The organism is Bacillus sp. SG-1 (assembly GCF_000181495.1).
GTDB lineage: Bacteria > Bacillota > Bacilli > Bacillales > Bacillaceae_B > Rossellomorea.
The window spans coordinates 1-230686 of sequence record NZ_ABCF01000001.1 but is presented as its reverse complement, the minus strand read 5'-3'; the positions used below and the strand labels follow the sequence as shown (position 1 = coordinate 230686).

233 protein-coding genes, 3 rRNA genes, 3 pseudogenes, 3 riboswitches and 3 other annotated features are annotated in these 230686 nt (G+C 41.4%); of the genes and pseudogenes, 66 read left to right on the top strand and 173 right to left on the bottom strand.

Annotated elements, in window-relative coordinates; translation table 11 throughout:
• Positions 1-91 precede the first annotated feature (91 nt).
• The 21 genes from proB to BSG1_RS01045 form a co-directional block, all read right to left on the bottom strand.
• Positions 92-1222, bottom strand: a complete 1131-nt coding sequence (gene proB, locus BSG1_RS01145) for a glutamate 5-kinase (protein ID WP_006834939.1) — start codon at positions 1220-1222, stop codon at positions 92-94.
• A 176-nt stretch (positions 1223-1398) separates the two neighbouring features.
• On the bottom strand, positions 1399-2241 hold the full coding sequence (gene proC / locus BSG1_RS01140; RefSeq protein ID WP_083802811.1) for a pyrroline-5-carboxylate reductase: 843 nt from the start codon (positions 2239-2241) through the stop codon (positions 1399-1401).
• Positions 2242-2652: 411 nt separating this feature from the next.
• Complete coding sequence (locus BSG1_RS01135) at positions 2653-3588, bottom strand: LCP family protein (protein ID WP_006834937.1); 936 nt, start codon at positions 3586-3588, stop codon at positions 2653-2655.
• A 332-nt stretch (positions 3589-3920) separates the two neighbouring features.
• Positions 3921-5561, bottom strand: coding sequence for a M4 family metallopeptidase (locus tag BSG1_RS01130; protein ID WP_006834936.1), 1641 nt, complete (start codon positions 5559-5561; stop codon positions 3921-3923).
• 157 nt (positions 5562-5718) lie between these two features.
• Positions 5719-6435: a hypothetical protein gene (locus BSG1_RS01125; RefSeq protein WP_006834935.1), complete on the bottom strand. Its 717-nt coding sequence runs from the start codon at positions 6433-6435 to the stop codon at positions 5719-5721.
• Entirely contained in the window at positions 6432-6917 is a 486-nt protein-coding gene (locus tag BSG1_RS01120) for an ECF transporter S component (protein WP_044022161.1), read from the bottom strand. The genes BSG1_RS01125 and BSG1_RS01120 overlap by 4 nt, the downstream gene beginning before the upstream one ends.
• Entirely contained in the window at positions 6904-7500 is a 597-nt protein-coding gene (locus BSG1_RS01115; protein ID WP_006834933.1) for a cob(I)yrinic acid a,c-diamide adenosyltransferase, read from the bottom strand. The genes BSG1_RS01120 and BSG1_RS01115 overlap by 14 nt, the downstream gene beginning before the upstream one ends.
• A gap of 271 nt (positions 7501-7771) precedes the next feature.
• Positions 7772-8197, bottom strand: coding sequence for a bifunctional adenosylcobinamide kinase/adenosylcobinamide-phosphate guanylyltransferase (locus BSG1_RS01110; protein ID WP_006834932.1), 426 nt, complete (start codon positions 8195-8197; stop codon positions 7772-7774).
• Positions 8149-8790 (bottom strand): histidine phosphatase family protein, encoded by a 642-nt coding sequence (locus tag BSG1_RS01105; protein WP_006834931.1) that lies wholly within the window; start codon positions 8788-8790, stop codon positions 8149-8151. The genes BSG1_RS01110 and BSG1_RS01105 overlap by 49 nt, the downstream gene beginning before the upstream one ends.
• The gene (locus BSG1_RS01100; protein WP_044022160.1) at positions 8748-9548 is read right to left on the bottom strand and encodes an adenosylcobinamide-GDP ribazoletransferase; all 801 of its coding nucleotides are present in this window, start codon (positions 9546-9548) and stop codon (positions 8748-8750) included. Before BSG1_RS01100 ends, BSG1_RS01105 begins: the two co-directional genes overlap by 43 nt.
• On the bottom strand, positions 9548-10108 hold the full coding sequence (locus BSG1_RS01095) for a bifunctional adenosylcobinamide kinase/adenosylcobinamide-phosphate guanylyltransferase (RefSeq protein WP_006834929.1): 561 nt from the start codon (positions 10106-10108) through the stop codon (positions 9548-9550). The genes BSG1_RS01100 and BSG1_RS01095 overlap by 1 nt, the downstream gene beginning before the upstream one ends.
• A complete protein-coding gene (locus BSG1_RS01090) occupies positions 10093-11157 on the bottom strand; it encodes a pyridoxal phosphate-dependent aminotransferase (protein WP_052302337.1) in 1065 nt (354 codons plus the stop codon). The genes BSG1_RS01095 and BSG1_RS01090 overlap by 16 nt, the downstream gene beginning before the upstream one ends.
• Entirely contained in the window at positions 11114-12094 is a 981-nt protein-coding gene (cbiB, locus tag BSG1_RS01085; RefSeq protein WP_006834927.1) for an adenosylcobinamide-phosphate synthase CbiB, read from the bottom strand. Before cbiB ends, BSG1_RS01090 begins: the two co-directional genes overlap by 44 nt.
• Entirely contained in the window at positions 12091-13560 is a 1470-nt protein-coding gene (locus BSG1_RS01080) for an adenosylcobinamide amidohydrolase (RefSeq protein ID WP_006834926.1), read from the bottom strand. Before BSG1_RS01080 ends, cbiB begins: the two co-directional genes overlap by 4 nt.
• A 3-nt stretch (positions 13561-13563) precedes the next feature.
• Positions 13564-14613 (bottom strand): FecCD family ABC transporter permease, encoded by a 1050-nt coding sequence (locus BSG1_RS01075; protein ID WP_044022159.1) that lies wholly within the window; start codon positions 14611-14613, stop codon positions 13564-13566.
• Positions 14579-15571: an ABC transporter substrate-binding protein gene (locus tag BSG1_RS01070; RefSeq protein ID WP_006834924.1), complete on the bottom strand. Its 993-nt coding sequence runs from the start codon at positions 15569-15571 to the stop codon at positions 14579-14581. Before BSG1_RS01070 ends, BSG1_RS01075 begins: the two co-directional genes overlap by 35 nt.
• A gap of 134 nt (positions 15572-15705) precedes the next feature.
• A riboswitch (cobalamin riboswitch) is annotated at positions 15706-15893 on the bottom strand.
• A 97-nt stretch (positions 15894-15990) separates the two neighbouring features.
• Complete coding sequence (locus BSG1_RS01065; protein ID WP_006834922.1) at positions 15991-16284, bottom strand: hypothetical protein; 294 nt, start codon at positions 16282-16284, stop codon at positions 15991-15993.
• 17 nt (positions 16285-16301) lie between these two features.
• Positions 16302-16829, bottom strand: a complete 528-nt coding sequence (locus BSG1_RS01060; protein ID WP_006834921.1) for a DUF4362 domain-containing protein — start codon at positions 16827-16829, stop codon at positions 16302-16304.
• A gap of 3 nt (positions 16830-16832) precedes the next feature.
• Positions 16833-17324 carry an RNA polymerase sigma factor gene (locus BSG1_RS01055; protein ID WP_006834920.1) on the bottom strand — a complete coding sequence of 164 codons (492 nt, stop codon included), beginning with the start codon at positions 17322-17324 and terminating at the stop codon, positions 16833-16835.
• Positions 17325-18430: 1106 nt separating this feature from the next.
• On the bottom strand, positions 18431-19348 hold the full coding sequence (locus BSG1_RS01050) for an NAD(P)/FAD-dependent oxidoreductase (RefSeq protein ID WP_006834919.1): 918 nt from the start codon (positions 19346-19348) through the stop codon (positions 18431-18433).
• An 81-nt stretch (positions 19349-19429) separates the two neighbouring features.
• Positions 19430-20062: a class I SAM-dependent methyltransferase gene (locus tag BSG1_RS01045; protein WP_044022305.1), complete on the bottom strand. Its 633-nt coding sequence runs from the start codon at positions 20060-20062 to the stop codon at positions 19430-19432.
• 200 nt (positions 20063-20262) lie between these two features.
• Here BSG1_RS01045 and msrA (BSG1_RS01040) point away from each other — a divergent pair, with 200 nt between their 5' ends.
• A complete protein-coding gene (msrA, locus tag BSG1_RS01040) occupies positions 20263-20790 on the top strand; it encodes a peptide-methionine (S)-S-oxide reductase MsrA (RefSeq protein WP_006834917.1) in 528 nt (175 codons plus the stop codon).
• A 181-nt stretch (positions 20791-20971) separates the two neighbouring features.
• Here msrA (BSG1_RS01040) and BSG1_RS01035 read toward each other — a convergent pair whose 3' ends face one another.
• Entirely contained in the window at positions 20972-21643 is a 672-nt protein-coding gene (locus BSG1_RS01035; protein ID WP_006834916.1) for a 5'-methylthioadenosine/S-adenosylhomocysteine nucleosidase family protein, read from the bottom strand.
• A 328-nt stretch (positions 21644-21971) separates the two neighbouring features.
• Here BSG1_RS01035 and BSG1_RS01030 point away from each other — a divergent pair, with 328 nt between their 5' ends.
• Positions 21972-22157 (top strand): hypothetical protein, encoded by a 186-nt coding sequence (locus tag BSG1_RS01030; RefSeq protein WP_044022158.1) that lies wholly within the window; start codon positions 21972-21974, stop codon positions 22155-22157.
• A 141-nt stretch (positions 22158-22298) separates the two neighbouring features.
• On the opposite strand, the gene BSG1_RS19985 is transcribed toward BSG1_RS01030, so the two are convergent.
• Complete coding sequence (locus tag BSG1_RS19985; RefSeq protein ID WP_083802809.1) at positions 22299-22403, bottom strand: YjcZ family sporulation protein; 105 nt, start codon at positions 22401-22403, stop codon at positions 22299-22301.
• Between the two features lie 338 nt (positions 22404-22741).
• Here BSG1_RS19985 and BSG1_RS01025 point away from each other — a divergent pair, with 338 nt between their 5' ends.
• Positions 22742-23962: an MFS transporter gene (locus tag BSG1_RS01025; protein WP_006834913.1), complete on the top strand. Its 1221-nt coding sequence runs from the start codon at positions 22742-22744 to the stop codon at positions 23960-23962.
• 615 nt (positions 23963-24577) lie between these two features.
• Here BSG1_RS01025 and BSG1_RS01020 read toward each other — a convergent pair.
• From BSG1_RS01020 to BSG1_RS00990, 6 genes are all read right to left on the bottom strand, one after another.
• Positions 24578-25438 carry a CvfB family protein gene (locus BSG1_RS01020; protein WP_006834911.1) on the bottom strand — a complete coding sequence of 287 codons (861 nt, stop codon included), beginning with the start codon at positions 25436-25438 and terminating at the stop codon, positions 24578-24580.
• A 210-nt stretch (positions 25439-25648) separates the two neighbouring features.
• Positions 25649-26887: an MFS transporter gene (locus BSG1_RS01015; RefSeq protein WP_044022157.1), complete on the bottom strand. Its 1239-nt coding sequence runs from the start codon at positions 26885-26887 to the stop codon at positions 25649-25651.
• Between the two features lie 312 nt (positions 26888-27199).
• A complete protein-coding gene (locus BSG1_RS01010) occupies positions 27200-28033 on the bottom strand; it encodes an STAS domain-containing protein (RefSeq protein WP_006834909.1) in 834 nt (277 codons plus the stop codon).
• A 184-nt stretch (positions 28034-28217) separates the two neighbouring features.
• Positions 28218-28730 carry a YhcN/YlaJ family sporulation lipoprotein gene (locus BSG1_RS01005; protein ID WP_044022156.1) on the bottom strand — a complete coding sequence of 171 codons (513 nt, stop codon included), beginning with the start codon at positions 28728-28730 and terminating at the stop codon, positions 28218-28220.
• Positions 28731-28854: 124 nt separating this feature from the next.
• Entirely contained in the window at positions 28855-31104 is a 2250-nt protein-coding gene (locus BSG1_RS01000) for a poly(ethylene terephthalate) hydrolase family protein (RefSeq protein WP_006834907.1), read from the bottom strand.
• A 462-nt stretch (positions 31105-31566) separates the two neighbouring features.
• A complete protein-coding gene (locus BSG1_RS00990) occupies positions 31567-31845 on the bottom strand; it encodes a YkvA family protein (protein ID WP_006834905.1) in 279 nt (92 codons plus the stop codon).
• 247 nt (positions 31846-32092) lie between these two features.
• Between BSG1_RS00990 and BSG1_RS00985 the strand changes: the two genes are divergently transcribed.
• Complete coding sequence (locus tag BSG1_RS00985; protein ID WP_006834904.1) at positions 32093-33691, top strand: ABC-F family ATP-binding cassette domain-containing protein; 1599 nt, start codon at positions 32093-32095, stop codon at positions 33689-33691.
• Between the two features lie 49 nt (positions 33692-33740).
• Here the strand turns inward: BSG1_RS00985 and BSG1_RS00980 are convergent, their stop codons facing one another.
• From BSG1_RS00980 to BSG1_RS00955, 8 genes are all read right to left on the bottom strand, one after another.
• Positions 33741-34031 (bottom strand): hypothetical protein, encoded by a 291-nt coding sequence (locus BSG1_RS00980; protein ID WP_006834903.1) that lies wholly within the window; start codon positions 34029-34031, stop codon positions 33741-33743.
• Positions 34032-34257: 226 nt separating this feature from the next.
• Positions 34258-36381, bottom strand: a complete 2124-nt coding sequence (gene recQ / locus BSG1_RS00975) for a DNA helicase RecQ (RefSeq protein WP_006834902.1) — start codon at positions 36379-36381, stop codon at positions 34258-34260.
• Between the two features lie 212 nt (positions 36382-36593).
• Positions 36594-36761: a hypothetical protein gene (locus BSG1_RS20680; protein ID WP_006834901.1), complete on the bottom strand. Its 168-nt coding sequence runs from the start codon at positions 36759-36761 to the stop codon at positions 36594-36596.
• 96 nt (positions 36762-36857) lie between these two features.
• Positions 36858-37799, bottom strand: coding sequence for a nucleoside hydrolase (locus tag BSG1_RS00970; protein ID WP_006834900.1), 942 nt, complete (start codon positions 37797-37799; stop codon positions 36858-36860).
• A gap of 205 nt (positions 37800-38004) precedes the next feature.
• Positions 38005-38208 (bottom strand): cold-inducible protein YdjO-related protein, encoded by a 204-nt coding sequence (locus tag BSG1_RS00965; RefSeq protein ID WP_044022155.1) that lies wholly within the window; start codon positions 38206-38208, stop codon positions 38005-38007.
• A gap of 130 nt (positions 38209-38338) precedes the next feature.
• Entirely contained in the window at positions 38339-38539 is a 201-nt protein-coding gene (locus BSG1_RS00960) for a cold-shock protein (RefSeq protein WP_006834898.1), read from the bottom strand.
• Between the two features lie 256 nt (positions 38540-38795).
• On the bottom strand, positions 38796-38927 hold the full coding sequence (locus BSG1_RS19980) for a YuzL family protein (protein WP_006834897.1): 132 nt from the start codon (positions 38925-38927) through the stop codon (positions 38796-38798).
• 50 nt (positions 38928-38977) lie between these two features.
• Entirely contained in the window at positions 38978-39745 is a 768-nt protein-coding gene (locus BSG1_RS00955; protein WP_006834896.1) for a nucleotidyltransferase domain-containing protein, read from the bottom strand.
• Positions 39746-39845: 100 nt separating this feature from the next.
• Between BSG1_RS00955 and BSG1_RS00950 the strand changes: the two genes are divergently transcribed.
• The 7 genes from BSG1_RS00950 to BSG1_RS00920 all read left to right on the top strand — a co-directional run bounded on the left by BSG1_RS00950 (position 39846) and on the right by BSG1_RS00920 (position 46440).
• Positions 39846-41366, top strand: coding sequence for a spore germination protein (locus tag BSG1_RS00950; protein WP_006834895.1), 1521 nt, complete (start codon positions 39846-39848; stop codon positions 41364-41366).
• A 15-nt stretch (positions 41367-41381) separates the two neighbouring features.
• On the top strand, positions 41382-42494 hold the full coding sequence (locus tag BSG1_RS00945) for a GerAB/ArcD/ProY family transporter (protein ID WP_006834894.1): 1113 nt from the start codon (positions 41382-41384) through the stop codon (positions 42492-42494).
• On the top strand, positions 42491-43648 hold the full coding sequence (locus BSG1_RS00940) for a Ger(x)C family spore germination protein (protein ID WP_006834893.1): 1158 nt from the start codon (positions 42491-42493) through the stop codon (positions 43646-43648). The genes BSG1_RS00945 and BSG1_RS00940 overlap by 4 nt, the downstream gene beginning before the upstream one ends.
• An 86-nt stretch (positions 43649-43734) precedes the next feature.
• Positions 43735-43947 carry a hypothetical protein gene (locus tag BSG1_RS21245; protein ID WP_044022154.1) on the top strand — a complete coding sequence of 71 codons (213 nt, stop codon included), beginning with the start codon at positions 43735-43737 and terminating at the stop codon, positions 43945-43947.
• Positions 43948-44312: 365 nt separating this feature from the next.
• Positions 44313-44852 (top strand): HD domain-containing protein, encoded by a 540-nt coding sequence (locus tag BSG1_RS21485; RefSeq protein ID WP_269479304.1) that lies wholly within the window; start codon positions 44313-44315, stop codon positions 44850-44852.
• Positions 44825-45247, top strand: coding sequence for an HD-GYP domain-containing protein (locus BSG1_RS21240; protein ID WP_006834890.1), 423 nt, complete (start codon positions 44825-44827; stop codon positions 45245-45247). The genes BSG1_RS21485 and BSG1_RS21240 overlap by 28 nt, the downstream gene beginning before the upstream one ends.
• 113 nt (positions 45248-45360) lie before the next feature.
• On the top strand, positions 45361-46440 hold the full coding sequence (locus BSG1_RS00920) for an AI-2E family transporter (protein ID WP_006834889.1): 1080 nt from the start codon (positions 45361-45363) through the stop codon (positions 46438-46440).
• A gap of 269 nt (positions 46441-46709) precedes the next feature.
• Here the strand turns inward: BSG1_RS00920 and BSG1_RS00915 are convergent, their stop codons facing one another.
• On the bottom strand, positions 46710-47060 hold the full coding sequence (locus BSG1_RS00915; RefSeq protein WP_044022301.1) for a DUF1033 family protein: 351 nt from the start codon (positions 47058-47060) through the stop codon (positions 46710-46712).
• Positions 47061-47221: 161 nt separating this feature from the next.
• On the opposite strand from BSG1_RS00915, the gene BSG1_RS00910 reads away from it, so the two are divergent.
• Positions 47222-47677, top strand: a complete 456-nt coding sequence (locus BSG1_RS00910) for a cupredoxin domain-containing protein (protein ID WP_006834887.1) — start codon at positions 47222-47224, stop codon at positions 47675-47677.
• Positions 47678-47718: 41 nt separating this feature from the next.
• Here BSG1_RS00910 and BSG1_RS00905 read toward each other — a convergent pair whose 3' ends face one another.
• From BSG1_RS00905 to BSG1_RS00890, 3 genes are all read right to left on the bottom strand, one after another.
• Positions 47719-48072: a fluoride efflux transporter FluC gene (locus BSG1_RS00905; protein WP_006834886.1), complete on the bottom strand. Its 354-nt coding sequence runs from the start codon at positions 48070-48072 to the stop codon at positions 47719-47721.
• Positions 48069-48452: a fluoride efflux transporter CrcB gene (gene crcB, locus BSG1_RS00900; protein ID WP_006834885.1), complete on the bottom strand. Its 384-nt coding sequence runs from the start codon at positions 48450-48452 to the stop codon at positions 48069-48071. Before crcB ends, BSG1_RS00905 begins: the two co-directional genes overlap by 4 nt.
• Before the next feature lie 1272 nt (positions 48453-49724).
• Positions 49725-50882 carry a D-alanyl-D-alanine carboxypeptidase family protein gene (locus BSG1_RS00890; protein ID WP_006834882.1) on the bottom strand — a complete coding sequence of 386 codons (1158 nt, stop codon included), beginning with the start codon at positions 50880-50882 and terminating at the stop codon, positions 49725-49727.
• Between the two features lie 394 nt (positions 50883-51276).
• Here BSG1_RS00890 and BSG1_RS00885 point away from each other — a divergent pair, with 394 nt between their 5' ends.
• The 3 genes from BSG1_RS00885 (at position 51277) to BSG1_RS00875 (ending at position 53660) form a co-directional block, all read left to right on the top strand.
• A complete protein-coding gene (locus BSG1_RS00885; protein WP_006834881.1) occupies positions 51277-51555 on the top strand; it encodes an acylphosphatase in 279 nt (92 codons plus the stop codon).
• Between the two features lie 326 nt (positions 51556-51881).
• Positions 51882-52493, top strand: a complete 612-nt coding sequence (locus tag BSG1_RS00880) for a 5-bromo-4-chloroindolyl phosphate hydrolysis family protein (RefSeq protein WP_006834880.1) — start codon at positions 51882-51884, stop codon at positions 52491-52493.
• A 15-nt stretch (positions 52494-52508) separates the two neighbouring features.
• Positions 52509-53660 (top strand): toxic anion resistance protein, encoded by a 1152-nt coding sequence (locus BSG1_RS00875; protein WP_006834879.1) that lies wholly within the window; start codon positions 52509-52511, stop codon positions 53658-53660.
• Positions 53661-53856: 196 nt separating this feature from the next.
• Here BSG1_RS00875 and BSG1_RS00870 read toward each other — a convergent pair whose 3' ends face one another.
• The 6 genes from BSG1_RS00870 to BSG1_RS00845 all read right to left on the bottom strand — a co-directional run bounded on the left by BSG1_RS00870 (position 53857) and on the right by BSG1_RS00845 (position 60598).
• Positions 53857-54552 carry a YfjL-like protein gene (locus tag BSG1_RS00870; protein ID WP_006834878.1) on the bottom strand — a complete coding sequence of 232 codons (696 nt, stop codon included), beginning with the start codon at positions 54550-54552 and terminating at the stop codon, positions 53857-53859.
• 451 nt (positions 54553-55003) lie between these two features.
• Positions 55004-55183, bottom strand: coding sequence for a hypothetical protein (locus BSG1_RS00865; protein WP_044022153.1), 180 nt, complete (start codon positions 55181-55183; stop codon positions 55004-55006).
• Positions 55184-55224: 41 nt separating this feature from the next.
• Entirely contained in the window at positions 55225-56802 is a 1578-nt protein-coding gene (locus tag BSG1_RS00860) for a cation:proton antiporter (protein ID WP_044022152.1), read from the bottom strand.
• Between the two features lie 439 nt (positions 56803-57241).
• A complete protein-coding gene (locus BSG1_RS00855; protein ID WP_006834875.1) occupies positions 57242-59161 on the bottom strand; it encodes a vWA domain-containing protein in 1920 nt (639 codons plus the stop codon).
• Positions 59162-59172: 11 nt separating this feature from the next.
• Positions 59173-60054, bottom strand: a complete 882-nt coding sequence (locus tag BSG1_RS00850) for an ATP-binding protein (RefSeq protein WP_006834874.1) — start codon at positions 60052-60054, stop codon at positions 59173-59175.
• Between the two features lie 337 nt (positions 60055-60391).
• Positions 60392-60598 (bottom strand): DUF6501 family protein, encoded by a 207-nt coding sequence (locus tag BSG1_RS00845; protein ID WP_006834873.1) that lies wholly within the window; start codon positions 60596-60598, stop codon positions 60392-60394.
• A gap of 187 nt (positions 60599-60785) precedes the next feature.
• On the opposite strand from BSG1_RS00845, the gene BSG1_RS00840 reads away from it, so the two are divergent.
• Positions 60786-61130, top strand: coding sequence for a hypothetical protein (locus BSG1_RS00840; RefSeq protein WP_006834872.1), 345 nt, complete (start codon positions 60786-60788; stop codon positions 61128-61130).
• A 2-nt stretch (positions 61131-61132) separates the two neighbouring features.
• On the opposite strand, the gene BSG1_RS00835 is transcribed toward BSG1_RS00840, so the two are convergent.
• From BSG1_RS00835 to BSG1_RS00820, 4 genes are all read right to left on the bottom strand, one after another.
• Complete coding sequence (locus BSG1_RS00835) at positions 61133-61741, bottom strand: DedA family protein (RefSeq protein ID WP_006834871.1); 609 nt, start codon at positions 61739-61741, stop codon at positions 61133-61135.
• A gap of 34 nt (positions 61742-61775) precedes the next feature.
• Positions 61776-62567: a GNAT family N-acetyltransferase gene (locus BSG1_RS00830; RefSeq protein WP_006834870.1), complete on the bottom strand. Its 792-nt coding sequence runs from the start codon at positions 62565-62567 to the stop codon at positions 61776-61778.
• Positions 62568-62597: 30 nt separating this feature from the next.
• Positions 62598-63473 (bottom strand): gamma-glutamylcyclotransferase, encoded by an 876-nt coding sequence (locus BSG1_RS00825; protein ID WP_052302336.1) that lies wholly within the window; start codon positions 63471-63473, stop codon positions 62598-62600.
• Between the two features lie 545 nt (positions 63474-64018).
• Positions 64019-65662, bottom strand: a complete 1644-nt coding sequence (locus BSG1_RS00820; RefSeq protein ID WP_006834868.1) for an AMP-binding protein — start codon at positions 65660-65662, stop codon at positions 64019-64021.
• 322 nt (positions 65663-65984) lie between these two features.
• Between BSG1_RS00820 and sda (BSG1_RS00815) the strand changes: the two genes are divergently transcribed.
• Positions 65985-66119, top strand: a complete 135-nt coding sequence (gene sda / locus BSG1_RS00815; protein WP_006834867.1) for a sporulation histidine kinase inhibitor Sda — start codon at positions 65985-65987, stop codon at positions 66117-66119.
• A gap of 1176 nt (positions 66120-67295) precedes the next feature.
• Here the strand turns inward: sda (BSG1_RS00815) and odhB are convergent.
• The gene (gene odhB, locus BSG1_RS00810) at positions 67296-68543 is read right to left on the bottom strand and encodes a 2-oxoglutarate dehydrogenase complex dihydrolipoyllysine-residue succinyltransferase (protein WP_006834866.1); all 1248 of its coding nucleotides are present in this window, start codon (positions 68541-68543) and stop codon (positions 67296-67298) included.
• Between the two features lie 19 nt (positions 68544-68562).
• Positions 68563-71394, bottom strand: coding sequence for a 2-oxoglutarate dehydrogenase E1 component (locus BSG1_RS00805; RefSeq protein ID WP_044022151.1), 2832 nt, complete (start codon positions 71392-71394; stop codon positions 68563-68565).
• A gap of 614 nt (positions 71395-72008) precedes the next feature.
• On the opposite strand from BSG1_RS00805, the gene BSG1_RS00800 reads away from it, so the two are divergent.
• Together BSG1_RS00800 and BSG1_RS00795 are read left to right on the top strand one after the other, a co-directional pair.
• Entirely contained in the window at positions 72009-72515 is a 507-nt protein-coding gene (locus BSG1_RS00800) for a hypothetical protein (RefSeq protein WP_006834863.1), read from the top strand.
• Between the two features lie 451 nt (positions 72516-72966).
• Complete coding sequence (locus BSG1_RS00795) at positions 72967-74190, top strand: MFS transporter (protein ID WP_044022150.1); 1224 nt, start codon at positions 72967-72969, stop codon at positions 74188-74190.
• A 138-nt stretch (positions 74191-74328) separates the two neighbouring features.
• Here BSG1_RS00795 and trpA read toward each other — a convergent pair whose 3' ends face one another.
• From trpA to BSG1_RS00755, 8 genes are all read right to left on the bottom strand, one after another.
• Positions 74329-75120: a tryptophan synthase subunit alpha gene (gene trpA, locus BSG1_RS00790; RefSeq protein WP_006834861.1), complete on the bottom strand. Its 792-nt coding sequence runs from the start codon at positions 75118-75120 to the stop codon at positions 74329-74331.
• Positions 75113-76315, bottom strand: a complete 1203-nt coding sequence (gene trpB / locus BSG1_RS00785) for a tryptophan synthase subunit beta (RefSeq protein WP_006834860.1) — start codon at positions 76313-76315, stop codon at positions 75113-75115. Before trpB ends, trpA begins: the two co-directional genes overlap by 8 nt.
• Positions 76312-76935: a phosphoribosylanthranilate isomerase gene (locus tag BSG1_RS00780; RefSeq protein WP_006834859.1), complete on the bottom strand. Its 624-nt coding sequence runs from the start codon at positions 76933-76935 to the stop codon at positions 76312-76314. The genes trpB and BSG1_RS00780 overlap by 4 nt, the downstream gene beginning before the upstream one ends.
• Positions 76928-77722: an indole-3-glycerol phosphate synthase TrpC gene (gene trpC, locus BSG1_RS00775; protein ID WP_006834858.1), complete on the bottom strand. Its 795-nt coding sequence runs from the start codon at positions 77720-77722 to the stop codon at positions 76928-76930. Before trpC ends, BSG1_RS00780 begins: the two co-directional genes overlap by 8 nt.
• 1 nt (position 77723) lies before the next feature.
• Positions 77724-78749, bottom strand: coding sequence for an anthranilate phosphoribosyltransferase (gene trpD / locus BSG1_RS00770; protein WP_006834857.1), 1026 nt, complete (start codon positions 78747-78749; stop codon positions 77724-77726).
• A complete protein-coding gene (locus BSG1_RS00765; RefSeq protein WP_006834856.1) occupies positions 78721-79329 on the bottom strand; it encodes an anthranilate synthase component II in 609 nt (202 codons plus the stop codon). Before BSG1_RS00765 ends, trpD begins: the two co-directional genes overlap by 29 nt.
• Positions 79326-80723, bottom strand: a complete 1398-nt coding sequence (gene trpE / locus BSG1_RS00760) for an anthranilate synthase component I (RefSeq protein ID WP_006834855.1) — start codon at positions 80721-80723, stop codon at positions 79326-79328. The genes BSG1_RS00765 and trpE overlap by 4 nt, the downstream gene beginning before the upstream one ends.
• 91 nt (positions 80724-80814) lie before the next feature.
• Positions 80815-81066 (bottom strand) — a binding site (T-box leader).
• 45 nt (positions 81067-81111) lie between these two features.
• Positions 81112-81364, bottom strand: a binding site (T-box leader).
• Positions 81365-82046: 682 nt separating this feature from the next.
• A complete protein-coding gene (locus BSG1_RS00755; protein ID WP_006834854.1) occupies positions 82047-83924 on the bottom strand; it encodes a terpene cyclase/mutase family protein in 1878 nt (625 codons plus the stop codon).
• A gap of 176 nt (positions 83925-84100) precedes the next feature.
• On the opposite strand from BSG1_RS00755, the gene BSG1_RS00750 reads away from it, so the two are divergent.
• The 4 genes from BSG1_RS00750 to BSG1_RS00735 all read left to right on the top strand — a co-directional run bounded on the left by BSG1_RS00750 (position 84101) and on the right by BSG1_RS00735 (position 87831).
• Positions 84101-85162 (top strand): hypothetical protein, encoded by a 1062-nt coding sequence (locus tag BSG1_RS00750; protein ID WP_006834853.1) that lies wholly within the window; start codon positions 84101-84103, stop codon positions 85160-85162.
• Between the two features lie 147 nt (positions 85163-85309).
• Positions 85310-86008: a 5-oxoprolinase subunit PxpB gene (gene pxpB / locus BSG1_RS00745; RefSeq protein WP_006834852.1), complete on the top strand. Its 699-nt coding sequence runs from the start codon at positions 85310-85312 to the stop codon at positions 86006-86008.
• A gap of 1 nt (position 86009) precedes the next feature.
• Positions 86010-86963, top strand: coding sequence for a biotin-dependent carboxyltransferase family protein (locus tag BSG1_RS00740; protein WP_006834851.1), 954 nt, complete (start codon positions 86010-86012; stop codon positions 86961-86963).
• Between the two features lie 142 nt (positions 86964-87105).
• Positions 87106-87831, top strand: a complete 726-nt coding sequence (locus BSG1_RS00735; RefSeq protein ID WP_006834850.1) for a 5-oxoprolinase subunit PxpA — start codon at positions 87106-87108, stop codon at positions 87829-87831.
• 42 nt (positions 87832-87873) lie between these two features.
• Here BSG1_RS00735 and BSG1_RS00730 read toward each other — a convergent pair whose 3' ends face one another.
• From BSG1_RS00730 to BSG1_RS00690, 10 genes are all read right to left on the bottom strand, one after another.
• Positions 87874-89118 carry a DHH family phosphoesterase gene (locus BSG1_RS00730; RefSeq protein ID WP_006834849.1) on the bottom strand — a complete coding sequence of 415 codons (1245 nt, stop codon included), beginning with the start codon at positions 89116-89118 and terminating at the stop codon, positions 87874-87876.
• Positions 89119-89561: 443 nt separating this feature from the next.
• Positions 89562-90281: a 7-carboxy-7-deazaguanine synthase QueE gene (gene queE / locus BSG1_RS00725; protein WP_006834848.1), complete on the bottom strand. Its 720-nt coding sequence runs from the start codon at positions 90279-90281 to the stop codon at positions 89562-89564.
• The gene (queD, locus tag BSG1_RS00720) at positions 90278-90712 is read right to left on the bottom strand and encodes a 6-carboxytetrahydropterin synthase QueD (protein WP_006834847.1); all 435 of its coding nucleotides are present in this window, start codon (positions 90710-90712) and stop codon (positions 90278-90280) included. Before queD ends, queE begins: the two co-directional genes overlap by 4 nt.
• Positions 90709-91371, bottom strand: a complete 663-nt coding sequence (gene queC, locus BSG1_RS00715; protein ID WP_006834846.1) for a 7-cyano-7-deazaguanine synthase QueC — start codon at positions 91369-91371, stop codon at positions 90709-90711. Before queC ends, queD begins: the two co-directional genes overlap by 4 nt.
• 126 nt (positions 91372-91497) lie before the next feature.
• A riboswitch (PreQ1 riboswitch) is annotated at positions 91498-91542 on the bottom strand.
• 73 nt (positions 91543-91615) lie between these two features.
• Positions 91616-92470, bottom strand: a complete 855-nt coding sequence (locus BSG1_RS00710) for a dimethylarginine dimethylaminohydrolase family protein (RefSeq protein ID WP_006834845.1) — start codon at positions 92468-92470, stop codon at positions 91616-91618.
• Between the two features lie 232 nt (positions 92471-92702).
• A complete protein-coding gene (locus tag BSG1_RS00705) occupies positions 92703-93128 on the bottom strand; it encodes a GNAT family N-acetyltransferase (RefSeq protein WP_052302335.1) in 426 nt (141 codons plus the stop codon).
• A 359-nt stretch (positions 93129-93487) separates the two neighbouring features.
• On the bottom strand, positions 93488-93631 hold the full coding sequence (sda, locus tag BSG1_RS19970; protein ID WP_006834843.1) for a sporulation histidine kinase inhibitor Sda: 144 nt from the start codon (positions 93629-93631) through the stop codon (positions 93488-93490).
• 227 nt (positions 93632-93858) lie between these two features.
• A complete protein-coding gene (locus tag BSG1_RS00700) occupies positions 93859-94620 on the bottom strand; it encodes an SDR family oxidoreductase (protein WP_006834842.1) in 762 nt (253 codons plus the stop codon).
• Complete coding sequence (abc-f, locus tag BSG1_RS00695; protein ID WP_006834841.1) at positions 94617-96200, bottom strand: ribosomal protection-like ABC-F family protein; 1584 nt, start codon at positions 96198-96200, stop codon at positions 94617-94619. The genes BSG1_RS00700 and abc-f overlap by 4 nt, the downstream gene beginning before the upstream one ends.
• A gap of 839 nt (positions 96201-97039) precedes the next feature.
• Positions 97040-97594, bottom strand: a complete 555-nt coding sequence (locus BSG1_RS00690) for a DinB family protein (protein WP_006834838.1) — start codon at positions 97592-97594, stop codon at positions 97040-97042.
• Positions 97595-97847: 253 nt separating this feature from the next.
• On the opposite strand from BSG1_RS00690, the pseudogene BSG1_RS21690 reads away from it, so the two are divergent.
• Positions 97848-98177 (top strand): annotated as a pseudogene (locus tag BSG1_RS21690) (GNAT family N-acetyltransferase); the annotation flags it as partial.
• On the opposite strand, the gene BSG1_RS00680 reads toward BSG1_RS21690, so the two are convergent.
• The gene (locus BSG1_RS00680) at positions 98151-98531 is read right to left on the bottom strand and encodes an NUDIX hydrolase (RefSeq protein ID WP_006834837.1); all 381 of its coding nucleotides are present in this window, start codon (positions 98529-98531) and stop codon (positions 98151-98153) included. The pseudogene BSG1_RS21690 and the gene BSG1_RS00680 sit on opposite strands and share 27 nt — an antisense overlap.
• 99 nt (positions 98532-98630) lie before the next feature.
• Between BSG1_RS00680 and BSG1_RS00675 the strand changes: the two genes are divergently transcribed.
• Positions 98631-99098 (top strand): NUDIX domain-containing protein, encoded by a 468-nt coding sequence (locus BSG1_RS00675; protein ID WP_006834836.1) that lies wholly within the window; start codon positions 98631-98633, stop codon positions 99096-99098.
• 65 nt (positions 99099-99163) lie between these two features.
• Positions 99164-99409, top strand: coding sequence for a DUF2164 domain-containing protein (locus BSG1_RS00670; protein WP_006834835.1), 246 nt, complete (start codon positions 99164-99166; stop codon positions 99407-99409).
• Positions 99410-99488: 79 nt separating this feature from the next.
• Here BSG1_RS00670 and BSG1_RS00665 read toward each other — a convergent pair whose 3' ends face one another.
• From BSG1_RS00665 to dcuS, 5 genes are all read right to left on the bottom strand, one after another.
• On the bottom strand, positions 99489-99932 hold the full coding sequence (locus tag BSG1_RS00665) for a hypothetical protein (RefSeq protein ID WP_044022149.1): 444 nt from the start codon (positions 99930-99932) through the stop codon (positions 99489-99491).
• Between the two features lie 1052 nt (positions 99933-100984).
• Positions 100985-102319, bottom strand: a complete 1335-nt coding sequence (locus tag BSG1_RS00660; protein ID WP_006834832.1) for a 2-hydroxycarboxylate transporter family protein — start codon at positions 102317-102319, stop codon at positions 100985-100987.
• Between the two features lie 34 nt (positions 102320-102353).
• Complete coding sequence (locus tag BSG1_RS00655; RefSeq protein WP_006834831.1) at positions 102354-103544, bottom strand: NAD(P)-dependent malic enzyme; 1191 nt, start codon at positions 103542-103544, stop codon at positions 102354-102356.
• Positions 103545-103860: 316 nt separating this feature from the next.
• Positions 103861-104562: a response regulator gene (locus BSG1_RS00650; protein WP_006834830.1), complete on the bottom strand. Its 702-nt coding sequence runs from the start codon at positions 104560-104562 to the stop codon at positions 103861-103863.
• Positions 104555-106162, bottom strand: a complete 1608-nt coding sequence (gene dcuS, locus BSG1_RS00645) for a DcuS/MalK family sensor histidine kinase (protein ID WP_006834829.1) — start codon at positions 106160-106162, stop codon at positions 104555-104557. Before dcuS ends, BSG1_RS00650 begins: the two co-directional genes overlap by 8 nt.
• Before the next feature lie 351 nt (positions 106163-106513).
• Between dcuS and BSG1_RS00640 the strand changes: the two genes are divergently transcribed.
• Positions 106514-106708 (top strand): hypothetical protein, encoded by a 195-nt coding sequence (locus BSG1_RS00640; RefSeq protein WP_006834828.1) that lies wholly within the window; start codon positions 106514-106516, stop codon positions 106706-106708.
• A gap of 40 nt (positions 106709-106748) precedes the next feature.
• Here BSG1_RS00640 and BSG1_RS00635 read toward each other — a convergent pair whose 3' ends face one another.
• Together BSG1_RS00635 and BSG1_RS00630 are read right to left on the bottom strand one after the other, a co-directional pair.
• Entirely contained in the window at positions 106749-107687 is a 939-nt protein-coding gene (locus BSG1_RS00635; RefSeq protein ID WP_006834827.1) for a ring-cleaving dioxygenase, read from the bottom strand.
• A 219-nt stretch (positions 107688-107906) separates the two neighbouring features.
• Positions 107907-108305 (bottom strand): DoxX family protein, encoded by a 399-nt coding sequence (locus tag BSG1_RS00630; protein ID WP_006834826.1) that lies wholly within the window; start codon positions 108303-108305, stop codon positions 107907-107909.
• Positions 108306-108772: 467 nt separating this feature from the next.
• Between BSG1_RS00630 and BSG1_RS00625 the strand changes: the two genes are divergently transcribed.
• Positions 108773-110104, top strand: a complete 1332-nt coding sequence (locus tag BSG1_RS00625; protein WP_006834824.1) for an amidase family protein — start codon at positions 108773-108775, stop codon at positions 110102-110104.
• Positions 110105-110194: 90 nt separating this feature from the next.
• Here the strand turns inward: BSG1_RS00625 and BSG1_RS00620 are convergent, their stop codons facing one another.
• On the bottom strand, positions 110195-111028 hold the full coding sequence (locus tag BSG1_RS00620; RefSeq protein ID WP_006834823.1) for a halocarboxylic acid dehydrogenase DehI family protein: 834 nt from the start codon (positions 111026-111028) through the stop codon (positions 110195-110197).
• 165 nt (positions 111029-111193) lie between these two features.
• Between BSG1_RS00620 and BSG1_RS00615 the strand changes: the two genes are divergently transcribed.
• The 3 genes from BSG1_RS00615 to BSG1_RS00605 all read left to right on the top strand — a co-directional run bounded on the left by BSG1_RS00615 (position 111194) and on the right by BSG1_RS00605 (position 114123).
• A complete protein-coding gene (locus BSG1_RS00615; RefSeq protein WP_006834822.1) occupies positions 111194-112087 on the top strand; it encodes a ferritin family protein in 894 nt (297 codons plus the stop codon).
• Positions 112088-112277: 190 nt separating this feature from the next.
• Positions 112278-113549, top strand: coding sequence for an MFS transporter (locus tag BSG1_RS00610; RefSeq protein ID WP_006834821.1), 1272 nt, complete (start codon positions 112278-112280; stop codon positions 113547-113549).
• Positions 113503-114123: a TetR/AcrR family transcriptional regulator gene (locus tag BSG1_RS00605; protein WP_006834820.1), complete on the top strand. Its 621-nt coding sequence runs from the start codon at positions 113503-113505 to the stop codon at positions 114121-114123. Before BSG1_RS00610 ends, BSG1_RS00605 begins: the two co-directional genes overlap by 47 nt.
• 44 nt (positions 114124-114167) lie before the next feature.
• On the opposite strand, the gene BSG1_RS21480 is transcribed toward BSG1_RS00605, so the two are convergent.
• Positions 114168-114293, bottom strand: a complete 126-nt coding sequence (locus BSG1_RS21480; protein WP_269479303.1) for a hypothetical protein — start codon at positions 114291-114293, stop codon at positions 114168-114170.
• Between the two features lie 192 nt (positions 114294-114485).
• Here BSG1_RS21480 and BSG1_RS00600 point away from each other — a divergent pair, with 192 nt between their 5' ends.
• The 3 genes from BSG1_RS00600 (at position 114486) to BSG1_RS00590 (ending at position 115993) form a co-directional block, all read left to right on the top strand.
• Complete coding sequence (locus BSG1_RS00600) at positions 114486-114812, top strand: ArsR/SmtB family transcription factor (protein WP_006834818.1); 327 nt, start codon at positions 114486-114488, stop codon at positions 114810-114812.
• A gap of 64 nt (positions 114813-114876) precedes the next feature.
• Positions 114877-115743, top strand: coding sequence for a permease (locus BSG1_RS00595; RefSeq protein ID WP_006834817.1), 867 nt, complete (start codon positions 114877-114879; stop codon positions 115741-115743).
• A gap of 43 nt (positions 115744-115786) precedes the next feature.
• The gene (locus tag BSG1_RS00590) at positions 115787-115993 is read left to right on the top strand and encodes a hypothetical protein (protein ID WP_006834816.1); all 207 of its coding nucleotides are present in this window, start codon (positions 115787-115789) and stop codon (positions 115991-115993) included.
• 44 nt (positions 115994-116037) lie between these two features.
• Here BSG1_RS00590 and arsC read toward each other — a convergent pair whose 3' ends face one another.
• The 4 genes from arsC to pssA all read right to left on the bottom strand — a co-directional run bounded on the left by arsC (position 116038) and on the right by pssA (position 119494).
• Positions 116038-116457, bottom strand: a complete 420-nt coding sequence (gene arsC, locus BSG1_RS00585; RefSeq protein WP_006834815.1) for an arsenate reductase (thioredoxin) — start codon at positions 116455-116457, stop codon at positions 116038-116040.
• A gap of 195 nt (positions 116458-116652) precedes the next feature.
• A complete protein-coding gene (locus tag BSG1_RS00580) occupies positions 116653-117966 on the bottom strand; it encodes an arsenical efflux pump membrane protein ArsB (protein ID WP_006834814.1) in 1314 nt (437 codons plus the stop codon).
• A gap of 16 nt (positions 117967-117982) precedes the next feature.
• Complete coding sequence (locus BSG1_RS00575; protein ID WP_006834813.1) at positions 117983-118327, bottom strand: ArsR/SmtB family transcription factor; 345 nt, start codon at positions 118325-118327, stop codon at positions 117983-117985.
• A 483-nt stretch (positions 118328-118810) separates the two neighbouring features.
• Positions 118811-119494: a CDP-diacylglycerol--serine O-phosphatidyltransferase gene (gene pssA / locus BSG1_RS00570; protein ID WP_044022299.1), complete on the bottom strand. Its 684-nt coding sequence runs from the start codon at positions 119492-119494 to the stop codon at positions 118811-118813.
• 151 nt (positions 119495-119645) lie between these two features.
• On the opposite strand from pssA, the gene BSG1_RS00565 reads away from it, so the two are divergent.
• Positions 119646-120455: an EcsC family protein gene (locus BSG1_RS00565; protein WP_006834810.1), complete on the top strand. Its 810-nt coding sequence runs from the start codon at positions 119646-119648 to the stop codon at positions 120453-120455.
• Positions 120456-120490: 35 nt separating this feature from the next.
• Here BSG1_RS00565 and BSG1_RS00560 read toward each other — a convergent pair whose 3' ends face one another.
• The 4 genes from BSG1_RS00560 to BSG1_RS00545 all read right to left on the bottom strand — a co-directional run bounded on the left by BSG1_RS00560 (position 120491) and on the right by BSG1_RS00545 (position 124710).
• A complete protein-coding gene (locus BSG1_RS00560) occupies positions 120491-121432 on the bottom strand; it encodes a cation diffusion facilitator family transporter (protein ID WP_006834809.1) in 942 nt (313 codons plus the stop codon).
• A gap of 11 nt (positions 121433-121443) precedes the next feature.
• Positions 121444-121752, bottom strand: a complete 309-nt coding sequence (locus BSG1_RS00555) for an ArsR/SmtB family transcription factor (protein WP_006834808.1) — start codon at positions 121750-121752, stop codon at positions 121444-121446.
• Between the two features lie 947 nt (positions 121753-122699).
• Positions 122700-123926: a two-component system sensor histidine kinase NtrB gene (locus BSG1_RS00550; RefSeq protein ID WP_006834807.1), complete on the bottom strand. Its 1227-nt coding sequence runs from the start codon at positions 123924-123926 to the stop codon at positions 122700-122702.
• 181 nt (positions 123927-124107) lie between these two features.
• Complete coding sequence (locus BSG1_RS00545) at positions 124108-124710, bottom strand: DedA family protein (RefSeq protein WP_052302333.1); 603 nt, start codon at positions 124708-124710, stop codon at positions 124108-124110.
• Positions 124711-124874: 164 nt separating this feature from the next.
• Between BSG1_RS00545 and BSG1_RS00540 the strand changes: the two genes are divergently transcribed.
• Positions 124875-125939, top strand: a complete 1065-nt coding sequence (locus BSG1_RS00540; RefSeq protein WP_006834805.1) for a DUF3900 domain-containing protein — start codon at positions 124875-124877, stop codon at positions 125937-125939.
• 119 nt (positions 125940-126058) lie between these two features.
• Here the strand turns inward: BSG1_RS00540 and BSG1_RS00535 are convergent.
• Positions 126059-126650, bottom strand: a pseudogene (locus BSG1_RS00535) (histidine phosphatase family protein).
• Between the two features lie 147 nt (positions 126651-126797).
• Here BSG1_RS00535 and BSG1_RS00530 point away from each other — a divergent pair.
• Positions 126798-127625 (top strand): GNAT family N-acetyltransferase, encoded by an 828-nt coding sequence (locus BSG1_RS00530; RefSeq protein ID WP_006834802.1) that lies wholly within the window; start codon positions 126798-126800, stop codon positions 127623-127625.
• A 40-nt stretch (positions 127626-127665) separates the two neighbouring features.
• On the opposite strand, the gene BSG1_RS00525 is transcribed toward BSG1_RS00530, so the two are convergent.
• The 4 genes from BSG1_RS00525 to BSG1_RS21475 all read right to left on the bottom strand — a co-directional run bounded on the left by BSG1_RS00525 (position 127666) and on the right by BSG1_RS21475 (position 131851).
• Entirely contained in the window at positions 127666-128163 is a 498-nt protein-coding gene (locus BSG1_RS00525) for a metallophosphoesterase family protein (RefSeq protein WP_044022148.1), read from the bottom strand.
• A 202-nt stretch (positions 128164-128365) separates the two neighbouring features.
• Positions 128366-129988 (bottom strand): methionine--tRNA ligase, encoded by a 1623-nt coding sequence (gene metG / locus BSG1_RS00520; protein WP_044022147.1) that lies wholly within the window; start codon positions 129986-129988, stop codon positions 128366-128368.
• Positions 129989-130050: 62 nt separating this feature from the next.
• Positions 130051-130319: a binding site (T-box leader), on the bottom strand.
• Positions 130320-130398: 79 nt separating this feature from the next.
• Positions 130399-131166 carry a VOC family protein gene (locus BSG1_RS00515; RefSeq protein ID WP_006834799.1) on the bottom strand — a complete coding sequence of 256 codons (768 nt, stop codon included), beginning with the start codon at positions 131164-131166 and terminating at the stop codon, positions 130399-130401.
• A 553-nt stretch (positions 131167-131719) separates the two neighbouring features.
• Positions 131720-131851: a hypothetical protein gene (locus BSG1_RS21475; RefSeq protein WP_269479302.1), complete on the bottom strand. Its 132-nt coding sequence runs from the start codon at positions 131849-131851 to the stop codon at positions 131720-131722.
• Between the two features lie 142 nt (positions 131852-131993).
• On the opposite strand from BSG1_RS21475, the gene BSG1_RS21235 reads away from it, so the two are divergent.
• From BSG1_RS21235 to BSG1_RS00505, 3 genes are all read left to right on the top strand, one after another.
• Positions 131994-132233, top strand: coding sequence for a hypothetical protein (locus BSG1_RS21235; protein ID WP_006834797.1), 240 nt, complete (start codon positions 131994-131996; stop codon positions 132231-132233).
• Positions 132230-132496, top strand: coding sequence for a GNAT family N-acetyltransferase (locus BSG1_RS21230; RefSeq protein ID WP_006834796.1), 267 nt, complete (start codon positions 132230-132232; stop codon positions 132494-132496). Before BSG1_RS21235 ends, BSG1_RS21230 begins: the two co-directional genes overlap by 4 nt.
• A 330-nt stretch (positions 132497-132826) precedes the next feature.
• On the top strand, positions 132827-134374 hold the full coding sequence (locus BSG1_RS00505) for a hypothetical protein (protein ID WP_006834795.1): 1548 nt from the start codon (positions 132827-132829) through the stop codon (positions 134372-134374).
• Positions 134375-134407: 33 nt separating this feature from the next.
• Here BSG1_RS00505 and BSG1_RS19655 read toward each other — a convergent pair whose 3' ends face one another.
• The 3 genes from BSG1_RS19655 to ku all read right to left on the bottom strand — a co-directional run bounded on the left by BSG1_RS19655 (position 134408) and on the right by ku (position 135969).
• Positions 134408-134779, bottom strand: coding sequence for a phosphatase PAP2 family protein (locus BSG1_RS19655; RefSeq protein WP_083802829.1), 372 nt, complete (start codon positions 134777-134779; stop codon positions 134408-134410).
• The gene (locus BSG1_RS21050) at positions 134718-135044 is read right to left on the bottom strand and encodes a hypothetical protein (RefSeq protein ID WP_006834793.1); all 327 of its coding nucleotides are present in this window, start codon (positions 135042-135044) and stop codon (positions 134718-134720) included. Before BSG1_RS21050 ends, BSG1_RS19655 begins: the two co-directional genes overlap by 62 nt.
• A gap of 64 nt (positions 135045-135108) precedes the next feature.
• Entirely contained in the window at positions 135109-135969 is an 861-nt protein-coding gene (gene ku / locus BSG1_RS00495) for a non-homologous end joining protein Ku (RefSeq protein WP_006834792.1), read from the bottom strand.
• A gap of 149 nt (positions 135970-136118) precedes the next feature.
• Between ku and BSG1_RS00490 the strand changes: the two genes are divergently transcribed.
• Entirely contained in the window at positions 136119-137954 is a 1836-nt protein-coding gene (locus BSG1_RS00490; protein WP_006834791.1) for a DNA ligase D, read from the top strand.
• Positions 137955-138967: 1013 nt separating this feature from the next.
• Here BSG1_RS00490 and dapF read toward each other — a convergent pair.
• Positions 138968-139960 (bottom strand): diaminopimelate epimerase, encoded by a 993-nt coding sequence (dapF, locus tag BSG1_RS00485; protein ID WP_006834789.1) that lies wholly within the window; start codon positions 139958-139960, stop codon positions 138968-138970.
• Positions 139961-140199: 239 nt separating this feature from the next.
• Here dapF and BSG1_RS00480 point away from each other — a divergent pair, with 239 nt between their 5' ends.
• Positions 140200-140487, top strand: coding sequence for a hypothetical protein (locus BSG1_RS00480; protein ID WP_006834788.1), 288 nt, complete (start codon positions 140200-140202; stop codon positions 140485-140487).
• On the opposite strand, the gene BSG1_RS00475 is transcribed toward BSG1_RS00480, so the two are convergent.
• Entirely contained in the window at positions 140488-141756 is a 1269-nt protein-coding gene (locus BSG1_RS00475) for an EAL and HDOD domain-containing protein (protein ID WP_006834787.1), read from the bottom strand.
• Between the two features lie 284 nt (positions 141757-142040).
• Between BSG1_RS00475 and BSG1_RS00470 the strand changes: the two genes are divergently transcribed.
• Complete coding sequence (locus tag BSG1_RS00470; RefSeq protein WP_006834786.1) at positions 142041-143186, top strand: IS4 family transposase; 1146 nt, start codon at positions 142041-142043, stop codon at positions 143184-143186.
• A 96-nt stretch (positions 143187-143282) separates the two neighbouring features.
• Here the strand turns inward: BSG1_RS00470 and BSG1_RS00465 are convergent, their stop codons facing one another.
• From BSG1_RS00465 to BSG1_RS00435, 7 genes are all read right to left on the bottom strand, one after another.
• Complete coding sequence (locus BSG1_RS00465) at positions 143283-144572, bottom strand: NCS2 family permease (RefSeq protein WP_006834785.1); 1290 nt, start codon at positions 144570-144572, stop codon at positions 143283-143285.
• 213 nt (positions 144573-144785) lie between these two features.
• The gene (ribH, locus tag BSG1_RS00460; RefSeq protein ID WP_006834784.1) at positions 144786-145256 is read right to left on the bottom strand and encodes a 6,7-dimethyl-8-ribityllumazine synthase; all 471 of its coding nucleotides are present in this window, start codon (positions 145254-145256) and stop codon (positions 144786-144788) included.
• A gap of 12 nt (positions 145257-145268) precedes the next feature.
• Positions 145269-146462: a bifunctional 3,4-dihydroxy-2-butanone-4-phosphate synthase/GTP cyclohydrolase II gene (locus tag BSG1_RS00455; protein WP_006834783.1), complete on the bottom strand. Its 1194-nt coding sequence runs from the start codon at positions 146460-146462 to the stop codon at positions 145269-145271.
• Between the two features lie 29 nt (positions 146463-146491).
• A complete protein-coding gene (ribE, locus tag BSG1_RS00450) occupies positions 146492-147148 on the bottom strand; it encodes a riboflavin synthase (RefSeq protein WP_006834782.1) in 657 nt (218 codons plus the stop codon).
• Between the two features lie 4 nt (positions 147149-147152).
• Positions 147153-148244 carry a bifunctional diaminohydroxyphosphoribosylaminopyrimidine deaminase/5-amino-6-(5-phosphoribosylamino)uracil reductase RibD gene (gene ribD / locus BSG1_RS00445; protein ID WP_006834781.1) on the bottom strand — a complete coding sequence of 364 codons (1092 nt, stop codon included), beginning with the start codon at positions 148242-148244 and terminating at the stop codon, positions 147153-147155.
• Positions 148245-148377: 133 nt separating this feature from the next.
• Positions 148378-148523: riboswitch (FMN riboswitch) on the bottom strand.
• A gap of 238 nt (positions 148524-148761) precedes the next feature.
• Positions 148762-149082, bottom strand: a complete 321-nt coding sequence (locus BSG1_RS00440) for a four-helix bundle copper-binding protein (RefSeq protein ID WP_006834780.1) — start codon at positions 149080-149082, stop codon at positions 148762-148764.
• Positions 149083-149140: 58 nt separating this feature from the next.
• Positions 149141-149791 (bottom strand): hypothetical protein, encoded by a 651-nt coding sequence (locus tag BSG1_RS00435; protein WP_006834779.1) that lies wholly within the window; start codon positions 149789-149791, stop codon positions 149141-149143.
• Positions 149792-149916: 125 nt separating this feature from the next.
• Here BSG1_RS00435 and BSG1_RS00430 point away from each other — a divergent pair, with 125 nt between their 5' ends.
• On the top strand, positions 149917-150249 hold the full coding sequence (locus BSG1_RS00430) for an NIPSNAP family protein (protein ID WP_156791369.1): 333 nt from the start codon (positions 149917-149919) through the stop codon (positions 150247-150249).
• A 56-nt stretch (positions 150250-150305) separates the two neighbouring features.
• Here BSG1_RS00430 and BSG1_RS00425 read toward each other — a convergent pair whose 3' ends face one another.
• From BSG1_RS00425 to BSG1_RS00385, 9 genes are all read right to left on the bottom strand, one after another.
• Positions 150306-150710 carry an NUDIX hydrolase gene (locus tag BSG1_RS00425; RefSeq protein ID WP_006834777.1) on the bottom strand — a complete coding sequence of 135 codons (405 nt, stop codon included), beginning with the start codon at positions 150708-150710 and terminating at the stop codon, positions 150306-150308.
• A gap of 938 nt (positions 150711-151648) precedes the next feature.
• A 5S ribosomal RNA gene (gene rrf, locus BSG1_RS00420) occupies positions 151649-151765 on the bottom strand.
• Between the two features lie 85 nt (positions 151766-151850).
• A 23S ribosomal RNA gene (locus BSG1_RS00415) occupies positions 151851-154786 on the bottom strand.
• Between the two features lie 262 nt (positions 154787-155048).
• Positions 155049-156649, bottom strand: a 16S ribosomal RNA gene (locus tag BSG1_RS00410).
• The 16S, 23S and 5S rRNA genes sit together here, the layout of an rRNA operon.
• 428 nt (positions 156650-157077) lie before the next feature.
• On the bottom strand, positions 157078-157956 hold the full coding sequence (locus BSG1_RS00405; RefSeq protein ID WP_006834776.1) for a patatin-like phospholipase family protein: 879 nt from the start codon (positions 157954-157956) through the stop codon (positions 157078-157080).
• A gap of 94 nt (positions 157957-158050) precedes the next feature.
• Complete coding sequence (locus BSG1_RS00400) at positions 158051-158893, bottom strand: GNAT family N-acetyltransferase (RefSeq protein WP_006834775.1); 843 nt, start codon at positions 158891-158893, stop codon at positions 158051-158053.
• 178 nt (positions 158894-159071) lie between these two features.
• Positions 159072-159338: a hypothetical protein gene (locus BSG1_RS00395; protein ID WP_044022145.1), complete on the bottom strand. Its 267-nt coding sequence runs from the start codon at positions 159336-159338 to the stop codon at positions 159072-159074.
• Between the two features lie 60 nt (positions 159339-159398).
• Positions 159399-160388, bottom strand: a complete 990-nt coding sequence (locus BSG1_RS00390) for a helix-turn-helix transcriptional regulator (protein WP_232214160.1) — start codon at positions 160386-160388, stop codon at positions 159399-159401.
• A gap of 163 nt (positions 160389-160551) precedes the next feature.
• The gene (locus BSG1_RS00385; RefSeq protein WP_442852147.1) at positions 160552-160878 is read right to left on the bottom strand and encodes a DUF4870 domain-containing protein; all 327 of its coding nucleotides are present in this window, start codon (positions 160876-160878) and stop codon (positions 160552-160554) included.
• A 213-nt stretch (positions 160879-161091) separates the two neighbouring features.
• On the opposite strand from BSG1_RS00385, the gene BSG1_RS00380 reads away from it, so the two are divergent.
• The 4 genes from BSG1_RS00380 to BSG1_RS00365 all read left to right on the top strand — a co-directional run bounded on the left by BSG1_RS00380 (position 161092) and on the right by BSG1_RS00365 (position 164540).
• Positions 161092-161871, top strand: a complete 780-nt coding sequence (locus tag BSG1_RS00380) for an undecaprenyl-diphosphate phosphatase (RefSeq protein ID WP_044022291.1) — start codon at positions 161092-161094, stop codon at positions 161869-161871.
• A gap of 12 nt (positions 161872-161883) precedes the next feature.
• Complete coding sequence (locus BSG1_RS00375) at positions 161884-162486, top strand: DedA family protein (RefSeq protein ID WP_006834769.1); 603 nt, start codon at positions 161884-161886, stop codon at positions 162484-162486.
• A gap of 87 nt (positions 162487-162573) precedes the next feature.
• A complete protein-coding gene (locus BSG1_RS00370; protein ID WP_044022144.1) occupies positions 162574-163707 on the top strand; it encodes an amidohydrolase in 1134 nt (377 codons plus the stop codon).
• Positions 163708-163988: 281 nt separating this feature from the next.
• Positions 163989-164540: a GNAT family N-acetyltransferase gene (locus BSG1_RS00365; protein ID WP_006834767.1), complete on the top strand. Its 552-nt coding sequence runs from the start codon at positions 163989-163991 to the stop codon at positions 164538-164540.
• A gap of 827 nt (positions 164541-165367) precedes the next feature.
• On the opposite strand, the gene BSG1_RS00360 is transcribed toward BSG1_RS00365, so the two are convergent.
• Complete coding sequence (locus BSG1_RS00360) at positions 165368-166438, bottom strand: undecaprenyldiphospho-muramoylpentapeptide beta-N-acetylglucosaminyltransferase (protein ID WP_006834765.1); 1071 nt, start codon at positions 166436-166438, stop codon at positions 165368-165370.
• Positions 166439-166649: 211 nt separating this feature from the next.
• Here BSG1_RS00360 and BSG1_RS00355 point away from each other — a divergent pair, with 211 nt between their 5' ends.
• Positions 166650-168017 carry an MATE family efflux transporter gene (locus BSG1_RS00355; protein WP_006834764.1) on the top strand — a complete coding sequence of 456 codons (1368 nt, stop codon included), beginning with the start codon at positions 166650-166652 and terminating at the stop codon, positions 168015-168017.
• Positions 168018-169249: 1232 nt separating this feature from the next.
• On the opposite strand, the gene BSG1_RS00350 is transcribed toward BSG1_RS00355, so the two are convergent.
• The 3 genes from BSG1_RS00350 to BSG1_RS00340 form a co-directional block, all read right to left on the bottom strand.
• On the bottom strand, positions 169250-169762 hold the full coding sequence (locus BSG1_RS00350; RefSeq protein WP_006834763.1) for a GNAT family N-acetyltransferase: 513 nt from the start codon (positions 169760-169762) through the stop codon (positions 169250-169252).
• A gap of 201 nt (positions 169763-169963) precedes the next feature.
• Complete coding sequence (locus BSG1_RS00345) at positions 169964-170707, bottom strand: CAP domain-containing protein (RefSeq protein WP_006834762.1); 744 nt, start codon at positions 170705-170707, stop codon at positions 169964-169966.
• A 301-nt stretch (positions 170708-171008) separates the two neighbouring features.
• Positions 171009-171284 (bottom strand): hypothetical protein, encoded by a 276-nt coding sequence (locus BSG1_RS00340; RefSeq protein ID WP_006834760.1) that lies wholly within the window; start codon positions 171282-171284, stop codon positions 171009-171011.
• 93 nt (positions 171285-171377) lie between these two features.
• On the opposite strand from BSG1_RS00340, the gene BSG1_RS00335 reads away from it, so the two are divergent.
• Complete coding sequence (locus tag BSG1_RS00335) at positions 171378-171617, top strand: hypothetical protein (RefSeq protein ID WP_044022143.1); 240 nt, start codon at positions 171378-171380, stop codon at positions 171615-171617.
• 66 nt (positions 171618-171683) lie between these two features.
• On the opposite strand, the gene BSG1_RS00330 is transcribed toward BSG1_RS00335, so the two are convergent.
• The 3 genes from BSG1_RS00330 to BSG1_RS00320 form a co-directional block, all read right to left on the bottom strand.
• Positions 171684-173303, bottom strand: a complete 1620-nt coding sequence (locus BSG1_RS00330) for an MDR family MFS transporter (protein ID WP_006834758.1) — start codon at positions 173301-173303, stop codon at positions 171684-171686.
• Positions 173304-173414: 111 nt separating this feature from the next.
• The gene (locus BSG1_RS00325) at positions 173415-173819 is read right to left on the bottom strand and encodes a MarR family winged helix-turn-helix transcriptional regulator (RefSeq protein WP_044022289.1); all 405 of its coding nucleotides are present in this window, start codon (positions 173817-173819) and stop codon (positions 173415-173417) included.
• Between the two features lie 97 nt (positions 173820-173916).
• Positions 173917-174846: a CobW family GTP-binding protein gene (locus BSG1_RS00320; RefSeq protein ID WP_006834756.1), complete on the bottom strand. Its 930-nt coding sequence runs from the start codon at positions 174844-174846 to the stop codon at positions 173917-173919.
• A 111-nt stretch (positions 174847-174957) separates the two neighbouring features.
• Here BSG1_RS00320 and BSG1_RS00315 point away from each other — a divergent pair, with 111 nt between their 5' ends.
• A complete protein-coding gene (locus BSG1_RS00315) occupies positions 174958-175581 on the top strand; it encodes a class I SAM-dependent methyltransferase (RefSeq protein WP_044022141.1) in 624 nt (207 codons plus the stop codon).
• 62 nt (positions 175582-175643) lie between these two features.
• The gene (locus tag BSG1_RS00310; protein ID WP_006834754.1) at positions 175644-176369 is read left to right on the top strand and encodes an AlbA family DNA-binding domain-containing protein; all 726 of its coding nucleotides are present in this window, start codon (positions 175644-175646) and stop codon (positions 176367-176369) included.
• A 126-nt stretch (positions 176370-176495) separates the two neighbouring features.
• Here BSG1_RS00310 and BSG1_RS00305 read toward each other — a convergent pair whose 3' ends face one another.
• From BSG1_RS00305 to deoD, 5 genes are all read right to left on the bottom strand, one after another.
• Positions 176496-177455 (bottom strand): LCP family protein, encoded by a 960-nt coding sequence (locus tag BSG1_RS00305; protein WP_198008164.1) that lies wholly within the window; start codon positions 177453-177455, stop codon positions 176496-176498.
• Between the two features lie 437 nt (positions 177456-177892).
• Positions 177893-179365 carry a S41 family peptidase gene (locus tag BSG1_RS00300; RefSeq protein ID WP_006834752.1) on the bottom strand — a complete coding sequence of 491 codons (1473 nt, stop codon included), beginning with the start codon at positions 179363-179365 and terminating at the stop codon, positions 177893-177895.
• Between the two features lie 190 nt (positions 179366-179555).
• On the bottom strand, positions 179556-180143 hold the full coding sequence (locus tag BSG1_RS00295) for a YitT family protein (protein WP_006834751.1): 588 nt from the start codon (positions 180141-180143) through the stop codon (positions 179556-179558).
• Positions 180144-180286: 143 nt separating this feature from the next.
• Positions 180287-181186 carry a D-Ala-D-Ala carboxypeptidase VanY gene (locus BSG1_RS00290; protein ID WP_044022140.1) on the bottom strand — a complete coding sequence of 300 codons (900 nt, stop codon included), beginning with the start codon at positions 181184-181186 and terminating at the stop codon, positions 180287-180289.
• Between the two features lie 278 nt (positions 181187-181464).
• Positions 181465-182166 carry a purine-nucleoside phosphorylase gene (gene deoD, locus BSG1_RS00285; RefSeq protein ID WP_006834749.1) on the bottom strand — a complete coding sequence of 234 codons (702 nt, stop codon included), beginning with the start codon at positions 182164-182166 and terminating at the stop codon, positions 181465-181467.
• A gap of 176 nt (positions 182167-182342) precedes the next feature.
• On the opposite strand from deoD, the gene BSG1_RS21470 reads away from it, so the two are divergent.
• The 3 genes from BSG1_RS21470 (at position 182343) to BSG1_RS00280 (ending at position 183163) form a co-directional block, all read left to right on the top strand.
• Positions 182343-182471, top strand: coding sequence for a hypothetical protein (locus BSG1_RS21470; RefSeq protein ID WP_269479301.1), 129 nt, complete (start codon positions 182343-182345; stop codon positions 182469-182471).
• A gap of 5 nt (positions 182472-182476) precedes the next feature.
• Entirely contained in the window at positions 182477-182620 is a 144-nt protein-coding gene (locus tag BSG1_RS21045) for a hypothetical protein (protein WP_006834747.1), read from the top strand.
• A 144-nt stretch (positions 182621-182764) separates the two neighbouring features.
• Positions 182765-183163 (top strand): hypothetical protein, encoded by a 399-nt coding sequence (locus tag BSG1_RS00280; RefSeq protein ID WP_044022139.1) that lies wholly within the window; start codon positions 182765-182767, stop codon positions 183161-183163.
• A gap of 138 nt (positions 183164-183301) precedes the next feature.
• On the opposite strand, the gene BSG1_RS00275 is transcribed toward BSG1_RS00280, so the two are convergent.
• The 3 genes from BSG1_RS00275 to BSG1_RS00265 all read right to left on the bottom strand — a co-directional run bounded on the left by BSG1_RS00275 (position 183302) and on the right by BSG1_RS00265 (position 185273).
• Positions 183302-183622, bottom strand: coding sequence for a YodL domain-containing protein (locus BSG1_RS00275; RefSeq protein ID WP_006834745.1), 321 nt, complete (start codon positions 183620-183622; stop codon positions 183302-183304).
• A gap of 95 nt (positions 183623-183717) precedes the next feature.
• Positions 183718-184488, bottom strand: coding sequence for a sporulation protein (locus BSG1_RS00270; RefSeq protein ID WP_006834744.1), 771 nt, complete (start codon positions 184486-184488; stop codon positions 183718-183720).
• Between the two features lie 14 nt (positions 184489-184502).
• On the bottom strand, positions 184503-185273 hold the full coding sequence (locus BSG1_RS00265; RefSeq protein ID WP_198008162.1) for a serine/threonine protein kinase: 771 nt from the start codon (positions 185271-185273) through the stop codon (positions 184503-184505).
• An 818-nt stretch (positions 185274-186091) separates the two neighbouring features.
• On the opposite strand from BSG1_RS00265, the gene BSG1_RS00260 reads away from it, so the two are divergent.
• Complete coding sequence (locus BSG1_RS00260) at positions 186092-187135, top strand: DUF2515 family protein (protein WP_198008160.1); 1044 nt, start codon at positions 186092-186094, stop codon at positions 187133-187135.
• Positions 187136-187353: 218 nt separating this feature from the next.
• Here the strand turns inward: BSG1_RS00260 and BSG1_RS00255 are convergent, their stop codons facing one another.
• A complete protein-coding gene (locus BSG1_RS00255; protein ID WP_006834741.1) occupies positions 187354-187533 on the bottom strand; it encodes a YozD family protein in 180 nt (59 codons plus the stop codon).
• Between the two features lie 150 nt (positions 187534-187683).
• On the opposite strand from BSG1_RS00255, the gene BSG1_RS20670 reads away from it, so the two are divergent.
• A complete protein-coding gene (locus BSG1_RS20670; protein ID WP_006834740.1) occupies positions 187684-187836 on the top strand; it encodes a hypothetical protein in 153 nt (50 codons plus the stop codon).
• A 2-nt stretch (positions 187837-187838) separates the two neighbouring features.
• Here BSG1_RS20670 and BSG1_RS00250 read toward each other — a convergent pair whose 3' ends face one another.
• On the bottom strand, positions 187839-188492 hold the full coding sequence (locus tag BSG1_RS00250; RefSeq protein WP_006834739.1) for a hypothetical protein: 654 nt from the start codon (positions 188490-188492) through the stop codon (positions 187839-187841).
• Positions 188493-188821: 329 nt separating this feature from the next.
• Between BSG1_RS00250 and BSG1_RS00245 the strand changes: the two genes are divergently transcribed.
• Complete coding sequence (locus BSG1_RS00245; RefSeq protein WP_044022131.1) at positions 188822-189391, top strand: DUF4256 domain-containing protein; 570 nt, start codon at positions 188822-188824, stop codon at positions 189389-189391.
• A gap of 136 nt (positions 189392-189527) precedes the next feature.
• Here the strand turns inward: BSG1_RS00245 and BSG1_RS00240 are convergent, their stop codons facing one another.
• From BSG1_RS00240 to BSG1_RS19955, 9 genes are all read right to left on the bottom strand, one after another.
• Positions 189528-189749, bottom strand: a complete 222-nt coding sequence (locus tag BSG1_RS00240; RefSeq protein ID WP_006834737.1) for a YozE family protein — start codon at positions 189747-189749, stop codon at positions 189528-189530.
• Between the two features lie 103 nt (positions 189750-189852).
• On the bottom strand, positions 189853-190140 hold the full coding sequence (locus BSG1_RS00235) for a YokU family protein (RefSeq protein ID WP_006834736.1): 288 nt from the start codon (positions 190138-190140) through the stop codon (positions 189853-189855).
• A complete protein-coding gene (gene ablA / locus BSG1_RS00230; protein WP_006834735.1) occupies positions 190133-191539 on the bottom strand; it encodes a lysine 2,3-aminomutase in 1407 nt (468 codons plus the stop codon). The genes BSG1_RS00235 and ablA overlap by 8 nt, the downstream gene beginning before the upstream one ends.
• Before the next feature lie 143 nt (positions 191540-191682).
• Complete coding sequence (gene ablB, locus BSG1_RS00225; RefSeq protein WP_006834734.1) at positions 191683-192519, bottom strand: putative beta-lysine N-acetyltransferase; 837 nt, start codon at positions 192517-192519, stop codon at positions 191683-191685.
• A gap of 107 nt (positions 192520-192626) precedes the next feature.
• The gene (locus BSG1_RS00220; protein WP_044022128.1) at positions 192627-193889 is read right to left on the bottom strand and encodes a peptidase; all 1263 of its coding nucleotides are present in this window, start codon (positions 193887-193889) and stop codon (positions 192627-192629) included.
• A 29-nt stretch (positions 193890-193918) separates the two neighbouring features.
• Positions 193919-194578, bottom strand: a complete 660-nt coding sequence (locus BSG1_RS00215) for a 3-oxoacid CoA-transferase subunit B (protein ID WP_006834732.1) — start codon at positions 194576-194578, stop codon at positions 193919-193921.
• Positions 194563-195249: a CoA transferase subunit A gene (locus BSG1_RS00210; protein WP_006834731.1), complete on the bottom strand. Its 687-nt coding sequence runs from the start codon at positions 195247-195249 to the stop codon at positions 194563-194565. Before BSG1_RS00210 ends, BSG1_RS00215 begins: the two co-directional genes overlap by 16 nt.
• A 20-nt stretch (positions 195250-195269) precedes the next feature.
• Positions 195270-196583 (bottom strand): aspartate aminotransferase family protein, encoded by a 1314-nt coding sequence (locus tag BSG1_RS00205; RefSeq protein ID WP_006834730.1) that lies wholly within the window; start codon positions 196581-196583, stop codon positions 195270-195272.
• Between the two features lie 148 nt (positions 196584-196731).
• Positions 196732-196878 (bottom strand): YjcZ family sporulation protein, encoded by a 147-nt coding sequence (locus BSG1_RS19955; RefSeq protein ID WP_083802806.1) that lies wholly within the window; start codon positions 196876-196878, stop codon positions 196732-196734.
• Between the two features lie 629 nt (positions 196879-197507).
• On the opposite strand from BSG1_RS19955, the gene BSG1_RS00200 reads away from it, so the two are divergent.
• Positions 197508-198104 carry a DUF502 domain-containing protein gene (locus BSG1_RS00200; protein WP_044022126.1) on the top strand — a complete coding sequence of 199 codons (597 nt, stop codon included), beginning with the start codon at positions 197508-197510 and terminating at the stop codon, positions 198102-198104.
• An 18-nt stretch (positions 198105-198122) separates the two neighbouring features.
• On the opposite strand, the gene BSG1_RS00195 is transcribed toward BSG1_RS00200, so the two are convergent.
• From BSG1_RS00195 to rsgA, 4 genes and pseudogenes are all read right to left on the bottom strand, one after another.
• Positions 198123-198623, bottom strand: a complete 501-nt coding sequence (locus BSG1_RS00195; protein WP_006834727.1) for a PTS sugar transporter subunit IIA — start codon at positions 198621-198623, stop codon at positions 198123-198125.
• Between the two features lie 69 nt (positions 198624-198692).
• Positions 198693-199118 (bottom strand): peptide-methionine (R)-S-oxide reductase MsrB, encoded by a 426-nt coding sequence (gene msrB / locus BSG1_RS00190; RefSeq protein ID WP_006834726.1) that lies wholly within the window; start codon positions 199116-199118, stop codon positions 198693-198695.
• Positions 199115-199684: a peptide-methionine (S)-S-oxide reductase MsrA gene (gene msrA, locus BSG1_RS00185; protein WP_006834725.1), complete on the bottom strand. Its 570-nt coding sequence runs from the start codon at positions 199682-199684 to the stop codon at positions 199115-199117. The genes msrB and msrA (BSG1_RS00185) overlap by 4 nt, the downstream gene beginning before the upstream one ends.
• Before the next feature lie 62 nt (positions 199685-199746).
• A pseudogene (gene rsgA / locus BSG1_RS00180) lies at positions 199747-200840 on the bottom strand (ribosome small subunit-dependent GTPase A).
• Between the two features lie 350 nt (positions 200841-201190).
• On the opposite strand from rsgA, the gene BSG1_RS00175 reads away from it, so the two are divergent.
• On the top strand, positions 201191-201928 hold the full coding sequence (locus BSG1_RS00175) for a DUF4397 domain-containing protein (RefSeq protein WP_044022124.1): 738 nt from the start codon (positions 201191-201193) through the stop codon (positions 201926-201928).
• A gap of 238 nt (positions 201929-202166) precedes the next feature.
• On the opposite strand, the gene BSG1_RS00170 is transcribed toward BSG1_RS00175, so the two are convergent.
• The 3 genes from BSG1_RS00170 to BSG1_RS00160 all read right to left on the bottom strand — a co-directional run bounded on the left by BSG1_RS00170 (position 202167) and on the right by BSG1_RS00160 (position 204644).
• A complete protein-coding gene (locus BSG1_RS00170) occupies positions 202167-202745 on the bottom strand; it encodes a YpmS family protein (protein ID WP_006834721.1) in 579 nt (192 codons plus the stop codon).
• A gap of 1 nt (position 202746) precedes the next feature.
• Positions 202747-203574 carry an SGNH/GDSL hydrolase family protein gene (locus BSG1_RS00165; protein ID WP_044022123.1) on the bottom strand — a complete coding sequence of 276 codons (828 nt, stop codon included), beginning with the start codon at positions 203572-203574 and terminating at the stop codon, positions 202747-202749.
• A gap of 101 nt (positions 203575-203675) precedes the next feature.
• Positions 203676-204644 carry a nucleoside hydrolase gene (locus BSG1_RS00160; RefSeq protein ID WP_006834719.1) on the bottom strand — a complete coding sequence of 323 codons (969 nt, stop codon included), beginning with the start codon at positions 204642-204644 and terminating at the stop codon, positions 203676-203678.
• A gap of 148 nt (positions 204645-204792) precedes the next feature.
• On the opposite strand from BSG1_RS00160, the gene BSG1_RS00155 reads away from it, so the two are divergent.
• A complete protein-coding gene (locus tag BSG1_RS00155) occupies positions 204793-205290 on the top strand; it encodes a PCYCGC motif-containing (lipo)protein (RefSeq protein WP_156791366.1) in 498 nt (165 codons plus the stop codon).
• 45 nt (positions 205291-205335) lie between these two features.
• Here the strand turns inward: BSG1_RS00155 and BSG1_RS00150 are convergent, their stop codons facing one another.
• The 3 genes from BSG1_RS00150 to BSG1_RS00140 all read right to left on the bottom strand — a co-directional run bounded on the left by BSG1_RS00150 (position 205336) and on the right by BSG1_RS00140 (position 207537).
• On the bottom strand, positions 205336-206178 hold the full coding sequence (locus tag BSG1_RS00150; RefSeq protein ID WP_006834717.1) for a DegV family protein: 843 nt from the start codon (positions 206176-206178) through the stop codon (positions 205336-205338).
• Between the two features lie 340 nt (positions 206179-206518).
• On the bottom strand, positions 206519-206767 hold the full coding sequence (locus BSG1_RS00145) for a DUF2535 family protein (protein WP_044022120.1): 249 nt from the start codon (positions 206765-206767) through the stop codon (positions 206519-206521).
• Positions 206768-206859: 92 nt separating this feature from the next.
• Positions 206860-207537, bottom strand: a complete 678-nt coding sequence (locus tag BSG1_RS00140) for an SOS response-associated peptidase (RefSeq protein ID WP_006834715.1) — start codon at positions 207535-207537, stop codon at positions 206860-206862.
• Positions 207538-207870: 333 nt separating this feature from the next.
• Between BSG1_RS00140 and BSG1_RS00135 the strand changes: the two genes are divergently transcribed.
• Together BSG1_RS00135 and trhA are read left to right on the top strand one after the other, a co-directional pair.
• Positions 207871-208092, top strand: a complete 222-nt coding sequence (locus tag BSG1_RS00135; protein WP_006834714.1) for a hypothetical protein — start codon at positions 207871-207873, stop codon at positions 208090-208092.
• A gap of 128 nt (positions 208093-208220) precedes the next feature.
• Positions 208221-208853 (top strand): PAQR family membrane homeostasis protein TrhA, encoded by a 633-nt coding sequence (trhA, locus tag BSG1_RS00130; protein ID WP_006834713.1) that lies wholly within the window; start codon positions 208221-208223, stop codon positions 208851-208853.
• Between the two features lie 67 nt (positions 208854-208920).
• On the opposite strand, the gene BSG1_RS00125 is transcribed toward trhA, so the two are convergent.
• From BSG1_RS00125 to BSG1_RS00050, 16 genes are all read right to left on the bottom strand, one after another.
• Positions 208921-209241: a DUF3243 domain-containing protein gene (locus BSG1_RS00125; protein ID WP_006834712.1), complete on the bottom strand. Its 321-nt coding sequence runs from the start codon at positions 209239-209241 to the stop codon at positions 208921-208923.
• A 119-nt stretch (positions 209242-209360) separates the two neighbouring features.
• Positions 209361-210086 carry a lysophospholipid acyltransferase family protein gene (locus tag BSG1_RS00120; protein WP_044022118.1) on the bottom strand — a complete coding sequence of 242 codons (726 nt, stop codon included), beginning with the start codon at positions 210084-210086 and terminating at the stop codon, positions 209361-209363.
• 158 nt (positions 210087-210244) lie between these two features.
• On the bottom strand, positions 210245-210733 hold the full coding sequence (locus tag BSG1_RS00115; protein ID WP_006834710.1) for a dihydrofolate reductase: 489 nt from the start codon (positions 210731-210733) through the stop codon (positions 210245-210247).
• The gene (locus BSG1_RS00110; protein ID WP_006834709.1) at positions 210730-211524 is read right to left on the bottom strand and encodes a thymidylate synthase; all 795 of its coding nucleotides are present in this window, start codon (positions 211522-211524) and stop codon (positions 210730-210732) included. The genes BSG1_RS00115 and BSG1_RS00110 overlap by 4 nt, the downstream gene beginning before the upstream one ends.
• A gap of 12 nt (positions 211525-211536) precedes the next feature.
• Complete coding sequence (locus tag BSG1_RS00105) at positions 211537-212184, bottom strand: anthrax toxin lethal factor-related metalloendopeptidase (RefSeq protein ID WP_044022115.1); 648 nt, start codon at positions 212182-212184, stop codon at positions 211537-211539.
• 395 nt (positions 212185-212579) lie between these two features.
• Positions 212580-213194, bottom strand: a complete 615-nt coding sequence (locus BSG1_RS00100; protein WP_044022113.1) for a YpjP family protein — start codon at positions 213192-213194, stop codon at positions 212580-212582.
• Positions 213195-213467: 273 nt separating this feature from the next.
• Positions 213468-214247, bottom strand: a complete 780-nt coding sequence (locus tag BSG1_RS00095) for a class I SAM-dependent methyltransferase (RefSeq protein ID WP_006834706.1) — start codon at positions 214245-214247, stop codon at positions 213468-213470.
• Positions 214248-214330: 83 nt separating this feature from the next.
• Positions 214331-214768: a BrxA/BrxB family bacilliredoxin gene (locus tag BSG1_RS00090; protein ID WP_044022112.1), complete on the bottom strand. Its 438-nt coding sequence runs from the start codon at positions 214766-214768 to the stop codon at positions 214331-214333.
• A gap of 280 nt (positions 214769-215048) precedes the next feature.
• Complete coding sequence (locus tag BSG1_RS00085; protein ID WP_006834704.1) at positions 215049-216173, bottom strand: conserved virulence factor C family protein; 1125 nt, start codon at positions 216171-216173, stop codon at positions 215049-215051.
• Between the two features lie 78 nt (positions 216174-216251).
• Positions 216252-218144, bottom strand: a complete 1893-nt coding sequence (locus tag BSG1_RS00080; protein WP_006834703.1) for an ABC-F family ATP-binding cassette domain-containing protein — start codon at positions 218142-218144, stop codon at positions 216252-216254.
• On the bottom strand, positions 218144-218788 hold the full coding sequence (locus BSG1_RS00075; protein ID WP_044022110.1) for an HD domain-containing protein: 645 nt from the start codon (positions 218786-218788) through the stop codon (positions 218144-218146). The genes BSG1_RS00080 and BSG1_RS00075 overlap by 1 nt, the downstream gene beginning before the upstream one ends.
• A 606-nt stretch (positions 218789-219394) precedes the next feature.
• The gene (locus BSG1_RS00070) at positions 219395-220234 is read right to left on the bottom strand and encodes a DegV family protein (RefSeq protein WP_044022109.1); all 840 of its coding nucleotides are present in this window, start codon (positions 220232-220234) and stop codon (positions 219395-219397) included.
• Between the two features lie 58 nt (positions 220235-220292).
• Positions 220293-220781 (bottom strand): hypothetical protein, encoded by a 489-nt coding sequence (locus tag BSG1_RS00065; protein ID WP_044022107.1) that lies wholly within the window; start codon positions 220779-220781, stop codon positions 220293-220295.
• A 27-nt stretch (positions 220782-220808) separates the two neighbouring features.
• A complete protein-coding gene (locus BSG1_RS00060; RefSeq protein WP_006834698.1) occupies positions 220809-222497 on the bottom strand; it encodes a formate--tetrahydrofolate ligase in 1689 nt (562 codons plus the stop codon).
• A gap of 355 nt (positions 222498-222852) precedes the next feature.
• Positions 222853-223440, bottom strand: a complete 588-nt coding sequence (locus BSG1_RS00055) for an SLATT domain-containing protein (protein WP_006834697.1) — start codon at positions 223438-223440, stop codon at positions 222853-222855.
• A complete protein-coding gene (locus BSG1_RS00050) occupies positions 223440-224297 on the bottom strand; it encodes an SMODS domain-containing nucleotidyltransferase (protein ID WP_044022106.1) in 858 nt (285 codons plus the stop codon). Before BSG1_RS00050 ends, BSG1_RS00055 begins: the two co-directional genes overlap by 1 nt.
• Positions 224298-224678: 381 nt before the next feature.
• Here BSG1_RS00050 and BSG1_RS00045 point away from each other — a divergent pair, with 381 nt between their 5' ends.
• Positions 224679-224939: a hypothetical protein gene (locus tag BSG1_RS00045; RefSeq protein WP_006834695.1), complete on the top strand. Its 261-nt coding sequence runs from the start codon at positions 224679-224681 to the stop codon at positions 224937-224939.
• 42 nt (positions 224940-224981) lie between these two features.
• Positions 224982-225944, top strand: a complete 963-nt coding sequence (locus BSG1_RS00040) for a hypothetical protein (protein WP_044022105.1) — start codon at positions 224982-224984, stop codon at positions 225942-225944.
• Between the two features lie 45 nt (positions 225945-225989).
• Here BSG1_RS00040 and BSG1_RS00035 read toward each other — a convergent pair whose 3' ends face one another.
• The 5 genes from BSG1_RS00035 to BSG1_RS00015 form a co-directional block, all read right to left on the bottom strand.
• Entirely contained in the window at positions 225990-227171 is a 1182-nt protein-coding gene (locus BSG1_RS00035; RefSeq protein ID WP_006834693.1) for a hypothetical protein, read from the bottom strand.
• A 124-nt stretch (positions 227172-227295) separates the two neighbouring features.
• A complete protein-coding gene (locus tag BSG1_RS00030) occupies positions 227296-227670 on the bottom strand; it encodes a hypothetical protein (protein WP_006834692.1) in 375 nt (124 codons plus the stop codon).
• Entirely contained in the window at positions 227671-228228 is a 558-nt protein-coding gene (locus BSG1_RS00025) for a hypothetical protein (RefSeq protein WP_156791315.1), read from the bottom strand.
• A gap of 178 nt (positions 228229-228406) precedes the next feature.
• A complete protein-coding gene (locus BSG1_RS00020; protein WP_006834690.1) occupies positions 228407-229102 on the bottom strand; it encodes an AIM24 family protein in 696 nt (231 codons plus the stop codon).
• Positions 229099-229800 carry a class I SAM-dependent methyltransferase gene (locus BSG1_RS00015; protein ID WP_006834689.1) on the bottom strand — a complete coding sequence of 234 codons (702 nt, stop codon included), beginning with the start codon at positions 229798-229800 and terminating at the stop codon, positions 229099-229101. The genes BSG1_RS00020 and BSG1_RS00015 overlap by 4 nt, the downstream gene beginning before the upstream one ends.
• Positions 229801-229976: 176 nt before the next feature.
• On the opposite strand from BSG1_RS00015, the gene BSG1_RS00010 reads away from it, so the two are divergent.
• A complete protein-coding gene (locus BSG1_RS00010) occupies positions 229977-230195 on the top strand; it encodes a DUF3892 domain-containing protein (RefSeq protein ID WP_044022102.1) in 219 nt (72 codons plus the stop codon).
• Positions 230196-230250: 55 nt separating this feature from the next.
• Here the strand turns inward: BSG1_RS00010 and mntR are convergent, their stop codons facing one another.
• Positions 230251-230673, bottom strand: a complete 423-nt coding sequence (mntR, locus tag BSG1_RS00005) for a transcriptional regulator MntR (RefSeq protein ID WP_006834687.1) — start codon at positions 230671-230673, stop codon at positions 230251-230253.
• Positions 230674-230686 lie beyond the last annotated feature (13 nt).

Here is a 230686-nt window from a genome sequence, read left to right as displayed (position 1 = left end):
CACCGATATATGAAATTCAATGTTAGTAAAAAATTTTTTTGGGGGGTCGAGCATGTTAACTTTTCTGTTATAGGGACATTATCACCAGATGTTACACACCAACTGGAATGGGTACCTCAACGTGGCAGACCAGATGGTCAAATTCCACCGCTGCATTTTCATAGTTTTCGAGTTCTGTATCTGTCATCTTGTTGAATTTCTTCATTTCTTCTGAATCGTAGTTAACGACTCCCAGTCCGATTTCCTCACCGTCAAGGTCAGATATGCGGATAACAGATCCGCTCTTGAATCTACCTTTAACAGCATAGATACCTGAAGCGTTCAGGCCCTTTTTGCTTTCAAGGATGGACTCTTTCGCGTCATTGTCGATGGTTATTTCTCCTTCAGGTCCTGAATTGAAAGCGATCCATTGTTTTTTCGTATCAAGATTGATGACATCTTCTTTTGCTTCAAAATAGGTACCCTTCGCTTCACCCTGAACTGCATCATAAATAATGTTGGCTATACCTGATTTTCCCAGGAAAGAAGGAATCCCTGATGCCATTGCAATCTTGAATGCATCAATTTTAGAACGCATTCCCCCTGTACCGACGGAGCTTCCTGGTTCACCGGCCATCTCTTCAATGTCAGGTGTGATTTCATTCACTTCTTCAAGAAGTTCCGCGTCTGGATTCTTACGTGGATCATCGTTGTAAAGGCCGTCGATATCAGACAGGATAATCAGTTTATCCGCGTTAACCAGCCCAGCTACTTTGGCAGAAAGTGTGTCATTATCGCCGAATTTCAAGCGGTCAATCGTAACTGTGTCATTTTCATTGACGATTGGGATAATACCACGTTCAAGCAGAACATTGATCGTATTTTTTGCGTTGTTATATCGATTCTCATCCGAAAAGTCGCTTCTTGTTATGAGAATCTGAGAAGCTACATAACCATTTGATAAAAATAAATCGGAATAAGCCTCGATTAACAATCCTTGACCGATAGACGCCGCTGCCTGCTTTTCCGGAAGTGTGCTTGGTCTTGTAAGACAGCCTAATTTTCTGTATCCAGCGGCTACTGCACCGGATGAAACCAGCAATACTTCATGTCCGTCATCTTTCAAGCGTACAACCTCATCAGTTAAACGCTCAAGCTTCCTGCGGCTCATCTCCCCGTGAAGACTTGTTAAAGAACTGCTTCCTATTTTGATTACGATTCGCTTCTTGGTGTCCGCAGACATCATATCACTCCTGTTAAATAATTATTAGTATCCATACCTTAGTGCTTCACCGCGCTGAAAGGGACAGTCCCTCTTAGTGCTGTGACGCGGTAATTCATTAAAACCTTAAAGTGCGAGGAACTCTCCCTCGCTGCTCCGGCTAAACCGCCGCCAGCGAGAGATTCGTTCATCCTCTATTAATTAGCAACTAATACTTTTTTGAATTGGGAACTGATTTCTTTGGATCGTTTTTCAGCACCTTTTACGGCTTGAGCAATCGCTTCTCCGCCGCCAAATTTCGCAAGTGCATCCAGTCCTGCTGCTGTGGTTCCATTCGGGGAAGTTACATTTTCACGTAACTGTGCGGGTGTTTCGTCACGTTCCATGATCATTTTTGCGGCGCCCAAAATAGTTTGTGCTCCGATCTGGCGTGCTACTTCCGGCTCAAGACCGCTGTCTTTTCCGGCTTTTTCGATGTGTTCCATAAGATAGTAGAAGTACGCAGGCCCGCTGCCGGCAATTCCAGTGAAGATATCCATTTTCTCTTCGTTGATGGTATAGACTTCACCGATACACTCAAGCAATTCCTGAGCAGTAGTCATATCTTCTACTTTTGTATGTTTGCCTGCCGCAATGGCTGTAGCGGATTCTCTCATCATGCTGGATGTGTTCGGCATTACTCTGATGACCTTTTGGCCTTGAGGAAGCCCTTCTTCCATATGTCCTGTAGTAATGCCTGCCAACACAGAAAGGATCACTGTATCCGGATTGACAAGATCTTTAATGGACTCCAATACTGGGTCGATGTCTTTTGGCTTCATAGCCAGAATCAACATATCTATTTCTTCAAATTTTAATTCGTCTTTTGTTATAGCTGTAACATCGTATTTTGCTTGTAGTTCTTGTAAACGCCCTCGATTACTTCTGTTAGATACAATAATTTGTTCTGATGGAATTTTGTTTGATTCAACCAATCCTGAGATCATGGCCTCTGCCATATTACCTGCACCTAGAAAAGCAACCGTTTGTTTGTTTAGCAAAAATATCCTCTCCCAATAAATTCTTTTTTGTTCGTGTTTTTGTTCGCTCTTTTTTCAACGTTTACAATCGTAACACGTACAAATTCATAATCAAGGGCTTACCTCAATGTTTAGTGTATATGGATGAATTAGTTAGTGTAAGCGCTACCATTAGTTCTTGAGCTCTTCAGACCAATAATAATCCCTGTATTTCCCTTCTCAGGACGTTATATAGAGATTCACAATTACGCTTTTTTTCCAACTATGCTTAGAGGCATAAAAAAAGAACCGGGAGAACTCTCCCGATTCTATAATAATTGGTGTCTTATATAATTGGTTCTAAAACCGATAGATCAGTTAATACATTTGTTTGATCAGAGGCTAGCTGATTTCCGCTCCAGGTGCACCGCCTGATTTTGAGTTCATCTAATATTACTGATTCAAGAATTCTTGCAGCTCTGCACTGTTGGTTGCAAAGTCCACTTCGAGGACAGCACCGGCATGCTGATAGTAGCCATCTGTGTAGGAATCTTTTACTGGAATCGTCAATTTCTCTATTTCACTATTGTTTCCTAAAAGGATATCTTTCACGAGACCAATCTGATCAAGTTTGGTCATATTGGTTTCGATATATGGCTGGGCTGCTCCGATCATCTTAGGAAGTTTTGTTACACTGCCAAGGCTCAAAGCTTCTTCTTTGACAGCTGCGATGACCTCCTGCTGCCTGTTCACGCGTCCATGGTCACCTTCTGCATCTGCACGGAACCTTGCATACCCTAGAAGTTCTTTTCCGTTCAGATTCTGAAGACCCGGCTCCAGCGAAACTCCGATATTTTCCGACATTGCTTTTTCGACATCGATTTCAATGCCATTTGGCGCTAAAACATCAATCGACTGTTCAAAACCTTTAAAATCGACAATCATATAGTACTGCACGTCCACTCCGAAGTTGTGTTTCAAAGTTTGTCTCAGCAGGTCAGGTCCCCCTAAGAAAAATGCGGTATTGAGTTTGTAATTTTGGTAGCCTGGGATTTCCACATACATATCTCTCATAAATGAGACAATTTTCGTTTCATTCGTTTTAGGATCGACTTGTGCAATCATCATTGTATCTGATCTGGATTGTTCTTCACCGCGGCTGTCCACCCCAAGCAGCAAGACGTTGATGCGGCCATTCTTGTCCTTAACTCCGTTAAATGTATAGTTTTCTTCCTTTGGTGTATTGCTTTCTCCAGAAGCCAGCTGCGTCCCCTGATAGAACTGGACCGCTGCATATCCGACTAAACCTGTTATCATTAATAATAGGAAAAGAACAATTCTCAGTCCTCTTCTCTTCTTTTTCCGTTTATGTTCCAAACGTGAATTCATACATGCACCTTCTTTACTTTTGCTCTATCCGTTAGTATTGCTTCTTGAGCAACTTTGCGGAGCTGGCGATTTTTTGTAAGACTTCAAAAAGCAACAAAAATCTCTCATCATTAATCTAGTAGATTAGACGAATTTCAACATAAAAAGTTTCACTAGGAAACTACTAAGTGATTGTATAGTATTGTGATGAAAATAACAATACCTATTTTGAGTGCAAAATAAAAAAAAAGGTGTTTTTTCACCAAGGATTCTTCCGTGTTTCTTCATTAATATATGTAAAAAAAGACACCAGTTAAGAACTGGTGCCGAACTTAGTATATCACTATTCTATTTTAGTTAATTCCAACTGCATCAAAGGATTGATTCACAGACTGTACTTCCGGCGAGTTGCTTCCGTAAAGATCAGAGGCTGCCTGAACAGCTGCAGATCTTGCCTGGCTGAACGTAGAAGAAGCTGTCAGATAAACGGTGTTCATGCGGTAATAAATCTCACCCAGCTTTTCCCTGCCTATTCCTGTAACGTTCACACCATAATGAGTTCCGCCTTCACTAAGCAGATACGCCTGTTTATTTATAATTCCACTGTTGATATGGACTCCCCCATTATCCTGTGTACCGGTATATCGGACAGAGTAGTGATCCGGGTCGCCGTATTTTGCAGGATCGCTCATAGATCTCAGAGCATCATTCGGCGTATTAGGTGTATAGATATCTTCCCCGATTTCAAAATCAGGATTATGATTTTCATGATATTCAACAAGGGTTCCAAAAATATCGGAGATTGCTTCATTCAGTGCACCTGACTCGTTTTGATAAACCAAATCAGAGCTCGTATCCGTGACAGCGTGTGTCAATTCATGAGCTACAACATCCAAGCCGCCTGATAGCGGGATAAATGTTGTTCCATCTCCATCACCGTATACCATTTGCGAACCGTTCCAGAAAGCATTGTTATAGTTTTTGCTGTAGTGTACAGATGATTGGATGGTTGTCCCTTTATTATCGTAGGAATTTCTTCCGAATACATCTTTATAGTAATCGAAGGTCGCACCTGCAAAATAATGGGCATCCACCGCCGCTGCGTCATAAGCTTGATTGTAGACATTATCGGCATCTGACCATAATGAGCCAGGAAGATAGAATTGCGGGAAGAATGTGCGATTTTTCATATCGTACGTCATGATGCCTCCGCCTCTTGTATTATCCTGAAGATAGTAAGTCCCGTTGGATAATGTCGTATTCAGCGACTTGGTATCCCCCAATACACCTTTTCCGGTACCGACTTGGTCCGTACCGCTTACTTCGTGCATGTCATTGTATTTATTGATGATTTCACCCGTCTGGCTGTCAATGAAGTAGTTCCAGTTCCCCGGTTTGGGATCAAGGAAATTCAGATTAACAAGATAGGCATAATAAGCCTTGTCATCAACCGTATAGACCACCATTTCCGGTTTTACCGGCTGCTCCAGCTCAGGCTGGAAGCCGAGGTCTGCCAAAGCAACATCAGCTGCTTTGTTAGCATTGATCTTCTTATTATTTTTGTCTTTATTATTTTTCTTTTTGTCGATTTCAGGTATGGTTGTACCCGATATAACCTTCAGGGTTCCATCCTCCCCTACAAGCGCAGCCTGTGTAGAGCCCCAAACGGGAAGGCCGTCATGCAGCTGCTGCAGCCTGACTACCGTATTGCCAAATTGATCGGTTGAAGTTTCGATTACTTTAAAAGACTGTTCTGCCTTATTTTTACCAAACTTATACTTTTGCTTTTGGTCATTTAAGTATGAAAACACAATTTCCTTAGGTGACTTTTTGGATGGAGCAGTCAGTTGACCGGAAATGAATTCAGGAGTTCCCAGTTTTTCGTTGAAATTTGATTGGGACTTAATGTTTGGGGCTGCGAATGATCCACTTGCTAACATACTGCCGGCAAGACCAATCGCCAGGGTGACACTTGCAATCTTCTTTTTACTCATAAAAAAAATCCTCCTCCATAATATTAACTAAACTTTCTGAGAATTAAATCGTATCATGTGAGGAGATTGATTGTTATTGGGAAAATACTCTTTCTTGCCTGTTCTTTAAACGGCAATATAGCACTATGAACATGAAATTTTTCATGAGTTCTGGTTCTTAATCTACTATTAATAACGGGTGGTAAAAAGATCCTGTTAACTCTTCTACTGAATGACTGTCTTCTCTCGTAAATTTAATGATGAAGCATGTCGAAGGACCGCCTGATGCTGTCAGGTTCAATTTACATTTCACTTCATTTTCTGATAATGTCCTGTTACCGCTGATTATTTTTAACTCTTCCAAAATCCCCTTCGAACCAACAGGTATAATGTCGAAGATAAACTGACTTTGACAGCACTGTGAAAACAGAGCTAAAGGAGCCACTCTTTCTTTTCTTTCCAGCACCTGTTTACCGACTAATGGTTCTCCTATCACGGCATAACACAATTTATCTTTCGATGATTCTGGTATTTTGCCAACACTTCTTTTTCCCAGTACCGTAATCCCAAGGGCCGACTGCTTCAATGGAAAGTTGGATTCACTGCTCCCTGAAATGGATATTTTGCTTATACCTGCTTCCTGCAATGCAGTTTGAATTCCTTCCTTATAAGAAGTCCACTTATCATCGCCTGAAAAATTATGCAGAAGTACTGAAAATGTAACAGCTTTTACAGAGAGCACTTCCATTAAAGCTACCCTTGTGGAAAAATAAGCAGTCAGACTATCTTCTGCGTAAACATAGTCCGCTTCCTTTGTCCCTATTCCCCCGCTGTTATCTGTGGCAATGACGATTTCCTCATCTGGTGAAAAAGGGATCTTGCTTATGTCTCTCATCCCATATCACCTGCTTTTCTCCGGAAAAACTTCTTTAGATTCGGATAAGCAAAGTGAGCAATTGTTAAGTTTAGAAAGGCAGCGATACAGAGAGAAGGCAGAATGGACAGATAAAACCCTTTTCCAATAAGAAAATAAAAAGGAATAGGTGCAATCAAGCCATTCAAGATAAAAAATAATCCTGCTGCCACTACCGGAAGATTCTTTTGAAAGATCCATCCAAACAGCCACACCGATAAACCCATCTCTACAGCTATTAAAAGATGAGAAGGTCCCAACGGCATTCCCGCCAGAAGGGCAGAAATCATATGGCCGAACACACCAACTACCGCACCTGCTCCTCCACTCAGAACGGAAGCCGCCAGCAATGCCGGCAGAGAATCCAGAGCGACGCTGCCTGCAGCAGCAGGAATTTTAATCAGGCCGCCGACTGCACTCAGGGTGGTCAGTAAGGCGAGCAGTGTTAACTTATTTATTGTCATCATTGTTATCCTTTTTCCGGTCAAAAGAAAATACATTCGCACTTCTTTCATACTCCACATCTTGAATACCAAGGCGGTGGTTGACCACTCTTGCCAATGCAAAGAAATAATCAGATAAGCGGTTTATGTATTGAAGGGTGACTTCCGAAACTGAGGCTTCGGTCTTAACCAGGCTGACAATCTGACGTTCCCCTCTCCTGGTTATTGTACGCGCGATATGGATCGTCGCAGCCGGCCCCGATCCTCCCGGAAGGATGAACTTTTCCAAAGGAGGCGTTTCAGCAATATATTCATCGATCTTTTTTTCCAAGTACTCGACTGACTCAGTTTTCAGTTTCATCGGAATTTTATCAGTGACATTGGCAAGGTCGCCGCCGCAATCAAAAAGCTCATGTTGAATTTTCTCTAGATCTGCAAGCACATCTTCAAACTTTCCGCCTTGAAGCTCAGCAGCAGCTTTCCCTACAAAAGAATTCAATTCGTCAATCGTTCCATAGGCTTCAACCCTTAAATCATCCTTATCGACTCGTCCCCCGATGATGCTTGTTCTGCCTTTATCGCCTTTCCTGCTATAAATCTTCATGGATATTTATCTCCTTTTTAAAGTTATACTATTGCTATTTTTCAGAGAGCTGATTTCCGCTCCAGGTGTGCGACTCCAATCAACTATTAATAAATAATCTTTATAAGCATCCAGCTTTTTTGCAACTAGAATTAGTCACATATATCTAGTTGGTATATGAACATCTTTCATCTGGACTCGATGCCATTTAGTCTCCCAATCTTAATCCAGTATACATTCTTACTTATTTATGAGATTCCAAGTCTTAGGGACTCGAAGACAGTCCATCCACTCACCCTTTCAATATAGTAGGAAGTCCAAACCAGATTTCATAGACTCTGTCGGAATGCTTCACCAAGTCCTGGTATATCCATCCGGTCATGTCACGCCAAAGCCTGTCTTCAGCATTCATGGGCACGATTCCTTTGCTGATATCAGAACCAATCCATATGACTTCGTTCGACGAATCATCTTCCCAGCTCTTCCATTGCTGAAAAGAGGTAATAAATGCCTTCCTGAGTGAATCACTGTCTCTCCCCGTTCTGAGCAAGGATAATACGAGATACTCAAGTCCTTCGATTACTACTGTCCCTTCATGGTCGTCATGCTGCGGCATCGAATCAGCATCGAATAGTTTTATCCACTCTTTTGAAGAGTCATTATTTTCCCTTACCCATTTTGATTTGCCGTTGAAGGTACCTCCCGTAATGAACTGCATTTCGTTTTCCGCCTCCATTCTTCTGCTGTCCAGCTTACTTCATAACCTTTTGCAAAAGGAATTTTCCACTCCCAGAAAGCTTTTGGGTCGGCTGTCCATTTCTTCAGGAAATATCTGATCACACCACCATGGGTAACCAGCGCAACTCTTAACCCATTGTGATGTTTTGGGTACTTTTCGATAAATTCCGGAAAGTGACTAAGAAATGCTAACCAGAAGTGATCCAGTCTGTTTTCGAACTCTGCAAGGGATTCTCCCCCAGGGATGGGGAGGCTTTGGTCATTTAACCAGTTACAGTAATCCTTTTCATGTTTTAGCTCTTCGTAGGTTTTGTTTTCCCACTGTCCGAAGTGTATTTCCCTTAATAACCGGCTTTCCATAATAGGAGTATCCGGAAACAACGCATTCGCTGTTTCTCTGCATCTGACCAAATCGCTTGTAAAGACAACATCATACTGAGGATAGCGATGGGCTTCTTCTTCCAATCTTTTTGTATTAACCAAGGGCACGTCATCCCAGCCGATGTATTTCCGCTCAAGGTTTTCAGTCGTTACAGCATGCCGGTATAAGCCAACAGCCACACAGCCATCCATAATATCACCTCAATTCCTTCTACCGAAGCCCCTAGTGTATCACCAGTCATGCCGCCAAATTGTTGCACTGTCTTTTGCTTTATCCAAATAGCTGCTAACAGAATCAGAACAGTAAACATCAGATAAAGAAACAATATATCCGGTAAAAACATAAGCACTCCGCATGCCGCGATGGACATTGGCAACAGATAGAATAAAAGCAGCCGGGGTTCTGTATGTTTTTTAAAATAAAATGCCATCCCCTCTTCCTTTGCAGTCACACTTAGGACCATCAGGATACCCATCAAAGTTCTACTGAAAAAAGGAATCAATCCTACTATGAATGCAGCCGCATAAATGTTATGTAAAATACTTTCATAGATAAAAAGAAACCGAGCAGCTAACAGGATTAAGAGGGATAGAACAGCAAAGGCCCCGGCTCTAGGGTCTTTCATAATTTCAAGCCGTTTTTCTTTATCCTGATAGGAAAAATAAGCATCACTTGTATCCATCCACCCATCAAGATGAATTCCGCCTGTTAACACTATCGGTATCACCCAAATGATAAAAGACAAAGCCAAGGACGAGAGCAATGTGCATTCATTCAATAAAGAAAAAATCACACCGTTTACTGCTCCTAAAATCAAACCAAAAATAGGAAACGTCATGACCGCCCGCCGGATTATTGTACGGTCGGTATTTATGGTGAGTGGAATAGGTACTATTGAGAAGAATTGAAAGTTAATGAGAAGACCAAGAATGTAACCCTTTAAATTCATTAACATGTCTTCCCCTTTTCTTTTTTCACAATCGCTACCCCATGTTTGACAGAATAGGCCGTATCAGCCATTGAAACAATCTCCTGGTGAAGTGTTCCAAGAATAGAGGTAAAGCGTTTGACCCATTCATTTTCAGAAAGCGGTTCACAAAATACATCGTTGCTCACAAGAAACAGGGTCCCGGCTTTGGCAGCAACCTTATTAATATCCCTCATCACATTTGGGGTTACATCTTCAGCAGGAATATTTTCAAGGTATATCTCATTCGTCATCCATGTTGTTATACAATCTACCAAAATGATATCTTTGTCACTAAAGTTTTCAGCAATTTCCCCCAGGCTTGTAGCCTGTTCCCAAGTAGTCCAACCTGCATTAGAATTCTTTCTGTCTTGTTGATGCCGGTCAATTCTCTGCTTCATTTCTTCATCTATTGCTTTTCCACAGGCAATATAATGAAGAGTTCCGCTCCTCATTTTAGAAAGGGCTGCCGCTTTGGACTCGGCAAAGGAACTTTTGCCGCTCCGCACTCCGCCACAAACAAAAATCACTTCTGCCGCCATTGCCTCAGTACCTCCATCAGAACTTTGTTCGCTTCTTCATCTTTTACAGCCATTCGCATCCACTTTCCTTCTAGACCCCTGAAATTATATGTATGTCTTGGTACAATTCTATTAGTAAGCAGGAAAGTAATGAGATCTAATTGGTTTCCCAATCGATTATCTTTAAATAGATAGAAGTTGGTGCTGGAATCAGTAAAAGAAAAATCGTTATCTCTAAAGAAGGAGAACATTTTTTCTCTTTCCTTTATCACATACTTCCTGGTTTTCAAGACAAATTCCCGCTGATCAAGGCATACTCGCCCTGCTTCAAGAGCGATACTGTTAACACTCCAGGGGGGTTGATATTTGACAAGCCTTGACCTTAGACCTTCAGCCATCAACGCATAGCCGAGCCTAATACCTGCCATTGAAAACATTTTGGTCATTGAGCGCAGGATAATTAAGTTGCTATGTTTGCCCAGCAGCTCTTTACAGCTCTCTCCTGCGGCCAGAAAATCATGAAACGCTTCATCCACGATTACCAGACAACCGTTCGCTTCCCCATAAGCGATAATCCTCTCAAGCAGGCCGGAATCCATCACTGTCCCTGTCGGATTATTTGGATTGCAAATGAATAGGGCATCCGCTTTCTCTAATGCCCTTGAAAAATCTTCAAATACAGGCAGAGACGATGGCATGATATGTATCAGTGAACATGAAAAAGTAAGGCAGGCTTGTTCATACTCCGAAAAAGCGGGATGCAGGATTGCAACATGTTTCCCTCGTAGCAGACATCCAATCATGTGAATGATCTCGGCAGCACCGTTACCAACCAAAATTCCGCTTGGATCAATCCCTTCCGCCTTAGATAAACGACTTCTTAGTTCAGTATGTTGGGGATCAGGATAATCACTGAACCCTATTGTACCCCCGGATAATATATCAGTCAGCGGTTTTGGCGGTCCCAATGGATTTAGGTTAACTGAGAAATCGATCAACTTCTCCGGCATGGGTACTTTCAAAGAATTATATAAAAACTGTGGATTGGAGCCATGAGAAGGCAACTTCAATGAGCATTCCCCCTATCAACAGAAAAATATAAAAACCAAAGATCGTTCTATCCATCAATCTTAAAACCTCTAAAATATGCACCTTATCCAAGGGGACAACTTCTCTACCCATGATGGCTCTGTCGGAAGGGATACCCTGATAATAGTTCCTCCCTCCAAGGGTTATACCAAGAATTGCGGCGGCGGCCGCTTCTCCCCAGCCGCTGTTGGGACTTGGATGCTTCCTGCTGTCTTCTCTCGTTATCTTCCAGGCTTCCATTCTCTTATGGTGCTTTGATGGCAGGACCACAATCATCATAAATGCCGTTATCCTGCTTGGCAGCCAGTTAACAAGGTCATCCAATCTAGCAGAAGCCCAGCCAAATTCGCGGTAGGTGTCATTTTTGTACCCAACTATCGAATCGCAAGTATTAATCAACCTGTAGGCAATTGCCAGAGGAGCCCCACCAATTAAAGCCCAGAATAAAGGAGCTGTAATTCCATCGGAGGTGTTTTCGGCGACGGATTCGACAGCTCCTCTTATTACATCTCTTTCTTCTATGGAATGTGTATCCCGTCCGACAATATAGGAAAGCTTCTTTCTGCTCTCTTTTAAATCCCCCTCTGAAAGAGGAAGAAAGACAGCCCTAGCTGCCTCCTTTAAGCTTTTAGAGGCTATGGCGGTGGAGATCAAGAAACCTTCGAAAACAATTCCGGCAGCTGGATGCAGCTTGTAACTTACAGAAACAAGTAATGTTGTGATAGAAAAAAACATGAAAAGCAGAAATCCCAGCATGACAAGGCCTTTCATTTTTTTATACTCACCTTTATTTAAGGCTTTATCCAAGAAAGCGATGCTGGAGCCCATCCACCTTACCGGGTGAGGAAGATTTGGGGGATCTCCAATGATTCGATCAAGAAGAAGTGCCAGGGTAATGGAAGCAAGGTGAACTATCACAAGAGTCCCTTTCTTCTTTTATACTGACCGATTGCTTCTCTCGTCGTTTCATACACAGCAGTTCCGATCATCTTCCCCACCTTCGTAATCGGTCCTGAAAATGGCAGGAACTCCCCGCGTTGGGTCGCTCCAATCAGGATGCTGTCTGTCGATGTCCCAGTAGCCAGGGTATTGGTACTTTCATCTTTCACCTTTTCATCCTGCAATGCCTTGACTTTCGCCTCTGTTGCCGTCACGATTGCCTGGATGAACGCCTCATCAGACAGCTCTCCATTTACTAATACCCAGGTATTGATCGTGCCGGGCTTTAGTGGAGCTTGTATACTGTTTCGAGAAATGTCAACCGCATTCCCGACCCCAGCTGTGACCACCACAAAAACAGATACATTACCTTCAGCAGCCTTTCTATAAGAAACATCCTCCAACTTCACTGCCGTCATCATTCCGACTGTTTTGAAAGGGTCAAATCCCTTTTTTAATAAGAAGTTCTCCATATCCTCGATGTAATCGTCACAGTCATAAGTGTCAGGAACATGGCGATTCACGATGGTGGATGACCATCTCAAGCCCGCCCCGCAAACACCCGAAGACATCGTTTTAACAGGTTTTGGCAAGTTAAGGGTGATCATATCATCCCTCAAGGTTAAATACCTTTCGTCCATTTCCCACCATTCGGTTTCTTCCTGGACCCGGGCTGGTATCAGATACATTTGGGGCTTTGCGACCTTCGGATGGGAGTTCTTTTCAATCTTGGTGTTGTATACCGAAGAAATACGGTCTTCTCGTAGAACTTCCTCTGGATGGTTTATAATGGAAACGCTTCCTTCTTCCATTAATAAAAGCCGATCACAATAAAGTCCTGCGAGATTCAGATCATGAAATATCGAGATAACCGTCAGTCCAGTTTCTTTCGTGGTTTTCTTCAAATAGTCCAGCAAATCCTTTTGATGGGAAAGGTCCAGATGGTTTGTCGGCTCATCCAACAAGAGGACTTTCGGTTCTTGTGCAAGTGCCTGTGCCAGAAACACTCTTTGCCTCTCTCCACCTGATAACTCATTCAAAAAATTGTCTGCATAGTGGTGGATTCCTGTCTGCTCCATAACAGAAACGATAATTGCTTCATCTTTCTCTGTTAAATTCTTAAAAAATCCGGTTTGATGAGCATACCTTCCAAGAGACACTGTATCTTTTACTTTATAATTGAAAGCCTGAGAATTCAGCTGAGGAAGAACAGCCATGAGCCTGGCCAGTTCTTTCATTGTATATTCAGTAAGATTCTTACCATTAATGAAAACGTCCCCGGTTTCAGCTTTAAGAAGTCCACTGATCATTTTCAACAGCGTTGTTTTGCCGCTTCCATTCGGTCCAAGAATTCCAAAGAACTCCCCGCCTTTGACTTCCACATTGACATCGTGCAAAATTTTTTTATCACCGTAGCCGCCTGAGAGATTTTCTGTTCTTATCATGGGCTACCCTCTTTTCTTCATTAATATATAGGCAAAAATAGGAGCACCTATTAACGCAGTTATTACTCCTATCGGCAATTCTGTCGGTGCAATAATTGTTCGAGATATCAGATCAGCAAGGACCAAAAATCCTCCGCCCGCCATAATTGACAGTGGCAGGAGATGTCTGTGATCGTTCCCCGATATCAGGCGGATAAGGTGAGGGATGACAAGGCCGACAAATCCGATAGTCCCTGAAACGGCTACGGCAGCACCCGTGAGTATAGAACCTGCCAGCAAAATCACGAGCTTCCTTGCCTGAACATTAATTCCAATATGCTGCGCCTGCTCTTCACCAAAGCTCATTCCATTCAATTCCCTTGTGTTCATAAGCAGCAGAATGGTTCCAACGGTAAAGAAAGGAAGTATGATCTTGATATAGTCCCAGCCGCGCATCGATACGCTGCCAAGAAGCCAGCCGATGATCTGGCGAAGCTCGTCACCTGTCAAGGCGATCATCAGTGATATAAATGAACCCAAGAATGAACTGAATATGATACCGGTCAAAATGATCGTTTCCAATTTCATGGATCGTTCCACTTTTTGTGCAAACAGCAAAACAATAAAGATAGTCACTGTCGCAGTGATGATGCTTAATACCGGAAGAGTAAAGTTTCCCAGGATCGGGATGCTGATATGAAAAAACAAGGTCATGACTGCCCCAACGGAAGCACCCGATGAAATTCCTAATGTATAGGGGTCTGCCAGCGGGTTCCTCAATAAACCTTGAAAAGCGGCTCCCGCTATTGCGAGAGACGCTCCAACTAGAAATGCTAGTATGACCCGCGGCAGGCGGATACTGTACACAATATTGATATACATCTGATCGACAGATTCCGGAACGGGATAGCGGAAAATTTTTGCCCCCAGAATCGAGAGGATATCAGATACCGGAACGGATATTGTGCCAATGGAAATACCGGCCAAAATAGATAAGATTACAAACAGAAAAGCGAATCCATAGGAAAGTATTCGATTATTATTGGAATAATTCCGGATAGACAGCTTTAGCAAGTTCCTCTACTCCTTGGACCAATCTTGGACCTGTTCTTGTCACAAGGTCGGAATGGACATCATACACATTTTCATTTTTTATGGCCGGAACATCTCCCCAGCCTTCTCTGCTCATTACTAATTCTTTTGGATTTTCCGTGTAGTAACCGTAAGTCGTAATAATTACATCCGGATTCAAGGCGAGAATAGCCTCTTCATTCATTTGAACCCAGCCTTCTTGTTCTTCTGCTGCATTCTTAGCATTGATCAAGTCCAGCATTTCATCCATGAATGTGTTACTTCCTGGAGTATAAATTTCCGGAGAAGGAGATACTTCAACAAACACACTCTTTCTTTCATCTTCTGATACTTCAGCAGCTTTGTCCTTCACCGCTTGAAGATCATCCTTCATTTGCTGTATCGTCTCTGCCGCCTGTTCATGTGCACCAGCCGCTTTACCGACCATTTCAATGGACGTATACACTTCTTCAAAACTAGTCGCATCGTTAACGACCAAGACAGTAATACCCGCATCTCTTAATTGCTGAAGTCCCTCTTCAGCGGAGCCCATTACAGACCCGTGTGCAAGCACTAAATCCGGCGTCAGAGAAATGATTTTTTCAACGTTAAATTCCATGCCGCCGATCTTTTCTTTTTCAGCCGCTTCCGGTGGATAGTTATCAAAATCGGAGACTCCTACCACTTTCTCTCCAAGTCCTAATTCAAAGGCAATTTCTGTGTTGCTTGGAATTAGCGAGACGATTTTTTCCGGCTCTTCTTCAATTACCACTTCGTTATCAGCAGCATCCGTTATCGTGACAGGAAACGATGTCCCTTCTTGTTCCTGGACTTGTTCCTCAGATTGTCCCTGTTGACTTTCATTGGCAGTATTTTCATTTGTTGCTCCGTTGTTGCCGCAGCCTGCAATAATTCCTATAGACAACAGCAATGCGAGTAATAAAATATGAATCTTTTTCATTTGACATTCTCCTCTTTTTTAAAATAGAAATAAAAAAACATCTCTTTCAGAGAAAAGAGATGAACGTGTAAAAGGCATATTTTTGATATAAATCAATTTTCATGCGATTTACACCTCCCTATCCTCGTAGGCTTGTGGTGCAGCAGTAACAGGCAGGTCTCCTGGCTTATGGTCATTGCTCGCTGTTCCTTCCCATACATTAGTACAGTGGTTAATCACAGCTTGCTCCCAATTTACAGTGGCGGGACCGCGTTGGAATTTCACCAACTTCCCTTTTAAGACTTCAGATTCGACTGAAATCACCTGTTTACGACAATATGTATTAAATTTTCCGCTAAGCTAGATTATACACAAGAAATAGCTGCAGGGAAATATAAAAGTTCCAAATATATCAATTTTTTCTGCAAATTGAAATCTTATTACCAATCTTGCTCTTCTGCGATATTCTTTTCTTGCAGGATTAAATCACCATCTTTATGAAGACCGAACCTTATATGATAGAATGTTCCGACCTCTATGCGAGACCACGCATCCTTGTTTTCCATCAGAATGGAATATTCTTTATCAACAGCTGCAGACAAAAATGCAGGTGGAGTTCTTAAGTATACCTCGATAAAAGTTTTGTCTCCTTTTTCCATTTTCCCGAGGATTTCTGCTTTGGAGAATGCTTTTTCAACTATATCTGGAATCCATAGCAGGTCTATGTCAATCAATCCGGTCGATCCCTTTTTTACACATTTAGCAGAAAGATTTTTTTGTAATCACGTTCTTTCTCTTCTACAATAGATTGACATACATATGATTCAATAAATTCTCCATCAACTGTACTCTCAACTTCTATTTCTTTTCCATTGTAGAAAAGCTGATTTACAAATTCCTGGCCTTCTATGCCATACTGGACAACATTGATTGAAGTTGCTTTCCTCTTGTCAATATCTTCTAGAAAACCTTCAAAGTCCTCCAAGTTTTCCACTCCATCATAATGCTGAATGACGTCCTTATACCCTGACTGACCGAAAACCTTTATCCCTCCGTTCATAGACACATAGAGAATAAACAACATAAGACAGACAACAAGCAGACTTCCCAGGGAGAGCCAAAACCGTCGTATAAGGCGCTGTTTCATGGTCATATTTTCATGCAGGATGACCTGATCCATTAAGTTTTGATGCATTTCACCTTTATTCTTCTCACTTATCTGGCGGAGCGGCATACTTTTTAATTTCGCATCCAAATCATCATTTTTCTGATTGTTCATCGACTACCCTCCCAGTTGTTTAGATAAGGCTGCTTTTGCCCTGTGATAAGTTGACCTGACTTTACCCGGCGGCCAGTTTAACACTTCTGCTGTCTCATCTACGGTAAACTCCTTGATTCCCCTTAAAATGAGGACATCCCGGTAAGTGGTTTTCAGCGCTTGAATGGCGTTATAAAGTGCTTGAGTTTCTTCACTTTCCTGATACAAAGTTTCCGGTGTCACATCATTTTGAGGTTCATGAAATGCTTGAAAAGATATTATCCTCTTCCACTTTTGGCTTTTCATTTCATCGATGGCCAGGTTCCGGGCAATACTGAAAAACCATGTTTTGGGGCTGGCATTTCCTTTGAAAGAATCGACTCCCTTGATCGCCCTGACAAATACCTCCTGCACCATGTCTTCCACATCACTCTTCCCTGTCCGGTAAATCAAGAAGTGAAACACATCATCACTATATTGATGAAACCATTCTGAAATTTTCTCTTGGTTAGACATGATTTTCTCCCTTTTAAAAACGTTATCTATTCATTAGACGATATCATCCTTATTTTATCGCACTTTTGTAGAGAGTTTTTTTAAAGTTTTATAATGCTGTACTTCCTGAAAACAAGGCTTGTTAATTATTAGTACGATTAGCTGGGAATCGTACCACTACAGGAGGAATTCGAGTTTATATTGGGACGATTAGCTGAGAATCGTAACACTACAGGAGGAAATCCGAGTTTATAATGGCACGTTTAGCTGAGAATCTTACCACTACAGGAGGAATTCGAGTTTATATTGGGACGATTAGCTGAGAATCGTAACACTACAGGAGGAAATCCGAGTTTATAATGGCACGTTTAGCTGAGAATCATACCACTACAGGAGGAATTCGAGTTTATATTGGTACGATTTGCTGAGAATTGTACCACTACAGAGAGATTCGCAGTTTATATTGGTACGATTTGCTGAGAATCGTACCAATACAGAGGGATTCTGAGTTTATTTTGGTATGATTAGCTGGGAATCGTACCACTACAGGAGGAATTCTTATTTATATTGGTACGATTAGCTGAGAATCGTACCAATACAGGAGGAATTCGTGTTTATATTGGTACGATCAGCTAAGAATCGTACCACTACAGCAGGAATTCGTGTTTATATTGGTACGATTAGCTGAGAATCGTACCACTACAGAGGAATTCGTCTTTATAATAACAATTAACAGAGAAACGTATTCCTACATGAAGAATCTGAAGCTTACAATATATGAATACTAAAATCCATACAGTTTATATTCAGTACATACATAAAAATAAAGTTACTTCAAAAAGTATGTGGCTGTACTATATAAAAGGGAGTTCCATTCCAGCTCACGACTCCTCGGAGCGGGCGTTAAGCCCCGGCTTCATAAAAAGCGGAAGCGTCCGTTCAGCGACATAAAGATTTGACCGCTTCCGCATGAGATAAAGGGAGTCACGAAGACCGATAGCTTCGATGCGAAAAGCGATCTTTTCACGAAGCTAAAATTAGAGAATCTATTTGTCGGTCTTCTTTCATATAATAAGACAGCAGGAAAAGGTTTTTTACTTATGGTCAGCCGAGCACTCAAAAAATGGCTATGAAAAGTCTTTTTCAGAGAGCAATTTTTTATGGATCCAGATAGCTGCGATGGAACCGTCGCCCATAGCGGCAGAAACTTGTTCAGAGTGAGCGACGATGTCACCAGCTGCCCAAACACTCTTCACATTGGTTTCTTTAGAACGTGGATCTGCATTGATATGCTTATTGTCCATGATTTCAACGCCGAGCTGTTCAGCGAGTTCAGTATGTACCTTATTTCCACCAAAAGCAATAAATCCTCGTTCTCCCTCTACTTTTTCACCATTTTCAAGAAAGATTCCTCTAAAATCACTTTCACCTTCGACAATCGCTTCTGAGATAGTTCCTTCGACATATCGGATGTTCCTATCCGTCAGTTTTGCTCTGGTATCCTCAGGAATCTCCCTGCTTTCATGGTTGACAAAGGTAATGTCATCAGTCCAGTAATTGAGTGTTATAGCCATTTCAGCCCCTGTTTCACCAGAACCAAGAATCACGACTTTTTTATTTTTCACCTCATAACCGTCACAATCAGGACAGACATATACAGTCAAACCAAGACAAGGTTTAAGGTTTTCGATTTTCGGTATATTATCCATGACTCCTGTTGCCAGAAGGAGCTTTCGGGCGACATAATGCTTGCCATCTTCTCCATCCAGAATAAATTCGCCTTTATCGTTTCTTGCCTTAACTATCCGGTCAAACTGAAACTCTACACCATAAGATTCAGCCTGCTGCCTGCCGAGGGAACGAAGCTGTTCACCACTGACCCCATCCGGCCAGCCTAAAAGGTTATGATAGCATCTGCAGATGGTTGAGCGGCCGTCATTCGAATCAACCACCAATATGTCGTGTTGATATCTCCCAAGCTGAATAGCTGCCTGCAAACCGGCAATTCCGCCTCCTACAATAATGCAATCGTACGTTTTTTTCATCAGGGGTCCTCCTCAATTGGTACTCAGTTGGCCAAAGTTAGAATAGTAATAGCATTAAGCTTAGCAAAAAAGAATATTCCTTTATACTATTTCTTTTTTCCGCAAAATCATTGACTGAAACGCGAATTTCGAGTCCACACTTTCAGGAGGAAGCACAACAAAATTTTCAATCGTAAAGTAATTTAAAACAAGTTTTTGTATCGACTCTGAGGAGTAAAAGGAGAAAAACCTTTTTGGCTCATATACATCATCCTCCCAGATCCCCTCATGGTCTTCCCCTCCGTACACTCCCATATAGAAAAGACCTCTTTTATTTAATAATGCGTGAATCTTCTCAAGAATTTCTTCAATATCTCCCTTGGGCACATGCAGCAGAGAATTCATCGCCCAAACAGCATCAAATTTCCTTTCGCCAAACTGGAGCTCATCAAAGCTCATCACCTTTGCTTCGATTCCTTTTTGGATGCAAAGACTTACCATTCTCGGAGAAATATCAATAGCTAGTGGATTGATTCTATTCTGTTTAAAAAACAGGCTGTCCATGCCAGGTCCCGCGCCTAAGTCCAATAAAGCTTCTTTTTCATCTTCTTTTAACCAGGAGAGGAAATTTTTACGCTCTGCCTCCTTCCATTCAGGACTCTTCTTTTCGTTACGAATGTTTGCTTGTAGGTCATAACTCTTTTTAAAATTATCTTTCAGTTGCTGATTGATCATGAAATTCCCTCCAGCATCCAATATCTTTTCATACATTCATGACTATTACCTTCTATTTTTCAGACCAAACTTCCTTTGCTTTCAAAAAAATACTATTTACAAGATATTTTCATTGTAGTGTTTCATAAATGGTGATAAAATTCCATTATCGTTTAACGCTTTAACAGACGAAAGTATAATTCCGGGAGTGTGCCTTTAATATGAAACAAACTGAAAAAGCTACATTTGCAGGCGGCTGCTTTTGGTGCATGGTAAAACCCTTCGATCAGATGCCTGGTATTGAAAGTGTCATTTCCGGCTATTCCGGCGGACACGTGGAAAATCCAACGTACGAGGATGTTAAAAAAGGGGACAGCGGTCACTATGAGGTCGTCCAGATCACATTTGACCCATCACTGTTTTCCTACAAACAATTACTTGATCTATACTGGCCGCAAATTGACCCGACAGATGATGGCGGTCAATTTCAAGACAGAGGCGATTCATACCGAACAGCCATCTTCTATCATAATGAGGACCAGCGTGAATTAGCGGAGGAATCCAAAAAAGAAATAGCAGAAAGCGGCAGGTTCAAAAAACCAATCGTCACTAAGATCCTCCCAGCAGTAACATTCTATCCTGCTGAAGAATACCATCAGGATTTCTATAAAAAAAGCCCAGAAGAATATAAAGAAGATCGTGCCAAATCCGGCAGGGATGAATTCATAGAAAAACATTGGGATCAATGATGAAAAGGGATAAAGATTTTCCCTTTTCTCTTGTGGAGTAGGAAAACTGAATTCACAAGATTACTATCAAGGCAAATCGCATATTTTAGACAACGAAACCACAAAAAATGCAGAGGGTCTAGCAACCTCTGCATTTTTTATAATCTAATGACCTTTTTCTTCAACTTAAGCTTAAAGTTATTTATATAAATCTTTTTAAATATTCATCAAATATTTTGTTCATAACTTTAGGTGTGTTTTCTAAATAAACATTAATTTGTTCAATGTTTGATTCGAATTTTTCAGAGTTACTTTCTTCTGTTGGAAAATCAGATATTCCTTTTATAATAATGCACTCAACATCATTCTTCTTACAAATATAAGCAATTGCACCCGCTTCTGTATCGGCTATTATTATTTCGTTTTCTCTAAGTTCTAAATAGTCCTTCCACATAACTACTGCTTTATCAGCGGTGCCAATTGTTCCGGTATAAAAATCATTTCCATATTTCGATAGATCAATATCGACTATGAAGGATTGTTTAATAAAAGGCTCAATTTCTTTTACTGTGCAATCATATTGAACGGCTTTATCGGGTACAAAAATATCCAAATTACTGAACTTATCATCTATTCCTGCACATGTTCCAGCAACGATTACTTTAGTTAAATTAAATTTAGAAATCATATACTGAGTACCACCAACGCCATTTACTTTTCTTACACCGGTACTATAAAAAACAAGCTCAGTATCATTAATGGTTCTCATGAAATACTCGCCATAAGGATAACCGAAACGTTCGTTATCTTTTATGCCGAAATATTCCAATGTCGCTTCATATTCCCACTTTGTTGCTATACTTATTCCTATCAACGTCTCATCACCCTACAAATATAATTTGTCACTATTGAATCTATACACGGTCTGGATTTCATTGTGATCAATATCCTTCTATACTCTGTCCATCAACAATTCGTTATTTATATGTAAATATCCTTTTTTACTAACCTTGTCTAGTTACATTCACCCTATTGAAGATGAAGCTGCTCTCTATAATACGGTGTTTCTCCTTAAATAGGATTTCTTTTCTTAATTTCACGCTTACGTATCCCTCCTCCACACTGCTCTCACCCCATTGACACCTTTTTCTAATGAGAACCGCCACAATGGACATACTATTGAAAAAGAAAGGATGATTTCAATGAAAAAAGAGCAACCTTCTAAAGCGTCTGGGGAAAAACGGATGGGGGCCTTTGCGGGGCATGGTGCATACCTTGATGTCAACGAACCGCATCCCGGCGACTCGGTAAATGAACATCAGGATCTGGAATTTGCAAACGAAATCATCGGCCGGGAAGAAATCAAGCAGCAAAACGATAATTTATAGGCTTTCATATTGCTTTGGTGATCTCCGATTAAGTATGTAATCTTAATGAAGAGATTTAATAGCATGAAACCAGAAATACTAAATAACCGTTTATCCCCTTATTTAAGAGAACCCGGCAAACCACCGGGTTCATTTTTCTGCTTAGTATCCGTAGTTTCCTAATGCTCCAGCACCAACAATGATCAACAAAATAAACAATACTACGATTAACGCAAAGCCGCCTGCGTATCCATGTCCTCCACTCATATCAATGACCTCCTTATAATTTACTACCTAAATAACATATTCAGTTACAGACAATCTGTGCGGGCAGATCGGTCTATTTCCTGCTGAATAATTTGTATACGCTAATTAGTACAATATGGTAAAATATTTTCAGATTAATTAAAGGAGGAATACACATGTCAAAAACATTCACTTCATTTCCATTCCATCAAGGAGGAGTGAACGGTTAATTCTGCCTATAAAGGCTGTCTTCGTATATAAGTAACCTTTATCAACCATGATTACGAAAGAGCCTGACTGATTAACAGCACACTCCTGCCTTCTATTTAAAAAATCAATAGAAACAGGAGAATGTTAAATTGAAAAAGAATACAATTGCATCACATAATATCAGAGCTTTATTTTGGGTCCAGTTTTTTGGCACCATCAGTTTCCTGCAGCCAGTCATTACACTTTTTTATATGGAAAGAGGATTGGATTCTTCAAACATCCTAATCGTATTGATGTTTTGGAGCGGTGCGGTGTTGATTGGAGAAGTGCCAACCGGTATTTTTGCAGACCGATTTGGGGCAAAAACTTCATTCATAACGGGTTCTATCCTTAAATTTCTAAGCATCGGTTTGTTATTGTTTGCTTATGAACCTTGGATGTTCTTTTTGTACAGTGCTTTGAACGGATTTTCAGTCACATTCTTTTCCGGTGCAGATGAAGCACTGATTTATGATTCGCTAAAAGAAAGCGGCGAAAACGACTTCATGGATAGAGCGATGGGAAAAATACAGTCTGCAGGATTTATTTCTTCTATCTTCGCCGTACTTTTTGGATCCTATCTTGCAAAAGATTTAAGAGACGATCAATTTCAATTGTTAATCGGGCTTTCACTGGCTTTTCACATTGTTGAAATTCTATTTGTTCTGACTGTAAAGAATCCAACGATAAAAAGTACGTTTCGTGAAAACCCTTTTTCTCAGGTGAAAGAAGGAGTGGCGGTCATTCGCAAGGCACCACAGCTTTTAATCATGTTCCTAAATGTCACACTCGTCTTCATCCCTGCCGGTGCTGTATACGGCTACTTTGATCAGCCGCTGATGACCGATGCCGGACTGCCTGTTTATTTGCTAGGTGTTATGTATGCCTGTTCAGCCCTATTGGGTTATTTTGCATCTAATTCAATTGGGTGGCTGACTGGTAAATTCACGAGGATTTTCCTCATGCATGCTACAGGATTGTTTGCGGTTGCCGGACTGCTGCTCTCAGCCTTGTTGTCACAGTCACTGTGGGTGGTCGTCGGGGCATTCTTTGTTCTGAAATATGTCAGGGCCATCCGCTACCCGATTTATTCGCAGCTTAGCAACGATATAATTCCTTCAGGCATCAGGGCAACAACCATTTCCTTGCTTTCAATTGTCGACTCGGCACTTGACCTGCTTGTATTCGGAATTCTGTCTATTGTCGCCTTGAACGGATACGAAGCTGTACTATTTGGATCTGCTGCAATAGCGCTTATCGGTACACTTTTGCCAATAAGAAAAGTGAAGAAAGATGTATCGGATGCCGTGTTGTCTGCAGTGCAGAAATAATACTTTTTTAGAAGCCATTTAGTTGGCTTCTTTTTCGTTTTTCTGCCGATTTGACGCTGCCGATTTTTGGAAAACTATATTCCATCGTGGCTTTCGACCGGTTTGACGCTGTCGATTCAACAAAAACTAGATTCCACCGGGGCTTTCTGCGGCTTTGACCATGCCGATTTCTCTAAAACTAAATTCCACCCTGTCTTTCGCCCGCTTGGACCATGTCGATTTCTCCAAAACTAAATTCCACCCTGTTTTTCACCCACTTTGACACGGCCGATTTCTCAAATACTAAAATCCACCCTGTCTTTCGCCCGCTTGGACCATGCTGATTTCTCCAAAACTAAATTCCACCTCGTCTTTCTGCCTCTTTGACCATGCCGATCCCTCCAAAACTAAATTCCACCTCGTCTTTCTGCCTCTTTGACCATGCCGATCCCTCAAAAACTAAAATCCACCTCGTCTTTCTGCCGCTTTGACCATGCCGACTTCTCAAGAACTAATTCCACCGGTTCATACAACCACATAAAAAACCACGATTCATCCAAAATAATAGCCCCACCTCAGAACCCACATCCAATAAAAAAACCGCAAAGGCCAACGCCAATGCGGTTTATAACTTACTTACTTCTTATAATAAGTCCAGCCCTCTTCTTGATAGACACGGCCTTCCTTCAGCAATTTACCCATCGCCCTTTTGAATGATGCCTTACTTAATCCAAGCTTGTCTTTGATTTCTTCAGGCTGGCTCTTGTCCCATAGAGGCATTGATCCTCCGCGGCTGTCCATGTAATCAGTGATGATGTCAGCGTCTTCGCCCATTTTGTCCTGTTTCAACGGTAGGAACGAGACATTCAAGCTTCCGTCTTCTTTCACATCGATGACGCGGCCTTCAACCAGTTCGCCCAGCCTCGGTTCCTGCCTTCTTTCGTTTTCATGAACAAAGCAGCGGTATCCCTGCTCAGAAATGAAGAATGTCCCGACTCTAAGCAAACGGTATACGCGGCCTTGAACTTTGGCTTTCATCATATCTTGAGAGGCTCTTCTTGCAACTTGGCCAATGATATCTTCGGTAGCCAATTTCCCATAAAGACGGCCGTTTTTATCCGGTCTAAGCGACAAATACAGTTTGTCACCCGGTGCTGGCCATAGATCTTCATAGATGGGAAGATCGTCTGAAGAGACTAGAATATCTTTCTGGAGTCCGATATCCACAAAAACGCCCAGCCCTGAATTCACATCCACCACTTCAGTCCAGGCATAGGAACCGATCTGGACCTTAGGTATGTTCATTGTAGCCGTCAACCGAACTTCTTTATCATGATATAAAAAGACCTTTACTTCATCCTCGACTTCTATTTCACCTTCTACCTGTGAATAGTGCAATAGCACGTCTTCCTCGCCATTAGTTAAAAAATAGCCAAAATCCACTTCTCTATCTACCGTTAACACTTGGACAGTTCCGGCTTCCAATTCTTTTACCATTACTTTTTCCTCCTAATATCAATGTTCTTCTTTATCTTTACCCTAGGCTCTTTTCTTAAACTTTGTTGCTATTTTAAGTGAAAAAGAAAAGACTACTTTCCATGTTCAGAAAAAAAACCTTGTATCCTGGGAAAAATCCGGCCCTTGGGATTTTTCCGAAAGCAACACTCTACGACAAAATATCCTTACCCAAACACCTGAAGCTTTACATTAAAGAGTATGATATTCTCTTATTTCTTTATCTTTTGGCAATAACCATGTCAGCACTCCGAACAAGGGCAGGAAGCTGCATAAAATCATGACAAAACGTATACTGAACATGTCCGCAAGACCACCAAACAGCACTGATCCAACCGCTCCCATTCCAAAGGCCAGTCCCACTGTTAAGCCGGAGACCATCCCAATCTTTTGGGGCAATAATTCCTGTGCATACACAACTGTAACACTAAAGCTGGATGACAGGATAAACCCGATCAAGAAGAAGACCGGAATCACAACCGTAAGCGGCAGATAAGGGAGCAGGATTGTGAGGGGTGCAGAGCCCAGCATAGAAAGAAAGATAATATTTCTTTTCCCAAATCTATCTGCCAGCGGTCCCCCTAAGAAGGTTCCCAATACACCGGCAATCATGAATGTAAAGATATACAGCTGTGCCTGCTTGATCGTAAGGCCATAGTCTTCAATTAAATAAAATTGATAAAAATTTGAAATGCCTGCCCCATACCAAGAACGGGCAAACACGAGAAACACAACTAGAACCATAGCTAATTTGATTTTCTTATGTATGACTTTTTTTATTTTGGCTGTTTGATTCCCGCTCTTTTTAATTATGTCATTTTCAACATCCAGCCTTCTTTTATACCATTGAGAGACGCGAAACAGGACAATAATCCCCATGCCGGCCGCTAATGTAAAAAGCAGTGCACCTTTTTGTCCAAGAGGCACAAAAATGAAAGCTGTGATGAGGGGTGCCAATGATTGGCCTGTGTTGCCTCCGACTTGATAGATTGACTGTGCGAGTCCGCGCTTACTGCCAGCTGCAAGATAGGCCACCCTCGATCCCTCAGGATGAAAAATCGCTGAACCGAAGCCAATAAATAAAACGGAAAGAAGCAGAAAAATAAAATTGTTGGATAATGCAAAACCAACGAGTCCGATTAAGCTTGACAACATTCCGAGCGGGAGTAAAAACGGACGGGATTTTACATCTGCATAATAACCAAAAACAGGCTGAAGCAAGGAAGAAGTCATATTCAGGACAAAAGCAATCCAGCCAATCTGTGTATAGCTCAAGCCCAGTGATTTTTCCACTATCGGAAACATCGCCGGAACAACGGCCTGCAGCGTATCATTAATAAAATGACCCGAACTGATGGCCAATAATACACCATAAATGGTTGCCGTTCTCCTCGTCTCCTCCTTGCTGAGAGTTTGGGCCAAGTCATTCATCTCCTGTTCATTGTTCACTTATGTTATTCGTAATTAACTTTTCAAGTATAGCTTACTTAAGGACAATAGAAAATAATAACCTCTTAATCAATTAAAAAATGGCTGTTTCGTATTCGGAAAAATCCCACCGGATTTTTCCCCTGAGTACAAAGAATTCTCACTGAAAAGGGAGAGCAGCTCTTTTCTTTTGTTGTATACGGGATATTTCCTAGGTGTTATTGCTGTAATTTTGAAATTCCTATTAAATAGCAGCAATGTTTATGAAAAGAGCATCAAAAAAAGACCGGTGACAGGATACCCTGTCACGCAGCCTCACGTATTAATCGTTCCATTAATTGTATTGATTGCCTGTTTCAAACTGGAGTATGTGTGGATTTTTTGAAAATCGATTCCCAGATTTACCACAGTTTGAACGATGTCCGGTGTCATACCGGTCACTTTTGCTTCCACACCGATTAATTCCAATGAATCGATCAGCTGGAAAATGATTTGGGCGACATATGTGTCAATGATCGGTACACCTGATAAATCAAGAATGAAATAATTCACTTTCAACTTCGCACTTTTTTCGAGGGCTTTTTCCAGCATCAGTTTCGCTCTGTTTGTATCTATATCTCCAACCAGCGGCAGAACAGCTATCTTATCGGATATCGGAATGACAGGCACAGATAATTCAAATAGAGCTTCCTTCGAATTTTTTAATTGATCGGCCTGGTAATCTACAAATGGAAGACTGAAATAACATGTAACATCACCGATATCTGTTTCCAGAATGTTCAATATATCATAAAAGCCATCGATGGATAGCTCATGCTTTTTCGCATGGGCCTTAAGTAATTCTCCTATGATATTTCTGTATTCCGGAAATTCATTCAGCATTTCTTCCAGACTTGTGTTTAATGTGGCGCATTCAGTGCCAGCTTTTTTTCCCCATGCTTTGAAATTCTGCTTGCGTTCATCTTCCTCCAATACAAAAGACTCCGCAAATAAATGGACCAATTCCTCTCTCATCGTCAGTAAATCATTTGAAATGGATTGCATTTCAGGATACTTGTTATTTTGTTTTTCCGTAACTTCTTGGGCAAGTTCACTGCTCTTACCATGGATCAAGCGGCTGAATTCTTCGTATACTTTCTTTTCAGACATTAAAACACCCTCTTTGTACTATTCTCTACAATTTATATACTTAGTTTCACTATTAAAGTGTATATGAAGATTACAGGTAGTTTCAAATGATAGTGTTCACTATTCCTATCTTCTATCTCGGATTATTGCAAAAAAAACAAAGAAAACCCTTCCCGAGCTTTGTCAGGAAGGGTTTGGAACTTTCTTAATCAACATTAGGAAAAAGCTTTGAAACTCTTTCACCAATACGATCACCAAGGTCTTCTACCGGGCCGCCTCTATGCACCTGGTCACGGTATGTTTTCATGTTTCTGACCAATTCACGGTCATTGGTCACGTATACATTTTTAATATTACCGTTGACACTTTTCACTGCTTCTTCAACTTTCTTATGTACATCATCACCAATATGAGTTTCAAGCCGGTTTTCAAGAACGACAGCTGCGTAGGCTTCATCACCTTTGGTATAAACATAAGCCCGCTCAATCTCATACAATTTCATCACTTTATTGGCCATTCTATCCATCATGCCATATGTAGGATCCGCTGGATTTGCTTCACCGTATATATTATTTTCACCTGTATTGGTTGTATTGTAGCGTACCTGCTGCACACCCATTCCGCCTTCTTCTCCATCCTGGCCGAGACTATCATCGTTGAAATTACAGCCAGCCAACATTATCGATGACGCAAATAGGACGATTAGTAACTTTTTCATAACGTGACCTCCTTTGTTCTCACCACCTAGAGTTCCCAAATCGAAAGAAATTCATACTTGTTTTTAATTGAAGGTCAGTATTGATCCCACTAAAGAAAGACAGGGGCCGCGAAGCCTCTGTCCTCTAATGAATAGCTTTTAATACACCGATTTCATCAAGAAAGATTTTACCTTGATCCGTCTTATCAAAGACGAACTCTATTTTATTTACCCGATTAATATCTAATCCTTGTGCGGTGAATTTTGCAATGGGTATATGAAAGGTCTGAAGTACCGGTTCATGGGTATTTCCATATCTCGATTTTTGATAGAACCATGTCTTTGTATGCTGAATATGAAGGGCGGGTGCCAAAGGAAGCGTTTCACTCAGCGACACTTCTGCACTTTGCCCATTATTCATTTTCAGTCTTACTGTGAAGTCAGCTGCTTCTTCCACTTCTTCTATACTTGCAGCTGAAAAGGTCAGGGAGTCAGCTTCATTGATTCCTGCCTTCTGGAAGTAGCCATCAGGGAGTGTCAATTGGTATAAGCCGGAATTGGAATAACTCTCATCCCATTTCAAGTAAACTCCATGATTTTTTCTTTCATTGCCTTCCCTGGATTCCAGTTCGCCTTCGCTCCAGTATTTCAGCCTTGATGCTTTAAAAGTGATGTCGGAATCATTTCCTGTTGTCAGGTCATAATCATTTTCATAATCATTGATGACACGAAAGTCATTGTCGCTGTATCGATTGACATATATGGTGTCAGGCAGCCACTGCAGTGCATAGCTGTAATCTTGAAACAGCGGTTTATATTCTGTCTTCTCTTTCAAAGTCGCATCCAGAAAAGCAGATATATAGGTTTTGGCAATTTGTCTCTGCTCTTCCCCTTCCAGAAGAGGCTTTTTGTTGATGAAAAGATTCATCGGCAGCGTTGTATCATTATCACCCCAGACTGTATTGAACTGGCCGTGATTGGCTCCATGAATATAGAGGGAGGTTTTCATCCAATCATTTTCATCAGTGAAAGTTAGATCATTGTACTGGCGGTCGCCGCTGAACTCTGAAACATCACTGTCATAGGACCCATGCAGTAGAAGATAATTTACGTTTTCCATCTCGACAGGCTTATCACTCAATGTAAAATAATCCGTTGGCGCAATCGCTATTATGGATTTTATCTTATAATCAAAGTTAAAGGTGACGATCCCGTTATTAGGGTAACGGTCAAGCTTGTTGAATTCTGTCGCCACAGCAACGGCTTGCCCACCCCTTGAGTGCCCCAGCAAAGCAATATTGTCAAAATCGACTTTATTATGCAACGGCATATTTTTTATCTCATTAAATTCTTCAAACTGATTTAAATGTTTCAGCATCAGCCATGCTCTTGTGCTTATTTCATTATTCAGGCTGCCGGACCAGGAAGAGGTATTCAGAAAGTTTTCATCTACTGAAACGGCAATATACCCCCTGCTCGCCAAGAGTTCGCCCAGATAGGCGTACCCCTCGTCAGAGAATTCTTCCATAATATGATTGCCGTGCACCATTAAGACGAGCGGAAATTCACCGTTTCCTTCAGGCATCCAAACGGTTCCATTTAACGGAATTTCCGCACGGTCAAACCCCCAAAACCATGTCCTGTACTTATCCCACCCTCCAGTGACGAAGGATGCATTCACCGTATCCGTTCTATATTCAACACCTTCAGCAAACTGAGGTCTTCTCTTGTCCGTACCACTTCCATAAGTAAAAGTTCGAACCTCATAGACTCCCTTTTGAGAGGGATTTCCGACCTGTAGTGGTTTGGGAACGACTGGATTTTCAGCAGTAGGAAATCTATTAAAACCAGGCGCAATCAACCAAAAGGCGAATCCGGCTATAGTGAGCATGCCGAGTGTCAGTACCAGCAAAGAAGAAAATTTTCTTCTTTTTGAATTCAGCCAAAATCCAACAGCCCCTCCTGCAACAACACCGTATCCAACCAGAACAAAACTTAACGGCAGAATTTGATGCGTGCTTCTTACTTGTGATAATAGAATAATCATTAAAATTGCTGAAGATAGTATAACTGCCAGAAAACGGTTATTGATTCTTTTAAAAAGTAAAATAACAGGGTAGATCAAAAAGGGACTGATGCTTGCTGCCAGTACAACTGGTATGAAGACAATCACAAAATCAACTGTAGAACCGAGCCCTGTTTCAAGCCCAATTCCAAAAAGAGCAGCAAACAGGCCGATAATGATAAAGGCTCCTGCAGCCGCTCCCTTCCAAGCCTTCCGGGAAGCCGATTCAACACTCAACCAGGCTCCCGATGCACATTGTTTTGCACGTTGAAAGATGGTTTTCTTTTTCTTTATTTCAACTATTTGTTCTAATTCCTTATTCGGTTCCATAAATGAATCCACCTTTTTTAATCTCCAAAGCCATTATAACAAACATAAAGTTCCTATTTCGTTAAAAATTTTGTAAACTTAGCAGTCCTTAGCAAGAACTTACTGCCAAAAAAGCTGCTCCCATTTCCGGGAACAGCAAGCTTGCCTCATTCAGGTTCTTCAAAAACCTTTACGTTCTCTTCTTTATGGCGGCGATTCATTTGATGACTCTTCTTCCTGTACTCTTTGGATTTGAAAATGATATCTAAAGCATTATCCTCGGGATACATTTCCTGTGCTGAAATATAAAGGTCCAACCGTTTGTGGTTGATTTCGGACCTAAAACAGAGTAGTTCCCCATCTTGTCCGACCTTTTTCGATAATGCCAAACTCTCCCTTTCGACCTCACCTTAACATTGTCGGCCATTGTAAACTGAGCAACCTTGTCTCTTACAGGATTGTGAGATTCACGATTCCCACGTTTTAAAGGGTAACATCATATTTATCCTTCAACTCATCCGGCGCCATCTTAACGATTTGCTGCAGTATCAAGGTGAAAACAGCAATATCATCGATTATGCCAAAGATGACCAGCCAGTCGGGAATCACATCGAACGGCAGCAGGATATAAATAAGAAGCAAGCCTACGGAAAGCAGCTTCTTCCACCCCTTTACAGCCGGGGATTTAAAAAACGCGACCAGAAATGGGACTGATCTCCTGACATTAAATAAAAATTTCAATCTGCTTAAAAATCTAGCCATGACTTTCCCTCCTTCTACAACACTTATCTTTTATATACCACAATGCAAAAATATTATTTTACGTTTATGGAGATCTTTTTATTTTTGGGGAATGAAGAAGCTTGATACTCTTTCCTTCAGCCCTTTAGAATACTTTACCAGAAAGCCCGCCTTTTAGGCAGCATCTTTTCTTCCATCTATATAATGTGAATTTATCGCAGGAACATGTTATAATCTTTTAGATAAGATTGATGGAGGTAATAACTAAATGATTCAAGTATCAGATGTAAGTCTGCGTTTTGGTGATCGTAAATTATTTGAAGATGTAAATATAAAATTCACGGCAGGTAACTGTTACGGATTGATCGGGGCGAACGGTGCAGGTAAATCTACATTCCTGAAAATCCTTTCTGGTGAAATCGAGTCTCAGACGGGTAATGTATCCATGACACCGGGTGAGCGTATGGCCGTGTTGAAACAGAACCATTTCGAATTCGAAGAGCATGAAGTATTGAAAGTGGTCATCATGGGTCACGCCCGTTTATTCGAAGTCATGCAAGAAAAAGATGCAATCTATATGAAAGCTGATTTTTCTGATGAAGACGGCATGCGTGCTGCCGAGCTTGAAGGCGAGTTCGCTGAATTGAACGGTTGGGAAGCAGAATCAGAAGCTGCCATTCTACTTAAAGGCCTTGGCATCGGCGAAGAACTTCACACGAAGAAGATGGAAGACCTAACGGGTGGAGACAAAGTGAAGGTCTTGCTTGCTCAAGCGTTATTTGGCAAACCTGACGTCCTTCTATTGGATGAGCCTACCAACCACTTGGATATCGCTGCAATCCAATGGCTTGAGGAATTCCTGATTAACTTCGAGAACACGGTTATCGTGGTATCCCATGACCGTCACTTCTTGAACAAAGTATGTACACATATCGCTGACCTTGACTTTGGAAAAATCCAAGTCTATGTCGGAAACTATGATTTCTGGTATGAATCCAGCCAGCTGGCTACCAGAATGGCTCAGGATCAGAACAAAAAGAAAGAAGAGAAAATCAAAGAGCTTCAAGCATTTATCGCCCGTTTCAGTGCGAATGCTTCGAAATCCAAGCAGGCAACTTCCCGTAAGAAGCTTTTGGATAAAATCACGCTTGATGATATCAGACCTTCTTCCCGCAAGTATCCGTATGTTCACTTCAAACCTGAACGCGAAATCGGAAACGATTTGTTAAGAGTAGAAGGCATCTCAAAAACAATTGACGGTGTTAAAGTTCTGGATAATGTAAGCTTTATCATGAACAAGGATGATAAAATCGCATTGGTCGGCAGCGATGAAATCGCGAAAACAACCCTGTTCAAGATCCTTGCCGGGGAAATGGAGCCGGACAGCGGTTCTTACAAGTGGGGCGTGACGACTTCACAAGCCTACTTCCCGAAGGACAACTCCGAGTACTTCCAAGGCAATGAGCCTAACTTGGTTGATTGGTTGAGACAATATTCTCCTAATGATCAAAGTGAATCTTTCTTGCGTGGATTCCTTGGCAGAATGTTATTCTCTGGAGAAGAAGTCATGAAAAAACCAAGCGTACTTTCCGGTGGAGAAAAAGTCCGCTGCATGCTTTCCAAAATGATGCTAAGTGAAGCGAACGTTCTTCTTCTCGACGAACCGACGAACCACTTGGATTTGGAATCCATTACAGCGCTGAACAATGGTCTTGTAAATTTCAAAGGTTCCATGATCTTTGCTTCTCATGACCACCAGTTCATTCAAACAATTGCAAACCGCATTATCAAACTCGACTCTGAAGGCATGATTGACAAACAGATGACTTATGATGAGTTCCTTGAAACTACAGCGGTGAAAAGTTAATATTTTTGTGAAGCGGCCTTTCCCTTGGGAGGCCGCTTTTTTGGTCCCTTTAAATTTTAATGGACTTCATTTCTTCTTTTGCCTCCTTTTCATCCTTTACAAACCTTTTATAGGACTTTATTTTTTCTTCTGCCTTCTTATCGTACTTTACAGCCTTTCTATAGGACTTTAATTTCTCTATTGCACCCTTATCGTCCTTTACAGCCTTTCTATAAGACTTTATTTTTCCTTTTGCCACCTTATCGTACTCTACATACCTTTTATAAGACTTTAATTTCTCTTTTGCACCCTTATCGTCCTTTACAGCCTTTCTATAGGACTTTAATTTTTCTTTTGCCATCTTATCGTCCTTTACAGCCTTTCTATAGGACTTTATTTTCTCTTTTGTCTTCCTATCGTCCTTTTAGACCTTTTATAGGACTTTATTTTTCCTTTTGCCACCTTATCGTCCTTTACAGCTTTTCTAAGGACTTTTATTTTTCATCTTGCTCACCTCCACAACACTTTCTACTGCTCTTAAATTAACAAAAATACACGCCCAGAAACCTGAGCGTGTGTTGCATCCTTTATTTAATAGCCATAACCCGTTCGTGCATGAATATTTTAATTTGAAAGTAGCTTATTTCATCAGGAAGTTCCTCCTTGATGGGTTTAAGCTTATCGGGGCCGGCCTTTTCAATCGCTTGTTGTATCATTTTTCGTTCTTCTTCCGTTAGGAAATTGTCGGTGTTCACTTCCATTTCCTCTTCGATGCTCTGAAGAATATGATTCTGGACAGTGGTCAAGGAAAGGTTTCTTTCTTCTGTGATTTTTACAAGATCCATTCCTTCCTTAAACATGTTGTACGTTGTTATGAACGAAGGCTCTTCTCCATTTTTACCTTTTGTCGGGGATGGATCCTCATCCTTCATGTCGTCTGCTTTATATTCTGCTATTGCCTCATTAAAGCGTGAACCATATTTGTCATTTTTATGGGATCCGACACCCTTTACTTCAAGGAATGAAGCACTGTCTGTTGGGAGTCTTCTGCACATATCGCGCAGGGTTTCATCTGAGAAAATGACAAATGGAGGAACCCCCTCTGAATCTGCCAAGTCTTTTCTTATCGCCCTCAGAACTTGGAATAACTCATCGTCTTCCTGATGTGTTACTTTCCCTGCTTTCATTGTTTCTTTTCGTGTAACTTTTTCTTTTCCTTGAAGGACATTCTTTCCTCTTTCGCTGACTTTCAGTATAGGGAACGTCCCGCTGACGACATTGATATATTCTTCTGAAATTAAGAAGTCAATGAACAGGCTGATATCCTTTTGTTTCTGAGCTTTCATCAACCCATAAGTAGACAGCTTTTCAAAGCCGAATTCTCTAATTTTTTTATTGTTGGAACCGGCAAGAACCTGACTGACCAATGAGTTTCCGAATCTTTCTCCCATCCTGATCATGCACGAGAGAACCATTTGTGTCTCTCTTGTTACTTCCACCGCCTGCCGGTCATCTGTGCAATTACTGCACTTCCCGCATGGAGCAGCATCTTCTTCTCCAAAGTAATGCAGGATGAATTCCTGAAGGCACCCCTCCGTATGGCAATAGTCCACCATTTGTCTGAGTTTAAGGAGTTCCTGGGTATGACGCTCGGGATCAAGTGTGTTTTGCGAAATAAGGAAACGTTGTATTTGAACGTCCTGCGGTGAATAAAGGACGAGACATTCGCTTTCCCCGCCGTCCCGTCCGGCTCTTCCTGCTTCCTGGTAGTAGCTTTCCATATTTTTTGGAAGTTGATAATGAAGGACATACCTGACATTGGATTTATTGATTCCCATTCCAAACGCATTGGTTGCGACAATGACCTGCAAGTTATCTTTGAGGAACTCTTCTTGCATCTCATTACGCTGCACATCACCCATGCCGCCATGATATTTCCCAACCGATACTCCCTGTTTTTTTAATTTATTGTATAAAGAATCGACTTCTTTTCGGGTTGCCGCATAGATAATTCCTGATTCATCCTGATTCGCCTTCACATACTGGAGCGCAAATTGACTTCTGTCCTGTCCCTTAATCACTTTGAAAGATAAATTCTCTCGTGAAAAACCGGTGATAAAGGTATTCTCTTCTTCTATTTCAAGGGAAGCACAAATATCGTTCTGGACTTGAGGAGTGGCTGTTGCTGTAAGGGCAAGTACCACGGGATTGCTTGGCAGTCCCTTCAACAAGTCTTTGATTTTCAAATAACTCGGTCGGAAGTCATGTCCCCATTGAGAAATACAGTGAGCTTCATCGACTGCAACCAGCGGGATGGGCAAGTTCCGCAAGTATTGAACAAAATATGGTGACTCCAACCGCTCGGGTGCAATATAAATCAGCTTGTACACCCCTAGTTCAGCTTCACTCAAACGTCTTTCTATTTCAGCCTGGGTCAGCGAACTGTTTATAAAAGTCGCGGAAATCCCTGTCTGGTTCAATGCATCCACTTGATCTTTCATCAAGGAAATCAATGGCGAAACCACAAGAGTGATCCCTTCCAATAAAAGTGCTGGTATTTGGTAACAGATGGATTTCCCGCCACCTGTTGGCATGATGCCGGCTGTATTATGTCCAAACAGCACACTTTGGATTATTTCATCCTGGCCGGGCCTGAAGTTTTCATATCCGAAATATTCCTTCAAGTAATTTCTTGCATGAAAAATATTCATTGCGTTTAAAACTCCTTATTTACAAACTGTTAGCTTGTTCGAATTCTCTATAGTACCATTATAAACCCCATAAGCGTTGAGGTCGATGGAAGCTCATGATTTAACAAGATTTTCGCCCGGATTATGACTACTTCAGCACTTTACTCATACATTTCCTTGTGAGCTAAAAAAAGACCCATTGAAGAAATCAACAGGTCTTACTACTACACTTATTAGAACCAACGGAAGCCGGGTTTTTCATCTTCTTCTTTTTCTTCCGTTTCAACTGCTTCCTCTTCTGCTTTTTGAGCCCCTCTCCAAAAAGCATCCCAGACACTATGGTTCGGTTTTTCTTCGGCAGCTTTAACCTCTTCTTCTATATCAACATTTTTCTTTGACATGGATGTACCTCCTTTGAATTTGCTTCCGGTTTAGGCCGGTAAGGAAATCGACATTACATACTATTCAAAGTGAGGCATATCGTTTAGGCGTATGACTCAGTTTTGTTTAATTTCTCCCATTAGTGTGTTCAAGACATTTTTCAGAAAGTCTTCATATTTGAAGTCAATGTTTATGAAATGGTTTGGTTGGGGGTCGTTTTCCATATTTCTGAAATCAGCATAAGTAAAGCCCTGGGTTTTCTCTTCCGTGGAAATCAAAACCTTTTTTTGCACAATCGTTGTATTTTCCAAATTCGATAACAGATACATCGTATATAAGTCATGCAGCGGCACCCCTTCCAAGCCTGGCTGCAACTCTTCATACGCTTTTTGATAGAACATAAAAATTGGAAGAAAGATTTCTTTAAATTGGTTCCGGCTTTTTTCAGCCAATAGCCTTATATGCTCTTCCTTTAATTGGGCATATAGTGTCACATTTAAGGGGGCCACATACACAGGCGGTCCTGCATTCAGCACAAAATTTGTGGCGGTAGGATCACCGTGAAAGTTAGCTTCAGCTATTTCTGTCACGTTGCCGGGAACCAGGAACGCGCCTCCCATGAGGAATACTTCTTTAATCCTGTCTTTAACAAATGGATTCAAATTGAATGTTAAGGCCATTGAGGTATTCCTGCCGATATCAACAAAGTGTAGATCTTCATGTTTGTAAATGATATCGAGGATTGAACTGAATGGTTGTGCTTCGTACTTATATTCATCAGGGATTTTGATTGGTCCTATCCCATCTTCACCATGAATTTCGGGATAGAATGGCTCATATTCTCCAGTAAGAGGTTTGGAGGCTCCGTTTATGACAGGGATATCTTCCCGCCCTGCCAAAGAGAGAATGTAAGCAGCATTTTTGGTTGCGTCCCCCTGGCTGACATTACCGAACCCCGTCACAATTGCCACCAACTGAATCTCCGGGTTGGTTAAGGCGTAGATAATCGCAAACGTATCATCTATACCAGGGTCTGCAAATAACACTACTTTTTTCATTGCAAGCTCCCACCTTTCAGAAAAATCCTAACAACACAGGATATTCAAGAGAATCCGATTTTAGTTGTGAAATTGAAAAACACACCGGTCACTTTATCGCTTTAAAGCACGAAGAGGGACTGTCCCTCTTCGTACTTTAAAGCGGTAAAGTCCACATACAAAATAAAAAACTTCCTAATGAATAGGAAGTTGAATGATCACGGTACTATTTTGTTGTTGGATGAGGATTATCCACAACTTGAAGAACTTCTGATGAAGGAGCCATTTCGCTTTTGCAAAGCGGGCAATGAGGTGTCTCTTCACTTTTGAAGTTATCCCTCATCCAGCCTTTGCAGCCTTCAGATGAACATTTCCATATCTTTGTTTCTTCTGTTTTGATTTCTTCTTCATTTCTTCTTCCAAATGCCATCGTGTCATTACCTCCTTTTTCATTCAAAGGCCGATTTGCAGATGACTGTGAAGTTCTTACAAACCGGTCTTACAAAAATAGCTACCCTGTTTCTGATGGGTAGCTATTTTTTAGCATCAGCGCACTAAAATTATAATTTTACAACGTTAGCTGCTTGTGGTCCGCGGTTGCCTTCAACAACTTCGAATTCCACACGCTGACCTTCGTCAAGAGATTTGAATCCTTCGCCAGTGATAGCACTGAAGTGAACGAATACATCATTTTCGCCTTCAACTTCGATGAATCCGAAGCCTTTTTCTGCGTTAAACCATTTTACTGTACCTTGTTTCATATTAGGAACCTCCAAAGAATAAAAAAAATTTAATATGTTACTTTTTTAAAAATAAAAATTCACATATTATGAAAAGTACCGGCTGAGAAAGGCGATCACTTTTTATAATATGTGAATAGCTTTCGGTTTTGCGGTGTTCAAAATATTAATTCTGATACTCCTATTATAGTACATTAATTGATTTTGTCAAATAAGTAAATGGTAATGGTTTCCGAATTTTTATGGAAAGGCGGGCCATTTACGGACCCGCCCATGGCTACTTCTTGCCTTTCTTCCTTGAAGACTCAGCCCGAACCCCGCCCGGCAGTTCGCTTGCAGTTGTTCCCTGCCCTTCAACCTGGGCAGATCCCAACCCTGCTTTTGATGGATCTTGTTTCTTCTTAGCCATAATATCACCTCGGAATTTAGTATGACAAAATCCCCAAGAACCTATGTCAGCTATTTTTCAATCGGGCTTTTCATCTTCCATCCGCCGATTGAGAAGCCGCCCATCTTAACAAGCACATGATCGCTTAGCCTTTTATACAGCGAGACCATCTCTTCTTCAGCAGAAACTTTCAATGATTCCAGGAAGATCCGTGAAAATTCTTCATCGGGAAACGGGTCCTTTAAATATTTTCCCAGGTAACTCTCCTCACTTAAGTAAGACGCGATTTGGTAATAGGGAATCTGTTCCAAGGAAAGAAATTGACAATATTGATCGAACAGGACCTTTAAAGAGTTATAATAGACAAATTTAAATTCCTTACCACCATTTTCGTAAAGGTCCTGAAGGTTATCAAGAGAATCCCATATTGCATATTTAATAAATTCCAGTCCTGTTTCCCCAAGTTTTTCAAATGGTTTCTCCAGCCAATCTCGAGCCTCTTCTTTCAATATAGAGATGGTCCCTTCGTCATCAAAAATAATTTCACCGGTTGCAAATTGGACGGCCGCATGGGTGCTTCTCTCTCCATAATCCTCTTTAAAATAGTTTCGGATTTGGGCGGGTGGGTTGCAGAAGTATTCAACCAAATAACCGTCTATGATTCTGTTTCCCCGCTCCCTCCATTGTTCGCCTTCCTTTAAAACCATATGTACATCAATATCTGACCGGTTTGACGGGTTCCCTGTAATGTAGCTCCCGCAAACCAATACTCCAGCCAACTCAGAAGCATACGGCCACTCTTCCAAGAAAGCTTCCAGTGCTTTTCTCCAGTTCTCCATGATTCTCCTTCTTTCTGTGGAATTTCCGCTAAAGAAACGGTAATAATTTCAGGTGGCTGAGGACAAAATACTAAAAAATCCAGGTTAAGGGTGTTTGGGCATGGTATTTAAATGGCGTGACAAGAAACGAAGAGAGGAAGAAAAATCAATAGCCCACAGCCTCAACTTCGAAGGCTTGAAAGAAGAAATAAAAGATTCCTTGAAACAAAGTGCCGACCTGGCTTTTCATGAAATTAATACAGATGGACATCAAATTTTGATTATCTATCTAGAAAATATCATAAATACAGATCAACTTCATCAACATATTATTAAACCGTTGGAGCGTACAACAGATGAGCTGAATCCAAAAGCCATTGCGAATACCATCAATATCGGTAAAATTTCTTTTACAAACCATCTGATTGATGTAACAGAAGCTATATTGAACGGAAATGCCTATATTTTCGCCGAGGGGCAAAACTGTGGTGTGCTTGCAGATATCGCTGACAAGGCCAGCCGTTCTCTCGAGAAAGCAGAAACCGAATCTTTGGTCTTCGGGCCAAAGGTTGCCTTCACGGAAGATTTGTCCACGAATATGAATGTCATTCGAACGAATGTAAGTGATCCAAACCTTTGTGTGGAAGAATTCATACTTGGTTCAAGAGTTAAGACGAAGACTTATCTCATCTACATTAAAGATATTGCAGACGAAGAAAATGTCAATACTTTCCGCCAAAGAATGAAAGAACTCGAAATAGACAGTATTATAGACAGTTCAGTATTAGCGCAGATGATTGAAGACAATTCTTACACGGTCTTTCCGCAGCTGATCACAACCGAATTGCCCGACCGCTTAAGTATTTCCCTTCTGCACGGAAAAATTGGGGTACTTGTAGACAGAAGCCCTCAAGCTATCATCGGGCCAACGACATTCCTTAATTTCTTTGAGTCTACCGAAGACATCTATATGAGATGGAATATGGGAACTTTTCTGAGAATGCTAAGGTTCACCGCTATCATGCTTTCTGTTCTGTTAACACCGGCATATGTAGCTGTCCTTACCTATCATTATGAAGTCATCCCTTCTTCCCTTTTGGTTTCACTTGGGGAATCACGGTCAAAAGTACCATTCCCTCCTGTTTTTGAAGCCCTGCTCCTGGAGTTCATTATTGAACTTCTCAGGGAAGCCGGAGCCCGTCTTCCGACAAAAGTCGGTCAAACGATGGGTATCGTTGGAGGTATCGTAATCGGTCAGGCTGCAGTGGAAGCGGGATTCACCAGTAATATATTGATCATTATCATCGCCATCAGTGCATTGGGTTCTTTTACAGCACCCAGTTATGCCATCGGGACAGCTGTCAGGATCATCCGGTTCCCAATCATCATATGTGCAGGATTTTATGGCGGGGTCGGTATTGTATTTGCCTTTTCATTTCTACTGATTCATCTGCTGAAGCTCACAACCCTTGGAAGACCATATCTATCACCAATCTACCCGCTGTCGATTTCTGATTTGAGGTACAGCTTGTTCAGGCTTCCATATCAATTCATGGGCAGGAGACCAAATTCCAATTCACCTATCGATAATCAGAGAATGAAAAAAAGAAAGAAAACAGAAACAAAAGATGTCGACGAATGATAAAGGATTGTGCTTATGAAAATCAATGTTGATCCGCCAAAAAACTTAATGTTCAATTCTTTTTTTGTTATGTTTGTTATCCATGTCGCTCAAACAGGGGTGGGGGTCGCCGGTTTACCCCGGGTCCTATTCCTTGAAGCAGGCCATGACGCTTGGATATCCGTCTTATTTTCCGGCCTTCTGTTAGCGGCAGCAATTACTGTCATGGTGCTACTTTTAAAAAATTATGACAGTGCCGATCTGTTCGGGATACATAAGGATTTGTTCGGAAAATGGATTGGCGGCTTATTTAGCTTCGTCTATATCAGTTATATGTTGACCATAGCCTACCTGATCATTATGCACTATACCGAAATGGTACAGGCATGGGTTTTTCCTCAGATGCCAACATGGGTCCTGTCCGGACTGCTTATTTTCCTTACAGTGTACGCCGTCTTGGGCGGAATACGGGTACTTGTCGGGGTCAGCTTCATGACATTTGTCCTGGCATTTTGGCTGCTTTTTGTTATGTATGCTCCGATTAAATATATGGATTTCAATCATTTTTTCCCGGTGTGGAATCATAGTATCAAGGAATTGTGGATGGGGGTATATAAAACTTCTTTCTCTGTTATAGGGTTTGAATTGCTCTTGTTCGTCTATCCTTTTGTAAAAGATAAGAATAAAGTTTTTAAGTATACTTTGTTTGGAACTGCCTATACAATTTTCCTATATTTTGTGGTGACGTTCGTATCAATCGGATTTTTTTCAGAAATGACATTGGAAAAAACCATTTGGCCTGTCCTCTCGATGTTTAAAATTGTCCGAATCCCGAACTTGGAGCGTTTTGAATTCATCGCTGTTTCTTATTGGATGTTCGTCATTCTTCCGAACGTATGTTTATATTTCTGGGCAGCCACCCGCGGGATGAAGAGGGTGTTTGGATTGAAACAAAAAAAGTCCATCTACCTGTTTGCCGCTCTGCTATGGATTAGTACCTTCTTCATCGATCAAAGAATTGAGATGAACACATTTACGGATAAAGTGGGGACTGCAAGCTTCTATCTAACGTTTGTGTACCCTTTCCTCCTCCTCGCAATAGTGCTGACGAAAAAAATTTTTAAGAAATATAAGGGGGCTTCAGCGTGAGAAGGACAATTCTTTGTATAGCAGTCATTTCAACGTTTCTCCTGCTCAGCAGCTGTGTAGAAACTAATTATCTTGAGAAGCAAGGACTGATTACAGGTGTAGGATATGATCAAGCCCAAGAAAAAGACAATATTGCTGGAACAATTGTCTTTTATCAATTCAACCCAGCAATGAAAAACTTATCAACTGTCATTACCGGTAATGCGAATACAAGTAAAGGAATCAGGCTGCAGGCGAACTTGGAATCAGACCATAATTTAGTTTCCGGCCAGCTTCGCGTCGCTCTATATGGGGAAGAATTAGCGAAAAAGGGCATCAGCCCCTTAGTCGATACATTATCAAGGGATGCCTCTATTGGAAACATGATTTATTTGGCGGTGGCTTCCCCCTCTGCAGAAAAAATCTTATCCTTTCAACCAAAGAGCCAGCCGGTCAACATGGGAACTTATCTTTATAACTTAATTCAAATAAGCATCAAAAACGAAACAATTCCTAATCCTACCCTTCAGTCATTTACAACTAGTTACGGGTCAGTAGGGAAAGACGCTATCCTCCCTCAGCTGTCAATCATTGAAGATAAGGTCGGAATTGACGGCTTCGCCCTGTTTTCAGATGATCGCAAAGTCGGGGTGCTGGATAGAGAGAAGATATTCTATGTCCGTTCTCTAGTTAATGAACTAAAGGCAGGCAACACCGAGGTCGAATTGTCAACAAAACCATTCGAGAAAGAAATTAAAGAAGCTGACTCATTTAGTGAAGAAGAAAAAGAAATAAAGGAAAAATTGCATATTACCATGGACAACATAAAGAGTAAGCACAAAATTGATGTTATTGACAAAAGTAAACCATCGTTTGATATTAAACTTACACTTGAATCAAGAATTCTGGAAATGACAGTTCCTTTTAACTTGTCTGAACCAGCAGTCTTAAACAAGATTGAGAAAGAGATGGAAAAATCCATAAAAGAGGAAGGACTCTCCGTTATTAAAGAACTACAAGAAAAAGGCACAGATCCCATTGGCTTCGGTGCCCACTACCGGGCGGTAAGCAGAGAAAAGGAACTTACTAAAGAGATGTGGAGCGAAATTTATCCTAACGCCGAATTCAACTTAAATGTTGATGTAACAATTATACGAACCGGCATCATCGACTAACCGGTTTTCTTTTTTAATATTTAGTTTATTCAAAACCTCCCTGATTTCTATTATAATGACAACATAGCAGAATGATGGAGGTTTACATGACCGTATTCAATACTTTCCAGAAAAAAATGTTCTACAATTACATAGGCGGATCGCTTATAGCTGTTCTTGGTGTCGGTTCAGTATTCATCTTTCAACCGCTGGCCTTCCCCGTGCAGAATTTCACTATATGGTTTTCATATTTTCTTCTCCCTCCTCACCATGTTCACTATGGAGTATTTCGTTTACAGGAGGCACGTTCAGCCGATTAAAGCCGTCTATCAAGACCAGCAATACTCTTTCGAATCACTTGAAAGAGCCTACCAGCACAGCTTACTTTTCCCCTTGTTGACGGTTAAAATAATCATGATTCCGCATTTTTTAGGACTGGCTGTCCCGGCAACCGTACTTGCATTTCTTCATTATGAAGGATCTGCTCAGCATCCCTTATAGTTACATAGGTTATGCTTGGGCCGGTGCATTTCTGTTAGCAACTATGCATGCGCTCATAGAATTTTATTTAACCTTTCAAACCTCTGCACCTCTCATAACAGATTTAGCCCATAAAGCACAAAAGCTTTATAAGACAGACCTTTATAGGGATAAGAATTTTTATCTTAGTTTAAAAAGGAAACTGTTGGCAGGATCACTCTTCCTTGCGCTCTTTCCAGTACTGTTGTTTAGTCTCGCGTCACAAGTACGCCTTTCCCTGACTTCTGAACCGCAGTCCGGCTATTGGAGCTGGGCAGGATTCCTGGTCCTTATCATCCTGACTCTGGCATTCCTTGGAACCATCCTTTTATTCAGGAACATAGAGAAGCCTGTAAAAGACTTGCAGCACGGCTTTCAAAACGTTGAACAAGGTCATTTAGCTCCTTTGAATAACCCTTATTCAGACGAATTTTCCGACTTGATAAATGGTTTTAACAACATGGTGAGCGCCATCCAGGTGAAAGATAAGAAAAACGAACAATTATTGGCTAGCTTTTTCGATGTCATTGCAGGCACATTGGATGCCCGGGATCCATACACTGCCGGACACTCACAACGGGTTGCTGACTATTCGGTATGGATTGCAGAGAGTGCAGGCTGGCCGCGTTCAAAGATTGAGCTGCTAAGAAAGTCAGCCCTCCTTCATGACATAGGTAAATGGGAATACGAGATGAAGTGTTGTTAAAGGATGGAAGACTTTCAGAGGAAGAATATGCCCAGATAAAGCTTCACCCTGTAATCGGAGCGAATATTCTTGAAGGAATTGATTTGACAGAGGAACTTCTGCCGATACTGCCTGGCATCAAATATCATCATGAAAGGCTGGATGGAAAAGGATATCCAGAAGGACTCTCAGGCAGGGACATCCCTGATTCTGGAAGAGTCATTGCCGTAGCGGACGCCTACGATGCCATGACATCCGACAGGCCTTATCGGAGAGGCATGAGTGTCCTTAAAGCCCTCTCCATTTTGGAAGAAGGAAGAGGTACTCAATGGGATCCTGTGTATGTCGACCACTTTATAGCTTTACAGCAAAAAGAAATGAATAGGCATATGGAACACGCTTCTGCCCCACGGTAGAAGCGTATTTTTTTGATTGCTTATTTAATACAAGTTTTAATGAAAAGAAAATAGAGAATATATATGAAAGGGACTTTTTGAAGTCACTGCAATATTTACATAGGAGTGAAGTTATGCCTGAAGGAAAATGGTTTCGCAGAGGCTATGCCGTTGTACTGCTGCTATTGATTATTTATTTAGGAACACTAGTTGATTTCATATTCAAGCCGCTTACGGTCCTTGTGACTGCTCTGTTTGGACCGATTGTGCTTGGCGGTATACTGTATTACCTTTTTAGACCGCTCGTCAACTTATTGGCAAAAAAAATGCCTAGAGCTGTCGCCATACTGCTTCTCTATTTAGCTGTCATCGGATTGATTACCGGAGTGGTCTTTTATGCAGGTCCCATCCTGCAAAGACAAATCAGCAGCTTGATAGAAAACACGCCGCAACTTATTGAAAAATTCCGCCAGACATTGCTGAATCTACAGCAAAGTGAGTGGGTTTCCCGCTTTCAGAACGGGGACAGATTTTCTTTGGAGGATATCACCAACAGACTGACAGACTACCTGAATGAAGCAGCTTCCACGCTTGGTTCAAACCTGATGAACATTCTCAGTACGATTACAAACATTATCGTATTGATTATCTTAATCCCATTCGTCCTTTACTACATGCTAAAGGACGGGAATAAATTGTCGGGAAAAATTTTAAAGCTGGTGCCTAAAAAACATGAAGAGGAAGGGAAAAAAGTATTAAGTGACATGGATGATGCCTTAAGCTCATATATCCAAGGGCAGGTAATCGTAAGCTTTTGCGTGGGCGTACTCGTCTATATCGGCTACTTGATCATAGGGCTCGATTACTCCCTGGTAATCTCAATCCTGACAATGCTGACAAATGTCATCCCATTCATAGGCCCCCTCATCAGTTCCATACCAGCTATCATTGTTGCATTCTTACAGGAACCGATCATGGCTTTATGGGTGATTGTCGTCATCCTCATCGTACAGCAAATCGAAGGGAATCTGATCTCTCCACAGGTCATGGGAAGGAAGCTGGATATCCATCCCCTGACGATCATCCTGCTATTGGTGGCTGCAGGAAAATTCGCAGGGTTCCTCGGCTTGCTTCTGGCTGTACCTGCTTACGCTGTCTTGAAAGTCATCTTTATACACGTCTATCGTTTCATTAAGCTTCGTACAGATTTATAATTCATTTTGACAGGAATAACCTCAACTGCTTGTTGTTCCTGTCATTTTTTATGGTCTTTTTACAAGGCTTTTTGTAATCATGGCTGCTTTGATAGGCAGTTTGCTGATTCTCACTGCAGGTGTGACTCCGCAGTGCTTGATGTTATAACTCTTCGTCTCGCTAATAAAAGTCACACTTCTTCAACTTCAACCTACTCATACAACAACTTTTCATAACCCCCACAACCAACCTTCTGCAGAATGAAAAACCGGACTCAACGGAGGCCGGTTCATACTGAAGAGGGCATTTCAAGGGCAGCCTTCATCTTTTCTTTTTCTTCGTCACTTAATTTCTTAGGAGTCTCTCCCTCCATAAGGAGAAGTCCATGATATAACTGTAAATCGTCATCACAATCCTCGCAGAATACCTTTTCATCCTCATTCCAAAAAGCTACAGTGTTCTTTTTTTGTTTTGAATGCTGATATTCTTCACGAAGTTCCTGAATCAGAGAGAGAAATTGATCAAAAGCTTCGTTCTCATTTGTATATTCCTTTACCTCTGAAATATCTTTTTCCCAGTCAGAAAAAAACCACCAGGGTTCTGTCTCTCCCGACGTTCTGACTACCTTCCACGATGTCACTATTAACACCTCCGCAATCCTACGGGTAAATTGTACAAAATTATGAGCAGGATAGAAAATCATCTGCTTCATTTTCACCCTGCTAATATGATTTATTCACATTTTAGACAAGTTATTGATGGACAAGGCATATATTTGTACTAGTAAAAGGAGGTTGAATAATGAAATTTGTCGTGTTGAAAAAGGGGTCTCTATTATTATTTATTATTGGATTTCTGGCATTATCACTTGGTCTCGTATGGATGCTTCTGCCGAAAGAGGCATATCCGACCGTGACCATGAATGGTGAAAATCCTAATGTCCAAGTGATTCAGCTCGTGACAGGGGAATTTTCTTCTGAAACCGAGGACGGAAAAGAAATCGAGGCATACAGGTGGGATCCAGGGACAATTGTTGTCGATAAAGGAAAAGAAATTCAATTCCGCATCTACGGGGTGAACGGAAAAGCTCATCCATTTTATATTGAAGGAACAGATATAAAGGGAACTGTAAAAAAAGGCGAAGAATCTATTTTTAATGTTACTTTTGATGAAAAAGGGACCTACAGGCTCGTCTGTCAAGCTCATGAAACCATTGAAAAGAACGGACCTATGATTGGTTACATTGTTGTTAAATAATCAAAAGGCTGTCTCAACAACGAGACAGCCTTTTACTATTGTTACAGTATTCCCAATACCAAGCCCAGAAAGGCAGCTACTAACCCGGCTGAGTAACTGATCGCCAAATAGAGAAGGGATTCCCTTTTATATCCTGCCTTCCTTAGAGACAAGGCTTCCACCATAAAAGTGGAATACGTGGTGAAAGCACCTAGAAATCCAATACCGAAAAAGGCATAGCTTGTGCCTTCCACTCCTGCTCCTAACAGGATACCAAGAAGGAACGCACCTAAGAGGTTTACCATTAAAGTCGCCCAAGGAAAACGGGATTGAAGCCTGCTCTTAATAAAACTGCCAATAGCAAAACGCATTACTGCCCCTATAAATCCCCCGAAGGCTATCGCTAAAATAGTCATTCCTTCACTCCTTTCCCCTTTAATACATGAAGCCCGGTCCAGGCTAAAAACAAGCCTCCGGCAGTACTGAGAAAGAAATATAGAAAAGCCAGGTAATAGTGGTCTTCCTTCAATAATCCCAGCGTTTCTACACTGAATGCCGAAAAGGTCGTGAAGGATCCAATCATACCTGTACCTACAGCAGCAGAAATCTCAGAAGGGATCTTTTTGTTCTTCCACCATGTATCTGTAAGAAGTCCCAAAAGAAAAGAACCAGCCAAATTGGCCGCAAGAGTCCCGTATGGAAATGCAGCCGGATTGAGTCCCAAAAGCAAGTTGCCTGTGAGGTATCTCAGAATACTGCCTGCTGCGCCGCCTAACCCTACAAATAAATAAATCATATCTTTATCCTTTCACTATGTAAAATGTAGCTATAATTGCAAATGAATTCTCATTTAAATATGAAATACAGCAAGAAAATAATTTATAAATGAAAAGCACACTCCCCTATTCTAACCCTGCAGGATTAAAATAAAAAGAGTGTGCATCTATTCAAGTCTTACTTGTTTTCTGGTTGATCATTGTATGATTTACACACCGGGTTCAATCATCGATAAATTGCCCTAACACAATGAAAGCCCTTCCTCTCGATCATCCTTATGGCTCCTTGGCCATGCCAGTGAGAATTAGGGGGAAATCTAACAATAAAAATATCATACAACATTAACTTTTTTGCATCGGATAATGTTTTTAAGCTTTTTTGCTGGATTGAAAAAAGCTGCCTTATTCTTCAGCGGATCCTTTGAATCCGTATGGAATAGGATTAAAAAAATCGATCAAGCATCAGTTGATCTTCAGAAGTTTGTTTGGATGTACTACTACGGAGATTAGTAGTCAGTAAGACCTGACTTTGATGTGATTTATGATCACAAACACTAACTATACAGGATATATGGGTGTTTGTCAACAACCCTTAAGGATCCCCTTAATCTGTCCAAGACTTTGCAGTGTGATGAAACAAAAAGCGATAACCAGCCTTTGGGTAGAGCTCTTGCATGAGATGAAGGAAGCATAATAGCGTATAGCGTAGTGAGTTGATTTTCATCTAGACATATTATTCTTGATACTTAAAACTGATTTCCTCTCCAGGTGTGTGACTCCGCGGGGCGGGCGGTGAGCCTCGGCTGCGCCTGTATGAAAAGTGGAAGCGCCCTGGTCAGACCCGACAGGCAAATGTTCCTCAGCAAAAAAAGGTGATCTTCCCTTTTATTTGCTGAGGGTTATTTGACCCCGAGGGGCTGGGCGCTGCAACTGGATTGGGGGGCTCACCTGTCATCAAAAGTGGAAGCGTCCTGGTCAGACCCGACAGGCAAATGTTCCTGAGAGAAAAAAAGGCGATCTTTCCTTTTATTCTCTCAGGGTTATTTGACCCCGAGGGGCTGGGTTACGTTCCAGTGGGTACGTAACCTCGGGCGCTGGAACTAGACGCCACGCTAATCCCGCAGGAGGTCCCGCACCTTCCGCTTCAATCAACACATATTCGTTTGATAAATTCTTATTAAAGAAGCTTTGTGTATAAATTTTTAAATGAGGAGTAATATTGCGAAAGTTTAACAATACAAATTGCTCTGAAATAATTAAACTCAATAGTTTATACGTACTGTTAGCGCTCTTCATTCAGCCATCATTTTCTTCCTCATAACTGCCGTTCCTGCTATCAACAGCAGCCCCAGATACAAGTAGACCGGGTATAGAACGAGTTGTTCTTTTACCAGCCCGTCATTTTCGCTTTGCGCCAGCTCTTCGTTAGGTTCTCCGTTTTTTTCAGAAGCAGTGGTCAACTTACCTATGAACTGTGGTTCTCCGTCCAGCAGGTAGACCAGTCTGCCATTACTATCTACTGAAATGGGGGCTTCCACTCGAGCAAGGCCGGTATAGACGATGTCTTTATCGGAGAGGTACTCCGTTTCACCATTCATATACCTCTCTCCTTTAGGGATTGTAAAATGACTAAACTGATTTAAACCGTAATCCAGCAGGACAGATGTATCATTATAGGCCGCAGTCTTGGACTGAGCTTTTAAAAGCACCACTGCAACTGACAGATTTTCATTCGAAGCTGTCGTAACCAAAGTATGCTTGGACTCATCCACATAGCCGTTTTTTCCGCCGGTTACTTCAGGGTACACCACCTCACCTTTGACCATTTTGTGATGATTGTAGAGGGTGGTGTTCCATCCCTCCCCTTTCCAGCCAATTTCTTTTAAGGCGAATAAATCTTGAAACGCCTCGTTTTTCATAGCGTAAGAAGTAATGAGAGCCATATCTTCTGCCGTCGTATAGTGGTCTTTTTCATAAAGACCATGCGGATTCGTGAAATGAGTGTCCTTAGCTCCGGCCTTCTCTTCAAGGAACTGATTGATATTTTCACTAAACTGTTCAACTGAGCCATCTAAGTGCTCGGCTATTGCGGCAGCCGCATCATTACCAGAATTTATCATCATTCCGATCAAAAGCTGCTTCAGGGTCATTTTTTCTCCTTCCAGCAGATACACTGAAGAGCCTTCCGTTTCAGCTGCTTCTTTACTGATTGTTACCAAGCTGTTCAAATCACCCTTTTCAACCGCATAAATAGCTGTAGCCACTTTGGTAATACTCGCTGGCGACATACGCCTTTTCGCGTTTTTTGAATAGAGGATGGTCCCCGTTTCCATATCTATCATAACGCCGCTTTCACTGAACAGCATTGAGGGTTTCTGATATTCTTCTTCTGCAGTGGCGGTTTGTGCCGTAATGAATATTAATAGGATTGCAATGATAACCTTTTTCATAGAAGGAGCACCTTCCTCACTATAATTTATAACGCTGTTTTCGTATATATTGTTGCTCTCGGAAAAATCCCAAAGAGACGGATTTTTCCCTTGAAGACAAGGGTTTTTATCTCTAAACAAGGTGAATTAGCTCTTTTCTTCCTTGCTTATCAGGCTATTCCTAGTTAATTAAGTAAATATCCTTAAAACTTTGAGTTAAATAGCAACAAAGTTTACGAAAAGAGACATTTAAAAAGACATTAAACATTTTATCAAAAAAAGCCGTTTCTCAACCATTGAAATCAAAATTTAATAGAGATGATAAAAAAGCAGGAAAGAGGCTGCTCCTAAAAAAGATTAACTGCTTTCCTGTTAGGGAATAAAAATAATGACTCATTCACGGAGGGGGTACATCATGGAAAGAAAAGTACATTTATTAGTTGAAGGACATGTACAAGGAGTCGGTTTTCGCTATTATACGAAAAATAAAGCTGACGAAATGGGGATTTCAGGATGGGCCAAAAATCTTGAAAACGGCTCAGTCGAAGTTACAGCAGAAGGCGAAGCATCCAATATCGAGAGATTTGTTACCTTCGTCAAAAATGGCGCAAGCCCGGTTTCCCGTGTAGATATTGTTCATATTAACGAGCTTGAAACAGACGGCATTGAAGACGTTGAATTTCAGACTCTGTAACGTATTTTTTGTAAGGATTGACTCGTTCGGTAAAAATCCTAAGGGCATGATTTTACTCTGGGTATTCTCTGAACTGGGAGAGCATTTTCCTTTCTTACTTACCAGGCTATCCCGGTGATAGAAATTCATTTGTAATAGCAAAACAAGAACAGCTCATATATGACTGGCCTGAAGATGGTCAGTTTTTTATTGTGGGAATTTAGCAATACCACAAAACCGAGCTAATCTTTAATTCACTATTTTTTGCAGGATTTTTGAAACTTTTATCGTATTGAATCGTAATAAATAGTAATGAGGTAACGATAAGAAATTAAGGAGTAGATGACATGAAATCAATACCGCTTACATTCTTAAAAATATTTTTAGGAATTAACGGATTTTTTATCACCTTTCTCGTCATGATATTCGGGTTCGATCAGCCGTTTCTCCTCGGAGTCGCAGGTGGAGCTGCAGCCGGATATCTTAGTTCCGCATTGGGGAAATGGGTGTATACCAGAAGATTTCTGAAGAGAAATGGTATTACTATACAGGATTACCGCTATATTGAAAAAAACTTAAAAGAGGCAAAGACCAAAATTAAGCGTCTCCAGAAGACTCAGTTCCAAGTTCGCTCACTTGGGGCATTCAAACAAATTCTGGAGCTTAACAGACTTTCCAGGAGGATCTATACAATCGTCCGTAAAGAACCGAAGAAATTTTATCATAGTGAGCAGTTTTTCTTCTACCATCTGGATTCCGTCGTAGAACTGTCCGAAAAATATACTTACCTTGCTACACAGCCAATTAAAAACGATCAGGTGTTTCAGTCTATAAAAGATGCTAAAAGAACTTTGCACTCCTTAGAAGAATCACTGCAGGAAGATCTCATGAATGTCCTTTCGAATGATATCCAGACATTGGATTTCGAGTTGGATGTAGCACGAAAAAACAAAAAGTAAAAAAGGAGCCTTTCCATGAACTCAAACAATTCAGCCCATTATAAAAATGATGATTTAGAAAGCCTCTTGGCAGATCCATTCTCATCCGGTACCGCTCAGAGCAATGAAGTCGGTCATGCTCCCGTAGCACTCGCTGACCGCCTGACACCAGAACACAGACAGAAAGCCCAGGAGATAGCAAAGCAAATCGACATGCATAACAGCCAGGCTATATTGGAATATGGTACGGCAGCCCAGGCACAGATGTCGAATTTCTCTCATTCTATGCTTGACCATGTGCAGAAAAAAGATGTCGGCCCTATTGGGGATGTACTGAACGATTTAATGAAAAGATTGAAGGAAATGAATCCCGAAGAGCTTTCAAATGAGAAAAAAGGATTTGTTAAGAGATTTTTCGGTAAACTGTCCAGCTCAATCTCAGAAGTACTTTCAAAGTATCAAAAGATCGGGAGTCAAGTAGACAGGATCTCCGTAAAATTGGAGCACTCCAAAAATGTCCTGATTGATGATAATCGTTTCCTTGATGAATTATATGAAAAGAATAAGACTTATTTCCAATCACTGAATATTTATATTGCAGCAGCAGAACTAAAGCATGAAGAATTATCATCTGTGACCATCCCGGCCTTGAGAAGAAAAGCTGAATCCACTCAGGATGATATGGCGTATCAGGAAGTTAATGATGCCCTTCAATTCCTGGATCGACTGGAGAAAAGAATTCATGATTTGAAAATCAGTAGACAAATGACGATACAGACCGCTCCGCAAATACGTCTGATTCAAAATACAAACGGCGCATTGGCAGAAAAAATACAGTCATCCATTCTGACAAGCATTCCTCTCTGGAAGAATCAGATTGCGATTGCCCTAACACTGTTTCATCAGAAAAAAGCTGTACAGGCACAAAAGCAAGTGTCAGATACAACGAATGAGTTGCTGTTGAAGAACTCACAGATGTTGAAAACGAACAGTATTGAGGCTGCCAAAGAAAATGAGCGGGCCATCATAGATATGGAAACATTGAAGAAGACACAGGAAAATCTAATCTCCACGATTGAAGAAACATTGAGGATCCAGCAAGAAGGAAGATCAAAGAGACAACAAGCTGAAAAGGAACTTCTATCCATGGAAAACGAACTAAAGAACAAACTTCTGCATCTTAAATAGAGGTAAAAACATAGCGCGGGCGCTGAATCTAGACGTGGATGACAGTTGTATCGGGTTGTGTCTTGGCGTATTTTATTTACTCGCAGCCAATAACTTCCCCGAAAAAAATGGTCAGCAGCTGAAACCTCTGACCATTTTTTTGCTGTTTGTATTAAATTACATACCCCGTTCGCGGATTTCAGCTTAGTTAAACATTTTAGTTTTCTTTTAATTCGCGAATTAACTCTTTTCCTTCCACACCAATCTGATCCTTTTTTAAGGTATTCCTACTCAATGTCTCGATTGAAATTGCTTTCTTGTCATCTAAAGTAATTTCGTATTGACCATTTAAATCAGTATATATCACTTGAAGCGATGTAATGTTGTAACTTTCCCCTAAACTGTCTATTATTTCTTTAGTAAGTTTTGCCGGCATTTTAATACTTTCCTTAGAAGTAATCTTCTTACGGTTGATAATCCCTAAAAGATAAAGCTTTTGATAGACTTCGATGTCATTTGAATATTCACCATTAGCCAAGATTGAGCTAAACAGGGATGCATCTGGCAACTCAATATTGCCCTCATATGAATTCTTTAACTTATTGTAATCATCTTTGAATTCATTGTTAACCTTATTTACTAATTTCTCATCAATGATGCGTTTTTTAAAAAGGTCATAAGAAAAGCGGTTTTCTAATTGAGGTATGTAAACTTCATATGCTGAATTTTTCAAGTTGAATTGTGGTTTGGAGATACTTTCATCAAAGCCATATACTTGTTCCACGTAATCAGTAATTTTTGCTTTGGCAATGTAACCGCCAAAAGGAATACCATTAAATAAAGAGTAAAAAATTATAAGAAAAGAAAAAATAAGTGTTAGTATAATTATGATGAAAATTCGTTTTTTAATCATAATGTCACCTCACAATATAATTAGCCCGTAATTCAATACCTACCACTAAGACTCCAAAAGGCTCTATTTATCCCTTATGTGTAATTTTACACTAAAGTGGTAGAAAATACTATATTTTACTTAGTTTTTGACAAATTATTTAAGTCTGGCCGTTTGTGAGTGCTCACTTTTACTTAATGACATTAACACTTGATATAACCTCATAATTAATTTCTCATAAAAAGAAACTTACTTTTAGTCGATAAGCTCCAGATAACTGAATGAATAAATAAGGTGGGAAAATTGATAGGTTTAATAATCCAGACAATAAAAGTGCACCCTGAAAAAATCACCGTTAAAACAAGTAAAAAGGAGTGCCAAATCGATGCGATTTGGCACTCCTTTTGTTGTGATATTTTAAGTTTTAGACTCGAAAGCAGAACCCGTTAGAAGAATGCCTATTTGGCTGGTATTAAAGCGGGCCTCCACTGCTGTTACTATGACGGTTAACTTCTGCCATACTTTGTGCATAGGCATAGTCCTCATTTTTTGAAGATCTGCGCTCCGAGGAGTAAGGTTTTTTCTTGTAATCGTGGTAAACAGCGTAAACGAGAACCAAAACGAAAGGAATTGCAAAATATACCCAGAACATTTGCTTTGCCTCCTTTTCCTCATTATACCATTTATTTGTTATTAATGCTTCCCTTCTATATTAATGATGGCATCTGTAAGTCGTTCATGCTCTCTTTCAGCTGTTTCATTCGAGATGATCTCTTCTCTCAAAAGGTTGTCAATTGCTTCATGTTCGGCATAAAGAGTATGCTTCTTGAGTGAATTCATCTGATCCTGCTTTAAATCAGGTACTTTTTCAAACAATTCATTTATCTCAGCTTTGAGGATATCCAGCCTTTTTTCATAGACAGCGACCAACTCTTCAGAAACTGGATCTGTGATATAAAGCTTTTGTTTGACTCTGTGAATTTCCGTGATGGCTGTCTCGTATCGATGAAGTTGAGCAATCAGTTTTTCAAATTCCACGGACCCTTCCTTCTCCGGTTTTACCCCCATCCATCCGATCAATGGCTTTAAGGATAGACCCTGTACGACAAGCGAGAACAGGACGACACTGAAGGCAAGCACCAAAATATCTTCCCGGCCGGTAAATTCCCTTGGAAGGCTCAAAACAAGCGCGACTGATAGCGATCCCTTCAGCCCACCCCAGTTCAAGATATGTTTCCATTTAAGCGGAAAACTCTTGATAAATGCGAGACTCGAATATACAGCTATGCTTCTGGCAACAAGCACAAGAGGGATGGCTGCGAGAATCAGCTGCCACTTGTCCACTAAATCAATCCTGGTGATCTCGAGCCCGACCATCAGGAAAACAAGTGAGTTGGCTAACAGAGCAGCTACATCCCAGAAGTTATTAATATTCAACTTGGTTGTCGGACTCATGCCGATCCTGCCTCCGTAGTTACCAAAAATCAAGGCGGCAACCACTACTGCAATAACACCTGAAGCATGAACACTCTCAGCTAATAAAAACGACCCATAGAACAAGATGATGCTGAAAATGATTTCCAATGGATAGTCATCAAAGTACTTCGTCAAAACAGAAAATCCGAAACCAAGTGAGCCTCCAATGATTAAACCAAGTGAAACGACTCTGACAAACTCCCAGGCACCGCTTCCGAGACCAGCCCATCCTGCATCCAGGTAGGAAAGTAAGTAGAACGCCGAAATATTAAAAAGAACGACCGCAAGCCCATCATTGAACAAACTCTCTCCTTCGATGACCACAGCCAGCCTTTTGTTTACCCCGACACTTTTGAAAATAGAAAGTACACTCACCGGGTCTGTTGCACTCATCAGAGCCGCAAACACAAACGCAGCTGGTATTGAAAAATCAAAGAAATAAATAGTGCTGAATCCGATTATTATGGTAGATACGAATGTCCCCACAAAAGCAAGCGAAAAAATCGGCTCTTTATTATCCTTCAAATGGGCAAAAGGAAGTTTAAGCGCTGCCTCCCCTAACAGTGCCGGCAAGAAAAGAGTGATGATGACAAAATTGAAGACTTCCCCTTCCGTAATGAACAGTTTCAATGGCTCCAGCACAGGAATATCAAAGAGACCAATCAAAGCACCAATGATGACCAGTGCTATGGGGTAAGGCTGCTTTAACTTTTTGGCGACCGCCGTAATACCCGCAGCAATCATCACCAAGATCAGGCCAAGCTGAAATATATGATGCAAATCCAATTCATGCATGATATGACTTCCTTTCATTTTAACTTTGAACATTATGTACTGTACCAGTGCCTTTTATTATTCGCCAAGAACTGTAGTTTAATGAAAATGCATTGGTTGCGGCTATTTTTCAAGTTGGTCCTAGCACGAGTGGCATATCTATTTATATTATCCATTACAGGAGTCTGTAAAACACAAAAAAGCCTGTCACTTTAATAGTGACAAGCTTTTGGAACTCTTCCGGCGGTCATTTTGCTTGGAATTCATTAGGCTATTGGCCTCTAGAAGCACTTTCTCTCTGGTTTCGCTGGGTTTTTGTCTTTAGAACCTCTCTTAAGTAAGACACTTTCACTCTGTTTTCGCTGGGCTGTTGGTCTTTAGAAGTCCTCTAAAGACACATTTACTCTATTTTGCTCCGCTTTTGGTCTTTAGAACCTTTCTAAAGACACTTTCCAGCCCTTTACAAACTTTTGATCAACAATCGTCTCAGCAACGGAAACAGGACATCCGGGAGTTCTTCCACATCAGAAACAAGGATACTGAACTTTCCATAAATGTTCTCAATCATTTTCCGTTGGGCCTCTTCTATTTCCTCATTTGAAAGAAACACATTAATGACTTCGATTCCTTGTTTTCTGGCTTGCAAAACCGCTTCATGTGTGTCGACGATTCCATTTTGCTCATAGCCGAATGCAGCCGGTTCTCCATCTGAAAATACAAGCAAGAATTTTTGCTTTTCACTTCGGTGCAGCAGTCTGTCTGTCATGAGCCTGATGGCAAATCCGTCGCGGTTATCTTCCTCAGGCTGAAGGCTCATGATTTCCGGACCCCTTCCAGGTTTGAGGCTGCCCTGGAAATCCACTACCGTCTTTAAGTAATTCGGCTGTTTGGTTTCTGTTGCATGATTGGTGTCTTCCCAAAACCCTACCACTTCATGCGGAACCCTCACTGATTTCAATGATTCATGAAACAGTGTGATACCAAGCTTGGTTTGATCCATTTTGTCATACATGGAGGCTGAACAATCCACAAGCAAGGAGAATACCGCATCGATTTCCGTGGAGGGATTCTGCTTCTTATAAAACAGTCTTGGGTTGTCATCTGTCAGGAATCTAAGAAGTTTTTTGTTTAATCTTCCGAAATGGAGGTCGCTTCTAGGTTGAATTTTTTTATGTTCCAACGTCTTTTCAATCATTTTTTTTAGTTTTTTCTGATAAGGTGCAATCAAGCCCTTGTTGGTATCATACGCTCTGATGTCTTCATACTCGGGTGTTTCCGGCGAAAGGAAAATTGGATAAGCAAATCTGTTCTCTTTTCCATATTCCATCTCTCCTCCACCCTGTTCGTCTTCCCTATCCTGACGGGCAGCTTCCATTTGCGAGTAATCTTTATTTGCTGTCTCCTGTGAAGACCCTTGCACCATTCCGAGTGCCTGGTCCCCCTCTTCTCCTTCCCTCACTCCATTACCCATCAAGTCAGCCTTAGACCCTTGATCGAGATCAAATTGAAGGAATGAATCACCTTTATCACTCGTTTCACGATGCCAGGTCTCCATCTCTTCTTCAAACACTTCTTCTTCGCCAGTACTCTCCTCATCAAGAGTATCATCGTTTTGAAGCGGGTCTTTTCTTTTTAAATCTTCTATCGTCAAGCCATTCTCTTCCTGGGCATATACCTTTTCAGGGAGATGAAAATATTCGTTGAGCATATCTTTTTCAAGAATCTCTTCAAAAACATCCATTAAGTCCAGGCAGATTCGGCTCACATCTTTTGTAGATCTTGTGTCAAAGAATTTCAAAAGTGAGTCTTTGATGAATGGCATAGCCATATCGATTCGCTCGTTGATGGTAATCTCCTGTTCAAGTGGGGATTTGGCATTAAGAATCAAGTACATGCTGTTATACAACGCATCGGTAAAAACACTCTTTACCAAGTTAACCTTCAGCTGAGATTGAAAGTACTGGCGATAAAGATTCCTTCTGGTTTCAAAGGCTTTTTTCGTACCAGGTCTTTCCCGCTTGCAGATTTCCTCCAAACGGATATCCTCTGCTAGTGTAAATAGCTGCTTTCCAAGACTCGGCAGCTTAGTTGCTTTCACCTTTTTTATATACTTTTCTGTCTCCGCTACATCGGTATGTTTTAAATTGCCGATTGTTCTGAGGAAAATATCGCTTTTCAAGCCATCGATCTCTTCCAACTTGCTTCTGTGGTCCCAAAAATGTGTCACGTAAACTGTTTCATTTTTTGCGTCCATATAGGAATGGGGACCATATTCCAATTCCATCTCACCGTTTTGTGTCAATGTCTTGGCAAGGTCGGACAGCTCCATAAAAAGAAACGAATCAATTTTTTCATCATTAAACTGTATAAATCTCCGCATACAATCAATCCTTACTCAAAAAGAGTTTCTGCGATATTAAGAATGGCCGCTTTCTCTCTGTCATCTTCCAGCTTATCAATAATTCCGCGCTGGATGGCCCTCATTGGTGGCAGGTACAACGCCAAATCACATGCATCAATCAATGCACGGATGGATGCGGCTTCTTCGGAAACCTGTCCATTTCTCACTTGTACCAACAGATCAGATGATAAAGCGATGAATTTTTCAACCAGCTTCTCGTCTTGCAGCTTACTCTGTGACATAATGACTGACTTTAAGGTCTCTCCGCTGATATAAGGCACATCTATAACAACAAACCTGTTTTTTAATGCTTCATTTAGAGGAACCGTTCCGACATAGCCTTCATTGATGGCCGCAATGACACCAAAGGTTTCTGATGCCTTGATTACATCTCCTGTAAACGGATTTGTAATCATTCGACGGTAATCCAATACACCATTCAAAATCGGAAGTGTTTCGGGTTTAGCCATATTTATTTCATCAATATAGAGTAAATGGCCCTTTTTCATCGCTTCAATGACCGGCCCCTCAATAAATTCAATCGTATTTTTACCATCTCTTTCAGCAATTGTTTTGTAGCCGAGCAGCGCTTCTGCATCCATATCGACTGAACAATTTATGCTGTGCATCGGTTGAGAAAAAATAGAGGAAAGCGTGTCCGCAAGTTTCGTTTTCCCAGAACCCGTAGGACCTTTCAGGAGAACATTTTTCCCCATTCCCAAGGCAATAATCGCATCTTCAAGGATGGCTGCATCCTGGGCTGTGTAACCACCCTCTCCTATCAAGGATTGATATTCATCACCCGTAAATTGGGTTTTTCTATTTGATAAAATCCCTGAAACAGCTTCAGGTAATTGGTTTTCTAAACTCATTGTAATTCTTCCTTCCTAAAACGAAATTCTACACTAGAAACCATTCTACATGGAAAAACGGTTTCACTGCAACGACGAAGGTCACGAGATGCCTTTATCATTTATTAACGATACGGTTCATGCACTTATAATCAGATCCCTAGAGCTGCCGGCTCCTACTTCATGGGGCACGTTTTTCCCTTAATCTTACCCCTTCAACCGCGGAATCCTCCTTCAAGGGGAACGTTTCTTCCTTAATCGTATCCCTTCAACTACGATTTCTTCTTTCAAAGGAACACATTTATCCTCAATTAAAAAAGCGGTGAATGCATATGCCATTCACCGCTTAGAATCCAATCTATTTCGCTTCTTCAAAATAATCTTTGTAGAAACCGCCCATTTTCCCGCTGTCGTCAATCACGAAGAAGTAATCTTCTGATTCATTTTTCACTTCATATGTTTTGCCTGCTGTTAAAACATTTTCAACTTTATACTTTGCAGCGTTTGTATGTACACATTTCACAGTTTTGATGGAAGGACGGTTGGTCCAGTCACGATGTATCATTTAGGTAGCTCCTTTCTGTCTCTTTCCCTCTAGTATATTCTTCTGCGCCGATCACTTCAATAGCCTGTTTCCAACATTTTTATCTCTTGCTTCTGTAGAGGGATACAGATTGCCTCTTAAAACTCCCTATCTCAATTGGTAATTAAATGGTATAGTAATACTATATAGATTTGAAAGGTTGAAGATAATGAAAAAACCATTAAATCAACTGCTGGCGGTGGTAGTTTGCCTGTTTTTGGTTTATTCAACGATCCACCGTCCCGATGAAGAGGATTTTAATAGGTGGCTGAAAGGCAAGTATGATATTTCGTGCGGAGCTATTTCATGTACCATGCAAGTTGATGATTCAGATAAATCACGCACCCTTATTCTCACTGGTTCACGAACGAAAGAAGGGTATCTCTTTTTCAACACGGTTACGAAGACATTTGAAGGCAAGGAAGGCAACCGGACGACCATCAAGGCATTCGGATTCTTAGGAAACTATTATACTATTGTCGAAGAGATTGACCGCCCTCTACCGCGCGGTTAATCTCACTCTCCGCTTTTGAAGATGGTGCTTGCCGCCCTCTTCCTTTTTTTAGTATATAAGATGCCGCTTATGATGACGATAATGATAAAAGTCACTGAAGTAATGGCGAATGAAAGATGTTCAACGATGGCTGAAAAGGTGGAAGGGAATAACCTCCCTATTTGAAAATAAATTAAACACCATAGTAATGCCGCCGGATAAGCAGCCATCATGAACTTGCCGGATGATATCCCCGATGCGCCCGCTATGTATGGCATGAACAGCCGTACGCCTGGAATGAAGTAACTGAATGAAATGCCGGCAGCCCCATACTTCTCCAGCCACAATTGGCCTTTGCGAATGACTTTCCTGGATTTTGTCTTCTCGAATCTATAGAGAAGGAAGTTCTTTGCCCATCTCCCCAAACCATACCCAAAAGTCCCGGAACTGATGACACCAAGATAAGTTGCTGTAAAAGCAGTGGCAGGTGAGTAGCCTCTCCATTCTGTTAAAACCCCGGAAAAAGCTGCTGCTGCTTCATTGGGAATCGGAAACCCAACAAAAACTAACCAACTGAATATAAACATGGCAAAATAGCCTAAATCATTCACAAGTTCAACCAAAAGAGCCATGCCCTTCCTCCTGTCTTAAGAGCAAATAGTGATTTTATCCTTTATATACCCAATAATCATACGTTGAGTACTTTTGGAATCCCAGTTTTCTTAGAACAGGCGATGAATGGCCGCGCCTTGCTTGGCATGTGGCCAAAAGAGCTCCCCTGGATATTGCATGTGCGAGACGAAACTTAACCATATCAGAATAAATTCCCTGATGGCGATGCCCGGGCAGGACCCCGCTTCCATTCATAAACATCGTTTTTCCATCGCTGCTGTATCTGTAATTACTGTAGGCGACCGGTTTGGCATCTTTCAGCCCCAGTATATATCCACCGTTCCTGTAAGGGGAAGTAATATAACTTTTCCTTTGATTAAATAACGATTCCTCCTGGTCTTTCGGGTATTCCCAGATAAGTGAAGACACTTCAACAAGGTTCCGGATATCCTCGTCACTCTCTACATCTATATAATCAATATTGGTATTAATGCCCCTTTTTCCTTTAAACTGATTAAGCATGAATCCAAGTCCATCATACTTTTCAGTGATACTAAATCCATCCTTCTCTAACAGGGAAGACAGCAGCTCGCTCTGCATGCTTTCCAGCCAGAGACTGAATGGAACATTTCCAAAAAAGGTTTTAGTTCTTTCCCACTGCTGCACAAGTTGATGTCCTTCAGAAGAAAACTCCACAACCTTATTGCTGAGGACATTGTGCATTCTCGGATTCTTAATTGCCCTCAGCCCATCTTCCTCAATCGTTTCTATATAAGCGGGGATCCATTCTTTTTCATAATCCCAATGGTGTGCTTCAATTGCTTTAATTACGTCAGATTTATTCATTCCTATTCATAACTGCCTTTCAATTAAATCTTATTCACTATTCAAAAGTCCTTCAACCTCTGCTTCGGACATTCCAAGGAGTAATAGCTGTTTTTTTAGTTTTTGATGATATTCCTGGCTGACATATGGCATTGATCCTCTGAGGATTTCCCTGGCATAATGAGCGGGTGGACGGGTTTCTGCACCTCTATGATTCACTATGAATGTCAATACATTTGGAATCAAAACATCGTTTACCACGACATTTACCATTGCTGCACGATATCTGCCAGGTACGACCCCTTCTCTTTCATATAGATAATCCACAGCTTCAAAAGGCAGGCTGTATACAATCCCTTCCGTCACTCCGCCATCCTCTATGATATCCCCGCGGCCACCATCTTCAACAATATATGTATACTTCATTGAGTATCCGTTCAAAACCCCTTTACCCAGAGGTTGCTGGAAATGATGATCCACACCGGCAAGCTGGAACCTTTCCAGATCCATACAAGATCCATAGGCAAAATAAAGGAGAGAGTCCGGCTTTTGTTCCATGAACGTATGCAGTGTCCAATCCCCGGAAGCAATATAGTCTTTAAACAGTGATGATTGAAAACCAGTGTAATAGATAACATCAACGGGCCCCTCATCAGTCTGCGCTTCTGCGACCTGCCTCATATAGAGGTTATTATCACTATTTTCTTTATAGTCTTCTAGATCATCTATGCTCTCCAGAACCGTCTGATTTATTTCATAGATCTCACCGAATACCCTGTCCTTTCCTTCTTTCACTGCAGGATACCCTTCTCCAGTATCATAGAGTTTACCTTGTATCCAGGCTTGTTCTGAAATGAGCTTTGAATCTTCTAAGTAATAATGGTATCTTTGATTTTTTCTTAATGAACCATAAACGAATATCTTCATACTGCCTCTGAATCCTCCCTGTTGAAATGATCTCATTCTGATTTATAAGGTAAAAACTATAGAAATGCTAGGTTACCCTCAATAAATCATTCTACACTTTCATGTTAATCTCCTTTTTTTAAGTTTTTGTCTATTTCTCTGCAATTTAAAGAACTGACTTTTTTGTCTCCTTCTAACTGATAAAACCCTAGAATGCTCGTTGTCGATGAGAAAGTTGTTTTTTTAAAAAAACTTTTCACGGAGGAGTTAGTTGATATCCGCTCCAGGTGCGTTACTCCGCTTTACTCAACCATTCGTAAACAAATTTAATTTCAGAAGAATGAGAGTAAGAGCAACAACCTCTAAGAAATCAACCAATAAGAATAACAGCTCAACCGGTAATCAAGATTCTCAGCAATATGTGATTGCCAGGTCTATCTGGCCTTATCGTTGCCCCATATAGTCAATCGGTTTGTTTCTCCATTGAATCAACTTGTAAGAACCATTTATAGTAAAAGAATACAAAAAGAAGCTGGCGTTAACTAACCAGCTTCTTGCACTGTAGATTAGCTGTGAAGAGCTTTTTTCTCTGCCTCTTTCCTGAGTTTGTATTTCTGAATTTTACCCGATGCAGTCATTGGATAAGCATCTGTAAATTCGATATATCGAGGAACTTTGTGGCGGGAAATCTTCCCTTTACAGTACTCACGGAGTTCATCCGCAGAAGCAGTTTGCCCCTCTTTTAGGATGACCCAAGCCATGACCTCTTCACCATAAACTTTGTCAGGTATTCCAACGACCTGAACATCTAAAACTTTTGGATGGGTATAGAGAAATTCTTCAATTTCTCTTGGATAGATGTTTTCCCCGCCCCTGATAATCATATCCTTTAAGCGGCCTGTTATCCGGCAGTATCCGTTCTCATCCATTACAGCTAAATCACCTGTATGGAGCCAGCCATCTGAATCAATTGCCGCTGCTGTGGCTTCCTCATTTTTATAATAGCCCTTCATTACAAGGTACCCTCTTGTACATAATTCACCCTGCACTCCAAATGGAACTTCTTCGTCTGTACCTGGTTGAACGACTTTCACTTCTACATTAGGAAGTGCCCGGCCCACTGTTTCAACACGAAGTTCAATCGGATCGTCTGTCCTCGTCTGGGTTATGACAGGTGAAGATTCTGTTTGACCATAGGCAATGGTAATTTCATCAGCTCCCATCCTGTCAATTACCCCTTTCATCACTTCGATAGGACAGTTGCTGCCTGCCATGATTCCTGTCCTAAGCGACGAGAGGTCAAATTGGTCGAAGCCAGGATGATTCAGCTCTGCTATAAACATCGTTGGGACTCCATGCAATCCTGTACATTTTTCATCTTGGACAGTCTGCAGAACCGTACCAGGATCAAACTCCTGTACAGGCACCATGGCCGCCCCCACTGATACGCATGCCATCGTTCCGAGAACACACCCAAAGCAATGGAAAAACGGCACAGGAATGCACAACCTGTCCTCATTAGTCAATCTCATGCACTGAGCAATATTATATGCATTGTTGACAATATTATTGTGAGTCAGCATGACCCCTTTCGGAAACCCTGTGGTCCCTGATGTATACTGCATATTAATCACATCTTCAGGATGCAGGTCTGACATACGTTCATCAAGTTCGGTTTCCTCTACCGAAGCAGCCATTTGCAAAATGTCTTCCCAATTGTATGTACCACTATAGCGTTTTTCACTTAGAACTATGACATTTCTAAGTGCCGGAAGCCGTTTGCTTTCCAAGTTGCCTGGCTGCGAATCTTTTAATTCAGGACAAATTTCATAAAGCATTTCTATATAAGAAGCATCTCGATACTGATCCATTAAAAGGATGGTCGTTGCATCAGATTGTTTTAACAAATATTCGAGCTCAGCAGTTCGATAGTTAGTATTTACGGTCACCAGCACAGCACCCATTTTTCCGGTAGCAAACTGACATGCAAGCCATTCAGGGGTGTTTGTAGACCAGACGGCCATATGCTCCCCTTTTTGCAGCCCAAGACCCATCAACCCTTTTGCGACCTTACGGCAGTGCAAATCGAACTCCTTATAAGACATTCTTAAATTTCTGTCATTGTACACTACGGCATCTCTTTCCCCTTGTGCTGCCGCCTTCTCTTCCAATAACCTTCCTACTGTAACATTCAATAATTTTGACAACATACTTCCCCCATTCAAGCAAAAGATTTTTCCTTGTGGAACAGGAATAAACTGCCTGACCTGATGTCCGTTTTCTCCACATCTCCCGCCTTTATGTTATCACAAATTTTTGAATATTAAAAATACTAAGATTGTAAAATTTTTGTTATCAAATCCTTCCTTGACTTGAGTAAGTTTCACAAGCTCGTTACTTTACTTAAATCAAAATTGGTAAAATTTTTATAAAAAATTTTTGTAAAACCCCTTTTCATCTGTCATGAATAAATGTAGAATGTATAGAAAATATAGAATATTCTATATTTAATATCTCCTAGGAGGTTTTCCAATGAAGATTATGAGTAATGAACAGTTGGTTGCAGCTTATCGTGACGCGGAGAAAAACGGTACTGATCGTGACTGGATTCAAATGTTGAAGAAGGAGATTCATAGTCGAGGAATGAGGCCTGTTAGGAAGGTTTAAGGAAATTCCAAAATACTTAATGACATTAATGTCTATTCAATTGCCCCCAGTAAAAATAATTAGCAGGAAGCCCGTTAAAGCGGGCTTTCTGCTTTTTTAATGACACTTGTTCTGGTGAATGGTTATTTACTTTAGACACGATTGACGTCTTGTTCCTTGAAGATGTATGAATCTAGTACTTTTACATACATCATTTCACGCTTTTTCACTCAATGATGTATTAATCCAACCCTTTTTCATCCATCATCTCACGTCTTTTCACTCAATGATGTATGGATCCTACCCTTTTTCATCCATCATCTCACGTCTTTTCACTCAATGATGTATGGATCCTACCCTTTTTCATACATCATTTCACGCTATTTCACTCAATAATGTATGGATCCTACCCTTTTTCATACATCATTTATGCTTTTTCGCTCAATGATGTATGGATCTAAACCTTTTTCATACATCATTTACGCTTTTTCACTCAATGATGTATGGGTCTAAACCTTTTTCATCCATCATCTCACGTCTTTTCACTCAATGATGTATGAATCTAGTGCTATTTCATACATGATTCACGCTTTTTCACTCAATGATGTATGGATCCAACCCTTTTTCATACATCATTTATGCTTTTTCGCTCAATGATGTATGGATCTAACCCTTTTTCATACATCATCTCACGTCTTTTCACTCAATGATGATGGATCCAACCCTTTTTCATACATCATCTCACGTCTTTTCACTCAATGATGTATGGATCCAACCCTTTTTCATACATCATCTCACGCTTTTTCACTCAATGATGTAGGGATCCAACCCTTTTTCATACATCATCTCACGTCTTTTCACTCAATGATGTATGGATCCAACCCTTTTTCATACATCATCTCACGTCTTTTCACTCAATCATGTATGAATCTAGTGCTATTTCATACATGATTCACGCTTTTTCACTCAATGATGTATGAATCCAACCCTTTTTCATACATCATTCACGCACTTTGACTCAATGATGTATCAATCCAACTCTTTTTCATACATCATTTCACGTCTTTTCACCCAATCTTGTATGGATCCATAGATATCCAGCAAACTCTTCTCTCACTAAAACCCTACATTATCCACTACTTCAAAATAAGATATAAATAAACCAGCAGAGGTCTTCTGCTGGTTTAAGAAACTATATTATCCTTCAAGCAATAAATCTTCAGGGTTTTCCAGAAGGTTCTTGATTGTTACAAGGAATCCTACTGCCTCTTTACCATCGATGATACGGTGGTCATAAGAAAGCGCGATATACATCATTGGACGGTTTTCCATTGTGTCCTTATCGATCGCAACAGGGCGAAGCTGGATTGTGTGCATTCCAAGGATACCTACCTGAGGTCCATTCATGATTGGTGTAGATAGCAACGATCCAAATACACCGCCGTTTGTGATGGTGAATGATCCGCCTTGAAGGTCACTTAGAGCCAATTTGTTGTTACGTGCTTTTGTTGCAAGCTCCATGATTTCGCCTTCAATTTCAGCGAAGTTTTTGCGGTCACAGTCTCTTACTACAGGAACAACAAGACCATCATCAGTTGATACAGCAACACCAACATCAAAATACTTCTTAAGGACAACTTCATCGCCATCGATTTCAGCGTTAACATAAGGATATTTCTTCAATGCAGCTACAACTGCTTTTGTGAAGAATGACATGAATCCTAGGCGAACATCATGTGTTTCAAAGAATTTATCTTTTTTGCGCTTACGCAGTTCCATGACAGCTGACATATCGATTTCATTAAAGGTTGTCAGCATTGCAGCATTTTGCTGTACTTCAACCAGACGTTTGGCGATTGTCTGGCGTCGGCGTGACATTTTTTCACGTACAACCGGTTTGCCGTCATCTTTCTTCGGCGCAGCCGCTGGTTTACTTTCCGATGCAGCCGGTTTAGAAGGAGCAGACTGAGGCTTGTTCTCATAAGCTTCAACATCTTGCTTACGAACTCTTCCCAGTGGATCTGTTGATACTTGAGATAAATCGATTCCTTTTTCACGAGCAAGTTTGCGGGCTGCAGGAGAAGCGATTACGCGCTCTTTCTTGCCTTCTGTTTCTGCTGGTGCAGGGGAAGACTCTTCTTGTTTTGCTTCTTCCTTAGGAGCTTCTGCTTTTTCTTCTGATTTACTGTCAGAAGATGCAGGCTGCTGTCCGCCTTCACCTACGATTGCGATGACCTGGCCGACTTCAACCGTATCGCCTTCTTCAGCTTTTAATTCCTGAATCGTTCCTGCTTCTTCGGAAATCACTTCCACATTGACCTTATCCGTTTCTAGTTCAACGATATATTCCCCTTTTTCTACATAATCGCCCGGTTGTTTCAGCCACTGGGCAATTGTACCCTCTGTAATGGATTCTGCTAATTCTGGTACTTTAATTTCTGCCACTTTGTCTTCCTCCTCCTAGTTATCTTGTCAACGCTTCACTGATAATTCTTGATTGTTCTTTTTTATGGACGATCGGTTCCCCTTCTGCCGGGCTGGATCTTCTTCTGCGTCCTGCATAATTGACGTCAACACCGTCTGGTGCGATATCGCGCAAACGAGGCTCTGCAAATGTCCATCCTCCCATATTCTTAGGTTCTTCCTGAACCCATAGCAATTCTTTCAGATTTGGATATTTCTTCAGGATTTCAGAAATATCCGTTTTAGGGAACGGATACAACTCTTCGACTCTCAGAATATGAACCCAATCCATGTCCTCTTTATCTTTAAGACTTTCTTCAAGGTCGATAGCCATTTTACCGCTTGTAAGGACAACTCTTTCTACTTTATCAGGGTTATCTCCAAGACCAGGCTGTTCATACACTGATTTGAACTGACCGTTTGCCAGTTCTTCGGCTGTAACGGCTGCAAATTGGTTTCTCAGCAGACTTTTCGGTGTCATGATAACGAGCGGCCTTACTTCCTCTTTTTGAAGAATCGCTGCTTGTCTGCGCAGGATATGGAAGTACTGTCCTGCCGTTGAACAATTCGCCACTGTCCAGTTGTACTCACCGGCCATTTGAAGGAAACGCTCAAGTCTTGCACTGGAGTGTTCAGGGCCTTGGCCTTCATAACCATGAGGCAGGAGCATGACCAAACCGGATTTTTGTCCCCATTTCGCTCTTCCTGCTGAGATGAATTGATCAAACATCACTTGAGCAGTATTGGCAAAATCCCCAAATTGAGCTTCCCAAAGAACAAGGGTTTCAGGTGCGAAAACATTATATCCGTATTCATATCCGACAACAGCAGTTTCCGTTAAAGGACTATTAAACACGGAGAAGGATGCATTTGAATCTTTTAGCTGGTGAAGAGGAATCATTTCTTCACCCGTTTCGTGGTCATGCAGGACCAGGTGACGCTGAGCAAATGTTCCGCGCTCCGAATCCTGTCCTGTAAGCCTGATCGGCGTTCCTTCTTTAAGGATTGTCGCGAATGCAAGCGTTTCTGCATGTGCCCAGTCAATTTTGCCTTTGCCCGAGAACACGCCTCCACGTCTCTGAAGTATTTTTTCCAGTTTCTTGAATGGAGTGAATCCTTCAGGCCACTGAAGAAGCTCATCATTCAATTCGCTCAGCTGTTCAAAATCCACGCTTGTATCAATATTAGGGAACCCGTTAGTTATCTCTTCCGGCGGATTCATGACAATGTCCGGATTTTCATCCTTCGTCGGGACTTTTTCATAAGCAGCTTTCAGTGTTTCTTCAACTTCCTTCTCCATCTTTTCTGCCTCTTCTTGTGACAGAACACCTTCTGAGATCAATTTATTCTCATAGATTTTACGTGGAGTAGGATGATTTTGGATTTTGTTATACATTAACGGATTCGTTACCATTGGTTCATCCATTTCGTTATGGCCGAAGCGTCTGTATCCAATCAAGTCAATAACGAAATCCTTATTGAACTTATGTCGATACTCGTAAGCAAGTACAGCAGCTGCAAGACATGCTTCCGGATCGTCCGCATTCACATGAATGATCGGTACTTCAAAGCCTTTAGCAGTATCAGAGGCGTACTTGGTAGAACGGGAATCATAGCTTTCCGTCGTGAATCCTATCATATTGTTGGCAATCAGATGAATGGACCCTCCGGTATTAAAGCCGCGCAGACCGCTCATATTGAAAGTCTCGGCTACGACACCTTCACCAGGGAATGCTGCATCCCCATGAATCATGATCGCATAGGATGTCTCAGGGTTTTGTTCAGGATAGCCTTTTTGTTCCCTTTCCTCTTGCGCAGCTCTTGTATAGCCGGCTACGATCGGGCTGACCACTTCCAAATGACTTGGATTGTTTGCCAATGTTACCCGGGCACGTGCCGTATCACTGACACCGATCTTTCGGTCTGCACCAAGATGGTATTTTACATCTCCTGTCCAGCCGTATGTGATGCCGATGGAGCCTTCTGAAGGAATCAAATCTTTGCTTGGTGCATGCTGGAATTCTGCAAAGATCATTTCGTAAGGCTTTCCGATTACGTGTGCCAGGACATTCAGGCGTCCACGGTGGGCCATACCGATATTGATGGTTCTGGCACCATTTTCAACAGAATAACGGACAAGTTCATCCAATAAAGGAACCATATTATCAAGGCCTTCAATGGAAAAACGCTTTTGTCCGACGAATGTGCGGTGGATGTATTTTTCAAACCCTTCCACTTCGGAAAGGCGTTTCAAAAGTGCAAGTTTTTGCTCTTTGCTGTATGCGGAAAGGATAGAGCCTGTTTCAATTTTTTCTTTTAACCATTTTTTCTCTTCCAACTCATGTACGTGAGCAATTTCATAAGCAAGCTTGCTGGTATAGACCTGTTTCAGGTGGTTGATTGCATCAAGTCCGTTTCTTACATGCGACGGAGCTTGAGGACATATAAACTCAACCGGAATCGCTTTCAGGTCTTCTTCTGTAAGGTTGTACTCTTTCAAATCAATTCTCCGGAAATCTTTATCCCTGTCATTCAAAGGATAGATATCTGCAGCAAGGTGTCCGTATGTACGAATGTTATCAGCAAGATTCACTGCTGCGACAACTTTCTCAAGATCATGATTTCCGGCAGGCAGTTCAGCCATTTGTGAATATTGGCCTGTTCCTGTTTCAGCCGTTCCCGGAGGTCCCCACTGCTCAAAAAGTTCTTTAAGTTCAGGGTCAACTTCCTGCGGATTTTCTAAATAAAGCTCATACACTTCCATTATATAACCGAGGTTAGGTCCATAAAAACTCTCCCATGGTCCTGCCTGGTTTGTTGATTGTCTTTTCACTTTGAAAAACCTCCAACCATTTCGCCATTCTAAATTTTATTTTATTATTAATATTGGAATACTATGTAAGTATAGTATTTTAAAAGAAATATAAAACGCTTACAGCAATATTTTATCACTCTAAATCAAAGAGATAAAGCATTTGTGACAAAATCTTTAAAATTTCGTCAACTTTATAAAGCAACATTTCATAAAAAAAGTTATACGGTATCAATTATTCCATTTCAAATATTAGACTATTCTGAAATAGTAAAATGAAGAGGTTTTCATTTTGTTTTATTATCGATACTCCGCATTACCGTTTTTCATAAACCATCTTACTACTGTTACCTAAAAAAACCAAATATTTTTTTTGATTTTATTCACTTTTTTGTCTATTTTTTATTATTGTATATTTATCATTATTCCCCGGTGATTTTTCTCTTCATATTTAATAGCTCTTCCTCCGTGTTCTGCAGCTCTCCCTTATTTATTTTTTTATCCCTACTTACCAGGTGGTCAAACATGAATGACTGAATTTTTGACATGAACTGGAGGGCATGTGCCTGCATACACTATTAAAGGAATTTACGGTTTTTAATAAAACCTCAATACATTAAAGAGGTGAGAGTCACATGTTCCCCTGGAACTCATTTTTTCCATTTAATAAGAACATGAAAGATATGATGAAGAATATGGATCCCCAGGATGTTGATCAATATGTTAAGGGTGTCATGAAAGAAATGTTTCCGCGTGACTGGCAGGGAATGCAAAACCCCGGTGACTTCATGAAGAATATGGGCAGTATGATGGATGGTAAAGCGTACGAACATTCAAGAGAAGATTCCGCCCAGTCAGCACCTGAAAAGATACCAGTGAATATTTTCGAAGCATTGGAAAATATTTATATTCAATTGAAGATTCCTGACGAAGAACTTGTGAAGAATATTAAAGTATTCCATACATCAAATCAGGCCATTCTTGAAAACATCCCTTCAGCAGGAGAACGGCAGGTGATCACTCTTCCGACATTAGTAAAGAAAAAAGGGTCTTCCGCACAATATAAAGATGGCATCCTGGAAATTAAGATTCCCAAAAGCCTGGACCTCCAGTTTACAGAGATAGACGTTTCAGAACGATAATTATGGAACGTCTTCTTTGTTTACTTGCCATTTCTTCAATTAAACGTCCAGTTCAAAAGGGATAATAAAATAATTTGTTTCAAAATGAGATTAACTGTAAAGGATTTCACTCCTGTTTCGTCCAGTGTAATGCCGATGGTGGAATGTCGCGTACAACTGCTGTAGTGAATCTTTCTCATCATGCCTGACTGAAAAATACAGGAATCGGTTCATAACTATAAACTGCGAATCAGATAAGGGATTATCTTGCGGCTTATTTTTGGACAAACTGGTATCATCAGGAATCTTACCTTCCTTTCAAATCAGAAGAAGCACGTAAGCAAGAAAGATTTATCCACACACCACCCAAAAGTTTTCATAATTAGTTTACAGTTCCTTTATCCTCTGAATGAAATCTCATTTTTTGATAACAATAAATGCAGTGATTGAATTTGTTTTTGGAGGAACGACCATGGAGCAAAAAAAGAAATGGGACTTATTTGCACTTTCTTCTATCCCGCTCGTGATGACGCTGGGCAACTCTATGTTGATTCCGGTATTACCGACCATGGAAAAAAAGCTTGGCATCAGCGGGTTTCAGTCCAGTATGATCATCACTGTTTATTCGCTGGTAGCTATCCTTCTGATTCCTATCGCAGGGTATTTATCTGACCGGTTCGGCCGAAAAAAAATTATTATCCCAAGTCTCATCATCGCCGGGATTGGAGGGATTATTTCAGGCTGGGCTTCATGGATGATGAATGACGCTTATTGGGTTGTTTTAATTGGCCGTTTTGTACAGGGAATCGGTGCTGCCGGTGCGTTTCCTGTAGTCATCCCGACCGTCGGGGATATGTTTGAAGACGAGTCAGAAGTAACAAAGGGGTTGGGATTAATCGAAACATCCAACACGTTTGGAAAAGTTCTGAGCCCTGTTCTGGGTTCACTGCTCGCTGCCTGGATTTGGTTTATTCCTTTCTTCTCCATTCCGTTGTTTTCGCTCATTGCAATTGGATTGGTCTTCTTTTTGGTCAAAGTACCGAGGAAGGAAAAGTCTGATGACAAAGGGCAAAGCGTGAAGGAGTTTATGAAAGAAATCAAAGAAATCCTTGCAAAAGAAGGCAAATGGCTTTCAGCTATATTCCTTATTGGAATTGTTTCAATGTTTATCCTGTTTGGATTTCTTTTCTTCTTATCCAATGTCCTTGAAAGCAAGTACAAGATAAATGGCGTTCTTAAAGGCTTGTACCTTGCGATGCCACTTTTATTTTTGTGTGCCACTTCTTATTTGACCGGGAAATTCATCGGTAAAAACAGGTCGATGATGAAATGGGCGGTAGTAAGCGGCATGCTGCTGGGTGCAGGAGCTCAAGTTCCAATCTTTTTTACAGACGGCAAATGGATGCTGTTAATATTCCTTTCCCTTGCAAGCATAGGGATCGGGGCTGCCCTTCCCTGTCTGGATGCATTGATTACCGAAGGCATTGAAAAAGAGCATCGCGGGACAATTACATCGATATACAGCAGCATGAGATTCATTGGAGTTGCGGCCGGTCCTCCAATTGTGGCTTTGCTTTCGAAAGGAGTCACGTTTATGATTTTAATTGGCGTCAGTGCTGTTTCAGCTTTTGTTGCTCTGTGGCTGATCAAACCGGAGCCTGAAAAATCTGGCAAAATGCAGCCAAAGGTCACTTAAAAAAGCAGAGGAACTGGGTAATCCCATTCCTCTGCTTCCTATTTTATTCGAAGTTGTTCCTGAAAGTCTTTCCCAGTGACAAAGAACCTTTGATAGGTGTCCTTCGCCGCTCATGTTCCCTAGCTGAAAAATCCTCTCCTATGAAACAGGAGATTTGTCAGATGCAGCTTTTATCAAATTTTTAATATCATCCAGCTTATTTTCTTGAAGATGCTGTATGATTTTACTTCCGACAACAACACCATCCGTTATGCCGATGAACTCCCTGACGTGATCAGGTGTAGAAATCCCAAACCCAGCCAGCACCGGTACATTGCAAACTGTTTTGAGTTCCTGCAAATGGGCCTTTAATGAAGATTGAAATTCACTTACCGCTCCGGTCGTTCCATTTATCGTGACTGCGTACAGAAAGCCCTCCGTTGCCTGGGCGATTTTCTTCAAGCGATCCTTTGAACTTGTTAAAGACGCAAGCTGAACTAATGCAATCCCCTCTTCCTTAAGGTAAGGACTCAGGATGTCTGCGTGTTCCAAAGGCAAGTCGGGTATGATCAGCCCATCTACACCTGCTTTGGTACAATCTTCGGCAAACCGTTGTAATCCATACTGTAAGACTGGATTAAAATAAGTCATGAAGATAAGAGGGATACCAATTTGTTCTCTGCCGCCTTTTAAGACTTCAAAGATTCCTGATAAGGTAGTGCCATCTTTAAGAGCTCGCTTCCCTGCTTCCTGAATCACAGGACCATCTGCTGCTGGATCGGAAAAAGGAATGCCGATTTCAATGGCAGAGGCTCCAGCCTGTTCCAGGAATGTCAGCTGATCAAGAAGGTTATCCAACCCTCCGTCTCCTGCCATGATATACGGAATGAAAATCCCTTGCCCATCAGCTTTTATATTGTTAAATGATTCCTCAAGAAATCTCTTACCCATGTTGAAGCCCTCCTAGTCTAGACTTAACCGTATCCACATCTTTATCCCCTCTGCCAGATAAACAGATGACAATGTTCTCATCTTCTTTCATTGACGCCGCGAGCTTCACTCCGTATGCGATGGCATGAGAAGATTCAAGGGCCGGGATGATTCCCTCTTCCACAGAAAGCATTTTAAAGGCATCCAAGGCTTCCCCATCACTCACAGCAGTATATTTGACTCGTTCTGTCTCTTTTAAATGACTGTGTTCCGGGCCTACCCCTGGATAATCGAGACCAGCTGAGATGGAATGAGCTTCCTGGATTTGACCATGTTCATCCTGAAGGACATACATCATTGAGCCATGGAGCACACCCAACGTCCCCTTAGTCATAGTGGCGGCATGTTTGTCTGTTTCGACTCCTGCACCGGCAGCCTCAACACCGTATAACTTCACCTCATTCTCATTGATAAACGGGTAGAACATTCCCATCGCGTTACTGCCGCCGCCTACACAAGCAACAACTGCATCCGGGAGGGAATCCTCTTTTTCGCAGAACTGCCTCTTTGTCTCATTTCCGATCACACTTTGGAAATCCCTGACCATCTTTGGAAATGGGTGAGGTCCCAATACAGATCCGATGATATAGTGTGTATCCTCGACATTTGCCACCCAGTAACGCATGGCTTCATTAACCGCATCTTTTAACGTTGCGCTTCCCTGTTTGACACTGATCACTTCTGCCCCCAGTAGTTCCATCCTGAAGACATTCAGTTTTTGACGCTGGATATCTTCCTCTCCCATAAAGATGACACAGTCGAGATTGAGCAATGCACAAACTGTTGCTGTCGCTACACCATGCTGGCCGGCACCCGTCTCGGCTACGATCTTTCGTTTACCCATCTTGTTCGCAAGCAGCGCCTGCCCAATGGTATTATTGATCTTGTGTGCTCCGGTATGGTTCAGGTCTTCCCTTTTCAAATAAATCTTCGCCCCGCCAGCACGTTTGGTGAGATTGGCTGCCAAATAAAGCGGTGTTTCCCTTCCGATATACTCTTTCAAATAATACTGAAGCTCCCGTTGAAACTCTTCATCCTGAATCGCTTCCTCATAGGCTTCATCAAGCTCCTGAACAGCCCCCATTAGTGTTTCTGAAACAAATTGTCCTCCAAAACGTCCGAAAAGCCCTTTTTGATCCGGCTGTGTATACATCATTGCACTTCCTCCTTCATTCTGCTGATGTTTTTTACTTTGAAAATAAATTCATTGATTTTCTTAACATCCTTAATTCCATCTGTTTCCACTCCACTTGATACATCCACCATAAATGGATTCACTTTTTCAATCGCGCTGCAGACATTCTCTAAGTTAAGCCCTCCAGCTAAAATGACATCTATAGAAACATTTTCAAGATACGACCAGTCAAAGGTCGTTCCGTTCCCTCCCCTTGCTGCTCCGTGTCCGCTATCCACCAGAATGAAATTTCCGGGGTAATTTTCTATCCCATCCAGGTCCTTTTTCTCTTTTATGGAAAGAGCCTTGTAGGCAGGCACTGACAGGGACTTCATGAAATCAACCGTCTCACTTCCATGTAATTGAACATAATCCAGATTTGCTTCTTGGGCTGTCTTTTCTATTTCTTCTCTATCGGCATCTACAAATACACCAACTTTTAAGACGGACGCAGGAATCGTGTCACTTATTTCTTTTGCTGTATGAATGGATACTTTTCTTCTGCTCTCTGCAAAAATAAAACCTATTGCATCAGCTCCTGCTTTTACAGCAGCTTCTGCATGCTCAATTGTCTTGATCCCGCACACCTTTACCTTAACCAAGTAACGCAGCCTCCTTGTTGACAGCAAATGAACCTATCGCTCTTCCGGCATCACTGCTCCTCATGAGGGATTCACCAACGAGGACCCCGTCAGCACCAGCAGTTGCTGCCCTGACCGCATCTTCTCTCGTTTTCATTCCGCTCTCACTGATAACAACCCTATCTTTATCATTCAGTAGTGGAGCAAGCCTTTCTGTATTGGCCAGATCAATTTCAAATGTTTTAAGGTTTCGATTATTGATGCCGATAATATTCGGCCCCAAGGCAGCTGCCCTTTCCGCTTCTTCTTCATCGTGAATTTCAACCAACACTTCTAGACCTTGTGATAAAGCGTATTGATTTAATTCATGGAGCCTTCCCTGCGGCAGCGCAGCCACAATCAGGAGAATGATATTAGCTCCTGCATCTTTGGCACGGTCTATTTGAATTTCATCGATAAAAAAATCTTTGCATAGTAGGGGCAGGTCCACTTCACGTCTTACTTTCTTAAGGTCTTCTATTGATCCGTTGAAGAAATCCTTATCCGTAAGGACGGATATAGCGCTTGCACCGCCTTGTTCGTAAATCTTTGCTTGTTCTGCAGGTTCCACAGTTGAAACGATTTCTCCTTTGGAAGGAGATGCCCGTTTAATTTCTGCGATGATACCTAATACTGTAGATGCATGAAGGGCAGTAAATAAGCTCCGGTCTGGTTTTTTGCTCAGGTTTGCTTTTTCAAAACCATTTTTCTTTAACTGTGCTACTTCCTGTCTCTTTCTCTCAATGATTTTTGTTAAAATATCCGCCATTTTACATTACCCTCTTTCTGCTACGTTGAGAGAACGTAACCGTTTGCTGGAGTTTTTCATATGCTGCGCCGCTTTTAATAGATTCCCTTGCAAGTTTGACCCCTTCGGCTACGGTTGTTGTTCTGCCGTTTGCAAAAAGGGCTATACCTGCATTGAAAATGACTGTATCTAAATATGGCCCCTCTTTTCCTTTGAGGACATCTAAGAGAATTTGCGCATTTTCTCTTGCATCTCCTCCTCGTATAGCCTCATTGGAGTAAACAGGAAGCCCTGTCTCTTCAGGATTGATGGTAAAAGAGGTCGTGTTCCCCTTATCCAGAAGGACTAAATGGTTCTCTCCGGCTAAAGAGGCTTCATCCATGAAACCGGCGCCATTCAAAACGACAGCCCTATTTCTTCCCAGTTCATGAAGAACCGAAGCCATCGTTTCAAGCATATCCCGTCTGTAAATACCTAACATTTGAGTGTCGATGTTAATCGGATTTGTCAGTGGGCCGATCATATTGAATATAGTCGGAACCTTTAACTCTCCTCTTACCTTCATGATTTTTTTCAAACGAGTATGGACATGTGGTGCGTAAAGGAATGCCAGTCCATTCACCTCAAGCATTTCGTTTATTTCACCGCTGTTGAAATCAAGGGCAACTCCCAGATGTTCAAGCACATCTGAGCTTCCTGTTTTACTCGAAACACTCCGGTTACCATGCTTGGCAATTTTAACCCCTGCACCAGCCAATACAAATGCAGTTGTGGTGCTGATATTAAAACTTTGGGAGCCGTCTCCGCCTGTTCCGCAAATATCCATGACATCCTCTGCAGGAAAAGTTTGAAAGTCCGCCCGCTCTCGAAGCAATTCCACAAGTCCGGATATTTCCTTGACGGTTTCTCCCTTCATTTTCAGAGCGGTGAGGAAAGAGGCAACTTCACTCTCGCTTGTTTTGTCTTCCAACAGTAGATCAACCGCTGCTTTCATTTCTCCCTTTTCAAATGAAGAGCCTTCAAATAATTTTTGTAGAAATTCTTTCATTGCTTGCTTCCTCCTTCAAATCTATAAAGTTCTTAAGCAGTTTCTTGCCTAGTTTTGTTCCAATTGATTCAGGATGGAACTGTACACCGAATACCGGGTATTCGAAATGCTTGAAAGACATAATTTCGTTATCGTCCATCGAAACAGCCGTTGTAGTCAATACCGGCGGAAGCGTTTCTTTCTTTACCACGAGTGAGTGGTACCTCATTACTTCAACCGGCTGGGGGATATATTGGAATAGACCAGAATTATTATGTTTAATGAGAGAAGTCTTGCCATGCTTAATGGTTTCTGCCCTGACAACCTCTCCCCCAAAAGCTGCTGCAATTGCCTGGTGCCCTAAACAAACACCAAGGATGGGGGTTTGTTTATAAAGCTTCTGGATAAGCTCGATCAGAATGCCTGCGTTTTCAGGCCTTCCGGGTCCAGGAGATAGAACGATCGCAGAGGGATTTAGTTCCACGACTTTCTCAACGGTTAATTCATCATTTCGTTTTACCAGAACTTCCTCTCCAAGCTCACACAAAAATTGATACAAGTTAAAAGTGAAGGAATCATAATTGTCTATTAGTAGAATCATTTTGCCACCTCGATCAGCGCTTTCGCTTTATTGATTGTTTCTTCGTACTCTGAGTCAGCTTTCGAATCGTATACGATGCCCGCTCCTGCCTGTACATAGGCACTTGCGTCTTTTATCACCATCGTCCTGATGGCGAGGGCTAAATCGATATCTCCATTCACGGAGATATAACCTACTGTCCCTGAATAAACACCCCGCTTGCACCCTTCCAAGTCATTGATGATTTTCATCGCGGCTATTTTAGGTGCGCCGCTTACCGTTCCTGCAGGAAGGCAAGCTGTTATGACATCAATACTGTTGTAAGAAGGGTCCAGAGTGCCTTCCACTTCTGACACCAGATGCATTACGTATTTGTATCGCTCGACAAGCATGTATTTCGTTAAAGAAATGCTTCCGATCTCACAAACCCTCCCAAGGTCATTTCTTGCCAGATCTACAAGCATTCGGTGCTCGGCGATTTCTTTTTCATCATGGACAAGTTCCTTTTCCAATCCCGAATCCTCCTGTTCATCGAGACCTCTTCTTCTTGTTCCTGCAATCGGATTGGAGATAACCTTCCTTCCGCTCACTTTGATAAAGCTTTCAGGCGACGTTCCGAGCACCACGTAATCTTCAAAATCTATATAAAACATGTATGGAGATGGATTTGACTGCCTCAATTTACGGTAGTAACTGAATGGCTCTCCTGAGAATTCCGATTTGAATCTCTGGGATAAAACTACCTGGAATATCTCTCCTGCCAGCACCTGTTCCTTCGCCTCATTAACCATCGCGATATATTGGTCCTTTGTAACCTGGGATTGGAAGGACAGCTTCCCGATTTCACCGTCATCCTGGATTGTTCCCTTCTTCCTTATCGTTTCTTCCAGTTCATCCAGCATATCTTCCGGGTCTTGTTCAGAAGTTTGATCAAAGCCCTGTACCACCAGTAAAATCACCTTATTTTCGAGATGATCAAAAATAATTGTTTTTTCATAAAACATAAGGTGAATGTCAGGCATTTCAAGGGCGTTGGCCGGTATTTCGCCGATATCTTCAAAGTGCCGAATATTGTCATACCCGATATACCCAATAGCGCCTCCTGAAAAAGGAAAGTCCTGATTCAGTGAAGCAGTCTCTGAAAAAATGTCCTTCAGCCTTTCAAATGGATTTCCAGTACTGGTTTCCATTTTTTCTGTGTGAAAATGATATTCGGTTAACTTGCTGCCATCCGCTTTAAATTCAAAAAACGGAGAACTTCCAAGGAAGGAATACCTTCCAGACTTCTCATGCTTTAATGAACTCTCCAGCAAATACTTGCGCCGGCCATCCAGCTTCTTAAAAACACTGATGGGTGTCAGCTCATCCCCATTCATCTCTCTAGAGTAAAAACGAATCTGCTTCATCTCTTTCATCCTTATATCCTCCTGTTATTATGGGTGCGCCAGGCATGCCCCGGTATTTGTCTAAATAAAAAAGTCCCCCACAAAACAGCTAAACTGTTTCATGGAGGACGATCGGAATCGCGGTGCCACCTCGCATTGAAGTTCAAATAGAACTTCCACTTTTTCAGGTACAGGAATACATCTCATTCCGATACCCTATCCTTTTAACGGCGGAATCCCGGGCTGTCCTACTTACTGTTCAAGCAGCCTCTCACAAGTCCATTCAGTACTATCCCTCGTGCCGGATTCTCATCAGCTCCGGCTTTCTGTAACGATTTTGATAGTACGTACTACTCTTGTTCAATGATTTATGAATTATTAAGTTTTGTGCAAATAAAAAAGGGTCTCCTGTCCTCAAAATAAGGACGGGAAACCCGTGGTGCCACCTTCGTTGACTGCATAGCAGTCCGCTTTACCATATCAGAGAACGATTCTCTAATACGTGTCCCTTGTATCGATGAGACATTCGTCAAAGCCTACTCTCATTACTTGAATGATTTCGGTTTGAAGGCTCGGAAGTCCATTCACATCCATAATCACACTAGTTCGCACCATCCACTAGCTCTCTGAAGTGATTATTGGAAGCTACTCCTCTTCTTCAACGCCGTTCCGTTCTTTAATTGTTTACTATGTTAATACGGATTCAGGGTGTAAGTCAATAGTTTTTATCAGAATTTTTTATTTTTACTAATTAATAAGGATTTTCATTTTATAGGGTTTATTCGTGAGTATAGTTGTTTATCGAACAGAAATAGTTGATATTCGCTTAGGCTGTGCGTCACCGCGGGGCGGGTGCTTCCAATAAGAGCCAGGCTTTTCTTTTGTTTCTGCAAGAGGTGACGCATTCATCACGCTTATAGCTCCTCCACTACAAATGGACTTCCTCAAGACAGTTTTGAACGGATTTGACCTGTTTAATGTCCTTGAGAATTGCCCTCAAGACAGTTTTAAACGAATTTCATCCCATTAATGTCCTTGAGACTCTTCCTCAAGACACTTTTGAGCTAATATTACCCTGTTCATGTCCTTGAGAATTGCCTTCAAGACACTTTTGACCATATTTTATCCCATTTACGTCCTTGAGACTCTTCCTCAAGACACTTTTGAGCTAATATTACCCTGTTCATGTCCTTGAGAATTGCCCTCAAGACACTTTTGACCATATTTTATCCCATTTACGTCCTTGAGACTCTTCCTCAAGACACTTTTGAGCTAATATTACCCTGTTCATGTCCTTGAGAATTGCCCTCATGGCACCCCACAACGGAATTCACCTGCTTCCATGCCCTTACACTATCTAACTTCTAAAAATTTCGTCTTATAATTGCTCAGCGCAAGGAGCGGCCAAATATATGGATAGCTGTGATAATGGATGTAAAACCTTCCTGGAAGTCCAGCACCTGTCGGGTATTCCTTTCTCCAATCGTCCGTGTTCAACAAGCGGACAAGCGATTCAATCCCCCGGTCGATTTCTTTTGTTGGGTGATCATTTATAGAAATTAATGCGTCCAATGCCCAGGCGGTTTGGGAAGGAGTACTGGCTCCTAAAGAGATGTATTTCCTTTCTTTATCACTCCTGCACGATTCTCCCCATCCGCCATCACTATTCTGTATTTGATACAGCCATTTTATCGCTTTAATAATGGATTGGTGATCAGCCGACATACCAGCAGCCATCATGCCTGTAAGTGCAGCCCATGTTCCGTAAATGTAACAGATGCCCCACTTGCCATACCAGGACCCATCATTCTCTTGATTGTTCATAAGCCATTCTATACCTTTCAGAACTTGACTGTTTTCTCTGCCCATCCCTGCATCGTTCCCTAAAAATTCAAGCGTCCTCCCTGTCAGGTCTGCGCAGGATCTATCAAGAGCCGCATCTTCCGCACCATCCATCGGAACCCACGACAAGATATCTTTATTTTTATTTTTTTCAAATGCCGGCCAGCCGCCATCCTTATTTTGCATGGAAAGAGCCCACTTCACACCACGGTTCCATGCCATCCGCTTTACAGGATCAGTATACGCATCAAGCTTTAGAGCACGCAATGCCGCGGTCGTATCATCTACATCAGGATTGATTGTGTTACTCTCTGAAAATCCCCAGCCACCCGGTGCTGTCTGTGGAGCTTCTGAAGCCCAATCTCCTTTTTGGGTATGCTGGTGACGATATAGATAATGACTTGCTTTTAAAATTTGCGCATTCCGGCTGTCCACCCCTGAAGATTGCAGGGCATGGCTGATCAAAGCGGTATCCCAAATAGTCGATGGGGAATTTTGGATATGGGGGTACCCATCACCTTTACACTGATAAGAAATCAGTGCCTTGATTGCATTGACCACTAGCGGATCTTTTCTTGAATATCCCTGGGATAAAAGTGCAATAATCATATAAAAACTCGAGGAGAAATAACTGTACAAGCTGCCATCCGGCTCTAACCTTGCAAGCATGTAATTTAAGGCCGTCTTTTTGGCAAGGTCATTTAGATTTGCCGGAAATGCTGCGATTGCTTCAACTCCACTTGTGACGTATTCAATGAAAGACCTTTCTTCCTCCCGAAAAAACGAGAAGTCCTCCTGATCTTTCAATAGGTATGAAAGATCAGGAGTAGTGCTTGTTTTGCGGATATACCTTTCACTTTTCAAGAGAAGCAAAGGCGCCAGATGGACTCTGGCATAAGCACTGAAATCAGTGAAACTGACCGGAAAATACGTGGGAAGTAATATGACCTCTACAGGTACAGGAAAGAAACGGTCCCAAGGATATTGTCCATGAGCGGCAAGCATGAACTTTGTCATTGAATGGACCTTATCGAGGCCCCCTCCAGAAAGGATGCAGTCCCTTGCTTTCACCATATTTTCATCTTTTTCCTTAACGGCACCACTCCAAAGCAGTGCAAAATAGGCTTCTACAGTCGCCGATAAATTTCCCTCCACCTCATCTCTATAAATCTTCCAAAACCCCTTCTCTTCCTGCTGAGATAAAAGCCTATCTGCAAGCTCTTGCACCAAACGTTCTTTTTTTATCCCCAGGGATCTTATGAGGACGATCATATAGGCATCCGTCATCAAACTGTTTTCAAAGCAGTACCTCCATGCCCCATCTTCCTCCTGATCTTCTAATAATCTTTGAGTTAATCTGGATATTTCAGGATCGATCAAGGTCTCCATATTTCCACCACCTCTTCAACTTGAGTACCATACATTAATATATTCAGGAGTTCAGGGGTCATGTCGGCGGGACCACACACAGAAGTTCAAAATTTCTACAAATTCACCAGCTTCCCATGATTTCCTTTTTTTGTATACTAGAAGTAAGGAAATAGATTTCAAGGAGGGCTTTTTTTATGGTAGAAACTAATCGTAAACCCAATAAGAAATGGCTGCTTTTTCTTTCATTGACAACCCTTGTGCTGGTCTGTAATTTTGCATTCTACCGCCTGGAAGAAGTTCCAACAGGGATGGCCATCGCTTCAGTGATCGACCTCATGATCATTATTCCGCTCATGGCTTACTTTTTTATCATCAGGCGGAATCACTCTGTGAAAAATTTATCACTTGTCATCGCAGCAGGGTACGGGGCAGCATGGCTTATCATTCCAAACGACCACCTTTCATCGATTCCGTTCTTCAAGTACCTGCTGATTGCTGCGGAAGGAATATTCTTGCTTGTTGAGTTATATATCGTCTTTCACCTCTTTAAAACCATTCCTAAAGTATGGAAATATACAAAGAAACTTAAATCTCAAACCGGCGACTTCTTGCCTCACCGTTTGGAGAAGGCCGTTCATCAAAATATGAACACCTCACTTCCCATCAAAATTTATCTGACTGAATTATCGCTTTTTTACTACAGTCTGTTCTCCTGGAAGAAAAGAGCCCGGCTTGCGGGACGTTCATTCACCCTTCATCAACAAGGAAGCACCATCGCTCTTTATGTCATGCTGATTCACGCGCTTATAATAGAATCCATTGGACTGCATTATTTCCTTCACCAATGGAACCCGGTCATTTCATGGATCCTGTTAATTTTAAACTTATACTCGCTCCTGTTCTTCCTTGCTCAAATTCAAGGGTTTCGGTTGAATCCCGCTAAGATTACCGATGATGAGCTGATTATCAGAATGGGGTTTACCACCAGAATCAATATACCTCTGACGAATATTACATCTGTCAACCAATATGAAGGTCCTGAAAGACTATCCAAAGATCAATCAAAAACCACCTTTCTAGCGCTCGCTCCCGATTTCATTTCTGAGAAGGCTCAGCTGGAAATTAATTTAAAAGAGCCGCAAAAAGCTCATTATCTCTATGGGTACACAAAATCAGTTTCACAAGTTCATATCAAACTGGATGATCCGGCCTCTTTCGAAAAATCTTTGAAGAGCAGTTTGAATAATATAAGTTGATTCTCTCACTCTTGGACTGTTCTCCTTTTAGAACAGTCCCTATTTTTTGATGCTGAAGAGTCTTTCTGCATTTCCTTACGTTTTACATCTTTATGTTAGAATGAAAGTAAGAATTCAGAATGTTTGTATGATTGGAAGTGGTTTCAAATGAAATATTCAATTCACCCACTGGGTGACTCTGCTGTTTTAATAGATTTTCATGACCTCTGCGAGGAAACATGCATGAACACAATGACCGCCTTTACAGACGCAGTGACTGATAACCAGCATAAAGCAATCATTGAGGCGTTACCTGCTTATAAGACAGTGACCATTCACTATAATCCTCTAAAAATCCATTCTCCTTCTCCCTTTAAGGTGATCGAGGATTTGCTTGTAGAAAAATTAAACGGTCTGCAGCCGAATGAAAATTCACCGCAAAAAAAGGTCATTACCATACCGGTTCTATATGGAAGTGAAGCCGGTCCGGACCTCGCATTTGTTGCCGAACACTGTAACATAAGTGAAGAGAAGGTGATTGAGCTGCATACCCGGCCAATATACTCCGTCGCTTTCCTTGGTTTCTCCCCGGGCTTCCCTTTTCTGAAAGGAATGGAGCCTTCCATAGCCTCGCCACGAAGAAAAAATCCAAGGGTCAGGATTGATGCCGGCTCTGTTGGCATTGCCGGAAACCAAACGGGGGTTTACCCAATCTCTTCACCTGGAGGATGGCAAATCATTGGCAAGACGCCTTTGAAACTATTTGACCCGGATAATCCGAGTCAGCCAGCACTTCTGTCACAAGGGGACCAAATAAAATTTTCTCCAATAACGAGAGCTGAATTTGAACGATTGGAGGAAAGCTAGAATGGGTTTTACAGTTGAAAAAAGTGGACTTCTTTCAACCATCCAGGACAGCGGCAGGACCGGCTACCGAAGAATCGGCATGCCTGTCAGCGGAGCAATGGATGATAAAGCATTCCGGTTTGCCAATCTTTTAGTGGGTAATAACGAAGGAGATGAAGCATTGGAAGTCACACTCCAGGGACCAGTGCTCCATTTCAAATCCGACACCGTGATTGCCATCAGTGGAGCAGATTTGAATCCTTCAATTAACAATGAACCAGTCCCCAATAATAAACCTTTGCTTGTTGGAAAAGGCGATGTTCTCAGATTCGGAATGGCTGAAAAAGGAATGCGTGCTTATGTAGCCTTTAAAGGAGGCCTGAAAGTCGTTAAACAGCTCGGGAGCAGCAGTACCAATACACTTGCAAAGCTTGGTGGATACAAGGGAAGGGCATTAAAAGCCGGCGACAAAATAGCCCTTAATATCGAAGGCCATAAAGATAAACAGATCCAATGGTCTCTGTCTCCCACCCTCTTCACCTATCTTCAGAAAAAAGAAGTGAGAATCATAAGAAGCAGACAATGGGACTGGTTTACTGAAGAGGCTCAGATGCACTTTTTATCAGGAAGTTTTACAATCAAGCCTGAATCAGACAGGATGGGATACAGACTGAGCGGTCCAGCTCTGGCTTTAAAACAGTCACAGGAGCTATTAACAGAGGGTATCGCCAAAGGAACAATACAAGTCCCGGCCAGCGGCCAGCCGATTATCCTTATGGCAGACAGCCAACCTACAGGTGGATACCCGAAGATTGCCAACGTTATTACAGCAGACCTGCCAATCATTGCACAACTAAAGCCGAATGAATCGCTATCCTTCAAGGAAGTTACACTTGAAGAAGCTTATGAAGCTTTAAGGGAAACTGAAGCAGAGATGAAAATGATAAGGGCAGCGGTCCGGATGAAGAATGAGTGATCTCTGATGATTGAAGGTTTTAATAAGGGGGCCTTTCTGAATAAAAGAGACGAACCGGAAACCAGTTACGTATCCGATCAAAATAGAGAAAACATGTGTTCGTAATGGAATAACACAAAATCTTAGTCAGGAGGTCAAGCACTTGCATATCGACTTAAACTGTGACCTTGGAGAAAGCTTCGGTACTTATTCCAAAGGTAATGATGAAAAGATATTGGAAATCATAACATCGGCGAACATCGCCTGCGGCTTTCATGCAGGGGATCCGCAAATCATGCTGAAGACCGTTCAGCTGGCACTGAAAAATGGAGTCAAAATCGGAGCTCACCCCGGCTATCCTGATTTGCAGGGTTTTGGGAGACGTAATATCGATATATCCCCTGAAGAAATATATTCTCTGGTTTTATATCAGATTGGTGCCTTGAACGCCATTGTCCGTTCCCAGGGAGGACAGCTATCACACGTTAAGCCACACGGTGCCCTGTACAACCGGGCAGCAAAGGAAATAGAGACGGCCAAAGCAATCGCAAAGGCTATTCATGATTTTGATCCGTCATTGACATTGTTTGGATTGGCTAACTCAAAAATGATCACCGCCGGCAAAGAATTGGGCCTCGAAACCGCCAGTGAGGTTTTTGCAGATAGAACGTATAGAAGTGACGGCACTCTTACACCAAGATCGCAAGAAGGAGCTGTCATCCATGATGATGATCAGGCCCTCGCCCAGGTAGTTAAAATGGTAAAAGAGCATAAAGTGGTGAGCACAGATGGGACAGAGATTGATATTACTCCCGACACAATATGCTTACATGGCGACAATGAACAAGCCCTGATTTTCGCCGGAAAAATCATCAAAATCTTGAAATAGAACAAAAAAGCTGGCCTCGAGTTTGAGACCAGCTTTTTTCGCTTACTTTTCTTTTTTTTGATCTCCCATTACATTAAAGGGAAGCTTTTCAGCTGCCGCCTGAAGGATTTTATGGTTTTTAACATTCTCCATCAAGAACTCAGTATAATCATCATCTCTGGAAAGGGCTGCGGAATGCTGTTTTTTAATATGGTTTTCAGCGTCTTGGAATGTCGGAAAATCATTTTCAAATTCACCATTATACTCGACTCTCCAACCTTCACCGTCAAGTGGATACATAAACAATTGGTCTTCCTGCCTGTTTTTATAAAGAGATCCATTAGGTGATTCCTTCAAATTATAGCGGTTTTTTGGAGCGTCAATCGGGAGTGGCTCCACATTGAAGACATCTGTGACAAACAGCTTGAATGCTTCTGTATTAAGGTTGCATCCGGAAGCCTTAGCATGACCGCCTCCCTCAAACTTTCCTGCCACTTCGGAAACATCCACATGATCGTGAATCGTTCGCAAACTAATCCGCTTGCCCCCGACACTGATGATCGCTATATAGTCCAGGAAAGGATTATCTTTTCCCAGTTCATTCCCTAATTCTGAATGGTAAGATTCAGCATGAACAATCCCTACACAGTAGTCACCAATGAATGATTTCGTCAGTTCCCGCCTTTTACGGCGTATATACCTTTCAATCTTGCCTTCTTCCATTTCAAGAAGTTTCAATTCAAACTCATCAAAGAAAAACTTTTCATTGTTTTGAAGACGGTTGAGCATTTTTTCTTCAAACTCTTCAATCGTCAGCAGGAAGAATAAATCGTTTAATCTTTTTGCGGTTGTGTTATTATTCACATCCCATTCCCATGTATCATACTGCCTCACAAGTTCAACAAATTCATCAAGGATCGGTGTCGGTTCAATTTCTCTTTTTTTCTTCAGATCTTCATATAAAAGAGATGTCGCTGATGCAAGCCTTCCGTCCTCATACTGTACTGTCACAGATGCCCATTTATAGGAGTTCAAATGCTCTGCGCTGCGATGATGGTCAATCAGCTCCACTTTCCCATCTTTTTTGAAATAGCTTTCGATCGCTTCTTCATTTTCTTTATTTACAGAGAGATCGGTGATGATCAGTTTGGTGTTTTTCTGGGGCTTCTTCAAGAATCTAGCCACCTGGAAGTTCAGCCCGCCGATTGAATTGTACCGAACTTCAGCCTCTTCTCCCCAGGCAATTTTTGCGATAATGCCGCACCCGACACCATCTAAATCATTATGAGATAATAAAAAACGTTGCATGTTTGGCCTCCTGGCTTTCTCTATGTATTGATGGTTCTATTTTCCGTCATTTCCTTGCTAATATACAGCAAAAAGCTCCGTCTGTTAAATGAAACGGAGCAATGTTTGCAATAACTAAATTCTCTTTTCCTGAAATTCTTTCGAAAAATAATTAAATGATTTCCGCTCCAGGTGCGTGACTCCGCGGGGCGGGCGGTGAGCCTCCTCAGCTTCGCTTCCGGGGTCTCACCTGTCCCGCTAGTCCCGCAGGAGATCACGCACCTTCCGCTTCAATCAACCATTTCATTGCAATCACCGAGATTTCTCAAAGCAGCCTCTCTAAAAAATATTAATAATTTTTTTAAAGAACAAGCGTAAAAAGATTAGGTGAAATGGCAAGCTATCTAAAAGCATTAAACCTTATTTAAAAGCATAAGTACTTCTATTCTGCGAATGAAAAGATACTACACTCCCCGCTTATTCCCCCATACATACGTATGAAGCTGCGGAAGGACCCTGACATTATTCAGCCGTTCGCTTTCAGTGACAGTATCAATCAACTTCTCATAATCCGTTATCAACTGATTTAATAGGCCTTTTTCATTCTCAGAAGAAAGGTTTGTATTGCCAACTTGCAGGAAGAAGGGTACTTCTGGGTATCTTTCGTGAAGATCTGTTGCATATTCGAGGTCTTCATCATTAAAGATGACCACTTTCAGACTATAGCTTTTATGTTCTTTTAACTGTTCTAAAATGAAGTCGAGTTTTTCAAAGTCTGTTTTCATCCCTGAGCTTGGCGGTTTTGGAGAAAGTGTAAGTTCGTCGATGTCCAAAAACCAGTCCTGCCATCTGCTTCCCTGTGTCTCAAGGGCGGATTTGATCCCATTTTCCTTGAATACAGTGAGGAGGTCATCAATCGCAGCAATAAGGGCCGGATTACCTCCTGAAATTGTGACGTGATTGAATCTGTTGCCGCCAATCTCACGAAGTTCCTCCCAAATGTCCAATGCTGTCAACATCCGAATGTCCTCTTTGGCTGAACCATCCCAAGTAAAAGCTGAATCACACCATGAGCAGGAATAATCACATCCAGCGGTGCGGACAAACATCGTTTTTTGACCGATGACCATCCCTTCCCCCTGGATAGTAGGTCCGAAAATTTCTAAAACCGGTATTTTTCTCATTGCTTCCTATCCTTTCTTGGACGGAATATACAGTAGCTTGTCGGGGTTTCCCGTAAAAACACCTGCAGACACTGAGCATGATTTCCCTGTTTATCCAGATAATTTTGTATCAATACATAAATCAGTTCGGCCATAACCTCAGTAGTCGGGAATCTTTCAGGGTTTTCAGAAAACAGGGGATCATCATTCAACATCGTGTGATCGAACCGGTCATGTATCAGCTTTTTAATGGTTGAGAAGTTGATAAGAAATCCGGATTCGTCCAGGGTGTCTCCACCTATCGTAATATTGGCAAAATAGGTATGGCCATGGACTTTCTGGCATTTCCCTGCACCTTCAGACGGAATAAAGTGTGCAGCCGCAAACTGAAAATCCTTATTTAATTCATAAGAAAAGGAATGCTCGGGCACCGGGTAGATTTGTCCTATCATGACTCTTCCCCTCCTTTTTTTGAAGATAAATAGTCTGAAAGACCTTTACTTCGCAACTTGCAGGATGGACAGGTTCCACAACCATCTCCACGTATTCCGTTATAACAAGTCAGTGTTTTTTCACGAATATATTGCAGCACACCCATGTCATCGGCCCATTTCCAGGTGGCTTCCTTATCCATCCACATTAATGGAGTGTGTAGGACATACCCTTCATCCAGTGCCAGGTTCAATGTAACATTGAATGATTTTGCAAATATGTCCCGGCAATCAGGGTAGCCGCTGAAATCTGTTTCACAAATTCCTGTAACGATATGCTTAGCACCGATATTTTTGGCAAGTACCCCCGCAAATGAAAAGAACAGCAGGTTTCTTCCCGGAACAAAAGTGGAAGGCAGTTCACCTTCCTTTTCTGTGATCTCTTCGTCTCTTGTAAGTGCACTTGGGGAAAGCTGGTTAAGCAGGCTCATATCAAGCACATGGTGACGCACGTTCAATTCCTCAGCAATTTCCCTTGCACAATCCAGTTCAAAAGAGTGTCTCTGTCCATAATTAAACGTAACAGCTTCTACCTCTTTAAATTCTTTTTTTGCCCAAATCAGGCAGGTGGTGCTATCCTGTCCGCCGCTGAAAACAACAAGCGCTTTTTCGTTCTTCATAAATTATCTCCTCTCTCTTTCAGGCTTACTGCCATTTAAAAGAAGAAGGAAGTTCATGGCAATTCTCTATAAGATCATCATCGTTCACTTGAAAAGCAAACAAAAAACGGCACCTAAGGAGATGCCGTTTCCTTAGTTTTTTATAGAGGGTTAAGCTAGAACCTCTCCTGCAGACCTGCAGTGTTCTTCTATTCATTATGCTAATATAACATACCAAGATGTTGAATGTCACCCATCTCCTGAATTATTTGCGTAAAACAGGCATTGAGCAGCAACGGAAAGAACCACCAGATTTAATAATTTCAGAAAAGTCGACTTCAATGACTTTATATCCATGCTCTCTCAATTTCTTATTGACTGCCTTGTTTTGAGGCAGACTTAAAACTTTTTTGTCCCCAATGGACAAGACGTTCGTGCCCATTGTGAATTGCTCCTTGTCATCTACTTCAATCAGATTGTAGTAAGACCCCAGCATTTGCAGTTCTTTTTGCTTGAAAGCGGGTGAAAAGACCAATGCTTCCTGAGGAGAGAGAATGTTGAAGACACAATCCAGATGAAGATACTTTTTCTGGAAAGGCACCGGGATGACCGAGTAGCCATCTGCAAGTTCATTCAATTGATCAATGGCCCCTGAATTGGTACGATGGCTGACACCGACAAAAACTTTGTTCTTGTCTACAATCACATCTCCGCCTTCGATACTGCTGAAATCAATCTTTTTATATTTATGTCCATTGCTTTCGAGCCAGTTTATTAGTACCTCTTCTTCCCCTGCCCGAATATCACTTCCCATTTCAGAGACGTAGACCGTATCACCGATCGTGAAGCCTATGTCTCTTGTGAAAACCTGTTCAGGCAGTTTCTGATCTGGTGTCAATTGGATAACTTCAGTACCGTTATCCTTCATTGCTTTTACAAAATCATCATGCTGCTTCAATGCAGTTTGAATATCTATATTCTTATCAAGAAAATGTTTTTGGGTCTCATTGATAACTTCTTCAATCTTCATATAACGAGGCTGGCAAACTATAACTTTTTTCAACCTGTCATATTCACTGTCACAGTATTCCGTTTGGTGTTTTCGAATGGTTGTCGCCATTTATAACCCTCCATATAGTATTGCCTTTTTACGAGAATATTCCCATAGCGGCAATGGTATTAAACCATTTGATGAAGGGGGATTCTGGCAAGCTTTCTTCCTTAGCGTATAAAAATTAACCGATATGATTAAATACTGTATGTTTATTCTAAAACTACTTAAAATGGTTTCTTTTTATGAATGAATATTTATCTCTATTTTTTATCCACCTTTCAAAAAACCTACTTTAGTCCTATTGAAGGTTTTTTCGAAAAGCATAGCTCGACTTCCGGTAATCCATTACATCCTCATAAAAACGATGGGCATCCTTCCTATGAAGACCTGAATCCAATCCAACCGTCTCACAATTATGCTTCCTCCCCCACTCTTCAACATACCGAAGCAGCTCTCTTCCATATCCTTTTGAGCGAACAGATGTTGAGGTTACAAGATCATAGACAAACAAGTGCCGCTTGGCATAGAAGTTCGTTCTGATAATAATCCCTACAAGTGATACTACCCGCCCTTCATCATAGAGACAAAAAACCCTGTATCCTTCAGCTCTCATATCTTTCAGCAGAAGATTGAACTCCTCTTTGGACAGGTCTGTCCTCAGCTCACTCAACAGCTGGTAAGCCTCTTCCCATTCTTGTTCCGTCACTGCTTCCCTAATATCCATGTTCATTGCTCCCTTTTGAAATCTAAACTACCACACTACTATTCTTCTCGGTATCCGGTTATTCCTGCTTCACCCCTTTAAAGCACTAAGAGGGACAGTCCCCTGTTTCGCGTTAATGCACTAAAGGGTGTGCCCGTTTGTGTTTTTATACGCGAGGCATTTAATGCCCTTCATATTGTTAGGGGGAACAGTGCATACTTTTATCATTTGAATGGTTTCTGGCCACAGAAAAGAGCGCCCCGCGGCGCTCTTTTCTTAGACCCAATTACCTTCTGTCTGTATTGGATGTTCCTTAACTTGTTTAACTGGGTAAACCGTTAATTGTAGAGAGATACAATAATACCTTGTAATTGGATTTACTACTTATACGTAATGGTAATCCTTCTTCTCATTTCATTTCTTATCATCGCAATAAATTCTTCTGAAAGATTTTCTCTTTTTGCATGCCTCCAGACAGTCATCAGTTGCTTATTGCTCAGGTACTTTAATGTTTTGGGTCTCATGGATTCCTCCTAACGAAAAGAAAGAACATCAAAATTTGACAAATGGTTTCTTTGGCTTTTACCCCTTTTTCCAAAAAAAATAACGCTTTGTTTGAAAATTACACTCTACTAAGTTATATCATCCACGTTTTTCCTCTCATCTGTTACACTATCCTTAACCACCTCAAATAGACAAAATAAAACTGCAACACCCAGGAAATAACTCTGAGTGTTGCAGTTTTGTATTTCTATCGTATAAAACCGCCTTCAGAATGAATTACCTGGCCTGTAATCCACTGAGCCTCTGAAGACACTAGGAAGGCGATTAATTTAGCCGTATCTTCCGGTATACCTAACCTCCCCATCGGGAAGCGTCCCAGCAACTCTTCTTTGAACTCTTCCACTATCCATCCTGTCTGGGTAGGACCCGGATTGACTGCATTTATGGTGATGCCTTTACTTGCAACAGAGGTTGCTGCTGATTTGACGAACGCCTCTACACTGCTTTTTGTCACTGCATAAGCAAGTTCATTTGGCATAGGGCCTAGAGACTGCCCGCTGGTTAGAAAAATGACCCTGCCTCCTGCAGAACTTTCGCAGACCTCAAAGAATTTAATAGTCAGCATGCACGCACTCCTGACATTTACAGTGTAGTGACGATCCAGTTCCAACCCAGTTAAGCTGTCGATTGTCGTCTCCGTTGAATAAGCAGCATTATTGATTAAAATGGATGGCTTTCCCATCGTTTCAGTCACGATGTTCATCACTCTTTCCGGACCATCTTCGCTCATAAAATCAATTTCTTCCCATTGACATTTAACGCCTTTCTCCCGGATTAACCCCTCCAGTTTCTCAAAGCTCTCTTCTTCTGCTCCCCAAGGCATATTTCTGTCATACCCTCTGAAGCCAGTAAAAAAGATATCACATCCCTGATCAGCTAACTTAAGACAGATGGATGCTCCCATTCCATCTAACCGGCTGGCACCAGTAACCACCGCTATCCTGCTCATCCCCTCAACTCCTTTAACTGAAGCAGTACTTCCTGATATTGCTCTTCAAGAAAAGCAATATCGTCAGATGGTGAAGGTATGCTCAACCTGCCGATGAGTTCTGTCATCCGTGTTTCCAGTTTCATGATTTCTTCTCTGTTTTCCTCAACCGGGAAAGGTTTTTCACTCCATTCTTCAAACTGCCGTAAACCGCCATCAAACATACTGATTGTTCCATCATGGAATCTCCAGAGCTTATCCGCAACATTTTCTACAAATTTTCTATCATGGGATACGACGAGTACTGTGCCGGGATAATCTTTCAGAAGACCTTCCAGTGTCTGCAAAGTCTCAAGATCGACATGATTAGTCGGCTCATCCAGCACCAGCAAATTATAATCCCCTGACAGGAGCTTGGCGATAGATGTCTTAACCCGCTCTCCACCGCTAAGCACATGGATGGGCTTGTGAACATCTTCATCATAAAACCTTAACCGTGCAAGAATGATTCTGATGACATGCTGAGGAAGTGTACTGCCCTCTGATACGTACTCTAAGATTGTAGAATCCATCGGAAGATTTTCAAGAGCCTGATCAAAATAACCCACTTTCACATTCTTTGCAAAGTCGATTTCTTCTGAACTTTCTCTTAAAAGCTGCCGAATCAAAGTGGTTTTTCCACTGGCGTTCCTCCCGATACAAGCTGTTTTACTTCCTGTTTTCAACTTAAGGCTGGAAGTGTGGTATAGTCTTTTGCCTTCAATAGTTGCTTCTATATCTTTAGCTGAGAGCAAAGTCCGTCTATGAATCGGAGTCTGCAATACGTACTCCATCTTGACTTTATCCCACTCAAAGGGCTTTTCAACCTTTTCCAGCCTGTCAATTCGTTCTTTGATCACCGTCGACACACGTTCAACCTTACCCCGTTTTCCCGCAGCTTTTCCTTTATACAGCTGCCACTCAGAATTACCCATACGGGAAGGCGGCTTATCCATGCCTTGAGCTTGTCTTTTTTTCTGTTCATACCTTTCCGTCAATCGTTTCTTCTCTTTGGTATAGCTCTCGTATTTAGCTTCCTGCTCCTTCTTTTGTCGGTCTTTTTCCACCAAGTAATCATCATAATTACACTGATATTCCGTTAATTTCCCTTCTTCTATTTCCCATATTTTTGTACATACTGCATCCATTAAGGTCCTGTCATGGGATGCCACTACAAAGCTTCCTTTAAATGATTTCAGTCTTTTCTGCAGTTCACCTATCCTTTCCCAGTCCAGATTGTTGGATGGTTCATCCAAAAACAACATTTGGTGACCTTCAGAAAATAACGCATTAAGCTTCTTAATCGTTCTTTCTCCTCCGCTTAAATAAGTGGAAGCTTCGGTGTTATTCAATTGTGGTAAATATCCACTGCTGCAATGCCAGTCGACTACAGGCCTTGCTTCCGTCAATCCTTGCAGATACTTCATAAGCAGTGATTTACCCTGACCGTTTTTGCCGATCAGTCCAATTTTATCGCCTTGATATACGCTCAATTCTTTTTCATCAAAAAATATCTTTTCACCAATCGTATAACGAACATTTTTCGCTTTCATCAATAACATAAAAAAACCTCCCCGAAATGCTCCGGAAAGGTTAGTATGTATTCTATGCTCTAAGTATGAAAAAAGTTACACATGCAGAAAAATCCCAAGAAAGTTTTCTTGAAGGCTGAATGTTTACTTTTTGAGCAAGAGTCATTTTTGAAAAATGGACATACTTATCCTATCCGGAACGAGTTTAATTTTGCACATATGCTTTGGCATTTCTCGTTTTTTGTGGGATAGGTAATTACTTCATTGCTCAAAAATTCAGTCCTTTCATTTTTAGTTACTGTTAGTATATTGGCAATCATTAGAATTTGCAACTAATAAAGGGAAATTATTCTTTAGTTACGCTCTGTTAATGAATATTTTTATATGCCTAAGAAAAGAATGTTTTTTGATTTCCGTTCCAGATGTGCGACTCCGCGGGGCGGGCGGTGAGCCTCCTCGGCTGCGCCTGCGGGGTCTCACCTGTCCCGCTAATCCCGCAGGAGGTCGCACACCTTCCACTTCAATCAACTTGATATTAATAATGGAATGTTGGACTTTCCATAAAGCATTAATTTGCGATAACAACATTTAAATGCAGAATGACGGCAAAGCTACTCTCCCTGTACCTATGTTTTACCTGTAAAAATAAGCCCGCTAAATGGATTTATTGTTCCTCCATCTTCTTTTCTTTATGGTTTTGAAAGTTTTATAGATGATCAGAACAGCCGCAAACAAACTGACAAAAATCATTTCAGGCATAGATATACCTCTCCTTCTGCATTGATTATTACCACAATATTCTTCCGGTAAAGAAAATAATTCTAAAGCACTTGAGCTTTCCGGCGAACTTTAAGAAGGAGTTTTTGCTATTAACGTTGATTTGTAAATTCCTTTTCAACTCTATAAAGCTTTCTGATAAGCCTGATTTGTCCCCGGTGGTTGATTTCATCTTCAAATACATGAAACCACTTGAAGAAGTTATTTCCCTTATTACCGTACCAAAAATCGGTCTCCTGATAGAGCCAGCTATCCTCCAGGGCAGCAAAATTTTCCTCAGTTATCCGCCTGACAGCCGCCAGTTCATCCAGATAGTAATCAACAGGCTTCCCTTTTAAAATAGAAGCTTCTTCACCCAAGCCGACAGCCGGCTCCAATGTATCGGCGTATTCATGAACCTCTTCCTCACTTGCCTCTTCAAACGTGATTTTTTGGAATACCTTTTCTATAGCAATCATATGTGCCAGAAGCATGGCAATCGAGTTGAAATCCTCATTGTACCGATAATCGACTTCTTCCTGAGAAACGTTTTTTAAATCAGCCAACGTTGTGAACCTGGCATAATTCATCATTGAAATTAATATCGAAAAGTTTTTTTGGTATCCTTCTTTTGCTTTTATCAGAAACAAATCTTGATCGATTTCCATCTTTCCTGCCCCCTGCTATTCCTTCGATTACTTCCCTATAGTATCATAATAATTAGAAAATTTGTCCAATTACCGAAAAATGACCGAGAAAGACATTCCACTTTTGACAACATGGCTGCAGACCCCGCTTGTTTACGAATTTTTCAACGGCGTTCCCTCTTCCTGCGAGGAAGTACACAATAAATACTTGCCGCGGGTTCAGGGGAAACACCCGGTTAAACCGTACATTTTTAGTTAAAAGGGAAATCCTGCAGGCTATCTGCAAAAATATAAAATTGAAAGTGGGACCGCTTCAGTATGGGAGTACGCTGAAGAGGATACGATTTATGGGATGGATTGCTTCATTGGAGACCCCGAACTCTTCAATCAAGGGGTCGGAACCAGAATGGTGAGAGGCTTTGTAAATCATATACTCCCTTCCGACTCTCCTTCCTACATAGTGCTTGATCCAGCCAAGAAAAATAAACGGGCAATCCGATGTTATGAAAAAGCGGGGTTCAAAATTATAAGGGAGATCTCTGATGGTTCCTCTCTGCTTATGGAGTTGGAGAGCCGTTCAAATACCAGCCCCAAGATGTTGTAGGAGGAGTTCCCTTACCGGCAAAGTATAGGCATCAAACTTATCTATATCATCAATAGATATCCAGGCGATTTCCACTATATCCTGATTATCAGGAAATGTGTGATCCAACTGCATCTCCCCTGAAACAATCTCGGCTAAAAAAGAAAACTTTCCAGTCTCGCAGGGGAGCAGCTCGATGATCTTCGTTAAATATCCCGTTTCTTCTTTAACTTCCCTTACCATTGCCTGCTCAGGGGTTTCATTATTCTCTATTTCACCGCCTGGGAAATTCCAGACAATGTCTCCTCTTTCAACATACTGCTTTACCATTAATACATACTCATCTTTTAAAATAACTCCCTGTGAAATCAACACTTTTCTCCTCCACTTCTATAATTATGTTTTATTTTACCAATAATTTTTAAATCTGGTAAAATATATATCTATAACTATAAAAATAAAGGGTGTGTTCGTATGAGTTATCCAATCAGGGTCAGGGCCGGTGCATTGATTATCGAGGATGAAAGAGTCCTTTTGGCGAAATTTGAAGATAAAAACGGGGTACATTATAATCTGCCTGGAGGAGGGGTGGAAAAAGGTGAATCCACTTCTGAAACAGCGGTAAGAGAGGCAAAGGAAGAGGCAGGTGTGGAGGTCGATGTTCAAAAGCTTGCCTTTATATATGAGTATGCCCCTCATCAAAATGAAAACCTGTTTGGTTCCACACCAAATTTAAGTTTGTTTTTTGAATGCAGGATCATCAATGGCAGTGAACCTTGCTTGCCAGCTGTACCGGATGCCAATCAGACTGGAGTTGAATGGGTTCATCTTTCCGAATTGAATTCCATTGTTCTATATCCCAACATTCAAAGACAAATACAAGACTATGTCTCGGGACAATATGTCATGGGCCTTATTGAAGAAAAATCCTTGAATAAATAGTAGCTGGGCTCATCGGCAGCCATTCTATGTTAGTATGGAGAAAACTATTCTAAGGATGTGTAGAGATGCTGCTAATAAAAATGCCTAAAGAAGAAAAAGATGATATCATCGGCAGAATTCAAACTTTTCATTATGAACAGCACGGGGAGGAAATCGGCATCATTGGGGCGGAGAATCTTTTTGATTTCTTCATGAAAGAACTAGGACCCTATTTTTATAATAAAGGGGTAATGGATTCCAAGGAAGTATTGATGGATAAGATGCTTCTAATGGAAGATGATTTGTATGCACTGAAGAGGCCCATTAAATAGCTTTTCTCGAACGAACTTATTACATACCGTTTGCTCTTTGCTCAAAGCAACAAAGCCCCTCCATTCAAAGGGGCTTTGTTTATTCAACTGTATGAATTCCCTCTGTTGCAAAGACTCTTTCATTGTTCAGCACATCTATCTCAAGAGCATTCACTTCTTTATCCTCAACGATCTTTTGCAGCTCAGCTTCGGTCAAGCTTTTTGTCAGGCTAAAGGATTCGTTGATTTCTGTTACTTTGGATCCTTCACCTTCTTTATGGCTGATGTACTCTCCTTCAAAGACGAACAGGTCTGATCCCAGAGCTTTCACAAGTTCTGAATTAGTGACATAGAGCCTGACCTGATAGGAAGTTTCGGGCTCCATATTAACATCATCCAAAGTAATATGGACATCCAGCTGTTTTCCATCTTCTGATAGAGATACACTGGACTTTTCAATCATTTCAATTTTTTTATTTCCGCATCCTGCCATGAGCAAGACGACAATAGCCAGCAGAAATGCTGCCGAATACAACTTTCTCACAAAAAGTCCCCCAATTCTCTCTTTCTCCATTTATAATACTATAATGCAAATCGGGATGGAAAGGAATCTGGATGTAGCTAACCCCTTCCTCTATAAAAAAATACTTTTTTCAGTGCTTAAATTTTACATCGATAGTCCCCGGGCAGGCTGATCCGGGTATAGGCCAGTTGATGAAATTCTTTACCAAACATGCAAAAAGAGCATTGAAAAATTAATGTTTTCAGCTTGTAGATAAAGCTCCAATGACCTGTCTACAAGCTTTATTCTATAATTATCTAGTAAGAGCTGTTCACATCTATTTCCGTTTTAGGATTAAATAGTTGATTTCCACTACAGGCGCACGACTCCGCGGGGCGGGCGGTGAGCCTCCTCAGCTTTCGCCTGTATAAAAAGTGGAAGCGCCCCGTTCAGCCCCGACAGGCAAATGTTCCTCAGCGGATAAAAGGGGATCTTTCCTTTTATTCGCTGAGGATTATTTGACCCCGAGGGGCTGGGCGCTACAACTGGATTGGGGGTCTCACCTGTCCCGCTAATCCCGCAGGAGCTCGTACACCTTCCGCTCCAATCAACACTATGTAAACTAATTGAGTTTTAACAAACATCCTAAATACAACCATTTATTATATTAGCGATTGAATTAACATTATGTTATCTATCCTTTTAGATGACAGTAGGAATCAAATTAAGATGGTGCCTCTTTACCAGTTGGTCCCGGAAGACTACTTAGTACGCAAGATTGTACAGGCCGTTGATATGAAATCATTTATGGCCTGAAACAAGACAGGTAATGTCTTGACGATGGGAGGGCGCGTATTGACCCAGTATTCTAATTAAGGTTGGGTTTCATTAAATATTTATTCGGCATTCGCCTTTAGGAGACAAACAATTAAGGAACTAGAAAACCGGACATACCAAGGGCCATGTCTAGTTTGATATACAGGGGGTTTTTCTTTACAACTAAAAACCCCCACTTCAACTTATAAGTTGAAATGGAGGTTCTCTACGGTTCAGAGCACTGAGCCCTGAACTCTAAATGCTCTTTCGCAAAATTTTTAAGTGAACAGCGGTATCAACAAACCGGCGAGCAGCAGAATCAGTGCACCGCCGAGACGGGATGATATCTGTGCAAATGGCATTAGTTCCATACGTTTTGCAGCCGATAATACCGCAACATCACCGGTTCCTCCCATGTTGGCCATACATAATCCTGCAGTGATGGCTGCTTCTATCGGATAGAAACCAACAAGTCTGCCAAGAAGTGCTGCTCCGATAACCGCACCCAACACTACTCCGAATACCGTTAAGATATATTGAAGAGTCAGTGCCTCCAATACTGTTCCAAGATCCGTGTAGGCTACCCCGATTCCGAACAGCAAAGCAAACGTCCAGTTTTTGGCTACGAACTGATACCATTGGCTCGCACCTTCAACAACTACAGTAGGAATTGTGTTTGCCACTTTGGCAGCTGCAACCAGGATGATCATGATTGCATATGCGTGTAATGGGATAAATGAAGCAAGTAGTGTACCTACCGTAAAGAAGGTAAGTGCCGCTAGCAGACCTGCACCCATTTTTTGAATATCGTATGTCATTTCCGGCTTTTCATATTTGAATCCTTGAATCAATTGGCCATTTCCAGTGAGAGATGGAAATTGCTTACCGATAATATCCAGCATGCTGGCAAGGACAATGGCGAATACATTACCAAGTGCCAGAGCCGGTACTAACATGGAAATATAGTAGCTTGGCTCGTTTCCGAGAAGTTCGGAATATATCTGACTCATAGGGACGGCTCCGGCACCCATCCCTCCGCCCATGATTGGCATCGCAATGACAAGCACAGCTTCTTGAAGAGTAAATCCAACTATTGAACCAATGAGTGCTGTTAGTGCAACCGCACCGATAACGGCTCCTCCAATCGGAAGGAAGTAACGCAAACCTACCTTCACAAGGATCTTTGAGTTCATACCAAGAATACTTCCTGTGATTAATGCTGCAATATAGAAATTCAAGAATCCACCTGACTTCATAAAATCAGTGACAGAGGTTGTAACCCCTTCTGGAAGCAAACCGCTGTAGACCATGTAAGCGGAACCAAAAATAGCCACAATCGCTCCTCCGCCAAGGAACGTCTTTACAATTGGAAGCCTGTCCCCGACATAGCCGAATAACTCACCAAGTACAATCATGACCAGCAAGCTTCCGATCATACCCCCTGGAAGATTTCCAGTATACATACTGATAAGTGTAATGGCGGTAAAGATACCGAACCATAATATCGGTGTGTTAAATATAGCAATTTTATCACCTTTAAGTGATTGAACAATGGTATTGTCAGTATTTTTGCTTTGATTGACATTTGTATATTTTCTCGCTGCTTCTCCCATTATTTTCTCCTCCTCTTTATCAAGAGAAATTCGGTTATGAAACCGAACTTCTTCCTTTTTTCTGTTGATTGGCTGTGGCCCGTACAGCTTTGGCTACTAATCTTGCCACTCTCTCATCCAATGCTTTTGGTATGATATAGTCCGCACTTAGTTCTTTGTCAGTAATAACACCGGCAATGGCATACGCAGCTGCCACTTTCATTTCCATCGTGATATCTTTGGCTTTAGCATCCAACGCCCCCCGGAAAATCCCTGGGAAGGCCAGAAGATTGTTTACCTGATTTGGATAATCAGAGCGTCCCGTACCGACGACAGCAGCACCTGCTTCCAAAGCTTCCTCCGGATATATTTCAGGAATAGGGTTTGCCATTGCCAGCACGATCGGCTTCTCATTCATTGCTTTAATATGTTCCGGTTTCATTACCCCTGGAGCAGAAACTCCAATGAACACATCAGCAGCCTGTATGGCATCATTCAATGTTCCGCTAATGCCGGTTAAATTCGTTTGTTCAGCTATTTTTTCCTGAGCATTATTCAGCCATTTTTCGCCTTTGCATACGACTCCTTCGAGGCTTACAAGAGTAATATCTTGATAGCCAGCATGTAAAAGGAGTCTTGCAATTGATATTCCGGCTGCCCCTGCACCATTGATGACAATCTTTACATTCTTATGGACTTTGTTCACAACTTTAAGTGCGTTATAAATCGCTGCCAAAACTACGATTGCCGTGCCATGCTGATCATCGTGGAATACTGGGATATCCAGCTCTTTTTTCAGTCTCTCTTCTATCTCGAAGCAGCGTGGAGCTGATATATCTTCCAAATTCACTCCACCGAAGCTTGGCTGAAGAGCTTTGATGATATTGACGATTTCATCGACATCTTTTGTATCGAGACAAAGTGGAAATGCATCGATATCAGCAAAATTCTTAAATAAAATGCTTTTCCCTTCCATAACAGGCATTGCCGCTTTTGGACCAATGTCCCCAAGCCCCAACACAGCGGTTCCGTCTGAAACTATGGCCACCATATTCCCTCTGGATGTCAAAGTGTCGACCTCATCCTGGTTTTCGGCAATAGCTTTACATACATCCGCCACACCTGGGGTATATACAAGGCTTAAATCGCTTTCATCCTTAATATTCACTTTGCTTTTTACCTCAATTTTTCCTGAATGCTGTCGATGAAGTTCGATTGTTTCATCTCTCAGGTTTCGTTTTGACATGCTTTTTACCTCCAAGTAATCGCTTACATAATGTAGTTACATCTTATTGAATATGAAAAGAAAAAAACAGGTTATGAAATTAATGCATTTTTTTTGAAATTAAAAAAAGCAAAACGCTTATTGTTATGTAAGCAAATACCTAAAAACAAATTTTCACTTCCCGTGTGAACTTCTGTAACAAAGGCCAAGCAGCAAAACAAAAAACAATTGAGGCATCCAGCCAAAAAATCTTACTCCGTCAATAAAAAACCTGATAACAGCAAAGAGCTTTGAAAGAGACAAAAAAAACTCAAGAAATCAGGAAAGATTCTTGAGTCTATAAGTATCCTTGTAGAACTTTTTCATTTTCTATATAAGAATATTGATACACTGGACGGCCGATTCCATAGATAAGCGATTCTTCCAACACGTTGATTTCAGTAAGGAAAACAAGGTACTTTCTCACAGAAACCCTTGAAATATTCGTATGCTCGGCTATTTCGTCGGTAGAAAACTGTTTCAACTCCCTGACCTTCTCAATGATAATATGAAGCGTGCTTTTTGTAAGACCTTTCGGCAATGATTTTTGACTTTCCTTCTGGCCGCTCTCCGGTTCAAATAATCTTTCATCTATTTCTGCCTGACTGAGATTTTCATTTCTATTAAAAACACTATACTTCTCTTTAAATCGCAGAAGAGCTTGTTTAAATCTTTCAAATTCAAAGGGCTTAATTAAATAATCGATCGCACCAAAGCGAAGTGCAGACTGGATTTTTTCAGTATCTGAAGCAGCTGTAATTAATATCGCATCAACAGCAAGTCCTCTTTCCCTTATGTCACTCAACAATTCAAGGCCATTTCCGGCAGGCATAAAGACATCCAATAATATCAAGTCGACTTGCTGAGTATCCAATATTAATTTTGCTTCCTTAACAGAATTCACCACATCTACTAATGTGAAGCCTTCTACCTTCTCCAGATACCTCTTGTTGAATTCCGCTACCATTGGGTCGTCTTCAATTATCAACACTTTAATCATTCTCTATCCCATCTCTCTTTGTATCATATACGATTACAGCATCAAAGACAGTTCCGCCCGGTCTCGAGTCAACGGTCAGTTTCCCGTTAAGCTTTTCAATGCTTTTTCTGACCAGGTAGAGGCCAAACCCGCGGTCATACCCTTTTGTAGAATAACCTTTCTTAAAAATGGCTTCCTTTTTTTCTTCATCAATCCCTGGACCACTATCTTTTACTGTAATGTACAGCCGCCCATCAACGTCCTTCATTCTCAAATCGATCCTTTTTTCTTCACTTTCTGTTACTGCTTCAATCGCATTATCGATTAAATTCCCAATGATTGTAATCAGTTCATGAGTAATCTCGGAGCCAAACATGGAAGTTATGGTTGAATCACTTTTTACAGTTAGTTCAACATTTTCTTCGCGGGCATAACTTATTTTCCCCATTAGAAATCCAGCAAGAACCGGGTCTGTGATGCTTTTTGTAACCATATCGATTTCTTGATTATTGTGAGCCACCAACTTCCGGATGTATTCCATTAGCTCATCATAAGCTTCCAATTGGACCATTCCAAAAATGACATGCAGCCGGTTCATAAATTCATGTGACTGAGCACGAAGGGTTTCGGCGTATGTACGGATCCCTGTTAATTGCTTTGCCAGATGGTTGACTTCAGTCATATCACGAAAAGTCGAAATGGCTCCTATGACACGGTTGTTTACGATGAGAGGTTCGCGGTTGACCAAAACGGAAACACCATTAAGGATCAGCTCCTCATCACGTTCAGGTTTCCCTGTCAGCAGGACCCTGTCCAACTTTGAACTCGGCATATAGTCAGAGATCTTCATGCCTATAGGCTCTCCGGACAATCCGGCCATTTTAAAAATCCTGAGTGCGGACTTATTGACCAAAGTAATCTTTTTTTCATGATCAACTGCAACTATCCCCTCATGGACAGACTGCAGCATAGTGCTTCGTTCTTCCAGCAACTTGGAAATCGCATAGGGTTCCAAGCCGAAAAGCATCTTTTTTATGTACCTGGCCAGCAGAACTGCCCCTATAATTCCTGCCAGTATTCCTAAAACTGTTCCCATGATAATGTTTTTATGACCAAGTGAAAGCGCTGACTCTACCTGCTCTAACGATATGCCGACCGCAACTGCTCCAATTTGATTGTGATTATCATCATAGACAGGCGTGAAGGCGCGCAGTGAATCACCGAGCGTCCCTTTAGAGACGGATATATGTTCATTACCTTTTAAAACTTCCTTTTCGTCTCCCCCAACGAAACTCTTTCCGATCATTTGAGGGTTAGGATGTGATTTTCTGATTCCTTCCATATCCATCACGACAATGAACATCATATCGGTAATTGTCTGAACCTCACTCGTATAACCCTGAATGGCTTGAGCTTTCTCTTCTGACAATAACCCTTCTTTTACTATTTGGGATTCAGCGACTGTCCTTGAAACAATCTGGGCTTTTTCTTCCTGATTATCCCTGATTCTTTCCGTCGTTGTATTACTTATCAGCAGATCAGTGACCAATAAAGAAGATAGCACAACCAGGCAAACAAATACTATAATGATTGTGCTTAACTTGAATTGTCTCTTTCTCATAGAATTCACCTCAATCTTTAGAAATTATAGCAGAACAAGGTGAAGGTGCATATTGATCAACATCCTGGGCAGGAAAAGTAATTTTATGGCCTTTAATTAAGGCTCTTTTCTTAGGACTTGTTGCTAGTTAATGTGTATTTCAAAAAATATAGGCCTACTTCTCAGGTAATATCCTGGTAAGTAGAAAGAAAAGAGCTACTCTCCTGGTTCAGAGAGTAAAAACCTTGTAATAAGGGTAACAACCGGCAATTGAAATTTTTCCGAAAGCCACAATTATACGAAAACAAGCTTTTATTAAATTTTTATAAATATATGATAAACTAAACAAGTCTTATTTTTCTATGTAAGGACGTGATTTCTTTGAACAAAAGGCTGGCCGTTGTGCTTCCTGTTTCTATACTGGTCTTGATTTTGTCTATATGGTACTTATCCAATAATTTCTCTGAATTAGACAACTTGACAAGACTTGCAATTTCTATCGGCGGTATGGTGGTTTCCGGTGCCATAACTTATTTTCTGTTTCCTGAGAATGAAAGAAAGATATAATTCATAAAATCCCCTGTCAAATAAATGACAGGGGATTTTATCATTCAAGTTTCCTGACCTCTATAGGAAGCAGGGCTTTTTCAATTTTATCTCTATGAAATTCATATTGAGTTGGAAGCTTTAAGCTGCGTCCCAAATCTTCCAGTGATTCGTCGATGGCAAACCCCGGCGGGTCTGTTGCAATTTCAAAGAGGATATCTCCATGCTCTCTAAAGTAAATAGCATTAAAGTAATTTCTGTCCTGGACCGGGGTCACCGGGTAGCGGTGGCTTTCCAAATGTTCTTTCCATTCCAGCTGATCCTGATCGTCATCAGCACGCCAGGCAATGTGATGGACAGTCCCTGCCCCCATTCTGCCTCGCGGTACAGCTTCCATCTTTAAATCGATGACATTTCCTATTTCCGCTGTGGATGTAAAGCGGGTGATATTTCCTTCTTTGCCTGTCAGCTCAAGTCCCATGACCTCCTCCAATAATTGGGCAGTCAATTCGGGATTAGCTGATAAAAGGGCGGCACCTGCAAATCCTTGTATCGCCACATCCGGAGTCACTCCTCCAAAACTCCACTGGTTAGTTTTTGCTTCTTCCCGTTCAACCAGTTGGAGTTGAAGTCCGTGTGGATCATTAAACTCCAGATAAGATTCTCCAAAGCGTTCACTTTTGTGATGGGCTACTTTAAATTGGGTCAATCGTTCTTCCCAAAATGACAGGGAGCCTTTGGGAACTGCATATGAAGTGGTTCCTACCTGACCGCCCCCGATTCTCCCCTGGTATGCTCCATCCCAAGGAAAAAAGGTTATGATGGTTCCCGGGCTTCCTTCTTTGTCCCCAAAGTATAAATGATAAGTACCGGGGTCATCGAAATTGACTGTTTGCTTGACCATCCTTAACCCTAATATGCCTGCATAGAAATCAACATTCTCCTGAGGGTTGCCGACAATTGCTGTAATATGATGTATTCCCTTTGTTTTCTTACTCATCTCTCCACTCCTCAATCATTAAATCGTTATAGAATTTGAGTACAACCATTATAAGCTAAAAGGAGTTCTTCAATAAAACATTCTTCCTTATAGAGTAGTAGAATCGCTCTGTCCGTATATATAGGTGCTATTTAAATAAGATAGTTGATTTCCGCTCCAATCAATACGAAACTAGATCCGAGAAGTAAGTGTAAAAAACAACAACCTTACAGTATGAGTCTAGAATAATATTGCGTCCAAGGCATATTGGCCAGGACCTGTCAAAGCTAAACCGATGGCTACAGCTAAGAGTGCAAGATTATACTCATAACCGTTATTCGTGGACCAATACCCATTAGCATAGTGGACCTTTGTGATAGCAACAAGCATCGTTACAGCAATCATTATTCCTGCAAGAGGAGTAAGAAGCCCTAACACAAACAGAATCCCACCGATAAATTCAGCAAGTCCTGCGAACAGAGCCATCGTCACCCCCGGTTTCAATCCGAGTGATTCCATCCAGCCTCCCGTTCCTTTTAAACCGTAGCCTCCAAACCAACCAAATAATTTTTGGGCTCCATGAGCAAAAAATGAAATTCCAATTATAACTCTGATGATGAGTAAACCTAAATCCAACATAGTTAAAAACCTCCAACAATTTATTTTGAATTCGAGATATTTTACTAAAAAAAATTTTGCCTTATCTTTTAGTAAATTTAAAATTATAGCAGAGCCAGGTTGTCTTCCGGAAAATATCTTGAATTCGAGATAATTTTATAAGATAACTTAAAATCTGTCAACAGCTTAAGATTATTTATATGCATCTGTAGTTGGTTGGTTCTGGCTAAAGGCTGGAATACTGCTTATTTCATATATCTTTACTTTTTGCAGAACGAATTATAAGTTGATGTCGAACTATATATTAGAAGTGTACTATATATGTCCCATAGGAGGATTGAAATTGACCATAGAATATGAAAAATATGATGCTCTCGGATTAGCCGATCTCGTCAAACATAAAGAGATTACACCTGAAGAATTAATTACAGCGGCTGTGGAAAAAAATCGAATCACTTAATCCCTCATTAAATGCCGTCATCCATAAGATGTATGAAGAGGCTGAAGCAGCGGTTAAAGACCTGGATAATTCATTACCATTTGCCGGTGTTCCTATCCTTCTTAAGGATGCCCAGCAGGATATCAAAGGACATCCCTTAACAATCGGCTCAAAATTGTTAGCGAATTATAAAAGTGATGAGGATGCCGAATATGTAAGGCGTTTAAAGAAAACAGGCACTATTATACTTGGGCAGACCAATGTCCCTGAGTTTGCATTAATGGCTATCACAGAACCCGTTCACTATGGTCCTTCCAAAAACCCTTGGAGTCTTAACCATACACCCGGAGGTTCAAGCGGTGGATCTGCTGCAGCGGTTGCTTCAGGAATGGTTCCCATTGCGGGTGGTAACGACGGTGGAGGATCCATTCGAATCCCAGCAGCATTCACTGGCTTATTCGGTTTGAAACCAACCAGGGGCAGAACTCCTGTGGGTCCTAAAAAGGGACGTTCATGGCAAGGAGCATCAGTTGATCATATTTTAAGTAAAACAGTCAGAGACAGTGCTGCCATGCTCGATGAAACTCAAGGTTTTGAAAAAACGGCTGCTTTTCATTATCCCAAATACCAAGGATCTTATCGTAGTTTAGTAGAAAAGCCTTTAGAAAAAGGGATAAAGGTTGCCTTTTCCTGTGAATCGCCAATCGGGACTGACGTACACCCTGAATGTAAAGAGGCTGTTTATAAGACAGTAAAATTGCTTGAGGATATGGGATGTGTTATTGAAGAAAAAAAGCCTGACATAGATGGTAAAAAGCTGGCTGAAAGCTATATGACAATGTATTTTGGTGAAGTGGCTGCAACTTTGAATAATATTGAAGCACTTATTGGCAGGCGCGTGACCATGAGAGATGTAGAGCCCGCTACCTGGTTATTGAATCAACTTGGCAACAAGGTCTCAGCGGGAGAATTTGTACAGGCACTACAGAGATGGGATCTTTCTGCTATCACAATGGAAGCCTTTCATAATGACTATACCTTCTATATCACCCCTGCCACTGCTTTTCCTCCATCGCGTATAGGAGAGCTGGATCAAACTTCCTTTGAAAAATTTTTGATGAAAGCTGTTGGAGTGATAAATGCTGGCGGACTCCTAAAGAAAACAGGGTTTGTAGATGAACTGGTATCAAAAAGTCTTGAGAGAACCCCATTCACTCAATTAGCCAACCTATCTGGACAACCGGCAATGTCACTTCCACTGCATCTGACAAAAGATAAACTTCCTTGCGGTGTCCAGGTAATGGCAGCACGCGGAAGAGAAGATTTGTTATTCAGACTCGCCGGTGAATTGGAGCAAAGCTCTTTATGGATAAAATGCTAAGGAATTTTGTCCATAAAGCCATAAATTTCAAAGCAGCTGGTAGCCCAGCTGCTTTTTTTGGGGAAAATTCACGCATACACTCTCCAATTTTCAGTTCTTGATCATTTTCCTAAAGAACTCTCCATCGATGATAAGTTTGGGAAGAAGATCCTGGAACATGGATATGACTCCCATAATGCCCGCAATATCCCTATCACTATAGTAATTTGATAATATATCCCTGTTAATCCATACAGGGTAAGGCATTTGATGAGCCATCTCTATAGACTGGCTCTTTATACGGGAGGCAGTAACCGTATACTCTTCTGTATTGGCATACGTTTTTAAACACCTCCATCCTTCACTCAAAAATTCTAGATATTTCGCCAATGCACGAAAGTCACTTGCAGCATCATAGGATTGATGAGTCTTGGCTATATCCAATAATAATTGCTGATTTTTGTAGGAGGTTTCTTCAATTTTAACCATTTCAATTTCTGGTAGTCCCGGCCAGACTCCTGGAGATATTGCCCCTACAGTTGAGGTACCTCCACTAATGCTCCTGCCCGCAAGGCTTTCCGCCCATGCTGAACAGATTAATAACAGTTTGGGATTAACATAGTTAAAGATATCAATTGTTTTTATTAAGTTTTTTGCTTCTGCAATGGAATAATAATTTGAAAGATAAAACGTTGGAACCTCAAATTCAATAGTTGGATTTCTAAGATTCTCTGCTTCTCTTTCCATCTTATAAGTCAGCATACTCGGCCTCACCTGGTGCCAAGCCATCGTTAAAAAGGTTTCATAAAACGCCGTTGTCCTGAAAATGAAATTAACTATCGGCACTTTCAGTACATATTTAATATCATTATAAATCAACTCCAGGTTGCCGTATGTTTCATTCTCAAAAATTTCAGGTACACCATAGCCGCCTTTGTTCCTCATCCTGCACCTTCCTCCAGTTGTAATATTTAATTTTATGAAAAAGGAGCGAGTGAAAGTCCCCAAATACCCATTCACTTATTCTGCGATCAATTGACCTTCAGTCACCCGAAATTCTCAATATACATAAAATACAGGTGACTTACCTAAAAAAGGAGGTTCTTGTCTATGTATTTTTATCATGATCCGCCCTATTTGACTGACTCTTACCGGGTACAGAACGAACTGGCAAAAGATATCCAGCGGGCAATTAATGGCGAATACAGCGCAATCTTGTGTTATGAAGAATTAAGCAAGAAAGCAAAAAACCAGGATGAAAAGGAACAAATACTAGAAATCCAACAAGATGAGAAGCGGCATTATAAGGAATTCACAAAAATTTATAAAAGTTTAACTGGAACGAAGCCGGTTCCCAAAATTACGGAAGAGTGCCCAGAGCAATATAGAAAAGGACTACAGGCAGCTTTTAAGGATGAACAAGATACTGTTGATTTTTATTTAGATATTGCAGATAAAGCAAACGATAAAACCATAGAACGAGTCTTTCATAGGGCTGCTGCAGATGAACAGAATCATGCTGTCTGGTTCATGTTTTTTCTGACTACGTCTGTTTCTAAAAGGTATTTCCGTCAAACTGTTAATTACGGCGCTAAGGGAGCTCTCAATGCTACATCCCTTACTCTCCCTCAAATGCTGACATTCGCCATGCAGGATGAATACCTTGCTCAAACGAGATACAATCTTGTTCTGCAGAAGTTCGGTGAAGTACGAACATTTTCGAGGATCAAACAGGCAGAGCTTAGGCATTTAGCAGCGTTGCAGCCATTTTTCCAAAGTCTGAGTATCCCCTTTCCCCCTGATATTTCAAGAATGTATGCCACTGTCCCGGAAACGATTAAGGATGCTTATGCGGCGGGAGTCGAGGGAGAGATTGACAATATTGCAATGTATGAAAAGTTCTTAACATACGACCTTCCCGCTGAGTTTCGATTTGTATTCACCAACCTAAGAAATGCGTCACAAAACCATTTAGCTGCCTTTAAACGAGGATTGGCGAGATAACATAAAACTAAAAGGCCTCTTTTTTTCAGGTCTTTTTTTGCTGTTCTTCCTTTTAGGTGACCGTCTTTTAAAGCCAATAAACTGTACAAACCCATTTTCCAGAAACCACTTGAAAAACGACAACAGTGTCTCTATAATTAAGATAACAAAACGACATTGGTGTCATTTTAACCAAAACGGAGGGGTTTCTATGGAAAAAAAATTAGGTCAAAACAAAAACTTCATTACTTTAATGACAGCTCAAGCAATTTCAAGTTTGGGAGATTGGTTGAGTATTGTGGCGATTATTACACTTGTTGGGTTAAAATGGGAAGCAACACCACTGCAGATGTCTCTTCTCATTTTAAGCCTTGCATTGCCGATGGCCTTATTAGGACCAGTGTCCGGTGCAGTTGCAGACAGGATGGAACGGAAAACATTAATGATTATCTCGGATGTTACGCGAGGCATCCTCATTCTTTTTCTTACTCTTGCCTCAAATGTTTGGGCCGTCTATGCCTGTTTATTTGCAATCGGGATTTTTTCATCGGTCTTTGTACCTGCTAAGAATGGGAAATTGAAAGAGCTGGTTAGGGATCAAAACATAAAAGGTGCCATGTCGATTACGTCAATGATTGATTCAAGCACCAAAGTGCTCGGTCCCCTTGTAAGCGGGATATTGGTTTCTGCGGTCGGCACTTATAATGTTTTTTATATAGACTCGGCGACTTTCTTCCTTTCTGCTGTACTGATTTTATTTTTACCGAAGACTCAGAAAGAGATATCCACTTCTCCAGCACAAGAAAAACAGGAATCCACTTTCAGGGAAGAATTGAAGGAAGGAATTTCTTTTATCAGGCAGAGCAGGTATCTTATGTACGGTTTGTTTCTGCTCGGGGTTACCCTGTTAATTCTGCAGCTTTCAGATTCCCAGATTATCATATTGCTTCGCCAACTTACTGATGTATCACCCGACCTTTTTGGTTATGCAGTTACATCATCAGGTCTGGGCATGCTTTTAACAGGTATTTACCTATCTAAAAAAACAGATTACAATTCTTATCTGTATATGTGTTTTGGTGTCTTGGGGATTGGGATGGGTTTTGGCATCATGGCTTTACTCACCTATTTTGACACTGTCCACTCTATCGTTTGGGTGCCATTACTTGCCCTTATAGCAGGTGTAGCTGCAGGACTTGTATTCATCCCTTTTCAGGCAGCAACTCAGGAAAAAACACCAGTTCACATGACGGGCAGGGTGTTCGGTGTCATTAACAGTACCACGACAACTGCTACCATCATTGGCCCCCTTGCAGGAGGGGCACTCGCCACTTTGATTGGGATCATTCCTTCCTTTCTTGTCACAAGTTCTTTATTAATCATACTTTTCTTGGTTTCAGTTATTTTTAGAAACAAAGTCGAACAGGAGGATCATCATGTCACCAAAAGTCAGCCGGGAACACAAGGAGCAGCGTCGCGTTAAATTAATCGAAGCAGCTAGGGAAGTATTTATCGAACATGGATATGAAAATACCACTATGAAGCATGTGATGGAAAAAGCCGGAGTAAGCCGCGGCGGGCTGTACCAATATTTTGAGAATAAGGAAGACCTGTTCCGTGCGGTCATAGAAGAACAGCATCAGGAAGTATTCGATGAATCTGAAGACAAAAAACCCAATCAGCAAAACTCCTATTGGGATGCATTGCTGAGTACTTTTCTGGGAGAAAGTAAAAAACCAAATGATAATATGGATCCTCTATCTTCTTCCAAGCTGGAGTACTTTATGACCGGCAGGAATGAAGATGGAAGGCGGGACTATGCACGGCAACGGTATAATCAAGCGATAGAAGTGACCGCAATGATCATAGAGGAGGGTAAAAAAGCTGGTGAATTCTCCACTCGGTTCAAGAGTACAACCATTGCAAAGTCGATCATCTCCCATATTGACGGACTTGCACTCGACTATGCCATCTTAGATAGTGAGACCATCGAACTAAAAGAACAGACTGAGATGTTAATCAATTCCTTGCGATGGTCACTGGGTCTAGAAGAATGACAAAGAGGGCGTTCAAGCTGAACGTCCCCTTTGCTTTCCCTCCCCTAGCAGCAGTTGTCCTGATCATCCGTTCCGCAGCAAGACGAGCTCTTTTCTTCTTTAATCTCCACTGCACAGCAACCTGAGTCTTTTCCTTGTTTCTTACCTGTAAGTTTTTTGAGAAAATTCATTTCTTCCGTCTCCTCTTGATCAATTTCTTGATTCTAAATCAACTTTTCTTGATTTATAGTTGCATTATATTACTATTCGATTATTCTTGCAATTGTTTAATCAAAAAAAATTGATTTAATGAGTTGACTAAAGAAAAATTTGGTATTATGATAAGTACATCAAGATATTTTGATATTAAGTAGGTGTTGATCATGAGTTTAGAGTTTGAACTTGAAGATGTTTCAAAGGATAAGATTTTTGAGAAGTATGAAGCGAAATTTAAGGCCATTGCAGATAAAAAGAGGCTTCATATCATGAATATTCTTACGGAAAAAGGTGAGATGTGCGTGTGTGACTTAGCTCCATTAATGGATATGAGCCAATCCAAACTTTCCTATCATTTAAAAATACTCCTTGATGCCAATATCATCACAAAACAAACGAGAGGCACATGGAGTTATTACAATCTTAACCCTGAAGAAATCAATCACCTTTTGTCCGAAGAACTTTGCTGTCTTTTCAGAAAAAGCTGCTGTTAACACCAGCAGCCTCTTTTGAAAAATATTAATCAAATTTATTTGATTTAACAAAGGAGGAATTATTATGTGGATGGATATATCAAAAAGTTTTCTGTACATTGCTTTGGAATTAACGATATTATTTATTGTTGTTTCTTTCATCATTAGTCTTTTGCAAGGAGTGATTCCTTATGAAAAAATTGAAAGAAGGCTTACAGGAAAAAATAAGGCTATAGCTGCTTCTGCTGCAGTACTTTTCGCCTTCATCACCCCTTTCTGTTCATGCTCCACCATCCCCATTGTCGTAAATATGTTAAAGAAAAAGATGCCCTTCGGAATTGTAATGATTTTTCTTTTCTCCTCTCCTGTTTTAGATCCTACCATTTTAACAATTATGGGAGTGTTATTAGGGTGGAAGGTAACGATTATCTATACACTCATTACCTCGGTGCTTTCCATTGTGATTGGATTTATGCTGGAGAGATTCGGATTCGAAAAGTCCGTGAAAAATGTGGTAATGACAGGTTATGTAGAAACCCAGAAAAAATTCAATATTCAAAAGTCTCTTGCAGAAACAATGAGCCTAATGAAAAGTGTTCTTCCCTATCTGCTTATAGGGGCTGCAATCGGAGCCATCATCCATGGATTGGTACCTACAGAGACAATTTCTTACCTGTTTGGCGGTGATAAATGGTGGCTGATTCCCTTAGCAGCAATAGTCGGCATCCCTCTATATATCCGGCTTTCAAGCATGGTCCCCATTTCTCAAGTACTAATCATGAAAGGGATGGCACTTGGGCCTGTAATGGCGATGATGATCAGTTCTGCAGGGGCTAGTTTGCCAGAGGTAATCCTCTTAAAATCCATTTTCAAAAAAGAGCTTGTCCTCACCTTCGTTCTGTCTGTCATAGGCATGTCAACAATTGCAGGATTCGTCTTTTACTTGATTTGAATCACGACAGTAAAGGGAGTTCTGAAGAAAGGGAGGGTTGAAAATGACCGTTAATCATGGAGGTACATTAGGCAAGGAATACTTTATTTCTTACCTTTCACTAATCATGAATTCAAGAGGCTGTTCAGCTGAAGAAGCACACGATATTGCTTTCCATCTGTTTTTCAAAGGCAATGAAGATGCTTTTGGGCAAAAGACTTATCAAGAATTTTTAACTGCTTATGCAATAATGAATGATAATGGTGGATGAAATACAAAAGGACCAAGAGGCTGATTACCTCCTGGTCCCTTATTTTATTCTCCTGTTTCAGCAAAATGCTTGATACGGTCTCCGATTTCATCACGGACACGTGTGAAGAACGCCCACTTTTCTTCTTCAGTTCCTTCAGCTTTAGCCGGATCATCAAAGCCCCAATGAACTCTTTTGATATGAGGAGGCGTTACAGGGCAATTATCTGCCGCATGGCCGCATAGTGTAACGATCAAATCTGCATTGTTCATGATTTCAGGATCGATGATATCAGATGTTTGCTCTGAGATATCAACACCTGCTTCGTTCATTGCTTTAACCGCATTCGGATTCAATCCATGTGCTTCAATTCCAGCGCTTTTTACATCCCACTCATCACCAAGGTATTTCTTTCCCCAGCCTTCAGCCATTTGGCTTCTGCAAGAATTTCCAGTACATAAGAAGTAGATTGTTTTTTTAGACATGTGTATATCTCCTTTTTTGTTTTTATTTTTTCTCTAATGGTAGCTGATTCCGCTCCAGGTGCGTGACTGCGCGGGGATGAGCGCTGAAACTAGTCATTAGTCATCACGCTTATCCCGCAGGAGGCCACACATCTTACGCTTCAATCAACTAACAAATTTAAGAAACCTTTACTTCGCGAAAACATCCTTATCTTCTTAAATGATAAGTAACCATATATAGAGACCAACAAGTGTTATGAATAATGTTGGTATCGTTAGGATGATTCCAGTTTTAAAGTAGGTTCCCCACGAAATTTTTACACCTTTGAGCGAAAGGACATGCAGCCATAATAATGTTGCCAATGACCCTATTGGTGTAATCTTTGGACCAAGATCAGAACCGATTACATTCGCATATATTAAGGCTTCTCTTACAGTTCCTGTCGTATTCGTCTCAGCTATCGCCAAGGCATCTATCATGACAGTCGGCATGTTGTTCATCACGGAAGAAAGAATGGCTGCGATGAATCCCATGCTAATCGTGGCTGAAAACAATCCTTGATCAGCAGCAGCCTGTATGACTCCTGCAAGGACATCAGTGAGCCCTGCATTTCTCAGGCCATATACAACAACATACATTCCAATGGAGAAAAATACGATCGCCCAAGGAGCGCCCTTTATCACCGTTTTTGTATTCACGGCCGGGCTTCTCCTGGCCATCAGCAGGAAGAAAATAGCCACTATTCCTGCAATGAAAGAGACAGGCAGCGTCATTTCATCATTGATTTCGATAAATTCACTTGCAAAGTAACCGACAAGCAAAACAGCCAATACCACCCAGGATAACTTAAACATCTTGTGGTCTTTGATGGCTTCTGCAGGTTCCTTCAAATCAGAGAGGTCGTAGTTTTTTGGTATGCTTTTACGAAAGAATAGATAGAGAACGATAATACTCGATAATAAAGCAAAAAAGTTCGGAACGATCATTCTGGAAGCATATTCCACAAACCCAATTCCAAAGAAGTCAGCTGAAACTATATTGACAAGGTTGCTGACTACAAGCGGCAAAGAAGTTGTATCCGCGATAAATCCACTCGCGATAATGAATGGAAACACCATTTTTTCATTAAAGTTAAGATTCCTCACCATTGCCAATACAATTGGAGTCAAAATAAGTGCTGCCCCGTCGTTGGCAAAAAAGGCTGCTACAATGGCTCCGAGGATGGTTACATAAATAAACATCAGTACGCCGTTTCCTTTTGCTGCTCTGGCCATATGAAGTGCCGACCATTCAAAAAATCCTATTTCGTCAAGGATAAGTGAAATAATGATGATGGCGATAAAGGCAAGCGTCGCATTCCAGACGATACCCGTGACATCAATAACATCATTAAAATCCACTACTCCTGCTATCAACGCAAGCAGCGCTCCTCCACATGCCGACCAGCCGATCGACAATCCCTTTGGCTGCCATATGACGAGCGTCAGGGTCAGCAAGAAAATCACTGTTGCTAATAATGTTGAAACCAAGTGTCATTCCCCCCAATTAATCACAAGAGATGCGCAATCCCTGCTGTTCTAATTCTTTAATCTTAAATTCCTGATCTGGAAGGTGTGACAGTAAAGCTTTTATAAAATGATAATTTTCACTGTCCTTATTTAAAGAATAGATAATCCACTGCCCTCTTCTCGCCTCTTTTACAATTCCAGCATCTTTCAGTTTTCGTATATGCTGGCTTATCGAAGGCTGGCTCATCTTGAATATCTCCACAAACTCACAGACACAGCAATCATTCGCTTCCAATAGTTTCACAATTGTTAGTCTTGTTTTATCACCAAGAAGCTTAAGTAATGCTGAAACATTTTCAATCTCGACTAGTGAATCAACCATCCCTGCACCTCCATCTCAATATCACTGTATAAACATATAACAATCCGCTTATATAAGCAAATATAAAAATTCCTGTTAAATTTCTTTCCATTTTTAACATCATGCTTAGGAGCTCCTAATATTCTGCGCTCACAGTTAGGTCTGATTTTTGACTTGTATGTTTATTTATAATATCTCTCAGAAATATAATAATATACTTATATATTAATGAACAACATTCGTTTGTGTATTTTTATGTAAAGTACGACTTCTCTTTCTTTAAGGCTCTTTTCTTATACCTTTGTTACTATTTTATTTACTTTTCATGAAATATGCTGGTAAGCAAACAAGAAAAGAGCTATTCACCTTGTTCAAAGAAAAAAGCCCTTGTCTCCAAGGGAAAAATCAGGCTCTTTGGATTTTTCCGAGAGCACCAATATATACGAAAACAGCGTTCTTTAAAAACAAAAAAAACCGCTGATTCAGCGGTTTCCTGCGAAATTTTTATTCTTTTCTGCTTTTTACAAATCGATAAGATAAATACGCAATGTATAATGGCGCTGCAACGTAAATCAAGTAGGGGAATTGTTCATAAGTGCCTCGGTATATGACAAATAATAAACAGCCCAGGAAAACAGTGACGATCGTTCCATACTTGGGAAGCGGGATATCTTTAAAGCTCGGAATTCTAATCCGGCTCACCATCAAGAAGCAGAGAGCCGTGAACACCACAGTCGTTAAAATACTTGGTATGTAGTTGCCGAAAAGAGTCAGCAATGCCAGTATTCCCCCAGCTGCCGTTATTGGCACCCCAATGAAGTAACTCAATCCTGTTTTGTCAGAACTCACATTAAATCTTGCCAATCTGAAAGCGCCAAACAACGGGAATAATCCGGCGACAGCAAACCCGAGAAAACCAAATTGATAAAAATATGTATAATAAACCAAAAATGATGGTGCCACACCAAAAGTCACAATATCCGCCAAAGAGTCGAGCTCTTTCCCCAAAACACTGTCTGCTTTGAGCATTCTTGCCAGACGCCCATCCATACTGTCAAGCATCATGCCGATCAAGATCAAAATAGCGGCATTCTTGAATTGGCCGCTGGCCGCAAATCCTATGGACAGAAATCCACAATATAAATTACCTAAAGTAAACATGTTAGGAATACTTTTCTTTAATCTCATTATGTAATCTTCACTCTCCGTAAATTTCTTTCTAATCTCTACCATTATAACACTAAAAATAATACTCTCACCCTCTTTCTTGAGATTTGGCAATCATCATCATGTAATTTATGATAGTGGTAAGTTCTGTTGGTGCTGAAGGAGGAACATTATGGAATCCAAACAAGAGTTACAGGCAGCCCTTGACGAAACAAATCTTTGGATTGAAGATCAGAAAAAGGCTTGGTTCTGGGAAAAGTGGACAAGGCTGCCATTTCAATTATTGGATAAAATCACTCCTGAATTTGTCCATAAAAAAGTGGGAGCTTTATTGGATGAAATGGGAAGCTATATACAAAATGGCGGAAAATATTTAACATCCCAGAAGCTGATGTTTAAATCAATTGAAAAAAAGACCGGCATTCCAATTAATAATATAGAGGACATTTCTAAGTTAAGTCTTGAAGAAATGGATGAGCTCAGTAAACACCTTGCCAGCACAAGAAGGAAAGCAGCTGCTGTACAGGGAGCCACTACAGGGATAGGCGGCATTTTCACGCTGTCCATCGATATTCCTGCACTGCTGGGCATCTCCCTGAAAACCCTTCAGGAAATTGCCTTAATTCATGGATATGACCCGAATGATAAAAAAGAAAGAATTTTCATCATAAAATGTTTGCAGTTTGCATCTTCCGACATAGTAGGAAAAAGAGCCATCCTTGATAATCTGGAATCTTATTATGTCACTGAAGTATCTTCAAACGAAGTTATGGGACAAATTCAAGGTTGGCGTGAGGTCGTATATACCTACCGAGATCAATTTGGATGGAAAAAACTATTTCAAATGGTCCCTGTTGCAGGCATCCTTTTTGGAGCTTTTACCAACAGAGCGATGATAAGTGATATCGCAGAAGCCGGATCAATCCTTTACCGTAAAAGAAGAATCGTAGACAGGCTTCAAGCTATTGAAGAAACTATATAAAGAAATCCCCTTCCTGTTAGGTTGGGGATTTTGTTTTACTCATGAAGAGCTCCGTGTGTCAGCGACGAACGTTCCACCTGGATGGTCGTGTGGTGTATGTGAAATTTTTCTTCTATTAAATGAATGGCCTTCTGTAAAATCACCTGGTCATCCTCTTCATCTTTAATTAATATATGGCAGCTTAATGAATTCATTCCTGAAGTAATTGTCCAGATATGAAGATCATGAACATTTTTCACCCCTGGAATATTCTCCAATTCGCTTCTCACCCTTTGTACCTCAATTCCAGACGGGGTTCCTTCCATTAAGATATGGACCGTATGAGAAATAATGCCCCATGCACTTTTCAAGATTAGTAACGCAACCAGGACACTGATGATGGGATCAGCCCAGTACCAGTCAAAAATGAGCATTATCGCTCCGGCCAGGATGGCTCCAACAGATCCTAATGCGTCACCGAGAACATGTAAATAGGCACTCCTCAGATTAACATTATCTTTGACGTCACCCTTCTTGATTAATGCCCAAGCACTTAACAGGTTGGCCAGCAGCCCTATGAAAGCAATCAGCATCATTGTTCCGCTGGATACTGTTGGAGGGTCGAACATGCGCTCATAAGCTTCATGCACGATGAATCCGGCAATCAAAAATAAAGTGACACCATTAAATAAAGCTGCAAGGATTTCAAACCGATAATATCCGTACGTTTTCTCTGACGACGCTGCCCTCGCTGCAAACCACATAGCTGCAAGGCTTAAAGCGAGCGAGCTGGCATCACTTAACATGTGACCGGAATCTGATAAAAGCGCAAGACTGTTGGTAATCAATCCTCCAAAGAACTCGAGCAGCATAATACCCGTCGTGATAATCAAGGCAATAAGTAGGCCTTTTTTATTCCCTTCTCTTGAATGATCGTGGCTGTGACCGTGATGATCGTGGCCATTATGATCATGCCCGTGACCGTGGTGATGGTGCATGGAAATCCCTCCTAATCATGAAGTGAATGATTGATAACCTGCCTTAGAACTTCTATAACGTGACTATCATCATAGCTGTAATAGAATGATTGGCCGTCCCTCCTGGCCTTCACAAGTCTTTGATTCTTTAAAAAGGATAATTGGTGTGAAACCGCTGACTGAGATAAATTGAGGACCTCGGCAATATGTCCGACTGAACATTCTTCCTGTGTCAGTAAATATAAAATTCGTATTCTTGTTGGATCGGAAAGCGCCTTGAAAGTCCTAGCTACTTCATCTACTGTGTCTTCCGATAAGAAGTCATGCCTGCCCTTCTCCATGAACCACTCATCCTCCTTCGTTTGTCATTTTAGTATATGAGCAAATGTTCATATGTTGATACTTTTAGTTTATCATTTTTACTTGTTTGGAGAAAGTTCCCTAGTTCTGTGAATTTGTTAGATTGTTGAGGTAGGTTTTCGGTGGGAAATGATAAAACGGTTTGAGGGAGGGGGTTCATTTTGAGGGTGATGTTGCACCGCGCTGGGTGTGCGCATGTCTTCATTTTGGATTTTTTGTGAAATGATGCATCGCACTGCTTGAGCGCATGGCATCATTTTGTGATTCCTGTTGCTATGATGTACCGCGCTGACTGAGCGCATGGCATCATTTTGTGATTCCTGTTGCAATGATGTACCGCGCTGACTGAGCGCACCCCATCTTTTTACGATCCTTGATGCTATGATGTACCGCGCCGACTGTGCGCATGGCATCATTTTGTGATTCCTGTTGCTATGATGCACCGCGCTGACTGTGCGCATGGCATAATTTTGTGATTCCTGTTGCAATGATGTACCGCACTGACTGAGCGCATGGCATCATTTTGTGACTCCTGTTGCAATGATGTACCGCGCCGACTGTGCGCATGGCATCATTTTGTGATTCCTGTTGCAATGATGTACCGCGCCGACCGTGCGCATGGCATCATTTTACGAACCTTGATGCAATGATGTACCGCGCTGACTGAGCGCATGACATCATTTTACGATCCTTGATGCAATGATGCCCCCCCAGCTAGCCGAGCCCACGGAATATTTTTTATTGATTAAAAGAAAACATAAAAAGGCGCCTGTTCGAAAACAGGCGCCTGCGTATTGAGGCGAGAGACCGCGCGCCACATCGCACGTTGCTTAGAAAGCTCGTCCCTCGACTTACACAATTCAGCTCATCGCTCATTAAATATAGCACAGGTGTATTTATTTTACAAGAACTTTTTTCAAAGAATTGTTCAAATGCCCACAATGGGAAGGATGATGCTGAAAGTGGTACCCTCTCGATTACTGGATACCGTCATATCTCCGCCATGATTTTCAATAATTTTTTTACTAACAGATAGCCCGAGGCCGGTTCCGTCATCTTTTGTTGTAAAAAATGGATCGAACACATGCGGAATCATAGAAGGCTTGATTCCTGAGCCATTATCTTTAAAGTGGATTTCGATATTCGTATCCTTTTTGACCACGTCGATCATAATCTCAAGAGGCCCTTCTTTAGCCTGGTACGAATTGGTGAAAAGATTGATAAAAACTTGGAGAAGCTCTTCCTTGTTGCCATCTATGAAGCACCCTTTTGCATCTTCCGAAATGGTGCAAGTGAAGGTTATGTTATACAACAAAGCCTCACTATTAAGGAACTTGCCAATGTATTCTGTTAAGAATGACTCTACCTCCACTTTCTCCATGGAGGCTTCCAGCGGTTTAGCAATCCGAAGAAAATCGGTGATGATCTTATTAGCTCTGTCTATTTCTGGAATCAACAAACTTTTGATAAGAGAGCCGGTTTCTTGATCAGCTTTAGTATCCATGATTTGGAGAAATCCTCTTACTGTTGTCAGAGGATTCCGTATTTCATGGGCAATACCTGCTGCAATCCTGCCGGCCAGTCCCCTTTTCTCCGCTTCTTTGATTCCATTCAAGAATTGAAAGGTCCCAACCACCCTCAATAATTCTCCATTGGAATTCCTGATGATATGAGTATTATTGATTCCATAATTTTTATCTAGAACTTCCCGGTTCACAATTGGTTTTTCTGTTCTTAAGGTTTCAAGCAGGTTAATTTTGGAGTCTGGAAGGCCGAGTAGTTCCCTGATATGCCGGCCAACAATTTGATCCCTCTCAACCCCGAGATCATTAGCGGCCTGGATATTGCAAAGCGTAATCCTTCCTTCACTGTTAATAAAAACAATATGATGATGCACCAAATCAAATATAGGGGTTAAAAAATTTTCCACCTGTTCAAACGGGATGTCAATTCCAGACTTGTCAGTTGACCCTTTCTCTTTGGCAGTTTCGTCAATGAGAGAAAAGCCAGCTTTGGAGTTGACAATTATTTTTCCGGAAAGAGGATCACTGTATGTAAAACTGAGCGGAAAATCATTGAGCATTCCCCTGTACAGCTCTACCTCCCTCTCCAGCCTTTCTACCTTTCCCTTCAGCACTTCTATATTATTCTCCATACCATCGTCCCTTTGATTTTGGCTTGTGCCAATTTACTGCATGGTTCCATTATATCTTCCTCGTAAAATGTTAACAATAGTCCAGAAGGCAAATTTTAACACGTTAAAGCACTAAGAGGGACTGTCCCCTGCAGTGGTTTAACGTGTTAAAAAATGATTCACTATTATAGCGAAGATCTCTTCAGATATTGTCCTTTTGTTTTGTCTTTGCAAAGAGGGCTTTTTTCCTTAGTAGTTTGAATAACCCATAGCTGATTACGGTTGTCAAAAGGACACCGTTTATGGCCCATTGAACGTTTTGAAAACTTTCTTTAAGAGCTTGAAGGTTTCCTATACTCCCCAAGTAAAACATTGCAAACGAAACCGGCAATATACCAATGAATGAAAGGAGCCCATAGCGAACTGGTCTCATACCACAGAAGCCGCCTAAGTAGGCAATGTATCCCATACCAAGTATCCTGCCAAGAGCGATGGTCCAGTCGCCATACTTAATGTTCCAGCGGTCGAACTGCCCCTGTTTTTTCCTTGATAACTTCTTTCGTATGCTGGTTTCATATTTTATACTGAGCCAATAAGGTATATAACTTATCAATACATAAAAGATGCTGACTGCTGTTCCATAAAAAAGTATTTCAATTAGATCCGGTTTTAAAATATAGCCGTATATCAATATGAATAGTGCTGCCGGAAATGGCAGAGAAACCGCCTCGATGAATACTCCAAGGAATAATCCCCAAAATCCCAATCCGACTAAAAAACTCATTATCTGTTCAATTTTCCACACACCCTCTTGCTTCCGATTCTTTAGTATTAATTCCTATACCCTCCTTCTCTTAAGAGGAAACAAGAAAAGCCTTCACCCACTCCCATGATCTTCCGCTCCATTGACGAAAAAGAACCAGTTCACTATACTGAGTAAAGCAAATCTTGAGGAACAGGATGAATATAATGGATTTTGAAATTAAATACCTGTCTTTTTATGTTGTTGAAGTAGAGGGAAAAGGCGAAGGTGTCGATAAAAGATTTAAACATTTTCAAACACTCGATGAGCAGGGGTATGAAAGTAACCCTTTAAAGGATTTCCTTGATGGTGAACTGACGAAGATCGCCAAACGAAAAGTGGATAGACACAGTAAATCCGAGGGTGCTCCAACCAAGATTGGCCGTTTTATTGTTGAACCGGGCCATGACTTGGATTCTAACCCCAATTACAACCTTTTTCACCGGGCTCGACATCCGGAATCGATTGATGCTTTTCAAGAAGCATCCATGCAATTCGTCAACGCCTATGTCGAAGCAAGTGCAGTCAGGGGCGGGGTTTTTATTGTAGCTCTGGCAAAACTTCGCAAGTATTTTGATGACCCATTTTTATTTTTAATGAAATGCGATTTTGAACCGAAAGTTGCCCGAATTACAGACGAATCCACTTTGATTCATAACGTGGAAATGGCTATAACGACCAAAAACATGAAATCCATCCAATATCCGTTCATGCCTGAAGAAGGAATGATGGACGAAGCAGAGCTGAAAATTCACCAAGCATCTCATGCCCGTTACTTTGAAGACTTCCTCAAATTCGTAGAGTATGAGAAGTCCATGCCTGAAATCGTGCGAACCCAGGTTTTGGGAATGGTCCAAGAACACATTGAAGAATCGTATGAACCTGAAAGTGAAGAAAGGGTGGAGTTTGAATCCGCCATGGAAGCCTGGTCTGTCAGTCCAAAACGTGAACTGCAGGAGCGCTTTACCACAGAACAGGTCGTTGAAGCGACTTCACAAATCGTCGAGCAGTCTCCAGAAGTAGAATTGAAAATGAAACTTGATCATATAGACGTCAAAGCTATGCTTTCTGATTTTGGAGATACTATTCATATGGCAAAAGTGAATGGAAGATACATGCTGCTGATTGAAGGAGATTCTGTTCAATTTGAAAAAGGCGCGTCCCCAATTGAATTTTTAAGGCCCGATGACTTGCAGGATGTCATTGAACGGATTCAGAGGAAAGGCGAGTAGAAAGTAGTGAAGGAGGCCCTATTGCCCCTTAGGTATTCTTTGTATATTTCCAAGCCCCATTCTCACTATTGATTCAGGAAGAAAGAGACACTTTGACATTGTAAAGTGTCTCTTTCTTTTTATTGACCTTTAACATGTAAAGTATCATTCAAAAAATGAATAATCCTGCTTTCTCCCCGCAGTTCCAACAAGTGAATTCCCGTATCACCTGTCAAAAACCATTGGAAATCATCCACTGATAGTTTTAGGAATGAACGAAGCAAATTGGTGATAACACCACCATGTGCTATGATGGCGATTCTCTCAAACTTGCTTTCTGCTAAAATCTTTGAAAATGCTATTTCTATTCTCATCCTGAATTCAAGGACTGACTCGCCTTGCTCAATTCTTTCATGAGGATGTACGGGCATCTTGATGGCTGCTGCCTCTTTAAAAGGAACACCTGCCTGGATTCCATTGTTATGCTCCATTAGATCTTCCTCGAAATGGATGGGACACCCCACTGCTTTTGCCAGCTCTTCACCTGTTTCCTTCGCTCTTTTTCAGAGGACTGCACCAGATAAAATCAGGGGGAAACTCATTCTTCACGCGATCTGTCATATGTCCCACTTGCTTTCTTCCTCGTTCGGTCAATGAGAAATCTGCCCTTCCCTCATACACTTCTAAAATGTCTGCTTCCGATTCTCCATGTCTAATCAACAATATTTGCATCCCATCACTCCATGATAATTATGTAATAGCAAAATCTATCATACTATACTATGAAACACAGAAAATATTTGTAAAAGACCTCCATTTTTATTATAAAAGAACATATAATGTATTTGGATGCAATAGATCTGCAGGGAGGAATCATAAATGCTTAACGAACAGCAGTTGAAAGACATAGAAGGACTGCAGGAAATTTGCGAAAATCAGGAAGGATACAAATTAAAATTGAATGGGGATATGCTTCTTTCACGTAATCATCGTCAGGATGATTACTTTCATTATGAAAACGGAAAGTTAATCGGTTTCTTAGGCTTATATGGGTTTGGGAGCAGCTATGAATTGTGCGGTATGGTTCACCCGGCGCACCGGGAAAAAGGAATTTTTCGAAGTCTTTTTCAACAATCTGCCGCTTCCCTTAAAGAACGCCGAGTAAAAAAACTTCTCATCAATGCACCAGGCTCTTCCCAATCAGGAAAGGCGTTCATCGAAACATTGCCCGCAAAGTATTCTTTTTCAGAGTATCAAATGAAATGGGAGCCAAAACAGCTTAAAGAGGAGAATAATGAGATTCAACTGATTCCTGTTAATCAGGAAGACATTCCCTTCATTCTTGACCTCGATTATCTTTGCTTTGATGTCGAGCGGGATGACTCCTTACAATTCATGGAGACGGTCCAGAAAGATGAGACCAGTTCGAGTTTCATGATTGAATACAAGGAAGAGAAAGTCGGAAAGATTCATATTCAGCGTGAAGAAAACCGAAGCTATATTTATGGTTTCGCGGTTCATCCTTCCCATCAAGGGAAAGGAATCGGCAGAAGCGTTCTGGCAAAAACCGTCCTTACAGAAAACAAAGCAGGCAGAGACATCTTTCTGGAAGTAGCCGCCAAGAATGCCCATGCATTAAAATTATATGAAGGAACCGGCTTTGTTTCTTATCAGGTTCAAGATTACTATGCTTACGAAGACTTATAAGAGAGTAAAGGCAGGCCTCCATATTGAACCTGCCTTTTGCTTAACCACTCTTACTTTTATAAAAAATGTGCTGTGATTTTATTTCACTTTCGATCTCAATGATACCGAAGGAGTAATAAGGCTGTTTCCGTTTATCTGTAGCTGAACCTGGATTGAATAATAATGTCCCTTGACTGTATCTTGCATAGGGGATATGCGAATGTCCGAAAATGATAATATCAGGTCTCTCATCAAACGCTTCAAGCGCCCTTTTTTCAGTCGTCTTACCCTTTCCATCCCCGTGGACAACACCTATGGAATATCCTTCTGCATTCAACACCATTTTCTTTGGAAAAGTTTCCAGAATTTCTTGTTGGTCAGTGTTTCCGTATACTCCTTCCACCCTGCCGAATCCCTTCAATTTTTCATAAACATCAATCGTATTCCAATCCCCTGCATGTATAATGAGGTCCGCACTTTTAAGTTCCTTTATTAACACAGGAGGAAATTCCTGTCCCCTGTTTGGCATATGTGTGTCACTAATAACGATCATTTTCAAGGTTCTTTCCCCTCCTTTCTCTACTCCGCTCTTTTCTAAAGCTTTGTTGCTATTTAATATGAAACTCATATAGTGGTATTTCACAGAAATTATCAAGTAAGATCACTCTGTTAAGTTGGAAAAGCCCCTGTACCCAAAGGAATAATCCGGCCATTTAGACTTTTGCGAAAGCAACAATCAATACGAAAATAGCGTTCTACTTTTACCCCAGTTTAGCCCGTTCTAATTCAATTCTCTCTATTGGAATTCTTGTAAATAACGGTTTTTGTCCTTCCGTGTTTATTTCAACTGGCAGAATGAAAGGTTCCCATGATGCTGTCTCTTTTATCTGGAATTGTTTCAGTATCTCTTCAGCAGAGAACGGAATAAAAGGCGATAGTAATTGAGATAGGTTAATACTTATATACAAACAACTTTCAAGGATGAACCTTGCTTCGTTCCGGTCTTCCTTAATCACTCTCCAAGGCTGCTTGTCATCAAAATATTTATTGCCCCACCGCACAATCTCAAATGCTCTCTTCGCTGCTTTTCGGCATTCCCCTTCCTCAATCAATTCGCCTGTTTGCCTGAAAACAGTATACAATTCTCTCACGACAATGGGATCAATTGTTTCCAGCACAGCACTCTCTCCAAATTCTTTCCTGTAGAACTTTACTGTCCTTTGGATAAAGTTTCCCAGACTTCCTACCAGCTCACTGTTGTGTTTGAGAATAAATTCTCGCCAGGAAAAATCAGCATCTCTCTTGTCAGGATAATTCGCACTGAAATAGTACCTGAGTGTATCAGGGTGGTAGTCTTTCAAAACATCGGGAAGCCACACTGCCCAGTCTTTACTGGTTGAAATCTTCTTTTTTTCCAATGTCACATACTCGCTGGAAACAATCCAATCAGGAAGGCCATCGCTGTTTAACCCTTTCAGGATTGCCGGCCAAATGATTGTATGAAATGGGATATTATCCTTGCCATGAACATAGTAAGAGACAGCTTCCTTATCCCAAAACTTGCGCCAGTCTCTTTCATGCTTTTCTCCCCATTCAATGGATCCAGTTAGATACCCGCTTACCGCTTCAATCCATACATATATTTTCTTATCATTATATCCCTCAACCGGAACATCCACTCCTGTTCCAATATCTCGGGTAGCAGCTCTGTCATGAAGTCCCTCGTTGATATACCTCCTTGTCAGTGCTTCAGCATTTTCCCTCCATTTGCCTTTGTTTTTGTTGAGGTAGTCTTTCAACTCTTCTTCAAGGAGCGATAAAGCCAGATAAAAATGGGCTGTTTCCTTTAAGGAGGGTGGGTTTCCGCAAAGTTTGCAATGTCTGTCAATTAACTCGCGAGGATCCAAAATGGTGCCGCAGCCATCGCATTGATCGCCTCTTGCCTTTTCATTGCAGTTCGGACAGGTTCCTTCCACGAAACGATCAGGTAAAAAACGGTCACAATGAAGACAAAAAGTTTCCTCCGTTGTTTTTTCATACAAGAACCCATTATCCTTCAGCGTCAAAAATATTTTCTGAACTTCCTGATGGTGGTTGGCAGAATCAGTTCTTCCATATTGATCATAGCTGAAGCCCAGTTTTTGAAAACAATCCAGGAACTCCTGATGATATCTGTCAGCAATATCTCTGACTTTGACACCCTCTTGATGTGCCCGTATTTCAATGGGAGTACCGTTGCAGTCACTTCCCGAAACATACAGCACATCTTCTCCCTTCAGCCTGTGATACCTCGCCAATATGTCACCAGGCAGTAACGCTGCCAAATGTCCAACATGTAAAGATCCATTTGCATAGGGCCAAGCCCCTCCGATAAAAACACTCATAAAATCTCCTCCTAAAATGGTATGCACACATAAAAAACCCCTCGCCCATAGATGTATAGACATCTAAGGACGAGGGGTTCAGCTCGCGGTACCACCTTAGTTCACTGAGGGCTCACGCCAACAGCCTCAACAAGTACGGAATGCAGAAAAAGAACATTCTTATACTGTGACATTGATAACGGATGACAAAACCCGTTCCACCCTACACCGCTAGGTTCGAATGGAATGCTCAGAGATCATCTTCAACCAACTTTCCCCCTGCTTCTTTTCAGCTCCCGAAGCTCTCTGTTAAGGTTCATCATTGATTTACTCTTCTCTTCAACGCAAACAATTATTGATTACTATCTTATGAAATTCGCAGAAAATTTTCAAGTGTTTTATTTCTGATTAAATTTTCGGGCAGTGCAATTTTATTCACTGCACATCATTAGAACATTCCCATCCGGATCCTTGAAATTAAAGTAGGAGAGGTTCGGGAAGCGGGTTATCTGTTCAATCCGGTCTATTCCAAGCTGTCCAAACCGGTCCCATACTTCCTGTATATTGGTGCATGCAATATTACAGATAGGATATTTAGATGGCTCAAATTCCCCCTGGTTTACTATATTTGAATCGAGAGTTAGATAGGAACTGTCCATGTCAAAAGTATACACATCTTTAGGAATCGGGTTTTCCGGGGTGTCTTCAACGAAACCCAATATCCACTCTGTTACTAAATCTACATGTTCCGGACCAGCAAGTTCCATTTTCCCCTCACTGATGTCGATGTCATTTACATGATCCAGTTTGTATATCCTTTGCCTCATATTCACTTCGAAGTGGGTGTTCGTCTTCTCTTTCCAAAACTCTGCAAGCGGCAGGGTCACCTTTTTATTTCCAATAAAGCCAGGAAAATGAATACCATGTTCTTGTACGTAGTTCCAAAGAACTTGTCCTATCTCTTCTGTTTTTCCTTCATCAAAAACAGTGACAATCAAAAAGTGGGGAGGAGTCCGTACAAATACCGCCTGAATAGTGTCTTGATCTTTCATGACGGCTAAAAATGAATCTTCATAACGTCCTCCTGTTATCTGGTCAAGCAAGCCTAACGGCAGATTGTTTTCAGCTTCTTCTTTCACCAGCAGAGGGCGTACCTCTTCATCAAATTTTTTGGCATCTTTAAATACGACTAAGTTCATTGTTTTCACCTCTCAAGAGACATTCGACACTATTTGCTTTTTCCCTTCAATTTATTGGAAGAAAGCAAAAAAACCGGGGGGTACCCCAGTTTGTGATTAGCCTATATTGTTATTAGGACCACTGTTGTTCGGCCCATACTTTTTAGGAATAGACGGTTTTCTGTTGTACCACTTAAAACTCTGGCCCTTTCCTTTTCGAAGGGTTCTTTTTAAACCTTGTTACTTTAGTTAAGTGGTATGATTCACGCTACAGGTGCTTGACTCTGCTCCAGTCAAACGAATATTTGCATAAAAGAAATATACTATATTACTAAAAAACAGAGACTTTGCGAACGCAGCATTTGGAAGTAGTCCATATTATCGCCTACTCCTAGTAATTGGGTCCATTCTCTTTGCAGTCTATCCAGGACAATCGCTCAGATCTTTCTCAATACCGAGAATTTACGATAACTAGCTTCCATACACAAAAACAGGGTTAGAGCCTTATGAGCACCGAAGCAACGAAGAAAAGGTTTCTTGTTCACAGTCAAAAACCCAGGTGATTCACCCGGGTTTAAGTAGAAGGCTTTGTTTTTTCAGCCTTTTGGTTTTGTCCTTTTCCTGTAAGTTCTTTTGAAAATTCTTCTGAAGTCAGGGATTTCGCTGTTTGCAAGCCTGATTTAGTTTTTCGGTTACGTTTTGTCATGTTCATCTCTCCTTTCAATGTTAGTTTTCACCTCCGCTTGTTCTTTATCCTCTGGATTCCATCGTTGTCTTCAGGAAATTTCTTGTAGCCGAATGGTTGATTTTCCGTTATAATACTACACATTTACAGGAGGTGTAACTTAGTGGACATTCGTGAATTGACTGCAGAGGATGCTGAAGTATATTGGAATCTACGCCTGGAGGCCTTGAAAAATAACGGTGAGGCGTTTGCGACTACGTATGAAGAATCCCTTGCCCGGAGCAACCCCATCGAACAGGTGAAGAAAAACCTGGCTTCAAAGGACAGCCTCACCTATGGGGCATTTATAGATGAATCACTGGCTGGAAATGTAACCGTCATGTTTAACCGCCACGAAAAATGAAGCATAAGGCTTCCATCGTAGCGATGTATGTGTCCCCTTCATTCAGAAATCAGGGTATCGGCCATGCCTTGCTGCTCGAAGCCGATAAAAGTGCAAGGGATGCAGGGATTGAACTCTTGCAATTAACCGTCGTAACTAAAAACTCCTCTGCTGTGAAGCTTTATGAAAACGCAGGATTTGTTTCCTTCGGGATTGAGAAACATGCCATGAAGCATAAGGGAGAATACGTCGATGAGATGTGGATGAGCAAGGAACTGAAGTAAAGAATGTAAAAAAGAAGTGAGATCACCTCTCACTTCTTTTTTGCTTATACCATATATCACTCTCTAAGAAGGGGGAATCTCTTGTCACGTTAATGAGAATGATTTTCAATATCATTGTGTTCTATATTAATACCTCTGTCAACAAATATCCCTCCTATCTTTTTTTCTAATTATCTTTCTGCATTCATTATGCGAACGTTAAAATTAAAGCAGTGTTTATTTTCTGAAAAGACAATTAATTTTTCTGTTAATAAAAAATATATTCCCAAATCGGAAAATTGTGGTAAAATTCTAAATTAGAGAAATTGATAAAAAACTCAGGGGGCATTTATGAAAGAGAAATTAAAAGCTTTTGGGCTGCCGTCAGTCATCATCGTGATACTGATTGGCGTATTGTTTTTTCAACAATTATTGAGATTGACTGAACTGCCGAATGAAAATTGGAGCCGCTCCATTCCATTCAGCATGGAAACAGATGAAAAACCGATTGTGTTTCAAAATGGAAATGAAGTGTTCTACAGCGAAAAAGACAAAGTTCATCACTTCAGTCTCAATGATGGATTGGAAGTTTCAAATGAAGGAAACATCTCCTTTACTGTTCCTCGCGGATACCCATTTTGGACTGATGGTGAACAGTTTATCACGTTAAGCCAAGGCGCCCTGAAAATTAGCGGAAGCAATGAGAGAGTTATCGCAGAAGATGTCACCGGCGTTACTACCCGCAGCGACAAGGTAATCTACTGGCAGGGCGGCAATGTATTTGAAATGGACCCTTCCATATTGGAATCGAAGCAGATTCACAGCTTTTCAAACGAAGTTGCGAATGTTTACTTTGGCAGTGATGGAAGCTATGTCGTTGCCCAGCAGACAAATGACATGAATGCTGAATTGTTTTTTGTTTCTGCTGAGGGGGAAGTTACGCAAAATGCTTTCCTGAAAGTAGCGAATAACAAGAATAACCAGATTGGAAATATTGCTTATACCATTCAGGATGGGGAAATCACTTTTATCTTTGATACACAGATGCGTTCACAAGGGGCTCTGACCTATCACCTGCATATGGCAAAGACGGCTGTGAGCGATTTGGGGAGCTCTTTGCTGAAAGCGGAGAATGTTACCATTCTTAATGAAGCCAATGGTGCTAAGCTCGAAACACCAAGATATGTTCAAATCATGGAGACAAGAGAAACACCGACTCTTCTCTTTACTGCAGAAGGGCAAGGAATTGGTGATGATAACACTGTCAGCCTTTATACAGGGGTCTATGATGGAACATCCACAGTGACCTCCTCTGCCTTTACGACAACCGATGGGATCACTCACTACCCTGTCGAGGCAAACGACGGTTCTATCGTGTGGCTCGACTATGATGGCGGAGAGTATAAGTTATTTGGTGCTTCTCAGTCACTGGAAGTAAAAGAACAAAGTACAGAATTGACATCAAGATCCTATAAGGAAGCCGGAATAAATACAGTCATGCTGCTGGCAAGCAGCCTTGTCACATGCCTGGTATCCTTCTATTGGATACTTCCTTCACTTTTACTATTGATCGTACTTTATATGGCCAAGCCAAACATTTTTGAAAAAGAAGAAATCAACTGGGTAGAATACGTTTCCATTGCTATTTTTGCAGCGATGCCTTTCACATTTGTCGATAAAGCAATGAACGCCTACTTCTATGAAATCGCTCCTTCTTACCTGACATTCACCGGCAGCGGATGGATCCTCCTGTTGATTATCACGGCTGTCTCTGCAGCTATATGGAAATTTGGACGCGATCCTGACTGGGGCACTTTTGGAGGTGCATTCTATTTCATCGGAGTGTATATCCTGCTTTACATCACAAGTATTGGAACATATGTATTCAACCTGTTTTAAATGACAAAACGGACTGGTGCTTTCCAGTCCGTTTCATGTATCACCGCTGAGCTTCCTCCAAGGCCGTGCCCCTTTAATAAAGGTATAGACCAATATAGAAAACGCAAGCCATACTCCTCCTGCCAAGAACCCTCCAAGAATATCACTTGGATAGTGAACTCCCAGATAGACTCTGCTTAAACCGATTAAAAGTACCAAAACCATTAAAGCCGCTGCTCCAATAACCCTTGACCATGTATGGTCATAAAGCCTGAACAGGGCAAATGCCATTGCTCCGTAAAAAATGAACGATCCCATTGAATGTCCGCTCGGAAAGCTGTACCCATCCTGTTCGATCAACGCTTCAATGCCAGGTCGCTGCCTTTGGAAATACTCTTTGAGCAGACAGTTGAAGCCTCCTCCCAAAGACTGTGAACAGCATATAAAGACCAAGCGAGTATTTCTTGAAAACAAGGAATAAAATGACAGCTGCGGCAGTGAGTATCGCTATCCACTTTATCCCTCCCAAAAAGGTAATAGCTTTCATAAATTGAGTGACACCCGGGGTCATAAATGTACTTACTCCTGAATACACTGCCGAATCAAAGGCTTCTATTTCCTGCTCCTGCCATTCTTCCACAATTTTAATGAACCCCGCTGTTAAAAGGGCAATCAAACCAAGTCCCAACACAAAAAAATACTGTTGCTTCCAATCGATTTCCCTTTTCTCATAGCTTCTCCCTTGTTTCTAAGGATTATTGAGCCTCTACTTTTTTAACCGTTCTTTTCTTTTTCGGTATCTTTGCAGCCGGTGCTTTGGTTACTGGTTTCTTTTCAGGTTCCGGTTTCGACTTATCAATGGAAGCTTGCAGTGCTGACATTAAATCCGTCACATTGGCTGCCGGTGCTTTTTCTTTCGGTGTAACAAACTTTTCCCCTGTTTGCTTGGATTGAATCAGTTTCAGTAATTTTTTTCTGTAATCATCTTCATACTTCTCCGGTTCAAATTCTGTCGACAACTGATCGATCAACAGAACGGCTGTATCCAATTCTTTTTGGCTGACTTCATCCTCTGCTGGCACATTAGGTACATCTCCTGTACTTCGAACTTCATCTGGAAAATGGATGGTTTCCATGACCATTGTATTTTGATAAACCCTTACAACAGCAAGCTGTTCCTTAGACCTCATCGCAATTTTTGCAATACCGACTTTGTTAGATTCGGTTAATGCCTTCCTCAATAGACTGTAAGCTTTTTTCCCGCCTTCATTTGGGGAGATAAAATAACTGCGGTTGTAATAAATCGGATCAATTTCTTCGATTTTAATGAAATCGACTATCTCAACCGCCTTTTCTTCACTTGTGTCCCTTAACTCTTTAATTTCCTCATCTTCAATGACTACAAACTTTCCCTTTGCAATTTCATACCCTTTTACAATATCCTCATATTCAAGATCTTTTTCGCATACGGGACATATCTTCTCATATTTGATTGGCGTATGGCATTCCCGGTGAAGCGACCGTAATTTGATATCTTTATCTTCTGTGGCTGCGTGAAGCTTAATAGGGATATTCACGAGCCCAAAGCTGATACTTCCTTTCCATATCGTGTGCATAAATCATCCTCCATTTTCTTTTGTCTTACTCTTAATTTGGATGTTTCTGCTATGCGCCTATCCTATAAAAGTTCTGGAAATATTTCTGCATCGACTGGGCAAGATAAGACTTATCCTGTTTTTAAAAGTGGTGATGAACGTTGAAACCGATGCTGCCAACTTTATTTGATGAAACACCTGTAAAAGGAAACTGGAAGTATGAAGTGAAATATGATGGTTTCAGAGGACTTTTATTAATAAAATCACAAGAAGAAATCCAATTGTTCAGCAGGAACGGAAACGATCTGCTACCCCAATTCCCTGAGATTCACGATGCTGTGTTAAAAATCATAGAAGAGGATTCATGGACACTTCCTGTCTTCTTGGATGGAGAAATCGTTCTCCTTGAAAATGATTTCAAAAGCAATTTTGGCAGTCTGCAAATCAGAGGAAGAATGAAGACCAAAGAGAACATTCAAAAAGCATCAGAACTGAATCCTTGTAGCTTCCTTGCATTTGATTTGCTACAAAGTTCAGGTAAAAGAATGACAAGCATGGCCTATAGTGAGCGAAAAAAAGAATTATCCGCGCTATTTAGAAAGGCGGGACTCCCCTTGGAAGTAAATTATGGTTCTTCTGCAAGAATCCAGATGATACCTTCCTATAGAAACAGTAATCAGGTTTGGGGCGCAGTACGGCACTTGGATGGGGAAGGACTGATTGCCAAGTCTGAAGAGAGTGTGTGGGAGGAAGGCCGGCGGACAACTACCTGGCGCAAAATGAAAAATTGGAAAAGAGCCAAGTGTTTTATCCTTTCTCACGACAACAGCAATGGTTATTATGAAGTTGGTGTTTTTAAGGAAAAAGAGGTTATTGGAATCGGAGCATTTTATTTCGGAATCAGCCCAGAGGAAAAACAGGCTTTAAATTCAATCATTAAAGAAAATGCCTACCAGGAAGAAAAGGGAAAATCCTATGTTCATCCCGGCTTATGTGTGGAGCTTAATTACTTGGAATGGTATGAAGACCAACTGAGGGAGCCCCATTTTCACCAATTTCTTTTTCATGAGAAGCCGGAGGAATGCACTTGGATACAATTCATGCTGGACGAGGCCTCATTGCCTGAACCCGTTGAGGTCACTCACCCGGACAAACCGCTTTGGGAATCGCCCGCCATTGATAAGCTTCAATACATCCGCTATCTAAGAAATGTATCCCCCCGTTTCTTGAGCTTTCTTAAACAGCGGCCGTTGACTGTAATCAGGCTGCCGCATGGAATGTATGGAGAGTCTTTTTATCAAAAGAACTGTCCTGATTATGCCCCTGATTTTGTAAAGACCGTAAGATTGGAAAATATCGATTACATCCTATGTAATGATCTCGAAACCCTGATGTGGCTTGGTAACCAGCTAGCCATCGAATTTCATATCCCTTTTCAAAAAATTGGATCGGCTTATGTAAACGAAATCGTCTTTGACCTCGACCCGCCTTCCAGGGATTATTTTTATCTTGCTGTTAAAGCCGCAACTGAAATGAAAAAAGTTTTTGACCAGCTGAAATTAATCAGCTTTATCAAAACTTCTGGAAATAAAGGTTTGCAGGTCTATATACCAATTCCAGACGGCTATACATGGAAGGATACCCACCTCTTCACTGAATTCATGGCGAATTACTTAATCAATCAATTCCCTGATGATTTCACAACTGAGGGGCTGAAGAAAAACAGAAATAATCGTTTATACGTCGACTATATTCAGCATGCTGAGGGCAAAACAATCATAGCACCCTATTCTGTCCGGGCCAATGAAGATGCTCTTGTGTCAGCACCGCTGTTTTGGGAAGAGGTCAAGGAAGATCTTCGGCCGGAAAAATTCACAATGAAGACCGTACTGGAGAGGCTGAAGAAGAAGGGCTGCCCGTTTGCCGCCTATGAAGAAGTAAAAGAAAGACAAAATTTCAGAGAGATACTTTCTTTTCTTCAATCGAATCAGCGAAAACTTCAATAAAAAACAGAAGGAAAGGGATACAGTTTTTCAACTTCCAATCCATACTTCAATCTATCCATTAGACACATTTCGTATTTGATTTCCGCTCCAGGTGTGCGACTCCACGGGGCGGGCGGTGAACTAAAAAGCGGAAGCGGCCGTTCAGCGACGTACAGATTTTAGGGCTCTCGCATGAGATAAAGGAATCACGAAGAGCGAAGCGATTCGATGATGACTTAACGCAAGGAGAGAGACCGTAATCTGCTAGTCGCTGGCCGTTGGAGCTGGATTGGCCTCCTCAGCTTCGCCTGCGGGGTTAGGTTCCAGTGGGTACGTAACCTCGGGCGCTGAATCTAGACGTCCCGCTAGTCCCGCAGGAGGTCGCACACCTTTCTCTCCAATCAACAGTTGTTTCTTTTCCCACTGAAATCTTGAAATTCTAGAACAGTTACGGATTTACTTCTATAGCTGGCTCCCCCAAATACTTAAACACAAATAAAATAAGTAGCACCAGAACCATGTAATCAATTTAATAATGATAAGATATTAAGCATGTAAACCTTATAACAACAGCATCAACTAACAGAGCTTTCGTCGTTTTTTCTTACTATAGCTGAAAATTTTCAAAATATCTTTAAGAAATAGTCCGTCGTTTTTACGCTCAGTCATAAAACTTGGGGTAACCGAAAATTTGGATCATTTCTTTTAAAATTTGTCCGTGTTTTGGCCGGTCACCAAGATTTTTGGTTCATTACTCTAAGGAGTTGTTGTCCGCTTTCTCTGGGACTAGTCAAAGAATTGGATCATTTCTTTGAGGAATAGTCAGGCCTTTTTCTGCTCAGTCATAAATTTGGTCCATTCTCCTGAGGAATTGTCCGTTTTCTCGGGATTAACCGAAACATTGGATTATTTATTTGAGTAATAGCCCGACGTTTCCACTCAATACAAAAAACGGTCTATCCCCCAGAGGATTAGACCGCTTTTTCTTAAGACATGAGATTATGTTGGTTCCTTCACCTGAAATATTGTCTTTTTTAAGCTTTAAGAAATACATTCTTTTCTACGACTTCTTTGGCATGCTCTTGCAGCTCTGAATAGCTTCTTTCTTCGTCGAAATCAATATGATTCAATGTATGGTAGCTTTCCGGCTCCTTTACATCGAGGTCAAGTTTATAGCGGCTGGTATATGTGGCATTCCCGATTAGGTCCATTGAGAATTGCTCGTCATTTTTATGAACAATGACACGTACTTTTCCACCGTTATTAAAGACATCAATTTCTTTTTCAAACTCATTCAAACCTGAAAGGCAAGTCACAAGGGTTGAAGCTGACATCGCTGTACCGCATGCATTTGTAAAGCCGACTCCTCTTTCGAAGGTTCTCACATAGATTCCGTCCGTTCCTAGTGATTGGACAAAACTGACGTTGACACCGTCAGGGAAAAGATTATTCGGTCCATTTACCGATTCTGAAATGCTTTTTTGCTCATTGGAAAGGATATGCTCATTTTCCACGATGCTGATTAGGTGCGGATTTGGTACTGCAACCGCCGTAAAGGTCAATGCAGCAGAAATTTCAGGAACTTTTTCATCAATCAGCGTTTGTTTGTCAATATTCATCGGTAAATGTTTCAGTTCAAATAGCACAGGTGATATCTCGACCTTGAATGTCGGAATCTCTGCGAAAATGGATGGTTCACTTGAGATCTTGAGGTCCGCCTTCATTGTTTCGATGGTAATATCACTTTTATTCTTCAATTCTGTAACGTATCGACCTACACACCTCAAGCCATTTCCACACATGGATGCTTCAGATCCATCCGCGTTAAAGACTCTCATTTTTCCGTCACATCTATCACTGTCTAAAACAAACAGGATCCCGTCTGCTCCTATTCCCTTTTTTCGATCACAAAGGGCTATGGCCAGATTCTGCCGATCCTTTTCTGAGAAATTATACGTTTCAGTTATTTCATCGATCAACAGAAAGTCATTCCCTGATCCATGACATTTTATTAAATTTATTTCCATATAAAACCCTCCACGGAGTAACTTGTTGAATAGCAGATAGTATTTGCCAAGACTGGCCAATCCGCCTATTAATCTATATTATTCATATATTTAGCTTGCCACATCGCAGCCTTTTTCGCAATAGGCTTGTGGTTTGAGTAAATATATAGGATTCCTCCAAAGAGTAATCAGTTTCGTTATTCATTTAAACGCGTTATCATAAATAAAAAGGATCATACCATACATGAGGAGAATTTTTAATGTCTGATGATTACAAGTTCATGTTCAGCGTTAAGAAAGTGACTGTAATAGAAGATGCACCCAACACTAAAGAGGTGCTGGTACATACAAAAATAAAAAAAGGCAGAGATACGATCTGCCTCGAAAATGTATTTCCTGTCAGAATTACTGATATTGGGATATTCCCCGTACCTAGAGCCATTGCTGAAAATGTTGAAAATCCAACGTTAAGGAGGCTGCTGCCTTTTGAATTAAAGCGATACATTAAGCCTCAGAAACGTTTCCTGGAACCAGGGGAGTACAGTTAATCATTGATTTAACGTGGAACCTTGCCCTTCTTTTAGGTATTCTGCCCTTAGCAGGCTTTCCGCCCATTGACAAGACACTGCATAAAATTGATTGATTTTGTTTTGTGGGAGGGGGATTTCTTGACCCTTCAGGTTTGCATTTTCCCAATCCGCTTTTTCAAGAGCGATGACCAGGTCCAACACTTTTTTCAGATTATTATCTTTTCCCTCCAAGGCATCGCATATATCATCTTGCAGCGGCATATCTTTCAGAACTTTTTCGATTGGCTGTCCAATAATTGATTCCATCAGTGAAAACATACCGGTCAAAAAGTAACTTGAAGAAACTGCATCTTGAAAAGCGTGTTTAGAAATCAACTCGCACATTTTCGCCCGTGTAAGACAAAGTTTGATGACCTCTTCAGACATTTGTTTAACAGCACCCGTCATGTCCCTGATGGCAAGCACGTAAATCCATCTTTGAATTTCGATTAAGCCTAAAAGGATGATGGCCTGCCTGATAGAATTAATCTTCTGTTTTGGACGATAGGCCGGTGAGTTAATCAGCTTAAGCAGTTTATAAGATAAAGAGATGTCCTGTTCTATTAACTGCGAAATCTTTTCAATACTCGGTTCACTCATTTCCAGGCTTTGAATGACCTCATAATAGGAATGAAAGTAAACCGGAACATCGTACGTCCTTAAGATGACTGGTTTACTGAAAAAGAATCCTTGAAAAAGGGAGTATCCCCTCTTCTTTGCTTCTTCAAATTCTTTTCGCGTTTCCACTTTCTCAGCCAGTAGCTTTATATCAAGAAGCCGTGCAATCAATTCAATTTCTTCTCTTTTTTTCACTGATGTTGTCAGCATGTCCACTTTAATATAATCTGCTTGCTTCATCAATTCCCTGCAATACGGATTTTCTTTGTCAAACACAAAGTCGTCCAAGGCGATCTTATAACCCAGGCCTCTTAATTCCTTGCAAATTGAAATGATTTCCTCCGAAGGCTCAACTGACTCCAAAATTTCTACTACTATTTCCCGGGGATGGAAATAAGTTGGTACCTTCAATTTAAGCAGGGTTTCTGTAAAATTAATAAAACAAGGTTTGCCCCCTGAAAGCTGGTCAATTCCTATATTCAAAAAACTGTTAATGATGACGTCTGCTGTCGCCCTGTCACCATCAATGTTAGGGAAAATATTTTCCTGGTTATTCCGATATAACAATTCATAGGCAATCGCTTCTTCATTATCATTGAATATAGGCTGCCTTGCCACAAACACTTCCATTTCTGCTCACTCCTACGTGAAAATGAAAATTATATATAGTTCTATATAAATAGAAAATAGGTTAAATTTAGAAGATATACTCTACTAGAATACCAAGAAAACATCAGTAAGTCTATCTATATTCAGAATAGCACTTTACCGCTTTAAAGCCCTAAGAGGGACAGTCCCTCACGGGTGTTGATTAACCATAATATGTAAGATAAACGGTATCATTAGACAAAAAAAGCCACTCTCTTTTAGAATGATTGTTACCGCTAACAACACTAAAAAGGAGAGTGGCTTCATTGACTAACTTTAACAAATTATCAGAGGTACTTCAAACGTTCATTACCGACGAAGAGGTGGAAAACCTTTGTGAGAAGTGGGGTTATCGTGACACCGCAAGAAAGTTTTCCGCCAAAGATTTGGTACGCTTCTTTGTCATTTCTTCTGCGAAAGATTGGAAAAGCTTTCGAGATGCCGAAACCAAGATACCCCAGGAAGATAGTCTGCCTTCAGTTGACCACTCGACCCTTGCTAAAAAGGCTCAAAACGTCCCTTATCAGATCCTTCAAGAATTGTTCTCTCGTTTAGTCAATCGCTTAGGACGCGGAATGCGCCGAGCACTGTTCAAGCCCTATAAACTATTCGCGGTCGACTCCACAACCATTACTTTTCAACATCCAGATATGAGCTGGGCGGGTTACACCCGTACCCGCCACGCTATTCGTCTCCATACAAAGTTCGATGTAGAGGAAGGGCAACCTACCCAAGTCATCCCTACAACTGGGCGGCACCACGATGTCATGGTGGCACCCAAGTTGTATGAAGACACGGAACCCCTTTCCATCATCACCGCAGATAGAGGATATGCACGAACGCGAGACTTTGAGGATTTACAGGAAGACAATCAATTCTTTGTGATTAGAATCGCTAGCTCCTTCTCTCTCTCGGAAGAGATGGAGCATAGTGTACCTCTCGATGAAGATGGCAACGTGAAGGAAGACCTGACAGCCTTTATCGGTAAAAACTCCCGTAAGACAAAAAATCGATTCAGAGTGGTTACATTTACTGACAACGAAGGAAACAGAATAAAAGTAGCCACGAATTTAATGATGATGTCCCCTGAAGACATTGCTTATATCTATAAACTACGCTGGCAAATTGAGTTATTTTTCCGTTGGGTAAAAGGGAATCTGGATCTCTCCAACCTGTTTGGGAATTCACCGAATTCTGTATATATCCAGGTTTATGGAACTCTTATCAGTTACTTTCTTTTGCGCTGGATTTACAATGAAACAAAGGATGAGTGGGATATTTTGCATTCTTTCACCTTCATAGAATTCACCCGACGTTACTTGGCATATACCTTACCTGTGGAGGTAAGGTGTGCCATTAAATCACTTTTTGAACGAAGGGGGAGTCTGTGCCAATCACTTGGAAAAATATAGCTAATCAACACCCGTGGACAGTCCCTCTTAGGGCTTTAAAGCGGTAATGCATTACTTAAAAAACAGCATCAGAACACAAGTCCTGATGCTGCTTCACTAATGGACTGAATGGACAAAAAAGTTCATCAAAAACAGTCCAGCAATAATATATAAAGGAAGCGAAACATCTTTTGCTTTTCCATTCGCCACTTTCAGGATCGGATACAAGATAAAACCAATTGCAATCCCATCAGCGATACTAGAAGTAAAAGGAATCATCGCGATGATAAAGATTGCAGGAAAAGCCTCTGTTAAATCTCTAAGATCCATGTGGCGGATGTTCTGGATCATCAGCCCTCCGATAATAATCAGGATCGGAGCAATCGCATGGTCAGGTATCCACTTAAGATATGGAATAAACAGCGTTGAAGCAAGGAACAACACTCCCGTTGTAAGAGAAGTCAAGCCCGTCCGTCCGCCTGCTGCAATGGCTGCCGCACTCTCTACAGTGGAAACCGTTGGACTTGTTCCAAAAACACCACAGGTAGCTGCTGAAAACGCGTTTGCCTGAAACGCTTTAGGATACTTTTCTGGAGTACCCGCCATATCAACATGACCATTTACCAGTCCGATATTCTCAAAAACAAGCACCATGGTAATTGAAAACGCTGCAATCAAAAACGGCAGCTCTATCAATCTTGAGAAAGATAATTCAGCGAACACGGCCCCGTATTCTTCTAAACCAAAGCCTGATTGCCCTGCTTCCGGTTCAATCCCGAATAGGAAGCCAAGCAGCGTTCCAAAGACGATGCTCCATAAGAATCCACCTTTAACATTTCTGATAAACAGAAAAATCGTTACAAGGAATGTCAGAATGGTCGCAATAACCCCTATGTCGCTAATATCTCCGAGACTAATAAGTGCACTCGTACCTTTTTCTACGATACCGCCTTTTTCCAATCCAATCAGCATCAGGAACAGACCTAATCCTACCGTGATCGCCTCTTTAAGCGCTTTTGGAATCGCCCTAGATAAAATACCGGATAACTTCGTAAATGCAACAATCATGAATAACAGCCCTGAAACAAAGACAGCCGCTAATGCCTCCTGCCATGTAAGACCCATCGACTCCACTAAAGTAAAAGTGAACATCGCATTGATCCCCATTCCCGGTACCAGCAATATAGGAGCGTTTGCCCAAAAGGCCATCACAAGGCATCCGAAGAACGATGCAAGAATCGTAGCCATAACCGCCCCTTCAAACGGCATACCCGCCTCTGAGAGAATCATTGCATTAATAGCAATGATATAAACAATCGTAAAATAACCGATCGCTCCCGCTGTCACTTCTTTCTTAACTGTTGTTCCGTGCTGCTTTAAACGAAAAATACCTCCTGTTGTTTTCATAATATCATGTCCTTACGACACAGCCCTCTCCCTACCCGCTTACCCTTAATAAAGGGAAGCCACAAGGACTAATTTTAGCAGATGTACGTACCTTTGCCAATATATTTTTTGAGTTAATGGGCTCTCACTTTAACGCTTTAAACCACTAAGAGGGACAGTCCCTTTTAGTGCTTTAAAGTAAAAAAGAGCGGGATATCCCGCTCTTTGCTGGTTTTACTGTTCAATTTGACGGATAAGGTTCGCCATTTCGATGGCACTGACAGCCGCTTCCCATCCTTTGTTCCCGGCTTTGGTTCCGGCACGCTCGATAGCCTGCTCAATTGTGTCAGTTGTCAATACACCGAAGATAACCGGCACATCCTCTTGCAACCCCACATTTGCTACACCTTTCGCAACCTCACCACTGACATATTCAAAGTGCGCAGTCGCTCCTCTGATGACAGTACCAAGGGTGATGACCGCATCATACTTTTTAGAAGCAGCCAATTTTTTAGCAATGACAGGGATTTCGAATGCTCCCGGCACCCATGTAACCGTTATGTCTGCTTCGTCCATACCATGGCGTTTCAGCGCATCTTCTGCACCGCCTAGAAGTTTGCTTGTGATGAATTCATTGAAACGTGCCACCACGATTGCCACTTTTAATCCTGAGCCTACTAAATTACCTTCATAAATTGTTTTCATGTTAACTCCTCCTTAGAATTGAAGTAAGTGTCCTAACTTACTGTGTTTGGTTTTTAAGTATTTTTCATTTTCTTCCTTGGATGGCATTTGGATGGCGACTCTCTCTTCAACTTCAAGGCCGTATCCCTTCACACCCGTAATTTTACGAGGGTTGTTTGTCAGAAGCCTCATTTTGGAAACTCCAAGATCCTTGAGGATTTGTGCCCCAATCCCGTAATCACGCAAGTCGTCAGCAAAGCCAAGTTTATGATTGGCCTCGACTGTATCCAGTCCTTCTTCTTGAAGTTTATAGGCTTTCATCTTGTTGACAAGACCAATTCCGCGTCCTTCCTGTCTCATATAGAGCAGGATTCCTTTGCCTTCTTTTTCAATCTGAGAAAGGGCGGCATGCAGCTGCGGCCCGCAGTCACATCGGTTTGAACCAAAGACATCCCCGGTAAGACATTCCGAATGTACCCTCACAAGGACAGGTTCACCAGGGGAAATCTCTCCTTTAACAAGGGCGACATGTTCCTGACCCGTCAATTTTTCTGTATAGGCTACCGCTTTAAAATGGCCGAATTCTGTCGGAAGCTCTATTTCCACTTCCTTTTCAACCAGCTTTTCTTCTTTTCTTCTATAAGCGATCAAGTCCTGGATTGTGATCATTTTCATGTTGAACTTTTCCGCGATTTCCTTCAGCTGTGGTACTCTTGCCATAGTGCCATCAGGGTTCATGATTTCACAGATGACCCCAGCCTGAGTGGAGCCTGATAACGCTGCAAGGTCGACAGCCGCTTCTGTATGTCCTGCCCGTTTCAATACGCCGCCGTTTTTCGCAATCAGCGGGAATACATGTCCGGGACGTTTTAGGTCACTTGGCTTTGCATCTTCTTTAATCATTTCCAAAATGGTTGTTGAACGTTCAAATGCACTAATACCTGTTGTCGTATTCACATGGTCCACACTAATCGTAAAGGCAGTACCATATGGATCTGTATTTTGGTCAGTCATCGGGTTCAGCTGAAGCTGCGATGCTTTTTCCAAGGTAATCGGCGTACAAATTAACCCTCTTCCCTCTGTTGCCATGAAGTTGATGACTTCAGGGGTCGCTTTATCTGCCAGGGCTACGAAGTCCCCTTCGTTTTCCCGATCTTCATCATCGATGACAATGATTACTTTTCCTGCTTTTAAATCTTCCAATGCTTCTTCAATCTTATTGAACATTATGTGTACCTCCATCTTGAACAGAATCGTTAGCTCATAAATCCATGCTGAGTGAGAAAATCTTTACCGAGATCCCGTTTTTCCTGATGTTCTGTGCGGCCGCCATTCATGAATTGGTATATATACTTGGCCATCATATCGCATTCCAGGTTTACAATATCCCCGACTTTTTTACTGCCTAGAATCGTATCATGTCTTGTCTGGGGAATCAGTGAAACCGTAATTGTATTATTTCCGATCTCAAACACTGTCAAAGAAGTACCATCCAAGCATACAGAGCCCCTGTTGATAAAATAACGCGATAACTCTCCAGGAATTTCAATAGTGATGTAGAGGGCATTTTCAACAAATTGGGTTGAAACAATCGTTCCTGTTCCATCAACGTGTCCCGTGACAAAGTGCCCGCCAAAACGTCCGTTTGCAGCCATGGCCCTTTCAAGATTCACCTTCGTTCCAGCTCCAAGAAGCTTTAAGGACGTATTTTCAAAGGTTTCTGGCATGACATCCACTGTGAAGGAACGCCCGCTGAATGACGTCACCGTCAGGCATGTACCGTTGACAGAGATGCTGTCCCCAAGCTTCACATCTTCCAGTACCTTTTTTGCTAATATGGAGAGCACCATGGAAGCAGAAGATTTTTTCAGATTTTCAATCGTACCGATTTCTTCAATAATTCCAGTAAACACCCTGTCACTCCTTTCTTATTGGCTTTGCAACGATTTTGATGTCTTTTCCGATTTTTTCTATTGAGGAGAATTCCAGTTCATCACCTTCAGCTATAGAAGGAAATCCATGCCCTCCAAAGCTGGTAAAGGCTTCCGACCCTCCAACCAATTTAGGGGCCATATAGATGACTACCTCTTGATAGGCTTTTTCTTTTAAAAAAGAAAAATGTATAGCCGAACCACCTTCCACAAACAGGGAAGTGACATTCAGTTCACCAAGCCTTTGTAAAACCATTTTGACCGGCAGCTTGGGAGATTCCAGCTGTTCGACTCTTACTCCTTTATTCAGAAGCATACCTTTCTTTTCTTCAGAAGCTTCACTTCCACAAAAAATAATAGTTTTAGCATGTTCAATATTTAGGATGTCGCTTTCCAGCGGAATCCTTAAATGACTATCCAATACAACTCGAATGGGATTTTTTCCACCTCGGGGCAAACGGGTGGTTAGAAGAGGGTTGTCGTTAATGACGGTATTTACTCCAACTAAAATGGCATCGTGGTGATGGCGGTATTTATGAACATCCAGCCTGGATTCTTCTGAAGTGATCCACTTGCTGTCTCCTGTATATGCCGCTGTTTTCCCGTCAAGGGTGACAGCCGATTTCAAGGTCACATAAGGAGTTTTCGTCTGTATGAAGTGAAAAAAATGTGCATTTAGTTCCAATGCCTCTTTTTCACAAATACCCGTCACTACTTCTATTCCTGCTCTTTCCAGTATATCAATGCCTTTACCAGCGACTAATGGATTGGGGTCCACGCTGGCAATAAAAACTCGCTTAAGTTTATTTTCAACTATAAGATTTGCACAAGGCGGCGTTTTTCCTGTATGTGCACATGGCTCCAAAGTAACATAGATGTCTGCCCCTTCCGCCTTAGATCCCGCCTGGCGAATGGCATGGACCTCTGCATGGGGGTCTCCCGCTTTCAAATGGGCACCCATTCCGACAATTTCACCGTCTTTCACGACAACGGCACCGACGGCCGGATTGGGAGCAGTCTGCCCCTTTCCTGCTTTTGCGAGAGACAGAGCTAATTTCATATATTCTTGTTCCTGCAAAAATTACATCCTCCATCCTTGGACAATATATCCCCAAATATATTGAAGGGAAATAAAAAACCTGAGTGGTTGGAGCACTCAGGGAGATTGATTCATAATTAAATAAGCGTATAAAAGTTATTTTTTCACACGCCTCTTCCTTCTCCCATCCAGACTTTCACTGTCGGCTTTGGAATTTCACCAAATCCACCGTCATTAATTAAAATGACGGGTCACGGACTAAGAACCATCTGGTTCATCACCGCCGGTAGGGAATTTCACCCTGCCCCGAAGGAATTCATATTCGATTGCCTTTACTATACCATAATAATAATAGAGTTGCATTATAGAAAACCTGAAAGTTCTAACATTGATAGTAAGTGATGTGTTCTGCCAAGTCTTCAATTGCAGCAGCCTTTTATGGATACGAGTTAAATCGAAGCATAGGCGACCACGACAATGAGCAGCCCATTATGATAGCGAAGAAATAGAATATGAAAAAGAACCCACACATAGTATGCGTGAGTTCCTTCAACCCTCAGCCTGCCATTTTCCTGCATTCCTCTGCACAGTCAAAACAGATCTCTGCGCATGTTTGGCAATGCCTGTAATCAAACGATTTACACTCGGTTCCGCATGCTTCACAAATATCTGCACACAAAGCACAGACCTGTTTGGCAAACTTACTGCTGCGCTGCATGACTGCTGTGGCATATGAACAGATTTCCGCGCACTCCCTGACCAGTTCAATGCATTTGGCCATTTTTTCATCTTCTTTCAAACAAGCATGGTAACATACATTACAGGCCTCCATGCACTCATGACAAGCTTTAATACAACTTTTATAACTGGCATCCATTCGTTTCCCTCCATTCCAGGTCTCTCTTAGTTTCCCAAAATAAAGGAAAAACTTTCGGTTAAATTACATAATAATCTTCCAACAATAACACGATATAAAGGAAAGCCCACTGTTTCAGGACGTTTTCACTCTCTTCAAATAGGACGACGATGCTTGAAGGATCAAATAATTGTTGTGTTTGCAGCGGTAACCTTCCACGGGTTAAGGAGCTAACTTTTTCTCCATCAATGTAGAGGTCCCACCCCTCCCCTCTCCTCATAAAAAAAACCTTTTGCGCCGATGCATTTCTGCCATTAAAAACTTTGCTGCTATTTCCTTGCACAGACATCTCTAATAATTTTCTCTCCACACTTAAAATTAGTTCTTTATCACCATTCTCAAGGACTAAGGATTTCCCCTTAAAATTAACACGTGATTTCATCCTTCCATCCAAACTGAAAAAGCAATAGGAGGCTTTCTCTTTATTAATCACAAAATTGTGGTTGCTATTATTTGTGGCCACTTTTAAGGCTTCTCGTGAGCGGTGTATTTCTAAGTTATATATCACATACATCATTACGAATGTCATACCAAGGATAATCAACATCAAATAAAAAAGAATGTGCAGGCCTGGAATCAACAGGCTTAACAACACACCCAGCAGCAAAGAAGCCAATGCTTTCTTAAAATAATATCGGCTCATTTTATGATAAAAAAGGGCAATATTCATAGAGAGTAGTCACTCCTTAATAGAGTTCTTTCCATAGTATGATACTAGTAGAGAAAATAGAACTGCTTGGATAAGGGGTCTTACTATATATCTGGAAGTGGCAGGAGAGATTTATCTATTGAAGGATAGGATATCAAGTTTCCCCTTCTATCACGGAAGAATTTAACGGGTACTTTAGCCCAAATCTGCATCCTGTCCATTTAGGGTGTGGACCAAGTTTAGTTGAGAGATGGATGGTCAAGGAAACCACGGCTGTATATGAGGTTTTTGCAATCTGGGAATATGACTCATATGAAAAATATGAAAAGATTGATAAGAAGGTTATTAATGATGAAGAACATGTGAAGCGTGTTCAAAACTGGTACAAGAAAATGGGTGGAAAAAAATCTAAAAAGGGGTATTTTATAAAATTGCAGAGGACTTTCCAGAAGAGACGGTTGCTAAGGAGAAAACAATAATGAGGTAAAAATATAACAATTGCACCTGAAGGACCCTGTTATGAAAGGGTCTCTTTTCACTTTATGCCACTTCTTTCGAGGTCTGATAGGATCTCCGGTGAAAGAAATACTCTCATTTGTTCTTCCGTTACCCACTTATAAGCACTATGCTCTTCGGACAGAATAACCTTGCAGGAATCACATTTGCAAAGATAGGTTAAAAGGACAACCTGACGTCTCGGATCTGTTTTGAAACTAGTAGCATACAAAAGCTTTTCAACTGAAACTCTCAAACACGTTTCCTCTTTTACTCCCCTCACTAAAGCAACTTCCAATTCTTCACCAAAATCAATCTTACCACCCGGAAACTCCCAGGTACCCCCGCCCACTTCATCATCCATCGCGCGCTGGACGATTAAGATTTTTCCATTATTAATGACCAGGCCCTTCACCGCGACGACCGTCTTGTTAACAGCTTCCATCTATTTTCACCACTTTCTTATGTAATTCATCCTATTTTCCTATAATTGGCGGAAATTCTCAACTGGACTAACTTTAGTTTAACAAGAAGTTGATTATAGCTTGCTGAATATATATATCAAGCGGATCTAAGCTCAGATGTGAGTCATTTCGCGATTATAGTCAAAAACAGATCAAAAAGAGAGGGCAAAAATTACAGCTTACCGAGTTTTTGCGTCTATACTACCTTAATTCTGTCGAAAGTTTTTGGCTTAACGAATAATATCATGCTTCTTCTTTGAATTTTGCATCAAATTGCGGTAGTTTTGCGTCTGAAATGAAAGTTATGCGTCGAATCCAGGGACTTATGCATCTAAAATGAAAGTTATGCACCGAACTGACATTACTGGTGTACAATTACTACTTATTCGCACCTCCTCTCCAGGAAAATGTATGAAAGAAGATCTAATTAGTTTGAGGGTTTAACCATATAAAATCATCCTTTTATGTCTACTCGATGAGTATTTGCGTCCATTAGCAGTTTATTGCTTCTAATTTTGAGTAATTGCGTCTTATATTTTTTGCGTCCAATACCAAATCTCTCTTGAGTCCCCACCCTCGCTCCTGCACTTAATGAAGTTACTAATAGTCTCTGTATTTTCTGAACACAAAAAAGAGCACCTCATCAAGGTACTCTTTTTTCTGCCTGGCCCAGGGGGAGTCCCAACTACCATCGGCGCTAAAGGCTCGGCCGGCGATGAGCGGCGAATCTCTTCGTCCGCTTCGCTCGCTCACATCCTCATGGGCAGAGCCCACTCCGGTGTTCGCTCCCTCTCGTCCTCGACCTTCTTGCTCCTCCCCATCCTCGCTCCTGCTACTGATGGAATTCCAGAACTAAACAACCTCATTTTCTCTCTTTTTGATATTAAAAAAGAGCACCACTTCGGGTACTCTTTGGTCTGCCTGGCGACGTCCTACTCTCACAGGGGGAGATCCCCCAACTACCATCGGCGCTGAAGAGCTTAACTTCCGTGTTCGGCATGGGAACGGGTGTGACCTCTTCGCCTTAATCACCAGACATATTATGTTGAAAGAACATTGTTCTCTCAAAACTAGATAAAGTTATGAAGAAAAGAAAGTATTCCGAGTTTCGCTAATAAATTGTGGTTAAGTCCTCGATCGATTAGTATCTGTCAGCTGCACGTGTCGCCACGCTTCCACCTCAGACCTATCTACCTGATCATCTTTCAGGGATCTTACTCACATAAAGTGATGGGAAATCTCATCTCGAGGGGGGCTTCATGCTTAGATGCTTTCAGCACTTATCCCTTCCGCACATAGCTACCCAGCGATGCCTTTGGCAAGACAACTGGTACACCAGCGGTGCGTCCATCCCGGTCCTCTCGTACTAAGGACAGCTCCTCTCAAATTTCCTGCGCCCACGACGGATAGGGACCGAACTGTCTCACGACGTTCTGAACCCAGCTCGCGTACCGCTTTAATGGGCGAACAGCCCAACCCTTGGGACCGACTACAGCCCCAGGATGCGATGAGCCGACATCGAGGTGCCAAACCTCCCCGTCGATGTGGACTCTTGGGGGAGATAAGCCTGTTATCCCCGGGGTAGCTTTTATCCGTTGAGCGATGGCCCTTCCATGCGGAACCACCGGATCACTAAGCCCGACTTTCGTCCCTGCTCGACTTGTAGGTCTCGCAGTCAAGCTCCCTTGTGCCTTTACACTCTGCGAATGATTTCCAACCATTCTGAGGGAACCTTTGGGCGCCTCCGTTACTCTTTAGGAGGCGACCGCCCCAGTCAAACTGCCCACCTGACACTGTCTCCCACCCCGATAAGGGGCGCGGGTTAGAAGTTCAACACAGCCAGGGTAGTATCCCACCGACGCCTCCACCGAAGCTGGCGCTCCGGTTTCTTAGGCTCCTACCTATCCTGTACAAGCTGTGCCAAAATTCAATATCAGGCTACAGTAAAGCTCCACGGGGTCTTTCCGTCCTGTCGCGGGTAACCTGCATCTTCACAGGTACTATAATTTCACCGAGTCTCTCGTTGAGACAGTGCCCAGATCGTTGCGCCTTTCGTGCGGGTCGGAACTTACCCGACAAGGAATTTCGCTACCTTAGGACCGTTATAGTTACGGCCGCCGTTTACTGGGGCTTCGGTTCGCACCTTCGCTTGCGCTAAGCACTCCCCTTAACCTTCCAGCACCGGGCAGGCGTCAGCCCCTATACTTCGCCTTACGGCTTCGCAGAGACCTGTGTTTTTGCTAAACAGTCGCCTGGGCCTATTCACTGCGGCTCTCTCGGGCTTGCACCCTACCAGAGCACCCCTTCTCCCGAAGTTACGGGGTCATTTTGCCGAGTTCCTTAACGAGAGTTCTCTCGCTCACCTTAGGATTCTCTCCTCGCCTACCTGTGTCGGTTTGCGGTACGGGCACCTTTTTCCTCGCTAGAGGCTTTTCTTGGCAGTGTGGAATCAGGAACTTCGGTACTATATTTCCCTCGCTATCACAGCTCAGCCTTCACGGTGACGGGATTTGCCTCATCACCAGCCTAACTGCTTAGACGCGCATATCCAACAGCGCGCTTACCCTATCCTCCTGCGTCCCCCCATCACTCAAACGGAAAAGAGGTGGTACAGGAATATCAACCTGTTATCCATCGCCTACGCCTTTCGGCCTCGGCTTAGGTCCCGACTAACCCTGAGCGGACGAGCCTTCCTCAGGAAACCTTAGGCATTCGGTGGACAGGATTCTCACCTGTCTTTCGCTACTCATACCGGCATTCTCACTTCTAAGCGCTCCACCAGTCCTTACGGTCCAGCTTCACAGCCCTTAGAACGCTCTCCTACCACTGACACCAAACGGTGTCAATCCACAGCTTCGGTGATACGTTTAGCCCCGGTACATTTTCGGCGCAGAGTCACTCGACCAGTGAGCTATTACGCACTCTTTAAATGGTGGCTGCTTCTAAGCCAACATCCTGGTTGTCTAAGCAACTCCACATCCTTTTCCACTTAACGTATACTTTGGGACCTTAGCTGGTGGTCTGGGCTGTTTCCCTTTCGACTACGGATCTTATCACTCGCAGTCTGACTCCCATGGATAAGTCTTTGGCATTCGGAGTTTGTCTGAATTCGGTAACCCGATGAGGGCCCCTAGTCCAAACAGTGCTCTACCTCCAAGACTCTTACTACATGAGGCTAGCCCTAAAGCTATTTCGGAGAGAACCAGCTATCTCCAAGTTCGATTGGAATTTCTCCGCTACCCACACCTCATCCCCGCACTTTTCAACGTGCGTGGGTTCGGGCCTCCATTCAGTGTTACCTGAACTTCACCCTGGACATGGGTAGATCACCTGGTTTCGGGTCTACGACCACATACTCATTCGCCCTATTCAGACTCGCTTTCGCTGCGGCTCCGTCTTTCCGACTTAACCTTGCATGGGATCGTAACTCGCCGGTTCATTCTACAAAAGGCACGCCATCACCCGTTAACGGGCTCTGACTACTTGTAGGCACACGGTTTCAGGTTCTATTTCACTCCCCTTCCGGGGTGCTTTTCACCTTTCCCTCACGGTACTGGTTCACTATCGGTCACTAGGGAGTATTTAGCCTTGGGAGATGGTCCTCCCAGCTTCCGACGGGATTTCTCGTGTCCCGCCGTACTCAGGATCCACTCAAGAGGGAACGAAGTTTCGACTACAGGGTTATTACCTTCTGTGACGAGCCTTTCCAGACTTCTTCGTCTACTTCGTTCCTTTGTAACTCCGTATAGAGTGTCCTACAACCCCAAGAGGCAAGCCTCTTGGTTTGGGCTAATCCCGTTTCGCTCGCCGCTACTCAGGGAATCGCGTTTGCTTTCTCTTCCTCCGGGTACTTAGATGTTTCAGTTCCCCGGGTCTGCCTTCCATACTCTATGTATTCAAATATGGATACTGCACCATTACGTGCAGCGGGTTCCCCCATTCGGAAATCTCCGGATCAAAGCTTACTTACAGCTCCCCGAAGCATATCGGTGTTAGTCCCGTCCTTCATCGGCTCCTAGTGCCAAGGCATCCACCGTGCGCCCTTTCTAACTTAACCAATAGGTTAATCATACAAAATATCTCATAAGAGATATCCTAAAATGGCGAATTCTCGGTTCTTTCTTGACTTTCTTCATATATCTTTATCTAGTTTTCAAAGAACAATGTTTTGATGGTCATCCCGCGCCTCACGAGCTTTTAAAGCTTCGCTACGCTGCGCGATGTTAATGAGGGTTCTTTTCGCTATCGCGAAAAAACCTAATTAAACCATCAAAACTGAACAAAACAAAATCAATACGTCACGTCTCATATATCCTTAGAAAGGAGGTGATCCAGCCGCACCTTCCGATACGGCTACCTTGTTACGACTTCACCCCAATCATCTGTCCCACCTTAGGCGGCTGGCTCCTAGGGCAAAACTTAACTTCCTATAGATACTATAAGAGGTTAAGTTTTGCCCCAGGTTACCTCACCGACTTCGGGTGTTACAAACTCTCGTGGTGTGACGGGCGGTGTGTACAAGGCCCGGGAACGTATTCACCGCGGCATGCTGATCCGCGATTACTAGCGATTCCAGCTTCATGCAGGCGAGTTGCAGCCTGCAATCCGAACTGAGAACGGTTTTATGGGATTTGCTAAACCTCGCGGTCTTGCTGCCCTTTGTACCGTCCATTGTAGCACGTGTGTAGCCCAGGTCATAAGGGGCATGATGATTTGACGTCATCCCCACCTTCCTCCGGTTTGTCACCGGCAGTCATCTTAGAGTGCCCAACCTAATGCTGGCAACTAAGATCAAGGGTTGCGCTCGTTGCGGGACTTAACCCAACATCTCACGACACGAGCTGACGACAACCATGCACCACCTGTCACTCTGTCCCCCGAAGGGGAAAGCCCTATCTCTAGGGTTGTCAGAGGATGTCAAGACCTGGTAAGGTTCTTCGCGTTGCTTCGAATTAAACCACATGCTCCACCGCTTGTGCGGGCCCCCGTCAATTCCTTTGAGTTTCAGTCTTGCGACCGTACTCCCCAGGCGGAGTGCTTAATGCGTTAGCTGCAGCACTAAAGGGCGGAAACCCTCTAACACTTAGCACTCATCGTTTACGGCGTGGACTACCAGGGTATCTAATCCTGTTTGCTCCCCACGCTTTCGCGCCTCAGCGTCAGTTACAGACCAGAAAGTCGCCTTCGCCACTGGTGTTCCTCCACATATCTACGCATTTCACCGCTACACGTGGAATTCCACTTTCCTCTTCTGTACTCAAGTCCCCCAGTTTCCAATGACCCTCCACGGTTGAGCCGTGGGCTTTCACATCAGACTTAAGAGACCGCCTGCGCGCGCTTTACGCCCAATAATTCCGGACAACGCTTGCCACCTACGTATTACCGCGGCTGCTGGCACGTAGTTAGCCGTGGCTTTCTGGTTAGGTACCGTCAAGGTGCCGCCCTATTTGAACGGCACTTGTTCTTCCCTAACAACAGAGCTTTACGATCCGAAAACCTTCATCACTCACGCGGCGTTGCTCCGTCAGACTTTCGTCCATTGCGGAAGATTCCCTACTGCTGCCTCCCGTAGGAGTCTGGGCCGTGTCTCAGTCCCAGTGTGGCCGATCACCCTCTCAGGTCGGCTACGCATCGTTGCCTTGGTGAGCCGTTACCTCACCAACTAGCTAATGCGCCGCGGGTCCATCTGTAAGTGGTAGCTAAAAGCCACCTTTCCACTCTTCCTCATGCGAGGAAAAGAACTATCCGGTATTAGCCCCGGTTTCCCGGAGTTATCCCAGTCTTACAGGCAGGTTACCCACGTGTTACTCACCCGTCCGCCGCTGACATCAGGGAGCAAGCTCCCATCAGTCCGCTCGACTTGCATGTATTAGGCACGCCGCCAGCGTTCGTCCTGAGCCAGGATCAAACTCTCCGAAAGAAGTTTGACTTGCTCGTTGATGCTGAAACTATGTTTCAGCCTGCTAATTAAAGTGTTAGCAACTTAGTAAGAACTAGGTTCTCACTAGAATTAACGTTGACGTTTTGTCTTGTTTTGTTCAGTTTTCAAGGTTCAATCGTTCAGAAGACTATCATAACACGATACATCGTCTTAGTCAACTTCTGCGAAAAAGTATTTTTTCTCACTTCATCGCTTTGCTGTTTCAGCGACATTTATTACTATACCTCATTGTTTCGTAGAAGTCAACTTCTTTCAAAAACCTTTTTGACTTCGCTTTTGATCTGTCCTCCCTCATTGTTTTGAGGAAGATTACTAATATAGCATTTTTAATATAATAGTTTCAACAGGTATTTTCTTCCTGTAAGTGAATCCTCAAGACCATTTCTAATCTTGAGGATCTATTTCGATTACACCGTTATAAATTGAGAGCGGACACCTCTCCAGGCAAGGAGATCTTCATGGATTGATTGGGCATCGTTATATCCTTGGTGATATAATTCTTCAAGTCTTTTAGGGCTGCGTTCCATTCTGCCTACTTTTAGCGGCTGTTGAGGACGGATAATAAAGACGTTCCCTTTCTCCTCTTCCCTTTCAAGGTAATCAATCGTTTCATTATATACGTTATAACGATTTATCATGGCTTTTCTCAATCCAGGATATTGAGGGTATTTACGCTTAATGAGGTATTGAAACCTTGATGGGCTTTTTTTATACCCCTTATTTCTGGTTAGAATGACGACATTTTGTTTGAACCCGTCCAGTTCAGCTTTTTTTACCGGAATCGGGCTGCTGATGCCCCCGTCAAGCAAATGGCGGGATTGGAATTCTACAATGGGCGCCACAAAAGGCAGGGAGCTCGATGCACGAATCGGTGTCAACACATCTTTACCATAATCTTTTTTATAATGATAAACCGGTTCACCGGTATGGCAGTCAGTTGTACCGATTACAAATTCTGATTGATTGTTGTGAAAGGCCTCATAATCATAGGGAACTATCTTATTGGGTATTTCATCAAACACAAAATCCATGCCGAACAGTTCACGATTTCTAATATAATTTCTCCAGGAAAGGTATTTAGGGTTTCCCGCAAATCCGATATTCACTTTTTTGTTTCGCCCTTTTTGTTTTGACAAATATGAGGCAGCGATACACGCTCCTGCCGACACACCAATTACATAGGGAAATTCAATCTCTTTTTCCAGAAAGAATTCCAGGACGCCGGCAGTGTATACTCCTCTCATTCCCCCGCCTTCCAATACTAGTCCGGTTCGTTCAAAAAGCAATATAGTTCACCTCTGTATATTTATTTCTTCATTATATAATGTATCTCACTCATATAATTGTCTCACAAAATAGGAAAGGAGTGTATTTATCAGCTTACCTAAAATCCAATGGGATAAGCATTGCACCGCATTCTTTTTCATAGTATTCGATCGGTCCCGCTTCTCCTAAAACGGTATATGCGTAGCCTTTTCGTTTCATGTCTGCCAGTGCTTCATGAAGAAGGGCTCTCCCCACCTTGTTCTTCCGTTCAGATTTTGCTATTCCCATCGGACCATAGATCCCTTTTTGATTCCGGTAAACATCATAAGAAGAAAAGCCAATGAGTTTTCCTCCCATCCACGCTAAAAATATGGGGATTTCATCCTTTCGGAAACCGTTCCTCAGTGTTTCTGTCCATGCTTCTCCAAAGTTTTCAGCAGCAAATTGCAAGACCGCTTCTTCATCTATTTCTTGTGCTCTTTCGATTCTTGCTTCAATGTTTTTGAATTCTTTTTCAATATAAGTATTCATAGGCACAATCAGGTCACGGGCTGTGGTAACGGATGCTTTTATTTTTTCATGCGGAAGTCCGGCGAGGAATCCTTGCTCTTCTGCCGTCCATGATTGATAAAACGCTTTAATTACGTGTCCTTCATTCAAGTAAATCTGATTATAATTTCTCATGATCTCCAATGCCCTTTTCCACAAGCTGTCCACCCTTTTCGTAACCGGTGTAGAAAAATCCTCATGTTGGACGCTGACCTTCTCAGTGGGTCTGTTTAAAACAAGAAGATCATGAACTATATCTTCGACCAGCAGGTACATTTCCAGCAATGTCCCCTTCTTCACTAGTGCAGCCCCAATAAAAAGGTCGAGTGGTTCGACTGGCCCTTCACTGATCTCCTCAGCATTTTTTATCAATTCTTTCACTTTATCTGTTAGATAATACGTTTTCACCCATCATTCCTCCCTATAGCCAAAAGGCCGATTCTTGAATAGAACCGGCCCAGATTACTTCTATATTCTACATATCTTTTATTTTTCCTATGATAACTCTTTATTTTTAAAAATTCTTGAAGAACCTTCCATCAAAAGGATAATGACCAGAACCGTAGTTATCAGCGCCATCGACAAATCAAAGGACCAATTGCCTTCCATCAGGACTTCTGATGTATAAGTTGATAGCCGGGAAGGAGACCACGCCAGCTGGTTTGAAAATACGGTCGACAGAAACGAAAGAAAAATCGATAGAGCAATAGCTGAGAAGGCTGCTGAAAAAAATCGTCAACGTCACAATAAATGCGAGCCAGAATCCATATGCCACCAGGGCCTGAAGGAAATATTCTGAAGGAATGTTTTCAAATAATAAAGTGATATAATACCAGCTTGAAAGCATGCCCAATGCGTATGAAACCCATACAAGGATTAGGGCTGACAGCCACTACACTTTCCAAAACTGCTTTTATTTATAAACTTCCTGCATCCTTGCAATTTCATTTTTGATTTTTTCAACAAGTGAAGGAGGAGAGATTACTTTAGCCTGGCTTCCCCAGTTCAATATCCAGCTTGCAAGTCCTTCACTGTCTCTTGCTTTTGTTGTAAGAAGAAAATGGTCATCGTCTTCTTTTTTGATATCAACTTCCTTACCGAAATTATCAAGCATGACGTTGATTAATTCATTTTTAAAACGAATTTTAATCCATTCTTCGGACCCGGCAAACATATGAAAAGTGGATTGAACATACTTACTTACATCAAAAGGTGCATAACTGAAGGTTCCCTCTGTCACTTCTACATTGCGCAACCGGTCGATCCGATAGTGACGGATTTCTTCAGCTTCCATGAAAAAGGCGATGAGATAGTAAAAATCATTTGTCCATGTCAGGGCCAAAGGTTTCACATAGTATTTTCCACCATTTCGGCTAAGCGTGAACTGTTTGTCTACATTATATCTTCCATATTGAAACGTGATCACTTTCTTTTCTGAAATAGCCTGATGAATCGAGTGAATCGCAAGCCTGACCATTGGGCTCTCACTTTTCACTGAGGAGTCAATCAAAATTTCGTTTTGGAGAAGTTTCGCCTGATGAATACTGGTTAACTTCTTTATTTTGCGGATTAAGCTCTTAGTTTCATGGACACTGATAAACCGGGCAGAAACAACGGCATCGATGAGTATCCTCAATTCATAGAGCTCAAAAAGGCGGTACTGGTGGCTATAATATTTAGGCAGGCCCTCTTTCTCCTGATTTATCGTGACATCAAACCCTGACTGGATGAGATGGTCAATATCATCCTTAAGTGAATTTTTGTTCACCTTAATATCCGCACCATAAGCAAGCTTAAAGTGATACATCAATTCTTCGAAAGTCAGTTCATTTTCTTCATCCGTCTGCTCTCTTAATATCTTCATTAACTTCAACAATCGTTCCTTATTATTCACACGTTCCACATCATTCACCTCTCTTTTATTCTAGCAAACAATGGAATAAATCCCCTAAAAAATAGAAAAACCGGCTGCGTATGATATACAGCCGGATCCTTTATCGCTTTAAACCATTAAAAGGGACAGTCCCTTTTAGCAAGGTGAAGCGTTAATACATTAAAGCGTATTGTTACTTGATGATACGAAAAACAGTAGGTATACGATAGTAATCTCCTTCATAAGCCTTGATGGCCCCAAGAATGGTAAATATCAAGGCCAGCACACCGACAATCGGTGCCAATATAAATCCTATGAGGACAAACATCAGTAATGAGCTGACAAGCCCGTAGACGAAATAGGATATGAGAAAGTTCATATATTCCTTTCCGTGGTGGTCGATGTAATCCGACTCATCTTTTTTGATAAGCCAGATCACCAAAGGACCGATAAAGGCAGTAAAAAAGCTGATAATGTAAATAAATGCGGCTAGTAATCTTTCATCTCTTGTAGATTCCACAATAATTCCCCCAATCAATCGTTACTACTTTACTATACGAAGGTTTCACCGAAAAGTTTCAGGTTATTTATAAGAAGTTACTCTTTCCCCCTTTAAAGCACTAAGGGGGACTGTCCCTCTTAGTGCTTTAAAGGGGGAAAGTTTAGGTCTTCTTCCGGCATTTTTGAATATATGTTAAATAGAACCCTTGTCCAGGAAGGATGAACGAATATGATGTCTAAATTAGAGGCCCTCATTTTAGGGATGATTCAAGGGCTGACTGAATTTTTACCTATTTCCAGTACAGGCCACCTTTATATCGGGCGCAAAGCTTTCGGCCTTGAGGAAGCGGGACTTTTTCTTGATACGATGCTCCATTTGGGTACACTGCTTGCCGTTCTGGTCGTCTATCAGAAAGAATTACTACATATGGTCAGGCATCCCTTCAGCAAGCTTAGCTTCATTCTGGTAATCGGTACAATCCCTGCTGTAATCATCGGTTTTACATTTGAAGATTATTTTGACAAAATCTCCACCACAGGCAGCACGATCGGATGGGAATTCCTCATTACCGGTCTCATCATGTATATTGCAGACGGAGTTAAAGACGGGTATAAAAAGCTCGAAGACCTCACATATACAGATGCCTTTGTCATTGGCAGCTTTCAAGCTGCGGCCATCTTTCCTGCTCTGTCCAGATCAGGACTGACCATTGCAGCAGGCCTTTTCAGAAAACTAGACCGCCAGACAGCTGCTTACTTTTCATTCCTTTTATCTACACCAGCCATTCTTGGCGGTTTGATTATGAAAGGAAAAGATCTGTTCACAGGCACTGTAGAAGTTGTATCCCTGACCGCCTTGATGGTGGGGACAGCCGCGTCTGCTGTTTTTGGCTACATTGCCATTGTTGCTATGATTAACTTTTTGAAGAACCGCTCATTAAAAATCTTTTCCTATTATGTTTGGGGACTGGGCACCCTCATATTAATCCTTCAATGGGCAGGAATATTTTAAGGAGGGATCGGTATGGGGAAAGAGTGGATACTTGGTTTACTTCAGATCCTTTCTGAATGGGGATACTTTGGCATTGCTTTCGGGCTGATGATTGAAGTGATTCCAAGCGAGCTTGTTTTAAGTTACGGAGGATTCCTTGTCTCTGAAAACAAATTGACATTCCTCGGAGCCCTTCTTGCAGGTGTCATCGGCGGTACAGTGGCACAGTTATTCCTATATTGGCTCGGTTTGTATGGCGGCAGACCCTTTTTTGAGCGATGGGGCAAATTTCTTCTGATCAGCGAAAAACACCTTCAAGCTTCAGAGGACTGGTTCAGCCGATATGGTTCTTTTGTCATCTTCTCTGCCCGTTTCATCCCTGTCGTCCGTCATGCGATTTCGATTCCTGCCGGTATAGGCAAAATGAAGTTTTCTTTATTCTTCCTTTATACCTTTGCTGCCATGATTCCTTGGACAGTCCTGTTTCTTCTGATCGGCATGGAACTTGGAGATCATTGGGAACAAATTGAAGTCATAGGCAGCCAATATATAAAACCAGTTGCTTTTTTCGCCTGTTCGGGAATAGCTCTTTATTTCGCCGTCCAATTATGGAGAGCAAATCAAAATAAAAAATAACCTTTTATTGGCTTCAACTTACGTGGCTTTTTGTATAAAATATTATCTATTGGTGACTTTGCCAAATTTAATAAAGGAAATGAAGTCATGCAGAAACTTATTCTTAAAAATGCTTTTGTAAATACAATAACCTCGGGAATCATTCCATACGGAAATGTATGGATTGAAGGGGGAAAAATTAAAAAGGTTTCTTCCACTTGGGAAGAGGAACTGCTTCCTGGTGCACATGTTATCGATTGTAAGGGCAAGCCGCTTCTGCCAGGATTTATTGATGTCCATACACACCTTGGACTCTATGATGAAGGAACAGGCTGGGCAGGAAATGACGCCAACGAAACAATCGAACCGATGACCCCTCATATTCGCGCATTTGACGGCGTATACCCCCTTGATCCAGGATTTCAAGACGCACTAAAATATGGTGTCACAACCGTGAACGTCATGCCTGGAAGCGCCAATGTCATTGGAGGAACGACAGCGGTCATCAAGACATTCGGAAAGAATATCAGTTCCATGCTCGTCCGTGAAACGTCAGGCCTGAAGCTGGCCCTAGGTGAGAATCCAAAAAGAATACACAGTAACGGCAATAATGACTCCATCACCCGGATGGGAATCATGGGAATGCTCAGGGAAGCTTTTTTCAATGCCAAGTATTGCGATCAGCCTGAAGATCTGCGGGTTGCTCCGATCGTTATGGCACTGAAAAAAGAAATCCCTGTTAGGATCCATGCCCATCGCGCGGATGACATTTTAACTGCGGTCCGTTTTGCACGAGAGTTTGATTTGGACTTGAGGATCGAACACTGTACCGAGGGACATCTAATTGCCAATGAACTGCGTGACTTATCCTTGAAAGTCTGTGTGGGCCCTACTTTTACCCGCCGCTCTAAAGTTGAATTAAAGAATAAGAGCTGGCTGACCTATCAGGAACTGTCGAATAATGGCGTTGAAGTGTCGATCACGACTGACCACCCGTATACACCTGTACAATACTTGAATATGTGCGCAGCCATAGCTGTGAGAGAAGGATGGGATCCCGAAAAAGCTCTGGAAGGCATCACAATTAATCCCGCTAGAAACTTAGGGGTGGATCATCGTCTTGGCAGCATCGAGAAGGGAAAAGATGCCGATCTTGTCCTTTGGAGCGACCATCCATTTCACTTTATGGCTAAACCAATGCTGACATTGGTGAACGGCGAAATCGCTTTCAAAAACATGTAGAAAATTGGTGAATTTTTTCATAAAAAATAAACGAAAAACCTATTTCATTTTATGATTTTTTCTAGTATGATACGAAAAGATGATATATTCCATTATATTGTTCACTAGCCGGGCAATTGGATATATGGCTTATGTAATGGAGGGAAGGCAAATGGTGCGCCACCAGTTTCTTGACTGGTCTTAGTGGGTTCGATTCCCACCCCGAAATTTTTTATGTTCTTATGAAAAATTTCGAGGGTGGAGTCTTGACGCATAAAGACTGCCCTCATGGAGGGATATCAATGATCAAGAAACGCGAATTTCAGGACTGTCATGTTCTGTTCGATTTGATGGTGCATCCAGAAGTCTTCCCTTTTGTGCGTCATAAAGCTCATTCCTATGAGGAGTTCTTGTTTTTGACAAAAAGCACTATTGAAGCCGAAGAGTGCGGAGAATTAATTTCACGTACAATCGTCGATGAATGGGGCAATCCGATTGGAACAATCAACCTGTTCGACATTGAAAACGGTTCAGGATTCCTTGGAACCTGGATCGGCAAACCTTATCATGGCAAAGGCTATAACAAGCCTGCCAAGGATGCTTTTTTCCATGAGCTTTTTTATGAACTGGGCATGGAAACAGTGTTTATGAGAATCAGAAAAGTCAACATCCGTTCACAAAAAGCAGCAGAAAAGCTTCCTTATGTAATCAAGGCAAATGAACTAAGACCATCCATTTACGAGCAGTTGAATGCACATGGAGATATTTACGACCTTTATGAAATTCCGAAAGATCTATATACCATGCATCTTTACAGCACTTCTCAAGAAGAAGAGCAAGCAATGGAGGCATGAAAAAAGCTCTGGATTCCCAAATGGAATCAGAGCTTTTTTGTTTAAATATAATATCCGCTGCCTCCCGCAATTTGTTGTTATATTTAATGTTGTCTACTCAATGCTGCCGCTTATGTATTCCTTCATTAGACCTTATCTGTAAGTGCCTTTACTACATCATCTACAAAGGCATTGAATAATGATGTGGGAATCGAGGCTCTTTTTATACATCATCTGATCAGGCACACGGATTTGATGTATGAATTATGTTTCTTTTCATACATCATCGACAAAAGATTTGAATAATGATGTGGGAATCGAGGCTCTTTTTATACATCATCTGACCAGCACACGGGTTTGATGTATGAATTATGGCTCTTTTACTACATCATCTACAAAGGCATTGAATAATGATGTGGGAATCGAGGCTCTCTTTATACATCATCTGATCAGGCACACGCGTTTGATGTATGAATTATGTTTCTTTTCCAACATCATCGACAAAGGATTTGAATAATGATGTGGGAATCGAGGCTCTTTTTATACATCATCTGATCAGGCACACGGGTTTGATGTATGAATTATGGCTCTTTTACTACATCATCTACAAAGGCATTGAATAATGATGTGGGAATCGAGGCTCTTTTTATACATCATCTGACCAGCACACGGATTTGATGTATGAATTATGTTTCTTTTCATACATCATCGACAAAGGATTTGAAAAATGGTGTATGAATCGGGGCTCTTTTTTTACACGAACCGCTTGGCAGTCCTGAATTTCATGTATGAATCAGCACCTAAAAAAATGCCCGCCACATCAATTATGCAGCAGGCACTTCATTTTTTTACTTTGACAAACGTGAAAGCTCATTGTACATATCTTCGATGGTGTATGACGATTTATTTTTTTCCATTGCTGTAATCATTTCATCGCTGGTTTGCTCAAGTTCAGTAAGCTTTTGTTTAAATGTTTCAGGATTCAGTTCTTCTTCTTCCAGTTTCAATGCAATTCCTTGTTTGACAAAAGAGTCGGCATTGATGATTTGGTCTCCCCTGCTTGCTTCCCGGGAAAGCGGAATAAGAAGCATTGGGATTTTCAAAGCTAAGAATTCAAATATCGAGTTTGAGCCTGCACGTGAAATGACATAGTCTGTCATTGCGAGGAAATGAGGCAGTTCAGTCGAGACATATTCATACTGTCGATACCCTTTTTGCTCCAAAGAGGGCTCTAAGTTCCCTTTTCCACATAGGTGGATGATTTGATATTTCTCTAGCAGCAGTACCAAATTCTTCCGCACCGACTCATTGATTTTACGAGAACCGAGACTGCCTCCCATGATCAATAGTACAGGTTTGTCTTCGTAAAATCCTGTCAGCCTCTTTCCTTCTGCCTTATCTCCGGTAAACAGCTCTTCCCGAATAATGGCTCCTGCACAAATCGCTTTATCAGCAGGCATACTGTTCAGTGTTTCAGGAAACGTCGTGAAGATTTGGGTCGCGAACGGTACCGCGAGTTTATTGGCCAATCCTGGTGTAAAATCAGATTCATGAATGGCTGTTGGAATTCCGGTAATCTTTGCGGCCATGACAACCGGCACAGAGACGAATCCCCCTTTGGAAAAGATGACATCCGGCTTTGTTTTCCTTATGATTGTCAAGGCTTCCATGAGGCCTTTCATTACTCTGAATGGATCGGAAAAATTTTCCCATGAGAAATACCTGCGCAGTTTTCCGCTTGAAATTCCATGATAAGGAATGTCGGGGAATTGCTCGGTTATGATTTCATTTTCAATTCCATCTTTCGATCCTATGTATGATACCTTCCAGCCCTGCTTTTTGAAAAAAGGGATAAGGGCCGCGTTTACGGTGACATGCCCGGCAGATCCGCCGCCGGTGAAAAGTATATGTTTGCTCATATATAAGCTCCTATCCATTAAGTATCCTTTACCATTATACACGGTAATTTCCTAAACATTATCAAAAATATATCTTAACACGGATAACTCCCGCTTTCGAGCAGAAAAACCCTCTAATGTTCTTTCTATACCCTAATCAAGATCCAATTATGATATAATTCACTAGTTCATTTTTTTAGATGAAAATTTGCTTTTGTGAGGCTTAAAATGTATGAGACAAACCACAACTTTAAAAGATAAATTCAGACAGTTTCTCATCGTGCTGGTGCCCATTCTTGTTACGCAGTTAGGCATGTTCAGCATGAGTTTTTTCGATACGATGATGTCCGGGAAGTTCTCTTCAACTGACCTGGCGGGTGTAGCCATCGGTTCCTCATTATGGATTCCTGTATTTACCGGGCTGAGCGGTATACTGCTCGCAATTACTCCAATCGTTGCACAGTTGGTCGGAGGGGGACGCTATAAAGATGTCGCCTTTTCTGTGATACAAGGTATTTACGCGGCAACGATCCTTGCCATTGCAGTTATTATTGCCGGTGTCTTCTTACTCGACCCCATCCTAAACAATATGAATCTTGAGGACGGTGTCCGTTTAGTTGCCAGGCAATACCTGATTGCTTTAGCTTTCGGGGTTATCCCAGTGTTTGTGTACAATGTTCTTCGTTCGTTCATTGATGCATTGGGCATGACCCGCATCACCATGTACGTTACTTTAACTTCTTTACCTATTAATGTTTTCTTCAATTATGTTCTTATTTTTGGTAAGTTTGGGTTTCCTCAAATGGGAGGAGTCGGAGCCGGCATAGCTTCTTCGATCACATACTGGTTGATTACCCTTATTGCTGCGCTAGTCATTTACCGATATTACCCGCTGAGGAAATACAATGTCTTTGGTAAGTGGTTTGCAATCTCAATTTCTAAATGGAAGGAAATTATGCTAATCGGTGTCCCCATCGGCCTTTCCATATTCTTTGAGGTTAGTATTTTCTCGGCTGTAACATTATTTATGAGTGAATACAGCACAAATGTGATTGCTGCCCATACAGCTGCTATCAATTTCGCTTCATTTCTTTATATGATCCCTTTGAGTATCTCAATGGGATTGACGATTGTGGTAGGTTTCGAAGTCGGGGCAAAGAGACTTCAGGATGCGAAGACATACAGTTTCATGGGAATATCAACTGCTGTTATTCTGGCGGTTATCTACGGTGTGATCTTGCTTCTATTCAGGGAACCTATTTCCGCTCTTTATACTGATAACCCTGAAGTAAGTGCCCTGATCGTTCACTTCCTGCTCTATGCAGTGTTTTTCCAACTATCAGATGCTATTCAGGCAGCTGTGCAAGGAGCTCTGCGTGGGTATAAAGATGTCAATATCACCTTTATGATGGCTTTGGTCTCCTATTGGGTCATCGGCCTGCCGCTCGGTTACTTCCTGGCGAAGTTCACTGAGCTCGGACCCTATGGCTATTGGGTAGGATTGAGTTCAGGCTTGACCGCTGGAGCTATAACACTATCGTGGCGCTTGAAAATTGTTCAGAGAAAGACGAAAATGAAAATTCATAACATGAACGATTGATAAATGTCAGCGGTTTCTGAAAACGGAGCCGCTGTTTTTTTGTGGTTGATGAGCGGGTTTCACGAGCAGGGTACATCATTGGGTGTGGTTCTCCCTTTAGGTGTACCCGCTTCCCGAGCGAGGTACATCATCACATAGGAAACACCTAAATGAAGTCATGCGCTCTGCTCGCGTGGGGTGTCATTTCATCTCAATGTTCAAAATGACACCATGCGCTCCGCCCGCGCGGGGTGTCATTTCATCTCAATGTTCTAAATGAGGTCATGCGCTCCGCCCGCGCGGGGTGTCATTTCATCCCAATGTTCTAAATGAGGTCATGCGCTCCGCCCGCGCGGGGTGTTATTTCACCTCAATGTTCAAAATGACACCATGCGCTCCGCCCGCGCGGGGTGTCATTTCATCCCAGAGTACAAAATGATGATATGCGCTCTGCCCGCGCGGGGTGTCATTTCATCCCAATGTTCAAAATGAGGGCATGCGCTCCGCCCGCTCGGGGTGTTATTTCATCCCAATGTTCAAAATGAGGGCATGCGCTCCGCCCGCGCGGGGTGTCATTTCATCTCAATGTTCAAAATGAGATCATGCGCTCCGCCCGCGCGGGGTGTCATTTCATCTCAATGTTCAAAATGAGGGCATGCGCTCCGCCCGCGCGGGGTGTCATTTCATCTCAATGTTAAAAATGAGCTCATGCGCTCCGCCCGCGCGGGGTGTCATTTCATCTCAATGTTAAAAATGAGATCATGCGCTCTGCTCGCGCGGGGTGTCATTTCATCTCAACGTTCAAAATGAGGGCATGCGCTCCGCCCGCGCGGGGTGTCATTTCATCTCAATGTTCAAAATGATGATATGCGCTCTGCTCGCGTGGGGTGTCATTTCATCCCAGAGTACAAAATGATGACACGCGCTCTGCCCGCGCGGGGTGTCATTTCATCTCAATGTTCAAAATGATGATATGCGCTCTGCTCGCGCAAGGTGTCATTTCAACTCAAAGTACCACGTACCAAATGAAACCATGTGCTGAGCCCGCGCGATACAAAACAGCCTTCAGAACCTTTCTAAACAGACACTTAGCAGATTACTGCCTTCAAACTTCTCACAAGGAACCTCATTTTACCCACTCCCTCTCTTCTATCACCAGGCTGGGAATAATTCTACTGCCGATATTTTTGCGACCCAGGATTACCATCGTCAACCGAGAGACAAAAAAAACAGATCACAACGGACCTGTCTTTTTACCCTTCAATTACCTTATCAAATGTATAAAATGGATTGTCTTTCCCCATAAATTGAATTTCTCCCGTTTGCTGGAAGCCATTCTTTTTAAATAGAGATTGTGCTTTTTTGTTTAATGAATATGTATCCGTGCGTATGTAATCCACTTTATTATCTTTTGCCACTTCTTCTGTTTTTTTAATTAAAAGCGAAGCTATTCCTTTACCGCGGACATCTGGATCAACCACTAGGCGATGGAATAAATAGGCGGGTCCCTCTTTTCTCCATTGAGAGGTACTGTACTCTTCCGGTTCATTTTGGTCAATGGTAATACTTCCAACAACCTCATTATCCTCATCAACTGCGACATAGAGTGAATCATTCTCTGCATCCTTGGAAAAATTCCCTGCTAGAGGGTATTCATCAGTCCATTGATCAATATTTTCACTCTTCATAATTTCTACTGTTTTTTTTACTATCTTCATAATTTCTTCTATATCTTCTTTTTTCCCTTTGCGCAAATGATAGCTCAACAATGCTCACTCCTTCTGGGATCTTCAAGCTCAGACCCATCTTGTTCTGCTACTGAACTTACCATTAAAGTTTTGTAATTTCAACTTGAATGATTTCTTCCTTTAGAGCAGGCTTAGATTAACCTGAATTACACCGTTTCATTCAGTGATTTACTCCACAGAAAAAAGAAAAGCCCGGAAATCCGGGCTTTTCTTCGCATCCTATTTACCAATGAACATTTGAGTCCAATAATTACCGTCTGCATCGTGGCCTACACCGATATGAGTAAAGTTACTGCTTAAGATGTTTTTACGGTGGCCTTCACTGTTCATCCAAGCGTTCACCACTTCTTCGGGAGTGCGCTGTCCCATCGCAATATTTTCTCCCGCAGTGCGGTAATCGATACCGAATTGATTCATCATATCAAATGGAGACCCATACGTAGGGCTTGTGTGTGAGAAGTAGTTTTTTGCCTGCATGTCATTTGATTTCTCACGAGCTACATTGCTTAACTCCGTATCAATCTTAAGTGCCGAAAGTCCATTTTTGGCTCTTTCCTCGTTTGTCAGTTCTACTACCTGCCTTTCAAACTGGCTGAGCGTCCCGCTGATAGTTTCAGTTGTTTCCTTATTATCTGCTGCAGGCTGCTGTGGCGCTGCCGGTGCAGTAGCTTTGTTTTCTTGAGCCGGTGCTTCGGCTTCCGCCGGCTGTTCTTCAGCAGGCTGCTCCTGTGCTGCCGGTTGCTCCGTTTTTTGCTGGTACTTCAACTGTACATTATATTTAGACATTAAATTCTGGATCCATTTATTGAGTTCCTCATGGTTTCCAGAGTATTGATAGGTATATACCTTTGTTTGAGTTTGAATTTGGTTTCCGCCAGCTGCCTCTGCATTATTAAAGAACGGTGCAGCCATTAAACTTAAAGCGGTTGCGGTTGATACGATCATTTTCTTATTAGTGTTCATGATGTTCCTCCTCAAAAATGTGGTTGCTGTCTTGCATAATCATCATATCATCAGATTTTTGTCATATTTGAGGATTAAATTGGAAATACAAATGATTTTATATTTTCGGAAAACAGATCGGTGGCAGAAAACCTAGACTAGATGCATTTTTTAGGATATTACCATTTTTTAAATAAAAAGGAATTCATAAAGAAGGTAACCCTTAATTTGGCAGAACAATAGGATTGACATACTTTTCAACGAAGAAGATTTTTGTCGTTTATAACACTTTCTTTTCAAATATAAAATTTATGCTTTCAGTCTATGTATTTCGCAGGTGCTCCAATTGATCGGTATACAGTTTGATCAATTCGTGCTGCCTTTCCATGGAAAGAGATGATTCAAGAATTCGTTTTATTGCAAAATAATACTTAACCTCTTTGCTTTTTCGTATACGGGGATGGCTGTTCTCATCTAATAATTCACGGTTGATTGATTCTGTGAGGATGGTTTGGGATGCCTCTCCTGCCTGGTCCAACGCGCGGTGATTCCATATCGACCTATAGGCTGCCAGAAGTTCGGAATAGTTTCGGTTCAATCATATACACCCTTTCCAATTACATATTTATTGAAAATCATTCAAATACTATCAACAAGTGGTCTATTTTCCATAATGAAAGGTGGTAGTAATATGGGTACTCCATATCGATGTCCCAACTGCAAAACAAACCGCAGCAGATTTAATATTATACAACAGGTCTCACAAAGTGTGAAACTGGATCCTCAATCTGGAGACGTGGTGCAGCAATATGACCAGTCTACCATTGATCCCTTCCACATCCCGTATAAGGGACCCGAGTATAAAGTTCAATGTGGCGCATGCGGGCTTGTAGAAGACGAAAGAACCTTTAAGAAATTTGGAGAAAGCTGACTCTGATCTGCTTCAAGTTGAACAACAAAACGGCCTCCTGTTAAGCAGGGCGGCCGTTTTCATTTTTTATTCGCTGACTGGTTCTGCCTTTTTATATTCTGCCTTCGGTTCATCTTTGTTCGTTTTCCGTAAAGGAATTTCTCTTAAAAAGAATGTAAGCAGAAATCCTGCAGACATGATGATTGCGCCGATTAGAAAGACATTAGTCAATGAATAGCTTAAAGAATCTCTGACAATGTCCATCATCTTTCCGAAGACTGCTTGCATTTCTGGCGGAAGAGAAGCTTGGATTTCCTGCAATTTCTCTCCGTTCATCAAACTTTGCGGACTTTGAAGGGCCTGTAGTTGAGCAGCCGTTTCTGGTGGAAGCGCCTCAAGATCTGTATTCTCCTTCAATTTTGACATTTCTTCATTCATTTTTGAACTCATTGAATTATTCATGACTGTTCCCATGACAGCTACCCCAACTGTACCGCCAATCTGCCTGAATAGCTGTGTAGCGGCCGTCGAAACTCCCAAATATTGATGCTGAACTGCATTTTGCACAGTCAACGTAAACACAGGAAAGCTAAGGCCGAGGCCTGTTCCGACGATAATCATATTAATGACAGCTGTCGTATTGGTTGTGTTGCTATCCATCATAGAAAGGGATGCAAGACCGCTGGCCATGATAAACAAGCCAAGCAATGCAATCAGCTTATATTTACCAGTTTTCGTAATAAGCTGCCCGCCGATTGCCGAGGCGAAGACCATACTCAATGTCATAGGCATCATGACAAACCCTGATTTCGTCGCCGAAGTCCCAATGACTCCCTGTATAAAGAACGGCATATACATGATCGCACCAAACATTCCTGCACCAAGTATGAAGCCTATTATATTGGAAAGCGTGAAGATATCATTTTTAAATAAATGCAGAGGCAGTACAGGATTTGCTGCTTTTTTTTCTGTCACAATAAAAAAGATCAACGATGCTCCTGTTAGTACAAATAATCCAATGATCTGGAATGATGCCCACTCAAAATCATTCCCGCCCCAAGTAAAGGCCAATAACATCGGAATGATGGTCAGGGAAAGCATCAATGAACCCAAATAATCGACTTTCTTTTTCTCCTGAACTTGCTGCGAAGGAAACAACTTCCATATCATAATAAATGCCAACAAGCCAAAAGGCAGAAACACCCAGAAAACCCAATGCCATTCAGCATTGTCTACAATCCATCCGCCAAGTGTCGGACCGAACACACTCGCAAGACCGAAGATACCGCTCATCAGCCCTTGCCATCTTCCTCTTTCCCTAGGAGCAAACAAATCACCAACGGCTGTAAAAGATGTCGACATGATCATCCCTGCGCCAAAACCCTGGATGCCCCGATAGGCAATCAGTTCAATAATCGACCCTGAGAGACCATTCAAAAAAGATCCAAGGGTGAAGACTCCTATTCCAATTAAAATAAACGGCTTTCGGCCGTACATATCAGACAGCTTTCCTACAAGGATTGCTGTTACTGAGGATGTCAGCATAAAGATTGTAAAGACCCAGCTGTAATATTCAATTCCGCCCAAATCAGAGATTATAGTAGGAAGGGCAGTGCCAACTATCGTTTGATTCAATGCAGCGAATAGCATTGCTGACATAATCGCTAACATTATAAGAATTTTCTTCCTTGGCTCTAAATGTTCCATAATATTTCCCCTTATTATTTATTAATATGAATATTTAACTTTGTTAAGTATTTACCCTAACGAAAAGGGTAACTCTCCATATTAAGAAAGTTATCCCTTACAATTCGGCCGTTATTTCGTTTTTTCTAATTTAGTAAATAAGTAAATCAGTTGTTCTATTTCATCATTAGAAAAAGTATTGAACTTTTCTTGGAAGTATTCTGATTTAATTCTCATGCACTTATCCAATATTTCTTTCCCTTTTTCGGTCAGTGTCAATTCCACAACACGGCGGTCCACCGACGACCTTTGCCTGGTTATATATCCTTTTTCCGTAAGGCTGTCTGTCACACTGGTTACATGGCTCGCAGAAACCTCCATCTTCTTAGACAGATCGGAAGCTTTCATTTCTCCATGCTCGGAAAGGTATTTCAAGACAAGCAGTTCACCGCTGGACAGGTACTGGCCATACAGCTTGGTAATATCATGCTTCATCATACGAAATACGTTTCGGAATAATTCTTCTAATCGAAACATTTCACTTCTCAATAAAATCTGACACCTTTCAGAAAGGAGAATAGTTCAGTAAGTTAACTATTTTATTTTAAGATGAATTCTCGTAAAGGTCAACCCTTTATGACTGCATTTCTGATCTCTCTAACTCTTGCAACTCAGTTTTCAGCTTGTTTTCATCGAGATCCTCTCCGATGATGACAAGTGTTTTCGGAAGGTTCATATCTTCCGGCAAAAGAAGCGGCATGCCATATGAGTACTGAAACATAAATGGGTATCTTCTTCCGCTGAATGGAATATATCCTTTCATGCGATAGATGGAATCAGGCAGATTCCTCAACCATTCTTCGAAATCAGTCTGTGAAATAGAGTCTGTAAAGCGATGTACATAGGCCCGCAAATTGAGCTGATGGCCGATAGCACTCTTTTCTCTCTCACCTGACATCTGTTTCCCTTCGAGATTAAGCAAATCGGAAGAGGATACCTTGCTGTAATTGGTCATGATGAGCTTTGCTTTTGGATTGATCTGCTGAATTTCAAATAGAGAAGTGCCTTTTTCCATTTCTGATAATAAATCTTCTTTATTAAACACAAGAAGATGAGCGTGCCTTATTTGTTCCCGCATAAGCTGCAGGACTTGAGGGCTGTAGGCACCCCTGGACACCCATTGTTTCCCATCTACCACTGTAATGATTCCTTTAAAGTTAAAACGGTCTGCAAATAACGGGGACATGACGGCGTCCACCACTTCTACCGGGTGCGCTGCCCCTGTCGTTTCAATGACCAACACATCAAATTCATCCTGGAACAGTAATTCCTGCAGCTGCGATTCCAGCTTATCCTGGATTGAGCAGCAGATACAGCCATCAAGAAGTTCCTTCAAAGGAGTCCCCTCTTCTACTTCCTGTGAATCTATCGAAATGCTGCCTAATTCATTCATTAACACAGCAGGCTTTAAATTTTTGTCCTTTAATGCAGTAATTAAATTTTTAAGCAATGTAGTTTTGCCGCTTCCAAGAAATCCGGAAAGCAGATAGACATCTTTTTTCATGGTTCATCTTCCTTTCAACTTCTTCATAGCCCATTCTAGTCCAAGAATGCCTGTATTACAAACTTCACCTTTCGTCTGATATAATGAACACACTTGAGGAGGTTGGATTTATTGCTTGAATTGACAGGGGAACGAGTGATCCCGGAGAAGATGGATCCATTAAACGGCATGCTGCTTGAACATTTGGCGCGGTATTATTTTTCTGTTGAGTATGCGAATGGAAGGGTTTTGGATATCGCCAGCGGTACAGGCTATGGAACGAAAATTATTGCCAAGGCACAAAAATCGGTCCTTAAAGAAATTGTGGCGGTTGATAATGATGAAGAAACATTAAGGTATGCACGGGCGAAACACTACCACCCGCTCATCCATTATAAAAAATTGAATGCAGAAGATACTGAGCTGCCGCAGAAACTTGGCCAATTCGACGTCATCCTGAGCTTTGAGACATTGGAGCATCTATCACAGGAAGAAACATTCATGAACAACCTTTATACTATGCTTAAACCAGGTGGAACACTTATTATTTCCACACCCTTTGGAGCAGGCAGGGGCAAGCCCACAAATGAGCACTATCATATCCACCAACTGACAGAAAATGAATTTATCCGGCTCTTCGATCTTTATGATGAAAAAGAGTTTTACTATCAAAGAAGTGTGCTGTTGGAACCTAAGAGAGAAGGAAAGCATTATCCGTTTGGAATTGCAGTCTGTAAAAAGAAAAAACACGATTAACTGAAAAAAAAACCATGTACATGCATACAATGGAATAAACACGCCGGAAAGGAATTGTGTGTATGTACTATGAACATATCGTTCCTGTTAATCTCAAAACTTTTTTGGATTCTCCATCCCATACGAATCTCAAGAACCTGTTCCTCACTAATACCGGAGAAACAGATTATCTCGATTTCAAAGCCAGGTGGTCCAATTGGACAAAAATGGCCAAACATATCCTTGCAATCGCCAATACCGGCGGGGGTGCCATCATCATAGGAGTGGATCAATTGGATGACGGATCCCTCGATTTAAAGGGACTGACAGAAGAGGAATACATGGATAAAGCAGATATAGATAATAAATTGCAGCATCTGCTTCCAAAATATTTAAAGTGCCGTACCGAAGATTTTTTCTTTACAGAAGATAATGATCCCGCATTACATTCAAAGCTGTTTCAAGTTCTCATGATAGAATACGATCCTAAATATATACCCTATACTTCTATTGCTGCCGGCGGGGATCTTCGTTATAATGCCATTTATTTACGGCAGGGAACAAAGTCAATTGAAGCTACCCATGACAGGTTGCTGGAGATCATCCTAAGAAAAATTCATTCGGGAAGTATGGATAGTAAAGAAATATCATTGAAAGACCACCTTGAACAACTGCAGACCTTGTTTCTCCTCAAAAAACAGGCACTGGACTTCAGCTTTCAACACTATCTGGAAATGCTGATTCTTAAAAAACAAGAAAAAATTGAAATGTTGATGGGTATTCACGTGAAAAAAGAAGATTGTACTTAGCCAAAAGCCCCCCCATACCAGCCATTGAAAATCATATCGTTATACATATAGATCAAGCTGCATTATTGCCGGCTATGAAGGCAGTCTCTCCTGACAATTCCTGCCGTTTTGGTTCCGGGCAGTACCTCATTCTCTTATATTTAAAAAATTTGCCACAGCTTCTGCATTTGCTTCTGCATCCAATTCCAGGACGAGACCATCATCCTTAGTCATAACATTCCGGTAGGAGTCCTCCACAGGAATTCTCAGCGAATCAAAAGATTCAACTGGATTCATCATGGTCGTCATGCCAAATTTAAGGAGGTCCCCAAGCTCGAGGTCAGTTTCAACAGCCTTTTTACCTTCTCTCATCAGGGAAGACACTGTTTTGATGCCTTCTCCATTTGTCAGCTTTTCCATGATCGCCTTCTGGACCTTCCCTATTACTTCCTGCTGTCTTTTGACCCTCCCAAAATCACCCTCGTCATCTTTGCGAAATCTTACATAGTTCAAGAGCTGTTGTCCATTAAGGACTTGTTTTCCTGGTTCCATGTCCCATTTCCAATGATTGATCATAGCAGACGGAACATCCACTTCGAGACCTTGAGGCATTACATTATCAAAAAAGCTCACAAATCCTTGAAAATTCATCTTAATCACGTGGTCAGCCTCGATGTTGAAGTTTTCCTGAATTGTCTCTTTTAACAGGCTTTCTCCTCCCCATGCATATGCATGGTTGATTTTACTCTTACCATGTCCCGGGATATAAACATAGGAGTCTCTCATAATTGACATCATTTTTGCGGTTTTCGTTTCTGGATGGTACTGGGCAATCATGATAGTATCTGCTCTTGAAGGCTCTGATTCGCGCTGATCAGAACCTATAATCAGCATGTTCAATGGCTCGGTCTTTTCCCCAATGATCTTGTTGTCTTCCTTTTGCTGTCCCTCCGCTCCTGTGTTTTCTATCCATTTCTTGTTGACACTATCCGATTTTATCTCTTGATTGTTTTCAGCTGCTTCTTCTTTCTTTAGCCAATCATCAGAACAGCTGTTAATGATCAAGAAGCAAACGGCCACTTGAATGATCCTTCTGACTGCTTTCATTGAACTCACCTCTTTATCCATAGGCTGTTAACATTTTCGGCCAGAAAAAACCACTCTATACACCAAACTTTGTTTAACTGATCTGTTGTTTTACGCTGCAGGTGTGCGACTCCTATGGACTGGTGATGAGCCTTCTCGGCTTTCGGGGCTGTTCGCGGTGCTTTTACTTTTGACGACAGGTGAGACCAACGTTACGTACCCACTGGAATATTACGAAGAACTTTCAGGAGGGGCACTCAGGTGGTGCCGCCTTCTGTTATGAAATGATTGTCCTAATCTATATTTGTATACCTAATCTACTTTTTAAATTTAAAGCAAGCCATCAAGTTGATCTTCTAACCAAAGTTGCCGGTGTTTGGGGAAGTAAAAAATGCCGCTAATAGAAGAAACTAAAAAAACCGGTTTACAGGCGACCTGTAAACCGGTTTTGGAGCTAATTATTGCAGTTCATCCGTAAGAACTTCAACAGCTTTATTGACTTGTGTGTCATTTGTTTCAATTAGGGTTCTCATATTTTCCATGAGTTTTAATATGCTTTCACTGTTAAGGTTTCCTGTCACTTCAAGACCTTCCTCTTCCTGGAATGCCCTTACTGCCTCAGTTGTTTGTTCATCATAGAACCCGTCTGCTTTACCAGGATTGTATCCGCCTGCTTTCAACATTTCTTCAGCGGCTTTTACTTGGTCTGACAAGTCAGACTCCTTTAATTCCTTATCAGGATTAATATAAGGAAGTTCTGCGTAGGCTGGCAGGGAAACATCGTAATCCGGCTTGATTCCTTTCTCATGAATCCAGGTACCATCCGGAGTAAGCCACTTGGCCGTCGTAAATTTCATGTTGGATCCATCAGTGAAGCTTTCAGACGTCTGAACAGTCCCTTTACCGAATGAATTTACACCAATCAAAGGAATTTCCGCAGACTCACTTACTGCCGCAGCAAGGATTTCAGAAGCACTCGCACTTCCTTTATCTATCAATACTGTCACAGGGACATCGACCTTTTGTCCGCCCTCGGCGACGATTTTTTCTTTATTTCCTTCATTGTCTTCCACCTGAAGAAGGACATCTCCTTCCGGTACAAACAGTGAGGAAATTTTGATGGCCTGATCCAATAGTCCACCAGGGTTTTGGCGAACATCGATGATGAGTCCCTTCATCCCCTCTGCTTGCATTTCATCAAGAGCCTTTGTCAATTCTGTATAGGTATCATCGGAAAAACTGGTAATTTGAACTTTGGCTATCCCGTTATCCAACATCTCTGAATAAACCGTTTCAAGAGGAATTTCATCTCTCGTAATTGTGACTTCTGTCGTTTCATCTGCCCCAGGACGCTGGATGGTCAGCGTGACCTTTGTGCCTTTTTCCCCTCTGATTTTAAGCACTGCATCCGTGACACTTAATCCCTGGATGCTCTCGCCGTCAACTTCGAGGATTTTATCGTTAGGACGCAAGCCTGCCTTCTCTGCAGGCGACCCTTTGATCGGAGAAACGATCATAATATGCCCGTCCTTCTCCTGGATTTCAGCACCTATTCCTTCAAAGGAAGAAGTGATGCTTTCTTCAAACCTTTTTGCCTCTTCTTCATTCATATAATCTGAATAAGGATCTTCCAGTGATTCTAGCATCCCGTTAATTGCTCCATTAACCAGATCATCCTGTTCCAAATCCTTATAGTATTCATTGTTTAAAGCGTCGTAGGCCTCAAATAGCTTCTGAAACTCACTTCTTTCCGGTACACCTACATTTACGGCCTTCTCATCACCAAAAGCCAATGCAAACGTCGTAATTCCTGCTGTTGCAAACACCAAAAAGAATATTAACATGACGAATTGAAACTTTCGGATTTTTATGAAGCCGGAACTATTATTTTCTTTTGATTCATTGTTAGTTTGTTGCTGATCATTGTCCATCAACCATCACCACTTTCATTGCAAATCTTGCTAGCATATTTTTCTTAGAATAGCATGTTTCCTCAATTATGAACACTTTTTTTGCATCGGGTGCTCTATCGGCGCTGATTCTTCGGAACCTCGATAAACAAAACTTTCGCAAAAAAATCCGATAAAATTACACCTTACTCATTTTATCAGTTTTCAAAATTTATCTAAAGGAATATCCCTTTCGGTTTTTATTATGAGTTAAAAGCGCCGTAAAAAATCCAACTGTACTGACCGCAAGCAGGGAATGAAAAAATGAATAGGCCCCAATAAGAGCAAACCCACCTAATAATACTATTGTATCAATGATAAAGATGATAATCCCGACATTCCACCCAGTACTTTTCCCGATAATTTGCGCCAGCAGATCTGTACCGCCTGTTGCTGCTTCCGCAAGCAGCATCAATCCGATCCCAACACCAACAAATGCTCCCCCCGTCACTGCAGACACAACAGGGATCATATGTATAAATTTAGAAATCGGCTCTAGCATATCAATCAGCAATGATGAAAGCCATAGTCCGTGTATACTTTTAAAGAATAAGCTTCGATCAAAAAAGAAGGCAAGCACATATAGAGGAATACTTAGGATGACAATGGTGAGCCCCGGTTTGAAATCAAGCCAGTAATGGCTGATCAACCCAATTCCAATCATCCCTCCATCAAGAAAATGCTGGGGGACAAAAAAGGCATTGATTCCGACCGCAACCAAAAGGCTGCCCAGGACAATTTGCATGTAAACCTTGAACATTCTTTTTCTCCCCCTACTGAATAATTAAATCATGGCAGCATGTCCGTCTACTAACATATATGTAAACAGTATGCGTTTTATTTGTATACATAGTAAGAACCATAAAAAAAGACCTGAAAGGAATTCCCCTCAGATCTCACATCTTATATTTTTTTCACATTTTTAAAATATTCCTCGAGTGTCCAGTCATTTTCATAAATAACCTTTGCTGCCTCTTTACCGACATAACGGAAATGCCAAGGTTCATATTGATACCCAGTAATTTCCTCTTTTCCTCTCGGGTATCTTAAAATGAATCCAAATTTATGAGCATTCTCATTAAGCCATTTCCCTTCAGGAGTATTCTCGAAGGCAATGTTCACTTGGAAGTCATTGCTCTTGCTTGATATATCCATAGCAAGACCGGATTGATGTTCACTATTCCCTGGAGGCGCTACAGCTTTCACCGCTTTCTCTTCCCCGAATTGCTTGATTTCCCTTTGCAGCAGCGCTTCCTGATACGCATAGGAGCGGTATCCTGAGATTGCCGTTAAGTATAGTCCCGCCTCTTGAGCAGCGGCAAACATTTCTTCCAGGGCCTGTGCTGCTTCTTCGCGGATATATGCTTTTTCAATATCCTCGTTTCCAAAAACAAATGGTACATCCGGCCTTACAAGGTCATCGGGTTTATAATCTCCCGTCAAACCAAATTCTTTATTGACCAGTGCCAATTTGTTCTCCGGGTTTGTTATTACTTGTTTTCCGTCAACTGTTTCTACGGTATTGAAAAATTGTGACTCCAGCTGTAAGGAAGGAGGTACATCATCTTCGTTCGTTTGGTCGGGGGGGTCCGGGCTTTCAGAACTGTCATTTTGATTCTCATCAGGCTCTTCCTCATTGTCAATGCCTGCAGCAGTATCATCGCCTTGCTGACCGTCATTACTAACATCCTCTTGCTCTTGTTTAGGATCATCTGCGGAGAATAAATCTTTTGTCCATTCTTCTGCCTGCTGACACCCTGTCAACAGAACGACAGCCGCTGGTACCAAGAGTAATTTCTTCATTTCTTTCACCTTCTCTAACTTTGTCTAAACCATCATAACACTTCTTATCCAATCTGTAATGAGGATAAACTTTTCTTGTGAAGTCTGCATTTCCACATTAATTATTTTATCGACGATCCTGGTGCACAATCGCCCTCTTACCCTAATTATATTTGTTAGCCTCAGTAAACAGCTTTAATACCTCAAGCTTGAGGAGTTGATTTCCACTGCAGCTGTGCGACTCCGCGGAGCGGGCATAAAAAAATAGCCTGCCGGATACCGGCAAGGCTAAGAACCATTTATTTAATTGCAGCTTCAAGAGCAACTTCGATCATATCGTTGAAGGTTGTTTGTCTTTCTTCAGAAGTCGTTTCTTCTCCAGTTAAAATGTGATCAGAAACTGTCAGGACGGACAATGCCTTGCGTCCATATTTTGCAGCAAGGGTATAAAGGGCTGAAGTTTCCATTTCAAGTGCAAGGATTCCATATTGAGCCCATTTTTCATGCTCTGCATTGTCGTTATAGAACATATCAGCAGTAAATACATTTCCAACTTTCAGGTTAAGTCCTTTTTCTTCACCTGCATCATAGGCTCTTTTCAGAAGGCTGAAGTCCGCGGTAGGAGCATAATCAATTCCATTGAAAGTCAATCGGTTCATCTGGGAATCTGTAGAGGAACTCATTGCCAGGATGACATCTCTCACCTTTACATCCTTTTGGATCGCCCCGCAAGTTCCCACACGGATCAAGTTCTGAACATTATAGCTTTGCATAAGCTCATTGATGTAAATTGAAATGGAAGGCACACCCATGCCTGTACCTTGTACAGAAATGCGTTTTCCTTTGTATGTTCCAGTGTAACCGAACATATTCCTTACTTCATTGTAGCAAACCGGGTTTTCCAAAAATGTTTCAGCGATGTATTTCGCACGTAGTGGATCCCCTGGAAGTAAGACTGTTTCTGCAATTTCATTTTCTTTAGCGCCAATATGTATACTCATTGATATTCCTCCAGTTTAAGGTTTTTTATCGTTTACCAAAGTCCATACCTTAGCTTTCTTCTCTTCACCAAGGATATGCATGAACATTGTAAGCTTTTTTGCCAATTCATGCAACGAGTTCATACTTAGGATAACAAAAAGCGAACTGGCTAAACTACTCATAAGGAGGGATTACTATGGCTAAAGAAAAAATGAGTAAAAAACTTCGCCAGGCAGTTGAACATGCCAACAACACAAATCCGTCTTCACGCTCCAGAAATCAGCCTAACTCTTCTAAAACAGAACGATTTAACAGCGGGAGGTAACGTCTTTGGGAAAAAAACACCGTGCACGCATTAATGCGCCTAAGAAAAATAATCACATACCGCCAGAAGGCATCGTCGCTGAAAAAGAAGCACATAATAAGGAACATTCCGGCAACAAGCGAAAAAATGGTCCTGGACATAATATGTAAAAACAAAAAGCTGGCTTCCTAAGTCAGCTTTTTGATTTGTTATACCGCATTTAACCCCATTATCCTTTTATGCCAACTTGTCCACACCGGATTACGCTGTCTACATATTCTGTTATGGAATCTGACAAAGAGAGGAGGAAAATCATGAGAAGACCCAGGGTATATACAACTGGAGTCCTTAGGAGAGAGCCTGATACGGTAACCATAACAGTAAATTTAATGAATTTCCGTTCAACAGAGGATGTATGGGTAGAAGTTTGGGATTGGTCTTCCTACACTAATCCACGTAAAATTCCTGTATTGATAGGGGACAATGATCCTGTTCACTTCCCATTTTGCCTTAGACCTAAAAGCCTGGCTGTCATGTATGCACCTGTTCAGGAAGTAACTTTTTATGAAGTCCGGATTGTTCACGCAGGCGGCAATAACCTTATTGCCAATACCTTCGGCAGAAAGCAGAACCTTGAAGCTCAGGAAGGGAACACCGTGCTGAACTCACAACTTGTAACCGTAGACCTGAATTGTTTTGATCAGTCAGGTTAGGAGAAAACTGCAAGACTGCAAAAAACCTGTTTCCAGTAAACTGGTTACAGGTTTTTTTTTAGTTCTAATGAGGATTTCGGGAGTATCTCAAAAATACATATTCATCATTAGTCTCGTGCAGCCCTTTTGAAAGGGATTTCACCTAATAATTACTCTATTTACCTCTTTCCACCCGCCAGGTTCCAATCTAAAGTAATAATGGCCCTTTCTTCCTTCATCAATAAAGATGATATCTCCGGTGGTGATGTATCTTCCATTATAATCTTTGGGCATTCTGTCCGGAACATTGAACAAGCGAAACGTCTGATCCAGAGCCTCCAACCTGTCCTGGGCAGGAACCGGCATACGGTATACTTTTTTGTAGCCTTTCCTCTGGCCAAAATGAGGCGTTTGAAAAATGGTGATATCATAGGCTTTTGTGTAGGATTTTGGACGAATGATTTTTTCAAGCAATGCCATAAGAACCCCTCCGTTTATTTGGTTCTTATAGAATTAGCTTTTATCCATGTCGAATCCTTCATCGAGAAAAGACTGCTTTTGTCGAAGCTGAAAAATTAGGAATATTGATCTAACAACTTTACTATTTTTTCGTCAAGAGAAGGAATATCTGCAGCAGAAATCGTCATTTTCACCATCGACTCATCCATTTCCAGTGCTTCTGCGAGGAATCCGCCAAACCCGCGTGCCCTGCGGTCTACTTCGAAAAGAATATCGACCGAGTTTGCCGACTGATTCAGGAACACCACTTCCAGTTCGTCCAGCTTTCGTTTGTAGGCTCCAGTACTCGGAATGAATTCAAATTCCTGAACAAACGGATTGCTGCCTCTCAAATGGCGCGGAGCCTGCTCGCAATCTGCTTTTCTCAGCCTGAATCCGAGCCTCTCTATAGAAGAAAATACGGCTCTCATTAATTCATTCGGAGCAATTTCAATGAAATTTTTATCTTTAGGGTCTACCGCGTTCTTGATATCCAAACCTGTTGCAACCCAAACCCTTGTGTTCCCGACAGTCACAGGAGTCTCGAATGGAAGTTCAAAACTTACCGGGAACTGTTTGACTTCATTCTCCTTGATCACAAACGGTTCTGATATTTGAACCTTTTCGATACATGTGCTATCGGTATATTTTTTATCGTCAGACTCTCGGATATAAGTGGTGTACAACATAAGGTAAATGGAATCGACTTCCTGTTCGACATTTCCACCCTTTACTTCCACTATGCCTGACACTCTTTCTCCGGCTGTGTAACGGGATTTTTCCAATTTTGTATCAACGGATGCTGCACCAATTCCAACAGAAGCAAATACTTTATTAAAAAATGACATATTAATTCCTTCCTTTACTTTTGAATTTTTCGAATGGCCTCTTCTAATGAATCTAACAACTCATGGGAGTCTGCAAATGGTTGTTCTATTTGTAACAGTTTTCGAAGGACCTCTTTAGTAGGCGGCGTGAGATCCAATTCATCTTCCCAGCTTTTTTCCTTCCTGCTATCACTTTTATAGGAAGAATAAAGGAGGAAGAGCAAGAAATGACCCAGTGCATAGAAATCTGCCCTGACACTCTTCTCGCGCATATAATCTCTATGTTTCAGCAAGCCCGAGTCATTGTTCTCCATTTCAACTGCAAGGCCGAAGTCGATGATTTTCAAAGTTCCTTCGCTCAGAATGACATTGGGAATGCGCAGATCTCTGTGAACAATCCCTTTAACATGTAGACTGCTGACAACCTCCACGACTTCTTTGACTAATGTTAAGGACTCCTTTTCATCGAAGGATTTTCCTTCATCAAAGATTAATTGATCAACTGTTTTGCCTTCAAAAAAATCCATAATGAGGTACGGAACTTTTCCCTGTTTTCCAACAGAAATCAATTTGGGAAAATGAGCGCTTTCAAGTCTATTCAGAATGTCTGCCTCCCTGAACAACAACTTTCCGGAAGGGTCGATCAACCTCTTATAAGGTCTCAGTCTCTTTATCACTGCCAATCGGCCATCTGTAATATTTTCCACCAGATAAGCGGTACCATAGCTTCCTTTCCCTAACAGAGACTTTACAACATAATCTTCAACCTGGAAGCCGGTTTTCCATTCTCTTTCAAAGAAATTCACGGCTTCTCTCCAAAACCCCATTACGGTCAGCTGCTAAAAAAGCTTGAAAAGCTGCTTTTATATTTCTTTTTGTAGTGATGATGGCCATAGTGTTTATGTTTATGAGATTTATAATGCTTCCAAGAATCACTGGATGAATAATATTTTTTGTGCATCTTGCTTTTAATTAGATGCTTAATCAATTTTTTCAACACCGTAATTCCTCCTTTTGCTTATAGAATTTTGTTATCATTATCCTTCTGCTCTTCACAATCGCAAGGAGAGAGACCGAAATCTGCTAGTCGCTAAGTCCGTTCCAGTGGGTACGGACCCTCGGCCGCTAAAGCTGGATTGGCCTCCTCGGCTTTGCCTGCGGGGTTACGTTCCGGTGGGTACGTAACCTTGGTCTCACCTGTCAGCAAAAGTGGAAGTGCCACTTTCAGCCCCGACAGGCAAATGTTCCTGAGAGAAAAAAGGAGATCTTACCTTTTATTCTCTCAGGGTTATTTGACCCCGAGGGGCTTGGCACTGAAACTAGACGTCCCGCTAGTCCCGCAGGAGGTCGCACGCCTTCCGCTCCAATCAAACATGATAATTCTCTGGCGCTATTTTGACTTTTAGACTTTTAGACTTTTAGACTTAAATAACAATACCATCAGCTAACAAAGCCAAAAACAAAAGCTGGGGTTAAAGTATGCTTGAAGTTTCACTTATGAGAAACAGCCTTTGGTTTTAATACGTTAATGCCACAAAAAAGTTTCAATCCGGGGTGATATTTTATGTTTTTATCCTTCATACAAGAATTACTCAGCCCGTCAAAGGAGAGGATTATCCCTCTTTTGCACAAGGCTGAAATTGAGAAGATAAAGAAACTGATCCTTAATAAAAGCCATACTCCCCTTGCCATACTGCCGAATGAAAAGCTGATAATAGAAGAAATCAATTCAGAAACAAAACGCAGAAACACCAATAACATTACCAGAACGAAGGCGTATTTGGATTTCTACCAAAGATACCCCAAAATCCATTGGTCCTTCCTCGCCCACATGGTTTCCAGGAATGGCGGTTATCGTATGACTGATTTAAAAGGAGAGATCCTTCCTTCCCTTCTTGAAGCGGAAGAGATTCAAAATTTCTTTCTTTTTCTAGAGAAGGCCAATGCGTTTATTTTTCAAGATGCCTACCCCCAACTCCTTCTTTACAAAAAAAGTGTTGAGAAGAAGAAGCCACTGTTCCATTTACTTCCTGCGTTCGGGGTTTCCAATGCTATGTCTGTTTTTTGGGAGCGATTTTGGAGAAACGGAAATAAGGAAGAAATGACCCTCGCCTTGATTATCAATGAACAAAGTATGCTGCAAACCAGACTGATTGCCAAGATTAAAGATGATTATTTCTATGAAAAAATGTTATTTTTCCTTCAAGACCGGCTGGAATTGACGACTGTCTTCTTCCCTTATAAAAAAAAGAATAAGAGCAGAAGCCCGTATTCGTTGGCAGGAACCGGCATTTCATATTTTGAAAATCCTCAAAACCGAATCGATATCGGGAAAAAACTCTACTGCATCCTTTTTATGAAAGATCTCGTGTATGATTCTTCCTTCGATTTCGCCCTGAAAAATCCTCACACCGCATCCCGAAGCGATTATTGGCCACAATGTTATTCATCTAAAAATACCGGCACCCAAAAAGTCTACAGCCCGGAACTCATGACTGCCTGGAATGATATGTCCCACACATTCTCAAATGATGATTGGGTGAGGGATGAAACAACCCAATTCATCGACGCTTTAGAAACAATCTCCATGCCATACCAATTTGATGTTACTACTAAAGCAAAATTAGTAGTGAACTTATCATCTGAGTATAAAGCTTTATCAACCTAAAGCACCTCCCTTCTCAGGAGGCTTCTTTAGGTTACAGACAAAGTGATATATTGGCAGTTTTATTGAAGATTCGTAAAGTTGCAGTGGTGTTGTAAACAGGCCAAAGGAGAGTCGGCAACGCAGCGAGTGGATATTTGTCAACAATCTGAAACAGGCTCCCCTCTCAGGAAGCCTGCTTGCCGTTTATGTAGCAGAGACAAAAGTCTGTCTCATATAAATTAAAAATCCTCATCTTCTGCTTCCTCATCAATGATGCATTTCTCAATGAGATATTCAAAAGTAATATCGGCGATTTCTTCCAATTCTTCTTCTGAGGGTACATACCCTCTGCGGACAAGCTCCTGAAAGAAAAATTCAGCAATTTCTTCCGTATCAATAAACACTTCGATTTCACGCATAGTATCGCCCCCTTGTACTTCAATCTATGAAAATCACATGAAAGTTATGCAGGTTGTAAAAAGTTTTCATATCCTGACTTGGACAAGCATAAAGTGAGGATACAAAGGCAGAAATGATTCTAAACATTTATTGCAGGAGGAGAGATTGAAATGGATGCAGTCAAAACACTGAAAAGTTTTTTTGAAGAGGATATTATGAATGATGATGGAGTGATCATTAAGGGTATGGAGCGGCTGCTTAGCTGGCTTTTGAAAGTTTTTTTCATCTTGAGCTTTCCAGTGTTCCTTATCTGTCTGCTCTAAGTTCAATCTTTTCCAATAGCATCTGAGTTCGAACTCAGGTGATTTCTCAGCTGATCGACAATCGTGTTCATTTTTCGTTTATATTTCTTGTCTTTAAACAGGTAATATAAGACTTTATAGTCATTATATATATCCAGCAGACGATCTACATAGCTGTCATCCTGTTGTCGCGGAGAAGGTAACAATGCCTGTTCTTGTTTAGTGGGAATCACGATTCCATATTTCTTTATATAAGTTTCAGCCTGGTCATAATCGGCGATAAGTGACAGTTCCTCTTCATCGGCTTCAAGCCATTCTCCGTCTGTAATTCTTGTCAGTTCGTAAATGACATCTTCCCAGGCATCTTCTTTGTATCTCCAAATCTCTGTCCGGAACCCGACTACCTTAAAGAAATCATTCTCATAACCTTTAACCTTCACAAGATCACCGAATAAAAACTTGTATTCGATGTCGATCTGCTCCTGTTCAAGCAAGTATCCATCATATTCATCCAACAGTCTCAAACAGTCTTCCTTGAACAAACCTTCACTTTCATTGACTTCATAAACATATTCGCCCTCTAAAAACTTTATATTTGTAATTTTCCCGACAGTTCCATAAATCGTTACGACAATCGTGTCTCCTGTCTTGAACTTTGGTTGTTTCCGCTTGCCCATCTTCTCCCCTCCCCCTTAAGTTTATTTGTTATTATCATATGCAGTCCATGAAATAACGCTAATAAAAGAAGCCTATTAGAGAAGGTTTTTTGTTACATGCGAAATCATTTCACAAAAAGATGCCAGCAGAAAGATGATAGGTACATAATGTAAGCAGTGGAACAATTATGTGGAAGGAATTTACTTACAATAAAAACCTATAGTAGAATGGCTAAAGGGCAGTATTTTACTTTTAAACTTTTTAGTGGTGATTGGTACTAAAATCCTTCTTAATGGAAACTATCGCAAATAAAAGCATTTATACTCTAATCATTAAAAGGGGAATGATCATGACATTGAACAGTAAAAACGCGTTGTCACTTGAGCAAAGCGACGAACTACTTAACGCTTTGACAGATCGTTTTGAGAAGAATATGAATCGTCATAAAGAACTTGAATGGGATAAGGTCCAAGCAAAACTGAAAGCAAACCCGGACAAGCTGTGGTCGCTCAATGAAATGGAAAGAACCGGTGGTGAACCGGATGTTGTGGATTACGACAACCAGAAGGAAACATACATTTTTTGTGATTGTTCTCCGGAAAGCCCCAAAGGCCGCAGAAGTGTGTGTTATGACCGTGCGGCTTGGGAGTCGAGAAAAAAACATAAGCCTGATAATAACGCGATTGATATGGCCGCTTCTATGGGTATAGACCTTCTATCAGAAGAACAGTATAGAGCATTACAGAAGCTCGAAAACTTTGACAAGAAATCGTCGAGTTGGGTAAAGACGCCATCTGTTATTAGAGAGCTTGGCGGTGCACTCTTTTGCGATTACCGCTATGGTCACGTCTTCGTATATCACAACGGAGCAGAATCCTACTATTCGTCCAGAGGTTTTCGCGGCTCTCTGTCAGTTTAGGTGTGGAAATTGACATTACATGAACAAGCTCAGATTATAATCTGAGCTTGTGTTTTTTTTATTTACATAAGGTCAGAGGAAATAAATCGGGTGTAGATAAAAAGCACGCCTGATAAAACAGGCGTGCTTTCCAAGTTCATTCCTCTTCAATTAAATACCTTTCCCACGCATCATCAAAAATCCTCATGCTTTCAAGATAATGGCCGTTCAGTTCAAGGTAGGAACTGACTTCATTATACTCCTCGGCCTGCTTTGGGAAAGCAAGATCGTCGTATACACTATTTGCAAAAGCCGTGAGTTCATCACGAGCGGTAGGTTGACGGTATTTCATTAGAAAATGATAAAAAGATTTTCTCATCGTGATCTCCTGCCCTGTAAAACTGTTTAATCTATCTTCGACTGGAACAGTTGTTAATGCTTTTTATAAGGATACATAAACAAGAGGAATACGTAAAGAGCATTCAATCAAATCGAAAATAATTTCTTTTGAGTTTCCTCTCTATATTCATTAAGTGCTGATAGGCCACCTTATCTTCAAGTACCTTTGTATCGATAAGGAGCAGCTGGTCTTCAATCTCAATTGTAACCGCTTCCTCTGTATACACAATACCGCAGCTGCTGCAAAAAATTTGGGGGGTTCCGGTGATTTCAATGGCTCTTGAGCCATCTGGCAATTCCCAAAACACAGGCCCGCTGCTTCCATATGCTTGTTGTTCCCCGCACCATGAACATTCAAACCTCTCACTCATCTGAAGACTCTGCCTTTTCCATTTTTTTCAGCTGCGCCTGGTACTTTTTCTCCTTCAGTGCATCTCTCTTCTCACGGAGATCTTTCAGTGATTTGTGCTCGGGGTTCGTAACGTAATTTTCCCTTCTATCCAGTCTGTTCAAACCTTCAGGAACCAGGGAAGATTTTGATTCATTCAGCAGTCCATTGATGCCGATTGCTGATTTATAGCCTTCCATCGGATAAATTGAATTGAAGTAATCATCCGCTCTCCCAGAGATATAGTTCTCTGGCTCAGGATAAGTAGTGATAACTCCTTCAAAATTGCGGAGAACCACTTTATCTGCACTTTGTGAGATCATATAATTCGGCTGAAGGGCAATTTTCCCTCCGCCTCCTGGAGCATCTACTACAAATGTAGGGACTGCGTAACCTGAAGTATGCCCCCTCAAGCCTTCAATAATTTCAAGACCTTTGGAAACCGGCGCCCTGAAGTGGCCGATCCCTTCAGACAGATCACATTGATAAATATAATAAGGGCGGACACGTATTTTCACCAGATCATGCATCAATTTCTTCATAATTGGTACACTGTCATTGATCCCGGCAAGGATCACCGCCTGGTTCCCGACCGGTACGCCGGCATCTACCAGCATTTCACAAGCTTTTTTCGACTCTTCAGTGATTTCAATGGAAGTATTAAAGTGAGTGTTCAGCCAGACAGGGTGATACTTTTTCAGTATATTACAAAGATTTTCTGTTATCCTCTGCGGAAATACGACTGGTGCTCTCGTGCCGATTCGGATAATTTCCACATGTGGTATGTCTCTTAAATTTTTGAGAACGTACTCGAGGATTTTATCATTGATAAGAAGACCATCCCCTCCGGAAAGAAGAACGTCTCTTACTTGTGGAGTTTCCCGTATATAATTAATTGCTTCATCGAGCTGTTTCTTTGGTACTCCCATGCCAATTTGTCCGGAAAATCGCCGGCGTGTACAGTAACGGCAGTACATCGAACATTGGTTGGTGACAAGAAACAGTACGCGGTCAGGATATCTGTGTGTCAGGCCGGGCACAGGAGAATCTTCATCTTCATGAAGCGGATCTTCCATGTCATACTTCGTTTTATGGATCTCTTTCCCTATTGGCACAGACTGCATCCTGATCGGACAGCGGTCATCTTCTTCATTCATAAGCCAGGCGTAATAAGGAGTAATATTCAACGGGATTGTTTTCGTGGAGATTCTGACCCCCTCTTCTTCCTCAGGAGTCAAATTAATTACTTTTTTTAAATCATCCAATGTCCTGATTGTATTTGTCAATTGCCAGATCCAATCATTCCATTGCTCTTCTGTGACATCCTTCCAAACTTCTATGTCCTTCCAATGTCTCTTCGGTTTATATAAATCGTTTAACATATAAGGCACCAACCCTTCTCCATCATTTCACTAGACTGACAGCACTTCCACAGAACCAATGAATCAGTTTATATTACTTCTAGGCTATGATGGGCCAGGAGAAATGGTTTCAAGTTTTCACCTGAGAAGCAGAAAGACTTTCATTATGTGCTTAAGTCCTTCCACCAGATATTCATATCCTCCATCTTATCGTAAATATAGCAGTTGTTCACAAGCCTTCCTCCATACCGGTACCCAAGCTGTTTGAAGGCAGCGTTCATTCCGAATGACAGCGACCTGGCTATTGTATACACACAAAATATTTGCTGTTTTGTCAGCTCTTCTTCGAGCCCATTCAAGAGCTGCTTCATCAGACCTCCACCTCTAAAAGAAGGGAGTGTGGCACAATCCGTCAGTTCAGCATTTCCGTGTAATGAATCTATTTCGGCTGAGGCCGCACTGATGATTTCTTGGTTTTTTTCAATAAAAAGAAAGACTGTTCCACTTTCGATAGCTTTCCGGACATATTCGGGTTTTTGTAACGGTACCGGGTAAACCGGAAATACCTCTTCATAAAGGGCCGCCAGCCTTTTGCTATCTTTCAGCTCAGCTTTTCGGAGTTGAAATTTATGAAGCGGGTTCCTTTTTTCCCGTTCGATTTCCTCTACTTCTACAAATATTTTTTCGGATTTTTGCCAGTGGGTGGACATCTTTCGCTCTTCTGTCTTAAACTTTGCGAGAAAATACACATCACTGCCGTTGAAGAATCCTTTTATTACAGCCTCCAGCTCATATCCGTTTTCAAGAAATGAAAGGAGGTGCTCACTCCGAGCTTTCATGATTATTTTCTGAACTTCATTTTCCTGGGCGGATTCCTCAATTAACTTTGCGACTTCCTCAAGGTTACCTGAATATTCATCAATCCTGATTCTCTTATTAATGTGATCGCAATACACTAATATGTTAGCTTTTGATCCTATGATTTTTTGCGAATATTGCATGACTATCCCTCCTTTCTTAAAATGAATAACATTAGACGAGTGAAGACAGGACCCTTTCATGGCAACGGTACTCAACCATCAGCCCCCGAATTACTTAAGACTACCGGCTACTCTTCTGCTTCACACCACTTTAGGATAGCCAAGGCAATAACTTCTGCTGACTGAAGGATTTTTGGGACTTCAATATATTCGTTTGCATCATGGGCTGCTTCCGTAGTGCCCGGACCGAATACAACGACAGGGATGTTCCCGCCTTTCGACAGAATGCCTCCATCTGTCCCCCAAGGAGATGCTTCAACGACTGGCGGTGAATCGAAAACCTGTTCATATGCTTCGCTGACCACTTCCATGAAGGGATGATCAGACTCAAGGCTGCCCGGCTGCCACCTTCCTCCAAACCATTCCAATTTTACAGGATGCTGAGCAAACCAGGCATCCTTCTCTGCAAGTTCCCTAAGAGTGGTTTCCATTTCCTTCTCTACTGCTTGCATGGTTTCTTGAGGCCCTACGCCAATCCTGCCCTCAATCACTGCAAGGTCCGGAACGGAAGAGGGCCATTTTCCACTTTCTAGTTTTCCTATATTGATTGGAAAAGGAATTGGTATATTCCTATAAAGCGGGTCCTTTATATTTTCATTTCTGCGCTTTTCGAGATCCTGAAGGACCTGCACGACGGTTATTGCTTTCTCAATGGCATTCACGCCTTCATAACGGGTGCCTCCGTGAGCCTGTTTGCCCTTGACCAATATTCTGAACCACATGGATCCCTGCTGTTTTGGGAACAATTTCAAATTTGTTGGCTCGGGAATGATTGCTGCATCGGCAGTATATCCCCTTAATAAAGCTGCCAGTGTCCCGGTCCCGCCGCTCTCTTCTTCTATTACACTTTGAAAAATGATATCTCCCTTCAGCTCAATACCATTTTCTTTTAATGCTTCAATGGCAAGAAGCAGGGCGACCGTTCCGCCTTTCATATCCGTTGACCCTCTCCCGAATACCTTCCCGTTCATATATTCGCCGCTATAAGGGTCGATATTCCAAGTTGATTCATCACCTTCAGGCACAACATCGATATGGCCGTTGAGGATAATGGACCTTCCCCCTCCTGTTCCTTTCCAAACGCCGATTACATTGGGGTTTCCCAGGAAGTCCTCCCTATCACACCGAAAAAATGGGTGATGGAGCACATCTTTTTTTTCAATTTCCCAGATATCCAGCTTTAATCCGATTTCCCGGCATTTTTCTATGATGACCGCCTGTGCTTTTGACTCATTACCTCTAACACTTTTTTCTTGAACCAGCTTTTGCAAAAGACGGACAGCTTGGAGTTCACGGCTTTGAATCCATTGCTTGACCGCATTATTGTCCATTCCTTTCACTTCCTTTTTCTTAGGTTTTCCTAAATAAAACGAAGGGTGTCAGCTGCGGTATAGTTGGCTTCTGTATTCTTCTTGAAATCCTCAAGGGTATAAGGGTTGAATATTTCTGTCAGCGTCAGCCCTGTTTCTGTAACTTTCAAGACTCCCATTTCAGTTATAATGACGTTTACACATCCTTTCGCTGTCAGGGGAAGCGTGCACTCTTTCACTATCTTGCTTCTTCCGTATTTATCACACTGGGCCATCACGACAATGACTGTCTTAGTCTTCATTGCCAGCTCAGTTGCTCCCCCCATGCCGGGAACTTTCTTGCCAGGGATGATCCAATTGGCCAGATCGCCTTTTTCACTGACTTGAAGTGCACCCAGAATCGTAAGGTCCAGCAGCCCCCGTCTGATGATGCTGAAGGCAGTCGCACTGTCACAATAACTTCCGCCTGTTTCAAGGGTAACGGGATACCCTCCTGCATTGCATAGATTGGCATCTTCTTCGCCTTTAACCGGTGATTTTCCCATAGCCAGAATTCCATTCTCAGCATGAAAGATGACATTCCGGATACCCTTCAAATGATTTGGAATTAAAGATGGAATCCCAATACCTAAGTTCACAACCATCCCATCGGCAATTTCTTCTGCTGCTCTGGCTGCCATTTTATTTTTCTCTTTTACTCCCAAGCCCACTGCCAATCAACCCCTTCAGACCTAACGATTTTATCTACAAAAACCCCAGAAGTTACGATTTCTTCCGGATTCAGTTCTCCGGGTTCGACAATTTCTTCGGCCTCCACAATGGTGATGTCAGCAGCCATTGCTACAAGAGGGTTGGTGTTCCGCGCCCTTTTATCATAAACAAGGTTGCCAAGCTTATCGGCCTTGCGCGCATAGACGATTCCAACTTCTGCCGTCAGCGCCGTTTCAACCATATATGTTTTTCCATCTAATTCAATTGTAGGTTTGTCTTTGTTCAAGTAAGGGTCTTCCACCCCGATATCTGTGATTATGCCTTTCATCCCGCTGCCGCCCGCTCTTATTCTCTCTGCTAATATTCCTTGAGGAGAAAACTCAACTTCAAGCTTCCCTTCGCTCATCAAACGTCCCGCAACAGGATTGCTGCCAATATGGGAAGCTATCACTTTTACCGCTCTTCCCTCTGTTACGAGCTGCCCGATTCCTATCGTTGGAAAGCCTGTATCGTTTCCTACTAATGTAAGGTTTGTGATTTCCCATTGAAGAAGGTGACGAATAAGTGTCGGAGGTGAGCCCACTCCGCCGAACCCCCCGAACATCAAGGTCATTCCGTTACGGAAAAAACCCTTTACTTCATCATAGCTGCTGACTTTTTGTCCACCCATATTCATTCCCTTCCTTCATTTCATGTCTCTGAAAGAGCTTTTAAGGTTCGCTTCAACCTGACGATGAGCTCATCCAGTTCATCAGTTGTAATCGTAAGTGGCGGTGCAATCAATATCGCTGAACCGCTCCTTCCATCCAATCCTGCCGCAGCTGGGTAGAGCAGCAGTCCTTCCTTTTTTGCTTCTTCAACCACCATTGTGGTAAAAGCGGAATCGATTGTTTTTCCGGCAACAGATCTAGAGAATTCGATCCCTAGCAACAGGCCTTTTCCGCGCACTTCCCCAATAAAGGAATAATTTTTCCTTAACTCGTTCAGCTTCTTCCGCAGGTATTTCCCTTTTCCATGTACTCCTTCAATCAATTTTTCTGATTTTATTAGCTTTAAAACTGCGAGCGCAGCTGCACTGGAAAGAGGATTTCCACTGAATGTGTGTCCGCTCATGATCACTTGCGACCCTTTTAGAATCGGCTCCAGTACTTCTTTGGACATAAGAGCAGCCGCAATCGGTGCGTATCCTGCACTCAGCCCCTTTCCAAGGGCAACAATATCCGCCCTGACGCCCCATTGGTCCATCGCCAGGAAAGTTCCCGTCCTGCCGCAACCGGTCATCACTTCATCCGAAATCAATAAGACATCGTATTTTTCACAAATTTCTTTGACAATTTTGAAGTACTCTTTGGGAGCATCGATGGCTCCTCCTGCTGCACCAATGACAGGTTCGGCAATAAATGCAGCAACATTACCTTCTCCGATCCTTCGTATGACCGTCTCAAGCTGCCTGGCGCATTGTACATTGCACTGAGGGTACGTTTTCCCAAAAGGACAATTGTAACAGTACGGGGGCTCGACAGCAGGCCAATCTCCCACAAAAGAATCAAACCGTTCTCTCCTCACCGGATGGCCCGAGGCTGATAGCGCCCCGAATGTAATTCCATGATAGCTTAACCACCTGGATATGATTCTGCGCTTTGCAGGTTTCCCTTTCTCTTGCCAATGCTGCACTGCGATCTTCATCGCTGTCTCCACTGCTTCCGATCCACTGTTTACCAAGAAGCACCAATCCAGTCCAGTTTCTTGCGAAAGAAGGGCAGCAAGTTGTTCACTTGGCTCGTTCGTAAATTGTGAACGATAGACAAACGAAACCTGCTGCCCCTGTCTGTAAATAGCTTGCAAAATTTCCTCAATGCCATGCCCGATATTGGCCGTCACTGCACCAGAACATGCATCCAAATATTCAAAACCCGCCTTGTCATATAAAAATATACCTTTGCCGTAATCGATTTCGGGATAATACCCTGAAAGCATCGGCTTGATTAAGTGAGAATGAGGCATGAAACCCCCTCCTGATTTAAGTGGAGTTCTACTCTTACTAATACTTATGTTTAATACGGCGAATCTTTCATACGGAAAAAAAGTTCACGAAAAAAAGACCGATAAACTATCGGCCTTTCATGTTTTTATTCATTTATAACTGTTTAGATTAATGTTTAGGGGCGTAGCACACTGCACCGATGATGATTAACAAAATAAACAACACAACAATCAACGCAAATCCCCCATGATAACCAACACCCGCTACCGGTGCTGCAGGGTAACCATAACAACAATCGTCATAACCGTAGTGCATTCAAATCACTCCTCATTTTTTTCTGCTTCACCATTACTGTATGTAAAAAGCGCCTAATGTGTTTATGCATTCGCCTAAAATAGGCGGGAGTGAATTTGTTTGCAGGGTGATGGGGGTGCAACTTTTTGGGAAGGAAAATCGTTTCGGTTTTTCATTCATTAGAGGCGTATATAAGAGTTTCGGTTTTTCGTTATGAGCAGGAAATGGCTTGTAGGACTTTCTTTTCTCTTTTTCTAATTTAACTTCCGTTAGCGGCTGTTTATAGGACTTTATTTTCTCTTTTTCTGATTTAACGTCATTTAGCGGGCTCCTATAGGACTTTAATTTTACTTTTTCTGATTTAACGTCCTTTAACGGGCTCCTATAAGACTTTAATTTTACTTTTTCTGATTTAACGTCCTTTAGCGGGCCTCCTACAGGACTTTAATTCCTCTTTTTCTAGTTTATCGTCCTCTAGAGCAGTTTTATTGTTATTCACCACAGGCCAGACCAGTACAATCGGTTAATCTCAGTCTTTCCGAAAGCACTAATTTGCATTATACTTACCACAGAGCTGCACAGATAGCTCTGTCTTTAGTAATGGACAAATGAGTTCTTTCACTACAGCTAATGAGATAAGGAGAACCGAAATGAAGTACTTTATTAAAAATTTTCTTAATGGTGTGTTGACCATCTTGCCAATCGGCTTGGTGATTTATGTAGTTTACAAGCTTTTTATTTTCCTCGACGGCCTGCTTGGAAATTTGCTGAAGCCACACTTCAATGAGCATTATATCCCAGGCATCGGTTTATTAATGACGGTGGTATTAATCACACTTTTGGGCTGGCTTTCCACTAAATTTATTACGGGATCAGTCATCAAGCTTCTAGACTTTGGTCTGACAAAAATCCCATTGGTCAAAACTCTATACAGCATTATTAAGGATACAGTCCACTCGTTTATTGGCGAAAAGAAATCATTTTCAAAGGTAGCGCTGGTTACACTTCCGGGTACGGGAATGAAATCACTGGGGTTCATTACTTCTGAACAGCTTGAGCTGTTTCACAGCCCGCTTGAAAAATATGCTGCTGTCTACATCCCGCAAACATTCCAGGTTGCCGGATTTACCTTTTTGGTTCCAAAAGAGGAGATTGAAATTATAGACGTCAGTCCAGAGGATGCGATGAAATTCATCCTTTCCGGTGGAATGACTTCTTCAAATAGCAAGAATATAAAAAAGAGCTGATCACTCAGCTCTTTTCTCTTATTTTACAGCAATCGTCATAACCTGGCTTTGTCCAGCAGTTACAACTCCAGCTTCTTCTTTTTTGATATCTCCGAAGTCATCTCCATTCGTAAGGATGACGGGGGTGATTGTACTTTTTGCTTTTTCTTTTACAAGATCCATATCGAATGTTACTAGAGGATCTCCAACCTTTACTTTCTTACCTTCAGAAACGTGGGCTTCAAAACCTTCCCCGTTCATCGATACTGTTTCCAGTCCAATATGGATCAAGATTTCCGCTCCATTTTTAGCTTTGATTCCAACCGCGTGTTTTGTTGGAAATACTTGAATGATTTCACCGTCAACAGGCGAAACGACTTTTCCTTCAGCCGGGTCAATGGCAATTCCATCGCCCATCATTTTTTGAGAGAAGACCGGATCCGGCACTTCATCAAGACTCAACATTTTTCCAGTGAGCGGTGAATGAACGTTGATGGACGTTGGTGCTTCTTCTTTTTTTCCGAATAGTTTCTTTAGCATTGTTATCAGCCTTTCTTCTTACCTTAGTTTGTTAGAGATAATGTGTGATACTGTTCCACTTTCACAATCTTAATCAAAAAGTTTATTATATTCTCCATATCCTTCTTTTTCAAGGTTTTCCTTTGGAATAAATCTTAAAGCCGCTGAATTAATGCAATATCTGAGCTTTGTCGGCCCTGGCCCGTCATCGAACACATGTCCCAAGTGAGAATCGCCAGACTTGCTTCTGACTTCCTTTCTCACCATGAAATGGCTGTAATCCATTTTTTCTTTGACCTCTTCTTCAGTGATGGGCTTTGTGAAACTCGGCCATCCGCACCCTGCATCGTACTTGTCTTTACTGCTGAATAAGGGCTCGCCGGAAACAATATCCACATAAATTCCATCGCCGAACTCATCCCAGTATTCATTTTTGAAAGGCGGTTCCGTTCCATTGTTTTGGGTCACTTCATACTGCATCGGTGTCAGTTCTTTTTTCAAGTCTTCTTTTTTCATTTCTGCTCCCCCCAATGCTCTTGAATGAACGCTTTTCTACCTGAGCCTATGCTGTACCTTTGATAATGAGAAGGATTCTTCTTATGGTACTGTTGATGATATTCTTCGGCTTCGAAAAACTCTTTTGCCGGCAGGATCTTGGTCACAATCGGTTTTGAAAACTTCTTGCTCTTCTCGAGATCTTCTTTCGACTTTTCTGCTGCCAGACGTTGTTCTTCATCATGATAAAATATCGCAGTTGTATAAGATTCACCTCGGTCAAAGAACTGTCCGCCTGGATCGGTGGGATCTATTTGCTGCCAGTAAAGCTCCAGCAGTTTCTCATACGGAAACGTTTCCGGATTGTAGGTGATTTGAACGGCTTCATAGTGGCCGGTTGTTTCCGTACATACTTCACGATAAGTCGGATTCGCTTTGTGGCCGCCAGTATAGCCCGAAACCACCTTGATTATCCCCGGCATTTCTTCAAACGGCTGAACCATGCACCAAAAGCAGCCGCCTGCAAATGTCGCTTTCCGTGTCTCGGAAGTTTCCTTCATCACTCTCATCCTTTCATTGTTCTCCATTACAATATTCCCTTTATTGCATAATTCTAACGTTTATTTGATAAGAGGTAAAAGAATTAGATTTATCTGCGGCTGACTCTATTTTGGCCGATGTTCTTCCACTTTTTTCTTTCCAATGATTGCAGTCTCTTGTCCGCTCTTCTCTTGGAGTATTCAATTTCCCTCAACAGCTTTTGATAGCTCCTGTATCTTTCTTCTGACAAACCGCCTTCTTCAATAGCTTTTCTTATCGCGCAGTGAGGTTCATCTTCATGGCTGCAATCACGAAACCGGCAAAGTTGAGCAAATTCTTCAACATCATTAAACTGAGTAGAAATTCCTTCGTTGCCTTCCCACATTTGCAGCTCCCTCATTCCAGGAGTATCAATAATGAAAGCACCATCTCCTAGCAGAACATTTCCCTGTGTGTAGTCGTGTGTTTGCCTTTGCTGTCCTTCTCTCTAATTTCTTTTACAGCCTGCAAGCTCTTGCCAGTTAAGCTGTTAAGCAGTGTAGATTTGCCTACACCGGAAGATCCCACTAATGCTACTGTTTTTCCTTCCGATAAATAGGGATCGAGCTGATCCATTCCTCTTTTGTCTAGTGAAGAAACGGGAAAAACCGGCACACCCATCGCAATGGTTTCAACTTCTGATAATTTTTCCGGCAGGTTTTCACATAAATCCATTTTGCTCAGAATAATCACAGGACTTGCCCCGCTCTCCCAACAAAGCAGCAAGTATCTTTCCAGCCTGTTCAGGTTTAGGTCTCCGTTCAATGACGACACAATGAATAAATAATCTATATTGGCAGCGATGATTTGCTCTTCCGCTTCATCTCCGGCTTTCTTTCTTGAAAACTTACTATTTCGGGGCAGCACTTTTTCAATCATTGCCTGCCTATTATCCAAAGCCTTAAATGCCACCCAATCACCAACCGCTGGCAATTCATCAGTGGTCTGTGCCTGATAATGAAACTTCCCCGTCAGCTTTGCTTGATATTCACCGTAGAGAGACACAAGCATATATACCCCCTTTTGCTGGGAAGTTACCCGTCCCACCTCGAGCAACTTATCATTTAATTGATTGATTCTTTCTTGAAAAATCGTCTGTAATTTGTTCAAACTGTTTCCTCCTAATGTATCCGTATCCGGAATAATTTTACGCAAAAAAACCATGGCATCCGACACGGCCATGGTTCATTATGCATATCAAAGAAAACAGTTCAGATGATTTACTCTTAACTGGTTAAAAAGATATATCCGCACATAGAAGGCAGGCCGTGTCATTGGTATCAGCTGCAACATACAATTTAGAGTTACTCATAACACATCACCTGCTTTCTTTTTGTTAATACTATTATGGATCAATCTTCCAAGAATCGCAATAGGTTTTTGAAGTAAGATTTGTTATTTGCTTTCCAGAATCCTGGGTAACGTGAAGAAATCTAATGAAAATAGGTGTTTTCACCAATTTCTCCTCTCCTGCATAGTGTATTGAAGTAAATTTAAATATAGGAGAGAGATAAATGACGCACAGAGAACCCTACCTTCAAAAAGCTGCTATGTATGATTTGTTATCCATGTATTATAAATACTCCGATCCAAGACTTCACATACATTACTACCATAAACACTTAAAGAATATGCAAAAAGCCATTTATGGTACAAGGGACCGCCAGCAGTCTAGGCCTGCCCAGGTCAGAGTACTTCATGCGGTACCAGATGCACCAAATGTAGACGTGTATGTAAACGGAACTAAAGCGTTGGGCAATTTAGCATTCAAAGACATTAGTGAATTTATGGCATTGCCTGCGGGCAAATACCATATTGATATCTACCCTGCAGGTACGAGTGTGAGCACGGTCATCAGCAAAAGGGTAACGGTTGAGTCAGGAAAAATTTATACCCTTGCAGCAGTCGGGAAAGGCAACAAGCTGCAGCTGCTCCCATTTATAACCGATCCGTTCGTTCCATCAGGCGAGACCAAGGTACGATTCATTCATTTGTCTCCGAATGCTCCTGCTGTAGATATTGCTGTTAAAAAGGGAGATGTGATTTTCCCTAAAGTTTCTTTTAAGCAGGCAACGGATTATCTCGGCCTTACTCCTATGACCGTAAACCTTGAAGTCAGAGCAGCCGGCACGAAGGATGTGGCATTGGCCCTCCCGAATGTCGCATTGAAACCGAATCAGGCCTATACCATCTTTGCTGTTGGCCTTCTGGGTGAGACCCCGGAATTGGAAGTACTCATGGTCAAGGGTTGAAAATAGTGTGCGGTATAAAAAACTGTCCTGTGTTTTGTCTGAGCAGACAATTTACAGGACAATTTTTAATGTGGAAGACCACTTATATTACTTATTTAGAACTAGAGTGGCCCAGGAACCCTTATAAGGCCATTTTTTCTTCTTTTTTGAAATTAGTGTGTCTCATGGCCACTTCATATGATCATATCCAATTCTTTTTTGAACGTTGGGTTTCACGAACAATCCCTAATAATCAATTTTAATCAACCGGAACAAGCATGTTGAACACGATATCATCATTTTTCAGGTCGAATTTTTCTGCCCTGACTTGTAAATCACTCTTCATTTCCAGGTTTTGAAGAGATACATAAATCAGTTCATCATTTGGCTGGATTTTGACCCATTCAGGAAAATTGTATGAATCTCTAATGATTTTCAGGACGTGTGACACTGGCAGCTTTAATGCACCTACTGAAATGGAGTTTTGTTTCAGCAGCAAGTCTCCGTTCTCAAGAGCCTTAGCTTCAAAGGTCATCTTGAAATTAATTTCACTGGTAAAGACCGGAACTGATCCATTGAGTTCCACATTGTCATTTAGAACCACTGAATAATTCACAGGTCCTTTGTATCCTTCTTCTTGAATATAGTGGTCTATCATTTGATTTAAATCATCTTTGGCCGCTCTTATTTGGAAAGCGACATTTTCTCTCTCTTCAGAATTATTCTCAGACAGCTCATCATCTTCTAACGGAATCATCAACAAAACGGCAGCACCCAGAATCACCAAAATGTTAAGTCCCAGAAGAGTAAAAAAGCCTGCCTTCCATCTGTTTCTCATATTAAAGCCCCTCTTCCCTGACAATGAATTCATTTTGAGTTAGTTCTGCTAACGTTTCCCGTTCCGTTAACTCCTCAAACATTCTCTCTGCCATTAACTCATATCCTTGATCATTGGGATGAAAGTAGTCCTCCTCAAAAAGGAGGCTTTCTTTACCTTCAATAAAGATATCATTTATTGTAATAAAGGCTGTCCTTTCATACCTTGCAAGCACATCTTCACTCAACCGGTTCCAATTCAAGATGATTTCATCAACCTCTTTAATCTCGGAAAACCAGGTATTGAAAGGATTATAGATGCCTATTAAGACTATTCCTGTCTCGGGATTGTAGGAGCGGATCAGTGACATGATTTCACGAAGTCTGTCCCTGTATTTGAGCATTTCATCATTAAACACAGCCAGGTTTAAGTCATAAATGTTCTCTTTGAACACTTTCATGACATCATTGCCGCCAATCGTGATGAAAACCAGGTCAGAGCCTTCAATGGCCCCTTTAATGTCTTCGTTTTTCAACCGCTTTAATAACTGATCAGTTCGATTTCCCTTCACACCAAAATTCGAGAATTGTGCATCCTTAACAGCACTCAGGTCTTCCAGGCTTTCCTCAAGATAAGGAACATATCCGCCGCTTTTTGTGCTGTCACCGACTCCTTGTGTCAATGAATCGCCGACGGATACGATATTTATAGTCTTAGGGATAAAGTCAACCGGTGGCTGCTCTTTCTGGATCAGAGTGTGTGTAACTTTTTGGTGCGAGATTATCCCTGAACCGGAACACCCGGAAATGAGCAACATGATTAAAAAGAGAGAGAAGAGCATATTTTTCATAAGAATCATCTCCTCTCATTTTTTAATAACATTATATCATGAGAGCTTCTCTAAGTCCGATTCTTTTACACATGCCTACTATTTGGATATAGCTATAATTTTTAACGCTTTGGAGGGTTTTTAAACGCACCGTACACATCTTCAATAAAGTTTCGATAGTTAAAATTAACAGCCACGTTATGAACTCTCCAATCTTCTTTCTCTGCGATGGCCCTGAAATCTCCCGAACTTTGTCCAAACGTATTCCCAATATTCACTTCAATACTGACCGGCACTTGAACATATTCGATTTCTGAATCCGGCTTTAACGCCCACATGGCAAGCAGATCATGAAGAGGGCTGCCTTGAATATCCGGATACGTCTTCTTATAAAACTTTTGATAATAGTCAACTAATGGTTTTATGATCTCCCCCACTTTATCCCCCGTCTGTTTAAAATACAAATCAAGGTCATTGATCATTTCTGGAGTGAAGATTGCATATTTGGTTACATCCAACGGAATGATGTAAGCAGGTTTTGGAGAGAGCTTCAACACAATATTAGCCGCATATGGATCACCATAAATATTTGCTTCAGCAACCGGGGTGACATTTCCCGGCACCCCAAACGCACCTCCCATAATGTAAATATCCTTTACCAGCTTCATAGTTTCCGGGTAGAGTATAAAGGCCGTCGCCAAAGATGTCAGCCTCCCTGCACTGTATATTGTGATATCCTGCTGATATTTAGTGATCATTGCCTTTACTTCAAAAAAGTTTTCCATAAAAGACTCATCACTGGCATGATTTTCAGGAATAATCGGCCCTAACCCTGCAATCCCGTGAATCTCCGGAAAATATTCCGGGAGGTCTCCTGTAAGAGGGGCAACCGCACCGCCTATAATAGGTCTCGACGTTTCTGTCAAACTCTGAAGAAACTTAACATTCTGTAATGCAGTTTGTTTGGAGACATTTCCATAATCAGCGACGATTCCAACGATTTCAATTTCTTCAGTGTATAATGCATAAAGAACAGCTATGACATCATCCACTCCGAAATCAGAAAAAAGCAGTACTTTTTTCTTTGGCACACAGCAGCACTCCTATCATTAAATAGTTCTGATTATTCCAGCCAACCTTGACAATTTATTAACAATTTAATACTTTCATACCGCGGAACCTCTAAACCTGTTATGATATAAGCATTAAATGGAGGAAGTGATACTTATGCGTAAAGGGATAGCTTTATATATTGTTAGTCTGGCAGTACTGATGTTATTCATAGCTGGCTGCAGTTCAAATGAAGAAAATACCGCCAATCATTCATCAGACGAACATGGACATAACCATGAACAACTTGCCAATGGCGATATTAGAGAAGAAACAACTGGACCGGAACAGCTTCCTTCATTCCTGGATGATAAGGATGAGAATATAAAACTTGTATATGCATCGGCTGCACAGAATCCAGATTTACTCCAATATATTCCTTGTTATTGCGGCTGTGGTGAATCAGCAGGCCATATGAACAACCTGAACTGTTTTGTGCATGAAATAAAAGAAGATAAGGTTACATGGGATGATCATGGGACAAGATGTCTTGCTTGTTTGGAAATCGCTGCGGAATCAATTGTGATGTATGAAAAAGGTGAATCGATAAAAGATATAAGAAATTATATCGATGAAAAATATAAAGAAGGTTACGCGAAGCCGACTCCGACTCCAATGCCTTCTTAAACCCCAAAAAGGAAGGTTCCACAATGGAACCTTCCTTTTTTTCATCTATTCAGCATAGTACATAAACCCGATTGTGCCAGGGCCTGTGTGGGTACTGATGACTGGCGTAGTATCTTCTATTTCGATCGAATCATAGCCTGTTAATTCAATGATCCTGCTCTTTAATTTCTGAGCAAGCTCAAATCCATCCGCATGGACAAGACCGACACCTTTAATGGTTTTGCCTTTCACGTCATTAACAAATTCGGCTGCCAGATATTTAACCACTTGAGAATGGCTCCTTACTTTTGCAACAGGAGTATATTCTCCTCCTTCTAATGAGGCAATCGGTTTGATATTCAGGAGAGAACCGATTAAGGCCCTTCCCTTTCCAATTCTGCCGCCCTTGACAAGATTCTCGAGCGTGTCAACAACCACAAAGAGATTCGTTGCGTTTTTGATTTGTTCGATTCTCGTCAAAATGTCCTCGGGACTCTTGCCTTCCGCCGCCATCTTAGCTGCCTCGATTACCTGGAAGGAAAGACCTTTGGAAATAAAGCGTGAGTCAATTACTGTCACATCAGAAGAACTCATTTCCGCAGCAGTCTCTGCCGACCTGACCGTACCGCTCATGCCTCCAGTCATATGTATCGAAATCACCTTGCTTCCATCACTGCCCAATTCATCGTATAATTTGGCAAACTCTCCTGCAGGCGGCTGTGAACTTTTAGGAAGTTCCTTTGACTCTTTCATTTTTTTCATAAAAGCTTCGGGAGTCAGATCAATTCTGTCCAGGTAAGTCTCTCCCTCGATAGATATAGAAAGAGGCACAACACGGATACCATATTTCTCAATCTCTTCATTTGAAAGATCGACTGTTGAGTCTGTTACAATTTTAACTTCTCTCATTTCCACACATCCTTGTTTCACATATGCTTGTATTATACATTGTTATGCAACCGTTTTAAAATATTTTAAGTATAGAGGTACTATATTTTTGCTGTTACATCCGATAAAGCTGGTTTTTCGTCCATAAGCCTCTCTACTGAATGCTCTCATGGAGCGGGGTGTGCTTCTTCCGATCTTTCCTTTCAAAACTTCCCACTCCAATTACATTGAGACAACAGACATTATTTTCACACAGAATCCCGATCCCTAAACCTGATTCATTTTAAAAATTTCCAACTTATTTTTGTACAGTAAAAAAGAAGCAGCAGTTCAGAACTGTGCTTCCGATCCAGAAAACGTCTTATGCATTATTTTTTAATCCTACGGTATGATAGATACTTTGGTATTCCGGCCACTTCAGGTGCCTTTTCAGGTAATCACGGAAACTGAAGACCTTTTTCTTTGAACCCCGGTAAATTTCCGCAATATACAACTGCAGCCTCAAATTGACTTTAAAGCATAGCGGGTTATCCTGGGGCAAGACCGGAATGTCTGAAATCCTTACCTTCTGTCCATAACAATTTTTGAACTCAAGGCTTTTTAGTAACAAAATATCAATCCTCTTTTTCACCCGTTTATAATACCATTATACCTCATATTCAATTAAAATGGATGAGATGATTCTGCATTTTCACAATTTTCTTATGACAAATTCTCCAAAGGTTCTACACATGCTTGGAAATCATTACGGGGAGAATTAACCTCCTGGGAAACTTTATATTTTGTCATTAACTCAGCAGGAAATGGCTGCAATAAATCCTTCACATCACTGAATGTATACTCACCGGTCGAAAGCCACCTGTTGATGCTCTCCTCCCCTTTAAGGATGACTGGCATCCGCCCATGGACCGGAGATACAAGTTCATTGGCTTCCGTGGTAATGATTGTAGACGAAACCACACTGGATTCATCGTTATCCTGTCTGTCCCATAGCCCGGCAAAGGCAAAAGGCTCTTTATCCTTCAACATAAAACGGTAGGGCTGTTTTTTTCCATTAATTCTCTCCCATTCAAAGAAGCTGTCAGCCAATATCGCCGTCCTCTTCTTATTCAAAAGGTGCTTGAAGCTGGACTTTTCTTCCAGCGATTCACTTCGCGCATTAATAAGGGGTTTCCACTTCCGAGGATCCTTTACCCAGTATGGCACCAGCCCCCATTGAATAGGTCCCGCTCTTCTTTTTCCTTTATTTGAAATCATTGATAATACCATTTGGGACGGGGCGACATTAAACCGCGGTCCCCATTCATCAACCACTTCATCGATGAGGAACTGTTCTATCAATTCTTCATAAGGTACTGTAAGCGTAAATCTTCCACACATCCTATGCACCATCCTTTCAAAAGGCTTTTTTCGTAAACTTTGTTGCTATTTAATACAAACAATAAAAAAATACCTACTTAATTAACTTATAATAACTGTTAAACAAGAAGAAAAGAGCTAATTCACCTTGTTCAGAGAAAAAAGCCCTTGTCTCCAAGGGAAAAGTCCGGCTCTTTGTATTTTTCCGAGAGCCTCAATATGTACGAAAACAGCGTTTCAAAATGAATTCAACATATCTACCGCTCTTTGGCTTTTGTATGTAATTTTAGTTATAACACATATTATATAAGACTTTTTTGAACATACCTAATATAACAATGGAGGTTAGAACAGATGGATTATGAACTGAATGCAATTGACAGTGAGATACCGGTCGTTGTGACGATCGACCATGATAATGGGGTGTATACAATCCGAAAAAGTGATACAAGCGGGGAGGTTTTCAATACGGCTGAAGAACTTTACTCCTGGTACCAGACAAATATGCAGCCTGAAAACTTCACCTCTGAGTCTGAGTATGAAAACGCCCTCCAATGGATCAAGGACATGACGTGAAAGGAGGGCAATCTCCTCTCGCCTCCATTGCCGACCAAGGAACCCACACACTATGGTAATCTATTATTTGCGATAATTCGGCCGGCGTATTATGATGAGAATAGGAAAGAAAAAGGAGGTACCTTTAGTTGGCCTTTGATTATACAAATTGGAAAGAAGAAATAGCGAACGCCATTACCCATGGCATCGGATTTCTCTTGAGCATCCCCGCCCTAGTCATGTTGATTTTAGCTGCGGTTGAAAAAGGGACTGCCTGGCATATCGTCAGTTACACAATCTTTGGCGTATCCATGCTTCTCTTATACTTATTTTCTACCATGCTCCACAGCTGCAGACCATCAAAATTAAAAAGATTATTCGCCATTCTTGATCACTCAGCGATTTATCTGTTGATAGCAGGTACCTATACACCATTCATGCTGGTCAGTTTTCGTACCCCTCTCGGCTGGACGATTTTTGGGATCATTTGGGGATTAGCCATTGCCGGCATAGTATTTAAATGTTACTTTGTTGATAAATATCAAATCATTTCAACCCTTGTGTATTTGGTCATGGGATGGATGATTGTCATTGCCATCAAACCTTTGTATGAAATTCTAAGCCCTGCCGGTTTTTCACTGCTGTTGACGGGCGGGATATTTTATTCCATCGGAGCTGTATTTTATGTATGGAACAAGCTGCCTTTCAACCACGCTATTTGGCATGTTTTTGTTTTAGCAGGAAGCTCGTTTATGTTTTTTTGCGTATTGCTTTACGTATAAAAAAGAAAAGACCCTGGATGGACAGCCAACGCTGTCCTCCAGGGTCTTTTTCTCTAACCAGCCTGTATTACGATACCAGTTTTACCAGCATGTGGGCAAGCATATGCTGCTCCTCTTTATTACCGGCTTTCCAAAGCTCATATAACAGTTTTTCTTCACGGTTTTTTGGTTCTTCATGGTTAGCAAGGTAATCTCCGACTTTTTGAGCCGCTCTTGCTTTCTGCTCTTCATTCAATCCAAGCTTATCGGCTTTATCAACCTTATCACCTAAGTAATCTGTGAACTTATCGAAGCTGGACAGAATGTCTTCTTTTTTATCCTCTGACATGCTTGAAAGACGATCTTCTACTTTGTTACCCATTTTGCTGTCATTTGTATTGTGTTCCATTCTCTCTCATCTCCTTTATAATTGATGTTACAGTGTTTATATTCCCCGTTGTCTCGTTGGTAAACCTAGTGGAGCACACAGAAAGAATAAATCTAGAAGGATGAGAAAGAATTCTGTTGTTAAGAAGCTTCATTCAGACCGCAATTCACGATGACCCCCTGTACATAATCCGCCATTTCACTAGCAGTCATGTCCTTGTAATCTCCATGCATAACAGGGGGCAATATGTTGACTTCTACTGAAGCAGGCTTCAAACCGTTTTTATTATTTTCGAGAATATCCGCTGTTCCATGAATATAGATTGGGACGACCGGAACTCCTGCTTCCAACGCTATCCTGAAAGCGCCTGTTTTAAAGATATTGATTCCTTGTCCTTTATTTCTTGTATCCTCGGGAAACACCACAAGGGAATGACCATCTTTCAGCTTGGATATACACTCTCTTAAAGACAGAACGGATTTTCGTTTATTATTCCTGTCTACAAAAACACAGTTTAAGATATCCATCCAATGACTTATGATCGGTAGTTTCTTAACTTCAATCTTAGACATGAATCCGAATGGCTTTTCGATATAGCCTAAAAGCACAGGGATATCAAAATCCCCCTCATGATTGGAGACAAACAAAACAGGGCCTTCCGGAATATTGTTTCTCCCATGGACATCTACTGTTGTCCCGGTCCTGACGATGATGCCTTTTGCCCAGCGTTTTGCCATGGCATGCTTGATTTCATCAAGTTCTTCCACGGGTCGATCATTGTTGAGCTGTTTCAATCTGATTAAGTTCGGGATGCTATAAAGTAAATATGAGACCATAAATAATAGAACATATGCAAAACGTAACATGTTGTTACCCCTTTCACTCTAACCTCCCTACTATTATAGCTTTTTCCCTTGAGATATGGCTGTGTTATTTAAGAAAAGCTGCTCATAGAACAACATTCCATGGAAAAAGCCACAAAAAAGCTGGCTTATCACCAAGGTGATGCCAGCTCTACAAAAACTTATTTTACCTTCTCATATACTTCAAATACATAGTGATAGGGATTCTGTTCATTTTGAACTCCCTGTTTTGTGGAGATAAGTTTGTACTCATCCCAATTAAGTTCAGGGAAGTACGTATCTCCTTCAAAACTTTCATATATTCTCGTCACATACAGCTTGTCGGCATAAGGGATGAATTTCTTGAAAACTTCTGAACCACCGGTTACCATGACCTCAACTTCTTTATCCTCTGCATAATGCAGCACTTCTTCTATTTCATGGTAAATAATGCAGCCTTCCGCTTCATAAGAAATATCTCTTGTGAGAATGATGTTTTCCCGTCCTGGAAGCGGCTTGCCAATCGATTCAAACGTTTTTCGCCCCATGACAATCGGATGCCCCATCGTAGTTTCTTTAAAGAATTTCAGATCCTCAGGAAGCCTCCATGGAAGCTTGTTTTCAAAGCCTATCACACCGTTTTCGTCCATCGCCCATACAAATGAAATCATACACTTACCACTCCTTTAATATGTGGATGCGGGTCATAGTCTTCTAATGTGAAATCTTCAAAGCTGTAGCTGAAAATATCCTTAACATCCTTGTTTATGCGGATGGAAGGAAGGGAACGCGGCTCTCTTGTTAATTGGAGTTTCACCTGTTCCATGTGGTTTTGATAAATGTGTACATCTCCGAAAGTATGAACAAATTCTCCAGGCTCCAGATCACAGACGTTTGCAATCATCATCGTCAATAATGCATAGGAAGCAATGTTGAACGGTACTCCAAGGAACACATCTGCAGAACGTTGATACAACTGGCAGGATAACTTCCCGTCGGCAACATAGAATTGAAACAAGCAATGACAGGGAGGGAGAGCCATTTTATCAATCTCACCAACATTCCAAGCATTCACAATTAGTCTTCTGGAATCGGGATTCTTCTTGATGTTTTCAATCAACTCTGAAATCTGGTCAATGGTTTCACCACCTGCTCCTTCCCAAGAGCGCCACTGTTTTCCATAAACAGGTCCTAAGTCACCTGTTTCATCGGCCCAATCATTCCAAATACGGACACCATTGTCCTGCAGGTATTTAACGTTTGTGTCACCATTAAGGAACCAGAGAAGTTCATGGATAATCGACTTTAAATGCAGCTTCTTTGTCGTGAGCATCGGAAACCCTTCACTTAAATCAAAGCGCATTTGATAACCGAAAGTACTGATTGTGCCAGTGCCTGTCCGATCCCCTTTCTCCGTTCCATTTTCCAACACATGTTTGCATAATTCGAGATATTGTTTCATCGTATACCCCTTTTACATAGATTCCAATTCTTCGAAAAATTGGTGTGTGACGGGTGCCACTTCTTTTAACTTTTTGTTTGTTTTAAGGTTTAAGTAATACATGGCAAACGCCTCTGCAAAATACTCTTCCTGATACTCCAAGAAGTAATCTTCTTCCGGAAAGAGGATGTGGGCTTCCTGCCTCCAGATTGCAGTGAATTTCATTTTATAGTAGATTTCATTCAGTACATAACGGTCTATGCTGTGTGCCAATTCATGTAGCTCCAGATTAACTGATCCATGCCCGGCACCCTTTTCGCTATGTCCTATCTTAACCAGAACGAGCTGAGATCCCCCTATACCAGGGACTTCATCCCATGTTCTTTCTGTATTAGTGTACCCTCTCGGAGTGACTCCTTTCAAGTGTTGAGTCGTGGGGAAACTTGTTAATTTATCTTGGAACAGATGGACCATTATTCCTTCTGCTTTAACCTGCTGAAGGAGTCCTGTCGGCAAATGGTCAAGCCTGTAGATGATTTGCCTGGCTTCGTCCTCATTAAAAGACTCCTCAGGCAAGAGGATAATTTCTTCAAGAATGTCGGATTGTAAGGTAAGGTCTTTTTTTATCGGGGCGTTGGAGAGTAATAATCCCGGGTAGCTTGCAGAGGTATTTTGCAACATAAAAAAGACTCCCGCACATACCGCGGTGACGAATAATGAAATTTTCGGATACATTCACGCGGTCACCCTTTCTAGTATCAGAATCTGAGATAAATAGAATCGTTTCAACTATGAAGCTAGTATAACATATATTACAATAATATTATTCTGTAATATTTTTGAAAAATTTAATTAATCAGCTTATTCAATAGGATTCAATTAGTATTGTAGTATACTAGCTCTGATTTATTTAATTTAAAAAAGCCCAACTTAATTCACTCTAAACATAAACTTCCTATAATCATAAAAAAGAGGACAAAATCTGAAGTGATTTCATCCTCCTGTGTTATTGAATTATGTTCGCTTTTCGTATTGCATCTAACCCAATTGCTAAAAAGCCCTTGTTTTCTATTATTCTAGGATAGACTGTTCCATTGCGGAGGCACATTTTTATCCCAGTAGATATCCCCCAGGCTGTGGTGCTCCTGAAAATTGTCATGTCTCGTGTGGTAGTGGAAGTTAAAATAGTATCCATCCAATGGAGGGTGATCCCTTCTGACATGAAAACGGATAATATCTTCCCCGCTGCGCTCATCATAAATATGAAAGATTTTCTCACTCTTTGCATATGCCGGCGCTTCTGAAATGGTCAGGTGTGAGAGTTCGTTTTCAGGAAATTGCTTTGTCGTTTCTTCAATTGCCACCTGAATCTTTGGCAGGATAATGGACTGAAATTCATTTTCAATCACCGGCTTAATCTTACTGCCGAATTTAATATATGCCTGGTTCTCTGCTTCAGAAATCATCTTCTGTATGAACTCTTCATGATCAAACTCTAAATCTTGATGATCAAATTCTTCCTCTTCAACGGTTTCGGTAATCTCAGGTTGTGTATGTATGCTTGACGGTGCTTTGCTATTTGATTTATTTAGACTCTCATTTTCATTAAGGAATGCTTGCGAAGGAGTAACCAACCCAAACGTTAAGATGGATATCAGTACGACGAAAGTTTTTCTCATCCAGTTAGACACGGAAATTCTTCCTCTCTATATAAATATCTATTTCCATTATACATATATAGACGGATGAAAGGGTAAAAAGGTTTCGAAAATTTTATGAAGGATATTAATTGAGGAATATGGTACTATATTAAAAGAACTTGTATAAGAGGAGGAGTATCATGAACGTCGATATAATGGTTAGTATCGGGTATATGCTTTTGCTGTTTTATTTTATTTCCCTTGCTATTACTGATTGATCAAAAATACTTAACCGTAACGGGATCCTGCAAAGCCGGGATCCCGTTATTCTTTTGTTTGGATTGAACCGTAGTGAAACTTAGCTGACTGCCGCCTTTCCACTTTAAAGCCCTGGTCCTCAAACAAAGGTGAATTATAGTGTTCTTTTAAAACAACCCTGCACTTTGCCACCCGTTTCGCTTCTCCTATAGTCTCTGCATCAACAGGATTATAAACTGCCCACTTCCTCATGGGATTGATTCCCGCGGAAGCCTCGATTGGATCTCCGAACATGGGGTCAAGGTAGACAACATCATAACTGTCATTTGAAGCGTTTCTTAAAAATTCCAGTGCTGTCGAATGGACAATCTCAACCCGCTCCATCGCTTCATTCATTTCCTTGACACCTGAATCCCAAGTTTTCAATCCATTTTTTATAATGTAGAAAATAGCCTTGCTTGCTTCTATACCTTTTACCTTACCGGATTGTCCGACTGCATGGCTTGCAATAATACTATCTGAAGCCATTCCCATTGTACAATCCAGAAGCGTCATCCCTTTGTTCAACCCTGCAGCCTGAACAAATGTGTCCACTTCACCTTTTAAAATCCGTTTCAACCTGAAGGAAGCAGAATTGGGATGGAAGAAAAAAGGCTCATCCGAATCTGCAGAAAACAATTCCAACCGTTCTTTTCCAACCACCAGAATGTCCTCAGAGTATCTCTCCCTCAATCCTTTAACGGTTCTTTTTTCTCTATGTATGTAAGGAAGCTCCATTTCCTTTGCTATCCCTTTTGCTTTTTCAATCATCTCTTGATTTGTCCTGCCTGCAGTTGTAACTAACAAACTGGTACCTCCATTCTCTTCAGCAACACAGAAAATCCAGCAAGACGGGACTTTCCAGCCTGTCTTCCTGGATTCTCTGCTTCTTATTGCTTTGTCTTTTCAAGTCCCGTGTTGATCTCAGCCATGATCTCTTCAATCGAATGATCTTCGATAGATTCTCTTGGGATAAAGTGAACAACTTCTTTCCCCTTCATGATTGCCATGGAAGGAGAGGAAGGCTCATATCCTTCAAAGTATTCACGCATTTTTGCAGTCGCTTCACGATCCTGTCCTGCAAACACAGTCAGAAGCTGTTCCGGCTGCTGTTCAGTATTTAATACCGCTTGTGTGGCTGCAGGCCTTGCCAGTCCGGCAGCACAACCGCATACAGAGTTGACCACTACAAATGAGACACCCTCTGCATTTTCCATGGTTTGTTCCACTTCTTCTTCTGTTAGCAGCTCTTTAAAACCGGCTTGTGTCAATTCTGCTCTCATTGGTTTCACTACTTGTTTCATATATTCTTCATATGCCATAGACATTGTTATCCATCTCCTTTATTAGTTTTTGTCTGGAATTTAAAACTTTCGTAATTATTGTTGCTCTTGATAGGATATATGCTGATTTCTGCTCCAGGTGCGTGACTCCGCTCAATCAACCAACTAGTTATAAAATAGGCAATATGCCCTCAAAAGCAGTTTGAGACCCGTTTCAACAGTACGGCTCCAATTTGCGGTCCGTCCGGTGATTATACAGAACACCTTTCATCTTCCACCTCAGTAAGTAATATGAGAGGAACCAGCATAAAGACAACCCACACTGTTACTGCTTTCTTGCCTCAGTCATTTGCTTCCAAACAGAACCTTTCGCTGCCTCTCCGCCTGCGATTCTTTCTATCGCCATTTTCACTTGAAGTTTCACTTCAAACTCTGGATCGTCTTCGGCTTCCTTTAATGCAGGCAGCACACTTACGTCCCCTTCTTCATAGAGGAACATTGCAGCACGCCAGCGCACAAGCTTATTCTTATCCTGTAAAGCAGCTGCCATTTCCTCCATCGCCTCTTTAAAGCCCAGGTCGGACAGACAATCCCCTGCCGTTCTTCTGACCGTTACAGTTTTGTCCTTTAAGCCTTTATATAGCAAAGGCAAAACTTTTTTGTCTTCGATCATTCCGATATATACGACTGCAAGCCTGCGGATGGATGCCTTCTCATCTTCCAGTGCCTTTTCAAGAAGCGGGAGGTCATCAGTTTCAGGCTCTTTCATGCTTTCAAGCAGTTGATACCTCGTTTGCCAATCAGGTGCATCAAACTCCTCCAAGGTAACCTTCTTCCCGACTTTTGCGGTCTTTTCTTCAGTGGTTTCCGGATTCCGAGCTTTTCTAACCATAGAATCGATTCGTTCCTGAGGATAGGCTGCAACAAGCTCCTCTACAACACTTTCGCCGATTTCTTCCAGCTCTCCATAGCGGACGCCCTGCTCCTTCCACTTTCTAAGGAGAACAACATTGTCGCCTTCCATTTGTGCTTCCCCTACAGCTTTTACAAAGCGATCCGGCAGAGAGAAACGTTTCTCTTCAGATTCTGTTGTCAACTTTACTTGCATAGGAATTCCTTTGAACTCTTGAACACTTACGGCCACTTCCCCAAAATGTTCGTCTGCTTCAGTTGCCATCCCTTCAACTTCGGCATCTTCTCCAAATGCTTTTCTGACCCTAGGAAGAAGCTCCTGCCAGTCAAACTTAGCATTCCTTTCAACAGCAAGGAAATCAGCTACATGATATACACCTTTAATTCCTTCAATTTCAAGTATATCTTTTATGCGTTTTGGTGCTGTGTCCGCATCTTCTTTTTTATAGTTATTGCTTTTTCCGCCAGCCATTTCTTCATCTAAAATAATTTTCATGGTGTTCGGACTTGGTGTTGGTTCGATTGATTTGATTCTCATAGGATTTTGACCCCTTTCTATGTCCCGTCATACTGCCTTCATTCTAACATAGTCAGAATTCTATACTAATCAATGTGCTTAACCCTCTGCAATTTCTGAGAGGTAGGACCAGCGCTCGATCAACGTTTCCAATAATGTATTATATTCGTCTATCTGCTCCATTAATTTTTGGGCTTTTTCAAAATCGCTTCCCACTGTTTGGAGCTCAGACTGTGCTGCCTCCAGCTTTTCTTCAATCTCTGCAATCTTGTCATCGATTGTTTCCCATTCTCTTTTCTCGTTGTATGACATCCGCTTTTTCTTTTCAGAGGAATCTGATTTAACGGGTGCTTGTTTTTCAACGGATTTCTTTGCTTTCACATCCGTTGTTTCCTCAGCTTTTTGTGTAAGATACTCTGAGTATTCACCTAAATAGGTTCCAATATGACCATTGCCTTCAAAGACAAGCAGCTGAGCGGCCGTTTTATCAAGGAAGTAACGATCATGGGATACTGTGATGACCACTCCTGAGAAATCGGAAATATAATCTTCCAGAACAGTCAATGTTTCTGTATCAAGATCGTTAGTCGGCTCATCCAATAGGAGTACATTCGGCTTGGTCATCAGCAATTTCAACAGAAAGAGCCTTCTTTTTTCTCCACCAGAAAGCTTTCTGATTAGTGTTCCATGAGAGTGCATGGGAAACAAGAAACGTTCGAGCATGCTTGCGGCAGAAATCTGGTCACCGCTATCGGTTGTAATTACATCACCGGATTCACGGATATACTCGATCATCCTCTTATTTTCATCCATTTCTTCATGTCCTTGGGTATAGTAAGCAATCTTGACTGTCTGTCCCTGATTCAGTTCACCAGAGTCGAGTTCATCCTGGCCTGCAAGGATATTAAGAAACGTAGACTTTCCGCTTCCGTTCCTTCCGACGATTCCAATTCTGTCACCAGGTTTGATCAGATAATTAAATTGGTCGAGAATGGTTTGTCCGGGAAAACTCTTAGAAGCATCTTTAAATTCAAAAACCTGCTTTCCAAGGCGGCTTCCTGAAAGCGACATATCGATTCCATCATTTGATGAAGAGGAAGACATATTCTCCTCAAGGTTCTCAAAGCGCTGAATTCTGGCCTTTTGTTTAGTAGTCCGTGCTTTGGCCCCTCTTCTCATCCACGCGAGCTCCCTGCGGTATAAGTTCTTTTGCTTTTCAGCCATCTGCTTTTCCTGGTCATTTCTTTCTGCTTTCGCTTCAATGAAAGCCTGGTAGTTTCCCTTATAAGAATACAGGGCCCCGCCATCGAGTTCGAAGATTCTATTGGTGACGCGGTCAAGAAAGTACCTGTCGTGAGTGACCAGAAGGACAGCGCCTTGATACCTAGACAAGTAATCTTCCAGCCATTTTATAGATTGATAATCCAGGTGGTTTGTCGGCTCGTCCAGGATTAGCAGGTCCGGTGTTTCAATCAATACTTGGGCAAGAGCAACACGTTTTTTCTGCCCACCGGAAAGTTCTCCTACTTTCTTTGAAAACTGAGAAATCCCCAGTTTGGTCAATATCGCCTTTGCGTTCGCATTGGCATCCCATGCATTCAGAATTTCCATCTGTCTTTGTGCTTCAAAAAGTTTTTCCTGATTTCGCTCGTTTTCCGAATCTGCCTCGAGCTGGAGCAGTGCGGTTTCATATTCACGCATTACTTTAATGACAGCCGCATCACTTTGGAAAACCTGGCTGATCACTGTTAGTTCAGGGTTAAGTTCAGGCTCCTGATCCAGGTAGGAAATGACATAATCACCAGGTTTGGTCATATCTCCGCTGTCTGCATCATCCAGTCCAGCAATGATTTTCAACAGACTTGATTTTCCTGTTCCGTTGACTCCAATCAGACCGGCCCTCTCTTTTTCCGTTATTGTAAAGCCTATATCTTTGAAGAGGGTTTTTTCACCATAGGATTTTGTGATATTTTCAACTGTTAACATTCTCATTACTGACCATTCCATTCTTTATAAAATTGCATTAGAAAAAGTTCCATGAATTTGTGTCGTTCGTTTGCGATTTCCTTCCCGGTATCCGTGCACATCCGATCCTTCAAGAGTAACAACTTTTCATAAAAATGATGAATTGTCGATGTTTTCCCGTTCCGGTACTCTTCCCTGGTCATATTTTCCCTGACTGGAAGTCCCGGATCATAGATCGGATTGCCTTTTGTGCCTCCATAGGCAAAAGTCCTCGCAATGCCGATTGCACCCATGGCATCAAGCCTGTCTGCATCTCTCACAACCATAGCCTCAAGTGTACCAAGTTTGGCTTCATTTCCTCCCTGAAAAGAGGTAGTCATAATAATCTCGATAATTCTCTCTTTTTCTTCATTATGTAATTCTATCTCATTTAAAATCTTATGTAACTTCTCCTGTCCCTTGCGTTCACTCTCATTTAATTTGTCATCCGCCACATCATGCAGGAGCGCCGCTGCCTCAATTCTTTCCAGATGAGGACTTCCTTCTTTTTTCCCTATGTAAAGCGCAAGGTTCCGTACCCTGTCTATGTGATGCCAGTCATGTCCGCTTGGATCACTCGAGTGAACCTGTTTGACCAGCTCTTCAATGATTGTAATGGTTGCTTTCTCCATAGCCGGCCACTCCCCTTTTACCCTTATTCTAACAGAATGATGTGCAAAGTGGAGAGTGGTTGAGTCCTGTTTGTAATATATGATCTGTTTTCTCACTTGGAGGTGGATGATAGGGATTAACTGAGAAGAATTTAGATTGACAAAGGGCTCTGTACAGCAACCACAAATAAAAGATGAGGAAACTTCAGGAAAGGCATTTGTCGTGTTCCTATTCCTATCAAAATGGTTTGGTTCTGCGTTCATTCCATATGTCTTAGTCTATTATAAGATGTACTTACTCTATTCATCATATTATCTCTTGGCACTTCATTTGTAATAGTGGGTGCTTCGTTATCACCCATTATAAACTTAGCAGCCCCTTTTTTTGCTATCACCCATTATAGTCCTGATATTCCCTCTATAATAGGATGTTCTTCACTAATCACCCATTATAGTTCTGGCAGACACTCTATAATCGGGCGTTTCCCCCTACACTCTTAGAAGAAAAGGGTGATTGCTGAAACCTTACCAGTTTCAGCGAGCAAGCCTCGTGCAACATATGAGCTTAGGCTTGCAAACGGTTTGCGGAGTAACAAAAAAAAGAGAGGATATCCCCTCTTTAAACACTCACTCGGCAAACCAGCTGATTCCAAGTGTATCCTCCCCGGCATGGACTCCGATGACTGCTCCAAGTTCATGCGAAGAAAAGTTGATCTCAGGGTATTTGCCAGAAAGGTCGCTCACCCATGAATCTGCTTCCGCTTTATTTAATCCGTATAAAATATAGACTTCTATTATGTCTTTGGTCTGCAGTGCATGGTCTAAGTAGTCTTTCATCCGGATGTGTCCTTTTGCGATACTTCTTACTTTCTCTACGACTTCCAGTTTTCCATCTTTTATCGCCAGGATCGGTTTGATCTTCAGCATGGACCCAAGGAAGAAGGAGACTCCATTCATCCTTCCGCTTTTGTGAAGCTGTTCAAGGCTCCCGACCATCACAAATGTTTCACCTGTATTGATTTTCGTCAATACCTGTTTCTCTATTTCAGAAGGTTTAGCGCCTTCCTTTGCAGCTTCAATGCCGTCCAATATCAATTTGGTCAATGGATAAGACAGAATTTTAGAATCTATCACAGTTACCGGTATATCGACAAGCTGGGCAGCCTGCTGTGCAGATGAAATGGTCCCGCTGAATGCTGCAGATACGTGTAAAGAAAAAATATGGTCATAGTTATCTTGCAGCTTGGTATAAAGTTCTTGAAAGACTCCAATTGATGGCTGTGACGTTTTGGCGTCAGCTCCGTTTTCTTTTAGAAATTTAAAAAGTTCCTGAGGAAATAAATCGACTCCGTCTTGATACTCCTGATTTCCAATAAGGATATTCATCGGAACCACATATACATCTTCATTGTTTTCAAGCTCATCCACCCTGCATGCTGTACTATCAGTCACCCAGGCTATTTTCATATTCCTCATCCCCTTTTTCCTTATATGTATGTCCAAGTATTATATGTCTATGAATGTATCATAACAAATGAAGCAAAGAATTTTCCACATGGACTGCCACCTCTTCCAAGTCATCCACCATCTCTTCCGTAATGATCCGGTTGAAATAAACAATCCCCTGATGTAGGAAGGGCTTGTTAGTGGAGGTGATTTCCCGCCACTCTATATTCCTCCCCGGTCCCCACCAGTCTTTAAGACTAGTAATAAAGTTTTCCGGAAAGCTTCTTCCTGTCGATTGGTATTGAATCTGAAGCATGGCACCAGGCTCTCCCCCCGATTCAGGAAAGGCCTCGGCGTTCCATTCTTTTATACCGGCAGACAAGGTCACCTTAACCGTAACCCCTTCTTTAAGAGGGTTGCAGAGAGTCAAGGAATAGCGTCTTTTCAGGCTCGCAAGGTCTATATTATCTTCTCTGTTGACTACCTTCAGCGAGCCCATCAATTCGAGCTCATACAAGGCCCCTTGCATGACCACTTTCAGGTTTTCATAGGCTGTCGGATCGAACATTGCCCATTCCTCCCCTTCAAACAAATTCTAGTAAAGCCCCTTCACATTTCCGTTTTTATCAACGTCCATTCCATACGCTGCTGGTTTTTTCGGCAGTCCCGGCATGGTCATGACTTCACCTGTCAACGCCACGATAAACCCTGCGCCAATCTTTGGTCTGAGCTCTCTTATATGAATAGAGAAATCTCTTGGCCGTCCAAGTTTTTTTGGATTATCAGAAAGTGAATATTGGGTCTTTGCCATGCATACTGGCAAACCGCTCCAGCCATGGTCTTCAATCTCTTTAAGTTGTTTTTCGGCTTTTGTAGAGAATTCAACTTCGTTAGCCCCATAAACATTGTAAGCAACCGTTCTGATTTTATCCTCGATGCTTACTTCGTTGTCATACAATCTTTTGAAAGATTTTTCTTTGCTTTCAATCACACTGATCACTTTTTCGGCTAAATCCTCACCGCCTTTGCCTCCCTTTTCCCATACTTCTGTCAGGGAAACAGCTGCTCCATTTTCTTCACACCAGTTCAGCAGGTAAGCCAGTTCAGCTTCGGTGTCATTGATGAACTTGTTGATTGCGATAACAAAAGGAACACCAAACAACCTGATTGTTTCTATATGCTTCTGCAGGTTTTCCAGCCCTTTTTCAAGTGCAGGAAGGTTTTCCTCCGTTAAATCAGCTTTGTTCTGGCCTCCATGCATTTTTAATGCTCTTACGGTTGCGACCAACACAACAGCATCCGGACTGGCCCCCAGAGCTTCCGTTTTTATGTTCATAAACTTTTCAGCACCCAGATCTGCCCCAAAACCTGATTCTGTTACTACATAGTCTGAAAGTTTCAAAGCAGTACGGGTAGCGATAACCGAATTGCACCCGTGCGCGATGTTTGCAAACGGCCCCCCGTGAACAAGGGCGGGTGTGTGTTCAATCGTTTGGACAAGATTTGGTTTTAATGCGTCTTTTAAAAGCATTGCCAGAGCTCCTTGTGCACCTATATCCCCGACCGTAACCGGCTGTTTCTGGGTAGTATAAGCTACCACCATTCTTGCCAGGCGCCCTTTCAAGTCTTCAAGGTCATTTGCCAGGCATAGCACAGCCATGATTTCAGAAGCAACAGTAATATCAAATCCATCTTCCCTCGGCACACCTTGCACAGGCCCGCCCAACCCGATCACAATCTGTCTTAAAGCCCTGTCATTCATGTCTAGGGCACGCTTCCAGGTTATCCTTCTCTGATCTATTTCCAGTTCATTTCCCTGGTGGATATGATTATCAATCATTGCCGCCAATGCATTGTTCGCCGTGGTAATAGCGTGAATATCCCCAGTAAAATGAAGGTTGATATCTTCCATCGGCAGGACTTGAGCATACCCTCCCCCTGCTGCACCGCCTTTAATTCCCATCGTTGGCCCCAAAGAAGGTTCCCTTAAGGCAATCATCGTCTTTTGATTAATGGCATTCAGAGCATCACCAAGACCTACGGTAACAGTTGATTTTCCTTCCCCGGCCGGGGTGGGATTGATGGAAGTGACGAGGATCAGCTTTCCATCCGGCCTGTTCTCCAGATTCTTCAACGTTTCATATGTTAACTTGGCTTTATATCTTCCATAAAGCTCTATTTCTTCTTCCTTAAGGCCCAGTTTTTTTGCTATGTCCATGACAGGCAGCATTTTGGCCTGCTGGGCAATTTCAATGTCTGATGGTACTTTTTTTCGTTGTTCCAATGGGATCTCCTCCTAATCATTTCAGTAAAACGTTTGATTCTTATATGTAAAGTATTTTAGTAACTGCCATAAAAATCTTCCATAGATACATTTATACAGATTAGCCATGAAAATGTCCATATATAACAAGGCTTTAATACGATTCTTACCATCTTAAAAACACAATAAAAAAAGCCCCATTCCAAGTTTGGAATGGGGCACTCTGGGAGAGGAATCTTGGTGTACAATTAAATTATCCAGTGTTCAGCAAAAAGAAACTGGTTATTTTTCACAGAATTAATTAAGACTGTTGTTCACTGTAATACACTTCTTCAAAGGTGTGCATGATAGTACAACAAAGTCCCTCTCCTCTTATTTAGGCATCTTTATAGTTGTCTCGCATATATACAGGAAGAAACTTTTCGACTTCTCCTTCGTTAAAAGTGAATTCCTCATTGATTTTTAAGGCTTTCCTTGCTGCTACGAAATCTTTGTGATGTGTTTGCGGAGCTTCTGAGTATACACCATTAATTTTTTCATTCAGGGTGTCTCTCCTATTAACTAATTCTTGATTGTTAATCAGTTTATCTCTATAATCCGATAAGAGTGCTATATACTTTTCCCTTAGAAAAAGTAATTTTATTGCTGTGGTTTTGTGCTTTAATACGTCTTCTTTATCTGAGGATGAAAGATCGTATATAGATAATCCTGTAGCAGTAAAAGCGGTTAATAATACTAAGACATTTAACGATGTCAGTATAATTATATTGTTGTCTATAAAAGGCTTGAGAATATCAGTAATGGTTGATAACACACCTACTGAAGTTAAAGAGAGTAACACTATTTGCAGGATTTTTAGTACTCTAATTCTATTCTCTAGTCTTTCCACTGCCTTTTCATGCGTTTTATGTGTATAAACTACTTTGGCATAAACCTCTAGTAGATTTCTATAATTATATTTCATCACATAACCCCATTTACGAATTTGCCGAATAAATTTTTCCAATGTTCATCAGCAGATAAGGTTAGCCCTTTCAGCTTTAAATTTACCCCACTTAATAAGCTGTCAACACCTTTTAAAGCCTTCTCTTCAAACAACATACCATTCCTGTTTATTATATCGTTACTACCAAGAATCCACCAATTTTCTTTCTCTCTCTGTTTGGCTAAATATAGTAAAAACTCTCCAAAGAGAATTTCTATTGTAGGGTACTTCCCATCCTTTTCTAATATGAATTCCATTGCAAGACAGTCAATTAATATACCCGAAATATCTACATCGTTGGCTTTTTTCCAAGCACGTGTTAACTTAGTAATTTTTTTTAGTCGACCATCGGAAAATTTATTTATTAGATTTATTGCTTCAACCTCTTTTATAGGGTTGCATTTCTTCCAGCTACCATTTTGGTTTGAATCTGGGTAAAAAAACAATTCACCTTCCTTAAATGCAGGAACCACTTCAAATTTTGTTCCATCTGAAAATTCTACTACAACTACTTGACCATCTGCCTTAGTACTCGTTCTAGCATAAGTAAGATTTAAAGCTTTTTTTACATTTTGTAATAAGGAGGATTGACCATTAAACTTATAATCAGAAAATCTTGTAAAAAGAGTTTTTGGTAATATAACTAACATATCAATATCTGAAAGATTTTTTATTGCAGTTCCTCTCCCATAGGAACCAACATACCTACAGTTTTTGCTGTCAGAATTTATTCTCCAATAATATTGGTTAATTGTTCTTACTATTTTATGATATCTAAAAGATATAATTTCACTGTTATCTACCCGTAAGCTCTCTAGTAAGTTTTCAAATTTCATACTTCCAACCTCCCCCTTCACCTAATTTTACCACTTATTCTTCTTAGTTCCAGGTGTGTAATAATGATATCAATTAAATTTTTTTGATAATCCATCTGCGAAATTGTAAAATTAAGTAAATGAATTCAGGAGGAGATGTATCATTAACTAGCTTATCTATAGTAATACAAGGAAACACTTATCACAGCTTGAGGAAATGTATCACTACAAATTTTGATGTCACACGTGATACGGTTGAAGAACTAAAGGACATCATTGAAGATATTAATCATAATAAATGTCTTGTTAAAATTAAATGTTAATGGTTATAAAAACATTCGTACTGTTGGTGCTCTAAGTTAAAAAAGTATTCAAGTAGTATATGATGAATTAGAGGGATAAATGGACATTAATGGAGGTATTAAAGTTGATATAGGAGGTTCTATAGTTTCGCAAGCTGGATCATTTAGGGTTTCTGCTGGAAAGTTTAGAAATCGACTTCACAATGAAGCAAGTAAAGTAGCTATAAAGATGATTAAGCAACTTACTGGTTATCGACCTATGAAGATACTGGAAATAGTCTATTATGGCGAAAATGAGATCACCGATTTAGTAAAGCAAAGTATTAATGAAAAACAACCTGATGGATGGTTGCCATTTTAATCTTTCCATTACTATCCGTAAACATCTAAAGGAGTAGGTAGTTTGAATAATTACAAAAATTTAATTGGAATGTCAGAAGCTGCTATTTCACAAGTCCAACAAGCTGCTAAAATTGCTTTAGAATTTAGAAGAACCCTACAGCCTTCACTCCAACAAGCTGTAAATGCAATTAATCAGGTTTCTCGTAGTATCAGAACAACAATCGCTAATTCTGATATTCCTGCTATGATGCTGAAACTTGCACAAGGTATACAAGAAACTGAAGAAGACTTAAAGGTATTCAAAGCTGCTATCGTTGATTTAGGATACCCACCTCATCACGAGTTAGACATTAGACTTATGAGAGAAATTGCCCGAGCTTATAAAGCTAACGGAAAAGATGCGGTGAATGAGTATATAGATGAATTTATATGTAAATATTATCAACCCAGTTTAATTCAAGACATTGAAAAGAGATGGGAAAAATACAAATTCTTAGAGAAAAGACTCCCTTTGCTCCGCAATGCAGTAAAAGCTCACAATTTAGGAATGTATGAATTAGTAGTACCTTCTATTCTTTCTCAATTCGAAGGGATTATAGTTGACGCTTTTGGAATTAAAGGAAAAGTGAATGGGAAAATACAAGAAATTCTGTATGAAACCTTACTTATTAAGGAAGGTTTTACCGGCGGATTCCACTTTGAAGAAGAGATACACAATTATTATTCAACTAAAGTGCTAGTTGGTTTCCATCATGGGAAGAAAGTAAAATCAGAAATTAGTAGACATGCAATATTACATGGCGGGGATACTAATTTTGGAACTCAAACAAGTTCATTAAAAGTGATTTTACTTTTCGATTTTATTGTAGAAGCATTAAATGAAATGGAACAAGAGACAATTCATTTAGGAATGCAAAGAGTTAAAGATTATCGTGTTGAAATCAACAAAAGAAATAGGATTCGAAAAGGTAACCGAAAACCTAATCATAAGCACCATCACACTTCAAGAAATGACATTAAATAATATTAAAACACCCCCTTCCAGCAACCAAGGAAGGGGGTGTTTTAATTATTCATTCACTTGATTTTCTAATTCTTCAATTTGTTTTTTTAATTCTAAAATATCTTGTTGATTATCCTGTGTATTCTTTTCTAGCATATTTTGGTACTTCTTTTCTATCACTTCAATTTTACTTTCATGGTTAAATCCTAAAAAGATAAACACTCCTACAATTCCACTAATTGTAATCCCAAGAATAAGATAAAAATGTTTGCTATTAATTTGGGAATCGTAGACAATAACTCTTAAAATATAGAATAATACCAACATACATAAAATTAGTGATAAGTTCATAGCTAAAAGATTTGCAGTGAAATTACTTTCTATTTTCGGGATTGCACTGATATTTACTCCAATAAGTGCAAATGCAGCTAACATTAAAGAAAGAATGGTTGTAATATCCTTATAAAAATCTTTAATTTTATTACTATGTTTATTAATTAAATCCTTTATAACTCCTATACTCGATTCTTGTTCAGCTTTATGTTCATGAAAAGTGCCTAAGAGGTTTGCCTGCTCTTCCTTTGCTGTATTAATTTCTTTTAATGTTTTTTCATGTTTATGCATTAGATCCACACTTCTTTTATTGGTAACAAAATGTAAGTAATGCATTCCTTTATTTGAAAGTCTAATTAAAGTACCATAGGAACAAATTTGATCAATAATTGTTCCATAATTTAAAAATTTATAATACATTCTTTCTTCAGAGTTTATAGACTCATGTCCCGAAAAATACTCTTCGTTAAATAATTCCTTATCATTTCTAAATAAGCGATGTAAATTATACCTTGTCTTAAATGTAGTATCGACTGCATTTGCATCTTCATAGATAACATCTTTAGACTCTTCACTTAAGTCAAATTCTTTATCTTTGAAATACTCTATATAATCATTTAGATAAAGAACCCTGAGTAGGTGGAAAAATTCCTCCTCTTCTAGGTTTGAATGGTCATTGATTGAAGCAACCAATTTGGCGGGATATTCTCCACCTTGTGTAACCTCCATGACTGCTTTGGCATTGAAAACTGACTCTAAAAACTCATTCATAGCATCTTCATTTAAATTATCAAATTCATATCGTATAGAACTGTTTACTTGGTACATATCGTATTCTTCTTGAAGAAGGTTCTTTTTATCATCTATAGATAATTCATCTAATCCATGGAAGTCCAATTCTGATAACTCTGGCATTCAAAATCTCCTATCTTTAATTTTCTTTACCATAAAAAGCCCCTTACAAAAAAGAGGCTCGAAATAAGTTTACCATATATTCAAATTTTTTCATTTTATTTAAAAACTGTTTTTTTGGTTCACTCTACTTCTTTTTAGAAAACGTTGAAAATTCTACAATATTGGTTGGTTCTCCAACTGGAGTTTTTAAAGGTTGAAAGAATATCTGTAATAATAAAGTATCAAAGTTAATACGAATTAACTTACTATTATCTAATTCGGTTATAATGTTGTGTATTCGTGTTATATCAATATTTGATAAAAGGCTTATATGCTCAATTGCCAAATAACCTTCTTCCCCCGCTTCTATTAATTTATTTTCAATTTGAAACTCGTAGAAATCGACCATCATTGAGTAAATAAAAACCTCTTCCAAACCGAATTTATAATAAAGACTCAGATCTATTTCTATTTTCTCAGGTCTATATGAATATAAAATTCTTTCTAAGTCGGTCTCCATTCAGATACCCTCAGCTAACTTTTCTATTTTATTTATCTTTTCTTGAAGTTTATTATCTTTTTCAAGATATTTTTCTTTTAAAGACTTTCTATATTCTAAGTAAAGAGGTAACAATCTTAGCTCCGCTTCTTTTTCAACAAGAGAGTCAGCAATATTCATATCAAATGTAGCAATTTCTTCAACTGGTAAATTATTTACTAAATCAATACAATATGCTCTTATCGACTGAGCCATCTTTTCACAAGTAGAGTTGTCCAAAAAATCTCGTGTAAATTCTTGTGAGTTCAATATATCTTGGATTGATGAAATGCTCATTAAGTCGTCGTTTAAATTTGCCTCACCTAATGATTGTATAATGTCTGGCTTGAAAGGGAATTCGTTTAAAAAGGATTTTAGGTCTTTACTGTGAATAATGGCAGATGTATTTACGAATATCCCTCTTACTCGTTTATCACCCTTCAACTTTTCTTCTAATAAAAGATAGTCCTCAGTATTAAAAAAATCTAATTCTAACCAAATATTTTCAGCTTCCAATTCTTTTGTTTTTTCTTGATCCACCATTTTTCCTCCCACTTAAATTTTCTTTTATTAATTCTACAAAAATCTCCATTTTTCCTCTATTTTTACAATTTTTAATTTGTTGCTGCATATACCTTTGATAAAATACCATACAACAAAAAAAGGGCGAAATAGCTCTTAAGTTGTTGATATAAGAGCTATTCTGACCTTTTGGTTATTAAGATTGTTGTTCCATATAAACTTCCTCAAACGGCTGCACTACGACGAACCCTTCTCCTTCAAATTTCATTTGTATGGATTCCCCGCTTCCTCTTCCAAAGAAAGTTTTCAAGGACACATCTGTGACAAAGTCCGGCTGAAGATTTCCAGACCACGCCACAGTGGCATTCGGGTCGGTGTATACTGGATTTCCCGGTTTCACTATTAGGGTCAATGGTTCATAATGCGAAGTGATGGCAACCATGCCAGTCCCTTCAATACGGACATTGAATAACCCTCCTGACATCATCCCAGCAACCCTTCTCATTAACTTGATATCCCACTTCAATCCCGGTTGAAAGGCCAGCAAGTCATTTCCGTTAACATAGATTGCATCATTATTGAGGTTAAGGATTGAAATTTTCTTTCCTTGATCAGCAAGGTACAGCTTCCCTTGACCATTCGCTTTCATTAAGGAAGTGCCTTCACCGGTGAGGGCTTTCTTGAATAACTTGCCCAAACCGTGCTCCAGTACACCTTCCCGCTCAAACTTGATGGCTCCCCGGTATGATATCATGGCTCCCATTTTGGTCCATACTTCTCCATCGAGATTTACTTCCAGCACCCTTTGGGTCTCGAGTTCAAATAACCCTTCCCCTTTGTCTTCCTGCTGGGTTTGTTTGATGAAGTCATCAATTGAAAATCGCTGATTCATTTTTCCCCCTCCAAATCATCCTCGGTTTTCCTGAACATGAACAGCGTCATGAATGTCAAAGCCTGTTTCAGTTCATGGGACAAGTCATTTGCGAGTCTTTCAGATACCCCTTTTTTGTATACCCATGTCTCGTCCTCTTTCTCCAATCCATAAGTAAGGGCTAAGTGCTCAAGTTCCCACGGCATCATCGTATTGCAAATCACACCTTCGCCATATAGCCTTGGGAAAGAATTTTGCCGGGGATGTGCAGTCGGCCCCAGAATCCCTATACATAATCTTCCATCCTGCTTGACAATTTGCGTTGCCTGCTTCAAAGCATGGAAAGGGTCTTCCGTCCATTCCAATGAATTAATCATCATAACCGCATCAAATTGTTCTTTTTCAAATGGAGGATTGGTAAGGTCTCCTTGAGCAAAACTCAACCCCTCTTTCTCTTGCTTTTTTGCAATTTCCACCATTTTTTCAGACAAATCCATCCCTGTGACATCATAACCCTCTTGATGCAATAAATAGGATCCAAATCCATCACCGCAGCCTAAGTCTGCAATTGAGCTTCCCTTGGGTATATTCCTCACCATGAATGGTACGATATCTTTCCTGCTTCCTTCGGTCCACATACTGACACTCTTGCTATGCCAGTTGCTCGCATTATGATCCCAGCGCTCCTTGGCACTTTCATGCCATTCCTTGTTTTTCATTAGGTCACCTTCTCTGCTGAATGTTATGTAATAACTTCTATAGTACCTTTTCTCATCTATATATAAAAATCCTGCTTTCAGAGGCCATATTATTAATGATATTCTCAGTTCCGTTTTTAAAGACAGCTTTTTTTGACCATACTAGGCGTGAGAATAATTGTAAAGGGGGAAGCAAAATGGAAGAAATCACGAGAATTCAACGAAATCATAACGGGCAGATTATCAGCTTTCAAACGTCAACCGGCAGAATCATTTCTTATCAAAAAGCTTTAATGGAAGCTCAAGAAGGAATTATATCAGGGGTAAGTGTTGAAGATGACGGAGAAGGCATCTCGCAGCTTGCACACAGCTATAATGGGGACATCACTTTTTCTGAGCTTCCTGAAATATTTTAAATTGATAATGATGTTAAATAAAACGAAAAAAGGACGATTCGGAATCGTCCTTTTTTCATTCGCTTTCATTTTTAAATTGTATCTCCCTCAACCTTTTGAGGAGATCGTCATTTTCTTCAAACAACTGGACAAGGTCGCCTATCCTGTCGATGGAATCCCAGCTTAAATGATGTTCGATCCCTTCAACATCTTCGTAAATGTTTTCTTCCTTCACTCCGATTATATTCAGGAATTGTTCCAGCAGCTCATGCCTGAAAACAAGACGCTTTCCAATTTTGTTTCCTTTAGCAGTCAATATGAGTCCCCGGTATTTTTCATAAACCAGGTAATCGTCTTTATCTAATTTCTGGACCATTTTTGTTACAGAGGAGGGATGGACTGACAGTGCATCAGCAATATCTGAAACTCTGGCATATCCTTTATTATCGATCAATAAATAGATCTGTTCTATATAATCCTCCATACTTGGCGTCGGCATATCGAACCCTCCA

Coding starts and splice junctions, on each gene's coding strand:
- proB (WP_006834939.1), bottom strand. CDS start 1,222: ATGTCTGCGGACACCAAGAAGCGAATCGTAATCAAAATAGGAAGCAGT.
- BSG1_RS01135 (WP_006834937.1), bottom strand. CDS start 3,588: ATGAATTCACGTTTGGAACATAAACGGAAAAAGAAGAGAAGAGGACTG.
- BSG1_RS01130 (WP_006834936.1), bottom strand. CDS start 5,561: ATGAGTAAAAAGAAGATTGCAAGTGTCACCCTGGCGATTGGTCTTGCC.
- BSG1_RS01125 (WP_006834935.1), bottom strand. CDS start 6,435: ATGAGAGACATAAGCAAGATCCCTTTTTCACCAGATGAGGAAATCGTC.
- BSG1_RS01120 (WP_044022161.1), bottom strand. CDS start 6,917: ATGACAATAAATAAGTTAACACTGCTCGCCTTACTGACCACCCTGAGT.
- BSG1_RS01115 (WP_006834933.1), bottom strand. CDS start 7,500: ATGAAGATTTATAGCAGGAAAGGCGATAAAGGCAGAACAAGCATCATC.
- BSG1_RS01110 (WP_006834932.1), bottom strand. CDS start 8,197: ATGCAGTTCATTACGGGAGGTACCTTCAACGGCAAATCAAAATGGGTA.
- BSG1_RS01105 (WP_006834931.1), bottom strand. CDS start 8,790: ATGGATGGCTGTGTGGCTGTTGGCTTATACCGGCATGCTGTAACGACT.
- BSG1_RS01100 (WP_044022160.1), bottom strand. CDS start 9,548: ATGAATTTAAAGGGTTACATTCTTGGTCTTCTCATTAACTTTCAATTC.
- BSG1_RS01095 (WP_006834929.1), bottom strand. CDS start 10,108: ATGGCGGCAGAAGTGATTTTTGTTTGTGGCGGAGTGCGGAGCGGCAAA.
- BSG1_RS01080 (WP_006834926.1), bottom strand. CDS start 13,560: ATGATAAGAACAGAAAATCTCTCAGGCGGCTACGGTGATAAAAAAATT.
- BSG1_RS01070 (WP_006834924.1), bottom strand. CDS start 15,571: ATGAAAAAGATTCATATTTTATTACTCGCATTGCTGTTGTCTATAGGA.
- BSG1_RS01060 (WP_006834921.1), bottom strand. CDS start 16,829: ATGAACAATCAGAAAAATGATGATTTGGATGCGAAATTAAAAAGTATG.
- BSG1_RS01055 (WP_006834920.1), bottom strand. CDS start 17,324: ATGTCTAACCAAGAGAAAATTTCAGAATGGTTTCATCAATATAGTGAT.
- BSG1_RS01050 (WP_006834919.1), bottom strand. CDS start 19,348: ATGAAAAAAACGTACGATTGCATTATTGTAGGAGGCGGAATTGCCGGT.
- BSG1_RS01045 (WP_044022305.1), bottom strand. CDS start 20,062: ATGATCAATCAGCAACTGAAAGATAATTTTAAAAAGAGTTATGACCTA.
- msrA (WP_006834917.1), top strand. CDS start 20,263: ATGAAACAAACTGAAAAAGCTACATTTGCAGGCGGCTGCTTTTGGTGC.
- BSG1_RS01030 (WP_044022158.1), top strand. CDS start 21,972: ATGAAAAAAGAGCAACCTTCTAAAGCGTCTGGGGAAAAACGGATGGGG.
- BSG1_RS19985 (WP_083802809.1), bottom strand. CDS start 22,403: ATGAGTGGAGGACATGGATACGCAGGCGGCTTTGCGTTAATCGTAGTA.
- BSG1_RS01020 (WP_006834911.1), bottom strand. CDS start 25,438: ATGGTAAAAGAATTGGAAGCCGGAACTGTCCAAGTGTTAACGGTAGAT.
- BSG1_RS01015 (WP_044022157.1), bottom strand. CDS start 26,887: ATGAATGACTTGGCCCAAACTCTCAGCAAGGAGGAGACGAGGAGAACG.
- BSG1_RS01010 (WP_006834909.1), bottom strand. CDS start 28,033: ATGTCTGAAAAGAAAGTATACGAAGAATTCAGCCGCTTGATCCATGGT.
- BSG1_RS01005 (WP_044022156.1), bottom strand. CDS start 28,730: ATGAAAAAGTTACTAATCGTCCTATTTGCGTCATCGATAATGTTGGCT.
- BSG1_RS01000 (WP_006834907.1), bottom strand. CDS start 31,104: ATGGAACCGAATAAGGAATTAGAACAAATAGTTGAAATAAAGAAAAAG.
- BSG1_RS00990 (WP_006834905.1), bottom strand. CDS start 31,845: ATGGCTAGATTTTTAAGCAGATTGAAATTTTTATTTAATGTCAGGAGA.
- BSG1_RS00985 (WP_006834904.1), top strand. CDS start 32,093: ATGATTCAAGTATCAGATGTAAGTCTGCGTTTTGGTGATCGTAAATTA.
- BSG1_RS00980 (WP_006834903.1), bottom strand. CDS start 34,031: ATGGCAAAAGAAAAATTAAAGTCCTATAGAAAGGCTGTAAAGGACGAT.
- recQ (WP_006834902.1), bottom strand. CDS start 36,381: ATGAATATTTTTCATGCAAGAAATTACTTGAAGGAATATTTCGGATAT.
- BSG1_RS20680 (WP_006834901.1), bottom strand. CDS start 36,761: ATGTCAAAGAAAAATGTTGATATAGAAGAAGAGGTTAAAGCTGCCGAA.
- BSG1_RS00970 (WP_006834900.1), bottom strand. CDS start 37,799: ATGAAAAAAGTAGTGTTATTTGCAGACCCTGGTATAGATGATACGTTT.
- BSG1_RS00965 (WP_044022155.1), bottom strand. CDS start 38,208: ATGGCATTTGGAAGAAGAAATGAAGAAGAAATCAAAACAGAAGAAACA.
- BSG1_RS00960 (WP_006834898.1), bottom strand. CDS start 38,539: ATGAAACAAGGTACAGTAAAATGGTTTAACGCAGAAAAAGGCTTCGGA.
- BSG1_RS19980 (WP_006834897.1), bottom strand. CDS start 38,927: ATGGCTAAGAAGAAACAAGATCCATCAAAAGCAGGGTTGGGATCTGCC.
- BSG1_RS00955 (WP_006834896.1), bottom strand. CDS start 39,745: ATGGAGAACTGGAGAAAAGCACTGGAAGCTTTCTTGGAAGAGTGGCCG.
- BSG1_RS00950 (WP_006834895.1), top strand. CDS start 39,846: ATGGTATTTAAATGGCGTGACAAGAAACGAAGAGAGGAAGAAAAATCA.
- BSG1_RS00945 (WP_006834894.1), top strand. CDS start 41,382: ATGAAAATCAATGTTGATCCGCCAAAAAACTTAATGTTCAATTCTTTT.
- BSG1_RS21245 (WP_044022154.1), top strand. CDS start 43,735: ATGACCGTATTCAATACTTTCCAGAAAAAAATGTTCTACAATTACATA.
- BSG1_RS21240 (WP_006834890.1), top strand. CDS start 44,825: ATGGGAATACGAGATGAAGTGTTGTTAAAGGATGGAAGACTTTCAGAG.
- BSG1_RS00920 (WP_006834889.1), top strand. CDS start 45,361: ATGCCTGAAGGAAAATGGTTTCGCAGAGGCTATGCCGTTGTACTGCTG.
- BSG1_RS00910 (WP_006834887.1), top strand. CDS start 47,222: ATGAAATTTGTCGTGTTGAAAAAGGGGTCTCTATTATTATTTATTATT.
- BSG1_RS00905 (WP_006834886.1), bottom strand. CDS start 48,072: ATGACTATTTTAGCGATAGCCTTCGGGGGATTTATAGGGGCAGTAATG.
- crcB (WP_006834885.1), bottom strand. CDS start 48,452: ATGATTTATTTATTTGTAGGGTTAGGCGGCGCAGCAGGCAGTATTCTG.
- BSG1_RS00890 (WP_006834882.1), bottom strand. CDS start 50,882: ATGAAAAAGGTTATCATTGCAATCCTATTAATATTCATTACGGCACAA.
- BSG1_RS00885 (WP_006834881.1), top strand. CDS start 51,277: ATGGAAAGAAAAGTACATTTATTAGTTGAAGGACATGTACAAGGAGTC.
- BSG1_RS00880 (WP_006834880.1), top strand. CDS start 51,882: ATGAAATCAATACCGCTTACATTCTTAAAAATATTTTTAGGAATTAAC.
- BSG1_RS00875 (WP_006834879.1), top strand. CDS start 52,509: ATGAACTCAAACAATTCAGCCCATTATAAAAATGATGATTTAGAAAGC.
- BSG1_RS00870 (WP_006834878.1), bottom strand. CDS start 54,552: ATGATTAAAAAACGAATTTTCATCATAATTATACTAACACTTATTTTT.
- BSG1_RS00865 (WP_044022153.1), bottom strand. CDS start 55,183: ATGTTCTGGGTATATTTTGCAATTCCTTTCGTTTTGGTTCTCGTTTAC.
- BSG1_RS00860 (WP_044022152.1), bottom strand. CDS start 56,802: ATGCATGAATTGGATTTGCATCATATATTTCAGCTTGGCCTGATCTTG.
- BSG1_RS00855 (WP_006834875.1), bottom strand. CDS start 59,161: ATGCGGAGATTTATACAGTTTAATGATGAAAAAATTGATTCGTTTCTT.
- BSG1_RS00850 (WP_006834874.1), bottom strand. CDS start 60,054: ATGAGTTTAGAAAACCAATTACCTGAAGCTGTTTCAGGGATTTTATCA.
- BSG1_RS00845 (WP_006834873.1), bottom strand. CDS start 60,598: ATGATACATCGTGACTGGACCAACCGTCCTTCCATCAAAACTGTGAAA.
- BSG1_RS00840 (WP_006834872.1), top strand. CDS start 60,786: ATGAAAAAACCATTAAATCAACTGCTGGCGGTGGTAGTTTGCCTGTTT.
- BSG1_RS00835 (WP_006834871.1), bottom strand. CDS start 61,741: ATGGCTCTTTTGGTTGAACTTGTGAATGATTTAGGCTATTTTGCCATG.
- BSG1_RS00830 (WP_006834870.1), bottom strand. CDS start 62,567: ATGAATAAATCTGACGTAATTAAAGCAATTGAAGCACACCATTGGGAT.
- BSG1_RS00825 (WP_052302336.1), bottom strand. CDS start 63,473: ATGAAGATATTCGTTTATGGTTCATTAAGAAAAAATCAAAGATACCAT.
- BSG1_RS00820 (WP_006834868.1), bottom strand. CDS start 65,662: ATGTTGTCAAAATTATTGAATGTTACAGTAGGAAGGTTATTGGAAGAG.
- sda (WP_006834867.1), top strand. CDS start 65,985: ATGAAGATTATGAGTAATGAACAGTTGGTTGCAGCTTATCGTGACGCG.
- BSG1_RS00800 (WP_006834863.1), top strand. CDS start 72,009: ATGTTCCCCTGGAACTCATTTTTTCCATTTAATAAGAACATGAAAGAT.
- BSG1_RS00795 (WP_044022150.1), top strand. CDS start 72,967: ATGGAGCAAAAAAAGAAATGGGACTTATTTGCACTTTCTTCTATCCCG.
- trpA (WP_006834861.1), bottom strand. CDS start 75,120: ATGGGTAAGAGATTTCTTGAGGAATCATTTAACAATATAAAAGCTGAT.
- trpB (WP_006834860.1), bottom strand. CDS start 76,315: ATGATGTATACACAGCCGGATCAAAAAGGGCTTTTCGGACGTTTTGGA.
- trpC (WP_006834858.1), bottom strand. CDS start 77,722: ATGGCGGATATTTTAACAAAAATCATTGAGAGAAAGAGACAGGAAGTA.
- trpD (WP_006834857.1), bottom strand. CDS start 78,749: ATGAAAGAATTTCTACAAAAATTATTTGAAGGCTCTTCATTTGAAAAG.
- BSG1_RS00765 (WP_006834856.1), bottom strand. CDS start 79,329: ATGATTCTACTAATAGACAATTATGATTCCTTCACTTTTAACTTGTAT.
- trpE (WP_006834855.1), bottom strand. CDS start 80,723: ATGAAAGAGATGAAGCAGATTCGTTTTTACTCTAGAGAGATGAATGGG.
- BSG1_RS00755 (WP_006834854.1), bottom strand. CDS start 83,924: ATGGAGACCTTGATCGATCCTGAAATATCCAGATTAACTCAAAGATTA.
- BSG1_RS00750 (WP_006834853.1), top strand. CDS start 84,101: ATGGTAGAAACTAATCGTAAACCCAATAAGAAATGGCTGCTTTTTCTT.
- pxpB (WP_006834852.1), top strand. CDS start 85,310: ATGAAATATTCAATTCACCCACTGGGTGACTCTGCTGTTTTAATAGAT.
- BSG1_RS00740 (WP_006834851.1), top strand. CDS start 86,010: ATGGGTTTTACAGTTGAAAAAAGTGGACTTCTTTCAACCATCCAGGAC.
- BSG1_RS00730 (WP_006834849.1), bottom strand. CDS start 89,118: ATGCAACGTTTTTTATTATCTCATAATGATTTAGATGGTGTCGGGTGC.
- queE (WP_006834848.1), bottom strand. CDS start 90,281: ATGAGAAAAATACCGGTTTTAGAAATTTTCGGACCTACTATCCAGGGG.
- queD (WP_006834847.1), bottom strand. CDS start 90,712: ATGATAGGACAAATCTACCCGGTGCCCGAGCATTCCTTTTCTTATGAA.
- queC (WP_006834846.1), bottom strand. CDS start 91,371: ATGAAGAACGAAAAAGCGCTTGTTGTTTTCAGCGGCGGACAGGATAGC.
- BSG1_RS00710 (WP_006834845.1), bottom strand. CDS start 92,470: ATGGCGACAACCATTCGAAAACACCAAACGGAATACTGTGACAGTGAA.
- BSG1_RS00705 (WP_052302335.1), bottom strand. CDS start 93,128: ATGGATATTAGGGAAGCAGTGACGGAACAAGAATGGGAAGAGGCTTAC.
- sda (WP_006834843.1), bottom strand. CDS start 93,631: ATGAGACCCAAAACATTAAAGTACCTGAGCAATAAGCAACTGATGACT.
- BSG1_RS00700 (WP_006834842.1), bottom strand. CDS start 94,620: ATGAGCAGGATAGCGGTGGTTACTGGTGCCAGCCGGTTAGATGGAATG.
- abc-f (WP_006834841.1), bottom strand. CDS start 96,200: ATGTTATTGATGAAAGCGAAAAATGTTCGTTATACGATTGGTGAAAAG.
- BSG1_RS00690 (WP_006834838.1), bottom strand. CDS start 97,594: ATGGAAATCGATCAAGATTTGTTTCTGATAAAAGCAAAAGAAGGATAC.
- BSG1_RS00675 (WP_006834836.1), top strand. CDS start 98,631: ATGAGTTATCCAATCAGGGTCAGGGCCGGTGCATTGATTATCGAGGAT.
- BSG1_RS00670 (WP_006834835.1), top strand. CDS start 99,164: ATGCTGCTAATAAAAATGCCTAAAGAAGAAAAAGATGATATCATCGGC.
- BSG1_RS00660 (WP_006834832.1), bottom strand. CDS start 102,319: ATGGGAGAAGCAGCGAGAAAATATACAAATGTCAATCAAAGCAAAAAT.
- BSG1_RS00655 (WP_006834831.1), bottom strand. CDS start 103,544: ATGTCAAAACGAAACCTGAGAGATGAAACAATCGAACTTCATCGACAG.
- BSG1_RS00650 (WP_006834830.1), bottom strand. CDS start 104,562: ATGATTAAAGTGTTGATAATTGAAGACGACCCAATGGTAGCGGAATTC.
- dcuS (WP_006834829.1), bottom strand. CDS start 106,162: ATGAGAAAGAGACAATTCAAGTTAAGCACAATCATTATAGTATTTGTT.
- BSG1_RS00635 (WP_006834827.1), bottom strand. CDS start 107,687: ATGAGTAAGAAAACAAAGGGAATACATCATATTACAGCAATTGTCGGC.
- BSG1_RS00630 (WP_006834826.1), bottom strand. CDS start 108,305: ATGTTGGATTTAGGTTTACTCATCATCAGAGTTATAATTGGAATTTCA.
- BSG1_RS00625 (WP_006834824.1), top strand. CDS start 108,773: ATGTATGAAGAGGCTGAAGCAGCGGTTAAAGACCTGGATAATTCATTA.
- BSG1_RS00620 (WP_006834823.1), bottom strand. CDS start 111,028: ATGAGGAACAAAGGCGGCTATGGTGTACCTGAAATTTTTGAGAATGAA.
- BSG1_RS00615 (WP_006834822.1), top strand. CDS start 111,194: ATGTATTTTTATCATGATCCGCCCTATTTGACTGACTCTTACCGGGTA.
- BSG1_RS00610 (WP_006834821.1), top strand. CDS start 112,278: ATGGAAAAAAAATTAGGTCAAAACAAAAACTTCATTACTTTAATGACA.
- BSG1_RS00605 (WP_006834820.1), top strand. CDS start 113,503: ATGTCACCAAAAGTCAGCCGGGAACACAAGGAGCAGCGTCGCGTTAAA.
- BSG1_RS21480 (WP_269479303.1), bottom strand. CDS start 114,293: ATGAATTTTCTCAAAAAACTTACAGGTAAGAAACAAGGAAAAGACTCA.
- BSG1_RS00600 (WP_006834818.1), top strand. CDS start 114,486: ATGAGTTTAGAGTTTGAACTTGAAGATGTTTCAAAGGATAAGATTTTT.
- BSG1_RS00595 (WP_006834817.1), top strand. CDS start 114,877: ATGTGGATGGATATATCAAAAAGTTTTCTGTACATTGCTTTGGAATTA.
- BSG1_RS00590 (WP_006834816.1), top strand. CDS start 115,787: ATGACCGTTAATCATGGAGGTACATTAGGCAAGGAATACTTTATTTCT.
- arsC (WP_006834815.1), bottom strand. CDS start 116,457: ATGTCTAAAAAAACAATCTACTTCTTATGTACTGGAAATTCTTGCAGA.
- BSG1_RS00575 (WP_006834813.1), bottom strand. CDS start 118,327: ATGGTTGATTCACTAGTCGAGATTGAAAATGTTTCAGCATTACTTAAG.
- pssA (WP_044022299.1), bottom strand. CDS start 119,494: ATGAGATTAAAGAAAAGTATTCCTAACATGTTTACTTTAGGTAATTTA.
- BSG1_RS00565 (WP_006834810.1), top strand. CDS start 119,646: ATGGAATCCAAACAAGAGTTACAGGCAGCCCTTGACGAAACAAATCTT.
- BSG1_RS00560 (WP_006834809.1), bottom strand. CDS start 121,432: ATGCACCATCACCACGGTCACGGGCATGATCATAATGGCCACGATCAT.
- BSG1_RS00555 (WP_006834808.1), bottom strand. CDS start 121,752: ATGGAGAAGGGCAGGCATGACTTCTTATCGGAAGACACAGTAGATGAA.
- BSG1_RS00550 (WP_006834807.1), bottom strand. CDS start 123,926: ATGGAGAATAATATAGAAGTGCTGAAGGGAAAGGTAGAAAGGCTGGAG.
- BSG1_RS00540 (WP_006834805.1), top strand. CDS start 124,875: ATGGATTTTGAAATTAAATACCTGTCTTTTTATGTTGTTGAAGTAGAG.
- BSG1_RS00530 (WP_006834802.1), top strand. CDS start 126,798: ATGCTTAACGAACAGCAGTTGAAAGACATAGAAGGACTGCAGGAAATT.
- metG (WP_044022147.1), bottom strand. CDS start 129,988: ATGAGTGTTTTTATCGGAGGGGCTTGGCCCTATGCAAATGGATCTTTA.
- BSG1_RS00515 (WP_006834799.1), bottom strand. CDS start 131,166: ATGAACTTAGTCGTATTTAAAGATGCCAAAAAATTTGATGAAGAGGTA.
- BSG1_RS21475 (WP_269479302.1), bottom strand. CDS start 131,851: ATGACAAAACGTAACCGAAAAACTAAATCAGGCTTGCAAACAGCGAAA.
- BSG1_RS21230 (WP_006834796.1), top strand. CDS start 132,230: ATGAAGCATAAGGCTTCCATCGTAGCGATGTATGTGTCCCCTTCATTC.
- BSG1_RS00505 (WP_006834795.1), top strand. CDS start 132,827: ATGAAAGAGAAATTAAAAGCTTTTGGGCTGCCGTCAGTCATCATCGTG.
- ku (WP_006834792.1), bottom strand. CDS start 135,969: ATGCACACGATATGGAAAGGAAGTATCAGCTTTGGGCTCGTGAATATC.
- BSG1_RS00490 (WP_006834791.1), top strand. CDS start 136,119: ATGCTGCCAACTTTATTTGATGAAACACCTGTAAAAGGAAACTGGAAG.
- dapF (WP_006834789.1), bottom strand. CDS start 139,960: ATGGAAATAAATTTAATAAAATGTCATGGATCAGGGAATGACTTTCTG.
- BSG1_RS00480 (WP_006834788.1), top strand. CDS start 140,200: ATGTCTGATGATTACAAGTTCATGTTCAGCGTTAAGAAAGTGACTGTA.
- BSG1_RS00475 (WP_006834787.1), bottom strand. CDS start 141,756: ATGGAAGTGTTTGTGGCAAGGCAGCCTATATTCAATGATAATGAAGAA.
- BSG1_RS00465 (WP_006834785.1), bottom strand. CDS start 144,572: ATGAAAACAACAGGAGGTATTTTTCGTTTAAAGCAGCACGGAACAACA.
- ribH (WP_006834784.1), bottom strand. CDS start 145,256: ATGAAAACAATTTATGAAGGTAATTTAGTAGGCTCAGGATTAAAAGTG.
- BSG1_RS00455 (WP_006834783.1), bottom strand. CDS start 146,462: ATGTTCAATAAGATTGAAGAAGCATTGGAAGATTTAAAAGCAGGAAAA.
- BSG1_RS00440 (WP_006834780.1), bottom strand. CDS start 149,082: ATGGATGCCAGTTATAAAAGTTGTATTAAAGCTTGTCATGAGTGCATG.
- BSG1_RS00435 (WP_006834779.1), bottom strand. CDS start 149,791: ATGAATATTGCCCTTTTTTATCATAAAATGAGCCGATATTATTTTAAG.
- BSG1_RS00425 (WP_006834777.1), bottom strand. CDS start 150,710: ATGGAAGCTGTTAACAAGACGGTCGTCGCGGTGAAGGGCCTGGTCATT.
- BSG1_RS00380 (WP_044022291.1), top strand. CDS start 161,092: ATGTCTAAATTAGAGGCCCTCATTTTAGGGATGATTCAAGGGCTGACT.
- BSG1_RS00375 (WP_006834769.1), top strand. CDS start 161,884: ATGGGGAAAGAGTGGATACTTGGTTTACTTCAGATCCTTTCTGAATGG.
- BSG1_RS00370 (WP_044022144.1), top strand. CDS start 162,574: ATGCAGAAACTTATTCTTAAAAATGCTTTTGTAAATACAATAACCTCG.
- BSG1_RS00365 (WP_006834767.1), top strand. CDS start 163,989: ATGATCAAGAAACGCGAATTTCAGGACTGTCATGTTCTGTTCGATTTG.
- BSG1_RS00360 (WP_006834765.1), bottom strand. CDS start 166,438: ATGAGCAAACATATACTTTTCACCGGCGGCGGATCTGCCGGGCATGTC.
- BSG1_RS00355 (WP_006834764.1), top strand. CDS start 166,650: ATGAGACAAACCACAACTTTAAAAGATAAATTCAGACAGTTTCTCATC.
- BSG1_RS00345 (WP_006834762.1), bottom strand. CDS start 170,707: ATGAACACTAATAAGAAAATGATCGTATCAACCGCAACCGCTTTAAGT.
- BSG1_RS00335 (WP_044022143.1), top strand. CDS start 171,378: ATGGGTACTCCATATCGATGTCCCAACTGCAAAACAAACCGCAGCAGA.
- BSG1_RS00330 (WP_006834758.1), bottom strand. CDS start 173,303: ATGGAACATTTAGAGCCAAGGAAGAAAATTCTTATAATGTTAGCGATT.
- BSG1_RS00325 (WP_044022289.1), bottom strand. CDS start 173,819: ATGTTTCGATTAGAAGAATTATTCCGAAACGTATTTCGTATGATGAAG.
- BSG1_RS00320 (WP_006834756.1), bottom strand. CDS start 174,846: ATGAAAAAAGATGTCTATCTGCTTTCCGGATTTCTTGGAAGCGGCAAA.
- BSG1_RS00310 (WP_006834754.1), top strand. CDS start 175,644: ATGTACTATGAACATATCGTTCCTGTTAATCTCAAAACTTTTTTGGAT.
- BSG1_RS00305 (WP_198008164.1), bottom strand. CDS start 177,455: ATGAAAGCAGTCAGAAGGATCATTCAAGTGGCCGTTTGCTTCTTGATC.
- BSG1_RS00300 (WP_006834752.1), bottom strand. CDS start 179,365: ATGGACAATGATCAGCAACAAACTAACAATGAATCAAAAGAAAATAAT.
- BSG1_RS00295 (WP_006834751.1), bottom strand. CDS start 180,143: ATGTTCAAGGTTTACATGCAAATTGTCCTGGGCAGCCTTTTGGTTGCG.
- BSG1_RS00290 (WP_044022140.1), bottom strand. CDS start 181,186: ATGAAGAAATTACTCTTGGTACCAGCGGCTGTCGTTCTGTTGACAGGG.
- deoD (WP_006834749.1), bottom strand. CDS start 182,166: ATGAGTATACATATTGGCGCTAAAGAAAATGAAATTGCAGAAACAGTC.
- BSG1_RS21470 (WP_269479301.1), top strand. CDS start 182,343: ATGGCTAAAGAAAAAATGAGTAAAAAACTTCGCCAGGCAGTTGAACAT.
- BSG1_RS00280 (WP_044022139.1), top strand. CDS start 182,765: ATGAGAAGACCCAGGGTATATACAACTGGAGTCCTTAGGAGAGAGCCT.
- BSG1_RS00275 (WP_006834745.1), bottom strand. CDS start 183,622: ATGGCATTGCTTGAAAAAATCATTCGTCCAAAATCCTACACAAAAGCC.
- BSG1_RS00270 (WP_006834744.1), bottom strand. CDS start 184,488: ATGTCATTTTTTAATAAAGTATTTGCTTCTGTTGGAATTGGTGCAGCA.
- BSG1_RS00255 (WP_006834741.1), bottom strand. CDS start 187,533: ATGCGTGAAATCGAAGTGTTTATTGATACGGAAGAAATTGCTGAATTT.
- BSG1_RS20670 (WP_006834740.1), top strand. CDS start 187,684: ATGGATGCAGTCAAAACACTGAAAAGTTTTTTTGAAGAGGATATTATG.
- BSG1_RS00250 (WP_006834739.1), bottom strand. CDS start 188,492: ATGGGCAAGCGGAAACAACCAAAGTTCAAGACAGGAGACACGATTGTC.
- BSG1_RS00245 (WP_044022131.1), top strand. CDS start 188,822: ATGACATTGAACAGTAAAAACGCGTTGTCACTTGAGCAAAGCGACGAA.
- BSG1_RS00240 (WP_006834737.1), bottom strand. CDS start 189,749: ATGAGAAAATCTTTTTATCATTTTCTAATGAAATACCGTCAACCTACC.
- BSG1_RS00235 (WP_006834736.1), bottom strand. CDS start 190,140: ATGAGTGAGAGGTTTGAATGTTCATGGTGCGGGGAACAACAAGCATAT.
- ablA (WP_006834735.1), bottom strand. CDS start 191,539: ATGTTAAACGATTTATATAAACCGAAGAGACATTGGAAGGACATAGAA.
- ablB (WP_006834734.1), bottom strand. CDS start 192,519: ATGCAATATTCGCAAAAAATCATAGGATCAAAAGCTAACATATTAGTG.
- BSG1_RS00220 (WP_044022128.1), bottom strand. CDS start 193,889: ATGGACAATAATGCGGTCAAGCAATGGATTCAAAGCCGTGAACTCCAA.
- BSG1_RS00210 (WP_006834731.1), bottom strand. CDS start 195,249: ATGGGTGGACAAAAAGTCAGCAGCTATGATGAAGTAAAGGGTTTTTTC.
- BSG1_RS00205 (WP_006834730.1), bottom strand. CDS start 196,583: ATGCCTCATTCTCACTTAATCAAGCCGATGCTTTCAGGGTATTATCCC.
- BSG1_RS19955 (WP_083802806.1), bottom strand. CDS start 196,878: ATGCACTACGGTTATGACGATTGTTGTTATGGTTACCCTGCAGCACCG.
- BSG1_RS00200 (WP_044022126.1), top strand. CDS start 197,508: ATGAAGTACTTTATTAAAAATTTTCTTAATGGTGTGTTGACCATCTTG.
- BSG1_RS00195 (WP_006834727.1), bottom strand. CDS start 198,623: ATGCTAAAGAAACTATTCGGAAAAAAAGAAGAAGCACCAACGTCCATC.
- msrB (WP_006834726.1), bottom strand. CDS start 199,118: ATGAAAAAAGAAGACTTGAAAAAAGAACTGACACCGATGCAGTATGAA.
- msrA (WP_006834725.1), bottom strand. CDS start 199,684: ATGGAGAACAATGAAAGGATGAGAGTGATGAAGGAAACTTCCGAGACA.
- BSG1_RS00175 (WP_044022124.1), top strand. CDS start 201,191: ATGACGCACAGAGAACCCTACCTTCAAAAAGCTGCTATGTATGATTTG.
- BSG1_RS00170 (WP_006834721.1), bottom strand. CDS start 202,745: ATGAGAAACAGATGGAAGGCAGGCTTTTTTACTCTTCTGGGACTTAAC.
- BSG1_RS00165 (WP_044022123.1), bottom strand. CDS start 203,574: ATGAAAAATATGCTCTTCTCTCTCTTTTTAATCATGTTGCTCATTTCC.
- BSG1_RS00150 (WP_006834717.1), bottom strand. CDS start 206,178: ATGAGAGAAGTTAAAATTGTAACAGACTCAACAGTCGATCTTTCAAAT.
- BSG1_RS00140 (WP_006834715.1), bottom strand. CDS start 207,537: ATGTGTGGAAGATTTACGCTTACAGTACCTTATGAAGAATTGATAGAA.
- BSG1_RS00135 (WP_006834714.1), top strand. CDS start 207,871: ATGGATTATGAACTGAATGCAATTGACAGTGAGATACCGGTCGTTGTG.
- BSG1_RS00125 (WP_006834712.1), bottom strand. CDS start 209,241: ATGGAACACAATACAAATGACAGCAAAATGGGTAACAAAGTAGAAGAT.
- BSG1_RS00120 (WP_044022118.1), bottom strand. CDS start 210,086: ATGTTACGTTTTGCATATGTTCTATTATTTATGGTCTCATATTTACTT.
- BSG1_RS00115 (WP_006834710.1), bottom strand. CDS start 210,733: ATGATTTCATTTGTATGGGCGATGGACGAAAACGGTGTGATAGGCTTT.
- BSG1_RS00110 (WP_006834709.1), bottom strand. CDS start 211,524: ATGAAACAATATCTCGAATTATGCAAACATGTGTTGGAAAATGGAACG.
- BSG1_RS00105 (WP_044022115.1), bottom strand. CDS start 212,184: ATGTTGCAAAATACCTCTGCAAGCTACCCGGGATTATTACTCTCCAAC.
- BSG1_RS00090 (WP_044022112.1), bottom strand. CDS start 214,768: ATGTCTATGGCATATGAAGAATATATGAAACAAGTAGTGAAACCAATG.
- BSG1_RS00085 (WP_006834704.1), bottom strand. CDS start 216,173: ATGAGAATCAAATCAATCGAACCAACACCAAGTCCGAACACCATGAAA.
- BSG1_RS00080 (WP_006834703.1), bottom strand. CDS start 218,144: ATGAGAATGTTAACAGTTGAAAATATCACAAAATCCTATGGTGAAAAA.
- BSG1_RS00075 (WP_044022110.1), bottom strand. CDS start 218,788: ATGGAGAAAGCAACCATTACAATCATTGAAGAGCTGGTCAAACAGGTT.
- BSG1_RS00070 (WP_044022109.1), bottom strand. CDS start 220,234: ATGAAAATAGCCTGGGTGACTGATAGTACAGCATGCAGGGTGGATGAG.
- BSG1_RS00065 (WP_044022107.1), bottom strand. CDS start 220,781: ATGTTCGATCCGACAGCCTATGAAAACCTGAAAGTGGTCATGCAAGGG.
- BSG1_RS00055 (WP_006834697.1), bottom strand. CDS start 223,440: ATGAAATATAATTATAGAAATCTACTAGAGGTTTATGCCAAAGTAGTT.
- BSG1_RS00050 (WP_044022106.1), bottom strand. CDS start 224,297: ATGAAATTTGAAAACTTACTAGAGAGCTTACGGGTAGATAACAGTGAA.
- BSG1_RS00045 (WP_006834695.1), top strand. CDS start 224,679: ATGGACATTAATGGAGGTATTAAAGTTGATATAGGAGGTTCTATAGTT.
- BSG1_RS00035 (WP_006834693.1), bottom strand. CDS start 227,171: ATGCCAGAGTTATCAGAATTGGACTTCCATGGATTAGATGAATTATCT.
- BSG1_RS00030 (WP_006834692.1), bottom strand. CDS start 227,670: ATGGAGACCGACTTAGAAAGAATTTTATATTCATATAGACCTGAGAAA.
- BSG1_RS00020 (WP_006834690.1), bottom strand. CDS start 229,102: ATGAATCAGCGATTTTCAATTGATGACTTCATCAAACAAACCCAGCAG.
- BSG1_RS00015 (WP_006834689.1), bottom strand. CDS start 229,800: ATGAAAAACAAGGAATGGCATGAAAGTGCCAAGGAGCGCTGGGATCAT.
- BSG1_RS00010 (WP_044022102.1), top strand. CDS start 229,977: ATGGAAGAAATCACGAGAATTCAACGAAATCATAACGGGCAGATTATC.
- mntR (WP_006834687.1), bottom strand. CDS start 230,673: ATGCCGACGCCAAGTATGGAGGATTATATAGAACAGATCTATTTATTG.